Here is a 230,686-nt window from a genome sequence, read left to right as displayed (position 1 = left end):
CTGTGGCGGGCGTGTCATCTGTGCTGTGCGCATTGCTTACCTCGCAAATAGCCGGTGTATCGCGGTGCCAGAGCGCTTGAGTCGAGGCCCTCGGCAGGAGTCAGGGGCGATTCTGATTTCTTTTTGGGCTCAAGGGAACTTTTTTATTTTTCAGGGTCGCTGTGACTTTTCAGCCAGTGATGGTGAAACGATGGCCTCTTTTTGTGATGAAACTAGTGCGATTGGCGCCGGACTAATTCGTCATTGCGCTATAAACTGTGTCACACATTTTTATTTGTAGTTGGGAGCATCAATACATGCAACTGGGGATTATCGGACTAGGCCGCATGGGCGGGAATATTGCGCGCCGCTTGATGCTCAATGGGCATACCACCGTGGTCTACGACCGCAATGAAGCATTCGTCAAAGGCTTGAGTGAAGAGGGCGCGACCGGCGTTGCCGATCTGCCTGCCCTGGTCGCGGGCCTGCAAAAGCCGCGGGCTGTCTGGGTCATGTTACCGGCGGGCGAGCCCACCGAAACCACGATCAACGACCTGAGCGAACTGATGGAACCCGGCGATGTGATCATCGACGGCGGCAACACCTTCTATAAAGATGACGTACGTCGCGGCAAGGCCCTGGCGGAAAAAGGCCTGCACTACATCGACGTCGGCACTTCCGGTGGCGTGTGGGGCCTGGAGCGCGGTTACTGCATGATGATTGGCGGCGACGCCGAGACCGTCAAGCATCTGGATCCGATCTTCGCCACCCTCGCGCCGGGCCTGGGCGATATCCCGCGCACCAAGGACCGTACCGCTACCGACGACCGCGCCGAACGTGGCTATATCCACGCCGGCCCTGCCGGTTCCGGGCACTTCGTGAAGATGATCCACAACGGCATCGAGTACGGCATGATGCAGGCGTTTGCCGAAGGCTTTGACATCCTCAAGACCAAGAACTCGGAAAACCTGCCGCCAGAGCAGCGTTTTGACCTGAACGTGGCCGATATCGCCGAAGTCTGGCGTCGCGGCAGCGTTGTGTCCTCCTGGCTGCTCGACCTCACAGCCGATGCCCTGGCGACCGACCCCAAGCTCGACGGTTACTCCGGTTCCGTGGCCGACAGCGGCGAAGGGCGCTGGACCATCGAAGCGGCCATGGAGCAATCGGTACCGGTACCGGTGCTGTCCAACTCGTTGTTCGCCCGGTTCCGCTCGCGCCAGCAAAGCACTTACGGTGACAAGCTGCTGTCGGCCATGCGCTTCGGCTTTGGCGGCCATGTGGAGACTTCCAAAAAATGACGGCCACCGGCAAGAAACCCAAGGCCGAACCCGCTCCACCCACTACCTTGTTCCTGTTCGGCGCCCATGGCGACCTGGTCAAGCGCCTGCTGATGCCGGCGCTGTACAACCTCGGTCGCGATGGCTTGCTGGGTGAGGGGCTGCGGATTGTCGGGGTGGATCACAACGCTATCAGCGATGCAGACTTCGCCAAGAAACTCGAAGACTTCATCCGCACCGAAGCGGCGAGCAAGGTCAAGGGGAATGCCGAACATGCACTGGACCCACAGTTGTGGGCCCAGTTGGCCAAGGGCATCAGCTACGTGCAGGGCGATTTTCTCGATGACGGCACCTATGCCGACATTGCCAGCAAAATCGCCGACAGCGGCACGGGCAACGCGGTGTTCTACCTGGCCACCGCGCCGCGCTTCTTCAGTGAAGTGGTGCAGCGCCTGGGCCGGGCCAACCTGCTGGAGGAAACCCCCGGGGCTTTCCGCCGCGTGGTCATCGAAAAGCCGTTCGGCTCCGACCTGGTCACCGCCGAGGCGCTCAACGCCTGTCTGCTCAAGGTCATGACTGAGAAGCAGATCTATCGCATCGACCATTACCTGGGCAAGGAAACGGTGCAGAACATTCTGATCAGCCGTTTCTCCAACGTGCTGTTCGAGGCGTTCTGGAACAACCACTACATTGACCACGTGCAGATCACCGCTGCCGAAACGGTCGGTGTGGAAACCCGGGGCAGTTTCTTCGAAAACACCGGCACCCTGCGCGATATGGTGCCCAACCCACCTGTTCCAGTTGCTGGCGATGATTGCCATGGAACCGCCGGCAGCCTTTGGCGCCGATGCGGTGCGTGGCGAGAAGGCCAAGGTGATCGGGGCCGTGCGCCCCTGGTCGCTGGAGGATGCACGGGCCAACTCGGTGCGCGGCCAGTACACCCGCCGGCGAGATCGGCGGCAAGGCGCTGCCGGGCTATCGGCAGGAGGCCAATGTGGCCCCGGACAGCAGCACCGAAACCTTCGTTGCGCTCAAGGTGATGATTGATAACTGGCGTTGGGTCGGCGTGCCGTTCTACCTGCGCACCGGCAAGCGCATGAGCGTGCGCGATACCGAAATCGTTATCTGCTTCAAACCAGCGCCCTATGCCCAGTTTCGCGATACCGAAGTCGACGAGGTCAAGCCGACGTACCTGAAAATCCAGATCCAGCCCAATGAAGGCATGTGGTTCGACCTGCTGGCGAAAAAGCCCGGGCCGACCCTGGACATGGCCAACATCCAGCTGGGTTTTGCCTACAAGGACTTCTTCGAGATGCAGCCTTCCACCGGCTACGAGACGCTGATCTATGATTGCCTGACCGGCGATCAGACCCTGTTCCAGCGTGCCGATAACATCGAAAACGGCTGGCGTGCGGTGCAACCGTTTCTCGATGCCTGGCAGAAGGACGATGGCATCCAGGCCTACAAGGCCGGGGAAGATGGCCCAGCGGCAGCGGATGCGTTGCTGGCCCGTGATGGCCGTGCCTGGCATAGCCTCGGATGAGTGAGGAGACGATTCACCCCATCCGTTTTTTGTTGAGTGATATGGACGGCACCTTGTTGCTGCCCGATCACAGCCTCAGCCAGCGCACCATCGCTGCCGTGCGGGCGCTGCGCGAAGCCGGGGTGTTTTTCAGCCTGGCCACCGGGCGGCCGCCGAGGGCGATGTTGCAGCAGATCGAAGCCCTGGGCGTCGATGTACCCACGGCGGGATTCAACGGCGGCACCCTGGTGAACCCGGATGGCAGCATTCTGGTGGCCCACCACTTGCCGGCAGAGGCGGCGCTGATCACCCTGGCACTGTTGTGCGACCAGCCGGAGGTGGAAATCTGGGTGTTTGCCGATGGTGAGTGGCTGCTGCGTGACCCCTCGGGCCCCATGGTGCCTCGGGAGCAGCATGGCCTCGGTTATGCGCCGGTCGTGGTGGAGAGTTTCGAGCCGTTTCTGGGGCGGATCGACAAGATCGTCGCCGCCAGCGCCAATGCACAGTTGCTGGTCGAGCTGGAAGCGCGCTTGCAGCCCAAGGTTGCAGGCTTGGCTCAGGTTTCGCGTTCGCAGCCGGTCTATCTCGATATCACCGCAATGAAGGCCAACAAGGGCGATGCCCTGAAAACCCTGGCTGCGCACCTTGGGGTGGCGCTGGAGCAGACGGCAGCCATCGGCGATGGTGGCAATGATCCGGCGATGTTTGAAGTGGCCGGGTTGTCGATTGCCATGGGGCAGGCAGAAGAGGTGGTCAAACGTCAGGCCAACCTGGTCACCGGCAGCAATGTCGAGGACGGTGCTGCCGAAGCCATTGAACGGTTGATCCTTCACCGCCAGTAACTGAAGGCTCACTGGAAGATCAAGTGATCATGCCATGGCTGCTATATAAAGAAGGGCGCTACGAAAGTTGCAGGCACGCAAAACCCGTGGCGAGGGTCGAACTCACTCGCCACGGGTTTAATAGTTTTAACAAGTTGCAGCCAATATAAGAAGCGACGGTATGTCGCAGTAGCTGCGTTAACTTACTTGGGCATTGCCCAGGACTGTAGCTGATAGCCTTCGCCATTGAGTTCGGCGCGGGCTTGCAGCAGCAGGGTTTCCAATTGTTTTGGATCGGAATAAGTGCTGCAAGGAATCTGTTTGCGCCCGATGCGGTTTTCGGTGCGGTCGATCACGGTCAGGCTCAGCTCGCCAGTGCCGTCTTGTGGGGCCCAGGCCACGCAGTGAAAGGGTTGGAAAGCACGGTCTGCGATCAGAAGAGCTTCGTTGATACGGAGCGGGGCGTTCATGGGGTCTTCTCTCTAAGTGCCCAATCAAAAGATGTGCCGTCGGTTGGGCTTACCGTTCGGCTAGTACCTGTACTGATGCTCGATGACGGGGTACGGGTCACATGCTAAAACAAGAAAATTCAACTTTTCGTGATTAACGTCATGTAAGCGGCGCTTTTGAAAGGCCGGGAAAGATTCAAATCGCCGCACTAAAGCGGGTTGATCGCCAAATGCCGTATCCCGAGATCTTTTATCGCGAAACGATACAAGCGTAGTGTCAAGATCTTGCTAGGGTTATGAGCAGCTCGCCCAAACTGTTGTTTCTAAATAACTTTAATGTTTTTGACGCCAAGGAACAGTCATGGTTGTTACACCAGCCCTGCGTCGCTTGCTTGTGGTCGATCCCTGTGACGACTGCCACCAGTTATTGCCTGGTTTGCGGGCGGCTGGATGGGCAGTGGACAGCTGTGCCCTGGATGCCTTGGGCGATCGCACCTGTGACGTAGGATTATTGCGACTCCAGCCCAAACACCTGGAGCGACCCGAGGCGGTCAAGGAGTTGATCAGTCGCAGCGGTACCGAATGGATAGCCGTGCTCAGCCCCGAGATGCTGCGCCTGCAGAATGTCGGCGACTTTGTCTGTGAATGGTTTTTTGACTTCCATACCTTGCCGTTCGATGTGGCGCGCGTCCAGGTCACCCTGGGCCGGGCCTTTGGCATGGCGCGCTTGCGGGGTAAAGGCTGCGCCTATGTGGCCGAGCCCGAACATGAACTGTTGGGTGACAGCCGGCCAATCCGCGAACTGCGCAAACTGCTGGCGAAACTGGCCCCTACCGAGTCGCCGATTCTGATCCGTGGCGACAGCGGCACCGGCAAGGAACTGGTGGCCAAGACCTTGCACCGGCAATCCCAGCGGCACGCCAAGCCATTCGTGGCGATCAATTGCGGGGCTATTCCGGAACACCTGATCCAGTCCGAACTGTTTGGCCATGAAAAAGGTGCATTTACCGGCGCCCACCAACGCAAGATCGGGCGCATCGAAGCGGCCAATGGCGGCACCCTGTTCCTCGACGAGATCGGTGACCTGCCGATGGAGTTGCAAGCCAACCTGTTGCGCTTTCTCCAGGAAAAACATATCGAGCGTGTCGGTGGCAGCCAGCCGATCCCGGTGGATGTCAGGGTGTTGGCCGCGACACACGTCGATCTGGAAGCGGCCATCGAAAAGGGCACCTTCCGCGAAGACTTGTACTACCGGCTCAATGTCCTGCAAGTGCTCACCGCACCGCTGCGTGAGCGCCATGGCGATGTGGGGATGCTGGCCAATCATTTTTCCCGGTTCTACAGCCAGGAAACCGGGCGCCGTCCGCGCAGTTTCAGCGAGGACGCGCTGCTCGCCATGGGCAAGCATGGTTGGCCGGGCAATGTGCGCGAACTGGCCAACCGGGTGCGGCGCGGTCTGGTCCTGGCCGAAGGGCGGCAAATCGAAGCGGCCGACCTGGGTTTGCAAAGCCAAAAGGCAATCGCGCTGCCCATGGCTACACTAGAAGACTATAAGCACCGCGCCGAACGCCAGGCGCTGTGCGATGTGCTGAACCGCCACAGCGACAACCTGAGTGTTGCCGCCCGGGTCCTGGGGGTTTCCCGGCCCACCTTCTACCGGTTACTGCACAAACACCAGATCCGCTAGGGCGGGTAAAAAAAGCCCCGTCGCGACCCTTATCGCGGCGGGGCTTTTCCTTATCTCAAACTCGCCATTCCCTGTAGGCGCGTTTAGAAGTAGTACGGAAATTTCAGGCTGAAGGTGAAGTCCGGCGCGTCATCTGTCATGCCGATGGCCAGGTTGGGCACGATGGTCAGGTTTTCGCTGGCGGCAATGGTCATGCCGACGTTGAAGTAGCCCGCGTTGGCGTCACTGGACACAATCGACTGCCAGTCGCCACCGTCGGGTTTGAGCTTACTCTTGCGCTGGATCAGGTCAGACACCGAGAACGACATACTCATACGCTCGTTCAAGGCAAATGCCACGCCGACACCGAACTGGAAGCTGTCGCCCAGGCGTACCTTGCCGCCGACTTTTTCGTTGACCGTGGAGCTGATGTCGTCAAACGAATCTTCGAAGTTGTGGGTGTAGGAGAGCGAGCCGAACAGCACGGCCGGATCGAAGGTCTTGACCAGGGAAATCCCCGGGGTCACCGACCATACGCCATTGCCGGTTGGCAGGTTTCTCCGGCACATAGAGGTTGGTGTTGGACGGCGAGCGTACCAGCTTGATACCGAACGGCTCCTTGCCGGTCGGCGCCTTGACCCGTACCGAGAGTACGGCGTCCGGCAGGGTGGGGGATTCATCGAGGAACTTGTAGGCAACCCCGAAGTTGACGTCGCCGATGGTCGGGTCGCGACTGACCGACTCCTCTGAAGTCGCTGTTCCCGCGCCACCATTGGCGCCCCCGGACTGATAGGTCGATTCGCGGTACACCACGGGGACGTTGACGTCGAACTGCCAACGGTTATCGACGTTGTAGCGGCCCGTCATGTCCAGGGTCCAGTTATCCGCCTTGATGCGATCCAGGTTGATATTGCCGAGGAAGATCGAGTCCAGTGCCAGGAAACCATTGAGGGTCAATTGCCGGGCATCGTAGCGAGCGTAGGTAATGCCCGTCTCAAAGCTGAACTTGCCATTGCCAAAGAACCCGCTGGCCTCGTTATAGAGGTTGCTGACACTCTGTGCCGGCGCCGAATCATCCTTGAGGGCCTGCCCATAGGAGCTGCCGGTTGCACCGCCGGTGCCACTGGCGGCCACCGTACTGCCGCTTTGCTTGAAATCTGCAGGTGACTTGGCCAGGCGCTTGGGCGCGGGTACTGCGGGCTGGTCCTCGACCTGGCGCACCCGTTGCTCCAGGACCGCCAGGGCTTTTTGCTGTACTTCGTAGCGTTGCTTGAGTTCCAGCAGTTCCTGTTTGAGGGTTTCGATATCGGCGTCTGGCGCTGCGTACAACAAACTCGCCGGCAAGAGCGTACTTAAACAAACAACGGCGCGTAGCGATAACGTTCGATGCATGAAATAAGCCGTCCTTTTCTAATGCGTAAGTGTCGAGGGTCAGCGTAGTTCAATAACCGAGAGTGCGTAGACCCTTGAGTTGGTCCAGGTTGCAGTTCAGTGCCACGTTGTTTAGTCCGTTGCTACCGAGCACGACATTCAGTTGGGTCATGTTATTAACGAAGTTGCTATTGCCTTGCAGAATCGTGCCTTGCAGCACATTGCCGCCGCCGATCTGCTGCACGGCGCTGCCCTGATTATGGTTGGCCTGGATCGCCATCTGCAGGCCGCCGTTATTGGCAGAAACACTCACCTTGCCAGCGGCGCTATTACCAGAGATCGAACCGCCGGCGACCAGTACCTGGCCCGACTGCACCAGATTGGCGGGCGCCAGGCCGTTCTCACTGACATTGATCCCGACGTTGTTATAGGCCGTATTGCCATCGCCCGCGGCGCGTACGGTTTGTGTCACGCCGGCGCCGGTACCCAGCCCGGAGCCGCCGATGACCGTACCGGTACCCGTGGGGCGGTCGCTGCCCTTGCCGGTCTCGCCGGTAGTCTGCACATAGAACTGCGGCGTGATGGTGGAGGAGTCGATCTGCATGTTGGCCTTGACGGTGCTGGTATCGCCTGCGGCGTTGGTCCAGGTGGTGCTCATCACAATACCGAAGCTGACAATCCGCCCCGGCATGACGAAGCGGCCGCGCAGTTGGGCCAGTTCAGCATCATTTATTTCAATCGGCTTGAACGCCGAGGCTGCATAAGCGGGCATTGAGGCTGCCAGGCACAGGACCGTCAGCCAACGGTAAGTGTTCATCATCTGCTCCTGGAGCTTCCTGCTCCTTATGGCGCTTCTAGAAGAAGTCGCTCTGGATGAAACCGAAGTCCATCAGCTCGGCGTCGCCCACGGGCCGGAACTCGTTCATTTTGCCCTTGGCGGTCAACGGTATCGGCGGATCGAGCAGGGCGTTGGCCTTGTCGTAGCCTTCACCCAGCACCGCAAACACGATGCCGTTCCATCCGGCGAGGAAGTCGTCCCGCGAGTAGCGTTTGTTGCCCAGTACCGGGTCGCCGATGTAGATCCAGTCTTTCTCTGCGCGCGCTGCATCACCACAAAGTGCTTGTAGCCACGGATATCCAGGAGCACCACCACCGGAATCTTCACCGTTGTCAGGGTGTCCGCCCCGATCTTGTAGCCCCTGGCCCGCATGCCAATGCTTTCGAGGTAGCGCTTCATGTCCAGCATGGAAAAGCCCTGGGTGCGTACCAGGTCCTGGTCGGCGTTGACCAGCATGCCCTTGATGACGTGTTCTTCATCAACATCCAGCCAGTAACCCTGGCGGCAGGATGGTGGCGAGTGCTGCGGCACCGCAGCTGAAATCGGTTTTCTGTTCCACCAGGTTGGCGAACCGTCGCTCGCGGATGCTCTCGACCTTCTTGAAAATCACCGCACCGCCGGGCATGGCGGAAATCGCCATTTGCCCAGCCCAGGAAGGGCCGGTGAGGGTTAACAGCAGGCACAGGGTCGCGAGGCGCATGATCGAATGACCGGGTGGGCACGGGAATAAAAAAGGGCCTTGTTGCCAAGGCCCTCTGCGTCAGGTCAGAAGCGTACGCCGCTGCCAGCTGCGCACTGGGTGCAACCGCTGCCCAGGGACAGGGAGTTGGATTGCTGGTTGCCAGAACCCGCGGAAACGTTGATTCCGATGTTGCCGGAAGCATTGTTGCCCGAGTGGTTGATGGAGGCATCGTTGTTGACGTAGGTCTTGCCCCAGTTGCCGTAGCCTTTGCCAGCCGAAGCAGTGTTGAGGAAGGTGTTGTTCAACGATTCCTGGCTGGTGACGGCCGCAGCGCCAATGTTTTTGCCATCGGAGGTTACGATTGCCAGGTTGTTTTTCTGCTGGTTGCCTTGGCCTGCGGTGACGTTGACACCCACGTTACCCGAGCTGTTGTTCGCCGAGTTGTTCAGCGAAGCATCGTTTTGCGTGCCTTTGTTGGTGAACTTGTTGTCTTTGGATGTTTGCTCGACGTCTACGATCGCGAAAACCGCCAGGGCGTCCTTGGCAGCACTGCTGGTGATGGCAGCGCTGTTGTCTTGTTGGTTACCACTGCCTGCGGCAACGTTGGCGCCCAGGTTACCGTCGCTGCTGTTCAGCGAGCGGTTGGCCGAGGCGTCGTTGTTGGTTTTGGTGTCGTCGAACTTGTTGTCTTTGCTCAGTTGAGTGTCGGTCACGACGGCTGCCACGGTGCCGCTAGGGGCAGGGGTTGGCTTCCACTTATCTTCACTAGCTTGTGCAGCAACAGCCATGAGCGCAGCCAGAGCAAAAACCAGTGGTTTGAGAGCCATTGTAGGTTTCATGGTGTATCTCCTTGCTTCTAATTAGTTGGTTAAGTGTTGGTACGGCCTAACAAACACCTATCAAGCAGTTACTTGATAGTGATACCGAGGGTGTTAGCCATGCGGTTCCCCACCCCTGCACTCTGATTCACCTGTACCACTCCACGGCTGCCGGTGAAGGCCTGGTCGCTGGTAACGACCTGGCGGCTGCCAGTGGTAGAGGAGGATCGGGAGTCTGGTAGCAGCGTCATGTTCTGTTGCGACAGGACGCTGTCATCAATGCTTTGCGGGCCTGGGTTGATGCTGATCCGCACCGCATTGATTGTCTGGTTGTTGGCCCCGGCCGACTGGTTGACGCCCAGTACACCGTTGCCATTGCTGAAAGATGAACCCTGGATCGCCGCGCTGGCATTCAGGGACGGGTCGACCTGGCCATCGAGCCGCTGCACCAGTACGTCAGTGGATTGGCCACCGACCGTAATCGCACGGCTATTGATCTGCTGTTGCTGGTTGCCAGCGGCCTGGTTGATGGAAGCGACGCCGCTGTACTGCTGGCCTGAGCTGTCGATAAGTGCGTTGTTATTGCTGTCTGCCATCGCGGCGCAGCTACCCAGCACGGCGAGCATCAGCCACGAGCGCTTCATTGCTGGCCTCCCATCAGGCTGCCGATGTTGTTCAGCGGGGCCATGCCACGCTCAATCGTCCCGCTGATCTGTCCGCCCAGGCTGCTGCCACCGCTATGGCCCGCAGCCGCGCCGGCACCCAGCCCGGAGGCGCTGCTGCCATGGGTGGTGCTCAAGCCAGGGAGGGTGCCATTGGGCAGGATGGATCGAGTGATGCTGGAACCACTGCTGACCCCTGCGAAGTCGTTGTCGCTGAGTTCGCCGTTAGTCGTCGAGCGTAGAATCTGCGCGCCAGGATTGGCATTGGCCGTAGTGGGATAAGGATCCGGTCCGAAGGAAGAACGCCCGGCCATATGGCCTTGGACGTTGCGCCCGGTAACGATGACGCCGTTTTCGGCGAGGGCGGGCACGCTCACACTGGCGCTGAGTACACAGCTGATCAGCAGGAGGCTCAGTGAGCCTTGATTGAGAGTTGCCACGGCATCATTCCTTGTTCTGTGACGCTGACCCTAAACAGCGCTGTAAGGAATAGAGCAGGAGCTGTGCCGCTTTTTATATTGACTTGTTTTTCAATGGCTTGGGGCTTCTGGCGGGGCGGGCGTAGGGCGAGGTGTATCAGGCCTGAGACGGGACGCCGGGGAATGACCGGCACCTGGCATAGGCAGACTGGGGGGAAGAGGGTGTTTCAGCAATGCAACACTATTGATGACGAACCGATGAATCCACAGCCAGAGGGGCGTTGCGCGGTGACGGGTGTTTCAAAAGTGGACAGTGCGGCGCGCACAGTTGCCCGGCAATGCACGCCGTGCTGCCTTGGCGAAGGTCAGGTCTTGGGGACTTTGCGCGGTATCGAGTTGAGGACGGTGTTGCCATCCTGGTTCTGGGTCAGGTAGACCGGCAGTACCTTGGGCAGGGACGACACCAGGTGGGTGACTTCATGGATATCGTAGATCCCGCCAATACGGATATTGCCGGTACCGGTATCGGCCAGCATCACCGGTTTGCTCAGGTAACGGTTGATCAGGGGCAGGGCATCCACCAGTGCCAGGTTGTCGAGGATCAACTTGCCGGTGCGCCAGGCCAGCGCCGGATCATGGGGGTTGAATGCCTGTAGCTGTGGTTGCGCATCGCCCCCGTGGTAACTGGCCTGCATTCCGGGAGTGAGGCTCACGCCGCTGTGGCTGGCATCGCTGCTGATCTTCACCGAACCCTCCAGCAACATGACCCGCACCTGGTCGTCGTATTTCCAGACGTTGAACTGGGTGCCTGTCACTCGGATCTGCCCGGTACCGGCGCGCACCACAAACGGGTGTTCGCGGTCATGGCTGACCTTAAAGAACGCTTCACCTTTTTTCAGGGTGGCCCGGCGCTCATCTTTATAGTTGCTGTAGACCAGCTCGGTGCCCAGGTTCAGTTCCACTTCGCTGCCATCGGCCAGGGTCACCTGGCGCAAGCCGTCTTCGGCGAGGTAATGCTCATAGGAACTGGGCAGCCAACCCGCTTCCCAGCCCGTGAAAGCGGCCAGGGGCAGGGCCATCAACGAGATGGCGGCAGCCACTGCATAGGTGCGCCAGCGGCTGGGTGGCGGGACCTGCACCGGGGGCGGGGAGGGCACGTTGCTGCGTGGCAAATGGTCGGCCACATCCCAGATTTCCAGCATGGCCGCATATTCGAAAGCATGCAGGGGATGCGCGTCGTGCCACTCTTCGAACGCCTGGCGTTCGGCCGCCGTGCAATCAAAAGCATGCAGGCGCATACACCAATGCGCGGCAGCATCGGTGACGGCGTCATATTCGGCTTCTGAAAGGGGCTGCTGGGTCATTGGTGCTTCCTGATTTCCTACATTCTAACCTTCCGGGCAGGGTGCCGAGAACAGCCATCATGGCGAATGAGCATCAATGTGGAACTAATTCGTCCTGCAAACACCCTAAAAATCTGGATCTGTAAGTCATTCTCTATAACGGAGTAAGAAAATGCTGAAGAAAACCCTCACTGCCATGCTTGCCACTGCCACTTTGCTCGGTGCAGGCGCCGCCCTGGCCGACAAGCCGGGAGCCGGCTGGATTACCATCGAGAAAGCCATTGAAACCGCCAAGACCAAGGCCGGTTACATTGAGGTCTACCAGGCCGAAGCGGACGACAACGGTTACTGGGAAGTAAAAGGTCGCAAGGCGGACGGTGTTGTCTATGAGGTCCGCATCGACGGTGCTTCGGGCAATGTGTTGCGTGACCAGAAAGACTGACCCCCACCGGATCAGTTCATCGAATCCCTTCGATTGAAGGCGTCGGGTCCCACTGACGTCCCGGGCGACTGATCATGAGCGCCGCCGAGTCAACATTCGCTTGCCAGGCGGCGAACTCAGCACATAGACGGAACCGTCGAGCACCCGCTTGACGGTTTCCCATCGTGCCTTTACGGCCTTTTTCCCATGGTGTGCTAACGCTCTCCGGCAGTGCCCGGCGTTTGTTAAATAGCGCTGAAGCCGCGTCGGTGGTTGACAGCCCACTTGTCGCGCGTTGTTAATCAACGAGCGAAATCCAGCAGGCTGTTGCCCCCTCCAATAACAATTCCGGAGCTTCAGATGTCAGCCACACCCACCACTGCCGTGACTACTTCAATTGGCTTCACTGAGCTTGTGACGCTGCTCAAGGATATTTTCAGCCGGCATGGCGCCTCGCCTGAGGTTGCCCGCGTATTGGCCGACAACTGCGCCCGCGCCGAGCAGGATGGGGCGCACAGCCACGGGGTGTTTCGCATACCGGGCTATGTCTCGACCCTGGACAGCGGCTGGGTCAACGGCCAGGCGGTGCCAGTGGTCGAGGATGTGGCCTCGGGTTTCGTGCGTGTAGACGCCGCCAATGGTTTTGCCCAGCTGGCCCTGGCCGCCGCGCGCCCGTTATTGGTGGCCAAGGCCCGCAGCGCCGGTATCGCGGTACTGGCGATCCGTAACTCCCATCACTTTGCCGCGTTATGGCCGGATGTCGAACCGTTTGCCGAAGAAGGTCTGGTGGCCCTCAGCGTGGTCAATAGCATGACTTGCGTGGTGCCACATGGCGCCGATCGCCCGCTGTTCGGCACCAACCCCATCGCGTTCGCCGCACCACGTGCCGATGGGCCGCCGATTGTGTTTGACCTGGCCACCAGCGCCATCGCCCATGGCGATGTGCAGATTGCCGCCCGTCAGGGTGAGCGTGTGCCGCCGGGCACTGGGGTCGACAGCCTGGGGCAGCCGACCCAGGACCCCAGGGCGATTCTTGAAGGCGGCGCGCTGTTGCCGTTTGGCGGGCACAAGGGGTCGGCGTTGTCGATGATGGTGGAGTTGCTGGCGGCGGCCCTGACCGGGGGGAATTTCTCGTTTGAATTCGACTGGTCGAACCACCCGGGCGCCAAGACTCCCTGGACCGGCCAGCTACTGATTGTGATCGACCCCAGTAAAACCGCGGGGCAGGATTTTGCCCAGCGCAGCCAGGAACTGGTGCGACAGATGCATGCGGCAGGGTTGCGGCGCTTGCCCGGCGACCGGCGTCATCGCACACGGGCCAAGGCAGAACGGGAGGGGATTATGCTCGATGGGGACGAACTGGCCCGGTTGCGCGAATTAGCGCGGGGCTGAAGGGCGGTGCGGGCTGACCCGCACCGGCCCAGGCATCCATCAGTTGCGACGGCCCAGCAGCAGGCCAACCACCAGGCCGAAGCCGGCGGAAATGGCTACGGTCTGCCAAGGGTGGCCACCGATATAGGTTTCGGTGGCATCCACCACCGGCTTGCTGCGCTCACGCACGTTGGACACCGAATCCAGGGCTTGCTTGAGTTTGATCGCGACCTGCTCGCGCAGGGTTTCACCTTCTTCTCCCACCAGCGACGCGCTGCTCTTGAGCAGTTTGTCGGACTCTTCGATCAGGGCCTGGAGTTCGCTGAACGCCTGGTCCTTGATTTGCTCTTCGACAGCTTGGGCGGCGGTTTTACGGGCCATTGAGTAGCTCCTTGCGGGTAAGTGGGCAGTGAACAATGGAGTCTTGCAGCAGGCTAAAAGTTGCAGTTTTTTTTCGCCCGGCATCGGGCCGATGAAAAATCCGAATTCGGACCTTTCGACCTACAGTGTAAGATGTCACCTATTTGTGCAGCAGGTAAATCCACATGAGCTTCAATCTGGCCAACAAGCCCCTCGCCGAGCGCGCCGCGCTTGAAGATGAAAAGTCCCGTCTGTATGACCTGTGGCAAAGCAACCTGGGCAAGGCCAAGGGCGAGGGCGCACGGTTGTTTGGCGAGCGCGCCAAACGCAAGGGGAAATGGGCCGAATGGGTGCGTTCCGAGCTGGACGGCATGTCACCGCCGGAATTTGCCAACATGGTGCGCAGTGAAGTCAATCGCCTGATGGCCGCCAAGTAAGCACGGGCTGATCGGTGCCTACAGGGGGTGTTTCAGCCATTCTTCGCGGGTGATTTCCCAGATGTCCTTGGGGAACGCCCCCTCCACGAATTGCCCTTCTTCCGTGCGGATCAAGCGCATCCCGGTTTTTTCGGAAAGCCTGCGTGAGCCCAGGTTAGGCGCTGCCTTGGGCACCCGCAGCACGGGGCGCCCAAGCACCGTGAACCAATACGCGGTCACTGCCGCGCTGGCTTCGCTCATCAATCCCTGGCCCTGCCATTGCGGCCCGAGCCAGAAGCCCCGATTGTTGTCCTGCTCATCCATCAGGCTCACATTGCCGATCAACTGCCCGGGGGCCTCGCGCAGGCGGATCGACCAATGCCACTCGCGGCCCTGGGCCATGGCAGGCAAGACCACCTGTTCCAGGTAACTGCGCGCACCATCGGCCGGGTAGGGCCAGGGCACCAGGGCATTGAGGTAGCGCACCACTTCCCAGTGGGGAAACTGCTGCTGTATGCCCTCGGCGTCGTCCAGGGTCAGCGGTTGCAGGATCAGGCGTTCGGTGTACAGGGTGGGTAGGGTGTCCATGCTATTTACCAGGTCACGGTGTTGGGCAGGTCCAGGGTGCCACGATCGACAAAGCGCATCGTGCCAAACAACCCGCCTGCCAGCTTGCCGCGCAATACATAGGGCAGGTTGTTCAAACGCTGGGTCTGACTCAGGCCCAGGGTCTGACGCAACACCGAAAACGCTGAAACGCTGACCGGGACGGTCAGAACGGTCTCGGAAAAGCGCGGGATGGATCCCTGTTGATCACTCACCCCAGCCGCCAGCGGCCGGCCATTGACCTCCAGGTCCAGCGCCACGCCGTTGTAGTCGATCGCGGTTTCGTTGGGGTTCTGCACCCGCAACTTGACCGCGAAGCGCACTTCCAGATCCTGGCTTTGCAGCGGCTCGATTCCCACTACATTGATATGCAGCGGGTCGCGGTTGGGGAACAAAGCGCAGGCGCTCAGGCTGAGCAATATCAGAGACAGGGTCAGGCCGATCAATCTGCGCATAAGGGTTCCTATTTCGTGGGTTCCGGATCCTGCATGACCTTGAGGGTAGAGGCTTCCGGGTCAAATTCATCTTCTTCCAGCTCTATGAACTCTTCAGGCAGGAAAATGTTCAGCAGGATCGCACAGAACGCACCGACGGTAATCGGCGACTCGAAGATGTTGTGCAAGGCCTTGGGCAGCTCGCGCAGCACTTCCGGTACTGCCGCCACGCCCAGGCCCATCCCCAGGGAAATCGCCACGATCAGCACATTGCGCCGATGCAGGCCGGCTTCGGCAAGGATCTTGATCCCGGCCACCGCCACCGTGCCGAACATGATCAGGGTCGCGCCACCCAGCACCGGCTTGGGCATCAATTGCAGCACAGCGCCAATCATCGGAAACAGACCCAGCAATACCAGCAGCCCGGCAATGAAATACGCCACATAGCGGCTGGCCACGCCGGTCAACTGGATCACCCCGTTGTTTTGGGCGAAGGTCACCATCGGCAGGCTATTGAAAGTGGCGGCCATTACCGAGTTCAGGCCATCGGCCAGCAGGCCGGACTTGATGCGCTTGATATACAGCGGGCCCTTGACCGGTTGCTGGGAAATCATCGAGTTGGCGGTCAGGTCGCCGGCTGCTTCCAGGGGGGAAATCAGGAAGATCACCGCCACCGGAATAAACGCCACCCAGTCGAACGAGAACCCGTACTTGAATGGCACTGGTACGCTGACCAGCGGCACCTGGGGCAACGCCGCCAGATCGACACGCCCCAGCCACCAGGCCACCACAAAACCCAGGGTCAGGCCGATGACAATCGAGCCCAAACGCAGGAACGGGTTATTGAAGCGGTTAAGCACCACGATGGTCAGCAACACCAGGGCCGCCAGCCCCATATTGCCGGCCGCGCCCAGGTCTGCCGCGCCATAGCCGCCGGCCATGTCGGTCACGGCGACCTTGATCAGCGACAGCCCCATCAAGGTGATGATGGTGCCGGTGACCACTGGCGTGATCAGCTTGCGCAACTTGCCGATGAACTGGCTGAGCACCACTTCGATAAATGCGGCAAAAAAGCAGATGCCAAAGATCGTCGAGAGAATTTCATCGGTACCGCCGCCCCGGGCCTTGACCATGAAGCCGGCACTGAGGATCACGCTGATAAACGAGAAGCTCGTGCCTTGCAGGCACAGCAAGCCCGAACCCACGGGGCCGAAGCGCCGCGCCTGGACAAACGTGCCCAGGCCGGAGACGAACAGCGCCATGCTGACCAGGTAGGGCACTTCGCTTTCCAGGCCCAGCACACCACCGACGATCAGGGTCGGGGTAATGATCCCGACGAAGCTGGCGAGCACGTGCTGCAGGGCGGCAAATACCGCAGCGGTGAAGTGCGGGCGGTCTTCCAGACCGTAGATCAGGTCCGATTTATAACGGGGGCGGGGGGCTTGAGCGTCAGACAAGATACGTGCTCGGGTCAGAAAATGGACGCGCAGGATGCCAGAAAGCGTCCACTGTCAAAAGTGTGAAAAAATATTTCTCCAAGCCCCGCAAAAAACCTCAAGTCTGCCGATACCTCCTATAGGCCCACACAACCTTTATAACAGTGGCGCCGAACCGTTATCTCCGCGCGTTGACGCTGAGTGACCGTGTCGCGGCAAGGACGCTCGCAGCCATCCTTTCTTGAGAGCTTTCCTATGTCCCTCCGTAATTTGAATATCGCACCTCGGGCGTTTCTCGGTTTTGCGTTTATTGCGTTGCTTGTGATTGTTCTGGGGGTGTTTGCCGTCAACCGTATGACGCTGATTCGCCAGGCCGCGCTGGATATGGGGGCTAACCAACTGCCGAGTGTCGGTTACCTGGCCAATATGACCGAGAACGTGTTGCGCCTGCGCATTCTGTCGTTTCGGGTCCTGGTCAATCGCGAACCGGCCGCCCTGCAGGAGGCCCAGGTGCGCATCGGGGTGCTGGTCGACAAGGCGCGCCAGGCCCAGGCGGGTTATGCCGCGCTGCCGGCCGGCGCTGAAGAAGCTGCGCTGTACAAGACTTTTGCCGCCACGCTGGACAACTACCTCAAGGCCCAGGCTGAAATGCTGACGCTGTCCCAGCAGAACAAAGTCGAGGAGATGCGGGCCCTGATCAATAGCCGGATCAAAGACGGTACGGATCAGATGGGCGAGCAACTCAATAAGCTGATTGCGATCAACGCCGCCAATGCCAAACAGGCCGGGGAAGACGCCGGGCGCAGCTACAGCGATGCCATCAGCGGAATTGTCGTGGTGTCGGTGGTGGCGGCGCTGATGACCGTATTGCTTGCCTGGTTGTTGACCCGCAGCATCGTCACACCGCTGCGCAAGGCGGTGGCCGCCGCCGAAACCATCTCCAGCGGCGACCTGAGCAAGGTCATTGCGGACGACGGCCAGGATGAGCCGGCGCGCCTGATCGGTGCCCTGGCTACCATGCAGAACAACCTGCGCCAGACCATCCAGCATATTGCCGGTTCAGCCACTCAACTGGCGTCGGCGGCCGAAGAGCTGAGCGCGGTGACCGAGGAGGCCTCCAAGGGCTTGCAGCAGCAAAACAATGAAATCGACCAGGCCGCCACTGCCGTCAATGAAATGACCGCGGCCGTGGAAGAAGTCGCGCGCAATGCGGTGTCCACCTCAGAAGCCTCGACCCAGTCGAACCAGGCCGCGCGGGAAGGGCGCGATCGTGTGGTGGAAACCGTGGGCGCGATCCAGACCATGACCCAGGACGTGCAGGATACTTCGGTGCTGATCGAAGGCCTGGCGACCCAGGGCCGGGATATCGGCAAGGTGCTGGACGTGATCCGCGCGATTGCCGAGCAGACCAACTTACTGGCCCTCAATGCCGCCATCGAAGCGGCACGTGCCGGTGAGGCCGGGCGCGGGTTTGCCGTGGTGGCCGACGAAGTGCGTGCCCTGGCCCATCGTACCCAGCAGTCGACCCAGGAGATCGAGAAAATGGTGGCCGGGATCCAGAACGGCACGGGGGAAGCGGTGCAGTCCATGCAGCAGAGCAACCAGCGCACCCAAAGCACCCTGGAAATGGCCCGCGCCGCCGGCGTGGCACTGGAGCAGATCACCCAGTCCATCAGCCTGATCAACGAGCGCAACCTGGTGATTGCCAGCGCGTCCGAAGAGCAGGCCCAAGTGTCCCGCGAAGTGGACCGTAACCTGGTGAATATCCGCGACCTGGCGACGCAGTCGGCGGCCGGAGCCAACCAGACCAGCGCCGCCAGTCATGAACTGTCGCGCCTGGCGGTGGATTTGAATGCGATGGTGGCGCGGTTTGTGATCTAAGCAGGGAGGACTTGGGTGGCTGGCATACCGCTATCGCAGGCAAGCCAGCTCCCACATTTGATTGATGGTGTGGCCCAGACTTCTGCCCCGCCGAACATCCCTGTGGGAGCGGGCTTGCCCGCGATAGCGGTGGTCCAGTCACTGTTTTCGGTGGCCGACACACGGACATTCGGTCGGGCTGTCAGGCTCCCACATTTGATTGATGGTGTGGCCCAGACTTCTGCCCCGCCGAACATCCCTGCGGGAGTGGGCTTGCCCGCGATAGCGGTGGTCCAGTCACTGTTTTCGGTGGCCGACACACGGACATTCGGTCGGGCTGTCAGGCTCCCACATTTGATTGATGGTGTGGCCCAGACTTCTGCCCCGACGAACATCCCAGTGGGAGCGGGCTTGCCCGCGATAGCGGTGGTCCGGTCACTGTTTTCGGTGGCCGACACACGGGCATTGGATCGGGCTGTCAGGCTCCCACATTTGATTGATGGTGTGGCCCAGACTTCTGCCCCGCCGAACATCCCTGTGGGAGTGGGCTTGCCCGCGATAGCGGTGGTCCAGTCACTGTTTTCGGTGGCCGACACACGGACATTGGATCGGGCTGTCAGGCTCCCACATTTGATTGATGGTGTGGCCCAGACTTCTGCCCCGCCGAACATCCCTGTGGGAGCGGGCTTGCCCGCGATAGCGGTGGTCCGGTCACTGTTTTCGGTGGCTGACACACGGGCATTGGGTCGGGCTGTCAGGCTTTCCATACGCTGGAATTGACCAGGTTTTTCGGCCGCTCGCCCGCCAACGCCGCCAGCAGATTATCCACCGCACACCGCGCCATCGCTTCACGGGTCTCGTGGGTGGCCGAGCCGATATGCGGTGTCGCCACCACGTTGTTCAAACGCAGCAACGGCGAGTCGTGGTTCAACGGCTCACGCTCAAACACATCCAGCCCCGCCGCGCGGATCGTGCGCTGTTGCAGGGCTTCGATCAGTGCCGCCTCATCTACTACCTTGCCCCGGGAGATATTGATGAAAATCGTCTCCGGGCCCATCTGGGCGAATTCCTTGGCGCCAATCAACCCCTGAGTCTGTGCAGTCAACGGCAACGTCAGGCAAACAAAGTCAGCGTGTTGCAGCAACTCCGGCAAGCTGCAGTACCGCGCGCCGAAACGCTGCTCCACCAAAGGTTTGGGCGAATGGCTGTGGTAAATCACCGGCATGCCAAAGCCAAAGTGCCCACGCTGGGCCAGGGCTTCACCAATGCGCCCCATGCCAATGATACCCAGGGTCTTGCCGTGCACATCGCTGCCAAAGTGCAGGGGGCCGATGTTCTGGTTCCAGTTGCCGGCGCGCACCAGATTGGCCAGCTCCACTACGCGTCGGGCGGTGGCGAGGATCAGTGCAAAGCCGGTATCGGCCGTGGTTTCGGTGAGTACATCCGGGGTGTTGCTGAGCAAAATGCCGCGTTGGGTCAGGTAGTCGATGTCGTAGTTATCGACGCCCACCGAAACACTGGCCACGGCTTCCAGGCGCGGCGCCAGGTCCAGCAGTTGCGCATCCAGGCGCAAGCTGGCCCCCAGCAGGCCGTGGGCACTGGGCAGTGCCTCACGCAGTTGCGCCAGGCCCGCGGGGTCGAGGGATTCGATCAAGGTCACCTGGGCCGCTTCATGCAAACGGGCCATCAACGGTGCGGACAGTTTCTTGTACAGCACGACATGCTTTTTCATCAGGTTCTTACCTTCAAATCCAGGGAGTGCAACGGTGCTGCCGGGGACGGCTCCCGGGCACCGGTCTTGAGGAAAATCGTCAGCACCACCGACAGCAGCAACGCGCCGCTCATCAGCAGGTACGACGCACCGGGCGAGCCGGTGCTGCTATTGAGGTAGCCCACCAGGTAGGAGCCGCCAAACGAACCGAGGGCGCCCATGCTGTTGATCAAGGCCATGGCGCCGCCGGCGACGTTGGCCGGGAGGATTTCCGGGACGATGGCAAAAAACGGCCCGTAGGGCGCATACATGCAGGCGCCGGCGATCACCAGCAGGGTGTAGGACCACCAGAAATGCTCGGCCCCCAACAAGTAGGAACCATAAAACGCCACGGAGGCGATCAGCAGCGGTGGCCATACAAAGCGCTTACGCTTTTGCAGCTTGTCCGAGCCCCAGGACACCACCAGCATGCCGATCACCGCCGCCAGGTAGGGCAGCGCCGACAACCAGCCGGCTTCGACCATGTCCATTTTCAGGCCGGCCTTGAGGATTGACGGCAGCCACAGCACAAAGCCGTAGACGCCGATGCTCCAGCAAAAGAATTGCAGCGCGAGGATGATCACCTTGGGCGAACGGAAGGCTTCGGCATAGTTCTTCACAGCCTTGAGCCCGACCTGTTCGGCGGCCAGGGCGGTTTCCAGGTCGTGTTTCTCGCCAGCGCTCAGCCACTTGGCATCGGCTGGGCGCTCATCGGCCAGGCGCCACCAGATAAAGGCCCAGAACACCGCCGGCAGGCCTTCGATGATAAACATCCAGCGCCAGCTGTAATGCTGTACCAGGTAGCCGGATACCACCGACATCCACAGCATGGTCACCGGGTTGCCGAGGATCAGGAAGGTGTTGGCCCGCGAGCGTTCGGCACGGGTAAACCAGTGGCACAGGTACACCAGCATCGCCGGCATCACGGCGGCCTCGACCACCCCGAGCATAAAGCGGATGGCGATCAACATATAGGCGTTGGACACCACGCCGGTGAGGGTCGCCAGGCCGCCCCAGAGGATCAGGCTGACGAAAATCAGTTTCTTCACGCTACGCCGCTGGGCATAGATCGCCCCCGGTACCTGGAAGAAAAAGTAGCCGAGGAAGAACAGCGCACCGAGCAGCGAGGACATGCCCGGGGTGATCATCAGGTCTTTGGCCATCCCGGAGGCGGCGGCGAAGCCGTAGTTGGCACGGTCCAGGTACGCCAGGCTGTAGGTGATAAACACGATGGGCATGATGTACCACCAACGGCGGGTGGCGAGTTTCAGGTTGTTCATGGGGTTGCTCCTGAGCTTGTTGTAGTTGTGGCAACAGGTAACGGGTTGTCGGTCCGGGTCAGCCGGCTTTTTGCCAGGCGGGCAGGTCGGCGCGCAGGGGCAGGCCTTCCATATCGCCGCGACTCTGTACTGCGCGGCTGCCGATCCAGTTGGCGCGCTGTACCGCCTGGGCCAGGCTGAGGTTTTCCAGGAGGGCGCTGATCAGGCCCACGGCAAAGCCGTCGCCGGCTCCCACCGTATCCACCACCTTGGCCACCGGCACGGCGGCGACAAAGCCCTGGTCCAGCTGGCTGCGGTAGTAGGCACCGTGGGGGCCGAGCTTGATGGCTACGGCTTCCACGCCCAGGTCGAGGTAGAAGGCGGCAATATCCCCGGGATCTTCGAAACCGGTCAGCAGCCGACCTTCACTCAGGCCCGGCAATACCCAATGCGCCAGGCCGGCCAGGGCGTTGACTTCGCGGATCATTTTTTGCTCGCTGGGCCATAGCGAAGGGCGCAGGTTCGGGTCAAAGGACACACTGCGGCCGGCCGCGCGCATCTGGCTCATCAACTCGCGCGACAGTTCGGCGGTGGCGTCCGACAGCGCCGGCGGAATCCCGGTGGCGTGCAGATGGCGCGCCGTTAGCAATTCTGGAGTGATTGCGGCGCTGGACAAGTGACTGGCCGCCGAGCCACGCCGGAAATACTCTACCTGGGGATCGTCGCCGCTCTCTTCCCGGGACTTGAGCTGAAAGCCGGTGGGGTGCGCGGGATCCACCGCCACATGCCGGCAATCCAGGCCTTCACGATCCAGGGCCGCGACCACAAACCGCCCCAATGAGTCATGACCGACCCGGCTCAGCCAGGCGACGTTGAAGCCCAGGCGTGACAACCCGATCGCCACGTTACTGTCGGCCCCGGCGATGCGCTTTTCGAAGTGGCCGACCTGGGCCAGGTCGCCGGTTTGCTCGGCGACAAACATCGCCATGGTTTCGCCGAACGAGAGGATATCGATCTCAGACATGGGCATTCTCCACACGCGGTTGGCCAAGGTGGGCGAGGGCGGTGACCTGCTCGGCGGTGACCGCCACCAAGTCGTCGCCTTGCAGCGGGAATTCCACCGCGCGGCTGATACCTTGGGGCATCAACTGCAGCAATTGTTCCCATAGATGCAGGTCGGCGCTGCCGGGCGGCAGGGCTACCAACTTGCCGTCGGCGCGGCGGGCCACGGCCTTGCAATGCAGGTAATCCACATGCCGGCCCAGCAAGCGAGCGGCGGTACGTGCGGACTGGTCTTGCCAGTGCCAGTTGCCGATATCGAAGGTCATTTTCACCGGCACCGCCAGGCGCTCGGCTTCATCGAAGAAGCGTTGCATCGGCTCGATGCGCCCGCCGTGCAGGGTCTGGTCGTTTTCCACCAACAAGCGCACCGGGTGGCGGTTGAGCAGGGCGCTGAGGCTGTGCAGGTCGTTGGTGTCGGTGAAGTAACCCAGCGAAACCTTCAACCAGCGCGCACCGAACGCCTGGGCCCGGTCGAGGGTGGCGGCCAGCTCCGAATTGGCTTGGGCACGCCCGGCGACCCACAGCTCCAGGGGCGACGAAAACACACACTCCAGATCTTGCGCGGCGGCGGCCTGGGCCAGTTCGCCGGGTTGTTCGCTGGTCAGCAGTTCTTCACGCCATTCAATACGCCTGGCCCCGGCAGCGGCCAGCAGCTCGACGAAACTCAACTGGCCGCGCTGGCGAACCAGGTCGGCGCCGTAGCTGGAAAGGCTGATGGAAACGGGATATCTATGCATTTTTATTGATCTCTGAAACCGGTTTCATTTGTAGATAAAAAAATGCCCGTGCAGGCGGTTATGCCTACACGGGTTGGGTTGAGCCTCGCACGATCAGTTGCGGGGCAAAATCCAGGGAACGGGTCGCCGAGGTATCGCCGCGCAACCGCTTGAGCAAGCACTCAAAAGCGCTGGCGCCAATGGCTTCGGTCGGCTGGGCCAGGGCGGTGATGCCGCTGCCTACCAGTGGGTACCACTCCAGGTCATCCAGGGCGATCAAGCCAACGTCCTCGAACAATCGGCAACCCAACTCGCGCAGGGCTTTGCTACAGGCCAGCGCGGCAATGCCGTTGGCACAGAACAAGGCTTTGGGCCCGGCTTGGCCTGCGCCCAGAAACGTCTGCAAACGCTGGGGCAGGTCGAGGTCTATCTCCAGTACAGCGCCGTGCATTTTTTTGCGACGGCTGATCTGGGCCTGGAAACTGTCCATGCGCTCAATCCGCGAGCTGGTGCCATCGGCGGCCTCGCTGATCAGCAAAATATCCCGATAGCCCTGTTGCTCCAGGTGATCCAGGGCCATGCCCACGGCCAGTGGGTTATCCAGGCCCACCAGGTCGCTGTGCAGCGCCTCGACCTTACGGTCCACCAGCACCAGGGGCATTTCCCGTTGCAGCTCCAGTAACTGGTCGCGGTGATGGCCCAGGGTATTCACGATCAGGCCTTCGATGTTATAGGCGCGCAACGCCGCCAGGTGCTGGCGCTCCTGCTCGTCATCGCGGTCGGGTGTTGCACACCACCAGGCTGTAGCCGTGCTGTCGGCAGGCGGTTTCCACGCCATGCATCACGGCAATCGAATAGGGGTTGCGGATATCCGCTACCAGCATGCCGATCAGGCGCGTGCGTCCACGTTTCAGGCCACGGGCCATCTGGTTGGGGCGGTAGCCCAGGTCATCAATAGCCTGTTCGATACGTTGGGCGATGGCGTCGGACAGCAGGGCGCGGTCGTCGCCGATAAAGCGCGACACACTGGCCTTGGATACGCCGGCGCGTTGGGCTACATCAAGCATGGTCACGCGGCTGCGCTGGGCGGCGGAGAATGAAGTCACGGCGGGGCCTTTCTTATTAGTGTGAGGTGGCAGTGCGCTGGGCATTGAAACCGGTTTCAGAAAACACCAGTCAGCCACTCTCGTCAAGAAAATATTTGTTGGGATCGGTATGAAGTCAGGCCGCTCAAACCGACGAGCGGCGAGCGCACCTGTTAGTTCTGACAGTATCCGCAGTACCACAGGAGGTGTTCAATTGCCCCAACAGAGCCGCAAGCGCCGTGATCAGGTGATGCATAGGCGTGTAGAGGGAGGTTTGGATGAGCACCCACAATGCTGGCCAATCGAGCGCGAATGGCCCCCAAGGCCCAGGAGGCAGCCTGGCGATTGACGCGCCCATCGTCGTCGACGCGCTGCCTGATGGGTTGGTGCCGGTGCAATTTTACTTCTCTGATCTACAGCTTTTGATTCCCACTCCCTGGGCGTTTCTACCGGGTCCGGGCAGAGACCAATATGTGGTGTTCGAGTGGAGCGTCCGCGGTGCCCGCCCGGTCGACACGCCACCGGTGTTGCTGCCTAACCCGATGACGGCCGCCGACTTTCCCTACCCGATGCAGATACCCCAGGCATTCCTGCTGAACAGTGCAATTATTGATCTGACGTTTCGCATCCATAACGGCACGCCGAACAGCCCCAGCGTCGATAGCTCTGAGGTTGTGACGATCAGGATCGACCGCGATGCGCCCGGTGGCGGCGCGTTGCTGCCACCGGCCATTTTTCCCATTGATCCGATTACCGAGGCCTACCTGGTCGCCAACCCGCTGGTGCCCATGGAAATCCCGCAGGGATATTTGGGGCGTGAGGTGGGTGATCAGGTGCCGATGTATTTTTCAGACATGAATATCTTGCCAACCGGCGCGCCGACCCTGGTTTCTGCACACCGTTGGCCAGCGCCACCGGCCGCATATTCGTGGACGTGCCCAGCGAGGTGTTCCGTCGTTTTCCGGGGGCGCTCTGGATCTTCTGCTTCTATCGCCTGCAAGACCGTGCCGGCAACATCAATCCGATGTTTTCACTGGTGGCGCAAGTCAGGCTGCAAACCGACCTTCCGCCCTCCAACTACCCTCGGCCCCGTTTCCCGCAATCGGAGTTGCATCCTAACGGCTACTTGACCTGCAGCACCCAGCCTCCGATCTGGTTCGGTGTCGAGGTGTTCATAGCCCCTCACGCGGACATCCGTTCTGGTGATCTGATTACGCTGCGGTTCCAGGGGTACGGGCTGTACCCGGATGTCAATCCAGACCCCAATATCGTGGAAACCCTCACGCATTACTGGGATGAGGTCAGCGATGCGTCCGGCTATGCCTTCTGGATACTCGATGTCGAGCGCTTGATTCGGCCCCTGAAAAAAAACGCCGGAAGGAGAAGCTCATTACACGGTGTCCAGGGGAGGCGTGATCATTGGCCGGTCTGCTTCTAGGTATGTGCCCTTCGATCGGGTAGTGAATACCTCGCCCCCCCCGCCAAACCCCATCTACTGCTGGATTGACGGCAATGGCCCAGAACCCTGATTGCGAGTGCTTTGCGTCATGAGTGTTGGAACACCGCGTACGTTTCACTGAACTTCTGACGGGTAAATCCAAAGTTGGTTTGTTTGGCCGCATGTCATACGGCTGGGAAGAGTGTTGCTGCGATTTCAGTCACCTGGCAGTCACTCAAGCAGCGGGGCGATGGCCGTCCGGCCACTTCATGAGTGTTTGTGCGATGCCTACATTAAGTACTAAGGAGAGACTGATATGAGCAGCAACCCTGACGTCACCATTACATCCGAAACTTTGATTATTGATGCGCCCACGATTGCAGAGGCACTGGATAATGCAACGGGTCTTATTCCAGCGGCCGTTGCTCGTGCGGGTATCACCGTGGAGTGTCGAACCGGGCGGATCTCGGTACCGACCGACTGGCTGGGTATTCAAATTCGCACAACCACCGATCCGGTGCCCACTTGGCGGCCCTTTCTGGAACCATTCCAGATCAACTTGGACCCCGTGCCTGCAATCATCGATAGATACATTCCGGCGCCGTCTCCCGAGTTTGAGTTCCCGCATGGCTTTTATGAGATCAAAGTCGTGCAATACCGCAATTCCAATGGCGCACCAGGTGCTGCGCGGGACGAGTCCAACCCTGCCGCGTTTCGCGTCGATCTGATTGCGCCCTACGCTGTAGCGTCGTCACGTGACAACCCACCGTTCCGATGCTGGCTAATGCGCCAGCGGGGACCATTATCGACAATGCGTTCCTGATAAATCATGGCGGCGTGGAGATTGTTATTCCCCGCAACACCTTCAGTCCCCAGCCTGGGCGATTCGAACCGGGGGACATAGCTAACGTTTACTTCAGCCCGGTAATGGACCCACGACCAGAGTATCTGGTGAGCGGCCCAGGTGTGCCTCTGCTACCACCACCCGACAACAGCACCTTCTTCCTGCCCGCCGGCCAGATCATCTTGAGTGGGCTTTATTATTTTTTCTACACCATGGTTGACCGGGCAGGGAATATCAGTCGCCCATCGTTCAATGAGTTTCGCACGGTCTCGTTACTGACCGACCCCCGTACTATTGGAGCCATTCCTACCGCTTGCGCCGGCCCCACGTGACGGTAGCACTGATGATGTGCTCAGCATTGCGGACTTTGTGCTGGGCATTAAACTCCATATCGAACAGTATCTTAATTTCGCTACAGGACTGGACAAGTTCGAGACGCAATGGGAAAGCCAGCCCTTTGGCCCGCAAACCACTGAACTCACGGGCTTCCCGGTAGTTTTCAGTAATATGAATGATGCGATCAAGGCCGCCTATACCGCGACGCTAGGTCCTCAGACGGTAAGCGTGCGTTACCGGACTGATCGCAACGGTGTGTTCTTCCTCTCACCCGCTAAAAACGTCCGGCTCGACTTGTCGGTAGAAGGGCCTGTACTGCCGGGCACACTGGAACCAGGCGATATGAACCCTGGGCTGAACCCGGCACAAGTGTTTGGCGAGGACTCACAGGAGTTGAATACCCTGCGCATTGGCGATGCGGACCGACCTGTGACTATTGTGATTCGACTCTGGACCATTGCGGCACTGCCTCATCCAGACAATGAGTTTTACCTGTATTGGGGCGCCTCCAAAGAGCGTGTCGGGCCTTTCCCTTTAAGCACTACGGTTCCTGGCGAGGACGCGAGGTTTATCATTCCCTGGGCGGTGGTTGCCCGCCACGGGAACAATCTGCAGCCTGTCAGTTATTCTGTCATTGGCCCCGGCACTATCAATGAGAACCCGTCGCCCCTTACCACGGTCAATGTGATCGATGCCGTGACGGTGGAACTGGCGCCGGCAAGGTATGAGAATCTCATCGCTGGCGAATGGACCTGTCAGTCGCTGGTACAACGGATGCCTGGCTCGCCGCCGGTCCTGGCTGCCATGCTTTTCATTCCGGGCGATGTCAGGCTGGTAGTGGGCAATACTGTGGAGGTTACGGTCACTATCACCAACCAGTACCCCCAGCTCCCACCGGGCCCCTTTGTAGAGCCTATTACAACTGCGCCCTTGACCGCTGCCGATGTGGCCAACGGTTTTTATGTCGATATCATTTACCGTCCATTCCTGGCTCAAGCGCCGTTCGGCCCTTGCGAGGTCACCTACACCACGAACGTGGCGGGTGGAGGCATCGGTCGCGGGCGGTTGGCCGAAGTATTCACGATATTCTCCAACCCTGACTCTTTCTGTGATGGCATACCTGCTTAACCTACGAATCAACGCCTCCAAGTCTACAAACTGCTGAAAGCACAAAAGGGAAGCATGGCTTCCCTTTTGTGCATCTGGTAGCAATGGACTACGGCTTGTGGACGGATCAGTTTGCCAGTTGTGCAGTTTTCCATACCACTGCGGTGTCTATACCTAAGCTTTGCTCGGATTAGTCCTACAGTCATCAGTACGTTCACTACGTAACCTCTGCGCCTTACAGGTGAGGCTTCATTCCACGGGAACGAGCCAAGCCGTTTTTACAGGCGCTACCCAGAGAGTGAACCCCCGATGTCATTACCTACCAAATTCGAGCTCAAGCCCTTGAGCAAGATGATGCATGTTCCAGCCATTAGCGTGCTTCTGCTTGCAGCGATGCACACCAGCGTCCAAGCGGATCAACTGATCGGTGAGTCAAGGACCATTGGCCCCCATGAGATGAAAAATGACTGGCAGTTGGATCATAAGTCCGAGCTGACCGTCAACGGTGCTCGCGCCGGAAATATCCTGGCCAACGACTCGACGCTGAATGTCAATACCGGCAGCCGGATCGAAGATATCCGTGCGACGCAGGGCTCCACCGTCAACGTTGACGGCGCCACTGTTGAATCCAACCACTCGATATGGGGGGCGGTGCGCCTGGATGACAGTGCGGCCATCATCCGAAACAGTGCCATCATCAGCCACACAACTTTCGGTCTGCAGGCGTACCAGAGTTTCAATTCCGACAAGGGCGGCATTGCCCAGGTGTTCAACAGCATCATCCGGGGGGAAAAGAGTGGGGCAGTAGCCACGGGCAATGCTGAGTTGCACTTCAATCAGAACACTGTGGTCGAAGGCACCGGCGCCGATAGTGATGGCGTGTGGCTCGACGGTGCAACGGCGACTGCCAGCCAAAGCAGCATCATCGGCGGCAAGAATGGCGTGTTGTTTACCAACGACGCTGGCAGCAGCGATGCCGGCAAACTGGTGCTGGATAACTCCAGCGTCGAAGGGCGCAACGGCTCGGCCATTGTCGTGGAAGGTCACCCTGGCGCGGAGATGGAAGTTGAAATCGACGTGCGCAACGGCTCAACCCTGACCGGTGGCAATGGCGTGCTGCTGGAAGTCAACGGCGGTGCCCAGGCGAGCATGAATGTCGATAGCAGCCGGTTGAAAGGCGACGTCATTGTCGAAGATGGCAGCACGGCACATTTGAACCTGGAAAACAGCTCCGGGCTCAAAGGCCAGCTGCAGAATGTCACCAGCTTGAACGTAGGCAATGGGTCGTACTGGGAGTTGACCGCCGACAGCCAGGTGGGTGCCTTGAACCTGGTGGACGGTACGGTGATATTCGGCCACACCGATGCGTTCTATCAGTTGGACCTGGACAGTCTCGACGGCAACGGCACCTTCGTCATGGGTACCGATTTTGCCAACGGCGTCACGGACTTCCTGAACATCAGCGGCGAAGCCCACGGCAGTCACAGCCTGTTGCTCGCAGCCAGCGGTACAGAGCCGGTCAGCCCCGAAGCGATTCGTATCGTGCATACCGGCGGCGGTGACGCGCAGTTCTCACTGGCGGGCGATGTCGTCGACGTGGGTGCCTATTCCTATGGTCTGAAAAAGGATGGCACCGATTGGTTCCTCGACCCGAACAACCGCGTGATCAGCCCGGCTACTCGCTCGGTCATGGCGTTGTTCAATACCGCCCCCACGGTCTGGTACGGCGAGGCGACTTCCCTGCGTACGCGCATGGGCGAGCTGCGTTTCGAGCCTGGTCAGGCGGGTGTGTGGATGCGTGGTTATGGCAACAAGTACAAGGTGGCCGAGAGCACCGGGGTTGGCTACAACCAGAACCAGCAGGGCTTTACCCTGGGTGCTGACACGCCGTTGGCCGACAGCCAGTGGCTGGTGGGTGTGATGGCCGGCCATAGTACTTCGGGCTTGAACCTAAAGCGCGGTACGTCGGGCACAGTGAAGAGCTACTACGTGGGTGCTTACGCAACCTGGCTGGATGAAGAGAGCGGTCTGTATTTCGACGCCGTGGCCAAGCTCAACCGTTTCCATAACGAGTCCAAGGTCGGCTTGAGTGACGGCACCAAGTCCAAGGGCAAGTACGCCAACACCGGCGGTGGCCTGTCGGCAGAGTTCGGTCGCAATATCAAGCTGGACGACGGTTACTTCGTCGAGCCGTATGCCCAGCTGTCCACCGTGGTGATCCAGGGCGCCAACTACAACATGAAAAATGGCCTGCACGCCGATGGCGAGCGCACCCGCTCGATCATGGCCAAGGCCGGTGCGACGGTGGGGCGTGACATCCAGCTCGACAGTGGCAGCGTACTCCAGCCTTACCTGCGGGCGGCGATGGTGCATGAGTTTGCCAACAACAATAAGGTCGCGGTGAACAACCATGAGTTCAACAACGACCTATCGGGTTCACGCGCCGAGTTCGGTGCGGGCGTCGCGGTTAAGTTGTCGCAAAACCTGCAACTGCACGCCGACCTAGAGCACAGCAGCGGTGGCCGGGTCGAGCAGCCATGGGGTGCCAACGTAGGTGTGCGCTACAGTTGGTAAAGACTTGACGCTTATTAACGCCCGTATCGAAAGATACGGGCGTTTTTTTTTGCTTTTGCATAATCGATCAACTGGTTACGTCGAAACCGACTTCCAGTGTGTGTGGGTTCCCGTTGACATCTTCATCGGTGGTGCCATTCAGCGTGCCGCTGATTTTGATGATGCCGGCTTCCAGGTTGTTAATGATCAACGTTCCTGTGGAGCAGCGCACGGCGTAATGAATCGTAGGCGACTTGACGGCATACCAGACATTGACCTTATTGGACTGCCACTTATCCAGCTCTAATACCTGCCCATTGCGAATGGTGTCGGGCAGTTCAATCGTGATTTTTTTCACGGTGACTGCATTATCAGCATGTCGTGCTAGAAGGCGGTAGATGGCCGCGTCATGGTCATGCACCAGGGTCAAAGTCTGAAAGTGGACCGATATCGTATCGATAAATGCGTCGAATGTACCGGTGGCGCTGAGGGCCTTGGGGTACAGTGCTTTTTGTTGCGCAGGGGACAACTGTTGCGCTTGTACGCTCATGATCGCTTCTCCATCGCTGATGATTGTGCGAATAACAGAGGTTTCGAGGGCTCTGTTCGAGTCATGAAATAGCAGTGCGCGTGGGCTGTAAACTGTCAGAACTAACAGTATACGAAGGCAGCGACTCATGAGTGATGCGTGGCCTGACTCGGCACCTGGCCTGAAAGCATCAGACGCCTTTGCACGGGATTTTCTACTGTGAGGAATGACAGTCTAATAACCTGCCATTAATACGCTTTAGTTCTAAGCCCGATGCAACTTCAAGCAAAAAGCCCCGCCGCAATATTGATCGAGAACCCCAATATCGCCGTATTGAACAGAAACCCGATCAGCGACTGCCCCAGTACCACTTTGCGCATGGCGCGGGTAGCCACTCCCACATCCGAGGTCTGCACGGCGACGCCGATGGTGAAGGAGAAATACAGAAAGTCCCAGTAGTTGGGGGTCAGCAGCCCCTCGGCAAAGCGCAACGCCGGCGCCTTGCCCTCCCAGGTGTAATACAGGCGAGCATAGTGCACGCTGAAAATCACCCCGATCAGCAGCCACGAACCAATCACCGTCACCCCGGTAAAACCGTAATGCAGCAGGCGTTCGGCAGTGCCCAGGTCCTTGCTGCCGGCCAGGCCAACGGCAATCGTCGCCAGGCTGGCAATCGCCGCAATGCACACCATAAATAACACCAGGCCGGCGTTTTCATCCTCGACCTCGGCGATGCGCTTGACGTCCTCGGCCTTGGCACGGATGGTCAGGCGCAGCATCAGCACCAGGTAGGTCCAGACCCCGACGTTCCAGCCGATCAGGATTTTGCTGAGGATTGAATCGAAGGGCGCCAGGATGCCGATTGCCAGGCCCAGGACGGCGGCAGCGGACAGGCGAGGGTGGGTTCGGGCGAGGAAGGGCATAGTGCTCACAAATGCGGGATGTTTGAGCACCATAGCCTATTCCTGCAGGAGCCGGCTTGCCGGCTCCTGCAGGGGGCTGATCAATCTTTGCGTTTGCGCACCAGTTTCATGACGACCACAAAGAACACCGGCACAAACACCACCGCCAGTGTCGCCGTGATCATGCCGCCAATCACCCCGGTCCCAATCGCCTGCTGGCTCGCCGAACTGGCGCCGGTGGCAATCGCCAACGGCACCACGCCCAGAATGAACGCCAGCGAAGTCATGATGATCGGTCGCAGACGCAAGCGTGCGGCCTTCAATGTCGCGTCAATCAGGTCTTCGCCCTGGTCATACAGGTCCTTGGCGAACTCGATGATCAGGATCGCGTTTTTCGCCGACAGCCCGATGATCGTGATCAAGCCGACCTTGAAGAACACGTCGTTGGGCATGCCGCGCAGCGACACCGCCATGACCGCGCCCAACACGCCCAACGGCACCACCAGCAGCACCGAAGTGGGGATCGACCAGCTCTCATACAGCGCCGCCAGGCACAGGAACACCACCAGCAGCGACAGCATCAACAGCAGCGGCGCCTGGGAGCCTGACAAGCGCTCCTGCAAGGACAACCCGGTCCATTCCTGGCCCAGGCCGGCTGGCAATTGGCTGACCAGACGCTGGATTTCTTCCATCGCCTCGCCGGTGCTATGACCGGGTGAGGCTTCACCCGAAATAGCGATGGCCGGGTAACCGTTGTAACGGGTCAACTGCGCCGGGCCCTGGACCCAGCGCGCTTCGACAAATGCCGACAGCGGCACCATCTTCCCGGCGTTGTTGCGCACATGGATCTTCATCAGGTCTTCGACCTGGCTGCGCTGGTCGCCTTCGGCCTGTACCACCACGCGCTGCATGCGGCCCTGGTTGGGGAAGTCGTTGATGTAGGCCGAGCCAACGGCCGAGGACAGGATATTGCCCACATCGGCAAACGACACGCCCAGGGCATTGGCCCGCTTGCGGTCCACCTCCAACTGCACTTGCGGCGCCTCGGCCAGGGCACTTTCGCGCACATTGGCCAGGATCGGGCTTTTTTCCGCAGCCGCCAGCAGTTCGGTACGGGCTGCCATCAACGCGGCATGGCCGACGCCGCCCCGGTCCTGCAAGCGGAACTCAAAGCCGCTGGAGGTACCCAGGCCATCCACCGGTGGTGGCAGCACGGCATAGGCCATCGCATCCTTGAGTTCGGTAAAGGCCATGTTGGCGCGATCGGCAATCGAGGCCGCCGAATCATCGCTGCTGCGCTCGGACCAATCCTTGAGCGTGGTAAACGCCAGCGCCGCGTTCTGCCCGGAACCGGAGAAGCTGAACCCCATGATCATCGTCGTATCACCGACGCCCGGCTCGGTGGCGTTATGCGCTTCGATCTGCTCGGCCACCAGCACCGTACGGTTCTTGCTCGCGCCCGGCGGCAACTGGATATCGGTGATGGTGTAGCCCTGGTCTTCCACCGGCAGGAACGAGGCGGGCAGGCGGCTGAACAGGAAGCCCATGCCCACCAGCAGGACCAGGTAGATCAGCAGGTAGCGGCCGCTGCGCTTGAGGGCATAGGCAACCCAGCCTTCGTAGCGGTCGGTCAGTTGTTCAAAGCGCCGGTTGAACCAGCCGAAGAACCCACCCTTGGTATGGTGCTCGCCCTTGGCAATCGGCTTGAGCAACGTGGCGCACAGGGCCGGGGTCAAGGACAGGGCGAGAAACGCCGAGAACAGGATCGAGGTGGCCATCGACAGCGAGAACTGCTGGTAGATCACCCCCACCGAACCCGACATAAAGGCCATCGGCAGGAACACCGCCACCAGCACCAGGGTAATGCCGATGATCGCCCCGGTAATCTGGCCCATGGCCTTGCGTGTGGCTTCCTTGGGCGACAGGCCCTCAGTCACCATGATCCGCTCGACGTTCTCCACCACCACAATCGCATCGTCCACCAGGATGCCGATGGCCAGCACCATGCCGAACATGGTCAGCACGTTGATCGAGAAACCCAGCAACAGCATGGTGGCGAAGGTGCCCATCAGTGCAATCGGCACCACCAGCGTCGGGATCAGGGTGTAGCGGATGTTTTGCAGGAACAGGAACATCACCGCAAACACCAGCGCCATCGCCTCCAGCAGGGTGTAGATCACCTTGGTGATCGAGACCTTGACGAACGGCGAGGTGTCGTAAGGGATCTTGTACTCGACATTGGCCGGGAAGTAGCGCGACAGCTCATCCATCTTTGCCCGCACCAGGGTCGCGGTGCTCAAGGCATTGGCGCCGGGCGACAGTTGCACGCTGACGGCGGTGGAGGGCTTGCCGTTCAGGCGCGTGGAGAACTGGTATTCCTGGCTGCCGATCTCGACCCGCGCCACATCACCAATACGCACGGTGGAACCGTCCGGGTTGGCCTTGAGCACAATGTCGGCAAACTCGGCCGGCGTGGAGAGCTGGCCCTTGACCAGAATCGACGCGGTGATTTCCTGGGTATTGGTGCCCGGCAGATCACCGATGCTGCCGGCCGAGACCTGGGCGTTCTGCGCGGTAATCGCCGCATTGACATCGGCCGGGGTCAGGTTGAAACCGATGAGCTTTTGCGGGTCGATCCAGATCCGCATCGCGCGCTCGGCGCCGTACAGCTGGGCCTTGCCCACGCCGTCGAGGCGCTTGAGCTCGTTCATCACGTTGCGCGCCAGGTAATCGCTGAGCGCCACGTCGTCGAGCTTGCCGTCGCTGGAGGTCAAAGTCACCAGCAGCAGGAAGCCGGCGGACACCTTCTCCACCTGCAAGCCTTGCTGGGTCACGGCCTGCGGCAGGCGCGGCTCCACGGCCTTGAGGCGGTTCTGCACATCGACCTGGGCCATTTCCGGGTCGGTGCCCGGCTGGAAGGTCGCGGTGATGGTGGCCGAGCCGAGGCTGCTCTGGGATTCGAAATACAGCAGGTGGTCGGCGCCGTTGAGCTCCTGCTCGATCAGGCTGACCACGCTTTCATCCAGGGTTTGCGCCGAAGCGCCCGGGTACACCGCGTAGATTTCCACTTTCGGCGGCGCGACGTTGGGGTACTGCGCCACCGGCAACTGCGGGATGGCGAGGGCGCCGGCCAGCAGGATAAACAGGGCGACCACCCAGGCGAAGATCGGGCGGTCAATAAAGAACTGCGGCATTGTCTCTGATCCCTTTGATTACTGGCCGGCTGCCTGGGCGACAGGCGCGACGCTGGCATCCACTTCGACTTTTTCGCCGGGGCGTGCGTGTTGCAGGCCTTCGACGATGATGCGGTCCCCAGCCTTCAGGCCGCTGTTGACCACCCAGCGATCATTGATCGCCGCGCCCAACTCCACCGGCTGCTGGCTGACGTTCTGCTCGGCGTCCACGAGCAACACCATGGGGATGCCGGCGCTGTCACGGGTGATTGCGCGCTGCGGCACGCTCAGGCCTTGCTGGTCGACCGCCTGCTCCAGGCGTACGCGGATAAAGCTGCCGGGCAATAGGTCGAGGTCCGGGTTGGGGAATTCGCTGCGCAGGATGATCTGCCCGGTACCGGGGTCTACGGAAATCTCCGCGAACAGCAACTTGCCCGGCAGCGGATAGAGGCTACCGTCATCCTGGATCAGCGTGGCCTTGGCCTGGTCCTGGCCCACTTGCTTCAAATGCCCGGCGCGGAAAGCGCGGCGCAGGTCATTGAGTTCGCGGGTGGATTGGGTCAGGTCGGCGTGGATCGGGTCCAGTTGCTGGATCAGCGCCATGGGCGTGGCTTCGTTCTGCCCCACCAGGGCGCCTTCGGTCACCAGCGCGCGGCCGATACGCCCGGAGATCGGCGCGGTCACGGTGGCATAGCCAAGGTTGAGCTTGGCGCGTTGCACCGCTGCCTGGTTGGCCGCGACATCCGCGGCGGTTTGCCGGGCGGCGGCGCGGGCGTTGTCGTAGTCCTGGGCGCTGATGGCATTGCCTTCGACCAACTGGCTGTAGCGCTGCTCTTGCAGGCGCGCCTGGAAGGCATTGGCCTCGGCCTTGCGCAGGCTGGCCTGGGCGCTGTCGAGGTCGGCCTTGAACGGCGCCGGGTCAATACGGAACAGCACGTCGCCCTGTTTGACGTCATGGCCTTCCTTGAACACCCGTTGAAGCACCACGCCCGCAACCCGGGCGCGCACTTCGGCGATGCGCGGTGCGACGATCCGCCCACTCAGCTCGCTGCTGATGGACAGGGGCTTGGCTTCGAGGGTTTCGATCCGCACCTTGGCCAGGGGCATTTCGGGGGTGTCGCCTGCGGAGTTGCCACACGCACCCAGGGCCAGGGTCAGTGCCAGCAGGCAAAACGGCGCAAACAGATTCTTTGACATGCTCTTATCCCAATATTGACTGGCGCATCCTACGGGCGCCCCCGACTCGGTGCTGTGAAGCTGTGTAGGTGGTCTGTGAAGAAATGTAAGGTACGGCGCACGCCGAGGCGCGTGCGTATATCCTTCACGGCTGTGGATCCTAACAAGCTCTTCTGATCAATGACGATCTAATGTGAAACTGTATTATTTGGAAACACCATGCCCAACATCCTCCTGGTCGAAGACGACGCCGCGCTGTCCGAGCTGATTGCCAGTTACCTTGAGCGCAATGGTTATCACGTCAATGTGCTCAGCCGTGGCGATCATGTGCGCGAACGGGCGAGGCTCAACCCACCAGACCTGGTGATCCTCGACCTGATGCTGCCCGGCCTCGATGGCCTGCAAGTCTGCCGCCTGCTGCGCGCCGATTCGGCCGGCCTGCCGATCCTGATGCTCACCGCCCGCGATGACAGCCATGACCAGGTGCTGGGCCTGGAAATGGGCGCCGACGACTACGTGACCAAACCCTGCGAGCCACGGGTGCTGCTGGCCCGGGTGCGCACCCTGTTGCGCCGCAGCAGCCTCAGCGAGCCACAGGCGGCCAACGACCAGATCCTGATGGGCAACCTGTGCATTGACCTGTCGGAACGCGCCGTGACTTGGCGCGAGCAGACGGTGGAGCTGTCCAGCGGCGAATACAACCTGTTGGTGGTGCTGGCCCGGCATGCCGGCGAAGTACTCAGTCGCGACCAGATCCTGCAGCGCCTGCGGGGCATCGAGTTCAACGGCACCGACCGTTCGGTGGATGTGGCCATCTCCAAGCTGCGCCGCAAGTTCGACGACCATGCCGGCGAGGCGCGCAAGATCAAGACGGTATGGGGCAAAGGCTACCTGTTCAGTCGCTCCGAGTGGGAATGCTGACACCATGTTCCGCGCCCTGATCCGTCTCTACCTGCTGACCATCGTGACCTACAGCGCAGCGATCTACTTGATCCCCATGGGCATCATCGAGGTCTTCCACGACCGCTACATGAACTACAACATCGAGCAGTCCCGTGGCTTGCAGAGCCTGATCGTGCGCCAGTACCACAGCCGGCCGGTGGAGCGCTGGTCCGAGGTCACCGACCAATTGGCACGGGATTTTGCGCCGCTGAAGGTGCAACTGATGCATCGCCAGGACGCCCGCTACACACCCGACGAGGAGCGACTGCTGGAGCAGGGCAAGCCGGTGATCCGCCTGGGGGAGTGGGGCTGGATGGAGGAGATCAGCTCGCCGCTCAATGGGCAGTTGGCGGTTAAATTGACCATCCCCCCCGACCCGCTGGACATGAACCTGCTGTACTGGACCATGAACGTGCTGATCGGCGCGGCGTTGCTGGGCGGCCTGTTGATCTGGCTGCGCCCGCATTGGCGCGACCTGGAGCGCCTCAAGGTCACCGCCGCGCAGTTGGGCCGGGGCCGTCTGGAGGAGCGCACGCATATTCCCCCCAGCTCCAACATCGGCAGCCTGGCGGCGGTATTCGACACCATGGCCAACGACATCGAGCACCTGCTCAACCAGCAGCGGGACTTGCTCAACGCGGTGTCCCACGAACTGCGCACACCGCTGACCCGCCTGGATTTCGGCCTGGCCCTGGCGTTGTCCGAAGATCAGCCGGCCGCCAGCCGCGAGCGCCTGCAAGGCCTGGTGGCGCATATCCGCGAGTTGGATGAGCTGGTGCTGGAGTTGCTGTCCTACAGCCGCCTGCAAAACCCGGCGCATCTGCCCGAGCGGGTGGAGGTGGTGCTCGATGAGTTTATCGACAGCATCCTGGGCAGCATCGACGACGAGCTGGAGAACCCGGAGATCGTGATTGATGTGGTACTGGAGTGCGCCGTGGAGCGTTTTACCCTCGACCCACGCCTCACCGCCCGCGCCCTGCAAAACCTGCTGCGCAATGCCATGCGCTATTGCGAGCGACGGATCCAGATCGGCGTCAAGGTCTGCGCCAAAGGCTGTGAAATCTGGGTGGATGACGATGGCATCGGCATCCCCGAAGAGCAGCGCGCCCGGATCTTCGAGCCGTTCTACCGCCTGGACCGCAGCCGCGACCGCGCCACCGGCGGCTTCGGCCTGGGCCTGGCGATCAGCCGCCGGGCGGTGGAAGCACAAGGCGGCACACTCACGGCCCAGGCCTCGCCACTGGGCGGCGCACGCCTGCGGCTATGGTTGCCCACCTGAAAACACCGGCAACTGTCTGCCTGGAGCGGGTTTGTGTTTTTATGCAGTCCTGCTTTTGGCACATGCACAGCCTTACCGGCCCTGATACACCCTTGCTATAGTTCGGCCCTTATCAGCCGCCAGTCAAGGATCACTGCCATGTCCGAATACCAAGCCTTTGTCGTCGAACTCCACGGCAACGTCGCCCATGTGCAGATTAATCGCCCGGAAAAGATCAACGCCATGAACGCGGCGTTCTGGAGCGAAATCGTCGAGATTTTCCAATGGATCGACGACACCGACGCTGTACGCGCCGTGGTGTTGAGCGGCGCCGGCAAGCATTTTTCCTCGGGCATCGACCTGATGATGCTGGCCTCGGTGGCCAACGAATTTGGCAAGGACGTGGGACGCAATGCGCGCCTGCTGCGGCGCAAGATCCTGCAACTGCAGGCCTCGTTCAATGCCGTGGATAATTGCCGCAAGCCGGTACTGGCGGCGATCCAGGGCTATTGCATCGGCGGCGCCATCGACCTGATCAGCGCCTGCGACATGCGTTACGCCGCTGACGACGCGCAATTCTCGATCAAGGAAATCGACATCGGTATGGCCGCCGACGTCGGCACCCTGCAACGCCTGCCACGTATCATCGGTGACGGCATGCTGCGCGAACTGGCCTACACCGGGCGCACCTTCGGCGCCGAAGAAGCGCGCAGCATCGGCCTGGTCAACCGCACCTTTGCCGACCACGCCAGCCTACTGGCCGGGGTGATGGACCTTGCCGCGCAAATCGCCGCCAAATCGCCGATTGCCGTCACCGGCACCAAGGCCATGATCAGCTATATGCGTGACCACAGCATCAACGACGGCCTGGAATACGTTGCCACCTGGAACGCTGCTATGTTGCAATCCAACGACCTGCGCGTGGCCATTGCGGCCCATATGAGCAAGCAGAAACCCGAATTCGTGGATTGACTGAATATGACCCCAGGCTGGATCACCACAACGCTGCTGGACAACGACGCCCCCGGCGGCTGGGCTGTGGCCCGTAGTCGCGAAGGTTTTTTACTCGATGACAACGGGCCGCTGTTTCCCCGGGAATGGCTCAAGCGCCAGGACCTGTCGGTGATGGCCGAACATGGCATCGGCCATCTGGACGGCGAGCCGGTGTACCTGCTGGAGCTGAACAGCCCTGGCGATGTGCCGGGTTGCCGCTGGCAGGGCCTGCGGGCGTTTATGCTGCAGGGCGATCACCGTCTGTACAAAGTCCTGGGTTATGCCGCGCAAATCGGTACCTGGGCCCGCGAGCACCGCTTTTGCGGCAGTTGCGGCCAGGCGATGGTGCAGGTGCCCCGCGAGCGCGCAATGTTCTGCCAGGCCTGCGACCTGCGCAGTTACCCGCGCATCTCACCGAGCATGATTGTGCTGATCACCCGTGGCGATGAGATTCTGCTGGCGCGTTCGCCGCGTTTCGTCACTGGGGTCTACAGCACCCTGGCCGGGTTTGCCGAGCCTGGGGAATCTGCCGAAGACTGCCTGATCCGCGAAGTGCACGAGGAAGTGCAGGTGCAGGTGCAGAACATCCAGTACGTGGGCAGCCAGTGCTGGCCGTTCCCGCACTCCATGATGCTGGGCTTTCACGCCGAGTATGCCGGTGGCGAAATCGTGCCCCAGGCCGACGAGATTGAAGATGCGCAGTGGTTCAATATCCACCAGTTGCCACCGTTGCCGGCCTCGCGCTCGATTGCCCGCTACCTTATCGACCTGTATGTGGCGCGCCGTCTAGGCCACGCTGAACCAGTGCTGCCAGGCTAGGCGCACGGTCAGGCCGAGGACTACGGTGATAAACACCGGGCGAATGAATTTGGCGCCGCCGCTGATGGCACTGCGTGCGCCAAAGAACGCGCCCACCATCACCGACAGGCCCATGCTCAGGCCGACAATCCAGTCCACCGAACCGTTGAAGATAAACACCGACAGCGCCGCCGCGTTGCTGACGAAGTTCATGCTGCGCGCCACGCCGCTGGCCTTGACCAGGTCCACGGGGTACATCAGCAGGGTGCTGACGGTCCAGAATGCGCCGGTGCCGGGACCGGCCACGCCATCGTAGAAGCCCAGGGCCAAACCCTGGGTCGACTGCCACTTCTTCTTGATCGGCGCATCGGCGTCCAGCGGCGCCTTGGGCGTACCGCCAAACAACAGATAGATACCGCAGGCGAAGACGATCACCGGCAGCATCTTGTTCAGCCATTCGGCGGGCAGGTAATGGGCGACGATGGCCCCCAGCAGCGCGCCGACCAGGGTGCCCACGATCGCATGGACCCACTGGCGCGGATGGAACAGCTTGCGCCGGTAGAAGGTAAAACTGGCGGTGGCCGAACCGAAGGTCGAACTCAGTTTATTGGTGCCCAGTACCAAATGGGGCGGCATACCGGCGGTGAGCAGGGCCGGGGTGGTGAGCAAACCACCGCCGCCGGCAATGGCGTCGATAAAACCGGCAATAAAGGCAACCACGGCCAGAATGGCCAGGGTGGTGAGGTCAACGCTGAGTTCAAAAGGCATGGAGGCGACTTATTTTCGGCGAGGCGCAGAAGGGGTTGCGCGAAAGTCCGATAGCTTACCTATAACCGAATGTTACGGCGACTGTTGCACACGCTCCATCCCTCGCCACGGTGTTGCGCTACCAACAGTGATCTGACAAATAGCCCGCCCGGGCAACATGGCCGATAGGTCGGTCGGCACGCAAACGCCCCAGCCCAGGGGCTTTGCCAACCCTGGCACGTTTGCTGCTCTACCCCTGTACATTCCCTGTGTGCGAGGTGCCGAACGATGACTCAGCAAGCCGTGAAATTTGCCTATTGGGTGCCCAATGTCAGTGGTGGCCTGGTGGTCAGCAAGGTTGAACAACGTACCGACTGGGGCATCGACTACAACCGCAAGCTGGCCCAGTTGGCCGAGGCGGCGGGGTTTGAGTATGCCCTGACGCAAATCCGTTTCACCGCCGGCTATGGTGCTGAATACCAACATGAATCCGTGGCCTTCAGCCATGCGTTGCTGGCGGCCACGACCCAACTCAAGGTGATCGCCGCGATCCTGCCGGGGCCCTGGCAACCGGCGCTGGCGGCCAAGCAGTTGGCGACCATTGATCAACTGACCCAAGGCCGGGTGGCGGTGAACATCGTCAGTGGCTGGTTCAAGGGCGAGTTCCAGGCCATTGGCGAGCACTGGCTGGAGCATGACGAGCGCTATCGGCGCTCCGAAGAGTTTATCCGCGCGTTGAAAGGCATCTGGACCCAGGACGATTTCACCTTCAAGGGTGACTTCTACCGGTTCAACCATTACAGCCTCAAGCCCAAGCCCCTGACTCAGCCGCACCCGGAAATTTTCCAGGGTGGCAGCTCCCGGGCTGCGCGGGACATGGCGGCGCGGGTGTCGGACTGGTATTTCACCAACGGCAACACGCCCGAGGGGATCAAGGCCCAGGTCGATGATATCCGCGCCAAGGCTGCGGCCAATCACCATTCGGTAAAAGTCGGGGTCAACGCGTTTGTGATCGCCCGCGACACCGAGCAAGAGGCCCAGGCGGTGTTGGCCGAGATCATCGACAAGGCCGACCCGCAGGCCGTCAACGCCTTTGGTGATGCCGCCAGGCAGGCGGGCAAGGCCTCGCCCGAAGGTGAGGGCAACTGGGCCAAGTCCAGCTTCGCCGACCTGGTGCAGTACAACGACGGCTTCAAGACCAACCTGATCGGCACCCCTCGGCAGATTGCCGAGCGCATCGTCGCGCTCAAGGCGGTGGGGGTGGACCTGGTGCTGGCGGGCTTCCTGCACTTCCAGGAGGAGGTGGAATATTTCGGCCAGCGCGTATTGCCCCTGGTGCGCGAACTCGAAGCCAAGGCCGCGGCGACCGGCAGCGCCAGGGCGTTACCGGTATAGCACCACCGCCGCCCGCAGCTGACGGCTGCCAAAACGGCACATCCGCTCGAACTCCCCGTGGCTGACCGGCAAATGCTGGCAGTCCATGGGGCGGCGATGCTGGCTATGGTCCACGTCGGGATCATGCAGGTAGACAAACTCTTGATCACAGTCAGTCACGATCACCCAGTGTGGTGACTTGGAGCGCGTCAGCCGGTAGCTGCTGATCAGCACCAGTGGCTGGCCGCCATCACCGAGGACCTGCGCCAGGTCCAACGCACCGCCGAATACCTGCTGCACATCACTGTTGGCCAAATCCTCCTCGAACCCCTCATGCACCAGGCGCATCACCTCTTTTTTATGCGGGTCGCGCACCCCATCGAGAAACAGCGGCCCGCGCACGTTGACCTGCATGCGCACCTTAAACCCCCGGCGCCAGGCAGCCAGGGCCAGGCCTTGGGGGCTGCAGCCGCCGTGGCCGGCGGTCATGAACACGGTGGTTGCTTCGCGCCAGATCTGCAGCTCTTCGCGGCGCAGAGACTCACGCCCAGGTAACAGGGCGCCCATGGCCATCAACAGGCAGGCTGCGCCGCAGGTGAAGTCGGTGGTCTGCTGGTAGTAGGGCACACTCAAGGCCCGCGCGTCAGTGTGCTGGAGGATGCGTTTTTCCAGGCGCAGGGCGTCGGTATGGTCGGCGTAATAATCGTTGATCAGGGCAAAGCGCCGGTAGCCACTGTGTTCATACAGGGCAATAGCGCCAGGGTTGTCGGTGCGCACCTCAAGGCGCAGGTACGCACAGTCGTGCGCCACGGCGCAGGCCTCGATGCGCGCCAGCAATTGCTTGCCCAGGCCCATGCCCCGGGCCGGCGCGGCAATGGCCAGGGAGTACAGGCGCGCCAGCGAGGTGCCGCGATGGAACAGCACCAGGGCATAACCCAGCAATTGCCCGGCGTTTTCGGCCACCAGCAACTGCGCATGGGCGCGGCTGATCATCCACTGGAAACTGCGAGCAGACAGCCGGTCTGTGGTGAAACAGTGCTGTTCCAGGGCCACCAGTGCTGGCAGGTCATCCAGGGTTGCAACGCGAAAGAAAAGAGTCATATAACCGCCGTAAAAGTTGCGTAACTAAACGAGACTTCCGTGAAAGATCGTGCTTAATAGAAAAGGTCAAGTTCTCTAGCGGATCAATCAATATGTCAGCGGTACAAAGTCATTGGCGAGAAGTATCCGAGCAAACCGTCGCGGCGACAATAACTTCCGGCGGATATTTTTCTACACCGCCCAAGAGTGCAAGCCAAGTTGTGATTATTGTAGAACGCAAGGAAGACTGGGCCTCGTACTTCCCCAGTGAAGATATTGTCACTGCCCAGGAATACCTCGAACACCCCCGGGAGAACGAGGCCGGCAAACGGGTACAGGTCATCAACCTGTGCCGCAGCTACAAGTACCTGGGGCATGGCTATTACTGCTCGCTGCTGGCCGAGGCGCGGGGGCACAAGGTGATTCCGTCGGTGCGCACCATCAGCGAATTGACGAAAAAATCGTTGTATGGCCTGGCCCTGGATGACCTGGATAAAACCCTCGACAAAGCATTGAGTCATCACCTCTACAGTAATACCGAAGGTTTTACCCTGACCCTTTATTTTGGTCGAACCAATATTGAGCCGTTGCAGGATTTGGCCCGGCAGTTGTTTGAAGCGTTTCCGTGTCCGATCTTGTTAGTTGAGTTTCGCAAGCATAACGGCTGGCATATCGAAGGTATCAAGTCCGGGGTGCTGCATAAGTTGCGCGATGATCAGGAAGATCAATTCGCCCACGCCCTGGACAACTTCAGCCGCAGGATCTGGCGTCAACCGCGCTCCCGGCGCCTGGCCCGTTATGACCTGGCAATCCTGCATGATCCCCAGGAGCAGCTGCCGCCGTCCAATGCCAAGGCCCTGGAAAATTTCGTGCGGGTGGGCAGGGGCTTGGGGATTGATGTCGAGCTGATTGAGCGCAAGGACTACGCGCGACTGGCCGAATACGACGCCTTGTTGATCCGCGAAACCACCAGTGTCGACAACCACACCTATCGCTTCGCCAAAAAGGCCGAGAGTGAAGGGCTGGTGGTGATGGACGACCCGGCGTCGATCCTGCGTTGTACCAATAAGGTCTACCTCACGGACCTGCTCAACAGCCATCAATTGGGCATGCCCGCTACCGAAATTCTGTACAAGGAACGACCGGAAGATTTCGAACGGGTTGGCGAGCGCCTGGGCTTCCCCCTGGTGCTGAAAATCCCCGACGGTTGTTTCTCCCGAGGGGTGATTAAAGTGGAAAGCCAGGAGGCGCTGCTGGCCGCCACGGCAGAGTTGTTCGAACACTCGGTGTTGCTGCTGGCCCAGGAGTTTTTCTATACCGAGTACGACTGGCGCATCGGCGTACTCAACCGCAAGCCGATCTTTGCCTGCCAATACTTTATGTCCAAGGGCCATTGGCAGATCTACAACCACAAGGCCATCGGCCAGGATATCAACGGCGAGTGCCGGACCCTGGCGGTGCACGAGGCGCCCAAGGCCGTGGTGGAACTGGCGGTCAAGACCGCTAACCTGATCGGTGACGGGTTATACGGCGTGGACCTGAAGCAGTCCGGCAACAAGGTGGTGGTGATCGAGGTCAACGACAACCCGAACATGGACGCCGGGATCGAAGACGCCTACTTGCAGGACGACTTGTACTCCCTGGTGCTGGAGGAGTTCGTGCGCCGCCTGGAGCTCAAACGCCAGGGCCAGGTCTGGTGATCTGCTTTGAGCTCAATGAGGGCGCGCTGCGCCGCACCGAGCGCGAAAGTGCCGAGGTCCTGCTGTTCAGCAACCCCGACAGTGATGAGCGTGAATTGCTGCGCGAGCGCTACAAGGTCGATGAGCATGCGCTGGCGTCGGCACTGGATCCGGACGAGGTGTCGCGTATCGAGTTCCATCCAGACAACCTGTTTCTGATCTGGAAGCGCCCGCAAAACTACTCCGGGGGCAGCAACCTGGTGTTTGAAGTGTCGTCTTGCGGCTTGCTGTTTTCACCGGACCGTGTGCTGGTGATCGCCACCGACGACAGCCAGCTGTCCGGCCTGGGCGCGCGCCGGCCGCTGCATACACCGTTGGATGTACTGCTGGACCTGCTGCTGAACAACATCCATCACTACCTGGGCCACCTCAAGGTGATCAAGCTGGTCGCCCGGGAATTGCAGCAGCAGTTCAACGCCTCCATGAGTAACCGCCACCTGATGCAAATGTTCAGCCTCAGCGAGAGCCTGATCTATTACATCAACGCGCTGCACAGCAACGGCGCGGTCTTGACGCGTTTGCGCAACCATGGCGAGAAGGAGCATTTCAGCCCGCAGACCCTGGGCTTGATCGACGACCTGATCATCGAGAACAACCAGTGCTACAAGCAGGCGGAGATTTATTCCAATGTGTTCTCCGGGCTGATCGACGCCCGGGGCAACCTGATGAACAACAGCATGAACAACCTGCTGCGCAAGCTGACACTGATCAACGTGGTGTTCCTGCCGCTGAACCTGATCGCCAGCATTGGCGGCATGTCCGAGTTCAGCATGATGACGGCCGGCACGCCGTGGTGGGTGGCGTACCCGCTGTTTTTGCTGGCGATGGCGTTGGGCGCCGCAGGGATGGTGCTGGGGCTCAGGCGGATTGCCAGGGGCGGCGACAAAGCAGGGTGACTGGGCCCCACTTTGCTGCCGGTGTGGGAGGATTCAGGCACCCGCCTGCAGCGTCAGCACTTCAAAGCCATCCGCGGTGACCGCCACCGTATGTTCCCACTGGGCCGACAGGCTGTTGTCGCGGGTCACCACGGTCCAGCCGTCCTTGAGGCTGCGCACTTTGGGGCTGCCCTGGTTGAGCATCGGCTCGATGGTGAACACCATGCCTTCGCGCAGGGTGAGGCCGGTGCCCGGGCGGCCGAAGTGCAGGATTTGCGGCTCTTCATGCATTTCCCGGCCAATCCCGTGGCCGCAATACTCGCGCACCACGCTGTAGCCATTGGCCTGGGCATGGCTTTGAATCGCATGGCCGATATCCCCCAGGCGCGCGCCGGGTTTGACCTGGCGAATACCGGCCCACATCGCCTCGAACGTCTGCTCCACCAGGCGCCGCGCCTTGGGCGCGACAGCGCCGACCATGTACATCTTGCTGGAGTCGGCGATAAACCCTCCTTTTTCCAGGGTGATGTCGATATTGACGATATCGCCGTCCTTCAACACATCCTTGGCATTTGGCATGCCGTGGCACACCACTTCATTGATGGAGGTGTTGATGCAGAAGGGGTAGTCATACTGCCCGAGGCTGGCGGGGCGGGCCTGCAGGTCCTGGCGGATAAACGCCTCGACGGCCGCATCCAGTTCCAGGGTGGTCTGGCCGGCCGCGACCCGGCTGTCGAGCATCGTGAACACCTGGCCCAGCAGGCGCCCGGCTTCGCGCATCACGGCGATCTGTGCAGGGGTCTTGATCATCAGATGCGCCCCCGGATCAGGTCGGGTTTGTCGAGCAACAGCTTGTTGATCAGATCGTTGTAGGCCAGGTGTGGATTGAGTTCGGCCAACAGGCCGATCTTGATCCAGAACTCCGCCTGGGCGTTGATGGAACGGTCCATGGCGGCGCTGGCCAGACGCAGTTGTTCATGCAGTTGATCGGTGATCTTGACGATGCCCATGAGCTTCACTGTGTAGGATTGATATACAAAGCGTATATGTTTCGTATATCGCCCGTAAAGCCCTGCAGTTGACTTGCCACAGAGCGCCGGTTAGTTTTGCGCCATGACTGTTCAAACCTATCGTTCCCAGCCAAGCATTATTACCGCCATTCCTCATTTGGCGGGATAGCGTTCGGCTGTACCCAAACCCGCCCTAGAGGCGGGTTTTGTTTTTCCGTCTCCAGGGCTCCGTAAAACGCCAGGAGACACCCATGAGTAGCCCCTTGCTGCTTGAGCAATACGTGAAGAAGATCCTCGCCGCGCCGGTCTACGACCTGGCGGTGCGCACCCCCTTGCAGGCGGCACCGGCACTCTCGGCGCTGCTCGGCAATCAGATCCTGCTCAAGCGTGAAGATCTGCAGCCGACGTTCTCCTTCAAGATCCGTGGCGCCTACAACAAACTGGTGCAACTGAGCGATGAGCAAAAAGCCCGCGGCGTGATCACGGCCTCGGCGGGCAACCATGCCCAGGGTGTGGCGCTGGCGGCGCGTGAGTTGGGAATCAAGGCGACGATAGTCATGCCCAGCACCACGCCTGAATTGAAAGTGCTGGGCGTGCGCTCACGAGGCGCTGAGGCGGTGTTGCAGGGCGCGAGCTTCCCGTTTGCCCTGGCCCATGCATTGCAGTTGGCTGAACAGTCGGGGGGCACCTTTGTATCGCCCTTCGATGATCCCGACGTGATCGCCGGGCAGGGTACCGTGGCCATGGAAATCCTGCGCCAGCAGCAAGGTGCGCTGGACGCGATCTTCGTCCCGGTCGGCGGGGGTGGGTTGATCGCCGGCATCGCGGCCTACATCAAGTATTTGCGCCCGCAAGTGCGGGTGATTGGCGTGGAACCTGAAGGCTCCAGTTGCCTGCTGGCGGCCCTGAATGCCGGTGAACGGGTGATACTGCCCAGCGTGGACAGCTTCGCCGATGGCACCGCAGTGGCGCAGATCGGCGCCCACGGTTTTGAAATCTGCCGTCATTATGTTGATGAGGTCATCACCGTCAGCAACGATGAACTGTGCAGTGCGATCAAGCTGATCTACGACGATACCCGCTCCATCACCGAACCCTCCGGCGCCCTGGCGGTGGCCGGTATCCGCCGCTACGTGACACGTACCGGGGCCCAGGGGCAGACACTGGTGGCGATCAACTCCGGGGCTAATATCAACTTCGACAGTTTGCGCCACGTGGCCGAGCGGGTGGCGGCGCGAGAGCACCGATTGAATGTGGAAGTTGCCGAGCTTTAGCAAAGTCGCCCCCTGTGGGAGCGGGCTTGCCCGCGATGGCGGTGGTTCAGTCACTATTCTCGGCGGCTGACAGACCGCCATCGCAGGCAAGCCAGCTCCCACATTTGATTTGTGGTGTGGCCATACTTTCCTGCTCGCAGAGCCCCCAGTGGGATGGTTCAGTCATTATTTTCGGGGGCTGACAGACCGCCATCGCAGGCTAGCCAGCTCCCACATTGGGTTTGTGGTGGAGCCATACTTTTCTGCCCGCTGAGCTCTCCCTGTGGGAGCGGGCTTGCCCGCGATGGCGGTGGTTCAGTCACAGCAACTGGTGGCTGACGCAGCGCTGTAGCAGGCAAGCCCACACACATTCTGGCTGTGGCGTTACTGCGCGCTCGCCTTCTCGACGGTAGGCGATGCCGACCAGATTCGGTAACGCACTTCGACATCTTTTGGAACATATAAAACGATGGGCAATTTGCTGTTGTAACGCAGCACAAAACCGTCACCGACCACCGGCACAAAACCCTCGTGGGTCTTGCCTTCGGGGCAGGCCATCAGGGTGCTCATGGGGCCGCTGACCTTCTCCAGGCGGTAGAACGGGTAGCCCCAGCCTTCGAGGTTTTTCTCTTCCAGTACACCACCGAGCCGCTGCTGGTTGCAGTCCACCGGCAAGGTTTTACCGGCGAGGATTTCAACCTTGAAGTCCTGTTCCTGGGGCTTTGCCGGCAAGTGGATGACCTGGCGAACCTGGCCGGCATCGGCCTTGGGGTAGGGCGCGATATCTTCCAGCTTGGCGGCATTGGCCTGGGCGGCCAGCACGCTCATGGCCAAAACGGAAAACAGAGTGAAGGGCGAAGAAGTCATGGGACGTCCTTATCTTGGGGTCAATAAAACAGTCGCGGCCACGATGCACGCCAACGTCCGGCAATGCAAACCAGCAGCAACGCATATAAGGGTAGCGGGTGCTTATGAGGAAAGGATCCTACGCCGACAGGCACAAGGAGTAGGCTTTGCAGTTGAACGCGCCTGCCAGGGTTGGCAAGGCGTGCAGTCAACCGTCCTGACGCGGCGGTCAGACTATTGAGAGCTATAAAAATTCATTGGCGGTCTCAAAAAAGGAGAGGTTTAGCCATGTTTTCGGAATTGGAGTTACGCGGCCTTATTGAAGGAAGCTTCCTGCCCAGACGTTGTGAATGCATCAAGGCCCAGGATGCGTCATTGACCATCAAAATCTATGACGACGATGGTACCGACCTGACTGTCACCGGCATCCAGGCCAATAAACTCGACAGCAGTCGTGCCATCTGCAATCTGATCACCGAGTTGCGTGAGGATCTCAAACACGCCCATGCACCCGCCCCGCGCAGGGCGGGCGCCAGGCTCTACTGATCAGCCCACGGTTGGTTTGCGGGCCTGGATAAACCCCAGGCCCAGCACTAACTCCGTGCCCACGCCCAGCAGAATTCCCGGGCCGGCATGGCCATTGAGCCATTCGCCAATCCCTAGCGCGGCCAATCCCAGGCAACCGACAATAAACCCCGATACCAGCGCGCTGCGCGTGGGTGACGGGGCGGTATGGCGCAGGCGATAAAACATGATGCCGATTGCCAGGAACAGCATGGCATTGCGTCGCGCCACCAGGCCGCTGGCATCGGTGTATTCCACTCCCCAGAGCCACAGTAGCAGGTCGGGCCGCACTCCCCAGGCAATCGCAAGGGCCAGGCACAGCGCGGCGGTGAAGGTGGAGAGTGCGTGGAAACTGATGCGCATGGCGAGTCCTTTCGGCCGTTTCAGAAGGGCCCAAGCCTACGCTGTGAGGTAAGCCTCAGACAAATCCGATACGGCAGCTTCCCTTCTCACTGCTAGTGTTTCGCCACATTTTTCGCCAGTGGCTGAGGTAGTGCGTGCAGCAAAAAATCGCAGCAGAATTTCTCGGCACCTTTTGGTTAACCTTTGGCGGCTGTGGCAGCGCCATCCTGTCGGCCGCGTTTCCGGGCCTGGGTATTGGGTTTAGCGGGGTCGCCCTGGCGTTTGGCCTGAGCGTGTTGAGCATGTCCTATGCGGTGGGCAGCATCAGTGGCGCGCATTTCAACCCGGCGGTGACTGTCGGCCTGTGGGTCGGTGGACGGTTGCCGGGGCTGGATGTGCTGCCCTATATCATTGCCCAGGTCGCCGGGGCGACGGTGGCGGCGGCGATTCTCGCACTGGTCGCCAGTGGCCGGCCGGGCTTTGAAATCGGCGAGTTTGCCGCCAATGGCTATGGCGCGTTAAGCCCGGGGCAGTACAGCCTGCTGGCCGCCGTGGTGGTGGAAGGTGTGGGCACCTTCTTCCTGGTGTTTATCGTGATGCGGATGACTGCCCCCGGTGTGGCGCCGGGGTTTGCGCCGATTGCCATCGGCCTGACGCTGACCCTGATTCACCTGGTGTCGATTCCCGTGACCAATACCTCGGTCAACCCGGCCCGCAGCACCGGGCCGGCATTGTTTGCCGGGCCTGATTACCTTATGCAGCTCTGGCTGTTCTGGCTCGCGCCCCTGGTTGGCGGTGTGATCGGCGCGTGGGTGGCCCGGGCAATACGGGAGCGCCCCAATCGCGATTACCCGTGCAATTGATGGCGGTAGGGCAGGTCTGGCCCGGTCTTGCCGCAGGTCAGCGCCGCAGCGCTGATGGCAAACCTGAGCATTGTGTCGATCTGTTCCCTGGTCAGGCTGCGCACACCCTCCACGCAATCCAACTGCTGCTCGGTGAGCCAGGCAATCAGGGCGGCCTGGAAGGTATCGCCGGCGCCCACCGTATCAGCCATCACCACCTTGAGCGCCGGCGCCGACCAATTGCCATGCTGGCGACTGAACACACTCGCGCCATCGCCGCCACGGGTCAGGAAAACCAGCTGGCAACGGTGCTGCAACCAGCCTTGCAGCACGCTTTCGGGGGCCTGGCCTGGGTAGAGCAGGTGCAGGTCTTCATCGCTGACCTTAATCAGGTCGGCATGCTGTACCCACTCGGCCACGCGCTGGCGCCATAGTTCGATATCCGGCTGCGGGTTCAGGCGCACATTCGGATCGAGGCTGATCAAGCGCTTGCCGCTTTCCCGGCGGACCAGGGCCAGCAGGCTGTCGGCGACCGGCTGCACCACCAGGGAAAACGAACCGAAATGCAGGCCGCGTACCCGAGCATCGAGGGCAGGCAGATGCTCGAGCTGCAACTGCCGATCGGCACAGCCTTCACCCCGGAAGCTGTATTGCGGCGAGCCATTGGCCCCCAGGGCGACCATCGCCAGGGTGGTCGGTGCGGCAAACTCCACCAGGTACTCGTCGCTGACCCCTTCATCCCTGAGCACCTGGCGCAGGCGTTGGCCCAGGTAGTCGCTGGACAACCCGGCGAACAGCCCGGCCTCGATCCCCAGGCGGCGCAAACCTACGGCCACATTGAACGGCGAGCCGCCGGCAATCGCCTTGAAATCGACTTTGGAAGCCTGCCCGCCGGCATCCTCCTGGCTGAAAAAATCAAACAGCGCTTCGCCACACACCAGATACATAGTTACTCGCTCTTAAAGGGTTGCCACATGCTGTTGATAGCGTTCATAGGCCTGCTGGTAAGCCTTGACGCTGGCGGCCACAGGCTGAGTGCGGCTGGCCGGGTCGAGACTGACGCAGCGTGTACACAGTGCCTGCAGGCTTTCGCCGGACTGGCACCACGCGGCCTGGATCGCCGCGCCCAGGGCTGCCGCTTCGCTTTGTTCGGTACAGATCACTTCGGTGTCCATGATATCGGCGACCATCTGCCGCCACACCGGGCTTTTCGAGCCGCCACCGATCAGGCGGATACTGTGGCTTTGCAGGCCGGTCTGGCGCAACAGGTCCAGGCCCTGGCGCAAGCCGAAGGTGGTGCCTTCGACCACCGCGCGGCACAGGTTGGCACGGGTCAGGTTGGTCATGGTCAGGCCGTGCAGGCTGCCGGTTGCGTGGGGCAGGGCGGGCACGCGCTCGCCATTGAGAAACGGCAGCATGCTCACGCCCTCGGCGCCAATCGGCGCCTGGGCCACCAGGGCGTTGAATGCCACCAGGTCCAGCTCGAACAGTTCGCGGATGACCCCGGTGGCATTGGTCAGGTTCATGGTGCAGATCAGCGGCAGCCAACCGCCGCTGGAGGAACAGAATGTCGCCACTGCAGCCTGGGCGCTGACATTCGGTTGGTCGGCAAACGCGTACACGGTGCCCGATGAACCGAGGCTCATGGTAATCACCCCGGGAGCAATATTGCCGGTGCCAATCGCCCCCATCATATTGTCCCCGCCGCCACTGGACACAATGGCACCGGGATTGATCCCCAGGCGCTCGGCGATCGCCGGCAGCACAGTGCCCAGTGCCTGATTGGCTTCGATCAGGGTTGGCAACGCCGCTTCCAGGCGCCCGCTGGGGTCGATATGCCGCAGCAACGGCAAATCCCATTGCCGGGTGCGCACATTGAAATAACCGGTACCCGAGGCGTCGCCATACTCGGCGCAGGCACGGCCGGTGAGCCAATAGTTGAGGTAGTCGTGGGGCAACAGGAGATGGGCGATCCGCGCAAACACCTCCGGGTGTTGCTCCAGGGTCCATAACAGTTTGGACACGGTGTAACCCGGTGCGATCGCCACGCCAAGCCGCTCCAGGGCGCCGCTTTCACCGCCCAGGTGCTGCAGCAGTCGGGCGTTTTCCGCGCTGGTTTCGGTGTCGCACCACAGCTTGGCCGGGCGCAACACCTGGCCCTGATCGTCGAGCAGCACCAGGCCATGTTGCTGGCCGGAAACGCCGATGCCGAGAATGTCCTGGCCGTCCACCCCGGCTTGCTGCAAGGCGCGGTGGGTGGATTCGGTCAAGGCGTCCAGCCATTCCTGGGGGGGTTGCTCGCGACGGCCGTTGGCGCCGCTGATCAGGCTGTGTGCAGCAGCGCCCAGGCCCAACACCTTGCCGCTGGCGGCATCGAGGACGATGGCTTTGGTGCCTTGGGTGCCGCAGTCGATGCCCAGAAACAGAGATTGGCGAGTCATGGTGGTTACTCAGCAGGCAGTAGGGTGAAAACCCGATCAATGTGGGTTTCTTCAGTGGGTAAGTCGTTTCAGGGTCTCTGTGACACCGTTATCGCGCAAACTGGCAAAACACCGCTCAAACGCTGCCACAAATTCCGCCGAGTTGGGAATCGCCGTGCCAAAAATCTCTTCTACACCCAGCAACCGCTGACTGATCAATGCGTCATCCGCCACCAGCGCCCGGCAGAAATCGGCGCGGGGATCGGGGATTCGGTAGCGCACGCCGTTCTCATCCACGCCCTGCAGGTACAAGGCCCAGGCCGCCACCACCAGTGCCGCCCGCTCGGTGTCGCGGCCCTCGGCAATCAGGCGGTTGATGGTCGGTACGGTGAATTTGGGAAACTTCGACGAACCATCGGAACACACCCGCTCCAACTGATCGGCAATCGCCTGGTTGGAAAAACGCTGCACCAGGGTCTGCTTGTACTCGGTCAGGTCAATGCCCGGTACTGGCGCCAGGTGGGGGGTCACGTCCAGGTCCATGTAGGCACGCATATAGGCGACAAACAGCGGGTCGTTCATGGTCTCGTGGACAAACCGATAGCCCTTGAGAAACCCCAGGTAGGTCAGGGCCAGGTGGCTACCGTTGAGCAGGCCGATCTTCATTTCTTCATAGGGCGTGACGTCATCGGTGAACTGCACGCCCACCTGTTCCCAGGCCGGGCGGCCGTTGACGAACTTGTCTTCCAGCACCCATTGCACAAAGGGTTCGCACACCACCGGCCAGGCATCGTCGACGCCGTGTTCATCATGCAATTGCAGGCGGTGCGCGGTGCTGGTCATCGGTGTGATGCGGTCGACCATGGCGTTGGGAAAACTCACATTGGCCTGGATCCAGTCATGCAGGTCGGCGTCGCGCAGCGCGGCGAAGGCCAGCAGCGCCTTGCGGGTCACGGCGCCGTTGTGCGGCAGGTTATCGCAGGACATCACCGTGAACGCCGGGATGCCTGCAGCACGGCGCTGGGTCAGGGCTGCGCAGATAAAGCCGAACACCGTGGTGGGGGTGTCGGGGTGGGCCAGGTCGTGTTGGATCTGCGGCAGATGGGCCATAAACTCGCCGTTGCTGTCGTCGATGCAGTAGCCGCCCTCGGTGATGGTCAGCGAGACGATGCGAATCTGTGGGCTGGCCAGTTTGTCGATCAGCGCCTGGGCCCCGTCTTGCGCCAGCAGCATGTCGCTGATGGCACCGATTACACGCACTTCGGTGTCGTCGGTATCGCCCAGTTCGTACAGGGTGAACAGATAGTCCTGGCCGGCCAGGTCATCCCGCGCCTTGCGGTCTTCGGCGCGCAAGCCAACGCCGCAGATGCTCCAGTCGAGGCCGACCCCAGTGTTCATCAGGGCGTCGGTGTAGTACGCCTGGTGCGCGCGATGGAAACCGCCGACGCCGATATGGGCGATGCCCTGGCGCGTATCGGCGAGGGTGTAGGCGGGCAGGCGCACTTCGGGCGCCAGTTGCGTGAGGTTTTGCTTATTGAGTTTCATCAACGGTTCTCGCGAAATCAGGCGGCGGCGCGCAGTGGGCGAGCCACGGCAACACCGTCGGTGTCGAACAGATGGCAGTGCGCCGGGTTCAGGTGCAGTTGCAGGGTTTCGCCATACTGGCTGGCCATATCGCCACGGATCCGCAGGGTCAGCGGCTCGCCATTGGCGGTGAGCACATGGCAGAAGGTGTCACTGCCCAGGCGTTCGCCAACGTCGGCGGTGACGGTCAGGGTGGTATCGCCCGGTGCGGCCAGCTCCAGGTGTTCGGGGCGAATGCCCAGGGTCACTGCGCTGCCGACGCTCAAACTGGCGCTGCTCAATGGCAGGCTGATCAGGGTCCCGGCCTCCAGTTGCACGTCGCAGCCCTGGCCGTCGACACGGGTCACCTGGCCCTTGAGAAAGCCCATTTTCGGCGTCCCCAGAAAGCCCGCGACAAACAGGTTGGCCGGCTGGTGATACAGCTCCAGCGGCGAGCCGACCTGTTCGATGCGCCCGCTATTGAGCACCACCACCTTGTCCGCCAGGGTCATGGCTTCGACCTGGTCGTGGGTCACGTAAATCATGGTGGCCTGCAGTTCTTTATGCAGGCGCGCCAGTTCCAGGCGCATTTGCACGCGCAAGGCGGCGTCGAGGTTGGACAGCGGCTCGTCGAACAGGAAGATCTTCGGGTTGCGCACAATCGCCCGACCGATGGCCACGCGCTGGCGCTGGCCGCCGGACAGCTGCTTGGGCTTGCGCTCCAGCAGCGGCCCCAGCTCGAGGATGCGTGCCGCTTCACTGACTTTGCTGTCGACGATCTGCTTGTCCACACCGGCCAGGTCCAGGGCAAACGACATGTTCTTGCGCACGCTCATATGCGGGTACAGCGCGTAGGTCTGGAACACCATGGCCAGGTCGCGCTTGGCCGGGGTCACTTCGGTGATATCGCGGCCATCGAGCTCGATGGTGCCTTCAGTCACTTCCTCAAGGCCGGCAATCAGGCGCAGCAGGGTTGACTTGCCACAGCCCGACGGCCCGACGAACACCACGAACTCCTTGTCGTTCACTTGCAGGTCGATGCCCTTGATGATGGAGAAACCTTCGAAGCTTTTTTGCAGATTCTTGATTTTCAGGTTGGCCATGATGGGCCTCCTTTTTATAAGGGGTCGTTATTTCACTGCGCCGAAGGACAGGCCGCGCACCAGTTGCTTCTGGCTGATCCAGCCGAAGATCAGGATCGGCGCGCAAGCCAGGGTCGAGACGGCGGACAATTTGGCCCAGAACAAACCTTCGGGGCTGGAGTAGGAGGCGATCAACGCGGTCAACGGCGCGGCATTCGAGGAGGTCAGGTTCAGCGACCAGAACGCCTCGTTCCAGCACAGGATCAGCGACAGCAACACGGTGGAGGCCAGGCCGCCCTTGGCGATGGGCAGCAGCACCCGCACCATTTCCTGCCACAGGGTGGCGCCGTCCAGGCGGGCGGCTTCGAGGATGTCCTTGGGGATATCCTTGAAGTAGGTGTAAACCATCCACACCACAATCGGCAGGTTGATCAGGGTGTAGATGATGATCAGCGCGATGCGCGTATCCAGAAGGCCCATGCTCTTGGCCAGCAGGTAGATGGGCATCAGCACGCCCACCGGGGGCAGCATCTTGGTCGACAGCATCCACAGCAGCGTGCCCTTGGTGCGCTGGGTTTCGTAGAACGCCATGGAGTAGGCCGCCGGCACCGCAATCAGCAGGCACAAGGCGGTGGCGCTGAAGGAAATCACCACCGAGTTCCAGGCGAAGCTTGCGTAGTTGCTGCGCTCGTTGATGTGCAGGTAGTTCTCAAGGGTGGGCGTGAATATAAATTGCGGCGGCGTGGCAAAGGCGTCGATTTCGGTCTTGAAACTGGTAAGCACCATCCAGAAGATCGGGAAGAAAATCACGATCGCGATGGCCCAGGCCAGGGTGCCGAGCAACAGGCTTTGCAGGCGGCGGGATTGTTGAAGTGTCATGGCGCGGCCCTCAAGGCTTGTCAGTCAGGTTTTTGCCGAGCATCCGCACCAGGATGATCGCCGCGATATTGGCAATGACCACGGCAATCAAGCCGCCGGCCGAGGCCATGCCCACATCGAACTGCACCAGCGCCTGGTTGTAGATCAGGTAGGCGAGGTTGGTCGAGGCGTAGCCAGGGCCGCCGTTGGTGGTGGTGAAGATTTCGGCGAACACCGAGAGCAGGAAGATGGTTTCGATCATCACCACCACGGCGATGGGCCGGGCCAGGTGCGGCAGGGTCAGGTGCCAGAAGATCGCAATCGGGCCGGCACCGTCCAGGCGTGCCGCTTCTTTCTGTTCCTGGTCCAGGGACTGCATGGCAGTCATCAGGATCAGGATGGCGAAGGGCAGCCATTGCCAGGACACGATGATGATGATCGACAGCAGCGGGTAGTGCGCCAGCCAGTCCACCGGCTGCGCGCCAAACAGCTTCCACAGCGCCGCCAGCACGCCGGACACCGGGTGGAAAATCAGGTTCTTCCAAATCAGCGCACCGACGGTGGGCATGATGAAAAACGGCGAGATCAGCAGCACCCGTACCAGCCCGCGGCCGAAAAACTCACTGGCCTCCAGTAAGGCACTGATCAACACCCCCAGCACCACGCTGATCAGCAGTACGCTGCCCACCAGCAACAAGGTATTGGTGGCGCCGGGCAGAAAGCCCGAGTCGGTGATGAAGTAAGTGAAGTTCTCCAGGCCCACGAATTGGTTTTCGCCGGGGTAGAGCAGGTTGTAGCGGATCAGCGAAAAGTACAGGGTCATGCCCAGCGGCACGATCATCCACAGCAGCAACAGGGCCACCGAGGGGCTGACCAGGAACCAGCCGGGGTTGCGCAGGCGGCTTTTAGACGTATTCATGACAATCAGAACCCATTGGAGGCAAACAGAATCGGCCTTGGAATGCGGTCAATGTAGGCGCTGGCTTGCCAGCTCCCACATTGACGGTGGTGAGCCTGGGCTATTTGGGGTAGCCGGCGCGCTTCATTTCCCGCACGGTGGTGGTTTGCGCCGCCGCCAGGGCCTGGTCCACGCTCTGCTGGCCGGTCAGGGCGCCGGAGAAGAACTTGCCCACCTGGGTACCAATGGCCTGGAACTCGGGAATGGTCACCAACTGGATACCGATGTAGGGCACGGGCTTGACGGTCGGTTTGGTCGGGTCCGCGACTTTCAACGACTCCAGCGTCACCTTGGCAAAGGGGGCGGCCTGCATGTATTGCTCGCTGTAGGTTGAGGCGCGGGTGCCTGGCGGCACATTGGCGATGCCATCGGTCTTGGCCGCCAGCGCGCCGTACTCCTTGGACGTCGCCCAGGCACTGAAGACCTTGGCGGCGTCCTTGGCCTTGGAGCTGGCCGGGATCGCCAGGGACCAGGAATACAGCCACGAGGTGCCTTTGTCGGTGACCTGCTGCGGGGCAAAGGTGAAGCCCACGTGGTCGGCGACTTTGCTCTGGGTCTTGTCGGTGACAAACGAGCCGGCGACGCTGGCATCCACCCAGATCGCGCATTTGCCGCTGTTGAACAGCGCCAGGTTTTCATTGAAGCCGTTACTCGAGGCGCCGGGTGGGCCGGACTTCTTCATGTTGTCGACATAGAAGTTCAGCGCGTCCTTCCACTCAGGACCATTGAATTCGGGTTGCCACTTCTCATCGAACCAACGCGCGCCATAGCCATTGGCCAGGGTGGTGATCAGGGCCATGTTCTCACCCCAGCCGGCCTTGCCGCGCAGGCACAGGCCGTATTGCTCCTTGCTCTTGTCGGTGAGCTTTTGCGCAAACTCGCCAATCTGCACCCAGGTCGGATGCGCTGGCATGTTCAGCCCGGCAGCCTTGAACAGGTCAGTGCGGTAGTAGGTGATGGAGCTTTCGGCATAGAACGGCAGGGCGTACAGCGAGCCCTTGACCGAAAGGCCGTCGCGCACCGAAGGGAACACGTCGTCCAGGTCGTAGGAGGCCGGCAGATCCTTCATCGGCTCCAGCCAGCCCTTGGCGCCCCAGAGTGCGGCTTCGTACATGCCGATGGTCAGCACATCGAACTGCCCGCCCTGGGTCGCAATGTCAGTCGTCAGGCGTTGGCGCAGCACATTCTCTTCGAGCACCACCCAGTTCAACGTGATGTCCGGATGCTCGGCCTCGAAGGTTTTCGAGAGCTTTTGCATGCGGATCATGTCGCTGTTGTTGACGGTGGCAATGGTCAGGGTTTGCGCGCCAAGGCTGACGGCGCTGAGGGTCATGCAGGTACAGGCAAGCAGAGCTTTTGCTGAGAAATTCATCGCGCACTCCATTTCTGCGCCCAGGGGCTGCAGAAGGACAGTTTTTGTTGTTGTGTCTTCCCAGGCGGCAGGAAGAGTGTGCGTCGATTACAGCCTTCTGCAGGCGCGGTGACAAATCCTTGGGAGCACTTGAAGTGATACTTTTTTGCACTGGGCTGCAAAGCGTTCAATATCTAGCAGGGGAGCGGCGACCTGTTATTTCTGACAGTAGACGGGAAAGAACAGGAGAGGGTTAATAGTTTGGTAAACCTAACCAGGAGATGTTTATGAACTGCTCTCGCGTCAATCCCCAAGGCCACACCCTCTATAAAATCGCATTGGGCTTACTTATGGCGGTTTTTATCGGGGGCTGTAAAACACCACCTCCGGAACCACGCGAACCTCCTTGTACTCAGGCGGGGTATTTTAAAAGTACTGACAGAGTCGGGGGGTTCTACCGATGTGTGTATGACAAAGAGATCCAGCGTTGGATTCAGTATCCTTTTACATGTCCCGTCGGGCTGGAGTTTGACGAGCGTGTGACCGCATGTGTGAGGCCCTGATATTTTCGGAAAGCACTGTCTGTTGGGTGAGCCAACGCATAAAAACCAGGGGATAAGTGCATTGCACCTATCCCCTGGTTTGCGGTAGCTCAACCCGGAAAGTGTCGCTGTTGGATCCAGACGTCATCTATATCGTAGACCCCGCCAGTTGTCGGATTCATAACCGCGATTGAGGCTTGAAAATTACCGCCTTTCCAATAACCCATGTACTCATCGACATAGTTCCATGTATTAAGGTTTGTTACGGTAATGTTGCGCGTCAAATTAGCCAGATGAATATACATGCTGGTTGGCCCACCAATGCTTGCAAACTTGTTGACCCTGTATTTGAACCTGACTCGATAATACCCGTAGTCGACCGGGGTATATATTTTGTAGATTCTGACACCATCCCCTGTCATGGGTCCGTGCCGCAGGTAATAGTTGCCGTCCGCCTCGCGCTGGATGCTTTTCTGTTCGGGGTACTGGCTGATCCAGCCATTCATGAACCCACCGGTAAAGGGCGTTTTGTCTGAGATCAGCAGGCTCAATATGGAATACGTAACCACGGGAAACTCAAGTGCTTGCCACTCATCAGTACTGTGATTGAGGGCCACTTTGAACTGCATTGTCAGTCGAGTGCCGTTCCCCAGGTCTCTCAGGTAGGTATTGAGTACCGTCAGCAATTGATACCCTTGATTCAACCACCCATCACTCACCCGTGCACCCTGGGTACCATCCAGCAGGGTCAAGTTGTGTGCCGTGCCGTCGGGTTTGTTACCGATCAGGCGCAGCCATACGGGCTGGTTCCTGGCAATGAACGGCCAAGTCCCCAACCTTGCTGTTGCATCACCGATCAACTCGTCCACATTGAGTACGCCGTTAGCTGCTTCATCAATACGGATCACGGTTTTGTTCAGTTCGGCCGCAGGAATAGCCTTCAGCGTAACGGTCAACACTGCAGACGAACGGAGTTCGCCATTGCGCCAGACCGTATATTTCAAGGTGAAGGTGGTGTCATGGTTGCCAATATTGGCTGCAATCAGCGCCGCCGGCAGGTCGAAGGTGACCGTTCCATCCGTTTCTCCGTCTTTTGGTCCGATCAGCCCTGAGCCTGCTCCCGGCGCGCCGACCACCTCCAGGGTGAGTCTGTCGGAGGTATACATCGGGCTATACGTCGCGTTTACCTTGGCCCCGTACTGTGCGACGAGTGGCAACAGGGTCACCGAGCTGCCAGAGCCGGTAGCCCCCATCAATTCGGGTAGCGGAAACTGCGCCGGGACGGCCTGGACGGTATACCTGCGTTCCGGGAACCACAGGGCATTGGACTTGTTGTTGGTTTGGTCGAACGTCGCGCCAAAACGCATGAGAAATTGCGAGCCATCCTTGAGCTGGCGCAGCTCAAGTACCGGTGCCGGTGACTGGATACCGTTCTGTTCGCCGGTATAGGTCACCAGATCGCCGTCGAACAGCACAGCGTAGAACGGTGTGTCATTGGCATACGTGCCACTGAGTTCAAACCACATCCGTTGATAGCGACTGATAAAGCTCCAGCGTTCGACCATGGCGCGTTCGGTACCGATCAACCGGCTGATGTCCAGCACGCTGGTGGTATGGCCTTCGAGGTAGGGCAGGGGCAGCACAGGCGCCAGCAGGTACAGGCTCAGCACCGGCGAAGGTTTTTGATGGACACCTAACAAGACGAAGTACTGCACCTCGATGTAGCGCCCGTAGCCATTGAGGTTGGCCCCAATCACCTCTGGGGGCACCTCAAAGTGCACGGTCTTGGAGGTATTGCCATCCTTCGTTTCACAATGGGTCCCAATCTCCGGGATACCGGTCCAACACGCGAGCACCCGATGGCTGGACAGCATCTGCGGGTAGGTGACGGCAATGGTCGCCCCGTGCAGCGCGGCCTCGGGCACCAGTTGGTCGGGATAGCGCTGGGCTTGCAACACTTCCGGCCGCAGCAGGTCCAGGGCTTCACCGACGGTGACGGTCAACACTTCCGAGTAGCGCGTGGCACCGCCACTGGCAGGCACCAGCGAATAGCTGAAGCGAATTTCGCCATTCCTGCTGGCAACGATCAGCGCCTCATCCAGGTTGAACAACACGGGTTTGCCCGCCGTTGCGGAGTTGAGGGAAATCTCGTCACTGGCCGAACCGTTGCTGGTAGCCCCCAGCAAGGTCCACTTGAACACATCGCCTGGGATCGTTCGTGTGTACGGCAGGGTCGCCTGGACCAGGCCGCCTTTTATGCGCGCCGGGTCCAGATTGTTGAACTCGTCCACATATTGCATCTGCGGCGCTGGGAGATCGGCATAGCGCAGGCCAAAGGTCACTTCCAGTACCTCGGACTTGCGTATGGCCTGGATGGCGGGGTTCATGACCTGTGTCGTGCCGTTATCGACGAGGTAGAACACCCGGACGGGGCCAAGCCCGACGAAACGTTCGAATTTTTCCTGGAGGACAATCCGATACCGCTCTGGCGGCGGCTCGGCGCCTGCCAATAAGGTCTCTTCATAAAACACCAGGCCGCCTCCTGACCGCACCGCCTCCATACGCAGTGTCACGTTGTAGTTGCGGTCGTAAGGGGTGTAGCGCGGAAAGATGACTTTGATATAGGGATGTTCAGGGTCAATGTTGCCGCCTTCGTTCTGCTCGATGGTCATCGCCGGCATCGTGCTTTTCGTACCATGAACCGTAATGTTCCGGCGCTGGGAGCGGGCGAGGAACACGCCACCGGCTGTTGTCAGGGTGTATTCGAACTGCATGTGCCCATTGAGCACTGCTTCGAGGTCTTTCAGGTCTATCGGGACGGTGGACGACAGCTCGATTCGCGCTGGAAACGGCGCCAGGGTCCTCTCAAAGGACGCGCCCGCAGCATCGGCCCCGCTCAACGTCACGACAATCAAGGCCCCGGCCGGTGTCAGCGTGCCATCAGGCAGCCTTCTGGGCACCACCATTTCCAAGAAGAAGCCTGAACTATGGATATCGAGATTGACGTCAATGACGGAGTACCCGCCTACCACGAAGTGCGCTGCCGGGAGCAGTTTACGATCCAGATTGCTCACCACCGTGACGGCCTGCGACCACTGCTGCAGCTCACCGGAATAGTTGAACACCTTGTCATACAGCCGGAAGCGAATAATGACCTCGCCACTGCCGCCCAAATAGATAGTTGACTCAGGGATCACCACGGTAATGGGCTTGATGCCGGCGACATGCTCGTCATCAATCCGCAGCTTCGTCGGATGGCCGTTCCAATGCACTTCGGCAGTGTCACCTACCGTGATATTGGGGTAGGGGTCGATTGTCAGTTCCACGTTCTCCTTGGCGCGTTCGGGGTCAAGATCATTGCCCACCAGGTCGGGCGGCAGGTGTATCACCAGCTCGGTGTGATAGGACAATGCAGGATCTTTACTGACCCCGCCCGGGCGAGTGGTCTTGACATACCAGGTCTCACGAGGGGAAGTACTGGGGATGTCAGTACCTCTGCGAGTGACCTCGACAAAACAGGGATAGATAAAGTTTTCCGGAATAAGCTCCGGAAAGATGACCAACTGCAAAAGATGTTTGTCCAGATCCTCATCCCTGACCTGATCCGAGGCGATGGCAAAGTGATCGCTGCCCATATAGAACTTGTAGGAGTCACCTACCTCGAGTTTGGTCCAGCGCTGTAAATGCAAGGTCATCCAAGGCCGGGTTGAGCTGATGCCGAGCCCACGCGCAGCTCCTGGCAGCGGGATCACCTGGTCGCTGACAAAGGGTGGGGCCAACTCGTCTGCATCAGTCGGTTGCCCAGGTTCGGGGTTATGCGGCAGGCGAGGCAAAGCGGGCGGAGTAGGTGGCGCGGGCTTCTTCATCGAGGGTGCTCCTTGTGCAGGAAAACTGGACAAAGACATCACACACCCAAGGTGGTCGTGCAGGTAACTGTCAAAATTGACAGTGGCGACGGGCGGTTGTGAGTGAAGCGTTCTCAGCCGCTCAGGCCAGGTTCTGCTCGGTCAGGCGCTGTACCGCCAGGCGTCGGTAATGCGACGGCGTCATGCCTTTGAGCTGCTGGAAGCGCCGGTTGAAATTGGAGATGTTGTTGAAGCCCGACTCGAAGCACACATCGGTCACGGCCTTATCGCCATCGGCCAGCAGTTCGCAGGACTTGCTGATCCGCAGGCGATTGACGAACTCGATGAAGGTGCGGCCGGTGGCTTGCTTGAACACCCGGGAAAAGTAGGTGGGTTTCATCCCCAGGTAGTGTGCGACTTCTTCCAGGGACAATTCCCGCGCGTAATGGGCAAAAATGTAGTCCACCGCACGGTTGGTCCTGTCGATGCTGTGCTCATCGGCCAACTGCGCGGTGGCTCCTCCCGACAGCACTTGGTAGTCCTCGCAGGCACAGAGCGCCTCCAGCAGCACAAAAAAATGCCCCAGCCGCGCCATCCCATGGGTGTCTTCGATGCGCTGCATCAAGGTCAACGCCTGGGCGATGGTCTTTTGGCAGCGGAACTCAATGCCGTATTGTGCCCGCTCCAACAGCGGCGAGAGGCTCTTGAGTTCAGTGAAGACCTGGCTGCCGCCTTCCAGCAACTCATCGGTGAAATTCACCAACATGTCGCGCTTGGGCACCACTTCGTCTTCCTCCACCTGGCTGATCCAGTTGTGGGGCAAGTTGGGGCCGGTAAGGAACAGGCTTTGCGGGTGGAAGTTGCCGATATAGTCGCCGATAAACACCTTGCCGGAGCTGGCGACAATCAGGTGCAACTCGTACTCCTTGTGGAAGTGCCAGCGCACCAGCGGGCAGGGGAAGCCGTGCTGGCGATAGATGATGGACAGGCCGTTGTGATCGTCCATCAACTCGTAGGAAGGGTCGGTGATGCGCGTTGCTCGGCTCATGCTGGCGTCGCTTTTATTGTGGTTGCGCAGCCGATAATGCCCCGTTGCGCGCCACCTCGCCAGCGTCGGTGTTTAAAGAGCGCGGTTTTTTGCCTCGATCCACTGCGCCATGTACTGGGTACTTTTATGCAGGTGGTGGCGCAACATGCTGCCGGTAAAGTTGTTGCGCCGGTGCTGCGCCAGTTCGCCCAGGCAATGTTGCAGGCGTTCAACCAGTGCGGGCCCGTGGACCTGCGGGGCAAAGCGACGGGCCAGCAGCGCACGGCCATTGGCCTGGGCCTCGGTCCAGGCTTGCCGATCTTCGTATAGCGCCACGGCGGCGGCGGCCAGGGCCGTGGCGCTCTGGGCGACCGTCCCGGGCCAGGGCTGCCCGTCGGTCATGCCTTCGGCGCCGATGGGGGTGGTAATGCTCGGGGTGCCGCAGAGCATGCCATCGGCCAGCTTGCCCTTGATCCCGGCACCGAAGCGCAACGGGCCCAGGCAGATGCGCGCAGCCGACATCACTTGCAGGGCGTCCTCGGCCCAGTTCATCACATGAAAACCCTGGGCCGGATTGTGCAGCGCGGTGGCCTTGGGGGGGGTGTAGGCACCATAGATGTGCAACTGGGCGCCGGGGAGCTGCTGGCGAATCAACGGCCAGAGGCTGTTTTTCATCCAGAGCACCGCATCCCAGTTGGGGGCGTGGCGGAAGTTACCGATGCTCAGGAAATGCGCGCGGTCCTCATAGGGGATAAACCCCTCGCTGGGGGCGTCGATCATCAACGGGCACCAGTGGAGCAGGGCGGCGGGCACCTTGAACTGTTCGGTGAGCAGTTGGATCTCCACATCGGAAATCATCAGGCTGATATCACAGCGGTAGATCGCCGCGATCTCGCGCTTGGCCAGGTCGGTATCGGCCATCCTCTGGAACTCTTCGTCCAGGGCCGGGGCGAACACGGGGCTGAAGTCATCCGCGTGTGGCTGCTGCTTCAGGTAGTCTTTCAGGCGCTGCTGGCGGGCATCGCGCAGGCTTTGCAAGTCCGAGGTTTCCAGGACGCGCAGGGCATCCGGGCAATGCTTCTCCACCCGCCAGCCGAACTGCTCCTCCATCATAAAGCGATCGAACAACACGATATCCGGGGCCAGTTCACGGATAAAGTCGTCGAAACTGCAGTTATTGAGCTCGATGGCGCATTCGCGGATACCCAGTGCCGCCAGGTCAGCCTTGTGTTCACCGATAGCGGCCGGGCTGCTGAAGGTGATGGCCCAGCCTTGCGCCAGAAAACTTTCCAGGATCTGCATCATATGCCCGCCGGCGGCCGAGGAGCGGGGCTCCGGCCAGACGTAACCGATAACCAGGACGTGGGTGGCAGGCTGACTTTTCAACGGTGAATTCCTTCAAGGGCAGGCAAACGCGGCGCAATTAAACCACAGCAGCCCGGCGCGGGCGCAGTCATGACATTTTGTGTTCGGCCATAGGTGTCATTCGCACTTTGTGGTTAACTTCCGCCTCTCGAATTCGTTTCATCTAACCCAGCATAAGGATTCCGTTCATGGCTCAAGTCACCCTCAAAGGCAACCCGGTCCAGGTTGAAGGCCAGTTGCCGCAAATCGGTAGCCAGGCCCTCGACTTTTCCCTGACCGCAGGCGATCTGTCGGACGTCACCCTGGCGACTTTCGCCGGCAAGCGCAAAGTACTGAACATCTTCCCAAGCGTTGACACCCCGACCTGCGCCACGTCGGTACGCAAGTTCAATGCCCAGGCCAACGAGCTGAACAACACCGTTGTACTGTGCATCTCCACCGACCTGCCATTTGCCCAGGCGCGTTTCTGCGGCGCCGAAGGCCTGGAAAACGTGAAGAGCCTGTCGGACTTCCGCAGCGCCGATTTTGCCGTTGACTACGGTGTATCCATTGCCGACGGCGCCCTCAAGGGCCTGACCGCCCGCGCGGTGGTGGTACTGGACGAAAACGACAAGGTGCTGCACAGCGAGCTGGTTGGCGAAATCGCCGAAGAGCCAAACTACGAAGCGGCCCTGGCTGTACTGAAGTAATTGCGGCAGCGCGTTACTGTCGCTTTGCAGTAACACGTATGATGCATGCTTGCGGCCTGGCCTAGTCCAGGCCGTTTTTATTTGTGCTTCAGCGGTTTAGGCCAAATAGCTGATGTTGCCCCACGAAAAGTAAATGTTTGTAAGCCTGAAGGTAAATAGCCGGTAAAGGCGCTTTTCTAAACGCGCCCCAGTGCTTATCTTTCAGCCTCCCACAGTAGAAGCCCTCGCCTCCAATGGTTGATCAATCCATGCAATCGTCCCCCCGTAGTTCCCGCCGCTGGCTGTTTGGCTTGCTCGTCCTGTTGGTTGTTGCCTTCCTGTGCTGGAAATTCTGGCCGACCGGCACCGCCCAGAAGGAGGCCCCGGCAGCCAGGACCAGCAAGACCGGGATGATGCGTCCCGGCTTCGGCGGCTCGGGTGCGGCGGTGCCGGTACGTGTCGCACCCGCGGTCGCAGGGGATTTCCCGGTGTACTACAAGGCACTGGGGACGGTGACGGCCTTGAACACCATCAATGTGCGCAGCCGGGTCGGGGGGGAGCTGGTCAAGATCGCCTTTGAAGAGGGGCAGATGGTCAAGGCCGGCGACCTGCTGGCGGAAATCGACCCGCGCAGTTATCAGAATGCCTTGCTCCAGGCCCAGGGCACACTGATGCAAAACCAGGCGCAATTGAAAAACGCTCAGGTTGACCTTGAGCGTTATCGCGGCCTCTACGAACAGGACAGCATCGCCAAGCAGACCCTGGACACCGCTGCCGCGCTGGTCCTGCAATACCAGGGCACGGTCAAGACCAACCAGGGGGCGGTGGATGACGCCAAGCTCAACCTTGAGTTCACCAAGATCCGTGCGCCGATTTCCGGGCGCGTTGGCTTGCGCCAGTTGGACGTCGGTAACCTGGTGGCGGCTAATGACACCACCGCCCTGGCGATCATCACCCAGACCCAGCCGATCAGCGTGGCGTTCACCTTGCCGGAAAACACCCTGCAAACCGTACTGGCCCGCTATCGCGGTGGCAACAAGCTGCCGGTGCAGGCCTGGGACCGTGGCGACCTGCAACTGCAAGCCACCGGCGTGCTGCAAAGCCTGGACAACCAGATCGACGTCACCACCGGCACCCTGAAATTCAAGGCGCGCTTCGATAACCACGACCAGGTGCTGTTCCCCAACCAGTTCGTCAACGTGCGGCTGCTGGCCGACACCCTGAAAAACGTGGTGCTGGTACCTTCGGCCGCGATTCAGTTCGGCACCAATGGCACCTTTGTCTACGCCCTGGACGGTGACAAGAAGGTCAAGATTCGCACCCTGGTGATTGGTGAGACCGATGGCCAGAACACCGTGGTCAAGGAAGGCCTGGCCGCCGGCGATCGCGTAGTGCTGGAAGGCACCGATCGCCTGAAAGATGGCACCGATGTGGAAGTGGTCAACGACAGCAACCAGGTGCCCACCGGCCCGACCGAACACTTGCAGGGCAAACCCGCGGCACAAGGCGAAGGCAGCCCGACGGCTGAAGCCGGCAAGGCGCAAAAGGCCGGCGCATGAACCTGTCACGGCTGTTTATCCTCAGGCCCGTCGCCACCACCCTGAGCATGCTGGCCATTGTCCTGGCCGGCCTGATCGCCTATCGCTTGATGCCGGTGTCGGCCTTGCCCCAGGTTGATTACCCGACCATCCGCGTCATGACCCTGTACCCCGGCGCCAGCCCGGACGTGATGACCAGCGCGGTCACCGCGCCCCTGGAACGCCAGTTCGGGCAAATGCCGGGCCTGACGCAGATGGCCTCCACCAGTTCCGGCGGGGCCTCGGTCCTGACCCTGCGCTTCAACCTCGACGTCAATATGGACGTGGCCGAGCAACAGGTGCAGGCGGCGATCAACGCGGCCAGCAACCTGTTGCCCTCGGACCTGCCGGCGCCGCCGGTGTACAACAAGGTCAACCCGGCCGATACCCCGGTACTGACCCTGGCCGTCACCTCCAAGACCATGCTGTTGCCCAAGCTCAATGACCTGGTCGATACGCGCATGGCGCAAAAGATCGCGCAGATCAGCGGCGTGGGCATGGTCAGCATCGCCGGCGGCCAGCGCCAGGCCGTGCGGATCAAGGTCAACCCCGAGGCCCTGGCGGCCAATGGCTTGAACCTGGCCGACGTACGCAGCCTGATCGCCGCCTCCAACGTCAACCAGCCCAAGGGCAACTTCGACGGCCCGACACGGGTGTCGATGCTCGATGCCAACGACCAGTTGGTATCGCCCGAGCAGTACGCCGAACTGATCCTGGCCTACAGCAACGGTGCACCGCTGCGCCTCAAAGACGTCGCGCAAATCGTCGATGGCGCAGAAAACGAACGCCTAGCCGCCTGGGCCAATGAAAACCAGGCCGTATTGCTCAATATCCAGCGCCAGCCGGGCGCCAACGTGATCGAGGTGGTGGACCGGATCAAGGCGCTGCTGCCGAGCATCACCGACAACCTGCCAGCCGGTCTCGACGTGACGGTACTCACCGACCGCACCCAGACCATCCGCGCCTCGGTCACCGATGTGCAGCATGAACTGCTGATCGCCATTGCGTTGGTGGTAATGGTGACGTTCCTGTTCCTGCGCCGTTTCAGCGCCACCATCATCCCGTCGATTGCCGTGCCGTTGTCGCTGATCGGCACCTTTGGCGTGATGTACCTGGCTGGCTTCTCCATCAATAACCTGACGCTGATGGCCCTGACCATCGCCACTGGGTTTGTGGTGGACGATGCCATCGTGATGCTGGAGAACATTTCCCGCTATATCGAGGAAGGCGAGACGCCGATGGCGGCCGCGCTCAAGGGCGCCAAGCAGATCGGCTTCACCCTGGTTTCCCTGACCCTGTCGCTGATCGCGGTCTTGATCCCGCTGCTGTTCATGGCCGATGTGGTCGGGCGGCTGTTCCGCGAATTTGCCATCACCCTGGCGGTGGCGATCCTGATTTCCCTGGTGGTGTCCCTGACCCTGACGCCGATGATGTGCGCACGCCTGCTCAAACGCGAACCCAAGGAAGCAGAACAAGGGCGTTTCTACAAGGCCAGTGGCGCGTGGATCGACTGGCTGGTTGCCGCCTACGGGCGCAAGCTGCAATGGGTGCTCAAGCATCAGCCGCTGACCCTGTTGGTGGCCATTGCCACCCTGGGCCTGACGGTGGTGTTGTACCTGGTGGTGCCCAAGGGCTTCTTCCCGGTGCAGGACACCGGGGTGATCCAGGGCATTTCCGAGGCACCCCAGTCGATATCCTTTGCGGCCATGAGCCAGCGCCAGCAGGAGCTGGCGAAGATCATCCTCGAAGATCCCGCAGTGGAAAGTCTTTCTTCCTACATTGGCGTCGATGGCGATAACGCCACCCTCAATAGCGGCCGCCTGCTGATCAACCTCAAGCCCCATAAAGAGCGGGACTTGAGCGCCGTCGAGGTGATTGCACGCCTGCAACCGACACTGGACAAACTGGTGGGGATCCGTCTGTTTATGCAGCCGGTGCAGGACCTGACCATCGAAGACCGTGTCAGCCGCACCCAGTACCAATTCAGCATGTCCTCCCCGGATGCCGACCTGCTGGCCCTGTGGAGCGGCAAGCTGGTACAGGCCCTGAGCCAGTACCCGGAACTCACCGATGTGGCCAGCGACCTGCAGGACAAAGGCTTGCAGGTGTACATGGTGATCGACCGCGACGCGGCCTCGCGCCTGGGCGTGTCGGTAGCCAATATCACCGACGCCCTGTACGACGCCTTCGGCCAGCGGCAGATTTCCACGATCTACACCCAGGCCAGCCAGTACCGCGTGGTGCTGCAGGCCCAGTCCGGCGAAAGCCTGGGGCCGGACGCGCTGAACCAGATCCATGTGAAAACCACCGATGGCGGCCAGGTGCGCCTGTCCAGCCTGGCCCGCATCGAGCAGCGCCAGGCGCAGTTGGCGATTACCCATATCGGCCAGTTCCCCGCAGTAATGATGTCATTCAACCTGGCCCCCGGCGTGGCCCTGGGCAAGGGTGTGGAGCTGATCAACCAGGTGCAGAAGGACATTGGCATGCCGGTCGGCGTGCAGACCCAGTTCCAGGGCGCCGCCCAGGCGTTCGAAGCCTCGCTGTCGAGTACGTTGCTGCTGATCCTGGCGGCAGTGGTGACCATGTATATCGTGCTGGGCGTGCTGTACGAGAGCTATATCCACCCGATCACCATCCTCTCGACCTTGCCATCGGCAGCGGTGGGGGCCTTGCTGGCGTTGCTGCTCACGGGCAATGACCTGGGGATGATCGCGATCATCGGCATCATCCTGCTGATCGGCATCGTGAAGAAGAACGCGATCATGATGATTGACTTCGCCCTCGACGCCGAACGCAACCAGGGCCTGGACCCGCAGACCGCAATCTACCAGGCGGCGTTGTTGCGTTTCAGGCCGATCCTGATGACCACCCTGGCGGCGCTGTTCGGTGCGGTGCCCTTGATGCTGGCCACCGGCTCCGGCGCAGAGTTGCGCCAACCCCTGGGCCTGGTGATGGTCGGTGGCTTGCTGTTGAGCCAGATCCTCACGCTGTTTACCACGCCGGTGATCTATCTGTACTTCGACCGCCTTGGCCGTCGCTGGCGCAAGTCCGAAGCGCTGGAGCCGGTTGAGCCATGAACCTGTCCGGACCTTTTATCCGCCGGCCGGTAGCCACCATGCTGCTGAGCCTGGCGATCATGTTGCTGGGTGGCGTCAGTTTCAGCCTGCTGCCAGTGTCGCCGTTGCCGCAGATCGACTTCCCGGTGATTGTGGTCTCTGCCAGCCTGCCTGGCGCGAGCCCGGAAGTGATGGCGTCTACCGTGGCCACGCCGCTGGAACGGTCCTTTGGCGCGATTGCCGGGGTCACCACCCTCAGCAGTTCGTCCAGCCAGGGCTCGACCCGGGTGATTCTGGCGTTTGACTCCGACCGTGATATCAACGGCGCGGCGCGGGAAGTGCAGGCGGCAATCAACGCCTCGCGCAACCTGTTGCCCAGCGGCATGCGCAGCATGCCCACCTACAGGAAGATCAACCCGTCCCAGGCGCCGATCATGGTGCTGTCGCTGACCTCGGACGTGTTGCCCAAGGGCCAGCTCTACGACCTGGCGTCCACCATCCTCTCGCAAAGCCTGTCCCAGGTACCGGGTGTGGGCGAGGTGCAGATCGGCGGCAGCTCCCTGCCGGCGGTGCGCATCGAGCTGGAGCCCAAGGCCCTCGACCAGTACGGCGTGTCCCTGGATGAGGTGCGCGACACCATTGCCAATGCCAACGTGCGCCGGCCCAAGGGCTCGGTGGAAGATGGCGAGCGCAACTGGCAGATCCAGGCCAATGACCAGCTGGAAAAGGCCAAGGATTATGAGCCGCTGCTGATCCGCTACCAGGACGGTGCCGCCTTGCGCCTGAGCGATGTGGCGAAGATCAGCGATGGCGTCGAAGACCGCTACAACAGCGGTTTTTTCAACAATGATGCAGCGGTGTTGCTGGTGATCAACCGCCAGTCCGGCGCCAACATCATCGAGACCGTCAAGCAGATCAAGGCCCAGTTGCCGGCGTTGCAGGCGGTGTTGCCGTCCAGCGTCAAGCTCAACCTGGCCATGGACCGTTCGCCGGTGATCACCGCCACCCTGCATGAGGCAGAAATGACCCTGCTGATTGCCGTGGCCCTGGTGATCCTGGTGGTGTACCTGTTCCTCGGCAACTTCCGCGCCTCGCTGATCCCGACCCTGGCGGTGCCGGTGTCGCTGGTGGGCACCTTTGCGATCATGTACCTCTATGGATTTTCCCTGAACAACCTGTCGCTGATGGCCCTGATCCTCGCCACCGGCCTGGTGGTGGACGATGCCATCGTGGTGCTGGAGAACATTTCCCGGCATATCGACAACGGTATCGCGCCAATGAAGGCAGCGTACCTGGGGGCCAAGGAGGTCGGTTTTACCCTGCTGTCGATGAACGTGTCGCTGGTGGCGGTGTTCCTGTCGATCCTGTTTATGGGCGGGATTGTCACCAGCCTGTTCCGTGAATTTTCCATCACCCTGGCGGCGGCGATCATTGTGTCGCTGGTGGTTTCGCTGACCCTGACCCCGATGCTCTGCGCGCGCTGGCTCAAGCCCCATGTCAAAGGGCAGGAGACCGGTTTGCAGCGCTGGAGCCAGAAGGTCAACGACCATATGGTCGCGGGTTACGCCCGTAGCCTGGACTGGGTGCTGCGGCACAAGCGGCTGACCCTGCTCAGCCTGTTCGTGACCATCGGGGTGAATATCGCGCTGTATGTGGTGGTGCCCAAAACCTTTATGCCGCAACAGGACACCGGGCAATTGATCGGTTTTGTGCGCGGCGATGACGGCCTGTCATTCAGCGTCATGCAGCCGAAGATGGAGATCTTCCGCAAAGCCGTGTTGCAAGACCCGGCAGTGGAAAGCGTGGCGGGTTTTATCGGTGGCAGCAACGGCACCAACAACGCGGTGATGCTGGTGCGCCTCAAGCCGATCAAGGAACGCCAGCTGTCGGCCCAGGCGGTGATCGAGCGCTTGCGCAAGAACGTGCCCCTGGTACCCGGTGGCCGCTTGATGCTGATGGCCGACCAGGACCTGCAATTTGGTGGTGGCCGCGACCAGACGTCTTCGCAATATTCCTACATCCTGCAAAGTGGCGACCTGGCGGCCTTGCGCCTGTGGTACCCGAAAGTGGTCGCCGCGCTGCGCGAGTTGCCGGAACTAACCGCCATCGACGCCCGCGAAGGGCGGGGTGCGCAACAGGTGACGCTGATTGTTGATCGCGATCAGGCCAAGCGCCTGGGCGTAGACATGAACATGGTTACCTCGGTGCTGAACAACGCCTACAGCCAGCGGCAGATTTCCACCATTTATGACAGCCTCAACCAGTACCGGGTGGTGATGGAGGTCAATCCGAAATACGCCCAGGACCCGATCACCCTCAATCAGGTGCAGGTGATTACCGCTGACGGCGCGCGAATTCCGCTGTCGACCATTGCCCACTACGAAAACAGCCTGGCCGACGACCGCGTCAGCCACGAAGGGCAGTTTGCCTCCGAAGACATTGCCTTCGACATGGCGCCCGGGGTCACGGTGGAGCAGGGCACGGCCGCCATCGAGCGGGCGATTGCCAAGGTCGGCTTGCCGGAAGACGTGATCGCCAAGATGGCCGGCACCGCCGATGCCTTCGCCGCCACCCAGAAAAGCCAGCCCTTCATGATCCTCGGCGCATTGGTCGCGGTGTACCTGGTGCTGGGGATTCTCTATGAAAGCTACATTCACCCGCTGACCATCCTCTCGACCCTGCCCTCGGCCGGGGTCGGCGCGCTGTTGTCGATCTACGTGCTGGGCGGCGAGTTCAGCCTGATCTCGCTACTGGGTCTGTTCCTGCTGATTGGCGTGGTGAAGAAAAACGCGATCCTGATGATCGACCTGGCCCTGCAGCTGGAGCGCAAGGAAGGCATGCAGCCCCTGGAATCCATACGCAGTGCTTGTTTGCTGCGCTTGCGGCCGATCCTGATGACCACCCTGGCGGCGATCCTCGGGGCCTTGCCGTTGCTGCTGAGCACCGCCGAAGGCGCGGAAATGCGCCAGCCCCTGGGCCTGACCATTATCGGCGGGCTGGTCTTCAGCCAGATCCTGACCCTTTACACCACCCCGGTGGTTTACCTCTATCTCGACCGCCTGCGCCACCGTTTCAACGGCTGGCGCGGGGTGCGTACCGACGCTGCCCTGGACACTCCGCTATGACCGAATCAATTGTTTTCCGGGCCCCTGCACTGACGGTGATGTTTTGCGCCGTGTTCCTCAGCGCCTGCGCCATCGGCCCCGATTACCAGCGCCCGCAAGTTGCCGAGCCGGCGCAGTACAAAGAAGCCCAGGGCTGGCGCCAGGCCGCCCCCAGCGATGCCCTGGCCCGTGGCGCCTGGTGGGAGCTGTATGGCGACCAGCAACTCAACAGCCTGGTGGACAAGCTCAACAACGCCAACCAGACCGTGGCCCAGGCCGAAGCCCGCTACCGCCAGGCCCAGGCCACGGCACGCAGCTCCCGTGGCGCGTTCTTTCCGACCGTCGACCTGAGCGCCGGGAAAACCCGCGCCAGCCAGGGCACGGGTAGCAGTAATGCGAGCTTGAGCAGCTCCAGCAGTGGTATCCGCGACACCCTCAACACCCAGTTGGGGGTGAGCTGGGAAGCCGATATCTGGGGCAAATTACGCCGAGGCCTGGAAGCCAGCGACGCCAGCGCCCAAGCCAGCGCCGCCGACCTGGCGGCCATGCGCCTGAGCCAGCAGTCGGAACTGGTGCAGAACTACCTGCAATTGCGGGTCATGGACGAACAGACGCGCTTGCTGCAAACCACCGTCGAGACCTATCAGCGCTCGCTGCAAATGACCCAGAACCAGTACCGCGCCGGTGTCTCAGGCAAGGACGCTGTCGCCCAGGCCCAGACCCAGCTCAAGAGTACCCAGGCCAGTCTGATCGACCTGGTTTGGCAACGGGCGCAACTGGAAAACGCCATCGCGGTATTGATCGGCGAACCTCCTGCCATGTTCAACCTGGCGGTGAGCAAGGACATACCGGCACTGCCGCAGATTCCTGCCAACCTGCCATCGCAACTGCTGGAACGCCGCCCGGATATTGCCTCGGCGGAGCGCGCAGTGATTGCCGCCAACGCCAATATCGGCGTGGCGAAAACCGCCTACTACCCCGACCTGACCCTGAGTCTGGCCGGGTGGTTACTCCAGCAGCACCTATGCCGACTGGATCAGCCTGCCCAACCGCTTCTGGTCGGTGGGGCCGAAACTGGCGATGACCCTGTTCGACGGCGGGCAGCGCTCGGCAGAAGTTGACCGCGCCGAAGCGTCCTACGACGAAACCGTGGCCAAGTACCGCCAGACCGTACTCGACGGTTTCCGCGAGGTGGAAAACTACATGGTCCAGCTCAAGGTTCTGGAAGACGAGGCGGGCGTGAGCAACGAGGCCCTGGAGTCCGCGCGGGAATCTCTGCGCCTGACCCAGAACCCAGTACAAGGCCGGCCTGATTGCCTACCTGGATGTGGTCAACGTCCAGGCGACGGCGTTGAGCAACGAACGTACCGTGCTGACCTTGCTGCAAACCCGGCTGGTGGCCAGCGTGCAACTGATTGCAGCGCTGGGTGGTGGTTGGGATGGCCAGTTGGAGCCAAACGAAAAACCCTGACCCTGTCGGCGATGGTCGTCAACGATAACGGATGAACAGCTGATAAACCCTCAGGGGTTATTGCTGACGCCATCGCGGGCAAGCCCGCTTCCACCGACTGTAGTTTCGCCCCTCCCCAGGCCATACATTTTCAGTAATGGCCTTGTGACAATATTCCACCTGTACGAGAATTATTCTCGCTACAATCCCCGACTTTCCCCCGGCACGGACGCCGTTCGCATCGTCATCCATGAGACGTCACATGCTTACCGGCAGTTATTCCCCCGCGTTGGTCCTGATCTCCCTGTTTGTGGCCATCCTGGCGTCCTATACCGCTCTGGACCTGACCGGTCGGATTGCCACCGCCAAGGGCCGGGCTGTGTACCTGTGGATGGCCGGCGGCGCCCTGGCCATGGGGATTGGCGTGTGGTCGATGCACTTTATCGGGATGTTGGCGTTTCGCCTGCCGATTGCCCTGGGCTACGACATCGGCATAACGGCGCTGTCGCTGTTGATCACCGTCCTGTCCAGTGGCTTCGCCCTGTGGCTGGTCAACCAACCGCGTCTGCCGGCCTGGCAACTGGGGTTTGGCGCCTTGATCATGGGGGCGGGGATCAGCACCATGCACTACACCGGCATGGCCGCCATGCGCATGATGCCGGGCATCGACTACGACCCCACCTTGTTCACCGCCTCATTGCTGATTGCCGTGGGGGCCTCGGCCGCCGCCTTATGGATTGCCTTCAAACTGCGGCGCAACACCCCCTATGTACGCCTGGCACGGAGCGCTGCGGCGGTGGTGATGGGCGTGGCCATCGTCGGCATGCATTACACCGGCATGGCGGCGGCGCGTTTTGCCGATGGTAGTTTTTGCGGGGCGTCGGTGGATGGCCTGAGCGGCACCGGCCTGGACAATCTAGTGTTGGTGACCACCCTGGCAATCCTGGCCTTCGCGCTATTGACCTCCTTGCTCGATGCGCGCCTGGAAGCACGCACCGCTGTGTTGGCCGACTCCTTGAGCCTGGCCAACCAGGAACTCACCCACCTGGCCCTGCACGACACGCTGACCGGCCTGCCAAACCGTACGCTGCTGGCCGATCGCATTCAGCAGGCCACCCAGTTGGTGGCGGAGCAAGGTGGGTGTTTTGCCCTGATGTTTATCGACCTCGACGGTTTTAAACCGGTCAATGACGCCTTCGGCCATCATCTGGGTGACCAATTGCTGCGCGAGGTGGGCCTGCGCCTGCGCGAAGACCTGCGCGGTCAGGACACCCTGGCGCGGATCGGCGGCGATGAGTTCGTGTTGCTGGTGCAGTTGAGCCAGCCCGACGATGCGCTGCGTCTGGCCGAACGCCAGGTGGGATTGATCAACCAATCGTTCCGCGTAGCCGAGCATGACTTGAGCATCTCTGCCAGTGTCGGCATTGCCCTGTTCCCCGGTAACGGCGCAACGCCCCAGGAACTGTTGATGAATGCCGATGCGGCGATGTATCACGCCAAGAGCATGGGCAAGAACGGCTACAGCTTTTTTGATGTGTCAATGAACACCAATGCGCGCAAGCAACTGCAACTGTTGCAGGATTTGCGCAAGGCGGTTGAACAGCAGCAGTTGCGCCTGTACTACCAGCCCAAGTTCGACGCCCTCAGCGGTCGCGCCATCGGTGCCGAAGCCCTGTTGCGCTGGGAGCACCCACAACACGGCCTGTTGCTGCCGGACAAGTTTATCGAGTTGGCGGAAAAAACCGGGGTGATCATCGCCATCGGCGATTGGGTGCTCAACGAAGCATGCCGGCAAATGCAGGTGTGGTTTGCCCAGGGGTACCGGGACTGGCGTATTGCGGTGAACCTGTCGGCCCTGCAGTTCTGCCATGCCGGGCTGGTCACCAGTGTGGCCAACGCCCTGCAGCGCCACCAGTTGCCGGCCAATAGCCTGACCCTGGAAATCACCGAAACCACGGCTATGAGCGATGCCGATGCGAGCATGCGGGTGTTGCAGGAACTCTCGGAAATGGGCGTGGATTTGTCCATTGACGACTTTGGCACCGGCTACTCCAGTCTGATGTACCTCAAGCGCCTGCCGGCCAATGAGCTGAAAATCGACCGTGGCTTTGTGCGCGACCTGGAGCACGACAGCGACGATGCCGCCATCGTCTCGGCAATTGTCGCCCTGGGCCAGGCCCTGGGCCTGCGCATCGTTGCCGAGGGGGTCGAGACCGACATGCAGCAGGATTTCCTCACGCGCCTGGGCTGTAACTCGCTGCAAGGCTACCTGCTGGGCCACCCACTGCCGGCGGATACCTTTATGAGCGCCATCGTGGCCAGGGAGCGCTTGACCCCACCGTGAGATCAATTGACCCCGGTCCATGCAAAACCTGGCAGGCGCAGGTATTCTTGGATCCAACAGCTCAGGTTGAATGGGGAGTCACTACGCATGGACAAAGTCGTCATCATCACCGGTGGCAGTCGTGGGATCGGCGCCGCCACAGCCTTGCTGGCGGCCCGACAGGGCTATCGCATCTGCATCAATTTCCAGTCCGATGAAGCCGCCGCTCTGCGGGTACTGGAGCAAGTGCGCGCACTCGGTGCCCAGGCCATTGCGGTGCGCGCCGATGTCAGCATCGAAGACGAAGTGATCAGCCTGTTCAACCGCGTCGACACCGAACTGGGGCGCGTCACCGCGCTGGTCAACAATGCCGGGACCGTCGGGCATAAATCACGGGTCGATGAGATGTCCGAATTCCGTATCCTGAAAGTCCTCAAGACCAACGTGCTAGGGCCGATCCTGTGTGCCAAGCATGCGCTGCTGCGCATGTCGCCCAAGCATGGCGGGCAGGGTGGCAGCATCGTCAACGTCTCGTCGGTGGCCTCGCGCATTGGCGCGCCCGGTGAGTATGTGGACTATGCGGCGTCCAAGGGCGCGCTGGACAGCTTCACCGTTGGCCTGTCCAAGGAAGTGGCGGGCGAGGGGATTCGTGTCAATGCCGTGCGCCCCGGCTATATCTACACCGAGTTCCATGCCCTGAGCGGCGACCCGGATCGGGTCAGCAAGCTTGAGTCCGGCATTCCCATGGCCCGCGGCGGGCGCCCGGATGAAGTGGCGGAAGCGATTGTCTGGCTGTTGTCGGACAAGGCGTCCTACGCCACCGGGACGTTTATTGACGTGGGGGGCGGCCGCTAGCAGGCCTGCCGTAACGCGTCAAAAGGTGGGCAGCACCGAGTAGCCTTTGCGGGCGAACTGGTCCAGGCGGTCAGCCTCGGAGTTGTGCAGGATGACCACACCCCTTTCGGAAAACCCGTCTATCTTGCCGTTGCGCTCCTCACTACCGTCGAGCTTGCACTCGTCCAGGTTATCAATGAAGCGCAACACCTTATCCAGATCGTAGGCGGCGTTGGCGCGAGCGTCCGGGTCCGGATTGGCTTGCGTCCAGTCGCCCAGATGCCGCTTGAGATCCCGGTCCAATTGCCAGCGATCGTTGCCGTCGACGTAGTCCGTCAACACCGCACTCTGTTCGATAATCCTTTCCGCCGAACGGTGATCCCCCGCAGGGCGTCCCATGGGGCCAGTCAGTTGGCGGACTGCGCGCTGTTCTGCGACCCGCATGTAGTTGGGCGGGATGGGCAATGGAAAATGAAAAAATGGTGGTAGGACATTGTTCATGGCACCTCTCTTTTTTGAGTGAAAAGAGGCGAATGTTAAACCGCGCAATCACGCGGTCCAACGGCACCGTTGAGCTGATCTATTTCAAGGCGTTTTTCAAAACGAACGCACAATCCGCCCCAGCGTCTCCATGGCCTTTTCCGCTGTTTCATCCCAGGGGCTGCCGTAATTCAGACGGATACAGTTACGAAAACGCTGGGTCGGCGAAAAGATCGGCCCCGGTGCAATGCTGATGCCCTGGGCCAGGGCCATCTGGAACAGTTTCAGCGAGTCGGTCTGCTCCGGTAGCTCCAGCCACAGGAAATACCCGCCGGCGGGCTGACTGACCCGGGTTTGCGCCGGAAAGTAACGGGCGATGGCCGCGAGCATGGCACTTTGCTGTTCTTCCAGGGCATAACGCAATTTGCGCAGGTGGCGGTCGTAGCCGCCGTGTTGCAGATAGTCGGCAATGGCCGCCTGGGCCGGCATCGAGGCGCATAGCGAGGTCATCAGCTTCAGACGTTCAATCTTTTGCGCGTAGCGGCCGGCCGCAACCCAGCCTACGCGGTAGCCCGGGGCCAGGCTCTTGGCGAAGGAACCGCAGTGCATCACCAGGCCTTCAGTGTCGAAGGCCTTGGCCGGCTTGGGCGCCTGTTGACCGTAGTACAGTTCGGCGTACACATCGTCTTCAATCAGCGGCACCTGGTGCCCGCGCAACAACTCGACCAGCTCCTGCTTCTTGGCCTCGGGCATGGTCGCACCCATGGGGTTCTGGAAGCTGGTCATACACCAGCAGGCCTTGATCGGGTAGCGCTCCAGGGTCTGGGCCAGCACCTTCAGGTCAATGCCATCACGCGGATGCACCGGAATTTCCACGGCCTTGAGCTTCAAGCGCTCCAACACTTGCAGGCAGGCATAAAACGCCGGGGCTTCGATGGCCACCAGATCGCCAGGCTCAGTCACCGCTTGCAGGCACAGGTTCAGCGCTTCCAGGGCGCCGTTGGTGATCAGCAGCTCTTCCATGGGCAGCATCAAGCCACCGACCATGTAGCGCAGGGCGATTTGCCGACGCAGTTGCGGGTTGCCCGGCGACATGTCCGTGACCACCATGCGCGGGTCCATTTCGCGGCTGGCGCTGGCCATGGAGCGGGCCAGGCGTTGCAGGGGGAACAGCGTCGGGCTGGGGAAGGCCGAGCCGAAGGGCACGGTCTGCGGATCCTTGATCGAATCCAGTACCGAGAACACCAGCTCACTGACGTCCACCTCGGTGGATTCGTGAACATGGGCGCTGACTGCCGGCTCCGAAAACGGGCTGGGCGCGTGGGTATTGACGAAATACCCGGAGCGCGGCCGCGCCCGGATCAGGCCGCGGCGCTCCAGCAGGTAATAGGCCTGGAACACCGTGGAGGGGCTGACGCCATAGGTCTGGCTGGCATAGCGCACCGACGGCACCCGCTGGCCCGGCCCGAGGACGCCGGAGCGGATCAGTTCAGCGATGTCGTCGGCAAATTTCTCGTAGCGTTTCATCGTGATCCTAATGTTCTACAGCGGTCAAAATGTGGGAGAGGGCTAGCCTGCTCCCACAGGGGGATTGCGTGGGTCAGCGGTTCAGCGGCGCGACAAAACGGCTGTCGGCGACACTATAAACACTTGGCTCGTCGATATCCGTCACCTTGAAACGGATGGTTTGCGAGCTGCTGGTCGGCTTGTCACGGGTCAGCGCCACAGACACCGGCACATCCGTGATCTCTCCTGGCTCCAGGCTGATCTCGGTCTTGCCCTGTAGCTGGAAGCCTTCACCATCCACCAGTTGCACGCGGTAATCCTGGCGCTGCTGGGTCTTGTTGATGATCTTCAAACTGTAGATGTTCTCGATCAACCCCTGGCTGTTCTCCCGGAACATGCCACGGTCCTTGGTGACGTCCAGCGAGACCATGGGCCGTTGCACCAGTGCCATCACCAGGGCGGAGATCATCACCAGCAGCACGGCACTGTAGCCGATCAGGCGTGGCCGCAGCAGGTGGGTCTTGCCACCCTGCAACTGATGTTCGGAGGTGTAACTGATCAAGCCCCGGGCATAACCCATTTTATCCATGATCGAATCGCAGGCGTCGATGCAGGCGGCGCAGCCGATGCACTCCATCTGCAGGCCATCGCGGATGTCGATGCCGGTGGGGCAGACCTGCACGCACAAGTGGCAGTCGATGCAGTCGCCCAGACCCACATCGGCCGGGTTCACATCGCGTTTGCGCGGGCCACGGCTTTCGCCACGGGCGGCGTCGTAGGAAATGGTCAGGGTGTCCTTGTCGAACATCACGCTCTGGAACCGTGCATACGGGCACATATGCATGCACACCGCTTCCCGCAGCCAGCCGGCGTTGATGTAGGTGGCGCCGGTAAAGAACAGCACCCAGAACAGGCTGACACCGCCCATCTGCCAGGTCAGCAGCTCCTCGGCCAGGGGCCGGATCGGGGTGAAATAGCCGACAAAGGTCAAGCCGGTCAGCACACTGATTGCCAGCCACAGGGTGTGTTTGGCGGCGCGGCGCGCCAGTTTATTCACGCTCCAGGGCGCGGCCTGCAGCTTGATCCGCTGGTTTCGCTCACCTTCGGTGACTTTCTCGCACCACATGAACAGCCAGGTAAACGAGCTTTGCGGGCAGGTGTAGCCACACCAGACGCGGCCGGCAAATACCGTAATGGCAAACAGCCCGAAGGCACAGATGATCAACAGCGCCGACAACAGGATGAAATCCTGGGGCCAGAAGGTTGCGCCAAAAATATGGAACTTGCTTTCAGCCAGGTCCCACAACACCGCCTGGCGTGAGTCCCAGTTCAGCCACACGGTGCCAAAAAACGCCAGGAACAGAAAGCCTGCACCGCTTATGCGCAAGGTCCGGAACAGGCCGGTGAAACTGCGGGTGTGAATCAGGTTGTCGCTGGATTTGGCCTTCATCTTCTTTGGATGTGCAGGCTCGAAATTTTCTACTAATCGGACGGGGATTCTATCGCTCATGGTCTTTCGCTCATCAGCCTCCATCAGGCGGATGAACTATGGGCCGCGATCTGTTTGCATAACAGACTCAGGTAAAACCATAAAAAGCGGATCAGATGAGTTTTTAGCGCGCCGCTGCGACAATGTGCAGCACCCCGCAAGCCACGGGGCCGGTGCCTGGATCAACAGCACGCAAGGCATGCTGATCCAGGTCAATCAAATCACCGAATCACCGGTGCTGGCCTTGAGGTGCTTGCGCCCGTCAATGGCACCTGCGACGGTCAAGGCGTCGGCCTCGGCTTCGGTGATGTAGATCCGTTGGCGGTCGATCTCGACCGCCGACATGGATTTGTCGCTGTCGGTAATCACCGTCACCTCCAAAACGCTGCAGCGTTGTTCTTCACCGTTGTCGTCGGTCTTGAAATAGCAGGTCTGGTTTTCGATACGTACGGGCATGGTCTTCTCCTGGTTGTTCGGTGCTGTTCATTAGGTGATGCACGCGGGCCAATGGTTCGGCGCAACTGACTGGCGGTCGTTGCTGTCCATCTTCTATCTCCCATGAAAAGGACAGGACCATGGACGCCTGGTGGCAAGAAGTCTGGCAAACCCTGCAAAGCGAATTCGCCGATATCGGCGATGCGCGGCAACTGACGCAAATCACCCTACGCCTGCTGATCGCCGCGATTCTGGGTGGCATCCTGGGCTTTGAGCGCGAACAGAAAGGCAAGGCCGCCGGTGTGCGCACCCATATGCTGGTGGCGATGGGCGCAGCCTTGTTTGTGCTGGTGCCACAGATGTCCGGCTCCCAGGCAGACGCCATGAGCCGGGTGGTGCAGGGGGTGATCGCCGGTATCGGTTTCCTCGGCGCGGGGACGATTCTCAAGGGCAAGGAGGAGGACACTGGCCAGCACGTCAAGGGCTTGACCACCGCAGCCGGCCTGTGGATGACCGCCGCCATCGGGGTGGCGGCGGGGTTGGGCAAGGAGTCCACTGCGGTACTGAGCACCGTGCTGGCGCTACTGGTGTTCAGCGTGATGCCAAGGATTGTGAAACTACTAGACAAGCCTTAGCTACGGGGCTCCTACACGATAACCGGCGGCATAGTCGTAGGCGGCTCTTCCTTTGCCGGTGGCACGCTTTTCGGCGGTTCCTGTTCAGGAATCGGCGCAGGCTCGGTCGGCGGCAAGGTCGGTGTATCAATATTCGGGTCGGGTGTTTCAGCAGGAATCGGGATGTTCATCGCGGTGGCCTCGTTTGTGTTTTTCTCAATCGGTGGACAACCGCCACGGCCGATTGATTCCCGCCCGGTGGCGGCACACCCCTCTGAACGTTCCGCCGGCCATCGGGCTCGGACCTTATGTGGCCGGCTCAGGAAGAGCCCGCCTGCAGCACTGACAATCAAGCACAAGAGCGTCCTACCCGGATTAGCTCAGGGTCTTTCGCTCATCAGCCCCCGCAAGCCGCGGGGCCGGTGCCTGGATCAGCACGCAGGGCGTGCTGATCCAGGTCAGTCAAATTACCGAATCACCTGTGCGGCCCTTTAATCACCGCCGCCTGCTCAGGTCACCAGATCGCTGTAGGTCACTTCACCAAACACCTTGACCACGAACGGTGGCTTCCCGGGATCGCCTGCGATCATCACCACGCTTGTGTGGGTACCCGGGAGGTAGTGAATCTGCATTTCACCGCTGGCGCCTGAGAAGTTCTCTACCAGGTCAAGGGGTTTATTACCCAGTTGGGCACGAACTCCCGAGACATCGAGCTTGTCACGGCCGTGGGCAAAGTTCATGACTTCACTCGGCGCTGCCAGGATCGATTCGCCAATATTGCCGAAGGTGAAGGTTTGGCTGCTGCCTTGGGCAGGTGGATTGTCCCTGGGCTGGGGTGTCTGGGTTGTCTGTATCGGCGGGTTATTCTCCGGTGTTGGCTTTGCCTGGGACGGTGTCTCATCCGTTGGCGTGTCCTGGGGGAGCGCGTTCAATGATTGGCCGAGGCCGGAAAGGGCCTTGGCGGTGCCTGCGCTATCGCGCTTGCGCTGCTTGATATTCACTTCCTCCAGACGCAACTCTTGCTCGACTTCCTGGCTGGCCCTGAAATCCGCCTCGGGGTCGCCGGTGTTCATGCGTGATCTGATTTCATTCTTACTCAACCCAGGGACCTCCACGGCTGCCGCAGTATCTTGCAGGTGCTCGAGGTTTGTTTGGCTCAAGAGTGTCTTGAATTCGTTGAGTTGCCTGATCGTTCCGGCGGCATTGGGGCCATTCTGCATCGTGCGGATATTGGCCGGGCTCAACAACGTGCGCAGTTCGCTGAGACGGCTCCTGGTCTCCATGGAGAACGGCTCGCGCAACATTTGTATGACACTGTCGCGGTTCAATAACTTGCCAACTTTGTCGGCTATTACAGAGCCTACGTCAGGCGTTTGTGGGCGAGGCTTGGCCTGTGCAGTGGCTGCCTCGGACTGCCGGGGGGGATAGCCACGCTCGGCAGGCTTTGCGTCAGGTTGGCGCGTGGTTTTGAACTGTGAGGTAGGCGTTGGCTGCTGACGCGGTCTGTCAGGCGTTTTTGTTCGTGAGGGGGCACTTGGGCCGGCCTTGAGCAAGCGCAGAATCTCTTGAGAATGATTAAGTGGCACTTTTTCAGGAAGCGACGTGATAGGTCGGTACGGCTGATGATTAGCGGGTTGAATTGACATGATGAGCCCTCGCATGGGTTTGACGTGATGCATGCGCAAGTCAGCCTATCTATGGGCGAGGGCGATCGACTTCAGTGCTTTCGGGCTGGTTGGTAGGACGTATCTCTAATGCTTGCCCGATCGCGGGCAAGCAGCGACGCTTTTCAGGCGACGACCGGTGGCGCGGTTTGCGGTGGGTCCTCCATCGGTGGTGGCAGGTTTTCAGGTGGCTCCTGCTCGGGAATCGGTACTGGCTCAGTGGGCGGCAGTGGTGGCTTGTCTATATTGGGCTCTGGGGTTCGTGCGGGGATCGGGCTACTCATCGGTATGGCCTCCTTTGTGCTTTGTTGTATCGGGGACAATCGGCACGGCCGATTGATTCCCGCCCGGCGGGCGGCACATCCATCTGAACTTTCCGCCGGCCACCGGGCTCGGACCTTATGTGGCCGGCTCAGGAAGAGCCCGCCTGCAGCACTGACAATCAAGCACAAGAGCGTCCATGGGGCGTAAGGGGAGATGCTCGATGACGGCTGAAATACCCGGATTACCATTGTCCCAGGCACTGTTGCTGCCCAGGATCGCCATTGAAGACACGATGCCGGTGATTGATGCCGGCGCATTCGCGGTCAAGGCCGTGCAAGGGCAATCCATCCACGTTACCAGCAAGGTGTTCGCCGACGGCCATGACCAGTTGGCCGTGTTGATTCGCTGGCGGTCGCTGAGTGAAGACAACTGGCATCGCGAGGTCATGGCAGACAAGGGCAACAACACCTGGGAAGGCACTTTCGACGTCACCCTGCAGGGCCCGCACCAATATTGCATCGAGGCGTGGATCGACCATTTCGCCAGTTTCTGCTACGAACTGGGCAAGAAACACACCGCCGGGGTTCCCGTCAGCCTGGAGCTGCAGGAAGGTCGCCAGCAGGTCTTGCAAGCCGCTGAACGCAGTGAAGGTGAGCTGCAGGAGCACTTGCAGCAATTGCATCAACAATTGTCCGGGCTGCTGGAAACCGAGCAGGTCGCGTTGTTTCTGCACGAACACAGTGCACAGCTGATGGCCGAGGCCGATTTGCGCCCCTACCTGAGTATCAGCCCGGTGTATCCACTGGATGTGGAACGGCCACAGGCGCTGTTTGCCAGTTGGTACGAGCTGTTTCCGCGCTCGATCACCGACGATGCGGCGCGCCACGGCACCTTCAATGACGTGCATGGGCGCCTGGCGATGATCCATGACATGGGCTTTGACGTGCTGTACTTCCCGCCGATCCACCCCATCGGCCGTAGTCACCGCAAGGGCAAGAACAACTCACTGACCGCCGGCCCCGAGGATCCCGGCAGCCCGTATGCCATCGGCAGCGAGGAGGGCGGCCATGACGCCATCCATTCGCAGCTGGGCACCCGCGAGGATTTCCGCCGCCTGGTAGCCGCCGCCGCCGAGCACGGCCTGGAGATCGCCCTGGACTTTGCCATCCAATGTTCCCAGGACCACCCCTGGCTCAAGCAGCATCCCGGCTGGTTCAACTGGCGCCCGGACGGCACGATCAAATATGCGGAAAACCCGCCGAAGAAATACCAGGACATCGTCAACGTCGACTTCTATGCCACCGATGCGATCCCCAGCCTGTGGCTGGAGTTGCGCGATGTCGTGCTGGGCTGGGTCGAGGAGGGGGTCAAGACCTTCCGCGTCGACAACCCTCACACCAAGCCGCTGCCGTTCTGGCAATGGTTGATCAGCGATGTACGGGCCCAGCACCCCGAAGTGATCTTCCTCGCCGAGGCCTTCACCACCCCGGCGATGATGGCGCGGCTGGGCAAGGTCGGTTATTCCCAGAGCTACACCTATTTCACCTGGCGCAACACCAAGGCCGAATTGAGTGAGTACTTCACCCAGTTGAACCAGTCGCCCTGGCGTGAATGCTACCGGCCAAACTTTTTCGTCAACACCCCGGACATCAACCCGGGCTTTCTGCATGAGTCCGGGCGCCCCGGCTTTTTGATCCGTGCCGCGCTGGCCACCATGGGCTCGGGCCTATGGGGCATGTACTCGGGTTTTGAGCTGTGTGAAAGCGCGCCGGTGCCGGGCAAGGAAGAGTACCTGGACTCGGAAAAGTACGAGATCCGCCCCCGGGACTTCAGTGCCCCCGGCAACATCATTGCCGAGATTGCCCAACTCAACCGCATCCGCCGGCAAAACCCGGCACTGCAGACACACTTGGGCCTGACGCTCTACAACGCGTTCAACGACCACATCCTGTACTTCGGCAAGCGCAGCGAGGATGGCAGCAACTTCATCCTGGTCGCCGTCAACCTCGACCCGTTCAACGCCCAGGAGGCGCATTTCGAGCTGCCGTTGTGGGAGATGGGCCTGCCGGACGACGCCCAAGTGCAGGGCGAAGACCTGATGAACGGCCATCGCTGGACCTGGTACGGCAAGATCCAATGGATGCGCATCGAGCCCCATATGCCATTTGGCATCTGGCGCGTAACCCAGTCTTGAGTCGGATGCAGATCAACTGTGGGAGCGGGCAAGCCCGCACACATTGATCCAGTCCAGTCTGTAAGTTTTCTTGAATTTTCCAGGAGTTTCCAATGGCGAAGAAACCCAAGGCTGCCACCTTTATCAAAGACCCGCTCTGGTACAAGGACGCGGTGATTTACCAGGTTCACGTCAAATCCTATTTCGACTCCAATAACGACGGCATCGGGGATTTCCCCGGGCTGATCGCCAAACTCGACTACATCGCCGACCTGGGCGTGAACACCATCTGGCTGCTGCCGTTCTACCCTTCGCCACGCCGTGACGACGGCTATGACATTGCCGAATACCGTGGTGTGCACAGCGACTACGGGACCATGGCCGACGCCAAGCGTTTTATCGCCGAGGCGCACAAGCGCGGGCTGCGGGTGATTACGGAGCTGGTGATCAACCACACCTCGGACCAGCATCCGTGGTTCCAGCGCGCGCGCAAGGCCAAGCCTGGCTCCAGTGCCCGGGACTTCTACGTGTGGTCCGATGACGACCAGAAATACGACGGCACCCGCATCATTTTCCTCGACACCGAAAAGTCCAACTGGACCTGGGACCCGGTCGCCGGCCAGTACTTCTGGCACCGCTTCTATTCCCACCAGCCGGACCTCAACTTCGACAACCCGCAAGTCATGAAGGCCGTGCTGTCGGTGATGCGCTACTGGCTGGACATGGGCATCGACGGCCTTCGCCTGGACGCGATTCCTTACCTGATCGAGCGCGACGGCACCAACAACGAAAACCTTCCCGAAACCCACGATGTGCTCAAGCAGATCCGTGCCGAAATCGACGCCAACTACCCCGACCGCATGCTGCTGGCCGAAGCCAACCAATGGCCGGAAGATACCCAGCTGTACTTTGGCGACCAGAAGGGCGACGACGGCGACGAATGCCATATGGCCTTCCATTTCCCGCTGATGCCGCGTATGTACATGGCCCTGGCCCAGGAAGATCGCTTCCCGATCACCGATATTCTGCGCCAGACCCCGGAAATTCCCGCGAACTGCCAATGGGCGATTTTCCTGCGCAACCATGATGAGCTGACCCTGGAAATGGTCACCGACAAGGAGCGCGATTACCTGTGGAACTACTACGCCGCCGATCGCCGCGCGCGCATCAACCTGGGGATTCGCCGACGCCTGGCGCCCTTGATGGAGCGCGACCGCCGCCGCATCGAGCTGCTCAACAGCCTGTTGCTGTCCATGCCTGGCACACCGACCCTGTATTACGGTGATGAAATTGGCATGGGCGACAATATCTACCTGGGCGACCGCGACGGCGTACGCACGCCGATGCAATGGTCCATCGACCGTAACGGTGGTTTTTCCCGCGCCGACCCGGCCAGCCTGGTACTGCCGCCGATCATGGACCCGCTCTACGGCTACCAGTCGGTCAACGTCGAAACCCAGGCCCAGGACCCCCATTCCCTCCTGAACTGGACGCGGCGCATGCTGGCGATCCGCAAGCAGTCCAAGGCGTTCGGGCGCGGCACCCTGAAAATGCTCTCGCCGAGCAACCGCCGGATCCTCGCTTACACCCGCGAGTACACCGGCGTCGACGGCAAACAGGAAATCATCCTGTGTGTGGCCAACGTGTCGCGTACCGCCCAGGCGGCGGAGTTGGACCTGTCGGCCTTTGCCGGCATGGTTCCGGTGGAAATGCTCGGCGGCAATGCCTTCCCGCCCATCGGTCAGCTGAATTTCCTGCTGACCCTGGCACCCTACGGCTTCTATTGGTTTGTGTTGGCCGCGGAAAACCAGATGCCCAGCTGGCATGTGGAGCCGGCCCAGAGTCTGCCGGACTTCACCACCCTGGTCTTGAAAAAACGCCTCGAAGAATTGCTCGAAGCGCCGTGCCGCACCACTCTGGAGCAGACTTCACTGCCCAGCTGGCTGGCCAATCGGCGTTGGTTCGCCAATAAGGACTCAACCATCGACCGCGTGCATATCGCCTATGGCGTGCGCTTTGGCGATGCCCAGCATCCGGTGCTGCTCAGTGAGATTGAAGTGACCAGCGGCGGGCAGACCAGCCGTTATCAGTTGCCCTTCGGCCTGCTGGGCGAAGATCAGTTCAGCAGCGCCTTGCCGCAGCAACTGGCCCTGGCACGGGTACGCCGGGTGCGCCAGGTGGGCCTGATCACCGATGCGTTCAGCCTCGACAGCTTCATCCGCGCGGTGATCGAGGGCCTGCGCGCCGAGACCGTGCTTACCAGCAGCGATGGGGAGATTCGTTTCGAGCCGACCCCACAATTGCCCGACTTGCCCCTGGGCGACCAGTTGCAAGTGCGCTACCTGGCGGCCGAGCAGTCCAACAGTTCGGTGGTGGTCGGCGAAAGCCTGGTGCTGAAGTTGATCCGCAAGGTCAGCACCGGGATTCATCCGGAACTGGAAATGGGCGCCTACCTGACCGCCGCCGGCTACGCGCATATCTCGCCGTTGCTGGGTTCGGTGATCCGCCGCGATGCCGAAGGCCAGGACAACCTGCTGATGATTGCCCAGGGCTATCTCAGCAACCAGGGCGATGCCTGGGGCTGGACCCAGAACAACCTGGAACGGGCGATTCGCGATGAATTGGCCGAAGCGATTTCCGAACAGGAACAACACTACAACGCCCTCGGCGAACTGGCGGATTTCGCCGGGCTGCTCGGGCAACGGCTGGGGGAAATGCACAACGTGCTGGCCGCGCCAACCACCAACCCGGACTTCCAGCCCGAAGTCACTACCGTCAAGGACAGCCAGGGCTGGGCCAAGCAGGTGGGCGCGCAGATCGAGCGTGCATTGCAACTGCTCAAACAGCATCAAAACCAATTGAACCCCGCCGACCAGGGGTTGGTCACTCAACTGCTGGCACAGAAAAAGGCGATTGCCAGCCATGTGCAGGCCTTGGCAAAAGCCACGATGGGCGGCTTGCGCATCCGGGTCCATGGGGATTTGCACCTGGGCCAGGTCCTGGTGGTCAAGGGCGATGCCTATCTGATCGACTTCGAGGGCGAGCCCGCGCGGCCGTTGCACGAGCGCCGAGGCAAGCACAGCCCGTACAAGGACGTCAGCGGCGTACTGCGTTCGTTCGACTACGCCGCCGCCATGGCCCTGAATGTGCAAGGGCAAGGGCTGGATCACTCGGCCGATACCGATGCCTCGCGCCAACGCGTGGTAGATCGCTACCTGACTGAAGCGCGCCAGGCATTTATCCAGGCGTATCAACAGGCTACGTCTACACTGGCGCATGACTGGCAGGATGCCAAAGGAGCAGAAGCGGCTCTCGCATTGTTCAGCCTGGAGAAGGCGGCGTATGAAGTGGCCTACGAGGCAGAGAACCGCCCGACCTGGCTGGCAGTGCCATTGCGCGGATTGCACGGGTTGCTGGACGGGCGTTAAAGGCGTACGTCAAAACAAAGCAGATCGAATGTAGGAGTTGTCGAGCTGTCGCCAGGCTACGATGGCGGCGTTAGCTGACACTGCGCCAGCGCTGGCAAGCCAGCTCCCACATTTGATCCTTAGTGTCACAAGCGGTGGGAGAAATCATGAGCTTTACACATAAAGAACCGCTGCAATCGAAATTCGCGGTCATGCCGGCACCCAAGGATATTGAAGCCCTGGTGCGCGCCGAACATCCGGATCCGTTTGCGCTCCTCGGCCCCCACGACGATGAGCAGGGCGGCCAGGTTATCCGCGCATTCCTGCCTGAGGCCTTGAGTGTTGAGGTGCTGGCCCGTGACAGCGGCGACGGGCTTGGCAGCCTGGATGCCACCCCGGTTCCCGGCTTGTTTATCGGGCATTTCTCTACACGCCAAAGCTACCTGCTGAAGATCCAGTGGGCCGGCGGCGAGCAAATCACCGAAGACCCCTACAGCTTCGGCCAGTTGCTCGGGGAAATGGACCTGTACCTGTTTGCCGAAGGCAATCACCGCGAGTTGAGCAATTGCCTGGGCGCCCAAGTGACGAGCGTCGATGGTATCCAGGGCGTGCGCTTTGCCGTGTGGGCGCCGAATGCCCGGCGGGTCTCGGTGGTGGGCGACTTCAATATCTGGGACGGGCGCCGCCACCCGATGCGCCTGCGGCATCCCGCCGGGGTCTGGGAAATCTTTATCCCGCGCCTGCAACCGGGCGCGGCCTACAAATACGAAATTCTCGGCGCCACCGGGATCCTGCCGCTCAAGGCCGATCCCATGGCCCTGGCCACCCAGTTACCGCCCGACACGGCGTCGAAGGTCGCCGCGCCATTGCAAGTGGCGTGGTCGGACGAAGCCTGGATGCAGACCCGGGGCGAACGCCAGGCGCCGAGTGCGCCCCTGTCAATCTACGAACTGCACGTCGGTTCCTGGCAATGCGAGCTGGACGAGTTGGGCGAAGTGTCGCGCCAATACGGCTGGCGCGAGTTGGGGGAGCGGCTGATTCCCTATGTGCAGCAACTGGGTTTCACCCATATCGAACTTATGCCGATCATGGAGCATCCGTTCGGTGGTTCCTGGGGTTACCAGCCGTTGTCGCAATTTGCACCCAGCGCACGCTTTGGTTCGCCCGACGAGTTTGGCGCGTTCGTCAACGCCTGCCATCAGGCGGATATCGGCATCATTCTCGACTGGGTGCCGGCGCATTTTCCTACCGATACCCATGGCCTGGCCCAGTTCGACGGCACCGCGCTGTACGAATACGGCAACCCGCTGGAAGGCTTTCATCAGGACTGGGACACGCTGATCTACAACCTGGGGCGTACCGAGGTCCATGGTTTTATGCTGGCGTCGGCATTGCACTGGCTCAAGCACTTCCATATTGATGGCCTGCGGGTGGATGCGGTGGCGTCGATGCTGTATCGCGACTACTCACGCAAGGCCGGGGAGTGGGTGCCTAACCGCCACGGAGGGCGCGAGAACCTCGAAGCCATTGAGTTCCTGCGCCACCTCAACGATGTAGTGGCCCTGGAAGCTCCCGGCGCCCTGGTAATCGCCGAGGAATCCACCGCCTGGCCTGGCGTCAGCCAGCCGACCCAGCAGGGCGGCCTGGGGTTCAACTACAAGTGGAACATGGGCTGGATGCACGATTCGCTGCATTACATCCAGCAGGACCCGGTGTACCGCGCCCATCATCACAATGAGCTGAGTTTCGGCCTGGTGTATGCCTGGTCCGAGCGTTTTGTGCTGCCGATCTCCCATGATGAGGTGGTGCATGGCAAACACTCGCTGATCGACAAAATGCCCGGCGACAGGTGGCAAAAATTCGCCAACCTGCGGGCCTACCTGAGCTTTATGTGGATGCATCCGGGCAAGAAGCTGCTGTTTATGGGCTGCGAGTTTGGTCAATGGCGTGAGTGGAACCACGACCAGCAACTGGATTGGTACCTGCTGCAGTACCCGGAACACCGGGGTGTGCAGAAACTGGTGGGCGACCTCAATCGCCTGTACCGCGAAGAGCCGGCCCTGCACGAGCAAGACGACGCACCGCAAGGCTTCCAGTGGTTGATTGGCGACGATGCAATCAACAGCGTCTATGCCTGGCTGCGCTGGAGCAAGGACGGCAAGCCGGTGCTGGTGGTGGCCAACTTCACCCCTGTGCCCCGCGAGGCGTACAAGGTGGGGGTACCGTTTGCCGGCAGTTGGAAGGAGGTGATCAATAGTGATGCCGACACCTATTCCGGTTCCAACTACGGCAACGGCGGTGAAGTGTTCACCCTCGCCGAGCCGCACCATGGGCAGCCGGTGTCGCTGGCGTTGAATCTGCCGCCACTGGGGGTACTGATTCTGCGCCAGGAGTAAAGGCGCGCCGCATGGCCATCGTGGCTTGACCACGATGGCCTGACCAACGCTGTTACCAAACCGTCTGGAACATTTTCTTACGTGTGCGCCACACAAGGATGTCAGCGATCAGGCGCAGTTTCCCAGTCCCCCTTCGTTTCGTCGCTGTGCCTGTGTATCACTGCCAGAGACGAACCATCATGACGCCTGTCCACCTCAACACACGATTTGCGCCTGCTGCTCCCACCTTGTCACGCTCCGACACGCCACCACCCAGCGAAGGCAGTGCCGGCCTGACGCTGGTGCAACCGCCTGCGCTAGCGACTCCCTCACACCAGGTGCACGTGCGGGGAAAGCTCGGTGATCTGGACGAAATACTGCGGGTGCTGCACGCGCTGCAAACCCCGAATGCCGTCGTCAATAAAAGCTTGTTTCTCAACAAAGACTCGCCGCTGATACCCGCCAATGGCTCGACCCAACCGGGGACCAATCGGCTGGATAACATGCTCGCGTTTTACGGGATAGTGCCCTCCAACCCCAAGACACCGGAGCAGGTGCAAGCGGCGATTGACGCTGCGCAAGATGCGCGTAGCGAAATCAGCCTGGGCCTGGGTGATCCGTCCAGTGACATGGATGGCTTGCTGGACAAGCGCAATGAGCCCGCTATCCAGGCCTGGGTTGCCGAGCAAGAGGCCAAGTACAAAAAACCGTTGCTCAGCCAGCTGACCGAAGACCTCCCACCCCAGGCTCTGAAAAAAGCCCAGGGCACGCCGGCCGCCGTGCTGGAGCTGATACTCAAATCGCCCAAGGCCAATGAACGGGTTCAGCAGTTGTTAAAAACCCTGGGCGGGGCCGAGTTCCCCCTCGATGGCGTCATAACGCCCGAAGTCAAGGTCAAGCTGTTGCTCAAGGCCCTGGCCTTGAGCCTGGACCCGCTGCAGACGCGCCAACCCGGGCAGGTTGCCGGCTTTAATCTGGCCTCGAGTGACCAGTGGGGCCAAAGCTACCCGTCGATAAAGTCCGCGTTCAGGAAACACCTGGTCGATTCACGGCAGCTTTCCGGGGATCAGGCCCATCTGGCGGCCTATATTCTGCAACCCCTGTTCCCGCCCGACTTTGCCGTGCGTGATACGCCAGCGGATCTACCTTACCGAGGGTCGGCGGTGTGGGTGAACTTCCAGCAAGGCGTCAGTCTGGCTGAAACGATCGCGCCGGGCTCGTCGCGGCGCATGGGCTTTCAACAACTGGTCGATCTGCCTGGCAAGCTCAGCGAGCAAGCTACAACGGACGGTGAGTGGGCGCTCATAACCTCGACCCGTACCCCGGCGGTTCTGGCGTGGGCGGTGACGCAAGGGGTGCTCCCACAGAAGGAAAGCTATTCGCAGGAAGATATAAATAAGGCAGCCACTGCACTGGACGCCCATATCGATAGCGTGGTCGCGGCAACCCAACAGATGGCGGCCGATGTGCCGATGCGCAAAGACTATTTCGAACGGATGCAGAAGGGCACTTCCCGGACCGAGGTGCTGAGCCTGATCAGTCCTGTTTTTGCTCTGTACAGGCACATGAGTGGTGAGAAAATCACCCCCTCGGACGTCAACTATCAATACCCTGTTTATGATGAAGGCCAGTTCCAGGGGGCGTTTGACAAATACCTGGCCGATACCAAGGTCGCCTACGGAACGCTTGTCCGCAGCCAGTTGACCCAGTTGCCGCTAAAGGACCGCGAGGCGATTGAACGGGGTGACGTAACGCTGTATGCCCTGCGGACAAAACCCGGCAGCCCCAATGAAACCGCCGAGGAGAAAAAGGCCGCTGTCACACGCCCGGCGTTTATTCTCAAAGCCAAATACAAGGGCGAGACAAGCTACTACGAAGTGAATCCGGTCAAGGGTATCGCCCGGCGGCGCGACGACTTGAAGCCGATCCTGGAGTCCTACAACCCCACCGATAAACGCTATGGCAAGGATTTCATTTCAATTGACCATTCCGCTGAGGGTGAGCCTTCTGAAGAGCTGGTAGTCCGCCACACCCGCCCCGACAGCAGGGCCGAGTTCAAGCAACAGTGGACGGATTACAAGGCCGGCAAAGGCCCCAAACCCAAGAGCTTTTCCATCGTGGTACCGCAACAGCTCGCGCACTTTTCAGCGGCGAGCAATCCATCGACAGGTGCGGTGCCGCACACCCTGGCGTCCGAACGCTCAGTGGAGATCGCCAAGGCCATTACCACGGATCTGTTTTATGTCGATGAAACCACGCTCAAGCAGTGGGCGGAGTCGGACCCGGCCCGGGAAAGCGCAGCCCATAAAAACGACGACGCCTTTTGGGATCGGGTCAAAGGCGTCGGTCAGATGGTTGTTCCGTTCTGGAGTGGCATCGAAAACCTGGTCAAAGGCAATACCAAGGAGGGCATCAAGGATCTGGTGGTCGACGGCCTGCTGACCTTCGCCGGGCCGGCGGGCAAGTTTGCCGCGGGCTCGGTGCGCCTCCTGTCCACGGCCGGCAAGATTGGCGTAAGGGCACTGCTGCCAAAATTTCTGCCCCTGGTGAAGAAGTTCGCGGTTTCCGTGGCGCACAATCTCAACCCGCTTGACCCGGTGATGCCCGCGATCAATGGCCTGGGGGGCAGGCTCATGAAGTCTGGGCGCGCGGGCCTGAGCAATCTTCAGGCCGGTATTGCCAAGGTCAAGCAATCCGGCTTCCTTAAACTGCCCGGCAGAGGCCGCTACGACATTACCCCGAAGATCCCCCTGACCCCCAGGCCCGTCGCGCAGGGCCTGACCTTGCGGGTCCCCGAAGGCCTCTCCAGTGACCAGGTCCGAGTCCTGCATCGGCACACGTACAGCGACCTGGTTATCGGTGATGATGTCTATCGCTATAACCCGAAAAAGCCCGACAGCCTGATCAAACTGGGCGGCCCGGAGGATACCGAGCCGCTTGAAGGTTTGGTGATGAGCTGTGGCGGCGGGGGCCGGCGATCCAAGCGGGACCTGAATGACCTGTGCTACACCAAACAGATCGAGCCAGGAGGCACGCCGGTCTTTCAGGACGCACAAGCACTCGAGCATCGCCGACTGATCCCGCGGGCCGGCCCAGGAAAAGGGCCGCGCACGGTCATCCATGAGCACCGTCGTTACCGCGTCAATGAGGCGGGCAACCAGGAGCTGCTACCGATGGCGAGTGTAGGACCTGTGACCTACAAACCTCGCACGACCGGCAGCGTGGTCAACGAAGCGGATTTTGGCTATGACGATTTTGGTGTGCCCCGGGCGATCAACCAGGAAACGGTGGTGGTCAAGATGGATGCGATCAGCGACCTGAGTAATGACCAGCGTGTCATCAGGGGGGTCAAGGTCAACCATAATGGCCACCAGTACGTGGTGGTCGAGGCTGATACTGGCGTGCACTATTACGCTGAGCTGACAGGCAACGGGCAACTGGATTTTCACCGGATGACCCGCAGTGATGCGCTGGATGTCGAATTCATCAAGTTCTACGACCAATACAAGGATATCTACGGTTTCGCGGCGCAGGGGCTCCCGGACAATCAGTTGGTGGTACTGCCCAGCCTGGAGACGCTGATCAAGAAAATCGTCGCCGACGAGCCTATGTCACCTGCCGAAATCAACCACCTTGCCAGCGTACTGCAGGGTCTGTCCCCCGAGAAACAACGCGAAGTCCTGATGGCGGTGTACGCATCGGGAAACAACCCCGGACATGTGGTAGTGGCGGCCAAACCGATCCGCCTGGCGCCGATCAACAAGCCTGCTGACTTCGCCCAGTTGCCGGCTGAACAACAGAACCGCGTGTATGCAGAAGGTGCGAGAAAAGCGGTAGACGAGCAGTTTCAGGCCACGGGCATTCGCTCAGCCAATCAACAGGTGCCCGGGCTTGCCGGTGAGGCCACGCGCAACGCCACGGCCACAGAAGTGGTGGGTTGGCTGTACACCCGCACGGGGGCGCCCAATTATTCCGAAATGGTCCTGAAGACCGGCGCCGGCAATTGTGACCAGATGGCCAAGGTCGCCGTTGATACGATCAATGCCAGTGGCGGCAATGCCCGTATCGCGCAAGTCAAAGGACATACCTTCGCGGTCGTCGGCGGGCCCCCGGGCCAGCCCCGCAGTAAAGGGTTTGTGGGGCCGGAGTGGGATCAGGCATGGGTCGTCGACCCCTGGGCCGGTATCACCTGCCGGGCGGCAGACTACCCGGCCCAGTTCAAGGCGCGGATGCAGGAGTGGAGCCAGTCTGGCAGACGCATCCTGATCAGCGATGGAGGAACGCCGCCGCGCTCGGTGTGGAGCGACCCCATGGACCCACGCTGGATAAGCGCCACCGTCGATGGTGAAGCCCAGGTGTTCCAATAATCCGTTGCGCTAAAACTCCATCCTGAGGCCCAGGGTGCCCTTGCGCCCATCCAGTGCATTGCTGTCGAGGTTGCGCGCATAACCCACCTCGCCATACACGCTGACACTGCTGGAAACCTGCAGCGTGGCGCCGGCACTCAGGTCCAGGGTGGTGGATTTCTGCTCGGTATCAATGTCCGTGGCGTCATTGAATCGCACACGATGGGTCCCGGATGCACCGTGCCAGAGGTTGGTGCGGATATAGGGCTGGACTGGCATCGCGGCCAGGGTATAGCTGCCGCGCAATCGGGCCCCGAGCCGGGTGGTGATGGCGGTGTCCGCGGAAAACCCGACCTTGGACACCCCATCATTCTGGCTATCGAGCCTGGTTTTATTGGCGATCAGTTGCACCTGCGGCTCCAACACCCAGTGTTGCCCGACCTGCAGCGGTATGCCGGCTTCTACCGAGCCCAGCACATCGTGACCTTTGGTCTTGAGCTTGAGCCCCCGATCGGATTCGCTGCTGCCATTGAGGCGGGTGCCCATCAGCACCACATCGACGTACCAGCCATACGGGTCGAGCAACGTCCAATACAGGCCCAGGCTGTCGCCGCGTAATGTGGTGTTGCCAGCATCCAGGTGCTGCCATCCGCGGTTGAACCCATCGACATTACCCCTCAGGCGGCTATGCCCGACGAAGAAGCCCAGCCGCTGGGTCTGGCCATTGCCAGTGGTCCAGGCATGGACATCGCTGCCCACCTGGAAGCCGCTGACCGAACCGTCCAACCGTGGGTTGACCGTGCCGGCGTAGGTCTGGCGGCTACTGCTGCCGTAAACCCGGCCCCAGCCTGCCGGGAATGAGCCGGTGGCGGTCTGGCGACTCTGATCGCCCATGCGTTCGTGGTAGGTCCCGAGCATGGCCCGGACGGTCTGCTGCGCCGCCGGAAACAGCGTCGAATACACCGGTACCTCGGGGCGGTAGATCGGGATCGGCGGTTCACCGGGCACCGGCGTTGGCAAGTCAACCGGCGTGCCTTCGCCAGGCACCGGCAACGGCACCGGGGGCTGCTCCGGCTCGGGCAGGGGAGGCGCGACAATGGCTGAGCGCAGGTACCACTGTTGTTCGGAGCCGGCACTGACACCGCCCTTGAACAGGAAGTACTCAAAGGCCCCGGCGGACACCGAACCGCCTGCCAGGCTGAAGGCCCGGTCGCTGCCCGTCGCACCGTTGCGCGCTTCGACCACCTGGATGCCGTTGCTCAAGGTCTCGGCGCCGGCCCCGCCCAGATTGCTGACGTTGAGGGTCGTGGTGCCCAGTAGAGAGCCCTGGTTCACCACCAGTTTGTCACTGGCGGCACCATCGCCGGCCAACACACTTTGCAGCGCCATCTGCCCGTTGTTGCCGGTGTAGGTGCCATTTACCGTCAGGCTGTCGGTGGCGCCGGTACTGCCGGTTGTCATGTCGATCAGGCCGCTGTTGTTGAGGCTTGCCAACTGGCCGGCCGTGAATGGGCTGATGGCCCCCTGACTGACCAGCAGCACACTGCTGCCGTCGATATTCAAGCTGCCGGTACCGCTGCCGCTATCCCCCAGTTTGAAATCCTGCGCCAAGGTAAAGCGCGAGCCGTTGTCCAGGTTGACCGTTTCCCAGTTGACGTAGCGTTCTGCGGTGGCTGCCTGGGTGTTATCGAAGACCAGGGTGTCGGTGCCCACGCCGCCATCGACCAGGGGCGTGGAAGAGAGCAGGGCCTGTGTCAGGTTTTGCAGCAATGCCCTGTCGTTATCCGCGCCCATATTGACCGCTGAATTGATCGTGCCTGCCCCGATCCAGTTGAACTGATCGTTGCCGAAGCTCATCAGCACCTGCCCATTGACCACGCCGCCGGTCAGGGTGAACAGGTCGTCGCCACCGCTGACACTGACGTTGCCGCCGATATACCCCCCGGAAACAGCGATGGTGTCCAAGCCAAAGCCAGTCACCAGGTTGCCGTTGATCCGCCCGCCGAGCAGGGTGTAGAAGTTGTTGTCGAGCTTCATATCCACCCGGCCGATGGTGCCGGCGGATTGGGTGGCCACGTCGCCATCCTCGAATGCCCCGACGATCTCGCCACCGCTCATATAGAACGTATCGCGGCCATCGCCCTGGGCCACGCTGGCCACGCGCCCGCCGCTTTGCGCATAGTTGTCGATGCCGTTGCCCTGATTGATCGCGCCCACGGTGCCGCCGCTGATCTGCACCGTGTCGGCACCATCGCCCTGGGTCACTGCACCCACGACCGCATTGAGGTCCGCGCGGAAAATATTCGCGCCATGGCCCATGTTCAAGGCGCCCATGCTGCCTGACTGGGCTTGCACCTGATCATGGCCGTCGCCAAACGTGACAGTGCCGGTGATCGCGCCATTACCACCGCTGGGAAGACTGAGGGTGTTATTGCCATTGAGGTCGGTAAAACCGGGTGCTGTGCCACTGTCGCAGAGGGTGGTGTCGTCACCCGCAGTGATCACCGGGGTACAGGCCGCATAGGTGGCTGGCGGGAAGGTCCCCATCAGGGCCGCGCTGGTTAGCCAGGCGCCCAGGTACCGCCGCACATATCGCCGTGTGCTCATGATCTATCCTCGCTCGATGGAAGATGACGTCCCGCCGCCCCCAAGGGCAGGCACGGTCCGGACCATGACAACGCAAAAAAGCACGATAACGATAAGGGACAACCGGTTTCCTGTTTCGTAAAACATCGCCAATGCAAGGGGTTGGCATGGCTATCTCGACTGCACCTGAACCTGTGCAGTGCTGGTTCCACGTTAGCAACCGCCGGGAAGGGCCGCCACTGTCAGAATTAACAGGTATAGACCTGTGTCACAGGAACACGATCTCATAGGGCTCACGCATACGCTCCAGCAACACCGGTGGCAGCATGGGCGCCAGGCCGATCAGCGGGTCGCCGAGCAACTGACTGGCGTAGGCGTGGGCGGCATGGCGTTTGCGCGCCACGCTCCAGGTGTCGAGGCGCACCTTGCGCGCGCACTGCCAGGGCATGCGCCCGGCTTCGCGGGCGGGCCAGTGCCAGGCCCAGATCGGCAACTCCAGCAGGCGCGCGCCCGTCAGCGCACAGGCGATGGCGGTGGCACGACCAACCGCATCGTGGTCGTCATTGCCATCATTGCGCCAAGTGGTAAACACCACATCGCCGGGTTGCAGGTAACGCGCAATAAACTGGCTCAAGGGCTGTTCGTGGGCGGCCAGGGCGTTGTCGCAAAAGCCACCACGGATCCATTTCAGGCTGTGCAAGGGCAAGCCCAGGCGGCGCAGGGCCTCGACACTTTCCTGGGGCCGGAACACGCTCAGGCGTTGCGCCGACCATTGGTTGGAGCCCGGATGGCTGGCACTGCCGTCGGTGATCGAGATCAACTTCAGAGGGTAGTCCAGGGCACTGAACAGCTGCAGCAAACCGCCGCAGGCCAGCACTTCGTCCCCAGGATGCGGAGCAACTACCACCACGCGTGAGCCTGGGGGCACCAGCAGAGAAGGGCTGATGGTCGGGATTTGCGCCAGCTGAGGCGCACTGTTCCAGATTTGCGCCGGCACGCGGCGCCCGTCGTGCAGGGGGGCGGGTTTGATCAATGTCACGTCCTTGTCCGTTTGATGCAGGTCGTATCCCGTTGACGGGTCGACTCTCCTTTTTGTCGCGCAGGCGCCAGGCCCGTACGGCACGCTGGCGTTCCGAATCCTGGATTGCCATACCTGAGTATTGTTCATTGGCGGGGATTCGTCGCGCTCCGGCCGGGTAAAATCGTATTTATTTCAGGAAGGCTGCATCAGCCCCTTCAAATAGTCGCCAAATCCGCCTTGCGCACGGCACTCCAGGCGCGCACTGGTAATGACCTGGGGCGCGTGGCTCCAGGCAATGGTTGCGCCGCAACGCTCCAACTGGCGTACCAGTTGCACATCTTCATGACAGGGCAGGGGCTCGAACCCGCCAGCCCGCACATAGGCGCCAGCGCTGACCCCCAGATTGGCCCCATGGATGTGCCGATGCCCGTCACAGGCCTGGTAGGACTGGTGATAGCGGATCTGCGCCGCCTGGTCGAAACCATCGCTCCAGGCGTCCACCGTGACGGTGCCGCACACCGCATCCACGCCCAGCGCCAGTTGCGCCACCAGCCAATCGGTGGCAACACGACTGTCGGCATCGGTACAGGAGATCCAGCGGGCGCCATTGTTAAGCAGGTGCCGAGCGCCCATGCCCCGCACCTGGCCGACATTGCGCGCCTCGACGCTCAGGCTGTGTACGCCGAACGTCTCGGCAATGGCCGCACTGCGGTCGGTACAACTGTCGAGCACCACCAGTATCTGCACTTCTTCACCGAGCAACCCGGGATGGCTGGCGGCGATCAACGCGGCCTTCAGACATTCAGGCAGCAGCGCCTCTTCGTTATGCACCGGGATCAGAATGCCGATCATCGCAAGCCCTCGAGATGGGCGACCGAGGCGCTTTCGCGAGACCACAGGTCGAGTAGGAAATCACTGTCAGCCACCTGCGCCAGGCGGGACATACCCAGGCGTTGGTGCAACACCTGGTGGACCTGTTCCGCAGTTTGCGGGCAACCGTCGATAGCCGGGCGCCAGTGACAGGCCAGGACCTGGCCATCGTCGGTCAGCGCGGCCAGGATCTGCTCGACGAGCAGGCACAGGTCGTCATGGTCGAGGTAATAGCACCACTCGCTCAGCACGATCAGTTCGAACCTGCCGCCCGGCCATTGGGCAGGCAAGCGACGTTGCTCGACCTGGGCATGGGCGAACCCTTGCAGGCGCGCTTGCGCCAGGCTCACTGCGGCAGCGGCGGTGTCGCAGCACAGCAGACGCGCGCAACGTGGCGCCAGTTCGGCGCTCAACTCGCCATTGGCGCAGCCGGGTTCGAAAATCGAGGCATAGCGGGGCTTGGTCAGCAGTCCCAGGGTCAAGGCGCGCTTGCGCTGCTCGTACCAGCGCTGGCGGAAGGCCCAGGGATCGTCATTATCCACAAACAATTGGTCGAAGTAAGCCGTGGCCACACTCATACAAACACCACTTCAAAAGGTTGTAACAGCCGCTCCAGCACGTGGGGCGGCAAGACGGGCGGCAAGTCGATCTGGGGGTCGCCTTCCAGCTGGCTGGTGAAGGCGTGCAGGGCATGACGCTTGCGCGCGACGACGGCGGGCGCCAGGGCAATCTTGCGTGCGCGCTGCCACGGCACCCGTGGGTCTTCGGGGGTTGCCCAATGCCACGTCCACACCGGCAGTTCAATCAAGCGCGCACCGACCGCCAAGGCCGCCTGGGCACTGGCGCGGCCTACCGCTTCGTGGTCGCAATGCCCGTCTTCGCGCCAGGTGGTGAACACCACATCGTCCGGTTGCAGGTGCCGCTGGATAAATTCAGTCAGCGCCGATTCCCGGGCCTGCACCTGACTGTCGCTAAAACCGCCGCGCAGCCAGGTCAGGCGTTGCTGATGCCAACCCAGGCGCTGCAAGGCCTCGGCCGACTCCTGCGGGCGCACCTCGCGCAAACGCTGCTGCGGCCAACGGGGCGAGCCGGGGTGGCTGGCACAGCCATCCGTCACCGAGATCAGCAGCAGTTCGCGGCCCAGCGCGGCCAAGCCTTGCAACAGGCCGCCGCAGCCGAGCACTTCATCATCCGGATGGGGCGCGATTATCACGGCGCGGCAACCATCAGGCACCAATTGCGCCACATTGACCTCGGGCAGGCCGGCGACCCGGGCTGAACCTTGCCAGGCCCGCAGCGGGGTGCCTTGGCCGACAATGGGGTTGGCTTTCATAATTGCCACGTCCCTCCGGACTGGATCGCCACCTGCTTGCCAAGGGCCGCCAGGTCACGCTCGGCATGGCTTTGGCGCAAGTACACCGGCAAGTCGGCCATCAGCCGGGCGAAGTGTTCATCCTTGCAGTAAGGCCCGGCGCCCAAAGCCCGGCCTGTGTGATGGATGACTTGGTTGGCCGCCGCCTCAATCACCGCCCGCGCGCGGCGTGCCAGCAGTTGGGCATTGGCCTGGGGCTGATCGTCGATTTGCCGCGCAGCCGTGCGCAGCACCGTAGCGGCCGCGTACAAGGCCATGTCCACCGCGCCCAGATGCGCCAGCGCATGCGGCTCTTCGCGTTGGTCGCAGTGTTCACGCAGGGCCTCGGCCAAGCGCTGCGCCGCGCCGTACCAACAGGCGGCAATACCAACCCCGCCGTGCCAGAAGCCGGGGCGTTGCAGGTAATCCCCTGGGGCGCCTACGGCCAGCGCCACGGCGTTCTCGAACGTCACATCGACACTCGCGCAAGCGCCCATGCCCACGGCGTTCCAGCCTTCGGCGGTCACAGTTACCCCCGGCTGGTCCATTGACACCGCGACCAACTGCTGGCGCTCCTGCGCATCCCAGGCGGTCAATAACCCGTGGCTGACCACCCCGGCCCCGGAACACCAGGCCTTGCGGCCATGCAGCAGGTACTGCGAGCCCTCACGCCTGACCTGCACCCGTGCCGTCGGCGGTTCGGCGGCCCACATGCCCCAGGTGCTGCCCGCCGGCGGCGCCGCGCTGTTGAGGTCGGCCATGATTGCCAGCGCGTCGGTGTGCCCTTCGAACAGCTTGCACAGGCTCAGGTTGTGCCCGGCCACCTGGGCCAGCAGGCTGAAGCGCAGCAGGGTCTGCCCGCCACCCGGCAATGGCAATTGATCCAGGCCAGCCGCCACCATGGCGCTCAGGGTCTGACCAAGGCCCTCGGTATCGGCCAGACCCTTACGATTGCGTTGCAGGAACCCGTGTAAATCCATTTCACACCTCTTCCTCGTGTTGCAGCTCGAACAGCAGCAGCGAGCGCCCGGTCACGGCATATTCATGGTCAAAATCGAAACGTTCCTGGCCGCGCACGGCCGGCTGGTTGGTATCGACCATGCAGGTCCAGAAACCGCCATCCGGCACCTGGGGCAAGCGGAAGTTCACCAGGTCATGGTGCGCATTGACCACCAACAGCAGCGTAGCATCGGCCCCCGGCCGGCGGATCCCGGTTTCCTGGGCGCGCCCATCCATCAACATGCCCAGGCAACGGCCCTGGCTGTCTTCCCATTGCTCGATGGTCATTTCATTGCCATCGGGGGCCAGCCAGGTCACGTCCTTGACCCCGATGTCCTCGTTATAGTCGCCCACCAGGAAGCGCCCGCGACGCAGGATGGGGTAGGCCAAGCGCAACTTGATCAGGCGTTTGACGAACTTGAGCAGGGACTTGCCATCCTCATCCAGCTCCCAGTTGACCCAGCCGATTTCGCTGTCCTGGCAGTAGGCGTTGTTATTGCCGTGCTGGGTGCGGGCGAACTCATCCCCGGCCACCAGCATCGGCGTGCCCTGGGCCAGCAGCAGGGTGGCGAAGAAGTTGCGCATCTGGCGCAGGCGCAGCGCGTTGATCTCCGGGTCTTCGGTCGGTCCTTCGACGCCGTGGTTCCACGACAGGTTGTTATTGCTGCCGTCCTGGTTGTTCTCGTCGTTGGCTTCGTTGTGCTTGTCGTTGTAGGACACCAGGTCATGCAGGGTGAAGCCGTCGTGGGCGGTGATGAAGTTCACCGAGCTGTAGGGGCGGCGCCCGCGCTGGTTGAACATTTCGCCGGAGGCGGTCATGCGCCCGGCAAAGTCCGCCAACTGGCCGTCATCGCCTTTCCAGAACGCGCGCACGGTGTCGCGGAAACGGTCATTCCACTCCACCCAGCCCGGCGGGAAGTTGCCCACCTGATAACCGCCGGGGCCCACATCCCAAGGCTCGGCGATCATTTTTACCTGGCGCAGCACCGGGTCCTGGCGGCAGGCCACAAGGAAGCTGTGACGCTCGTCGAAACCGTCGTGATAACGCCCGAGGATGGTCGCCAGGTCAAAGCGGAAGCCATCCACATGCATCTCGGTGGCCCAGTAACGCAGGGAGTCGGTGACCATTTGCAGTACGCAAGGGTGACTCAGGTCCAGGGTGTTGCCGGTGCCCGAGTCATTGATATAGAAGCGCTTGTCGTCAGGCATCAGGCGGTAGTAGGAGGCGTTGTCGATGCCGCGCATCGACAGGGTCGGGCCTTGCTCGTTGCCTTCGGCGGTGTGGTTGTAGACCACATCGAGGATCACTTCCAGCTTGGCCTCGTGCAGGTGCGCGACCATTTCCTTGAACTCGGCGATCTTGCCGCTGGCCAGGTAGCGCGGGTCGGGGGCAAAGAAGGCGATGCTGTTGTAACCCCAGTAGTTGGTCATGCCTTTTTGCAGCAAATGCTGGTCATTGACGAAGGCATGCACCGGCAGCAACTCCACCGAGGACACCCCCAGTTGGCGGATGTGCTTGAGCACATCGTCCACCATCAACCCGGCGCAGGTGCCGCGCACCGCTTCAGGGACCGAAGGATGGCGCATGCTGATGCCGCGCAGATGGGTTTCGTAGATGATCGTGCGGTCCCACGGGGTGCGCACCGGCTGGTCGTTGCCCCAGGTATGGGCTGGGTCGATGACTTTGCATTTGGGCACGAAGGGTGCGCTGTCGCGCTCATCGAAACTCAGGTCGGCATCCGGGTGACCGATGGTGTAGCCAAACAACGCTTCGGACCATTTGAGCTCGCCCACCAATTGCTTGGCATAGGGGTCGATCAGCAATTTATGGTGGTTGAAGCGATGGCCGTTGGCGGGATCGTAGGCCCCGTATACCCGGTAGCCATAGATCAGCCCGGGGTGGGCATCGGGCAAGTAGCCGTGGAAGGTCTCGTCGGTGTATTCCGGCAGCTCGATACGTTCCAGCTCGACTTCGCCGGTATCGTCGAACAGGCACAACTCAACCTTGGTGGCGTTGGCCGAGAACAGCGCGAAATTGACCCCCAGACCATCCCAGGTCGCGCCGAGGGGGAAGGGCAAGCCTTCACGAATGCGCGATGGCTCGGTAGCGGGTGTCTTGCTCATGGTGTTGCTCCTGCAGGGTTTTTCAGGCCGAACGGGGCCGTGCTGACATCAGGTCAGATCAATCGTTGAGTGTGCTGCAGGAGCCGGTGGCCGGCTCCTGTGGGAAGGTGGATCAGCCGGCAGGCTTACGCGCCGCCCGTGGCTTTTTGGCGACCGCCGGTTTTTCCGCGGCCGGCTTTGCCTTGGCCTTGGTGCCGGTCTTGGGTTTACTCGGAGTCAGGGCCTCGGCTTCGGCCAGCTTGCGGGCCATTTCCCAATGACGGGCTTCCTGGCCCTCAGGTTTACCTTCGGACTCCCATATCTGATACGCGAATTCACGAACGCGTTTGTCTTCGGTGCTCATCGCAATGCTCCTCACAGAAAATTTCAGCTTTCTTGATCGTCAGAATGGATAAAGACATTTACCGGGAGTACCCCCAGGGCAGCGCTGATCAGTAGCTCCTTGTTGGGTGTGACTGCGCCTGTTTGCAAAAGTCCCTTCCAATTTTGCAGCGTGGCGTCGAACGGTAATGTGATCCGGGTATCGCCCCAAACCTGCGCATCCACCCGGGGCTGGGCGCTGTTTTCAAGCAGAGCGTGGGTCCAGCGTGGCACCACCACCAACAGCCACTGGCCTTGATATTCGCGGCTGAAGGCGACAATCCGTTGGGCATGCCGGCCCAGCACTTGCAGCGGTACATAGCGTCCCCTGGCAAACAACAACGGGTAGGCCTTGCGCAGGTTCAACACCTGGGCAATCAGCGCCTGCTTCAAGTGCCCGTCACGCCAGCGCTCAAGCAAGGCGCCGGGTGCTGCCGCCAATGCCTGTTGCCGGGCATTGAAATCCACCGGCCGCCGGTTGTCCGGATCCACCAGGCTCAAGTCCCAGAATTCGTCGCCCTGGTACAGGTCCGGCACGCCTGGCACGGTGTTGCGCAGCAAGGATTGCGCCAGCCCGTTCAACGCGCCGGCGGGGGCGATGGCCTCGGCCGCCGCGTGGATCGCGGTGCGCAAGGTCAGACCAACGGGCTCGAGCAACAAGCGCCTGAGGAAGGCTTCGACACCTTGCTCATAAATATCGTTGGGGGCGCTCCAGCTGCTGTGCAGCTTGGCTTCGCGCAGGGCTTTTTGCTGCCACTGCCAGAGGCGCTGCTGATAGTCGTCGGTGTTCTCAATGCCCAGGTCCAGGGGCCAACTGCCCAGCAGCACCTGATACAGGATCAGCTCATCACCGGCCGAGGGGATGGCCGGATCATCGCGCAAGGGCGCCGCCAGCCTGCGCCACTGTTGCACCTGCTCGGCATACCAGGGCGCGCACTCGCTGAGCACCGCCAGGCGCGCTCGGCTGTCTTCGCCGCGTTTGTGGTCATGGGTGGCGGTGGCCAGCAGGTTATCGGGGAAGGTCTGCAGGCGCTGCTGGTTGGCGGCATGGAACTCGGCCAGGGGCGCGCTGAACTGTTCGGTACTGAAACCCACGTCATTGCGCGAGAGCAGCACTGCCGAGCGATAGAAAGCGGTGTCTTCCACGGCCTTGGCGGCTGCCGGCGAGGTCAGTTGCTGGAAACGCACGCAGGCATGCTTGAGGATCTTGCGCGGCTGCCCCACCGGGCGTTCGCGCCAGAGTTGGCCGCCGAGCCACTGTTGCAGGTAGTCGAGCACTGGCCAGTCGGCTTCGCTCAAAGTCCCACGGGCACCGGCCAGGGCCTGCTGGAACAGCGCCTCGTCAGCGGCGCTGCGGCCACAGGCGCTGATGTAGGTGCGGTACACCGGGAAGTGTACGATCAGCTCCTGCAAGGCGCGGCGGATCGCGCCCAGGGTCAGGTCACGGCTCATCACATCTGCGCGGGCCACTTGCAGCAGGGCCTGGGCCACGCTTTCAAAATCCCCGGCCAGGGAGCCGTTGAGGATTTGTTGCCGGGCCAGCCAGGCTTCCTCGATAAACGCCGACGGCCGCTCGCTGGCCTCGCTCCACAGCTGGGCCAACGCCTCGAACCCCTGAGGGTCGTGCTGTACCAGCGACACCTGGTTCATGAACTCATAGCCGGTGGTGCCATCTACCCGCCAGTCTTCGCGCAGGGTTTCCCCGGTGCCGAGGATTTTCTCGACAAAGATCGGCAAGTGCCGGCTCGGCGACAATCCATCCACCCGGCGCCGCAACTTGCGGCAGTAGCCACGGGGATCGGCCAGGCCGTCGATATGGTCGATGCGCAGGCCATCGACCAGGCCCTCGCTGATCAGCTGGAAAATCTTGCGGTGGGTGGCCTCGAACACCGTGGCCCGCTCCACCCGCAGGCCGCCCAACTCGTTGACGTCGAAAAAGCGCCGCCAGTTGATGTCATCCGCCGCCGTGCGCCAACTGGCGAGGCGGTAGGCTTGCTGCTCCAGCAGTTGGTGCAACCGGGAAAACCCCTCGGGCTGGCGCGCATCAAACAGCGCCAGGATGTGCTCGATGGCTGTCAGGTTCAGGGGCTCGCGCGCCTCTACGGCCAGTTCCTGTTTCAGGCTGGCGGCCAGGGGCCAGGCATCGGCCTGATAGGCCAGGGCGCTGAAGCGGTCGGCCAGCTCTTTGAGGGGCGGATGCAGGCGCAGGATATCGCCGTAGTCCCTGGGGCAGATCGGGAAGCGGTGCTCGTAGTGCTCGACAAAGAAGCTGCCCTGGACCGGGTCAAACCGCAGGGGCAGGTTGCCGCTTTGCAAGGCCTCACCGTAATCGCTGCCGAGGAAGGGCATCAGCAGTTGGCCCTTGAGCAGCGGGTCGGGGGAGTGCCACTGGATATCGAAGAATTCGCAGTAAGGGCTCAGGCGCCCCCATTCCAGCAGATCCAGCCACCAGGGGTTATCGCTGCCACCGACGGCCATGTGGTTGGACACGATATCCAGAATCAGCCCCATCTCATGGGCGCGCAGGGCCGCCACCAGGCGACGCAAGGCGGGTTCGCCGCCCAGTTCCGGGTTGACGGTGGTCGGGTCGACCACGTCGTAGCCATGCATTGAACCGGCGCGGGCCTTGAGCAGGGGCGATGCATACAGGTGGCTGATGCCCAGGCGGGCAAAATACGGCACCAGCGGCACCGCATCATCGAGGGTAAAGCCTTTGTGAAATTGCAGACGCTGGGTGGCTCGTAGTAAGACGCTGTTCATCGGTCACGCTCTAGGGCTTGATTACGGGCGACCGCCAGTAACTCCAGGCGGCGCGCAGCGTTGTCATCGTCGAGCAGGTGCGCGGCGTCCCCCGGCAGGCGCCGTCGCCAGTTGGGATGGGTGTCGGTAGTGCCGGGCAGGTTGGCTTGCTCTTCGACGCCCAGGGCATCTTCCAGGGGCAGCAACACCAGCGGCGCACGGGTGTGGCCGAGGTAGCGCACGCTGGCATCGAGCATGTGGTCGGTTTCGTTGCGCAGCTCATCGAGAAAGTTCTGCGGGTCTTGAACCAGGGCCCGGCGCAGTGCTTCACGCTCGCGCTGGCGGTGCTCACTCCATTGCTCCACCGTCGGCGCGTCGATCAGTCCCAGTTGCACATTCCAGTCGATATCGCGGCTGTGCCACCAGCCATTGAGCGTCGGCAGGTCATGGGTACTGGTGGTGGCCAGGGCGTTATCCGGCCAGTCGAGGATCGGCGTGAAGCGCCCGCCGTGGTCCTGTTCGAACAGCAATACGCGCATGCCCAGCATGGCCCGGGCGCTGAGTTTTTCCCGCAGGCCCTCGGGCACCGTGCCCAGGTCTTCGCCGAGCACAATCGCTTGGTGCCGGCTGGATTCCAGGGCCAGCAGGCGCAGCAGGTCGTCCACCGGGTAATACAGATAAGCGCCTTGTTTGGGTGAAGCGTCCCTGGGGATCACCCACAGCCGTTGCAAGCCCATCACATGGTCGATACGCAAGCCGCCAGCATGGGCGAAGTTGGCCCGCAGCATTTCGATAAACGCGCGAAAACCGTTGCGTTTCAGGCCTTCGGGAGAGAACGCGGAGATGCCCCAGCCCTGGCCGGCACGGTTGAGGATGTCCGGTGGCGCACCCACCGTCAGGTCGGCCAGCAGTTCATCCTGACGGCTCCAGGCCTGGCTGCCGGCGCCATCGGCACCCACGGCCAGGTCGGCAATCAGGCCGATGCCCATGCCACTGCCGCGGGCGGCTTGTTGCGCACGTTCAAGGCAGCGGGCGATCAGCCATTGGTTAAAAGCATAGAAGCCAATGGCCTCGCCTTGCTCGGCGGCGAATTGTGCCAGCGCGGCGCTGCCCGGATCGCGCCACTCCTCGGGCCACTGGCGCCAGTCGAGGCTTTCGCCGTTGGCGGCGCGCTCGGCCTGGATGGCTTCGAAGCGGCAGTGGTTTTCCAGGGCCTCACCGCCGGCCTGGCGAAAGCTCAGGAAGTCCGCCTGCTGCGGGTGCTCGCCCTGGCAGAAGTCCTCATACAGGGCGCGCAGCAGGCGTTGCTTGACCTTGGCGGCGGCAGGCCAGTCGATCAGGCTTTGTTGTTCCAGTTCCTGCAGCTGATCGGCCAACCCGGTGGACTCGATGGCGCTGCGCACTGCGCGCTCGCCGAGGATGCACCCCGGCGAGGCGTACAAGCTATTGAGGAACAGTCGGCTGGACGGCGAGTAGGGGCTGTAGCGCGTGGTATCGGCGCTGAACATTGCGTGCAGCGGGCTGATAGCCAGGGCATCGACGCCCCGTTCAGCGGCGGCGCGGGCCAGTTGTTCCAGGGCCTGGGTGTCGCCAAAACCGCCGTCGCCGCTACGGCGCAAGGCATACAACTGGGCGCTCAGGCCCCACGCACGGGCAGGCTGGCTGTCCACCGCCTCGGCCACGCTGAAACAGCGCAGGGGCGCGACAGCCAAGGTGAAGGACTGGCCGCCGATCTGTACCCGCTGGTAGCCCACGGGCAAGGTGCCGGGCAGGTTGGCCTCGGCGTCCAGCTCAAGGCTTTGGGTACTGCCATCCTCCAGGTAAACCTGGCACGGCGTGCCGGGAGCAAAGTATGCGGCCAGGTCGAGGCTGCTGCCGACATCCACGGTTAACAGTGGCGCCAGGTGCCGGTCTCGTTGCACACGTTCCAGGTCTTGCAGGCTGGCAGCGATGGCTTCATCGGTGTCGGCGGGGTGGCCAAGGCCGTTGAGCACGGCGCGCAAGGCGTCGGCGCTGACATGTTGCGGACGGCCATTGGCGTCGATCCAATCCACCGCCAGGCCCGCGCGGCTGGCGAGTATTTCCAATTGCGCTTCGCTCAAGGGTGCTCTCCAACAGGTGATGAGGTGTCGCCCGGCGTCAGGCTGACGCGGGCGCAGAAGGGCGTGAGTGACCCAGGGTCGCTGCTGGTGCTGAACAGCTCAGTGATGCCGGCCGGATGGTGCAGGGTGGCCGGGCTCAGGTTGAGGTCTATCTGCAGGATGCTGCCATTGCCCATCCGCCAGCGGGCCGATACCGCGCCCTGGCCCAGGACCTGCGCGCCGAGGGCCATGCTGCCGGGCAGGTGGGGCACGATATGTTGCCGGCGCAGGCCCAGCAGTTGGCGATACAGCGCCGCAGGCGCCTGGCTAAACTGCGGGAGGCAGCGCTCGAAGGTCTGCAGCGCGTTGGGGTCGGGAATCTGCGCGCGGCGCTCGGGGTCGCTGAAGGCGGCGAAGTCAGCAAACTCATTGCGTCGGCCTTCGCGCACGGCCTCGGCCAGTTCGCCGTGATGGTCGGTAAAGAACAGGAAGGGCTGCTCGGCGGCGATCTCATCACCCATGAACAGCAGCGGGATCATCGGCGACATCAGCAACAAGGTGGTCGCCGCCTGCAACGCCTGGAGCGAACACAGTTGATGCAAGCGCTCGCCAAGGGCGCGGTTGCCGATCTGGTCGTGGTTCTGCAAAAACAGCACAAAGGCACTGGGCGGCAAGTGCTCGCTGGATTCGCCACGCCGGGTACCGTGGCGCGTGGTCTCACCCTGATAGATAAAGCCTTCGCCCAGGCAGCGCGCCAGTTTGGCGGTGGGTTCGTCGGCAAAGTCGGCGTAATAGGCGTCGGTCTCGCCGGTCAACAGCACGTGCAGGGCGTTATGCCCGTCGTCGTTCCATTGCGCATCGAAACCCTGCTGCAACAGGCTGGCCTGGTTGAATTCGTTTTCCAGCACCAGCCACACATGGCGGTCCGGGTCCACCTGCTCACGCACCCGTTGGGCCAGTTCCTTGAGGAACGACGGGTCGTCGATGGCATGCACCGCATCCAGGCGCAGGCCGTCGAAGCGGTATTCGAGGAGCCACATCAGCGCATTGTCGATAAAGAAGTCGCGCACCTCGCGGCGGCGAAAGTCGATCCCGGCGCCCCAGGGGGTGTGGGTGTCTTCGCGGAAAAAGCCTTTGGCGTACTGGCCCAGGTAGTTACCGTCGGGGCCGAAGTGGTTGTAGACCACATCCAGAATCACCGCCAGGCCATGCTCATGGGCCCTGTCGATCAGCTGTTTCAACTGCTCCGGCGTGCCCAGGGACGCTTGCGGCGCGTAGGGCAGCACCCCGTCGTAGCCCCAGTTACGCTCGCCAGGACACTGCGCCAGCGGCATCAGCTCAATGGCGGTGATGCCCAACTCGGCCAAGCGTGGCAGGTGTTGCTCTACAGCGCTGTAGCCTCCCAGGACCCCCACATGCAGCTCGTAGATCACCGCTTCATGCCAGGGTCGGCCCTGCCAGGCGCTGTGGCGCCAGGGGTAGGCCAAGGGATCGACCACCACGCTGTCGCCATGTACATCCGCGTGCTGGAGGCGCGATGCCGGGTCCGGCACATCGCGCTCGCCATCAATATTAAAGTGGTAGCGGGTACCGGCCCCACAGCGCACGTCAGCCACAAACCAGCCGGCTGCCTGGGGCAGCATGGGCACCGACTGCCCCCCTTGCAGCTCGACGCTGACATAAAACGCATCAGGCGCCCACAGGGCGAAGCGGGTGTGTTGCGCATCCTGCATGATCGCGCCGTGGGGCCATGTTTCCAGAGTCCGTGACGGCATCTATCCTAACCTCTTTATACTTTTCCTGATTTTCCCAGCGCTTTCGCTACCAGTTGTTCGTAAAGTTCGGCATAGGGCTCCACCGCCTGGCACCAGTTGAATGGCGCGGACATGGCCCGGCAGCGCATGGCGTTGAGCAGGCCGGGGAAGGCAAACACCTTGAAGGCACGGGCGAGGGCGGCTTCGTAGCTTTCGACGGTAGATTCGTCGAACAAAAAGCCGGTCACGCCATCTTCGATGGTGTCAGCCAGACCGCCAGTATTGCGCGCCACCGGCAGCGAACCGAAGCGCTGGGCGTACATCTGGCTCAGGCCGCAGGGCTCGTAGCGCGAGGGCATCAATAAAAAGTCGCTGCCGGCAAACATGCGGCGGGCGTCGGTTTCGTTAAAGCCGATCCGCACGCCGATGCGGCCGGGGAAACGCAGGGCCAGGGCGCGCATGGCTTGTTCTTCTTCCGGCTCGCCACGGCCGATAATGGCAATTTGCCCGCCGTTTTCGACGATAAAGCCGGCGACGGCTTCGGTCAGGTCCAGACCTTTTTGGTAGACCAGGCGAGACACCACGGCAAACAGCGGGCCGCTGGACGCGTCCAGGCCGAACAGCTTGCGTACGTGGCTGGCGTTGACCGCCTTGCCTTGCCAGTCGCCGATATTGAATGGGTGGTCCAGGTGTGGGTCGGTGGACGACTCCCAGCTTTCATCAATGCCGTTGGGGATGCCACTGAGCAGGCCTTGCTGGGTCTTGCTGGCAAGGAAGCCATCCAGGCCGCAGCCGAACTCGGGGGTGGTGATCTCCCGGGCGTAGGTGGCGCTGACCGTGGTGATATGGCTGGAATAGGCCATGCCGGCCTTGAGGAACGACATCTTGCCGTAGAACTCCATGCCTTCCTGTTGCAAGGCATGTTCGGGAATCCCCAGTTCCGGGCACGAGGCCAAGCTGACCACGCCCTGATAGGCCAGGTTATGGATGGTAAACAGCGTGGGGGTGCGCGAACCCCGCCAGTGCATGTAGGCCGGCGCCAGGCCGGCTGGCCAGTCGTGGGCATGCACCAGGTCCGGGCACCAGTGGATTTGCGCGAGGTTGGCGGCGATATCGGCGGCGGCCAGGCCCAGGCGGGCGAAGCGGATATGGTTGTCGGGCCAGTCGCGGCCGTTGTTGGCGCCATAGGGCGTGCCTTCACGCTCGTACAGTTCGGGGCAGATCAGCACATAGATGACCAGGCCGTCCTTGAGGTCCATGCGCCCGATCTTGCACGGTGGCAGCGCGGCATGCCCACCCAGTTCGCCAATGATATGGATCGGGTTGTCGCTGTCCAACACCTGGCGGTAGCCCGGAATCAGCACCCGTACATCGTGCAGGTGGGCCATGGCTCGGGGCAGGGCAGCGGACACATCCCCCAGGCCGCCGGTTTTCACCAGATCAGCCAGCTCCGAGGTCACAAACAGTACTTTCTTGCGATTGGGATTTTGCGACGACACCGACCGCACTGGGCCGGGAAGGTCAACCAAGGTGGTTGGTCCATCGACCGGCTGACTAAAACGCTGTCCCTGAGTTCCCGAAGCGGCACTTATCATTGTTCTCTCCCATGTGTTGGTCAACTGAGCGCCTGAGGCCCCAGCGAAAATCAACCGCGTCCTGCGGTCACGCGCACTAGCACTGCACAGACTGGCAAGGCTTATGCCAATTGCACCGAACTGATAAATAGATTGGATGGGCGGACGTCCGGCTGGCGCCGGTGGCGTGCGTCCTACCTTAAACCTGACCTACGGCAGAGTTGGAAAGTTTCGATTTATTGCGGGGGCTTTTGTTCTGATCGTGACCCATCGGTCATCAGTCTAGGACACAGCCCAGAGCCTGCAAGGGCTGTGGGAAAAATTTGTAGGACAATATCTTTTTTGCGGCGGTGTGGTGGGTGGGCATCGTATCGAAGGCTGGGTGTGTAGAGGCACGAGAGGGGGACTGCTGCGCAGTCCAACGCGGGCAAGCCCGCTCGCCACAGGGGATGGGTGCCTCTTGGCGGGGCGCCGAGGCAGTGCTGCTCGATAGTGGTGCGTGGTCGTACTTAAAGTGATTTATTAAGACTTAATATGGTTATATATCAATGCTTTATAAGCTACTTCTAATGTTTGATCTCAATTCAGGCCGCGCCGTATCTCCCCCGCAGCCCACGCCTGGATGTCTTCAATCATCTGCCCATAGAACTGCCGGTAGTTCTGCTCGCTGACGTAGCCCACATGGGGTGTGGCCAATACATTGGGCAGATGGCGGAATTCATGGTCCGCCGGCAATGGCTCCTGCCCGAACACATCCAGCGCTGCGCCGGCCAATCGGCCATGGCGCAGTGCATCGACCAACGCCGCTTCATCAACGATCGGCCCGCGTGCGGTGTTGACCAGACGTGCACTGGGCTTCATCCAGGCCAGGGCCTGGGCATCCACCAGTCCACGGCTGCGCTCGCTGAGCACCAGGTGAATCGACAGCACATCGGCCTGCTCGAACAATTGGCGCTTGCTGACCCAGGTTACCCCCACGGCGGCGGCGCGTTCCGGGGTAAGGTTCTCGCTCCAGGCAATCACGCGCATGCCAAACACCTGGCCAAACTGCGCCACGCGCTGGCCAATACTGCCCAGGCCGAGGATGCCCAGGGTCTTGCCATGCAGATCGCCGCCCAGCCCTTGTTGCCACTGGCCGGCGCGCAGGGCGTTGGATTCAGCCAGCAGATTGCGCGTGGATGCCATGATCAACGCCCAGGTCAGCTCCGGCGCCGCGTGCTTGTAGCTGTCGGTGCCGCACACCTGGATGCCCAGGGCCTTGGCCGCGGCCAGGTCGATGGCCGCATTGCGCATACCACCGGTGACCAGCAGTTTAAGCGCCGGCAACCCTTGCAACAGCGCCTGATCGAAAAGCGTGCGCTCGCGCATCACGCAAATCACCTCAAACCCCTGCAAGCGAGCGATCAGGGTGGCGGTATCGGCCGGATAGTCGTGCAGGAAATGCACCTGGCCGACCGCCTCCAGCACGGACCAATCCACCACGTCCCGCGCGACGTCTTGCCAATCATCTATGACTGCGATCTGTACTGACATACACACCTGCCTTGCGTTAACTGGGGATGACCGTTACACCCAATGCACAGCCATTGCCACCACCGCGTAACGGGCCGCCTTGGCCAGGCTGACGATCAATATAAAACGCCAGAGCGGCTCCCGCATCACGCCGGCCACCAGGGTCAGTGGGTCGCCGATCATCGGCAGCCAACTGAGCAGCAGTGACCAATGGCCCCAACGACGATAATGGCCGCGGGACTTTTCCAACTGTGCAGCGCTCACAGGAAACCAGCGACGGTCCTTGAACAGCTCGACCGAACGGCCCAGCAACCAATTGACCAACGAGCCCAATACGTTGCCCAGGGTCGCGATGCCGAGCAGTAGCCACAGCGAGTAGCTGCCATTGAGCAGCAGCGCCACCAGCACCGCTTCCGATTGCAGCGGTAGCAGCGTAGCCGCCCCGAAAGCGCTGAGAAACAGCCCGGCATAGCCTGCAAACATAGATCAGTGGGCCGGGTATTCGGCTACCACCACATCTTTGCCGGCGCGGGTCAGGCCAATGACTTGATAGGCGTCGCTCATGCCCTGGGTTTCCATCCCTGGCGAGCCCATGGGCATGCCAGGTGCGGCGATGCCCAATAGATCGTCGCGCTTGCGCAGGGCCAACACTTGATCAGCCGGCACATGGCCTTCGACGAACTTGCCGTCGATCACCGCGGTATGGCAGGACGCCAGGCGCGGAGCCACGCCCAGGCGCTGCTTGACCGAACTCATGTCGGCTTCCACATGATCGTTGACCTTGAACCCGTTGGCTTCGAGGTGGCTGATCCATTTTTTGCAGCAGCCGCAGTTGGCATCGCGATGCACGTCAATCGGGATCAGTTCGGCGGCCTGGGCCAGGCTGGTCATGAACAGGGCGGACAGTAAAGTCAGGCGCAGGGTGGTTTTCATAGACAGGTCCCATCGGTTACGGAGTGCGCAAAGAGCGCGCATTGTCCGCGCTTTTGCGAAGCAGGTGAGGTGGTTATGTTTCGAAATTATACGCGCACGCGACAGTCTCGGAGCTTAGCGTCCGCTGCTGTCAGCAAACTGAGAGAAAGATGACAAGTTTGTCAGCTCAGAACGACTCCAGGCGTTGCTTGAGTTGGTCCATGGCCTGGTTCGACAGCGCCACCATGCGCGCTTGCAAGGTATCGAGCTGCAGCTCGGTCTCATAGCTGAGCACCCGGGTAAACAGGGTGCCGCTGCCACGCGCCTGGAGAAAGTAGTGAATGCTGCCATCCACGGCGAGGGAGGTGAACACGGTCTTGAACTCCCGGGGCGGCACGGCGATCTGCACCCGGTAGCTCATGGGCACTCGTACCCCCAGCAGGTCGATCATTTCGGTGAAGCGCTGGCCAACGGGCAGTGAGCCGCTGGTACCGGTGTCTGCGCTCAACGAGGTGGGGTGCCATTCGTGCCAGCGGTCGGGCTGGGTCACGTAGTCATAGACGGTTTCGATGGGGGCTTGGATATAGCGTTCCTGGCTGATTCGCTCGACGCGGAGCGGGTGCTCAACTGCATTCATGTCACACCTCCTGTGCGGCTAGGAACTGTCAGAATAGTCGCACTCCCGTACAACGCACGGGAGTCTCCAGGCTTTTTTCGACGTAACGCCGGCAAGCGCTATAGCTGATAGTTTTTCAACTCCCGCGCAATCACCATGCGCTGGATCTCACTGGTACCCTCATAAATCTGCGTAATCCGCGCATCCCGGTAGTAGCGCTCCACCGGGTAGTCTTCCAGGTAGCCATAGCCGCCATGGATCTGCATCGCCGAAGAGCAGACTTTCTCGGCCATTTCCGAAGCAAACAGCTTGGCCTGGGAGGCTTCGGACAGGCACGGCTTGCCCGCACTGCGCAACCGTGCGGCATGCAGGATCAGCAAGCGTGCGGCATTGAGGCGGGTCTGCATGTCGGCCAGCAGGTTGGCCACGCTCTGGTGCTCAATAATGGCCTTGTCGAACTGCACCCGGTCACGGGCGTAGGCCAACGCCGCTTCAAAGGCCGCGCGGGCAATGCCCAGGGCCTGGGCGGCGATACCGATGCGCCCACCCTCCAGGTTGGACAGGGCAATGGCCAGGCCCTTGCCGCGTTCGCCCAGCAGGTTGGCTTCGGGCACGCTGCACTGGCTGAGGGTCACGGCGCAGGTGTCCGAGGCGCGGATGCCCATCTTGTGTTCGGTACGGTCCACGGTGAAACCTGGGGTGTCGGTGGGCACCAGGAACGCCGAAATGCCCTTTTTGCCCAACTCCGGGTCGGTCACTGCAAACACAATCGCTAATTTGGCCCGTTTGCCATTGCTGACAAACTGCTTGGCGCCGTTGATCACCCACTGGCCATCACGCAATTCGGCGCGGGTGCGCAGGTTGTGGGCTTCGGAGCCGGCCTGGGGCTCGGTCAGGCAAAAGCAGCCGATGGCCTGGCCGCTGGCCAGTTCGGCCAGCCAGGTTTCTTTCTGTGCCTGTGTGCCGTAGTTGAGGATCGGCCCGCAACCCACTGAATTATGGATACTCATCAGCGCGCCTACCGCGCCGTCACCCGCAGAAATCTCCTCGACGGCCAGGGCGTAGGCCACGTAATCCACATAGGTGCCCCCCCATTCTTCCGGCACTACCATGCCCAGCAGGCCCAGTTCCCCCATCTTGGCGACCAGGCCGTCATCGATCCAGCCGGCCTTTTCCCAGGCCTGGGCATGGGGCGCGATTTCGCCACGGGCAAAGTCGCGCGCCATGTCGCGAATCATGACTTGTTCTTCTGTAAATTCAATATCTTGCATGAGTTAATTCCCGTTCTTCACGAAGTCTTGGAAGAAGCTGTCGACGTGGTGCTGGTCCAATGCCGAGAGCGTTGGCGGGTTCCAGCGCGGGGCTTTGTCCTTGTCGATCAACAACGCGCGCACGCCTTCGATCAGGTCGCCCCGGGCGAACCACTGGCGGTCCAGGTGCAGCTCCAGGGCGAAGCAGTCTTCCAGTGCCAGGTGGCGACCGCGTCGCAGCATCTGCAGGGTGACGGCCATGGCCAAGGGGGAGCGGGTCTGCATCAACTGCGCGGTGCTCAGCGCCCATTCATGGCTATCGGCGACGGTCACTTGTTGCAGTTGTTCGACAATGCTCGGCACATCCGGCTGGGCAAAGAAGTGGTCGATGGCCGGGCGCAGGGCGGCCAGTGGCGCATCCGGCAATTGTTGCACCGCAAGCTTGGCCAGCAAGCCTTGCAGGTCCTTGAGTGGCGAATCGTGCCATTGCAGGTGGTCGAGTTTCTGATCCAGTTCCGCCAGCCTGGCGCTGTCCAGGTACCAGTCGGCGAGCCCACAGTACAGCGCGTCGGCAGCGCGGATCTGCACCCCGGTCACCCCCAGGTAAATCCCCAGCTCGCCAGGAATGCGCGGCAGGAAGTAACTGCCGCCCACATCCGGGAAGTAACCGATGGCCACTTCCGGCATGGCCAGGCGGCTGCGTTCGGTGACAACCCGCAGGTCGGCCCCCTGGACCAGGCCCATGCCGCCGCCCAGGACAAAGCCGTCCATCAGGGCGAGGACCGGCTTGCGGTAATGATGAATGGCCAGGTCGAGGGCGTATTCTTCGACGAAGAAGTCTTCATGCAGGGTGTCGCCACCCTTGAAACTGTCGTATAGCGAGCGGATATCGCCACCGGCGCAGAAGGCTTTCTCGCCGGCGCCGCGCAACACCACGGCATGCACCTGGGCATCCTCGGCCCAGGCGCGCAAATGCGCCGAAAGGCTGCGGACCATGTCCAGGGTGATGGCATTGAGGCCGGCGGGGCGGTTGAGGGTCAGGTGGCCGATATGGTTGCGTACTTCGGCCAGGACGCTGTCCTGGGAGGACTGGGTGCTGCATGTCGCCTGGGACTGAGCCTGAGCAGTCATCTGTAACTCCCTGCTTTTATTGTTCTTTATCAAAATGTTCGCGGGCGAACCATCCCCGGATCGTACCAGTGCAAATTTGCCCAGTACAAGCCGGAATCCTGCAGGTCATCTTTGCATTTATGCAGGGGGTATTCGATAAAAAACCAGGGTGGGCGCGCCTACACCCGGCTGGCCAGCACTTGGCCAATGCTGCGGCGGCGCGCATGGTCTTCGGCGATGTGGATCAGCTCTTCCAGTTCGCTGGGGGTGACGTCGAAAAACTGCTCCATTTGCGCCAACGCCTGCTCCAGGTCCACGGCGGTGATTTTGGCGTCCACCTCCCGAGCGTGCGGTTGCACCATCACCGGCACCTCGGCGGGGCCCTTGGGGTAACGGGTGCGGGTCAGGTTGTTATAGGCCAGGGCCGAGAGCAGCAGGGTGCCAGCCCCCAGCATGACCGGCCCGACTTCCTGCCAGCCCAGGGCGATGCTGGCCGGGTCGGCAAGGACCAGGGTCATGGCCAGGCCACCCGAGGGCGGGTGCAGGCAACGCAGCCAGCACATCAGCATCAACGCCATGCCCGCCGCGAGGCAGGCGCTGCCCAGGGTCCGGCCCAAGACCCGGGCTACCAGCAAGGCCACCACACTGGCGCATAGATAGCTGCCAATAATCGACCATGGCTGGGCGAGGGCCCCCGATGACACCGCAAACAACAGCACGGCAGAGGCCCCCAGCGGACCCAGCAGGTGCATGGCCACTTCCAGGCCATACACCTGGGCGCAGAGCCATACGGTAAACAGGGTGCCCAGGGCCATGCCGATGGCGGCGCGGCTCCATTCGGCGGGACGGGTATTGATAGCAGCGGGTAACCAACGAGCGAGCATTGCGGGGCAGTCCAATCTTCAAAGGCGAGCAGGAAATAATGCGGGATCAGGCAAAAAGAAGGGCTTTGCGGTTTCCCGCAAAGCCCTGCGAAAGTTCCAACATTTGGGGGAGGAACCGGCGAAGTGTGCCGATCAATCAAACCCCTCGCCAATGCATATTAATGCAGGTTAAGTGCAGTATTTTTGCATCAACATCGCTCCTACCCCAGGCTGACCTTGCCCAGCACCCGCTCGTGGTTCTCGGCATTGATCAACGACTTCTGCACACTTTCCCGCAGCCGTGGGTCATTGGCCAGCGGCCCCTTGAGCGCGACCAGGGCGTCGCGCAACTCCATCAGCCGATCAAGGGTGGGCATGGGGATATAGCCGACATGTACCTGCTCAATAGGCAATTGCTCTTTAGCCATGGCGGCGATCCTCTGAGGCGTCTTTTGAACGTTTGGCGGTAACTATGCAGCACAGATGTAAAACCAGTTTAGCGCCGGGGTTATGGGGCTGATAGGGGAGCTGGTACCGGCATTTACGGATACAAACGTAGGAGCTTTCTTGATAGTGCGTGTGGCGCTTATGACCACCCCACAGGGCTTTAAATGCCTGCTATGGCCCAGCCCGCTCCAGACGCAGCAGCACATAGGTGTTTTTATCGAAGGGCCCCGTCAGTACCGGCGTCAATCCGCGCCAGCGTGGCTCATCGAGGCGCTGGAAATCAGCCTGGTCCATCACCAGCCACGCTGGCGCCGGCAACGAGGCCAGGTCGGCAGGTGCCTGGGTAAACAGCGGCACCCGGTCACATTCCACATTGACCATGAACTTGATGGCCTTGGCGTCTTTACCCAAGCCATGCAATACCAGCGGCGCCGGGTCCTGCTGGATCAGCGCATGGGCCTCGCGGGCAAAGGTGCGGGTGTCGTAGAGGCGGCGCTCCACGGGTTCGACCACCAGGATGTACAGGCCCCATACCGCCAGCACCGCGCAAAACGCCGGCCCCACCGGGCGCCAGCGCCACTTTAGGAGCATCCCCACACTCAGGAGCTGCAAGCCGATCAACAGGCCCAACACGCCCTGGAAATGCTCCAGCTGCGCAGCAAAGCGCTGGCGCGCCACCAGCAGCGCGCCGATCAACAGCCCCGGGGTCAGCGCCCACAGCCCCAGCATCAAGCCCCGCAGCCCCTTGAACAGCCGCCCGTCCACCCTGTGGAACGGGTACGCGGCGATAATCGCCACCATCGGCATCATCGGTAACACATAGCGGGCTTTTTTCGCCTCGGGGATCGACAGGCCAAGCAGCACGATCAAACCCGCAGCCGTGCACCCCAGCAACAACTGCCATGCGCTATCAGCGGTGCGCCGGGCACTGAACAGCACCGCCAGTAGCGCCAGCAGGGCCAACGGGTAGGCCGGGGCGTAGTTGCCCAGGGAGCTGCTGAAGTAATACCAGACGCTGCCGGAGCCTTCGCGGCCGTCCAGGCGCCCGAGGAACTGCATGCGGATCACGTCCTGCATAAAGCTTTCGCCACCACTGACCTTGGCCAGCAACAGCAGCAAGCCGACACACGCCAGCAGCAGCGCCAAGACCAGCACGCCGAAGCTGAACAACCGGCGCCACTGACGATTGAGCAGGTAATAGCTGCACAACACCCCGGTGGGGATCACGAGGCCGATGGGCCCGCGAATCGCAAAGCCGAGCAATAACAGGAGCAATAGCCAGGGCAGGCGCCGAGGGCTGGCGAAGTGATCGTGGGCGTAGCCCAGGTAAAACAGCGCCAGGGTCACCGCCGCGAGCATCTGATCCAGGGAGACCGCGCGGGTTTCGCTGATAAATGTGCTGCTGAGCAACAACAACGCGATGCTCAGCAGCGCCCAGCGCTGGGAGTAGGGCGCGGTCAGGCGGTAGACCAGGGCGACGATGACCGCCGAGGCAACGGCGGTCGGCAGCCAGGCACTGAAGCTGGTGACCCGCCCCAGGGGCAGCGACAACAGCCAGGTCAGCAGGGTTGAGGTCGACAGGTAATCGGCATACGGCTGGCCATAGGTGGAGGGGAAAAACCCCGGGCCGTGGCGCAACATCTCCTGGGCGAACAGCACAAAGCGCGAGTCAAAACCGATAATTGCCTGGTCCCAGTTGCCGGCGACAAACAGCAGCAGCGCCAGGAGCCCGACGCCCCAGGATTGGCGGTGCAGGGCCGGGCTGGCTAGCGTGTCCACGCCTCAGGCCTCCAGCAGCCGGGGTACCCACTGTTGCTGGGGGATCGGCAAGTCGCAGGACTGCCCACGCCCCATCGGGAAGTAGTGGAAGCCCTTGCGCGCCAGGCGCTCGGCGTCATACAGGTTGCGCCCGTCAAAGATCACCGGCGCCTTGAGGCGGGCGTGCAGCAGGTCGAAATCCGGGGCTTTGAACTGCTGCCACTCAGTGCAGATGATCAAGGCATCGGCGCCGCCCAGGGTCGATTCCGGGGTGCCCATCAGCATCAGGCGCGGATTATCGCCGTACAGCTTCTGGGTTTCCTGCATGGCCTCGGGGTCGAAGGCCCGCACGTTGGCCCCGGCGGCCCACAGCGATTCCATCAGCACCCGGCTGGGGGCATCGCGCATGTCGTCGGTGTTGGGCTTGAACGCCAGGCCCCACAAGGCGAAGGTTTTGCCGCGCAGTTCGCCCTTGTAGAACGCCCGGATCCGCTCGAACAGTTTGCTTTTCTGCCGCTGGTTGATGGCTTCCACCGCTTCGAGCAGGTCACTGGAGCAATTGGCTTGGCGAGCGCTGTGGATCAGCGCGCGCATGTCCTTGGGGAAGCACGAGCCGCCGTAGCCGCAGCCCGGGTAGATAAAGTGGTAGCCGATCCGCGAGTCGGCGCCGATGCCCAGGCGCACCGATTCGATATCGGCCCCCAGGTGCTCGGCCAGCTCGGCGATCTGGTTGATAAAGCTGATCTTGGTCGCCAGCATGCAGTTGGCGGCGTACTTGGTCAGCTCGGCGCTGCGCACATCCATAAAGATAATGCGGTCGTGGTTGCGGTTGAACGGCGCGTACAGGTCACGCATCACCTCACGCACTTCTTCGCGTTCACAACCGATGATGATCCGGTCGGGGCGTCGGCAGTCGGCCACCGCAGAGCCTTCCTTGAGGAATTCCGGGTTGGAGACAATATCGAACACCAGGCTGCGACCGGCCAGGGCCTTGTCGATATGGGCGCGCAGGGTGTCGCCGGTGCCCACCGGGACCGTGGATTTTTCCACCAGGATTACCGGCTCGACGCGATGGCGGGCCACCGCATCGCCCACCGACAGCACATACTTCAAGTCCGCCGAGCCGTCTTCGTCCGAAGGCGTGCCAACGGCGATAAACAACACTTCGCCATGCTCGACCGCGAGTTTTTCCTGGCTGGTGAAGGTCAACCGGCCGTTTTCCAGGTTTTCCCGGACCAGGCTGGCAAGCCCCGGCTCGAAAATGCTCACATGGCCCTGTTGCAGCAGGCGCACCTTGTTTTCGTCAACGTCCATGCAGATCACATCGTGACCGACCTCGGCCAATACGGTGGCCTGTACCAGGCCAACGTAACCACTACCAAATACGCTGATTTTCATGGGGTATTCCTGGGGCTTGTGTTGCCGATACGACGGGAGTTGATGGTCAGCACACCCAGGATGACCAGAGCCACCCCCAAGGTCCGTGACAGGGAAAAGGGTTCGTTGAAGCCCGGCAGGCTGACCGCCAGCAGGTACACCAGGACGTAGCTGATACTCAGCAACGAATAGGCGCGACCCAGGGGCAGGTGCTGCAGCGCGCCGAGCCAGCACAGCATTGACAGGGCGTAGGCCACGATGGCCAGGGCGACCACGCCCAAGGCCACGGGATCAACCATGGGCGCGGCGAGCCACTCCGCCGGCAATGGCAGGCGCGTCATGCTCCAGCGCATGCCCAACTGGGCCGCGCTGACCAGTGCTACGCTGGATAACGCCAGGGTGAAACCGCGCAACCGGCTCATACCTGACCTCCCAGCAGCAGCACGCCGGCCATCACCAGGGCCACGCCCACCCAGTGGCGGCGATCCACCGGCTCATGGAACACAAAGCGCGCCACCAGGGTGATCAATACAAAATTCAGGCTGAGCATCGGGTAGGCAATCCCCACTTCCAGGCGTTGCAGCACCAGTAGCCACACCAGCAGGCCCAGGCCCAGGCACAGCAGGGCCGACCAGAGCCAGGGCGAGCGCAGTTTCAACGCCCAGCCCGCAGGCTGGCCGCGCCAGCCTTCCACGGCATACTTTTGCGCGATCTGGCCCATGCAGGTCAGCAGGCACGCGGCCAGAAGCAGCAGCAGGGTGATCAAGGCGCCACCTGCGGGAACAGCAGAATCACCATATTGCCTTGCTCGTAGCGCTTGCCGTCTGCGGGCAGCAATGCCAGTTCGCGTTGCTCAGATGCGCCCTTCACGCGCATTACCACGCCCACCGAACCCTGTTTGCGCGCGTCGCCCAGCCACTGCTGGACGCTTGCGAGTTTGACCCGTCGGGCGGCGCTGTCGGCATAGGCCAGGCCGTATTTGACTTCTCCGGTGGTGTTGTACAGCGCCACGTCCGGACGCTTGAGCCGCCACGCCAGGGCCGAGGCTGCGCCCAGGTCGTTGCTCAGCAGGCGCTGGGTAGTCGCCAGTTCTACGGCGTGATCGATAATGAACTGGTCCGGTGTCTTGTTATTCACCACCGAGTGCGGCAATGCCGCCGGCACCAGGGCCACCAGTAACCAACTGCCCAGTGCCGGCGCCGCCCACAAACGCAACGGGCGTAACGCCTGCAGCAGGTTGGCGATGATCCAGCCCAGCAGCACGCTGAATACCAGCACCAGGCTCAGCAGTTCCTGCTGCGGGGCATAAATCGGCTTCTTCAACTGGAAGTACACGATTGCCAGCAGGCCCAGCACCCCGATGATCAGGTTGAGCCAGCCATTGACTTGCAGCACCCGGCCACGGGCCTGGGCCAGCTTGTCGGTCAGGGTATGGCCCATCAGCAATGCCAAAGGCAGCAGGCACGGCAGGATATAGGCCGGCAGCTTGCCCTTGCTCAGGCTGAAAAACGCCAGGGGCATCAGCAGCCAAAACAACAGGAAGCCGATCTTGTGCGTGCGTTTTTCCTGCCACGCCTGTTTCAGGGTGGAGGGCAGCAGGGCCAGCCACGGCAAGCTGAACGCGGCCAGCAACGGCAGGTAGTACCACCAGGCTTGTTCGTGCTGGGCATCTTCACCGGCAAACCGCTGGATGTGCTCGTGCCAGAAGAAGAAGTTCCAGTAGTCGGGCTCCTGGGCATGCACCATCAGCGCCCAGGGCAGGCTGACCGCAATCGCCACCGCCACGGCAACCAGACCATAGGCCAACAGTTCACGCAAACGCTTTTGCCAGACCATATAGGGCAGGGCGATCAATACCGGCAGCAGCCACGCCAGAAAACCCTTGGTCATGAAGCCCATGGCGCAGGCAAACCCCAGCAAGGCCCAGGCGCCCAGGCGGGCGCGTCGGGTCTGGCTGTCGATACATAGCCACAAGGCCACGCCGCTGAGGTTGACCCAGAAACTGAACTGCGGGTCGAGGTTGGCGTAGCCACCGGACATCGCCACGCTGATAAAACTCATGTACAGCACGCTGCAGACCAGGCTCTTGCGCGGATCGTTCCACAGGCGCCGGGCCATGAAGTACACCAGCAATATGCTCAAGCCCGTGGCCAGCGCAGAGGCTACGCGCACGCCGAACAGGTTCTGCCCGAACAGCGCCTGGCCGAGGGCGATCATCCAGTAGCCGGCCGCCGGTTTTTCGAAATAGCGGATGCCCATAAAGTGCGGCGACGCCCATTTGCCGGTCAGCAGCATTTCCTGGCTGATCTGCGCATAACGGGTTTCGTCCGGGATCCACAGGCCATGGGTGACCATCGGCAACAGATAGCACAGGCCGAAGACCAACAGGAGCAGGGGCAGGGCCCAACGTCGGATCATGCCTGTTGCACTCCCAGCCAGCCTTCGCGGCCGCCGAGTACGCCGCGTGTCAGATGCGCCAGGGGGCAGGCTGGCCGGATCGGCCGGCAGCAGGTTGCCCAAGGGTTGGAACTGGATGCCGCGCTGTCCTGCCTGGGCGAGCAGCTGGCGAAATTCATTGGCCATCAGAATCCCTTCTACTTCTGCGTGGATCGTATAGACGTTGAGTGTCGATTCGGTGAACCGATCAAGAATAAAGCGATTGAAGTCCTTGGACGCGACCTGTGGCCCGACCACCTCATCGAAAGTCGGCAAGTCCACCGGGACCTGCGGCGTGCCGGCGCTGCCATCGGCGAGGATCGGGCGGAACAGGCTGGTGCCGCGACAGTCGCTGTTGTAGCGCAAGCCAAAGCCTTGCTTGGCCTGCACCACACGCTCATCGGCCCGCCAGCCGGCGGCGGCAGAACACTGCACCGGGGCGCCGAGGATATCGCCCAGGGTGTCGAGCCCACGGCGTACCTGCTCCACCAATTGCGCATCGCTCCAGCGCCCGGCATTGGCTTGCCAGCCATGGTGATCCCAGGCGTGCAGGCCCACTTCGTGCCCGGCGGCCTTGGCCTGGCGCATCAGGTGCCCGAGGTCGCGGCCAATCGGCTTGCCCGGCCAGGCGGTGCCGGCCAGCAGAATGTCCCAGCCATACAGCCCGGCCGCGTTGGAACGCAGCATCTTCCACAGGAACTGCGGGCGGATCAGGCGCCACAAGTGGCGGCCCATGTTGTCCGGGCCGACACTGAAGAAGAACGTCGCCTTGATGCCGGCCTCATCCAGCAACTCCAGCAACCGTGGCACGCCATCACGGGTGCCGCGGTAGGTGTCGACGTCGATGCGCAGACCTGCCTTCATTATTTGCCTGCTTCGCTGGACTGGGCGATTTCCAGCATCGCTTCACGCAGGAAGAAGTCCAGGGTGTTGCCGATGGTTTCGCTCATCGCCACGCTCGGCTCCCAGTTCAACAGGCGCTTGGCGTTGGCAATGCTCGGCTTGCGGTGCGCCACATCCTGATAACCGGCGCCGTAGAACGCCTTGCTTTCCACTTCGCGAAAGCCCGCGAATGGCGGGAAGTTACCGCGCAACGGGTGGGCCTCGAACTGACGCAGCAGCTCTTCGCCCAACTGGCGGATGCTGGCTTCGTTGTCCGGGTTGCCGATATTGATGATCTGGCCGTTGCACGCGTCGTTATCGTTGTCGATGATCCGCGCCAGGGCCTCGATGCCGTCGGCAATGTCGGTGAAGCAGCGCTTCTGCTCGCCGCCGTCAAACAGGCGGATCGGCGTGCCTTCCACCAGGTTGAGGATCAACTGGGTAATGGCCCGGGAACTGCCGATGCGTGCCGAGTCCAGGCGATCCAGGCGCGGGCCCATCCAGTTGAATGGGCGGAACAGGGTGAAATTCAGACCCTTGGCGCCATAGGCCCAGATCACCCGGTCCAGCAACTGCTTGGAGACCGAGTAGATCCAGCGCTGTTTATTGATCGGGCCGACCACCAGGTTGGAGGTGTCTTCGTCGAAGTTCTGGTCCTGGCACATGCCATAGACTTCAGAGGTCGACGGGAAAATCACGCGTTTGTTGTACTTGACGCAGTAGCGCACCAGCTTGAGGTTTTCTTCGAAGTCCAGCTCGAACACGCGCAGCGGGTTGCGGGTGTATTCGATGGGCGTGGCGATGGCCACCAGCGGCAGGACCACGTCGCATTTCTTGATGTGGTACTCGATCCACTCGGAGTGAATGCTGATATCGCCTTCCACATAATGGAAGTTGGGGTGGCTGCGCAGGCGCTCGATGGCGTCGGAGCCGATATCCAGGCCGTAGACTTCGTAGCGATCGTCGCGCAACAGGCGCTCGGACAGGTGGTTGCCGATAAAGCCGTTGACCCCCAGGATCAGCACGCGGGTACGCCGTGGTTTACCGCCCGATTCGGCGCCGCGCAGGATCGAGCCATCCACCAGGCCCAGCTCATCGGCCAGGGCCGGGCCGGTCAGGTACAGGCCATGGTCATTGCGCTGGCCGAAGTGGATGACCAGAGAGTCTTCACCGCAGGCAATGCGCAGCGGGTTGACGCTGATCACACGGCCGGGCGCCTGGCCTTCGTTGCCCTTGAGTACTTCGGCTTGCCACACGATCAGCTTGTGTTCGCCCACGGCACAGAAGGCGCCAGGGTACGGCTGGGTCACGGCCCGCACCAGGTTGAACAGCTCTTCTGCAGGTTTGCTCCAGACGAGCTTGCCGTCCGCCGGGGTACGGCGGCCAAAGCAGGTGGCCTGGCTTTCGTCCTGGGCGGTTTCGCTCAACGTGCCCTTGGCCAGTTGCGGCAGGGCATCGCGCAGCAACTGGGTGGCCGCCTCGCGCAGCTTGGCGTGGAGTGTCAGGCCGGTGTCGCTGCGTTCGATCATGACTTTTTGCTGGGCGAGAATCGCGCCAGCATCCGCACGCTTGACCATGCGGTGCAGGGTCACGCCGGTTTCGGTTTCGCCGTTGACCAGCACCCAGTTGGCCGGCGCACGGCCACGGTATTTGGGCAGCAGCGAACCGTGCAGGTTGAACGCGCCCTGGCGCGCGGTGGCCAACAACGCCTCGCCCAGCAGGTTGCGGTAGTAGAACGAGAAGATGAAGTCCGGGTTCAGCTTGGCCACACGCTCGACCCACAGCGGGTGGTTGGCGTCTTCCGGGGCGTGCACCGGGATGCCGTGGCGGGCGCACAGCTGGGCGACCGAGCCGTAGAAGGTGTTTTCCTTGGGGTCATCGGCATGGGTGAACACGGCAGCAATCGGGTAGCCCGCAGCGAGCAGGGCTTCGATGCCTGCACAGCCAATGTCGTGGTAAGCAAAAACAACAGCTTTAGAACTCATGACGAAACCTGACTGGAAGAGGAAGGGGAAGACGGGGAGGACGGCAGGCCATCAACGATGACCGTTGGCGCAGGGGCTGTCGGCTCGTTGCGCAGCACCTTTTCAATAAAGAAGCGGGGGCGGGCACGCACATCGCTGTACATCCGCCCGAGGTATTCGCCCAACAGGCCCATGCCGATGAACTGGCCGCCGGTAAACACAAACAGCACGGCGAACAGCACGAACAAGCCATCGCCGGCCCAATCGGCACCAAAGGCCAGGCGCAGCACGATCAAGGCAAACGCAAACAACATGCCCAGGGCCGCCAGGCTGAAGCCGACGATGGACAACAGGCGCAGGGGCGTGGTGGTCATGCAGGTCAACAAGTCGAACATCAGGCTGATCAGGCGCATGGCGCTGTATTTGGATTCGCCGTGTTCGCGCTCGGCGTGGTGCACCAGGATCTCCGTGGTATGGCGCGCAAAGCCGTTGGCCAGGATCGGGATAAAGGTGCTGCGCTCACGGCAGGCGAGCATGGCATCGACGATGGTGCGCCGGTAAGCGCGCAGCATGCAGCCATAGTCGGTCATGGCCACGCCGGTGGAGCGCTGCACGGCCAGGTTGATCAGGCGCGAAGGCCAGCGGCGAAAGGCCGAGTCCTGGCGATTATTGCGCACGGTAGCGACCACGTCGTAGCCCAGGGCCGCTTGCTCGACCAGGCGTGGAATTTCTTCGGGCGGGTTTTGCAGGTCGGCATCGAGAGTAATCACCACCTCGCCCCGGCACTGCTCGAAACCGGCCATGATTGCCGCGTGCTGGCCGTAGTTGCGGTTAAGGATCACGGCCACCACAGGGCTGCCGGGCTCGGTTGCCGCGTCTTCGAGCAGTTGGGCGGAACTGTCGCGGCTGCCGTCGTCTACCAGGATGATTTCATACTCATAGGCCAACTGCTCGCACGCCGCACGGGTACGGCGCAGCAGTTCGGGCAGGCTCTGTTCTTCGTTGTAGACCGGGATAACGATCGACACGCAATGAATAGGGTAGGGTTTCAAAGATTCATGACCTCGGATTAGAGCAACTTTGAGCGTAGAGATGACAACAAACATGGGATTAAAGTGCAGGCGACTCAATAAAAAATGGCCGATAGCATACCCATCCTGAGTAAAGCCCATTACGGCCAAAGATAAAGCATTATCAAGGGGTTAGTCAGCAAAGCAGGGCATTCCCTCAAGTATTGCGGCCAAGGTTAAGCGCAAATTTGTCCAGCGAATATGAAAGGCCGATGAAAAACTCGTTTATTTGGTGGGCAGACAGCTAGTGTTCAGCTAGACAATAAGGAACGCAGACAAACGATAACTGTTTGCGCTGTAGTCATTATCTGTAAGTAATTTAATGCGTATTCACGCTGAATCACTCGGTTTGTTAATCCGTAGCGCCTGAAGAATCTTCTCTGCAACCCTCTGCAAGTCCCGGTAAAGTAAGCGATCTCTTGCCTGGGTAGTCGGATGAACAGCGTGCAGATACGGCCAGTCTTGATGATGTTGTGGATGACGCTCGGCACGGCCCATGCCACCGGGGCGGACGAGGGGCTGAGCCTGACGCCGGTCGCTCAGGTTCCCGCCGGGGTCGAAGTCAGGGGCCGGCAGGTGGCCGCGTATAGCTGGGATGACCGGCAGGGCCACAACCTGTTGGTGTTGGCCGAGCAGGAAGCCGGCGAGCGCGATGACGACGGCACACAATCGGCGGCGATCTATGCTGCGCAGTACCTGCTGGAGGGTGATCGGCCCAAGCGTCTGTGGATGCTGCATGACGATGTGCAGCGTTGCGAATTCGACGCCGGCCTGCATTTCGATAGCGCCGCGACTCACGTCACCGACCTGCTGGGGGATGGCCCCAGCCAAGTGACCGTGGGCTATTCGCGCACCTGCACCAGTGATGTCAGCCCCCGTGAATTCAAGCTGATCATGCATATCGGCAAATCACACAAATACGCACTGCGCGGGGTTGACCGCTATGGCGCCAGTTGGTGGGACGAGGAAGCCGGCGCCCTGCGCGGCATGCCGCTGCCCACCGATTGCAGTGTTGCCGGGCAGCAGGCGTTGCTCAGTCAATACCAGGAGCAGGGCACCGACCTGCCATTGCCAGGCTGCTACAACGACGAGCAGGACTTCGCCAAGGCGCCCGCCCAGTTGTTGGCTTTCATGCGTCAGCAGTGGTTTGCGCTGATGCAAAAACAGAACGCCGACTGGAGCCAGCAGCAAAGCCCGGCACCCGCCGAGGATGAGCCCTAGTTTGGTATGCGGCGCCGACCTGGGTTAGACTCGGCGCTCGCTAAACCACTAAATACTGATATTAAACATAGGCTTAGTCTCTATATTTAATCTCAAGGCTGATCTATTTTGACCGAGATTTCCCGCAACCCCCTGACCCTGTATCTCGCGCGCCTGGCGCCTTCCAGCCAACTGACCATGCGCTACGTGCTGCAAGATGCCGCCGACCGCCTGGGGTTCGAAGAGATCAACCTCGAAGATATCGACTGGCATCTGTTGCAACCGGAACACGTAATGGCCCTGGTCGCCGTGTTGCGCGAAGACGGGTATGCACCCAACACCTCATCGCTGTACGTCAACGCCGTGCGCGGGGTAATGAACGAAGCCTGGCGCATCAGCCTGATCAGCCAGGAACACCTGCTGAAGATGCGTTCGGTCAAAGCCACCGCCGGCACGCGCTTGAGCCAGGGGCGTAACCTGCGTCGCACCTTGATCCGCGAACTGATGGATGTCTGCGCCGCCGACCCACGGCCACAGGGCCTGCGGGACGCGGCGGTGATCGGGATCCTCTACGGTTCGGGGATGCGCAAGTCAGAGTCGGTCAACCTCGACCTGGCCCAGGTGAACTTTGCCGAACGCAGCCTGCGGGTGACGGGCAAGGGCAACAAGGAGCTGCTCAAGTACGCACCGGCCTGGGCATTTGCCAAATTGCAGGCATGGCTGGAGTTTCGCCGCGAGCAGTTAAAGGAAGGGGAGCAGGACGATAGCTTCCTGTTCAACCGCATCCGCCGCGGCAGCCATATCACCCGCGAACGCATCACCAAACATGCGATTTACTACATTGCCCGCCAGCGTGGTGAACAGGTCGGTGTGAAGATCATGCCCCATGATTTCCGCCGCTCGTTTATTACCCGGGTGATTGAAGAACATGACTTGTCCATTGCGCAGAAACTGGCGCACCACACCAATATCCAGACCACCGCCAGCTACGACGTGCGCGATGACAACGAGCGGCGGCGGGCGATTGATCGGTTTGATCTTTGATCAACGGTCACCAGCGGGTTCGCTGCTACACACCAACGCCTGGCGCTCGTAGTTCAGCGCCTTGTCTTGCGCGGGCAGTGCATACGCCGCAGTGCATTGCTGGCCCCCCCACTTGATAGTCAGGCTGCCCTGGTCCTCTTCAACCAGCACCAAGGCGTTACCGCTGGGGTCGGCGATGGCCAACTGCTTGCCGCTGGCGTCTTCCAGTGAGGCGCCAAACGTCAGGCGCTGGTGCTGTGCATCAAACAGCTCAAACAGCACGCGACGCCCGGTTTTGCCGCTGTAGCGGGCCAATACCACCGCACCACGGCGCGGCACCACTTGCTGTGTGGCCTGGGTGATTTCTACATCACCGCCCAGGTCACGGGTGTCGAGGCTGATCCAGTTCACTCGATAAGGTTGCGCCGAGGGGATGACGGCATAGCCGTTGCGTCCGGTTTCGACGCCGCTGTAGCTGCTGATTTTTGCCCCACTGATGCCCGGTACCTGTACCAGGGCGAAGGTCTCGCTGACGGTCTGCCCCAAGTTGATGCCACCCGCATGCGCCACTACCGAGCCGGAAACGTTGAGGTTTTGTGAGTCATAACCACGCCCCTGGCTGTACCCCAGGCTGATATCGGCCATGGAGGTGCGGCTGTTGATGTTGGCCGATCCCGATTGGCCGCCGGTGCTGCTATGGCCGGCCTGGACTGAATAGAACACATCGCTGGTATCTGCCACATAACCGTTGATACCGGCCTGGGTGCTGGTGTCGCCTTGCTGCGTACTGGTGGTGACAAAAGCGCGGGGTGCCCGAGGCTGGCTGCCCAAGGGAAACGAAACAGACAGGTTGAACTGGGTGTCGGAGTCGGGTGCGCCCCAACTGGCGATCTGCTTGGTGCGTGTCACGCCCAGGTTGTAGCTCAGGTCCCCCCAGTTGTTGTTATAGCCGGCCGAAAAGCTCTGGGAGCCGCCACGGTTCCAATAGCGCTGATCGCTGGCGTTCACATACAGGCTGCCGAACTCACGGTTGCGCCCGAGACTTTGGTTGATCGTCAGGTCGGTACGGGTTTTCGAGTTACCGGTACGTTTGACTGCATCTTCGCTGGTGTCCTCGACGTGGTCGGTCAGGGTGCGGTAACCCTCGGTCGAATACCGATACGCGGCCAGCGTAAAGTTGGTGTCAGTGCCAGCAAAGGTCTTGGCATACAACGCACGCACACTGTTGCCCTGGGTGGTTTGCCCCTGGGCGGCGCTCGACGAGTGTGTGACGTCCATGGACACGGCACCCAGCGATGTGTTGCGGCCCACCCCCAGGGAGAACGCCTTGTAGTCTTCACTGACTTGCAGGCCGACAATCCCGCTGAGGTTGCTGGTGAGGCCGTAGGCGAGGGTGCTGCTGACAAATTGCGGGCTCGCCAAACCGTCAGCATTGCTGCTGAATTTACCGGCCGAAACGCTGTATTTGACCTGCCCTTCACGCACCATGATCGGCAGGCTGGAGAACGCCTGCGTGGTCACACGCCGACGGCCATCGGCCTCGATGATGGTGATTTCCAGGTCGCCGTTCGAACCGCTAGGGTAGATATCGTTGATCTCGAAAGGCCCGGGTGCGACGTTGGCGGTGTACAGGATGTAGTCGTTCTGGCGGATTTCCACCGTGGCGTTGGTCTGCGCCACGCCACGAATCACCGGCGCATAACCACGCTCGCTGTCGGCGCGCATGCCTTCGTCGGACGCCAGCTTCAGGCCCCGGTAGCGCACGCTGTCGAACAGGTCGGTATCGGAAAAAATCTCGCCGGCACTGAACTGCCCCTTAAGCGCGGTCACGTCATGCTGCACGTAGCTGCGGTTGCTGGTGAAGGTGCTCGGCCGACCGGTGCCGCTACTCAGGTTCGACTCATTGCGCAGCCGCCAGGCGCCCAGGTTAATGCCGTTGCGCAGCCCCAGGTTGTTGTTGATGCGCGTTTCATAGTCGCCGGCAGTGCGGCTGCTGTTGAGTTGATAGTTGATAAACGCCGCCGGCACACCATCCTCCCACAGCTGGGGATCGACATAGCCACGCATGCCACGTTGCATCGCGACCTGCGGAATGCTCGCCGCCAGGCGCAGGCGACTGGCGTCATAGCGCAAGGTCGCCTGGTCGATCAGTGTCGGCAGGTCGTAGCAGTCCTGGGGCTGGTTGGGGTCGAGCTTGCCCTGGGCCTGCAACAGGCTCATGTCGATGCCCAGTTGCTTGAGCAGGTCCAGGGTCAGGCACGGATCGACCCGGCCGGTCTGTGGGTTGCGCTTGAAGTCGATGTCGCGCCGGCCCACCAGGACCTCGTTGCTGTACAGGTCGACCCGGTAGTTGCCGGGCAGCACGCTGTTGGCCGAGAGCAATTGCTGCAGGTCTACCGACGATTGCGCACCCTGCAAGAAGGTGGTGTTGAAGACGTTCACGGCGGGCTCATCGGCAATCGCCAAAGACGGAGAACCGGCAAGCATGGCCAGTGATAGCGTGCTCAACTTGAGTGATGTGCAAGTTGTCGACACGCGTGAAGTGCGCTCGCTTGATATGTAATGATTGGGCCTGCAGCCTAAAAGAAAAAACATGCAAAGAACCTATATCATTCCTGTTTATCGAACAGGCGAGGCACGCGAGTACGCACTCGAATCGAACCTGAGGGTTTAAGGGAACTACTTATGGCTTGGCGCGAGTACCCGTAGCCTTGGCCGCCAAGTGCGGTACAAGTTGGGCACTGTATTTATCTTGTGCGCCATAGTCGTTAATACTGGAAAAAGACAGTTGTACTGAATCCTGGCGACTCAGTTGTTTAATGCTGAACTGTTTCTCTGCGCCTGGCGCAATCATTGTCGAGTCGGCAGCCAGTTCCGTTTGTTGCCCGGCCTGTAGTTTTATATCGGCCATGGACACGTGATACAGCGTCGGGTTTTTTACCGTCAGTACTGACCCGGCATCGCGCTTGACCAGTTGCCACTCCAATTGCGCGGGTGCCGACAGGGCATCGCCAGGCAACCCGGAGGGGCGGAAGAAAATCTTGATGCGCTGGCGTACGGCCAGTTGCAACGTGTTGTCGGAGGCGGCGGCTTGCGGGATCTCCTGCACATTGAGCCAGACCACGGACTCACGATCCGTTGGCATCCCGGCACCCTGGTAGAGAACTCGCAGTAACTGCTGCTCCTTGGCAAATATGCGTGCCAGTGGCGGGGTTACGGCGAACGGCGCGGCACTGTCTTGTGTATCGCTGGTATCGACCCAAGACTGAATCAAGACGTCCTGATTACCGTTGCGCACGGTGATATTGGCCTCCTTGTGATCGCCATCGAAGACGATACGGGTGGCACTCAGTGAAATGCTGGCGGCAGCCTGGGTCGCCATAAGCAGGGTCAGCAGCCCCAGGCCTGTGGCAATGGAACGAGGTAACATGATGTCTACCGTTTAGTGGTCGGATAAGTGGCGAGGTCCGAAGACCTCGCACGTGACAGGCGCTGCGTGTCGTTTATTCGTATTGCAGGATGAACGGCAGGGTAGCGTCACCGCGACCCGCGGTGGAGGCGCCGGCTGCACCGGTGGTGACGTAGGCTGCGGCAAAGCTCAAGGTTGCATCGCCGCCGTCGCTGCCTTGGCCGTGCATGGCGCTTTCGATACGGGCGGTGGCCGGGGAGCTGAGGTCGATCAGCGCGCCAGTGCTGTCGAGCAGTGCGATACCGACGTTGCTTGCGCTGCCGTTACCAGGGGTCAGGGCGAGGACTTTTTTACCGGTAACCAGGCCTGAACCGCCACTTTTGGCGTCAAAGATCATTGCCACTTTAGTGCCCAGGTTGCAGTTCACGCTGAGGTTGAAGTCCTTGGCGGTCACACGGCCCGACGCTGGGTTTTCAGCGGTGCCCATGTCTTTGATGGAGACGGTGCCCATGTCGACGGAGATCACGCGATCGGCGTTGGCACCATCAACCGAGCAAGCGTCGTTGTTGATCAAACCGGTGAAGGTGATTTTGCCGCCGCCGCCCGGGGTACCCGTACCCGGGGTAGTTTCGGCAAACGCACTGCTGCTGGCGGCGATAACTGACACAGCGATAAGGGCCAGGGAAAACTTCTTCATGATGATGTCCGTTAGTGTTGGTTGTGGTGATGGGTTGAAACTGCCAACGAACAATAGTTAATCTGGGCTTTATAGAGAATAAGACGATTCTTATAAAGCACTTAAAGTGAGGGGTAATCGGTTTTATAGCGGGCGAGGTAAAAGGAGCTTAGTTAAAAATATTGTATTCCAGGCAGTAGGCCAACAAGTCCTGATCGCTGCTTACTTCAAGTTTTCGCATGGCGGAAATCTTCTGCGCGCTGATGGTTTTTGAACTTCTATTTTGGCTGCGCGCGATATCACTGACACTTTTTCCTGAAATAAATAGGCGCAGTATTTCAAATTCCTTGGGCGACAGCGTAGAGAAGCGTTCATCAATAGCGGTCAACGACTCGATAACCGAGGTCTTGGCCGGCTCCAGGCTCCGGTAATGCGCCTGCTGGGCAATGGACTTGAGGGCGACCTGGATTTCCGTATGCAACTGGCTTTTCTGGATCACGCCCACCACGCCCAATTCCTGCAGGCGGGTAAGAATCAGGTGATTGGAGATCATGGTCAGAATCAGGATTTGCACGTCGGGGAAATGCCGCTTCAGGTACTCCACCAGCTTCAAGCCATCGCCGTAGGGCGAATCACCGGGCATGTTGTAATCGGTGATCACAATGTCGATGGGCTGCTGCTCAAGCAATTTGATGAGGCCCGCCGAACAGATCGCTTCGCCGATGACTTGAAAACGCTCGTCTCTCTCGACGAGTTCACGTACCCCCAGAAGCACGATGGGGTGATCGTCTGCAATTACCACAGTGAATGTCTTCATAGGGGGGAGCCGTAATCCTGGTTCAGTAAGTGAGGTGATCCCATGCGCGTGTACACAAGGGCGTGCGGTGCGCTCATAGCTGCGCCCCGAGCAAGGCCGACAGCCTGCCGATAACCTGCTTTATCCGCAGTTCCAGCCCGGCATTGAGCCGACCGACTGCCAACTGGCTTTCCAGCTCGATGCACGCCTGGGCCAGGTCGAGTGCCTGCACGGCACCCAATGCGCCGGCAACCGAGTGCAGGGTTTCAGCCAGGCACCGGCAATCACGCTGCTCAAGAGCGGCACTGATGCGCTGCAAGTCTTGCTGCACGCTGCTGATAAACAACGGGCGCATTTTGTCCGACAGCTGCACCGTGTCAATCACCAGCAGCTCAGCGCGCAATGTCGGTTTGCACAGTTTGATCAATTGCGCACGCAGGGTTTGCAGGCTCAAGGGTTTTACCAACCAGGCATTCATCCCGACCGCCAGACAACGAATGCCTTCCTCGCGCATGGCATTGGCGGTGACACCGATGATAGGCAATTGAGGATCATGCTCCCTGAGGATGCGGGCCAGTTCATAGCCGTTCATCAACGGCATATTGATATCCGTCAGCACCAGGTCAAAGGCCTGGGGTTGCCACAGGTGCATCGCTTGCTCGCCATTGTCTGCCAGCGTCACCGTGCAGCCGAGGGCCTCGAGTTGCTCTTTGATGATTTCCTGGTTCACCGGATTGTCTTCGGCGACCAGAATGCGCAGCTCCAACTGCCCCGCGCTCTGTTGCTCGACACGCAGCGCTGACGCCTGTTTACCTTGCTGTGCCAGCGCAACCACTGACGCAATGGCGCGCACATCATGCATATCCACTTCCCAGCCCTGCGCGGTGCACAGAGGCGGGCTATGCGCGCCCGGCACACACAGCACCCGCGGTCCAGCCCAAGGCTGCAGGGGACCGGCAGGCAGCATATCCACCAGCACCGCCTGCGCACTCTGTTGCTCCAGGGGCAGCGCCGCCAACGTGGCCTGGATACCCAAGCGGTTGAGCCAGTCGCACAGGGACTCCGCCAACTCGCGCACGGGTGCCTGCACATACACAGGAGAAGTACTCGGTTCAATGGGCGTGAGGCCCGGCAGCTCGCTGGTGCCGAGCGGCAAGCGCATCTTCAGGGTAAAACTGCTGCCCAGGCCGGGTTCGCTGACGACCTTGATCTGGCCGTCCATCATCTCGGCCAGCCAGCGACAAATCGGCAGCCCCAACCCTGCGCCGCCTTGGCCGGCGGTGTCCGGGGCCTGGTAGAACAAATCGAACAGCTTGGCTTGCTGCGCCTGGCTGATGCCCACGCCAGAATCGGTCACCTGCCATTCGAGGTCGACGCGATCGTCGCCGCGACGCACGGCCCTGGCCCGAATCACCACGCGCCCGATGTCGGTGAACTTGACGGCATTGCTCACCAGATTGTTGAGGATCTGGCGGATACGCATGGGGTCGCCGACTACGCAGTCCGGCAGTTGCGCGTCAATGCAGCCATACAGTTGCAGGCCCTTGCGCTGGGCGAAGGCGGTGTAGGTGTGCAGCGTGTCTTCCAACATGTCCAGGGGGCAGAACTCGATGGATTCGATTGCCATCTGCCCGGATTCTATTTTCGACACATCCAGCACGTCGCTGATCAGTTGGAACAACGTCGCAGATGAGCGCTGGATCGTGTGCAGGTAGGTTTTCTGGCGTGGGTCCAGGGGCGTCAACCCGAGCAATTCCAGGGTGCCCAGCACGCCATACAAGGGCGTGCGAATTTCATGGCTCATGGTCGCCAGGAACAGCGTCTTGGCTTCGTTGGCCGCGTCGGCGGCCCGCCTGGCATCTTCCAGGGCCAAGGCATCCTCGACATGGCGGGTGACGTCGCTGAACGCATACAGGCGCACATCCTGGCCCTGGTAACGGGTCGAGACAAAGCCAACCTGCAAATGCCGGCCCTCGATCTCCAGGTAGGTTTCGCCGCTCTCGGCACTTTCTTGGATGCGGCCGAGGGCAGCCACCAGCCTGGCCGTGCCCGGCCATTGCTGAGCACGCTGGTTCTCGATCAACACCTGACCATCTGCGCGGCCCACCACACACAGCCCAGTGGGCGCGGTGTCGATGATCACACGGCTAAAGGCCACGCTCTCTGCGATGCGTTCATGGGCCTGGCGCGCCGGGCGAATGACTTGCTTGCGATACCAGCGGGTGCCGGCCCAGGAGATCGCCAGCACCGCACAGATAAACAGCGCCAGGCTGGTCAGCGGCCAAAAGGCATAGCGAAAAAAATGCTTGTAGCTGATCCCATAGATCGCGGTCCACTGCTGCTCGGTGTCGTGGGTAATTTTGAACTCCAGGCCGTTGGCCCGAAAGTTGAGTCCCTCACTCAGCGAAGACGCCAGGACAGACGGCCCCGCCAGCGTCTGGCCGCTGGGTGAGAGCAGGGTGAAGCGGTCGTAGACGGACGACTCGATCGTGCGCTCCACATCGTTGACTTGCGCCATATCCAGCAGGGTGGCCACCAGCACCTGTTTATTGCCTTCATGCCTGCGCATCACCTGGGGGTTCAGGGTAATGCCGATGTAGGCCAGCAGACGCGGAGGCGCAGGGTCTTCGCCGGACGTGACGTAGGCTTCCCAGTAAAGCTGATTGTCCGCCAGAGGCTGAGGCAGTTGCCCCAGCCTTTGTTGCACGGCGTCGGCCCGCTCGGCGGAGGGGCCGTTGTAGGCGGTCTTCCCGCCGCGCTGGTAGCCGACCGCCGGCACCGTTATGTAGTAGTTGACGAGCCTATTGAAGACAAACGCATGGGGTGAAGGGTAGGGCGACGATGACCAGAATGCGCTGTAGTAACTGGCCAGGTGGGTCCCCAGGGCAAATATCTTCTGCTGCTCGCCAGCGCTGACTCGTTGCTCATCGAATCGGCTGCTGAAGGGCACCGAAAAGGCGAACTCGCGGCCTTCAAAACGCGTGTTGTACGCATCCAGCCTTTGCCCCTTGAGGCTGGCCTGGGTGTTTTTGTCACTGATCAGATCGCGCTGGATAGCGGGCTGCGCCAGGGTTCTCAAGAACGTTTCCTGTTCCTGGATATTTTCCATCAGCCGGGCAAAATGAAAACGCACGGCGGCGTACTGCTCGTCGATCACTCGCTGCAGTGCCCAGTAACTGGTGCCCGCCAACAGCAATGCGAGACCGAGCACCACCATCAGCCCTTTATTCAGGCGCAGTGAGCTGCGGGTGAATGCTTCAAGGATGGCGTCGTTGTGCTTCATTAAGGGTTTTCGCAGGCGGATGAGAAATCGGCACTGAATGGAGCTTACTCCTGATAGAGGTTAGACAAATTCGGGCCGCAGGCTAATGAGATGTCGCGGGGCCATCATTGTTCAACAGTTGCTGAAATTGTTCCGAGGAGACTGCCTGAGAGATCAGGAAACCCTGAACTTGAGTGCAGTCAATTTTGCGCAGCAGGGCCAGTTGCTGGGGCGTTTCGACGCCTTCGGCAACCACGGTCAGCCCTAGTTTACGGCCCAGTGCGATGATACTGGCCAGGGCCGACGTCATGCCTTCGTTATCGTGGCAGCCTTGTACCAGCGCCTGGTCGATCTTGAGCTCGGTAAAAGGGGTCGAGACCAGGTTCAGGTATGAGCTGTAGCCTTTGCCGAAATCGTCCTGGGACAAGCCAAACCCCTTGATACGCAGGCGGCAAGCTCCGGCATAGAAGTTACTGATGTCCTGGGGCACCGAGCACTCCATCAGTTCGAAGCAGATCATTCCCGGAATACCCTGGTTATCCAGGACAAAATCCAGCAGGCGGTCTGCCAAGTCATGGCTATTGAGCAGATGGGTCGGCAGGTTGATCGACACTGGAACATCGTATCCGCGCTGACGCCATCGCTCCTGCGCATGAATGGCCTGCTTGAGCACCAGCCACAGCAAGCGCTCCTCCAGTTCGAAGGTCTTGATTGCCGGCAAAAACGCCGCGGGCAACATTAGCCCTTGTTCGGGGTGCATCCAGCGCACCAGCGCTTCAGCGGCGACGATACGGCCGTTGGCCAAGGATTTCTTGGGTTGGAACCACGCCTGGATTTGCCCGTTACCCATGGCCTGGAGCAGCGTATGCCGACCAATTTCCGCTGCGGCGGGGAGCGACGGGTCAGGGCTGCGATCCTTGTGATTGAGTTGGCCGACCAGGCTGCGCAGCGCGTCGGCGGCGACGGGTTTTGAGATCAGACCGATGACTTTCACATCAAGGTTTTTCGCCACCAGGCTGGCCGCCATCAACATGCGCCGCGACGCGGCACTCATAATGGCCAGGGCGGGCTTGCAGCGCAGGGTTGCCAGGCTCTGGATAAACTGCACGCCATCCATGCCGGGCATCAGCAGATCAGTCAGCACCAGGTCGAAATCCCGCTGGCGCAAACGCTCCAGTGCCTCGTTCCCATCCTGGGCGGCTTCAAGCATGAAGTCTCCCAATTCATTGAGCAGGTTCTGCAGGTACAAGTGCTGCAGAGGATGGTCCTCGACGATCAAAATACTATAGCGCTTCATGGGGGATCCGTGCGTAAGGCTCCAGGTAATTAAAGAGGGCCCGCAACGCAAAGGGTTTGACCAGGCAATAGTTCATACCTGCGGCCAGGCACAAGTCGGCCTCGCCGCGCATGGCGTTGGCGGTAGCCCCGATGATGGGCAGCGAGCAACCTTGGTTGCGTAACTCCCTGGCTAATTCATAGCCGTTGACTCTGGGCATATTCACATCCGTCAGTACCACATCGAAGTGTGAGGCCTTGCACAGCAGCAGCGCTTCATGACCATCGCAGGCCAGCTCCACGGTGCAGCCAAGTTCCTCAAGCTGATCGCGCAAAATCAATTGATTGATAACGTTGTCCTCGGCCACCAGCACATGCAGGTTGAGCTTGCGCAGTTCACGCGTGTGCGCCTGCTCGTCGACCCTGGCCACCCACAACCCTTGCGCCTGGCTGACAGCCTGGTGAATCGCGTTCAACTGATTGAGGTTGGCATGCCACGCGCCGGTCTCGCTCTGCTGGCCATTGCTGCTGTTGCTGCTCACCAGGATTACCGGCCCCGGCCAGGCGGGCACCAGCGGCTGTTCGAAACTGCCTGGATGCAGTTCCAGCAGTAACTGGCCCTCGGGGTGGGTCGGCTGGCCGATCTGTGCGCGGGCGCCCCAACGGCGTAACCAGCCGCCGATGGATTGAGCGAGTTCGGGGATCGGCGAAACCACATAGATCGTCTCTGCCAACAAGCTGCTCATGGGCGTACAGGGCGCCTCTTCCAGAGGCAGGGTCAGGCTGAAACTGCTGCCCAGGCCCAGTTCGCTGACCATACGGATATGCCCGTTCATCAATTGCGTCAGGCGCTGGCAAATCGGCAAGCCGAGCCCGGTCCCGGCCACCACGTTGGTGTTGCCTTCGGTTTGGTAGAAAGGTTCGAAAATCATCGCCTGGTCTTCCTGGGCAATCCCTTTGCCGGTGTCGGACACTTGCCACAGAACGCTGGAGCGCTCGTCGTCGCGGTCCAGCAACTTGACCCTTAGCACCACGCGCCCGTAGTCGGTGAACTTCACGGCGTTGTTCAGCAGGTTATTGAGGATCTGGCGAATGCGCGTGACATCCCCGATCAACCGCTCGGGCAACTTGGGGTCAAAGCAGGCGTAGAGCTGCAAGCCCTTGCCCATGGCAGCGGCGGCATAGCCCTGGATGATTTCATTGACCAGGTCCAGCGGCGAGAACTCACTCAGTTCCAGAGCCAGTTGCCCGGCCTCGATCTTCGACACGTCGAGTACGTCGCAGATCAGTTGCAACAAGGTGGCCGAAGAGCCTTCTATTGCATGCAGATAGTCTTTTTGCTGGTTGTCGAGCTGGGTGCGGGCCAACAGCTCCAGGGTGCCCAGTACGCCATACAGCGGCGTGCGTATTTCATGGCTCATGGTCGCCAGAAACAGGGTTTTCGCGGCATTCGCTGCGTCGGCCGACTGCCGGGCCTCTTCCAGGGCGGCTTCAACTTGCTTGCGCGCACTGATATCACTGAAGGCGCAAAACAGCACGTCCTCGCCTCTATAGCGGGTAGGCGCGCTGCTGAGGTAAAGGTGGCGGCCGTCGAGGGTCTCGAAGTAGTCGCAATGCCCGGACGGAGCGCTATCGAACGCCTGGCGGATCCAGCCGGTGCACAGCGCTTCGCGCTCCAGGCCGTTACCCAGCCAATGCTGGGCCAGGGTGTTTTCCAGCACAACCTGGCCATCGGTGCGACGCAGCACGCACAAGGCGACCGGCGCGGTCTGGATCACGTCGCGACTGAAGGCCTCGCTTTCAATCAGTGCCTGAATCCCGTTGATCGAGGGGATGATGAAGCGCTGGTTGACCCGGCGCATCACCAGCCAGATCAGCGTCACACTGAACAGGCAAAACACCAGCGAACCGAGCAGTTCGCGCCACAATCCGCGGACCACATCCCGCAGGTTGATCGAGTACATCAGTTGCCAGTCCGACGACTTGAGTTGCTTGCGAATGACCAGATGATCCGGCAGCAGGCCACTGCCGACAAAACCGAAAAAGTTCGCACCCTGGGGCTCGAGCAATGACTGGTTCAACTGGGGTTCGTGGCTATTGGTAAAGACCAGCATGCCCTTGGAATTGAGCATCATGAACTCGCCCGCACTCTGGTCATTGAGGGTCATGGACACTTCGTGGCTTTCCATTTCCAGGCCCAGCCAGCCGGAATTGGGGTCACGCGCATCCAGCAGAATGAATAGATACAAATGTGAATGCCCTTCGCTCTGGTCACTCAGCCAGAGTTCGCCAGGGTCCACTGGGTTGCGTTTCTTCAGCGTCCTGAGGCGATTGAGCATGCATTGGGAGAACGGTAATACCTGCGCCGTCGAATCGTAGAGTCGGGTTAATTGCGGGTTGGGGCCGGCGGTCACGTAAAGCAGGTTGACCTGTTTGACCTTCAGGTAGTTGCGCATGCGTGAGGTCAGCCAGATGCTCCACTGGTTGCCCGGTGTACTGCCCAACTGCAGGCGCTGCTCTTCGCTGGAAGCCGGATACGCTTGCGCTTTGGCCTGCATGGATTTGCGCACCGCCGACAGGCTCAGGCTTTCGAGCAAGGCTTCGCGGGTAGTGAAAAACGTATGGGCTTCGGCAATCGCGGTGCTCATGTAGCCACGCCGCTGAGAGATGTCATTGTTGAATGTGGACAGCAGAAACGTGTAGACACCGCTAAAGATGCCAATCAACAACACGATGGCGAAAAGACGAAGCAGCCTTCTGGCTGCTTCGGGTCGGGACAGGACGGGATTGATCTGGAGCAGATAACTTTTAAATCGCATCGGCGGATTTTAATGAGCCATCCGCCGCCTGGGCATAAGACGATCCTTAAAAGCGCCCATGGGCTTACTTGTAGAACATATCGACGACCACCGCGGCATCGAACGCACCAGGCTGAGGCAGGGCGCGCCACTTCAAATCAGCCCTGAAGTCTTGGCGGAAGGTCTGGTTGGCACCATTCATTTTGGCCAAGGGGAACCATTCATTGAATGGCAGGTTTTGATGGGTGTAGTCCCAGGATAACGCGATGCCCACGGAGCTGTTATTAGCGGGCACCAACAAACCATCGATCACGCTCCCGCCGCCCGGTGTCGTGGCGAAGCGAGCGCTCACCGTGTACGGAGTGTCACAGGCTTTGCGCAGGCTCAGATTGAAGGTAGCGGTGCTCGCCACTTCACCGACCTTTGCCAGGCGCGAGGGTTTGGGAAAGTTGACGACGCTGGGGGTAATCGTCAGGTCTGGCGTACAGGGCACAAAGCGGATGTCGTTCACGCCGGTGACAATGTAGTTGAGGTTGCTGTTGGGCCGGCTGTTGAGCCCCGTAATCCCGTCCAGTTGAAAGACCCGGTATTGCGACAGGGTGCTGGCCTGGCCGTTTTGCGGCGTGCTACCAAACTTCTCGATAAACACGCTGAAGTTGAGGGTGAACCGGGCCTTGTCCCAACCGACGCAATTTGACAGGTTGCAACCGCGGTCGGAGTAGAACCCTGTACCGTACTTGCCACTGCTTTGGGTGATGGGCACTGAGTTATAGCGGATCCCGGCGCGAATGCCCTTGCCGATACTGACGCTTGCCGGGTTCAGGTAAAAAAACACTTCTTCGCGGCCGTGCTCAAAGTCATCCTTGCAAATCACGTTGACCGAGCGTGGGCCCGACTCCCAGATAATCGTGCCATCCGGCGCATCGGCCGCCACCGCCAATGCGGTACCCAGCGGTGCGGTGTCGGCGACCGAGCCGCTACCGTCCACCCGGCAGGCCAGCGCATAGCTGGTAGCGGGGAGGGCAGCGCTGACAAGCAGGGTGGCCACGAGTAGGTATTTAAGAGGTGACATAGGTCGGTATTCCCCGCGTTCCATCACTTGAGAACCGCGCGATGGCGGGCCTGCAAGCCGATATCGGTGATTTCGGTAAAGTTGATTTGGCTCCCGACGCTGATGGGGGCCTGGGTGCTGAAGACTTTGCGTTCACCGGGCTTGAGCAATAGGTAGTCGTCCAGCATTTGAACCTGGCCGCCTTTGTCGACTTGCACATCCACCAGGGACAGATGAAACGCACTGGGATTGGTGACGGTCAGGGTTTGCCCATCGGTCCGGCTCCATACCAGTTGCGGCACGGCCTCTGACGAACTGCCTGCCAGCCCGGCCGGGCGATAGAACAGCTTGAGGCGCTGGCGCACGGCAAATTGCACGCTGTCGGCGGCTTCCGGCTTCAGCGGGATTTCCATGACGTTAAGCAAGAACATCGACTCCACATCGCTGGGCAAGCCTGCGCCGGCGTACAGAATGCGCAGCAGGTGATGCTGTTGAGCATCCAGGCGAACCAGCGGCTGGACCACGGCAAAGGGCACCGGCGACGTTGCATCATCGTCCTCGCGGGTGACCCAGCTTTGCACCGCCAGTTCGCTGGGGGACTGATTGACGATATTGATGCTGGCTTCTTTATATTGGCCAAAGTAGATCAGGCGCGTGCCTTCAATCTTGACCGTCGCCTGCGCACAGGGCGCCAGGGCCAGCAACGCTGCAATCAGCGCACTGATCCAAAGCAGGGAGCGGCAGAATGGCAAGTGGTTGAGAGGTGACATGAGGGCCCGTAGCTTTCCTGGGTGTGTTGGAGTGGCTTCGGGGTCCATGGTAGGAGGTGGGCGTCAGGGATTCTCTCAGGCGATTCTTAAAAGGGAAAATTGCAGGCTCAGGGCTGGGGGGCTTTGTGTTTGTCACCGCCAAACGTCTCGCGTTGGGATGAGTATTGGAAGCGTTGCCACAGGCCATGGGCAAAATCCGAGGGCAACTCACGACACAGAATCGCCCCCCGTTCGTCGATTCCTACACGCCAACGGGCACGACTGAGACAAATCCTATGTGTTGGTCATCGCCTCCTGAATACCATTGCACCCCAGCTAACTTACCTCTATTTTTCGGTGCATAACGTGTCAAAGTTTACATTTATGATAGTGCTCAGCTATTTGTTTTCGGATTATCTTTTTGCTTCCACAAAACAAAGTACCTCTGGCAAATCCAAATGGGCGAATCAGGATAATAGCGTTGTCAATAAGCCGTCAGGCCATATGGACAATCTTGTATCGCGAGCCCACGAGTTGATTGGTACGCCCTACAAGTGGGGTGGTGCTTCAGTGAGCAAAGGGTTTGATTGCAGCGGGTTGATTGTTTATCTGTTTCGCAGTGAAGCAGGCATCAATATTCCGCGTACGACCGCCTCAATGCTCAGCTCACCGGCTAAAACGATCTACCGTAATCAACTAAAGTCCGGAGATGCTGTTTTTTTCAAGCATAATGGCGCGAACCGCATGCGGCATGTGGGGATTTATATCGGTGGTGGTCGGTTTATTCATTCGCCCAGAACAGGTAAAAGTATCCGCATCGACTCGTTGAACAATAGCTACTGGAATAAAAGTTATTACACAGCGAAACGCTTTCATTGATTCGCCCCATCTAGGTGCGCGGCAGGAGCTGGTCTGGCGACGAATCACCGACCCATCCCCCTATAAAAGCCCGCTCGCGGGCTTTTTTTCATACTGGCATCCTTTCCCCATTGCATAAATCACTCGGACTTGCGCGCGATAATCGCTTGTTCTGCAAGCGCTATTTTTTGCATGGCCAGTCGCGAGAGCTGGCTGACCTCGGGCGCGTCGATATCGGTATTGGATAACAGGTCGGCCTGGATAAGTACGGCAAATGCATCCTTTACTTCATCGACGACCAATGTAAACGACTCGGGTTTATTCTGAAGTTGGGTAAACCGCTCGCGTGCTTCTATGAGCTCAGGCTGTATCGTTGGCTTGGCACATCCGGCCAGGCTCAAGGCATACACGCTAATGATGGGCAGACACCTGTACCACATCATTGCCTGCTGCCCCTGGGTGCACCTTTTGCCCACGGCAGATCTTTCAAACACGCCCAGGGAGAGGGGGGATCAATCTCCGTCATAAAGCGTTCGATCAGTTCAATGTCGGGTGGCAAATGCAGCCAGTCATACAGCAAGGTAGGGCGTGTTTTCCCGGCGGCGGGTTGAGGCTGCGCCGAGGGAGTGCTTTTGACAGACGAAGCCAGCACCTGGTTTGCAATCAGCACATCAAAATAGTCGATCAGGCTATGACTCATGACCTGAAGGTCTTGACTGCTTTGCAAGGCAAGGAGCCTGTAGTAGCCAAGCCTGTTCAAGCATCTTTCGATCCGGATCAGCCTGGGCAGGCTGGGGTCTGCGACCAGTATTCTCAATTCTTTATTGGGCATGTGGATCACCTTGTTCGGCGCGGTTTTCGCTGCCCGTAGCGGGCAGCGAAACACTTGCTCAGTCGCTCAACGTCGAAGCCAATGCCTGGACGCGTAACAGGTCGCCTTTCACCGCTTTGGTGACGCCGGTGCCGTACTCAGGGTCGGCCTTGTACAGGAAGGACAAGATCAGGTGCTTGCTCTTGTCGTCCGCACTGGCCAGTGAGCCGCCGAAGCTTTCGATCAGGTCCTGGCGCTCTTTATGGCTGAAGGAGCGATACAGGTCGCCGGCCTGCTTGAAGTTCTGTTCGCGCTGGATCTTGGCCTGCTGCGTAGTGCCGGTCAGGGGCAGGATGCTGTAGCGCGCCTTGGCCGGCTCTTCACGCGGGAGCAATCGGCTCGGCTGGTAGTTGATGCCCGTCGTGGTGCTGGCGGTGTTCATCGCACCATCCTGGTTACCGTTGTTGACGGGTTTCTTCGGGGCGTTGATCGGCAGTTGCAGCGCGTTGACGCCCAGGCGATGCATCTGGGTATCGGCGTAGGAGAACAGGCGACCCTGCAGCAGACGGTCTTCGGAAGGCTCGATGCCCGGGATCAGATTGGAAGGCGCCATGGCTACCTGCTCGGTTTCCTGGAACACATTGGCCGGGTTGCGGTTCAGCACCATCTGCCCGACTTTGCGCAACGGGACGTCCGGCCAGACCTTGGTCGCGTCAAGCGGGTCGAAGGCGAAGCTGCCCAACTCTTGTGGTTTGAGCACCTGGATATACAGGTCCCACTTCGGGAAATCGCCCTTGTTGATATGGCTGACCAGATCCTGGGTCATATGGCTGTAATCGGCACCTTGTACCTGGGCCACCTGTTTAGGTGAAAGGTTGCGGGTGCCTTGCAGGCTTTTCCAGTGGAACTTGACGTAGTGCACTTCGTTTTTGGCGTTGACGAACTTGTAGGCATGTACGCCGTTGCCGTCCATCTCCCGATAGCTGGCCGGGATGCCGGCGTTGGAATACAGCTCGGTCAGGGTGCGGGTGGCTTCCGGGACATGGGAAAAGAAATCGAAACGACGTGAGTCGTCGTCAAGGTTGGTGCGTGGGTCTGGCTTGAAGGCATGGACCATATCCGGGAACTTGATGGCATCACGGATAAAAAAGGTCGGGAAATTATTGCCGACCAGGTCCCAGTTACCGTCCGCGGTGTAAAACTTGGTGGCGAAACCGCGTGGGTCGCGCAGGGTTTCCGGGGAGTGAGTGCCATGCACCACCGATGAGAAGCGCACAAATACCGGGGTGACCGTGCCGCTGTCAAAGACCTTGGCCTGGGTCAGTTCGCTGAGGTTATCGGTGGCGGTAAACACCCCATGAGCCCCGGTGCCGCGGGCATGCACCACACGCTCGGGAATGCGCTCGCGGTCAAAACGCTGCAACTTCTGGATCAGGTGCACGTCTTGCAGCAGCACCGGCCCTTGGGCGCCTGCCGTTTGCGAGTTCTGGTTGTCGCCGACCGGGGCCCCGTTGTCACGGGTAAGGTCAACGGCCAGCGCCGAAAACGACAGCGTGCCGGTGGTAACAATGCACAACAAGCGTCGCGGGGTAAAAGCATGGAGGGGGAAGGGGGGCTTCATTCTGAATTCCTGGTTATTGGCTGAGAACACCACCGCCCACCCGAATAGATGCCTTGCCGACATGAGAGCCTCAAGCCGTAGTACTTCTATTTAATGGGAAGAGTGCCTTTAAAGGTTTACTCAGAACGACACACTATCAATGTAAGACTTGTCTCAATTCCCGATAATCAAATGTTAAGTGGCTAGCGATCAACGGCCGGGCAGCTTCGGCTCTGATTAAAGACATTATTAGATTGGATGAGGAAGTTACTTTTAGTTAGCGGGTGCTTGTCGCGAACTGCGTAGGAATATTCCCAGTTTTGGGACATGTCTCATATCGACAAAGGTGAACGAGGGCCAAGATTCGTCCTATCCCCTGGTACCGCTTTTTTGAATAGGCGGGCCTTGGATAATTAGGACGTGTCGAAACTTCGGCGCGGTGACCAATCTGACGAATGAAGGCATCACAGTGAACAAAAACGCAGTGAACGTCGCCGTAGTGGACGGCAAAACGATTACCGAATCGGTGGAGCTTCGCACCACCAAACAAGGCGATCCGGTCCGAATCAAAGCGGTCAAGGACGGTAAATACATTATCGCGGAGGCCGGTGAAAAAACCGTTGCCCCCGAGAACCTGACCATCAAGCGCGTCGGCAACGACCTGCATGTGGCCACCGAAGGTACCGACCCTGATCAGCCACAACTGATTATCGAAGGTTTTTACGAGCACCCCGGCCAGTTGGTCGGTGTAGCCGAAGACGGTGCCTACTACGAGTACATCTCTTCCGACGCCGAAGACGATCACGCAGCGGCATTTCTGGCCGATGGCGTGTCGTCGCCACAAGTACTGGGTTCCGAGGAACTGGTAGGTTTCGGTGAAGGCCTGGTTGCCGGTAATGGCATCGGCTGGTTCTGGCCAGCTCTGCTCGGTCTGGGCGCGCTCGGTTTGCTGGGCGCCGCTTACAAGCTGACCCGCGACGATGACAATAACGATAACAAGGATGGCGGTTCGGCTATCGCTCCGAGCGCCCCAACCTTGTCTGACGTCACCGACGATGTCGGCGATGTGCAAGGCCCAATCAACAAGGGCGACTCTACTGACGACCGTACCCCGACCTTCAGCGGCGAAGGCACCCCCGGCAACACCATCATCATCGAAGACAACGGCAAGCCGATCGGCGAAGTGGTGGTGGGTGATGACGGCAAGTGGGAGTTCACGCCTACCACGCCGCTGCCGGAAGGCGAGCACTCGATCATCGTTGTCGAGAAGGACAAAGACGGCAATACCAGCGGGCCTTCGGACGAATTCGATTTCATCATCGACATCACCGCGCCAGGCAAATCGATCATCGACGCCATCAGTGATGACGAGGGTGATCAGCAAGGTGTGATCGCACCAAATGGCCTCACCGACGACAAAACCCCGACGCTGACAGGTACCGCCGAGCCAGGTGCCACCCTGGAAATTTACGCCAACGACGAAAAAATCGGCGAGACCACCGTCGAAGCCGACGGCAGCTGGACGTTCACCCCATCGCCAGCCCTGGAGGATGGTGAATACAGCTTTACCACCATCGCCATTGACGCGGCGGGCAATGCCGGCCTGCCGTCAGACCCTTACATTGTCACCATTGACACCACTGCCCCGGTCAAGCCAGGCATTGGAACCGGTGGCATCGAAGAAGCCATCGACAACGTTGGCCCGATCATCGGCGATATCGGTAATGGCGGCGTCACCGACGACGGCACCCCGACCTTTGGCGGTGGCGGCCTGCAACCTGGCGACAAAGTCACCATCATTGATGACGGCGTGGAAATCGGCGAAGTCATTGTTGGCGAAGACGGTCGTTGGGAGTTCACTCCGGACCCTGAGCTGATTGAAGGCCCGCACCCGATCACCGTGATTGTCACGGATCCTGCAGGCAACAAAAGCGAACCGTCCGATCCGTACATCGTGATTGTCGACACTACCGCGCCAGTCAAACCAGGCATCGGTACCGGTGGTATCGAAGAAGCCATCGACAACGTTGGCCCGATCATCGGCGATATCGGTAATGGCGGCGTCACCGACGACGGCACCCCGACCTTTGGCGGTGGCGGCCTGCAACCTGGCGACAAAGTCACCATTATTGATGACGGCGTGGAAATCGGCGAAGTCATTGTTGACGAAGACGGTCGTTGGGAGTTCACTCCGGACCCTGAGCTGATTGAAGGCCCGCACCCGATCACCGTGATCGTGACCGACCCGGCGGGCAACGCCAGCGAGCCGTCCGATCCGTACATCGTGATTGTTGACACCACTGCACCGGTCAAACCAGGCATCGGCACCGGTGGCATCGAAGAAGCCATCGACAACGTTGGCCCGATCATCGGCGATATCGGTAATGGCGGCGTCACCGACGACGGCACCCCGACCTTTGGCGGTGGCGGCCTGCAACCTGGCGACAAAGTCACCATTATTGATGGCAGCGTGGAAATCGGCGAAGTCATTGTTGGCGAAGACGGTCGTTGGGAGTTCACTCCGGACCCCGAGCTGATTGAAGGCCCGCACCCGATCACCGTGATCGTGACTGACCCGGCGGGCAACGCCAGCGAGCCGTCCGATCCGTACATCGTGATCGTTGACACCACCGCCCCTGTGGCCCCGACCATCGACAGCGTATTCGATGACCAGGGCACCTCGACCGGCAATATCATGCCGGGCGACATCACCGACGATTCCCAGCCGGAAATCCGTGGTCAGGCCGAGCCTGGCACGACGGTGATCATTTATGACAATGGCCGGGAAATCGGCCGCGTACCCGTCGCTGCCGATGGCAGTTGGACCCACACCCCGGTGCCGCCACTGCTCAATGGCCCGCATGACCTGACGGCAGAGGCTGTCGATGCTGATGGTAACACCAGCGCGCCGTCCAACAGCGTCGACTTCGAGCTGGTTGCCGGTGGCCTGCCGCCAGCGCCAAGCATCACCGGTGTGTTCGACGATATCGCCGATAACGTCGGCAACATCATGCCAGGCGAAAGCACCAACGATACCGAGCCACAAGTGAGTGGTACCGCTGAGGCCTTCTCCACCGTCACTCTGTTCGCCAACGGTGTCCCCGTCGGTAGCGTAGTGGCAGACGCACTCGGCAACTGGACTATCACCCCAAGCCCGGCCTTGACGCCAGGTCTGAACAACCTGACTGCAACCGCGACCAACTCGGCCGGCAATGTCAGCCCGGCGACTGGCGATTATCCGATCACCGTGGATATCACTCCACCGGCGGCGGCAGATGCCAGTCAGCTTGAAGACAACGTGGGTGCGATTACCGGTCCGATCAACAGCGGCGATATCACTGACGACAATACCCCGACGTTCAGCGGTACTGCCGAGCCCAACACCACCTTGATCATCTATGACGGTGGCGTCGAGATTGATCGCGTACCGGTGGATGGCGCTGGTAACTGGAGCTACACCCCGGCACGACCGCTGGCCGATGGCTCGCATAGCTTCAGCACTGAAGTCGTGGACGCAGCCGGTAACCGTAGCCCTGAAAGCACGCCGATCGACTTCACCGTCGATACCAGTGCCGTTGCCATCAGCATCGAACAGGCGCTGGATAACGTGGGCCCGAACCAGGATCCTCTGGCCAGTGGCAGCGTGACCGACGACACCACACCGACCCTGCGTGGTCAGGCAACACCGGGATCGACCGTCAATATCTACCTCGATGGCGTGCTGTTGCAGGAGGGTGTAGCGGTCAACAATGCCGGTCGTTGGGAGTACGAAGTTAACCCGCAGCTGCCCGAAGGTAGCTATGCGTTCACCGCAACAGTGGTCACCGCCGCAGGTGGTGAAAGCGCACCGACGGCTGATTTCAACCTTGAAATCGACCTGACGCCCCCGGCGGCCCCGACCATTGATGAAATCCGCGATGACGTGGGCGATATCCAGGACCCGCTGGTGGATGGTTCGACCACCGACGACACCACACCGACCCTGGTGGGTAGTGGCGTAGCCGGCGACACGATCATTATCCGCAACAACGGTAATGAACTGGACCGCGTCACCGTGCAGCCGGACGGTAGCTGGACCTACACGCCAAACCCGGCGCTGAACAATGGTTCGACCAATCAGTTTGACGTAATCGCCGAGGATCCGGCCGGCAACCAAAGCGCGCCGTCCGATCCATGGACCATCATCATCGACACCGCAGCCCCTGTGGCCCCGACCATCGACAGCGTGTTCGATGACCAGGGCACCTCGACCGGCAATATCATGCCGGGCGACATCACCGACGATTCCCAGCCGGAAATCCGTGGTCAGGCCGAGCCTGGCACGACGGTGATCATCTATGACAATGGCCGGGAAATCGGCCGCGTACCCGTCGGTGCCGATGGCAGTTGGACCCACACCCCGGTGCCGCCACTGCTCAATGGCCCGCATGACCTGACGGCAGAGGCTGTCGATGCTGCTGGTAACACCAGCGCGCCGTCCAACAGCGTCGACTTCGAGCTGATTGCCGGTGGCCTGCCGCCAGCGCCAAGCATCACCGGTGTGTTCGACGATATCGCCGATAACGTCGGCAACATCATGCCAGGCGAAAGCACCAACGATACCGAGCCACAAGTGAGTGGTACCGCTGAGGCCTTCTCCACCGTCACTCTGTTCGCCAACGGTGTCCCCGTCGGTAGCGTAGTGGCAGACGCACTCGGCAACTGGACTATCACCCCAAGCCCGGCCTTGACGCCAGGTCTGAACAACCTGACTGCAACCGCGACCAACTCGGCCGGCAATGTCAGCCCGGCGACTGGCGATTATCCGATCACCGTGGATATCACTCCACCGGCGGCGGCAGATGCCAGTCAGCTTGAAGACAACGTGGGTGCGATTACCGGTCCGATCAACAGCGGCGATATCACTGACGACAATACCCCGACGTTCAGCGGTACTGCCGAGCCCAACACCACCTTGATCATCTATGACGGTGGCGTCGAGATTGATCGCGTACCGGTGGATGGCGCTGGTAACTGGAGCTACACCCCGGCACGACCGCTGGCCGATGGCTCGCATAGCTTCAGCACTGAAGTCGTGGACGCAGCCGGTAACCGTAGCCCTGAAAGCACGCCGATCGACTTCACCGTCGATACCAGTGCCGTTGCCATCAGCATCGAACAGGCGCTGGATAACGTGGGCCCGAACCAGGATCCTCTGGCCAGTGGCAGCGTGACCGACGACGCCACACCGACCCTGCGTGGTCAGGCAACACCGGGATCGACCGTCAATATCTACCTCGATGGCGTGCTGTTGCAGGAGGGTGTAGCGGTCAACAATGCCGGTCGTTGGGAGTACGAAGTTAACCCGCCGCTGCCCGAAGGTAGCTATGCGTTCACCGCAACAGTGGTCACCGCCGCAGGTGGTGAAAGCGCACCGACGGCTGATTTCAACCTTGAAATCGACCTGACGCCCCCGGCGGCCCCGACCATTGATGAAATCCGCGATGACGTGGGCGATATCCAGGACCCGCTGGTGGATGGTTCGACCACCGACGACACCACACCGACCCTGGTGGGTAGTGGCGTAGCCGGCGACACGATCATTATCCGCAACAACGGTAATGAACTGGACCGCGTCACCGTGCAGCCGGACGGTAGCTGGACCTACACGCCAAACCCGGCGCTGAACAATGGCTCGACCAACGTGTTCGACGTGATTGCCCAGGATCCGGCCGGTAACCAGAGTGCACCGTCTGCTCCATGGACAGTGATCATTGACACCACGGCGCCGATCACGCAGATCACGTCTGTGATCAATGACGACGGCACCCCGACCCCTATCAATCCGGGCGACGAGACGACGGACCGTACCCCACTGATCAGTGGTACCAGCGAGCCTGGCAGTACCGTGACCATCTTCGACAGTGGCGTGCCAATCGACACGGTACAGGTTGATGAGTTCGGTAATTGGAGTTACTCGGTTGTTACACCGCTGAGTTCAGGTTCTCATGGTCTGACGGCTTCGTCGGTCGACCTAGCCGGTAATCAAGGGCCGGTCAGTGATCAATTTGATCTTCGTATTACGTCGGTTTTTGGCACCTATAGCAACATCGAGAGTTTTGATGGTGCGCCACTCGGCGGTATTGCAGTGGGAAGTGTTCTTGATCTTAAGGCGATGGCGATCACGAACATAAGCGGCTCGAGCGATGTGGTGCCTGTTAACCCTAACACTATCAGCGACCCAATGTTGCGGATCTACGGTAAACTTGATTTTGATTTGAAGGGGGATTCTTCAAGTGTACTTGTTATGGAAGCGTCCGGTCTTGGTGCACAGCATATTAACGAAATTCGATTTTATGACGCGAATGGCGTGCTGATTCATACGGATACCGTTTCTAAAGAGCCAGGCTCGCAGCAGTTTATAATGCCTGGAGGCATGGAGTTTAGCCGATTTGAGATTGAGACTGACGTTAATGCAGGGAGTGGCCTGTTCGTAGACAATCTCATCTTGGCAAATGGCCCGATCAAGACCGAAGGTTTTGAGGGGCTGCCGCTGAATCATAAATTTGATTTGGGTGTTCCGTTTGAGCTCGATTTGTTTACGCTCACAAGGATAGAAAATAATGTTCCGAGGGGGGCTGGTGTTGGCCTTATTAACCAGGGGCATGCTGCTGGGCAGCAACTGGCGATCCTTGGGGCCAAGGTTGAGTTCGACCTGAAAGGCGAAACGGCAAGTACACTCAATTTTAAATTAACGCTTCAAGCCGGTCGTGTGTTGGATACCATTATTACTTTTTACAATGCGGACGGGGAGCTGATTCATACTGAGATTATGCTGGGGGGGTCAGATGGACTGCGGCATATCTCGATGCCTGACGGTTTGGAGTTTTCTAGCTTTGTAATAGACAATCCTGACTCAAGACATTTATATATTAACGAGATATCTTTCGCAGACTTAGCCCTTCCTAACTTGCCGTTGGCGGACGAGTCAAATACAACTTCTGACCATGTCATCTATGTCACCGAGGGTGACGAAGCGGCACTGGTAGCCGAAGGCAGCGATGCCATCGATACGCTGGTGTTGACGGGCGCCAACCAGCTCCTGGACCTGTCGGCCCTGGGCAACCAGGTCTCGTCCATTGAGGTCATCGATCTCACGGGCACTGGTGACAACACGCTGAACCTGTCGCTGTCCGATGTGCTGTCGCAAGGGGGGGACAGCCTGTTCACCGCGGATGACACCACGCAGATGATGATCAAAGGCAACGCTGGCGACGTCGTCAACCTCGACGACCTGCTGGCCGACGGCACCGACCCGGGTGATTGGGCAGGTCAGGGTCAGGTGATCGTGGAAGGGGTGACGTACAACGTGTTCCAACACTCCAGCCTCGATGCTCAATTGCTGGTTCAGGACGGGGTAACCACCAACCTGGTGTAAACGCGAACACCGTGTGCAGGCCCAGCCTGTACACGGCTCGCGCTGCCAATCGGTTGGTTCGCTCCAGCCTTAATCCATTCAATATCTGCGGGCACCTCACGGTGTTCGCGGTGGAGTCATGATCATGTTTAAACGTATCACCGTCTTTAACGCTGCACTGCTGAGTTTGGCGTTGGCCAGTGCCCCGTTCGCCACGGCCGAGGGTTTCACCCCTGGGGCTGTCTCGAGCAAGGTGTTTGGCAATCAATACATGCCTGTGGCCCCGGTCTCTGACCGTCAGGTGCAAGTGGTGTATTACCGCTCAAGTGCCATGGGCACCCAACAGGGCGCCGCCCACGTGTATGTGGACCGCGAGTTTCATGCCGGCCTGTTGCCAGGCGGTTACAGCGCGTTTTGCGTGGCACCGGGCAATCACAGCCTAGGCGCTTATGTAAAAGATGCGCCGCAGTACAAGGGCAAGACCACCGACGTGTTCTCGGCCTCCCTGGACGGCGGCAAGACGTACTTCCTGCGGGTTCGCGAAGACGGTTACGGCGCTCCCCAGGCCGTAACACGCGTAGAAGCCGAGCGCGAGCTGGCCGGCATGCGCAAGCAGGTCCAGGCACTGTCCCGTGCCTCGACCGTGCAGGCGTGTGACTACCAGGCAATGCCGGTGGCGCAGTTCAAGGATTACGCGGTCTCTGGCGACGTGCTGTTTGCCTTTGGCAAGTCGGGCTACCAGGACATCACCCATCAGGGCCGCGAAGCCATCCGCCAGTTGGTCACCCGACTGAAGCAGGAAAACGCCAACCTGGACCGTATCGAAGTGGTTGGCCATACCGATGCCATCGGTTCTGCCGCCGCTAACCGTACGTTGGGCCTCAAGCGCGCACAAACCGTGCGTCGTTTGCTGCTCGACGGCGGCTTGCCGTCTTCGGCAGTCAGCGCCAGCAGTGCCGGCGCGGATCAACCGGTAAGCAATGGCTGCTACGGTTCGCGCTCCGAGCAGATTGCCTGCTACGCCGCCGACCGTCGCGTCGTGGTGCGGGTCGACACGCGTAACTGATACTTCCCAGGCAGATTCCCCTCTCCTGGCTTTTGGCCCGACGCACGGATAGCGTCGGGTTTTTTTTGCCTGTTGAACAGGGAGGGCAGGCCCTTGAGCGGTTTTTGCTCTGTGGAGGAGCGAGCAAGCTCGCTCCTGCAGTGAATTACGGCATTAGGCACTTAACCCCCGTTTTGTCTGGCCATGTGGGCCATTTCTGAGACGGGTCTTATAGCTGCGCAGCGCGGCCTTTCGGATAATTCTGACTCGAACGGTTGGCCATCATTGCCAATCCCATTCCGTTTGTTTTTCCAGGTGCCCGATGGCTGGCGCTGGCGATGGAACCCAGATGAACTTCATGCGAAACACACATCGAGTAGCGCTGCTGGTCGGCGCTACCTTACTCATCAGTTGTCCTGCATTGGCGCAAGAGCCCAAGGCCGGCCAGGTAGCGGGGCGGGTATTTTATGCCGCGTATATCGGGTTGCCGCCAGTGGCGGTGGACCAGGCGCAAGTGGTGTATTACCGCAACAAGGCAGGGGTGCAGCGCAACGGCGCCGCCCACGTCTACATCGACCAGCAATTCCACACCGGCTTGTTGCCCGGCGGGTTCACCAGTTTCTGCCTGGCGCCCGGCAATCATACGCTGGGCGCTTACCTGAACGATGCCCCGACCTACAATGGCAAGCGCACGGACCTGTATCAGGCCAACCTGGAAGGCGGGCGCACTTACTACCTGAAAGTGCGCGAGGACGGTAATACTTTCCCCATGCCGATCGAGCGTACCCAGGCTGAACAGGAGTTGAGCACCACGCGTATGCAGATGCATGCACTGTCCCGCGCCACCAGTGTCGAGGCTTGTCGCTACTATGCGCACTTGAAGGACGATGAACGCTTCAAGCATTACACCTTGGCCAGTGATGTGCTGTTTGCCTATGGCAAGTCGGATTACCGCGACATCAGCCTCGCCGGACGCACGGCCATCGGCCAGTTGCTCGCTGAACTGCAGAGCGATGATGCACAGCTCAAACACGTGCAGGTGACCGGGCACACCGACCCATTCGGCAGTGCCTCCGACAATCAGTTGCTGGGGGAGCGGCGGGCCAATACCGTGCGGCAGATGTTGCTGGATGGTGGCATCGCCGAATCCATCCTCAGCGCCGACAGTGCCGGCAGCCGCGAGCCTGTGGTGCACACCTGCTACGGGCCAAGGCTCGAGCAGATCAGTTGCTATGCACCGAATCGCCGGGTGGCCATCCGCGTGGAGCTTGACCGCCCCCAGCCATAAAGAATTGATCCCCTCTCGAGAAGCTGTGCTTCTCGTCTTTTACGTCGTGCCTGGACCGCGGGCACGGCGTTTTTTTTGCTTGAAATCCAGCCCCTCGATGCATAGGTCTCTACCCGAGTCTTTTGGTGTTGCTTGGGGACGTGTGTAGATGGCCAGCCCTGGCACGCCTACAGGCTAGCTAACAGGTCGACTTCCAGTGACATCATCTCGCTCAACAGGTGGTTGACCTGTTGCTGGCAGACCGTACTGTCGCCCCGCGACGCCGATTCTTCCAACGCCGTGCAGGCCGCAATCAGCGCCTGGGCATCAGCCATTTGTGCACCGCCCCTGATCTTGTGGGCCAGGCCCATGACTTTCTCGAAGTCGTTTTCGTGGGCAAGCGCCTCCAGTTGTGCACCGTCAGCACGGTTGGTCCTGACCAGTTCGTCCACCAGGCCGGGATACGCTTCGGGCGCCAGTACTTTGAGCTTGCCCAGTTCGCCGCCGGTGGTGGCGGCAGCGCTTGCCCGGCGCTCGACCTGGGCCGAGACCACACCGATGTGCTGCGTCAGGGCTTCGATGCCCAGAGGCTTGAACAGGCATTGGGTCATGCCAGCGTCCAGGCAGTCCTGAATGATCTGCGATTGGGCATTGGCGGTGAGGCCGAACACAGGATGGGCGCCCAGGGCACGGGATTGCTCGATGTCGCGCATGCGCCGGGTCAGCTCGTAACCACTCATGTGGGGCATGTTGCAGTCGGTGATGGTCAGGTCGAACGGTGGGACGGCCTTTTCCCATTCCGCCAGCGCGGTGACGCCGTTATCGCAGGCCACGGCGCAATGGCCCAGGTATTCGATTTGCTGGCAGAGCAACAGGCGATTGGCCGCGTGGTCTTCCACCACCAGAATGTTCAGGCGCCGGCCGGTCTGGGCCGTGGTCGCCGCAGGGGCCTGCACGGGTGCCAGCTCAGTGCGTTCGGCAAGAAACTGCAGGCGCAGGCAAGACCCTTCGTTCGGCCGGCTGTCGACACTTAACTGCCCACCGATCATCGGCGCCAGGCGCGTGCAAATGCTCAACCCCAGGCCGGTGCCGCGTCCTTCCCCACCCGTGGGGGCAATTTGAACGAACGGTTCGAAAATCGCTTTTTTTTCCTGCTCGTTCAAGCCACGTCCAGAGTCACGCACCTCGATCACGTAACTGCCCAGGTCAGACTTGGCTTCATCGGGGAGTTGTTTCAGGGATAGCTCGACAAAGCCGTGCTCGGTGAACTTGATGGCGTTGCTGACCAGGTTCGCGACGATCTGGTTCAGCATCAGCGTGTCGATGATCACCTGCTGGTCAGCGGCCTCGATCAGCAAGTCGAACCTGAGGTGTTTGTTGTGTGCGTTGATCTGGAACAGGTGATGAATGGCGCGCAGCACTTCACCGAGGTGGGTCGGTCGCGGTGAGGGGTGCATGGCGCCGGCTTCGATCTTTGACAGGTCGAGGATGTCGCCGATCAACGACAGCAGCGACTGCGCGGACTGATGCGCGACTGTCAGGTTTTCCTCGATCTGCTGCGGGCTGCCACCTCGCACGCGCAGCATTTCGATCAAGCCGATCAGCGCGCTGATCGGCGTGCGGATTTCATGGCTCATACTGGCCAGGAAAATCGACTTGGATTCATTGGCTTCATCGGCCGCTTCCTTGGCCCGATGCAGCTGCGCTGTCAGTTGTTCACGTTCACTGATGTCCAGCCAGCCGCCGATCACCCCGGAGAATTCGCCGACACTGTTCTGAAAGGGGAGGGTCCAGTGATAGATCCGATGCTGCTGGCCCTTCACTTCAATCTCCAGGTCTGCGTAGGTCGGCTCCCCGTGCCGTTGGGTGTCTTGATAGATCTGTTGGTACTGGCGGCCCAGTTGCGGTGAGACCACCCCGGCTTCGAGCAATGTCTTGCCGATGATCTCTTCCTGGGTTGTCTGTAAAAACTCCAGATAGGCCCGGTTGCAGTGGGCCAGTCGGCCGGCTTTATCCCGTACATACAGGGCGATCGGGGACCCGTCGATCAGGGTCTTGCTGAAGGTCAATTGGTCGCTGAGGGCCAACTCGGCGCTGCGTCGTTTCTTGATCTGGATTTGCAGGTAGTAGTTCCAGACCAGAAACGCCAGGACGAAGGCGATCGCGACCCCAATGACCGTGTAGACACTGTCCTTGTAGGTGCTCCAGGAGCTGGAGACAGCCGGTGCCGCATGATTACGCCAGCGATCGCTCAGGGTCTTGAGCTCTTCGGGAGGGATGCCAAGCAGCACCTTGTTGATGATGTTCTTGAGCGGCATGTCGGCGGCGTCGACGGCCATCGCGATACGTCCGGGCGTGGGGCCGATAACCGCTGCAATCTTCAGGTCTGTGCGAAAATGGTGCTTGATGAAGTAGTCGGCGCCAAAGCGGGTGTGCACGCTGGCATCCACATTGCCGTTGGAGAGTTCTTCAACGCCGCGCACTGCTGTGGCGACCGGAACCTGGATGATCTCGGGATAGTGCCGGGAAAGCCAATCGGACAGTGGATTGCCGGACGGGATGGCCAGGCGCTTGCCATTGAGCTCTTCAAGACGCTGAAGGGTCGCGTCCGACTGTTGGGTCACCACCACAAACGGGCTAATGAGATACGGCCGGGTATATTGTTCAGGCGCCAGGCGCAAGTCACCAATGCTCAAGGCGAGGATAAGGTCTGCCTGTTCGCTCTTTAGCTGCTGGAGCATGTCGGGAATGCTGTTGTTGCGAATGATCTCGAACTGCAGGCCAGTGCGTTGCCCGATGATTTTCAGCAAGTCGGCACTCAAGCCCTGGAGTCGATCATGCTCATCGAAAAACGTCAGCGGCGCATAAGACCCGGCGACCAGCACCTTGATCTTGCGATGGGCGGCCAGCCAAGCGGTCTCGGCCGCATCCAGGTGGAGTGGTGGTTGCTCGACCACAAAATTATTGCTCAGCCCCCAACGCGTGGTAATTCGCATCGTGTCGACAGGCGGGATGGCATCCAGCGTGCTGTTGATGGCAGACAACAACAGGGGCTTGCGATCACTGACGGCGAAGTTGATGTCGGCCGAGGTGGGGAGGGCATCGCCGGCAATATAGACGTCGTTGCTGTAAAGCAACCTGATCAGGAATTCAGCGGTAATTGCATCGGTCCACAGGGCGTCAGCCTGGTCGTAGACCAACGAGGTCAGGCTATTCAGATCGTTGCTGTGCTGGATCAGGGTGGCCTGGGGGTATTGCTTGTGCAAAAAAGCGCCGACCTTATCGTCACCGACGTAGGCCAGACGCTGTCCTCGCAGATCCGCAGTGGGCAGCAGGGTCTCGCTAATGCGCCGAACCATGACCTTGCGGTTCAGCAGATAGGGCCTGGATTGGGTAATGGCACCGTCCTGGCCCTCGCTGACGTCATGCAGTGCCAGCATGTCAACCTGGCCTCGCTCCAAGGCTTCCCGCGCCTCGGCGCGGGACGAGAAACGCCAGATTTTCAGGTGTACCCCGGTAGTCTCCTGTATCACGCCCAGGTAGTCCGCGGTAACACCCTCGAATTGGCTTTGCTCAAAACCCATGTGCATGGGGGGAAGCGCGCCGCTCCAGATGGCGACGTTCACCTGCGGGCGTGTGGCGAGCCAGGCCCGGGTTTGCACATCGAATGTGACAGGCGGTGCGGTGATTGGCGCATTGACCAGCAGCTCAACCGGTTGGGGTGTTTGTGCTTGCAGGTTTGCAGCACACAGCAATATCAGTAATCCCAGCAGCCTGGGGAATGAAAAAAAGCGAGTGTTCAAGGGGGGGCGTTCCATTGACAGCACGGCTAGTCGGGCCCGATATAGCATTCACCTGAAGGGAGCCACGGGCATTACACCTTTGAAAATAGCAACCTTGTGCACGCTTGTCCCGGAGTCAATTGCAGAGGGCCGGGCCCGGTGGGGGTGACCGTGAAGCGCTGGCCCTGCGGCGATGGGTTGGTCAGCTCCCCGTACGCAGCCAGCGGGCCAGTGTGCCGGCCCCTGCGTATTGACGCAGAATGGCCTGGTAGCCGTCGAAGCGATTGTTGATCTCGTTGACCTGATTGCCGTAGTGCTCGTTTTCGGCGGTCAGCACGTCGAGCAGCGTACGCTTGCCCAAGTGGTGCCATTGCTGGAAAAAATCCTCACGGATCCGTCCCGACTCTTGCCCCAGGTCCCGGTACAGCTCGGACCTTTCCAGCATCGTGCGAGCATCGTGATCGGCGGTCCGAATCCGAAACTCCAGGTCCCGACGCTGTTGATCGTTGGCGTAACGACTGGCATCGGCGCGTTGCAGGGCTGCACGCTCGGCGGCGCGGGTGGAGCCTCCGCGAAATGCTCCCCAGGTCATTGACAGGTTGGTTTGCCATGGCTGCTCGCGCCCCAGTGAGTCCTCCGCCGTGCTTTTGCTGATCACCCAATTCAATTGCGGCAGCCCGCTTGCACGGACGGCCTTGGCTTGCGCCACGGCGGACTCTGTTTCGGCGATGGACTTACGGATGGTCGGGTGCTCCTTGGCAGCGTCGAGCAGCAAATCCAGGTTGGCCAGGCGAATATTCCATTCCCGTGTGACTGGGATCGGCACCGGGCGTTCACCGACCAGTTTGCTCAGGTTGATTTCGGCGTCACGAGCCTTGGCCGCGGCCGCGTCACGCAAGGCTTGAGCCTGGAGCAGACGCGCCTTGGCCTGAGTCAATTCGCTGGTGCGGCCTTTATCGACCGCCACGATACCGGCGAGCATCTTGACCAGATCATTCATGCGGTCGGCGAATTGCTGGCTAAGGTCCACAATGATGCGCTGTTTGCCCAGTTCGATGATGGTAGTGGTGACTTCGTAGCCCAGGGTTTCCTTTTCTGCCTCGAGGTTTTCCTCGGCGGCGGTCAAAAGACGTTCACGGCTGTCGATCGAATGACCGATTCGCCCCCAATCGTAAACCGGGGTAGTGACCGCTAAATTGATCCCGCTGCTGCCTGAGTCGACATCGGAGCCTTTGCCGATATTGACCGGTGAGGTTTGTGTGCCGACATCCACTTGCGGCCAGCGTTGCCCCTTGGCTTCGTCGATGTCTTCTACGGCGGCTTGTTGTTCGGCTTTGGCCCGGGAAATAGTCGGTGCCCGCAGGATCGCAGCTTCCACAGCGCGATTGAATACCTGGCGCAGCTCGAATTCGGAGGGGCCGAGGAGGGTGCCTCTTTCACTGCTGCGGGCGGCCAGGCGCGGTGGCAATGCGGCCAACGATAGGGCGGAAACGCTGTGGACCTGTTGTTCCGCTTCCCGGGCGACCCTTGAGGTCTGGGTGAATTGCGCAAGGCCGTTGCCCGCGCCAGGCTGAGGGCTGGTAGCCGCAGCTGCCGGTATTGGCCGGGCCGGGGTGACGGTTCGAACAACCGGGGGCGAGGCTATCGGCTCGAAGGTGAGCAAGTCGTTGCTTTTACGACTGACAGACGCCGCTTTAGGCGCCGCGGGTTCAGGCCGGGCGAGGGCAGGAGCCGGCTTGAACACTGGCGTAGCCGTTGCGACCGGAGCGGGCGGCGCTGCCGGTGCCGGTGCCGGGTTTGGGCTGAATGAAATCAGATCGTTGTCGCGACGACGGGGGGCGGCGCTGCCAGGTTGGGTCGCCACGGCGGCGGCAGGCGGCTGCGGTGCAGCCGGCATAAAATTGAGCAGTTCCTCAGCGAATGCCTGCTGAGCGCCCAGACTGCCGAACAGGTAGCAGGAAACCAGCCACGCTGCCGGGGTCAGTCGAAAACGGCGATGCTTGAAAGGCGTCATGCTTATCGCTCCCGGAACGCTTCCCGTGCCTTGAGCACGGGCTTGAGCAGGTAGTCGAGAATGGTTTTTTCACCGGTGCGCACTTCCACCGAAGCGACCATTCCCGGGATGATCGGCAACGATCGGCCACCGGCTTCCAGGCTGCTGCTTTCAGTCAGGACCAGGACGCGGTAGTAGGTATCGTCCGGGCGTCCTGCCGCGGCTTTTTGATCGTCTTTCAAGGTGTCGGGACTGATATGCTCGACGTGCCCCTTGAGCCCGCCATAAATGGCGTAGTCATAGGCCGTGATCTTCACGGTCGCCGGTAAACCGGGGCGCAGGAATGCCACATCGGCGGGGCGAATCTTGCCCTCCACCAGCAACTGGTCCTCCAGGGGGACGATTTCCAGAATGGGTTCGCCGGGCTGGATCACGCCACCCCGGGTGTTGACCCGGACGTTCTTGACGGTGCCATGCACGGGCGCATTGATAGTGGTGCGCTCGACTACGTCCGCACGCCCCACTAGGTTCTCACTGGTCTGCGACAGCTCCAGCTCGAACTTGGCCAGCTCTGAGTTGGCCTCGGCCTGGTAGCGGTTAATACGTTCGACGATTTGCGATTTGATTTCATTGGCCGAACGGCGCATACGCAGAATCTCGACTTCAGACATTAGCCCCTTGGCAGCCAGAGGTTCGGCCAGTTGAATCTCCCGGGCCGACAAGGCATAGCTGCGCTGCAGTGCGTTGATACTTTCGTCCAGGGCGTTTTTGCGCGCCTTGTAGGCTTGCTGTTCCTGCAGAACCACCGCGGGGTCAGTCATGACCATGTCGTCGAACTCTAACGGCTGCTGGTACGCTTCGGCCCGCAAACGGGTAATGCTTGCCTTCAGGCCGATCACCTTGGACAAGGTTTCGCGGTAGCTGGCCTGGGCACGGGTGGGGTCGATCTTGAGCAGAATCTGACCCTTTTCCACCACATCGCCTTCGCGCACATTCATCTCGGCAAGGATCCCGCCTTCCAGGCTTTGAATGATTTGCTCGCGGCTCTTGGAAATAATCTTCGCCTCGCCCAGGGTGATTTCTTCGACTCGCGCGAAGTAGGCCCATATCAGGCCGCCGATCAACACGGCGGCAATGAGCTGGAGGATCAGCCGTGAACCCGGAGTGGTTTGCGCCAGCAGCGACTCCTGAACATCGTTCATGAAGGCGGCATCACCGGGCATAAGGTCCGAGGCAGGTTGGCCCCGACCAAAGAGTTTCTTGATCATTGTGGAGTCACCGCAGGTTGTTCCGGGGGTTTGGCAGGCTCTGCCTTGGCGTCGTTTCTGCTGGAGGCATCAGGTGTCGAGACACGCTGAGGGGCAACCGGCCGCGCCGGGCCGATCTTCACGCCGGCGGGTGGCTTGGCCGGCGTGGAAGCACTCGGTTTTTCCGGGTTTTTGGCGCCGTTGCCATTCAGGGCCTCGAGGATCTTGTCTTTGGGGCCATCGGCGCTTACTTTGCCGTCGTCGACAATAATGATTCGCTCCACCAAGGCGAGCAGGGAGGGGCGGTGTGTCACCACCACCAGGGTCTGGCCTTCGGTGGCACGCTTGAGGTGTTCGAGAAACTGCACCTCGGTCTGGCCGTCCATTGCACTGGTGGGCTCATCGAGCAACAGCAGGCTGGGACGTGCGAGCAGGCTTCGTGCCAGCGAAACCAGCTGACGCTGGCCGCCCGACAGGCCTTCGCCCATTTCGCCGATGGGCAGGTTGATGCCCTTGGGGTGGCGCCCGGCAACATGGTCGAGGCCTGTCAGGCGAATCACCCGCAGGAACTCCTCGGCCGTGGCTTCAGGGCGCCCGATCATCACATTTTCCCGCAGAGTGCCGTAGAACAGGCGCGCATCCTGGCCGACATAGCCAACGGCTTTGCGCCAATCGGCCGGATCAATCTGATTGACGTCCAGGCCGTCAGCGAACATCTGCCCGCTGACCGGCAGATAAAGACGTGCCATGACCCGTAGCAACGTGGATTTGCCACTGCCGATACGACCCAGAATAGCGACGCGCTCACCGGGCTTGATCGCGAGATTGATGCCTTGCAGCACGGCCGGGTTGGGTTGCATGGGAGGGGCGGGATACGCGAAACCGATGTTCTTGAGGCTGATCTGGCCACTGATATCGGGCTTGGGCAAATATTCGCGGGTGACATCACGGTCGACGGGCATCGCCATCAGGCCATTGAGCGAACTCATTGCCGCCTTGGCCTGCTGGAAGCGCAACGCCAGGCCAACGACTTGGCTCAAGGGCGCAGTTGCCCGCCCGGCCAGCATTACGGTGGCGATCAGTGCCCCCATCGTCAGGTCGCCGGCATCAATCAGGTAAACACCGATGACAATCAGCGCCACGGTCTGGATCTGTTGAAAAAACGCCACGCTGCCGGACGCCATGCTGGACAGTTCGCGTGATTTCATCGAGGTGTTGGCGGCCAGCGCGCTGAAGGTTTCCCAGCGACGTTGCATATAGGCTTCCCCACCGATGGCCTTGAGGGTTTCCAGGCCTTCCACGGACTCAATCAACACCCCTTGCTTGAGAGACGCCTCACGCAGGTTTTCTTTCATGGTGCGCGCCAGTGGCCACTGGATGCCCACGCTGATAATCAGAATCAAGGGGATCAACAGCAGCGGCACCCAGCCCAATGGACCGCCGACGGCAAAAATCACTGCCACGAACAGCAGCACGAAGGGCAGGTCGGAAATGGTCGCCAGAGTGGCCGAGGTGGCGAAGTCACGCACCGATTCGAATTCGCGCAGTTGGTTGGCGAATGAGCCCGAGGAGGCGGGCTTGTGTTCCATCTGGATGGACAGGGCCTGGCGAAACAACATCGTGCCCAGTACCAGGTCGGCTTTCTTTCCCGCGAGATCAAGCAAGTGTGCCCGCACATAACGGGCGATGGCCTCGAAGACCATGGCCACGACCACGCCGATGGCCAGCGACCAGAGCGTCACAAACGCCTGGTTGGGGACGACACGGTCATAGACGTTCATGGTGAAGAAAATGCTGGCCAGGGCCAGTACGTTAATCAGCACAGCACCGATAGCAGCACTGCGGTAATAACGGCGATAGCGCCACAGTGTCGAGAACAGCCAATGACCGGCGGCTTGCGGCGTTTCATCGCCGGCGCGCGCATCGATCTTGGCTTTGGGCTTCACGAGAATGGCGAAGCCGGTGTACATCTCGTCCATGGTGGCTTGATCGATGTCCACCGGCGTAGTACTGATCTCCGGTAGGATCACCTGGTAGCGGCAAGCGCGCTTGTCCTCGGCTTCAGTGTCGGGATGGTATCCGAGCAAGATGCAGCCACCGCGATCCTTGCGCAGCAGAATGATCGGCATCAGTTGTTTTGGGAGCGCTCGTACAGGGCGCTCTACCATGCCCGCGGTCAACCCGGCGTTGGCCAGGCTGCGCATCGCCAGTGAGGGCGTCAGCAGGCCGACTTTGGGTAATCCCGCTGTCAGGGCCTGTGGTGACTTCCCCAGGTTGTAGTGATCGCATGTCCAGGACACGCTCTGCAACAGAGTGTCCTGGATCTGTGTTTGAGGGGCAGGCATCGCCTGTGCGTCCACGTCTTTTTCAACGAGCGCGCTATGAGTAGCCATCAGATATAGTCCTGGGCTGGGCTCGCCTTGTGGCGAGCTTATCGGCGTGTTTGTGCAGGGGGACGCTGGAGTGCAACAGCATTTTGATGAGACCTGGAACGTCTCCCGACCATTGAGATAAGTCTGAGTGTTGAGGGGACATGTGTGAACGAGACTTGTCCCAAAAGCCGCGTAGGCCTGGCCGCCAATACAGGCTCTGGGGACGTCGAAGGAGGGGGTGGATCAGGTCGTTTTCAAAGGCGGTCGGAGGGGCGTGTTGGCGCTGTAATACTATGAAAAATCAGGGCTTAACCTATCCATGCTGCGTCGTTGAATTTTTTTTTCAATGGGGGAGATAGGCAAAACTATTTTAAGTTTTCTTTCATTCCACATTTAGGATAACGTTCTTCTGGCGAGGTGAATCTGTAGGAATATTCCTATAGCGCTATCAGAGTTATGGAGTCCTGAGAATGAAGTGGTCGGTTGTTTCACCTCTGCGAATTGTCCTGCTCGATGATCACGCGTTGATTCGAGAAGGTTTGAAAATCCGCCTTTCCTCTGAGTCAGACTTCAAGGTTGCAGGGGTTTTTTCGGGAAGCCCCGAATTGCTCGAAGCGCTACGCAGCGAAACGGCCGATCTGCTGATACTGGATTACCAGTTATCGGACGGCGAACTGGATGGCCTGCGCTTGATCCAGCTGTTGCGTAGTCATTATCCGGATTTACGGATCCTGATTTTTTCTTCAGTGGAGCGACCTGCCACCGTCAATATGGCAATTCGTGCCGGAGCCAATGGTTTTTTTGGTAAGTCCCAGCCGACTGAAGACTTGATGTTTGCAATTCGCACAGTGGCGCTGGATCGGCTGTATCTTTCGCCGTCCATGGCGGCCGAGCTGGACTCGACCCCCAAGGCTCCCGTGGCAGTATCACTTGAAGAGGGAGAGGGGACTGCGCAGAGCAGTGATCCACTGGTCAATTATCCAGCGTTGTCACCCAAGGAGCGCGAAGTCTTGCGTTGTTGCCTGGGAGGGATGTCTGTCTCTCAAATCGCCGCCAAGTTTCTGCGTAGTCGCAAGACCATCAGCGGGCAGAAGCAGGCCGCACTGCGCAAGCTGAATGTGCGCACGGACACCGAGCTGTTCAAGCTGCACCAGGAACTTAAAGACGTTTGAGGGGGCAGGGCCGAGGGATCACGGCTCTGTCAGGCCATTGCGTTTTGCCAGGTCGTAGAGGTCAAGTACGGTGTTTGCATTGAGCTTGGTCAGGATGCGGGTTTTATAGGTACTTATGGTTTTGCCGCTCAACAACATGCGTTCGGCTATTTGCTTGTTGCTCAGCCCCTGAGTCAAATACTGTAAAACCCCGAGTTCCCGTACAGAAAGTGTTCTTAACCTTTCATCTTCGTGATCGGTACCGGCTTCGCGACGCGTGAGGCAAAACGCCTTTTCCGGAAAGTAATTCTGCCCACTCCCCACCGCCCGAATGGCACTGACCAGCTCACACAAATCCTCTTGCTTGCTGACGAAGCCGTGGGCACCCGCTTCCATGCAGCGTATCGCGATGTGGTTCGATATCTGAGCGGTCAGTACGATGATCTTTATCTGGAGATGTAGCGCGGCCAAGCGACTGATAACCGTCAATCCATCGACTTTTGGCAACCCTATGTCGAGTACCACTGTCCCAGGTTGAAACTCGCGGATGAGTTCAATCGCATCCGCCCCATTTTCTGTCTCCCCAACAACCTTGTAGCCTTCACCCTCCAACAGGATGCGGACAGTCATGCGCACCACTGGGTGATCATCGACAATAATTACCTGATTGTTCATGTTGGTCACTGGCGAAAGAAATTTGATTGATTCTTGACGGAAAGTCTGGCAGTTAGCAATTGCTTGAGAGCTTTTTGAGACAAGTCTTGAATTTACAGTTCGGAATGAAAGAGGCGTTTTGTGTGCAAAGAGAAACAACGAAGCTTTATTAATGAATTGAACCAATTCAATCAGCGCAAGAAACATCATTGATATTTAACGTTGCACGTAAAATACATGCCGCCCAATCGTTGCTGTTTTCTTTAATGAATTACGCCATACAGGCCGCACTGCGCGGCTATGAAAGTGCGTAGCCCCATAGGTAATATCGTCATGACGCCCCTCAATGACCCGGGTTGCCACACGTTTCGCCTTCGTCCAGGCATCGTGTTCCTGTGGGGGGAAGCGGGAAACACGATTAGTCCAGGAAAACTGATTGCGTTCATACACAACTTGGCAAATCCCCGAGGTTTGCCAGTCGGCACGGTTCATCGTAACCATCGCCACCGCGATCTGCCCCTCAAGCGGCTCACCGCGTGCCTCATGATAAATATTGAGCGCCAGGCACATCAGCGCGTTCTGCAATGTCATTTGGAAGCTCTCTGATCTGAATGGGAAGTCCATCAGGATTAAGGGCCGTGTAATTGACAGCACCTACAGCAATCGATTTTGTATACCGCGCTATCGGCCAGCCATAGGACCTGTCTCAATTTAAAATGGCACTCCACTCAGTCAGATGGCTAGCGAGCAGGCACGCACTGGCCGTGCCAACAGTTTGGGAGTTGGCTTCTGTTTAGGTTTAACTTCGGATGATTTAATTAAAAGGGTGGAGGGGTTAGCTATCATCATGTGACATCTAATTAACTAAACTAAATAGTCATTTAGTTTAGTTATAATTATCCGCTATTAATGGAGGAGGGTAGCGCATTAAATGAACCAGAGGGCGTTCATCCTTGGTCGCTATCTTCCATAGCATGTGCGATATCTCGCAAAGCTGCAAACAGACACGTGTAATCGGTAACAAGCCACGTATACCGTGGCTTTCACTAAATATCTGGAGCAATGAATCATGGATTCTGAGCCTTTGCCAAGCACCTGGGTCATCGAGGAAGCACGTGCTTTTCTAAGAGCCGCACAGATCCTCGAACAAGGTGCTTCAAACGGAGATTTTCATCTGTATTGGCCAGCCGTCATGAATTCGGCGCTCGCAGCGGAGCTGCTTCTTAAGTCATTCCTTGTCGAGGCTGACCCTCGGTTTCCAAGGACTGAATATGATCCCGAGGGGCACCTTCGTTTGATCGCCGGCTTGCCTGGAAACAGGCATGGCTTGATCGATCTGTACAACGCCATTCCTGCAAAGTTGGCCAACAAGCCGCGTGAAACCTCAGAGCGATTGGCTCCAGGCTTTCCACTGGAAAAATGGATCACGGCTTGTTCGAAGCTTTTTGTTGGCACTCGATATCCATACGAAGCCAATTCGGTTCAAGCTGTTGACCTTGATGTGCTGAAGCTCGCGCCGCACCTGGACCAGGTGCTGGAGGAAATGACTCGTCGACCAGTCAGCAGTTGATTATCAGGGTTTTGATTTTCGCGTCCGCGAAAACGCCGACAGGAGGCAGTGCCAGGCTTCAAATCTGACCGCCAGAGCCCCCCAGCTCCGCATATGACGGTTCGCATAATGTATATTATGTTAAACGACAGGTCATGTCATAGATGTTCATGAGCCACCTAAACCACTGATTCGACAAACCTGCTTCTGACGTCCACTCTGTCAACGGGCCATGTACGTTGTGTTCATGGTGAGACATTGAATGAGGTGGCTGCCGATGAAGCTGATTCAGTGCCGTTTCTCTTCAGGTCAGCGTGTACCGCTGCTCGTGCAGACTGGAGATGCGGCGCCATTGCCCATACTTGTTCCATTCATCTACACCCAACTTAAACTCAGGCACCGCGCTTACAACACGGCTGCGGCACATCTGCGTGCGATCCTCGCTTTCTACTCCTATGCCAGAACCCGAGATCTGGATCAGGCTGGAGTTACTTCCACAGTGGGTTGAACACCGGAAACGTGCAGGATGTACCTGCCGCCGGCCCTGACTACTCAAGGTTGCTTACGGAAGAACAAAGTGATCTGGCCTACCTCCACTCCGAATTTGGTCATGAACGAGCGATTGATCATGGTGTTCTTGTCCATAAGGTACATCCAGTCGTCTAATTCAACCTGATACTCCTTACCATCCACAGGAAGGCTAAGTACGTATTTCCAGCGCAGGGTATTGCCTGCCATCTCACCACGCGCTTCCCCCACCACGTCGTCAGCGGTTCCGCGCCATTGGTTATGACCAACTGGCGTTAGCGTCCACACCCGTTTTTGTTTAGTGCCATCGCTGTAAGTAAATGACTCATCGAGTATTAACTTATTGCCTTCGGACTGGCCATTGATCTCCACGTGGAAGCGCTTGACCACCTCACCTGATCGCTTTTGAAACATGCCCCAAGCTTCGACCCGCCCCTCGAAAAAATCGCGTAGCTCAAGGGTGGGCATCTCCTGGCGGTAAGTATGCACATCTACCCGGCTGCAACTCGCGAGACCAATGCTTAGCAGAACTATCAATACCTTTAACATGTGCAACTCCTCAACGGTCTCAGGGGTTTAGAACCGCCCAGCAATTGGGATTGCAGCTGCGGGCACGCCAAAAGCTATACAAAACAATTAATTTGTACAGCTGAATCCTCAGGTCGGCGTTACAGCCACACAAACGGACTCCGACGGTCTGTCCAAGCGGGGGGGCACGCGCATCCCGCAGAAATGTTGCCTGCGACAGCCACCCATACGCATCACGCCTAGGAACGGCGCACATTGTCAGGTGGTTTTTTTAGGCCTACCCTATACAGAACCTATACAGCGAATTAGATAATGTACAATAAAAACTGACCACTGGCGCTGCAATTTGACGGTGAGAGCAGCATGGCTTCGAGGAATCTTAATGAACACATCAATAGCCGAGCATTACCGTGAAATTCTCGTCGGCGTCGGCGAGAACCCTGAGCGTGAAGGACTGCTGGATACTCCCCAGCGTGCAGCCAAAGCGATGCAATACCTGTGCAATGGCTACACGATCAGTCTAGAGGATTTGATCAACGGCGCATTGTTCGAATCGCAAAACGATGAAATGGTCATCGTGCGCGACATCGAACTGTATTCGTTGTGTGAGCATCACCTGCTCCCCTTCATCGGCAAGGCTCATGTCGCCTACATCCCCACCGGGCGGGTGCTGGGCCTGTCGAAAGTCGCCCGGGTCGTCGATATGTTTGCCCGCCGCTTACAGATCCAGGAAAACCTTACAAAGCAAATTGCCGACGCTATTGCGCACATCACTGATGCGGCCGGCGTGGCCGTGGTCATTGAGGCAAAGCACATGTGCATGATGATGCGGGGCGTGGAGAAACAAAACTCGGTGATGACCACCTCAGTGATGCTGGGCGCCTTTCGCGAGTCGTCCGCTACGCGGCTGGAGTTCCTGCAACTGATTGGGCAACGCAGTTAACGCTCGGAGCTCGCGCAGGCTTGCAGGAGAGACTCAATGAACAGTTCCTTTGAAATGAACGCCTTGGTGATAGGCGCCAGCGGTGCGCTTGGCGCAGCGTTTGGAATGGCTGAAAGCAGATCCACGACGATATCGAGTCGTTACGCATTCCTTTCTCGCTGGCGGCACCCTGGTGAGTCACGTTGCACCGGGGACCTGGCAAATGAGTAAGATTCGCCGACTGTGCCTGGTGCTGGGCGACCAACTGTCTTGGGACTTGGCTTCATTGCAGGGGCTGGATCCCCAGCGCGATGCGGTGTTGCTGGTCGAGGTGATGGAGGAAGCAAGCCATGTGCCCCATCACCCACAAAAAATCGCGTTGATCTTCAGTGCGATGCGCCATTTTGCCGAGGCGTTGAAGCAGCGCGGTATCCGCGTGCACTACGTCAGCCTGGATGATCCGCACAACAGTGGATCGGTGCCCGGCGAGTTACGGCGCTGGCACTCACGGCTTCAACCACAGCAACTGTACCTGACTGAGTGCGGTGACTGGCGCCTGGAGCAGTCGCTCAAGGACTGTCGCTTAACGATCCAGTGGCATAGCGATAGCCGCTTTCTCTGCACCCGCGGCGAATTTTCGTCTTGGGCCGAGGGCAAAAAGCAGCTGCGCATGGAATTCTTCTACCGCGAGATGCGGCGCAAAAGTGGCTTGTTGCTTAATGGCGACCGCAGCCCGGTCGGTGGCGCCTGGAACTTTGATGCCGAAAACCGCAAGGCGTTGCCCAAAGGTGTGAGAGCGCCCTCACCCATGCGCTTTTCGGCCGATGCCATCACCCAGGAAGTGCTGGCGCTGGTGGCAAAAAACTTCTCCGGCCACTATGGCGCCCTAGACACCTTCGACTACCCGGTAACCCACGCCGATGCCCAAGCCTTGTGGGATTACTTTCTCGATTGGGGCCTGGCTGCGTTCGGCGACTACCAGGATGCGATGGCCAGTGACGAACCCTTCCTGTTTCATGCGCGGATCAGCGCCGCGCTAAATATCGGCCTGCTGGATCTGCGCCAGTTGTGCAGCGACGTCGAAGCCGCGTACTGGGCGCAGCGGATTCCGCTGAACGCTGCCGAAGGCTTCATTCGTCAACTGATCGGTTGGCGGGAATACGTCCGAGGCATCTACTGGTTGAAGATGCCTGAATATGCCGACGGAAATGAATTCAGCAACACAAGGTTGCTTCCAGAGTTCTACTGGACAGGCGAAACGAAGATGAACTGCATGCGCCAAGCCATTAACCAAAGCCTTAAGCATGCCTACGCTCATCACATCCAACGGCTAATGGTTACCGGCAATTTCGCTTTGCTCGCAGGTATCGCGCCGAGTCAAATATGTGAGTGGTATCTGGCAATCTACATGGACGCGTTCGACTGGGTGGAGTTGCCCAACACACTTGGTATGGTCATGCATGCAGACGGCGGCTACATGGGATCTAAGCCTTACTGTGCGAGCGGCCAATACATCAAACGCATGTCCGATTATTGTCGTGGCTGCGCATACAAGGTGAGCGAAAGCACCACAGATGACGCCTGCCCTTTCAATGCGCTTTATTGGCACTTCCTGATACGTCACAGCGATCGCCTGCGCAGCAATCACCGTATGGGCATGCAGTATAAAAACCTCGACCGAATGCCTGAATCAAAGCAGCAAGCGCTCTGGCAACGTGGTCAATTGTTGCTCGCAAACTTAGATGACGGTGAATCATTTTGAAAAAGAGTGAACTCCCGGTCAAAACCTGCATGACTTGCGGCCTTCCCTTCCTATGGAGGAAGAAATGGGCGCGCTGCTGGGAGGAAGTTCGTTACTGTTCTGAGCGCTGCCGGCGCAGTAAACCTGCCCAGTGCTGAGCCAAAAAATGGCCATCACAGGCCCTCTTGGACTCAAACCAAAATCACTTGCTTAGCCAGGATGTCGATGTGATGTTAGGCGTTTTAGAACGTCACACCAAAAATCACAACCTGAGCCTACAACGATGTGCGCTATGAAATTTTCAATTAGGAATAAATTGGAAGCGGTAGTAGAAATGTATCAGGTCGTGCGAAGAGGTACCCTTGCATAAGATCTATGCCTAAGCGGAGTAATGCATCACTCTCATCACGGGTTTCAATACCTTCGGCCACAACCACTATATTTAAACGGTTTGCGACTAAAACAATACCTTCGACTATTGCAGTTTTAACCGGGTCTTTGTCAATGTTTCTTGTGAGAGCCATGTCAATTTTTAGCACATGAGGTTGGAACATCGCCAATAAATTCAACCCCGAGTAACCCGAGCCGAAATCGTCGATAGATGTAGTGAAACCTTGACGCTTGTACTCTTCGAAAATCCCCTTTAGATGCATAGGGTCATCAACACGTTCACCTTCGGTCACTTCGAACATTAGTCTCTCTGGAGGGAACCCAAACAGCCTGGCAGCCTCCAGAGTGGCTCGAATGCAGGTTTCGGGTCGATACACAGCATTTGGCAAAAAATTGATACTGAGCTTGCAGTCTGGAATGCCCAGCAAACCTAGTTCCGTCGCTCTCTCGATAGCCTTGACTCGGCATGCTTGGTCAAAGCGGTATCGGTTGTCATCATTAACCTGATCCAAGACGCTCGCCGCCGACTCACCGTTCACCCCGCGTACAAGGGCTTCATAGGCGAAGGTTGTGCGCGTTCTTACGTTAACGATTGGCTGGAATGCCATTATGAAATCGAACCCCAACCCTTCTAGATTTCGGCACTCTGCGCAGCCGACTGATACGAACGTAGAGAACGCAATATTACGGGGCATGGCTGATCCTCCAGATTTTTAGCAACCCTAACCTATAATTTTCGAGCTTTCAGTATGTATCGGCACTGATCTGGCTTCGTTGAAGGCGCATGTTCATCGCGTGCAACGCGCCAGCCTGATAATGCCAGCTTTCGCCACGCCAATATCTTGTTTTGCGCATTTCCAAGCAGAGCCAGCATCACTGGCACCCGCGCGATGAATGCCGGCGTAAGGAGGGGCCGCTGACCTTAACACCGCATGCAATGCAGACGCTGTACCCTGGATAGCCTATGGCTTCCTGCGTCGTTGCTTTTACCGATAATTTCGCGAATCAACGCCAGCTATGCAATGAGCTTGCAAGGTGTCTAGAGAAGCCGGGGCTATTCATCATGTTCCGCGGAGAAAAAAGAGTTCCAGCATCCTAACATCCCAGAATGGCTTATTTGCATCTTCCAGAGAGCTTGATCATCAGAGGCTGATATACGCCGGAATCGACAGAAGAAAACATTGCCATACCTTGGACCGGGGCGCCTACCTTTAATTTTCCGACGGTGAGCGCCTCATCCACAGTATCCAACTTGTATTCTTGGCCTTCAATTCCGTAGGCTTTCAAACAGTAGCCGGCCAAATCAATTTCCCGCCCCTTGAGATTCCCCAGGAAAATATCAAAACTCTGTGTGTAGGCGCTTTTATCGCCCACGGACATAGTGCCGGAAGACTTTTGTGTCGAGACTACTATCACGTGATCCAGACCTTTTGCATGTGCGGTGAGAGCAATCAGGCTCAGAGTGATTGGGGCAATGATACTTGAGAATTTCATAGTGAGTCCGCTGAGGTAAACGTCAATCTTAGATAATTGAAATGTAAGCTAGTATGCTCGCCATGAAAAATGGCAGAGTTATTTCCATAGCAATATATTTCATAGATTAAAAGGAAACCGCACGTCACACAACTCAACCACACTGAACAGTTGTGAAGCTCTGCCGCGAGGCATAGTGAGAGCCTTCACCTTAATGAAGAGGAAGTCGCTGGTAATATTTAATGAGGCGCACTATATACGCCACAATAGGGCGCGTCATGAAGAACTCTGAATTGCGCTGAATGGCTGTATCGGAGTCATTCTACTAGTGGCACTTTAATGCTTCACTGATAACAACATCAGCGTATGTATGACCCACTCACCGCCCTCGAAATGGAAGCGACAAGATGCGCCATCACCAGCAAAAAAACCGCACTTTCGGCTTATCGCGCGTTCATGAAGACAAGGTTGAGCTGACACCGTATTTCGGTTGTCCCTGTCGCTACTGCATCAAGAAATCTAGCACTGTGCGCTGCGAGTCTCAATCGATGAGTGAGGAAAACCTGATCAATGTCGTAGAGTACATACGCAACGACGCACGCGTCACTCAAGCCTCAATCACTGGTGGCGACCCGCTGGTAAAACCAAAGCAGCTGTTCGCGTTGCTGGAAAACCTGGCGAGCATTCCCCATCTCAATAACATTCGTATCGCAACCCGGCATGCTTTGCTTCAACCAGAGTACATTAATGAAGCATTTGTCGAACGCATGGCCAGTTATAACCACGTCGATTATGCCTATCCTCTGCGCTCCACAAGGGTGTCTTTGGACGTTGCAATCAACCACGCCAGCGAGCTGCAACCGGACGTCATCAGGGCACTCAACGGCTTCGCCCGTCGGGGCATCAACGTACGTGGCCACGCAGTACTGCTCAAAGGGATCAACGACGATTTCCACAGCCTTAAAAATCTTATCGATCATTTTCTCGCGGTTGGAATCACGCCTTATCACTTAATGCACTGCGCAGACGCTCCAGGTGGAGCACCGCTGCGCACCACAGTGCAAAAAGGCCATACCCTAATTACCCAATTGATGGCGTTTTCAGGCACCTATGCACTGCCTTATGGGTACGTCACAGCCATAGGTACGCAGTACATCACACCAGGCCAAGTCCTGCGCTACGAAAATATTGGCGGGCAGCGTTTTATTCGCGCCCGCTCACTCTATCCAGCCGAGCGCTATAAAACACTTTCCGGCAACTCGAGCCTGCCGCCACTGCACGAAATTGATGCGCAAGGCTACATCGTCTCGCACTACCCAGATGGTAGCGACGCCCTCCTCGTCTATTGATCCACTAAGCGCCCCAGGTACTGTGGGGCAATTCGACACAGGGCTCAGCGGCCTGCGCCGAAGGCACAGTCAAAACGCCCCGCTCTCTTGTAAGACAGCAGGGCTTTAAGACGATGGCGAATCAGAAACGGTAAGTGACGCCCAAGCCGAAACCATTGGCGCTGTTTTCATACTTGGCCTTGTAGTGCTGGCCAAGCCCATTGGTGCGGTTAACTTTGACCGGCTCTTCCTTAAGATAGGCATAAGCCACATCGACAGTCATGTTCGGCAGCACATCGTAACCAGCACCGAGACTGAAGATGGTTCGGTCCCCGGTAGGAATACGTGGTGAGCGATCCGTGTTGTTGGTCGGCGACTGGTCAAGCGTCAAACCGGTACGCAGCACCCACTGTTTGCTCAGTCGGTAGGACGTCCCCACGGCATAGGCCCAGGTATCGTGCCAGTTTTGCTCTTCTTTAATGGTACTGAGCAAAGCCTGAGCATACGCACCATCGCTGTAACTAACGCCCTCGTTCTTGACCGTGATGTCTTTCAGGCGACTCCAACGTGTCCAGGTGGCCCCGGCATAGAGCTTCCAATCAGCATTCACATCTTGCGTCACAGAGAAATCCCAAGACTCTGGCGTGTCAATTTTGAGCGACGCGTCGTAGCGTCCGCTGCTCAATAATGCGTCATGAACGTTGGCGCCTTTAGTGACTTGAGTGTGCCCCTTCAGCTTGTACTTGACCTGCGAATGGTAAGTCAGGCCTACCCGCGTGCTGTCTGTTGCTTGAAGCAACACCCCAGCGTTAAAACCCAAGGCGGTGTCGTCACCCTTGATTTTGATATTGTTGGACGCGAGACTTGGGTTCGGAAGGTTGATATCCGACTCCAGGGTACCGGAAACTCGGTTGATGGTCGGGCCAAAGCCGATAGACAGCTTATCGTTGAAGGCATAGCTGACGGTTGGCTGGAGCGTGATGACTTTCACCTCGCTCTTACTGCCGAAAGCTTTGCCTTGGAAGCCTTTTTCATAATCGGCGACCATGCCAAATGGCGCGTAGAGACCAAAGCCGGCAGCCCATTGCTCGTTGAGTTTTTGGGTGTAGAAAGCAAAGGGCACGCCGGTAAGCGGCACCATGTTGCCCTTGTTACTGCCACTCGAACTGCCACTGGCCTGGCTGATGTTGCTTGTTGCATCAATAACGGCTAGACCACCGGTGATTTGCTGACCGTCCAGGCGAACCATACCGGCGGGGTTGCCATAGACAGTACTGGCATCTTCTGCCGATGAAGATCGCCCGGCAAACCCTGTTCCCATACCACTGATGCTTTGCTCATTCAGTGCAAAGCCACTGGCAAATACTTGTGAAGATGCCAGAGTAATAGCCAGACCCAGTGTTTTTTTCAACATTACTTTCTTCATTAATTAAAGCTCCGTGGTGATCACCACAGAGGAAAGTAACAATATTTAAATGTCAGTGTTGTAGGGCAACTTGTAGGAAAAAATCTGCACAGGCTAGTTTCGCCCATGCCAACTTACCCATCGGCAACACTTAGTTACGTACCCAGCAACTAAGGGCAACGAAACGCTCGCACATTGGCGTCACCGAAGGGCTGCTCAAGCCCTAAGCTGCGTATCTGCAGAGCGGGACGCTGCACTTGCCTTGCGCGTGCGGCAGCACATATTCGGGCATCGCTATGTTGGAGGCCCGTCGCTTGAGGCGCCCCATAATTGCGATGGCATGACTGATAGAGGCCTTATACTCGGATGCACCCCGGGAAAAGGGCATGAAGTGGTGCAAGTAATACGGATTTACACCATCGAGCGTAACGCCGTCAGGATCTCCTCCGATCAAACAGGACGGGAGTTGATATCACTGTCGCAATTTCGTAAATGACCTAATCCGCGAAACCGTTGCGCTTGGCAACTTCAAACAAATGAACCAGGGAAAAGACATTGAGCTTTTCCAGTAGTCGTACCTTGTAGGTGCTGATCGTCTTGTTACTCAGCTGCAAATAGTTCGCTATTTCCTTATTACTCATCCCTCGCACAAGCAGTTCAAATGTCATTAACTCGCGGTTGGAAAGCGTATTGATAAGTAGGGCCTCATTGGAGAAACTGTCACCGAGCGCAGGCAGTCGATCAATGCCATGAGGCATATAAGCCCTGCCTTTCATCAGCAGGTTGACAGTCCTTTGCAACTCTTCAACTGTGCACGTTTTCGACAAAAACGCCGACGCGCGCCGCACGGCAACGGTTGTAATAATAGCGTGCTGAGCAGGATGTCAGCACCAGAATTTCAATATTCTTATCAAAGCTGTAAATCTTCTGCATCACCTCTAACCCCCCCAATTCCGGAGAGCTGGATGTCCAAAATCACTAAATCAGGTTTATGCTCACGTACCAAGTCAAGGCCGTCGGTACCATTATTAGCCTCTGCTACCCAGGTAAAGTCGTCCGGATTCAGAATGGATTTAATAGCCGCTCGCACAAGCGGTTGTCCATCAATAATAATGACTTTGAACATCAGCACCCCCCAGTGTTTCAGATCAGATGAACTACAGGAAACTTCTCATCCAGCAATCCTACACACGCGGCTGCTGTTACTTAACTAAAATACTAATCGCTTAAAGAAATTAACAAGTTATCACGCACCTCCATTGTGCACCCAGAGCCCTTAAAGCAGCCCAGGTCAATACTGCGCCTGCACCGACGCCCGGAATCCGCAGTTGAGCCAGGCGCGTACCAATCCCGCATTAATTCTCAATTCATGGTTATTCACTTCGCAATGGGTGGGATGTGCCTGATTCTATGACGCGGCCTCACTACCGATCAGAACAGGTGGGGGCATGCCCCTGTGTTGTATAACTCATTCCCTGAGAAACTTATGAAGCTTATTAATATTCTGTCAGTCATCAGCCTGGCCTGCATTACCTCCCAGGTCTTCGCTAACAAGAGTGACTTGACCCTTACCCACTTCAAAGGCCCGCTCTACATCGTTGAAGACAAGGAATATGTGCAGGAGAACTCAATGGTCTACGTTGGCGAGCAACACATCACGGTTATTGGCGCAACCTGGACCCCAGCCACCGCTGAAAAGCTTGAGCAGGAAATCAGGAAAATCAGCCCCCTGCCCATCAAGGAGGTGATCAATACCAACTACCACACCGACCGCGCGGGAGGTAACGCCTACTGGAAGAAGCTCGGCGCCAGTATTGTCTCAACGCAGATGACCTATGACCTGGAAAAAAGCCAGTGGCGCAGTATTGTCGACTTTACCCGGCAAGGGATGGAGCACTATCCAATCCTGGAACAAAGCCTGCCAGACCAGGTATACCCGGGCAACTTCGACTTGCAAAACGGCCATGTTAGAGCACTGTATTTAGGCGCGTCTCACACCGAAGATGGGATTTTTGTGTACTTTCCAGAAGAGCGCGTGTTGTATGGAAACTGCATTCTCAAGGAAAAGCTGGGTAACATGACATTCGCGAATCGCAGCGAGTACCCGAAAACCCCTGAAGAAATTGCAAGGGCTGATCCGCAGTGGTGAATTGCCCGTTGAAGCGATTATCGCAGGGCATAACTCACCGATACAGAACGTTGAGTTGATTGACCATTATCTGACCCTGCTTGAACACGGCGAGCAGTAATATCTGCGGGAATTTTGCCAGTGCCGGCGAGCTCAGCGTGATGAAATATCTCGACTGCGCTCGCTCCCCAGGCACAATACGCGCTCCAGCTCTTTGATATAGAAACACGGCGTATCCGGGTTCAGGTCCAACTTGTAAAAGGTCAATTGTGATGCATGACTTGATATAAATAAGCATAATTAAAGGCAACGTCTCGATCACGCACCGACATGCTTCTAAGCAGCTCATTGCCGCCTACTGGGTTAGTCACAAATCGGGCACTGCCGAAGAGGTTGTTAACCAGTGCAAACGAAAACTTCTGGCTATCATAATTTATTTTCTCAAAATCATGAATTTGATTTCCATGCGACTGAAGCCTGATCAGCACATTTAAGACTTCGCCACTGCTCATAATCATCGAACCGGTGGTGAAACAAGCGCCTTTAAGCACATCCTTACGCGATGCGGATGAATACATCAAATGCAAGGCCACGAGCAACCCGATGCCCACCAGTAGTCCAACACTGCGCTTGTTCACTTCAGGCACCTGTCTAACTGTTCATCGGTCAAGAGTGCTAACTTCGAATTATGCACTGAAACAAATTCCACCGTGCTGCCACTGATGCAAAGGATTTCGTAAAAGCTGTGCATCGTATTTAAAACCACTGTGCCGGGCACTTCCAACAAACTTTCCATGCGCCGTAGCACCGGTGCCATGCTCACTTTTAGCCTCTCGACTTCCGGTGTATTTGCACCGGTGTACCACACAGTCAGCAAGCCCTGAGTTTCGGTTTCTTTGACGAAGTCCGGCTGTAGCCAAAGGTTCCAATCAATCCGCCAAAGAAAACTCATAGCTAATATCAGCGTCGCTCCCATCAAGATATTCTCAGTGCTCAGCCGCCTTGTCAGCCATGAAAGCCTAACCTGCGGCACTTCGGAGCTTGATGCGGCGCCCAAGGTTAAAGGCGCCGGAGCGCTAATGTCGCTAACGTGCCCGGGAGCAACCAAGAACGCGGAGTTGAACTGGTAACCCCTTCGCGGAATGGTCTGGATGATTTCACGATGCTCGTCATCGGCCAGCAGTTCCCGAATCGTTGAAATAGCCTGGTTCAAGCTGTTCTGCCCAACGATACGGTCAGGCCAGCCAAAGGCAAATATTTCATCGCGACTTACAATGGTGCCTGCCCGGTCAATCAGAATTTCCAGGATTCGACTGGAACTGTATCCCAACTCAACTTTTCGCTGGTTATTATGCTCATGAATAACCAACATATTTTGCGAGGGCCAAAATACAACTTGCCGCCCTTCAGAAGCACATAGAATTAACACTTTTTTAGCTTCCGCTTGAATACCCTTATCGCTCGATGTCGGGTCAATCGATGACTGCATGTTCTTTTCCTTGCAACGATAACTGTGAGTACCTATTCTTTTAGATCACTCGGTTCATATCCGGATGAACCAGCGAAAAATACCCATGTACCAAGTCCTCTGCAGTCAAGTCTTTTGCATAAAACCAACCTTGGGCAGTGGTCGCCCCTAAGGTAAGCAGACGCTCCACTTGTTCTGGTGTTTCGACCCCCTCGACGATTACGTTGAGTTTCAGGTGTCTGGCCATATTCAGCAAATGGACCAAAATCGTATTGGCGCGCCCTTGACCTTTTTTGCTCACAAAGCAACGGTCAATTTTAAGAATGTCCAGAGGCAGGCAATCCAGATAAGACAAATTGGAATAGCCCGTACCAAAGTCATCCAAGGCAATCTTATGGCCCTGGGCACGTAATTGATTCAAATGCAGGATGGCTTCGTATTTATCAAGCACGACACCTTCAGTGACCTCAAATACAATGCGCGACGCCGGGATGCCATATTGACTCAATAGTTGTTGAATAAACGCGGGAAACGTGGGGTCGGATACATCTTGAGAAGATAAGTTTATATTGATGTAAAACCCGTCACATGCCCATAGCAGGCATGAATAATCTTCTATAACACGCTGGCAAATCCAACGGGTTGTCAACGGCATGATGCCGGATCGTTCGATCAACGGAATAAATACCGCAGGGCTTATCGTCTGCCCCTTATGGGTCCAGCGTAGTAATGCCTCAGCGCCTACCCATAGGCCAGTGTTCATATTCACTATCGGCTGATAGTGCACGCTCAACTCACCGTTAACCAAGCCTCTGCAAAACCTTGCTTGCATTGAAAAGTAATACGTATAGATCGAACTGAAAACCTTATAGAGGCCGATAATGGTACATACCCCAGCAGCCGACATAGACAATAAAATACAATACTCTATAAAGGCATAGCTTTTAGCCAACAGCGAAGGCCACTCCTCAACGCTAGCCTCATAGTTACCCATGGCTTTCAACTCACTCAGCATGCCAGGCTCAAAACCAGAGAAGTTACCATTGCTCAAATCAACAATATTACTCAGGCGCTCAAAAACATACATTTGCGCCAAATGTTCCACCGAGTATAGCGACGCCCAGACCATCAGTAATGCGACGATCAACCAAAGCGCGACTTGCGCGACTGCTACCTGAGACCACATTGAAGAAATAGAGTTTGCCCATGAGCGCTCAACAGAACGCCCACGCTTAAGAACGCGCTTGATTGCTTTCACGTATCAACCTGTTAGGTAAAGTCATTTCTAGAGCTGCGGGGCTAAATCTGAATAACACTCACAAGTAGGCGAATGAAGTGAACCCGGTCGCTTCATGGCTACGATAATGATTTATTGACTGCCCGATTTGGATGCCGAGCATAGAGCAGATTGGTGTAGAGACGAGGTGATGAGTGGTGAATTCATAATTATTCACCACTCAAGCTTACTACACGCACGAAGGCCGCCCGTCCACCGCGGTCATGCGTGTGCTCTCAGCATCACTTAATAAATAGCGCCGCTATCAGTGAGCACTCGGAGGGTACATCTCAATTTAAAAAGGTTAGCGCTCGGCACCAAAGCAACGTACTGTCTCCAACTCCTTTACATAAAAGCACTGACTGCCTATACGCGCCTTTATTTTATACAAGCTTAATCTGGAAAACTCGTTCGAGTAGTAAGCGTAATTAAAGGCAATATCCCGGTCGATGCTGATCTTATCTTTAATCCACTCGCCATCCCGCTCTTGATTCGTCACAAACCGCGCATTACCGGATAGACTACTCACTTGCGTCAGAGAAAAATCCTGGGTGTTTTTATTAATCGCTTCGAAGTCGTGCAGTTTATAGCCATGGGACTGTAAGCGCTGGCTGCTGTCATACACAACGCCGCTGCTCATGATCAGTACTCCAGAAGCAAAGAACGTGCCCTGCAATATCTGTCTACTCGATTGAGCCGAATACACAATATGCAAAATGATTAATATCACTACTAACCCAGACCAAGTGATCACCCATCGAATATTTAATGGTTTCAATTGACGCACCTGTTCAGTTGTTCATCTGTCAACTGGGATAATTTGGTTTTATGCACCGTCAAAAACTGCACAGATCGCCCCTGATCAATACAGACGATCTCATAAAAACCATGCATTTTATTGAAAATGATGGTTTCCGGTTGTTTGACAAACGCCTGCAAACGATCACGCAAAGGCTTGATATCGGCCTGCAACTGCGTCAGCTCTTCTGGGCTTTCCGAGACATACTGAATGTCTAACTCGCCCAATGCTTCACTTGCACTGAACAAGCCGTGCTGCAACCAAAGCGCCCAGTCGATACGCCAGACTAACGTTGCTGCCAGTGCAATCGTCAGCACACCGAGCAGCAGGTTGGTAGAGCGTGGTAGACGGTCTAATGCAAAAAACGCCTGGCCTTGCTCCGGCTGATTGATACCTTCAGCAGCATCCGCTGCTACCGGAGGCGCTGGGGCAGTGTCATCGCTGACGTTAAACTCTTCGCGGTCCTCGCTCAGGTATGCCGAGTTAAATCGATACCCACGCCGTGGGATCGTCTGGATGATCGTTCGCTGTACATCATCGCCCAGCAGATCACGAATATTGGAGATTGCCTGGTTCAGGCTGTTCTGTCCCACCACCCTGCCCGGCCAACCGTAGGCAAACATTTCCTCGCGGCCGACGATCAGGTCGGCGTGGCAGATCAGCAGTTCAAGCAGCCGGCTTGAGCTGTAACTCAACTCCTGTCCAGTGATAACCCCCCCCTCACTAACCCTCAACAGGTGTTGGCTGGGGGAAAACTCTGCATACCGCGAAACCTCATGAAGCCTGAGTATGACCTTTGTGGGCACCACCGACGGAAGAACACTGCCATCGGTACTTTCAATGGGTTGCATTACTGTCACTACCCCGCGTCTGTCTTTCGATCACGTCAATGGACTACGCTTGCCCAGAACCACTCGATAGCCGACGTATCAGCGGGAGTATAGACAGGTTTAAACGGGCCTCTAAGTGCTGTTTTTGTTTATTGATAGTTGATTGTAAAAATCGCTGTCGCATTCGCCGGGCCGCTGTGTACCGTTGAGTTAGGCAGCCTGAGGTAACGAGCCTTGAGCGCAATGACATAACTGCCACCCTCTTTGGGCTGGAGTGAAATGCCACTGTCAAGCAACGTCGACAGCCTGATCGGCTGGGTATTCTCCAACGCAAGCTGTACACCGATACCTTGCGCCGCCCTCTCAACCCTTGGGCCCTGCGCTGTGAGGCTCAGGATTCCCTCGTCAGGGGACACCGCCCGCTGGGTGGGGTCGATACGGAATGCAATTTTATTGGTTTTGAATACTACGCCTGGCTCAAGTACGTTGGCCCCTGCGGAGTAGTACCCGTAAAACCCCGGGCACTGATTGAGCACGATAGAAAAGTCTTGCCAGGGCGTGTAGCCGGTTTTCTCAAGGGTACCCACAGAGTGTTGGCCCAGACTGACCTGAATGTTCGGCGCCTGGCAGGTTTGCGACACCACCCTCAACTGGCCCGAGAGTCGCACCCTGCGCACCGGCAACTGCCGCCCACGGATTTCGTAGCCGATGTTAACGATTGGCAACGACGCACTCACGACGGGCCCCGCTTGGACATGCGCACTGACCTTGACAAGCGACAGGGTGAATTTATCCAGGTTCGGATCACGAAATACGCAGGCTTGCGGTCCTGGGCAGTCAGGTAGTTTCGCAGTGAATGGAAAGGCGCGGTTATCGACGTCCAGGAAACGCACCCCGATGCCTGCAAGGTTGGTGGGATAGGTATTGCCGTTTACCCCGGGTGGATAACCGGGGATAGACCCAGAGACCATCTCCAGGTTGCGCTTGAGGTTAATATCCCGGGTACCGGGTGCACATCGGATAGATGCGACACCGCCTGGGGTGAAGACTTGACGGTAAACCTCGGTGCCGACGGGGATATCGCGGCCGACGCTGATCTGGCTGATGCGCAGCGGCATTGTCGAATCATTTGCCCCGCCCGCCTCGACCCGTTCGCAGTCCGCCGCCGCGTTACCGGCTATCCATACGACGCTCCACACCAAAAGCGACAGAACCGCGACGTTGCCAAACATATTTCATCTCCTCAGGTCAAACCGGATTAGGGTTGAACCGCTGTGCATAGGCTGTTTCGGCTTTGCAAGCCCGACCCTTCAGCGTCGGGCGCCGGCAGCAGCAGCAGGCACTGCTGAGTGGCCTCTCGCCCCCAACTGACCCTTACTTGATCCACCCCTTCTGGTACCCGCGCATAGAGCTGCCCTCCCTGCCCGACCAAGCCTAACGACGGACCGGCGGCAAGGCTCACGGTGGCACCAAAAGGTACGGGGCTGCCGTCGGCTAAATGCACAGTGAGCAACAGCGCACGTCCCGCATTGGTTGCGAAATCCACCGCTAAAACAGCCCCGGCGGTGGGCACCACTTTGCGGCTTGATTCGTTCAGATCCACACTCGAGGATGCGCCGCGGGGGTCGATGCCCACCTCGTTAAGTTCATAAGGGCGCAGGTAAGGCACCACGGCATTGCCCTGACCATCCAGCTTGACTCCCGGAAAGCCCACCACTTCAGCCCCTTGGGCGCCCTTGGCACTGATTAACGCAATGGTGTCGCTGCGAAAAGGACTCAGCGTAAGCCCCTTGGGATGCCCAACAAGACTGCCGCCGACACTGACACCCAAGGTGGCATAGTCATCGCCCTGACTCAGCGAGCCGCCGAGGGAGGTTTTGTCGCCTTGGTACTGGCCGTTCCACGAAGTGCCCGACGTGCCACTTGCACCATCACGCTGGAGCCCAACGCCGTAACTGTATTGATTGCCCTCGCCGGAGCTACCGCTGAGGTATAGATCTTCGCTGAGTTGCCCTTGGGCATCGCGTGCCAAGCGCGCCGACAGTTGGGCGTAATGACGCGTTGAGCCAAATGCCAATGGCAGGTTAGCGGTGAGCAGGTAGGTGGTGTCCATTGCCCCGAGTGCCTGGCGGCTGCGGTTGGCATTAAGACTTAACCCCACACGCCCCAATCGGGTGCTGTAGCTGAGTTGATACTGCAAGTCACTTCCCGCCGTGCTCCTGTACCACTGGGATGACGCGCTGAGCCCTAACTGCCCCCACTCTCCGATCTGTTGATTGGCGCTCAGTGTCACACGGCGGCTCATCCGCGAAGCCAGGGTCATGGATGAGAGCACGTTCTTCTCAAACTGTAATCGCTGCGACGCATCGTTGAGATTATGGGCGCCAGTGGCCGAATACCAATAGGATGCTGCCGTGAAGTAACTGCCGGTCTCCAGCACACTCTTGCTGTACAACAGGCGCAGGGTATTGCCGTGTTCTGTGCCACTGAGGAAACGGGTCTTGGACTGCGTCAGGTCAAGCGCCAGTGCGCCCAACTGCGTATTCATGGCCACGCCGGTCAACAACGCGGTGTATTTGTCGCTCGCCTGCAGCCCGCCTTCTCCAGTGAACATATTGTTCAAGCCATGCTGGACGGTAGCTTGGGTAAAGTTGGGCGGATCATCAAGGTACTGATTGCGTAACTGCCCCGCCGTCAAGCTGTAACGCGATACGCCGGGGCGCAACAGTTGACTGACCGAAGCGTAGGGTACGGTGAAGCGTTGCTGGCTGCCATCGGCCTCAATAACGGTCACGCTCAGGTCGCCGCCATAGCCACTTGAGTAGAGGTCGTCGATCACAAACGGTCCAGGCGCGACAAGGATCTCGCGCAAAATGTTGCTCTCCTGACGGATAACCACGCGCGCGCTGGTGCGTGCGATGCCGCGAATCATCGGCGCATAGCCGCGTAGCGATTGCGGCAGCATCCGATCATCCGTGGCCAGTTGCACGCCCCGGTAGAGCACGCCATCAAATAACTCGCCCGTGGTATGGGTCTCCCCAAGCGTGAGCTGGCTTTTAAGGCCCGCCAAATCACGTTGCAGGTATGTGTTCAGCGCCTGGTACGCGGCCCCATTAGTCGGTTGCCAACTCACTGAGCCATTATGGCGAGCACGCCAATGGCTCAGGTTTATTCCGGCGTCAAAGCTCAGGTAGGCTGAGTCTTCGCCATGCCCCTTGAGATTGCGGGTTGCGTTAGCGGAGTAGCCGAAAATCGCTGCGGTGGTGCCGCGGTTCCATAACTCAGGGCTGACATACCCTTGGGCATCACGGCGCAATGCGACTTGGGGAACACTCACGCGCAACATCAAGTCTTGCAGGTTGAATGTCGCGCTGGCGCCCCTCACTGTTTCAGGTAACACCAGACAGGACGGGTCTCCTAAGGGCGTCAGATAGGCTTTCGGGCTGACTCCCAATTCATCCAGCAATTGCGCAGTGAAGCAGGGCAACACGCCCCCCCCCGATGCGGAGAACAGGATATTTTTACGTCCGATGGGCTGTTCATTAACAAACACGTCAGCCCTGTATTGCCCTGGCAACACCGCATTTCCCTTTTGAAAAGGCGCCAGGTCCAGGCTCTCTGAGCCCTCAGGCAGAAAAGCACGGTTAAAAAGCACCTCATCTGCGAAAACCTTTTGCCCACACGACATGCCCAGAGCCAACCACCAGCCAACAACAGGTTTGGATAAACGCGAGGCACTGAAGTACCGAGCCACTTCAGCCCAGGAGTCAAAAAGAGTGTTCATGGATTACTCGTATGCACTGTTCGCAGCGATCGCGACTAAGGCGTTAGCGGCCGCTTGATCAACACATCCGCGCCATAGTCATTGATAGCGCTGAGTTCCACTTGAGCCTGAGGCCCCGGCAGGTTTTTTAGCGTGGGCAAAGCAAAGGAGTGCTTGGACCTCGGCGCGAGCATTTCACTGCCGGCCATAAACCGCTGTTTGCCATCCACCACACCCACTTTGGCTACGGTCACATAAAACGCCGTGGGGTTATGCCCTTCCAGTGCCAGACCTCCGGCCTGGTGGACGATGCGCCATTGAACCTGATCAATAGCGTCGGATGCGTTGCCGCTCAACGTTTCAGGACGATAGAAAATCTTGATTCGCGAGCGAAAAGCCATCTGCAACAAATTAACCGGCGTGCCAGTCTCCGCGGGCGCGGTGGGCACTTCGAGCAGGTTGAAATAATAAACCGACTCTTTATCTTCGGGCAGGCTGGCACCGGTGAACATTAACCGCACACTTTGGCCTTTATTTGGGTCCATGCGAAATACGGGGGGGGTTAACAAAAAAGGCGCCGTCGAATGGGTGGGGCTAGAGTTTGGATCTCCGCTGTCGACCCAAGTCTGCACCAGTACCGGGAGCGCACCGTTGTTGTCCAGCGTCACGGTGATTTCTGCTTCTTGTGCCGGGTAGATCAAGCGTGTGCCGGTAATGACCACACTGGCACTCACCTGACAACAAACCATTGACATCAGCACCGCGGCCATTCCTTGGCGTATCGATATAAGGTAAGCCATAAAATCCCTTGCTTGGCTGATCAAGTTCCCAGTGCTGTCTTTAATCACAAAGGCAGCACTGGGAGTGCTGAGCGGTTGCAGCTTATAGATAGCTGATCGAGTATGTGACAGCCCCCTCAAACCTACCCGCCTGCACCGGTGTACCGGTCGTTAGATATTGAACAGTGTATGACTTCGTCATACCGCCGTTGACAAGAGGGCTGTAGTCAGAGAGTGCTGGTGCATTACCAATGACCACTGCCTCGTTGTTGGAGTCTTTAATTTGCAGCACGACGCCCTTCGCTGCAGCAGCCGCTGGTGCGGATGTATTAAGCACATTACCGCCCGCGATGCCCTCGCCGCTCTCGAAAGCGATTGCGGCACTCCCTGCTGCTGCTGTTGTTACCACTGCAGACGAGCAATTCGTGAGCGCAAAATTTAGTGCCGTAGCGCCTTTGACAGCACCTACGGTATCCATTCCTGTCGAACTTATCGTCGGCAGTGTAACGGTTGTTGTACCCGCAGCAGCGCCATTCACTGTGATGGTGCAGGTGGTAGAGCTGATACCACCGATAAAATTAATAGTACCGTCGGAGGCTGCATTCACAACCTGGATAGACGATGCGATCATCAATAACGACACAGCGATTACTTGACGTTTCATTTTAATAACTTCCCTGGTTAAACTTAAGTCAGATGTGGCGCAACATAAGTGAGCCCTACGCACTTCCTATTGCGCAACACAATCAGCAAAACACATGCAACAGCATCAAACAACTCAAAATCCATAAAGCATGTTTTTCACAAGTTTCCAGACTCGCCCCTCCCTCAGCGCAACGGTGCAGCATTTCTACTTTGGTCAGCATGCGACACTCATCAGATCACCCCCCGCTTACTCGTAACTGATTGAATACGTCACACTGGTTTGAAATGGGCCAGAACCTATCGCATCACTATCAGCGATATACCGAACGTAATACTCCATCAAGTCAGCCAAGGGCATGGCGGTCTGATTTAGTTGAGAGGGGTCTCCTACCCTGATGGGATTCATCGACGCGTCGTACAACTGGAGCGCGACCCCGGTGGCTGCGTGGGACGTCAGTTTGTTTTCCAGAGTACCGTTCTCACCCACATTCGATCCACGCTGGAAATACACACGGGCCTTAGTCACCAAACTGGATGAACACCCCGAGAACTTAAACGTGAACCTTGTGCCACCCTTGGTTTCTCCTTCCACCGACATTCCTTTACGGCTCACCCTGGGCAATTGAACTAAAGGCGCAAAAGATGTTGAGTTATTGACAGCAATCGTACACGTTTGCGCCACCAACCTGCCGCCGAATTGGAGGGTACCTTCACTCGCAACCGGTGCGGCTACTACTAGCAGGGCAAACGACATCAACGTCGCTACTAGTGCCCTTACACCGAATTTATCTATCATCAATATACCCCTGGCTGCGTTTACGCTCGTCGCTTAGCAGACTGTTAGGGATGACTTTAGCCCTCAGGCAATCTACCGCCAATGAAGAAGAATGATTCACGACTAGTCACACGGGATCATCCCAGCTTATTGCGAGCCGCTAACGCTTGCAGTTGCGATATCGACTGCAATAACATTTTTTCAAAAATATTGGTTTTATGTACACTGATATGAGGTCTGCCAACATTCATGTGTTCGGCAATTTGCCTATTATTCAACCCCCTCGCCAACCCTTGAAATACCATTAGCTCGCGATCCGTCAACGTAGCAATCAAATCAGTTTCATTGGCAAACGACCGCTCTCGCGTTTTGATAGGTGCGTTAATAAAGTCAAAATAGGCGTAGCCCGAGCGTATGGCCCGAAGAATAAATGCCAGCCCCCGCACATCCCTTGAGACACGTAACGACACCGTCGCCCCGGCACGGCGGTAACGCGCCGAAAAATGCTTGGAGTCTTGCTGTGTCAGCACAATAATTTTCAGTTCGCGGTTGCCGGCACGCAGCTGCCTGATCAATTCAAGGCCCTCAATATTGAAGGTGGCAAGGTCCAGAATTGCAATACTCGCAAGCCGTGTTCGCGCAGCCTCAACAACCTGTGCCGCGCACTCGGTGTTGATCAATACGTTGACAGATTCCGCCTCTAAAATATCGGCCATTTCGCCGCCCATACACCAACGGCCCGACAGCACAACGGCTGATATTGTTTCCATCACTCTTTCCGCCTCTAACACATACTTTTCGAGAACGCTATAAGTGGGCTGCCCTGTGACCAGGCAAGCGCTCGACAAGACGGTCAGCCTAATTCAACACACGCTGCGATTAACCTGAAACATGCTTCTTTTGGCTCATTCACCTTGAGCCTCACTTCAAATCCAATCACGTCAGTGTGCGAGGTGATCAACCGAGCGCATGCCAGGTTTTTCACGGCTTTTGACTTAAGTTAAACGATAGTCAGGTAGATCATGTGCGAACGGAAATATGTCATGGAGGAATCACGCGTGAAAATTATTACACTCAAGGTCGGTGACGCCGGTTGTCTGGGTAGCGACATCAAGATCCGGATACTGACGATCCAAGGTAAGCAGGTCCAATTAGGGTTTGAAGCGCCGAGAGATATCCCTATTTATCGCGCAGAGCTCGTCCTGACGCCGGAAAAACGCCAGCGGCAAAACGATAAGTTAAAGGGTGTAACCTCCGAATAGCCGCTTCTTAGCCTTGCCCCCTATCCTGGTCGTTAATCGACCAGGATAGGGTGTTTTCCCCTTGCAGGATGATGGCACGTAAGCCGCAGACCGCTGTTCTTGCTTAGTTAAACCTCAATGCTCTGGCATACGCATCTGCAATCCGCTGCACCGGTCACTATCTATTGTCGTTCGACAAGAGCGTACCAAGGCAAAACCTCGAATCAATCATAAGCAAAGGTAATGCTGGCTACTGCGTTAGCTTCGCCAGCGGTAATGGAACTGGCAGTTTGAATATACTGCGGGGTCAGTACAAACTGGGCAGTGTTGCTCAGTGTGGCTTTATCCTTCACCCGCCATTGGGCTGCGGAGCTTGAGTCAACAAAGCTCGAGTCAGGTCCATAAATCACCGGTGAACCGCCGTCCTTGAGAAACTGAACGCCTACTCCGGTGGCACTAGCGGTGCCGGGTGTCAACTGCAGCTTATTTGTAGAGTTACTTGAATTATTTTGGTCCGTCATGGTTACCAGAACCCCGATGTCAGGAGTACTGCATTGAAGGCTGACGGTTACCGGCGCGTTTGAAGCAACTGTACTGCCGACCCCGGTGAACAGTAGAGGAGAAACGACGCCCATATTAATGACAGCCGGCGAAAGACTGGCCGTACAACCCCTCTGTTTATACTCCAGTATGAAGGCACCTAAACCCACACTAGCGGTATGTCTGCCAACAGAAAAAAAACTACCGTGCCCGATATCACTCCCACCCAGGTTATATGAGCCAACCTCTATATTCTGACTGACTGCAATGAATTTTATTTCATATGAATAGGCCAGGTTGACATTTGCGTGAGTGCCATCTTCAAACCTATTGTAGTCGTTACCTGTCTGTATATGAGGCCCATAAGTTTTACAGAAGGGAACAAAGATTATGACACCGCATTCTTGTGAGTATGTTCTCAACACAAATCCAATACCTGATGACTCTCCCCCAGGCAGATAAACATTGTATACGGTATAGCTCTTTCCGGATTCTGAATAAGATATATCTGAAGCAGGCGAATTAATGGTCAGACCAAACGAGCCATAAATAGTACCCTGACTATCCACTACTTGCTGCAGACTAGTATTAATCCAACCGGTTAACGCCTCACCTATTATCGAGTTATTGAGCACAGGCTTTTGTATGACAACTTTCTGGGTACCTATGTATGTATGTTTCGTTACAGCAGCCAGAGCGCTGTTAGACGTAAATAACAGCAGCATCGAAAGAACAACTGCACTACCTTTGCTCATCGCCGTCATGAAAGCTCTCATTACTGATACTCCAAAACAAAATTTGCAGTCGCGTTGGCAGGCCCAGCGGTAACCGTACTCGTAGTGGAGCGATACTGCGCATAAAACAACAGGTTATTGTCCCCTTCTACTTTGCTGATCGGAGAAACCGATGCCTGGCTATTAATTGGAATACTTGCACTGTTCATATCGAGTATTTCAATCGCCAGGCCCTTGGCAACGCCTTCTCCCGGGGTAAGTTGCAGAAGATCGGCGTCATCTGCATCGGCATTGCCTTTAAAAGATACCTTCACCGCCGTTGCGTCATCACCACATCTTTCAAGGCCAATCACGAACTTCTGCTTACCCCAAGGAATGCCTTTTGCGTAAAACTGTTTAGTGGCGACATTACCAAAGTCCACCGTCATCTGCTGCGAAGCGAACGAAACCATGCAACCGTTAGCAGCGATCGCCCCGTTGATATTCACCAGCACGTCATAGGCCGCGGCGTGATGACAGAAGGTCCACCCTGCAATCACCCAAAGAAAGCGCTTTTCCATTACACACACTCCGCCGCCAGTTTGCTGATGTCTTTAAGTTCACTGCCCTCGTCCAGCTGGTAGTTAACCGTGCACTGCCCTCCAGGGCCGTCTTGCCACCACACCTTCAATTGCCCCTCCAGAGCAAGGCCGGACAGGAATACCTGACCGTTGTTACCCACAATGTTATCGCCAGGGGTTGCCGCCTGGGTCACGCTCGCACCGAAAGGCACGGGCATACCTTTGTAAGTAATATTCATAAGTGCACGCACCCCGACTCGCACAGCGAAGGTGCTACGCACCAGAGCACCTTGAGTCGGCACGGCGTAGGCGACTGGGTTGTCCAACTCGATGTTATTGGCCAGCGAATTGATATCCAGGGCTACCCTGTTTTGTCGGTAGGTCGAAGCTGAAGGCACCACGGCATAACCGCGAGAATCGGTTTTTATCCCCACACCGCTGGCAAGCTTCACTTCCTTGGCCAGTGGAGCTTTAACCAGGATGTTGGTTTCCCCCAGCGGCTGACTGAACGTCATACCATCCTCATGAGCCACGATACCGCCACTGAAACCATAATTAAGGCGACTACTGCTGTTGCTATTGTTGTAGCTATAGCCGACATTGGCGTTACCGGAAGCCCCCCGATAATGTGCATTCACGTTACTGCTGGCTACATGATCCTTGTCGCTATAACTTTGTTGTGCGCCATAACTCAGATTATTGTGTTCCAGCGCAGTGCCGGTCACGCCCGCGCTGTATAGCGCATGACCTTTGTTATTGAGTGTCTGCCCATAATTGGCATACGCAGAATTGTTTCGCGGACCTCGTTTACCCGTCCATGCGCCGTCGCCCAATGGCAGGGAGACACTCAGCGCAAAGACCTGATCCGTACTGTCAACCCAAGCGCTTTTGTTATAGCTATAAGAAAGGGAATAATTAACCCCTTTCAGCGAGGTGTGATAACCAGCCTGCAGCAGGTCGGTAACTTCCTTGGTATTCCAAAATGTCTGCCGATGACCGCTGACATACACAGAACCAAAGCCGCCCAATGGTTGAGAAACATTGAGCTGTGCACTGCTGCGCTTTGGGTAATTCAAATTGTAATAGTCGTAGAATTCAGGCTTTTGATAAATTTCGCCGTCTTGAGTTATAACCGACGGTCGCCTTTCCATCATTTTACTGGCCGTATCACTGAAGTTATAAAACCCACGAGTGGAATACTGATAACCCGCCAACTTGAAATTGGTACCGGAACCTATCAAGGTCTTGGCATACAACATGCGGATCGAATAACCGGTATGCTGGCTATCGTCCGCCAGAATGCTGTGGGCCGAAGTCACATCCAGCGACAACGCTCCCCAGTCTCCCAGGTTCTGCCCCGCGCCTAAGGAGTACGCTTTGTATTTCTCTGCATTCTGTACACCGCCGTATAGGGTCAGGCCGTGGGGCAGCCCCCAGGCCAAGGTGCCTTGGAGGATAGTTGGGCTGCTCTGGTAATCAGCGCCCCGTAGCGTACCGGCAACCAGATCGTATTTGAGCCGACCTTCGCGTTGCAAAACCGGCAGCGAAGAATATGGCACGCTGTATTGATTCACTCGACCATCCGCTTCACGCACACTGACTTGCAGATCGCCATTGGACGAGCTTGGATAGAGGTCGTTGATCGTAAAAGGCCCGGCCGCTACGTAGGTTTGATAGATTACGTTCCCGCCCTGACGGATAGTCACCTCGGCGTTGCTGTTGGCAACCCCTCTGACTACCGGAGCGAAACCTCTTTCACTGTCCGCCAGCATGTTGTCATCCGACAGCAGCCGCGCCCCTTCAAAGTTGAAGTTGTTGAAAACCGTATTCGATGTCGATGTCTGCCCCAGTATCAGGCTGCTTTTGATCCCCGGTAGCGCACGTTGCGCGTAACTGTTCAGGGTTTTCCAACTGACGCCGGCATCCGAATAGTAGCCATTGCCCTTGTCAACCGTCGAGTCATTCCTCAAGCGCCAGGCACCGATATTCAGTCCGGTATTGAGGTTCAAGAAATAGTTATCACTGGAAGCACTGTTGGAGGCGGTACTGTGGGCGCCCGTGAAGTTGTAACTGACCAAAAGTGCACTAATGCCATTGTCCCACTCTTCTACAGGTACGAAGCCCCTGGCCTTACCGGTCAACATCGCCTGGGGCACACTCACGTCCAGCCGCAACTGTTCCAGGTTCAAGCGACTTTGCGCCTCAGCCATTAACGACTGTAATTGAACGCAGCTACCCGGCAACACAGACTCTAAACCCGGGACAGCGGCAGGGTTGATATTGAAGTCCTTGATCTCCTCAGCGCTGAAACACGCAGCAAGCGCAGGAGCGCCGTCTTTCGAGTATTGATTTTCCTCAAACACCACATCACGGGTATTGATAAACGCGCCATTCAAGTAGACGTCGACTCGATAGGTGCCTGGCTGAATAGCGTCCGCAGCTGAGAATCTGGTAAGGTCTGCAACTTTCGTTTTGGTGTCGGACAGAAAGGCCGGATCAAAGTACTGATCGGCGTGTACCCAACCCCCATAAATCGAGGCGATCAAATACACATAGATCTTGGTATAACGAAAAGCAATCACGTTGACTGCAGGACGCTTAGTGGCTAAATCCATATTAGCCGGTCGGGGACACCATCTCATTCCGCACACCCTAGTTATTTTATCCATATAAATATCGAGGTTTATAAGCCTTCTTCCAGCGCACTATCTGACAGCACCTCACACGAAGTGGCCGGCTTCAATCCGTATCATTTTCAGTAGTGGCTCATGGCTTATTAAAGGACGAACACATACGAATCGCCATTAAGAAGCTCATTGAGTAAATGCAGAAAGACCAGGATTTACCGCTGCTTTATTTCAGTTTTATCAAAGCGCCGTAATCATTTATAAAGGAATAGTGAAGTTCACCTTTGGCATTTTCCGGCACGCGGACCTTCCCTTGTCCATAAGGTGCGACCATGGTGTTGTCCAATACATGCTCGCCAACTGATACTTTGATCAAACTGATGAAATAAGGTGTTGGATTATTGATGGCCAAGGTGTTACCCACACGCTTGACCTCTACTTTCGATGCTGAGTCCTGAAGCCCGTTTGCCAACTCTTTGGGTCGGTAAAAAAGCTTGATGCGACTGACCACAGCCAGCCGGAGTTTGCTCTGCCCATCATCGGCATCCCGCTTTGTCGAAGGGATCGCCTTGACATTGACCCAGAACAGCGTCTCACGATCCTGTGCCAAGGGCGGACCAGCGTAGACCAGGCGCAAGGTATTCTCGGCGGGTGCGCTTTCTGTTGCTTGCTTGATGACAAACAGGGGGGGCGTCACCATGAAGTCTTGCGTGACCCCACCTTCTGCGGTATCAATCCAGGATTGCAGCAAATAGACATTATTTTTATCTGTATTACTAACAGACAGAGAAACCTGCTTGCTGTCTGCCGGATAAACAACCCGTGTCGCTCCCAGCCCTACCCCTCCGGCGAAAGATGCAGTCGAGACTAACGACAGCCAGAGTGCAACACAGGCAACCATCTTTTTTTTGTACGCATTAAAAACGTCCAAAATCTATTCCTCATCAATTTCCACGATGCATTTTTACATCTTTTCACTTACTGATAGACCAGGGTAAAGTCGGCTGTCGCGTTGGCAATCCCAGGGCGCAAAAATTTCTCTACTAATCGGTACTTCGCAAAGAAACTTAAAGTATTCATACCTTTGCTCAACGGCGCATACTCAACGGGATCGGCATTGACTGCTAACAGCTGGTTATCAGCATCAAATAACGCCAGACCAATACCTTGCGCTGCGTCCGTTCCTCCATTAATTGCCAATACCTGCAAATCCTCCTCATTGGCGATGCCGCTAAAGCTGATCCCAACAGACTCACTGACATTACTGTTACAGTCATCCAGCTGAATGGAGAAGGGTACTGCCTGGCTGTCACTGCCAACCCCCGTAAACTGATTACTTCTCACAGTACCCATGAGTACTATCTTGTCGGAGTTACTGATACTGACGGAGCAGGCCCCAGTGGTCACGGCGCCAAACACTGCGACTCTTCCACCAGGAAGTGTTACAACAGTATTAGAGCCGCCTGCAGCATGCACCACTGAATGGGCCGAAATCGTCAAAAAGGCTATCAAAATGCTGATCCATATAGACACTCTATAGACGTTCAAGCTTATACACCCCCTGCCTGCAAGTTCGTTTAGTTATAAAATGCCCGCCCGGGCACTTTATAACCATTCCTCACCTCCGTTATTGATAGTTCACAACGAAGTCAATATTGGCGCTTGCATCGCCTGCTACAACAGCATCCTGCAAAGAAATATAGCTCACTTGAAATGGTAAAATGTTACGACCCGGAATTAACTGGGTCTCCGTACTTACCCCGGTATTGGGAGTAATAACAACGCCATTCTGGTCCCTGATCTGCAAGCCAATGCCCTGGGCCCTGCCACTCCCCATACCCGCATCAAAAGCTGGAAAACCATCGGCGGCGGTTGCTTGAAATTTTATACTCGCAGTTTGCGAAATAACTGTATCGCAGTCCAGCAGCTCAATGGTGAAAGGTGTTCTGGATGCTTCAACCCCCGCCCCCGTAAAGGACGCGAGTCGTACCTGCCCCATATTTACTGTCAATTGCGAAGATGCTGCACTCACTGCACAAGCCGCGTTGACCACGGAACCGGTGAATTTGATTGTGCCTCCCGTTACTGGCGTGACAGCGCTGGCCATGCCACAAGACATCGCTAGAGCCACACCACAGAATGCCGAGATTCCTTTATTCATTACTGATTTCCATCCATTATTGATTGTCATTAAGGGTGTAAGCCTCCCCCTTGATATGAGCGCGGACACCAATGTAGTGTGATCTCCGACCTCATAAAATATGACAGCTAAACAATGCATAAAGAAATCAATCTGAACTTTTTCACAGCTTTTCACACCAATACACTTCTTTTCTCGGTGCTTTTAATACGCCTTATCGAGTGCAGAAGGCGCAGACGCTAAAAAGTTTCAGCGCTCGAGGCGACGCAGGTCGTTATCGAGATGTTAGTTATTTACACCAACACGCGGTGAGAACTACCGACGCAATAGCGTGACCACGCCCGTCGCCAGCACAATGGTCGACAGCGGCAATGCCAGTAATATACCGACAACCCCGAGCCAGGGCGCCAGTATCAGCAAAAATGGAATTTGAATGCACATATTTGCCAGTGTAATCATAGTCGCCCTTCTGCTATCGCTGACTGCTTGATAATACGCCGCGGCGAGTACTAAGAATCCGTCCAGAAACAGCACAAACAGATGGAGGCGAACAGCGTCAATGGCTGCCACATCCAACGCAGGGTCTTCGTCGCTGATAAATATTCGCGTGCCAATGTGTGGGAAGATCAGAATCATCAGTACCAACACCACGCCCGTGCCCACCACCCAGCGCATGGCCAGAAAGAACACCTTACGGACTAAAGCCGATTGCCCCGCACCATGAAAGTAGCTGACCAGAGGTTGCATACCACTGGCCAAGCCTTCGGCCAGCAGATAATAAACCGTCATTAAATACCCGGTTATGGCATAGGCCGCCACGTTCACGGTGCTGCCGTAATGCATCAACGCGGTGTTGTGCAATAACGCGGCGAAACTGGCGTAAAGGTACATCAATAAACTGGAAAACCCATTAAGCAGAATCTGCCGACAGGGTACGGGCTGTAGGCCAAACTCGCGCAGGGCCAGGCTTAATGGCAGGGAACTGTAACGGGTGAACAGAAACACCAAGCCGATCAGCGCCGAGAGGGACTCGCCGGTGACTGTCGCAATGGCCGCCCCCTGCAGACCCCAGCCCAGCTCTACGATAAATACGTAGTCCAGCACTATATTAGTGAGTGCGCCGACAAGCATCATGATGGTGGCCAACATGGGAGCACCCAAGTTTCTGACCAGAATGGGCATGGCAATACTGGCCATTACCAACGGTGAGGACCAACCGATAATTTGCAAATAGCCACTGCCATGGCGCTGCACGGTGGCATTGGCACCTTGCAAAGCAAGCAAGCTATCGCGCCCAGCGATGATCAAGACGCCAACTACAACGCCTAATAATACCAACAGCCACAAGCCTTGTATGAGAAAGCCCTTGGCCCTCTGGAAGTGCCCTTCGCCCTGGGCGATTGAACAATGAACGCCCGCTCCCGCACCAATCATAAGGCCAACACCGGCCATCAGGCCGATCCAGGGCCACGCCATGTTAATGGCTGCCAGCCCTTCGGCGCCCACTACATGTCCAATAAAGATCCCGTCGACGATTTGATACAAACCACTGACCAACATTGCCATGACCGTGGGCAAGGCATAACGCCAATAGGCTGCGGCCACGTTATCAGGCGTAATAGCGATTGAGCGCCTGTTCATATTGCTGACCTGAGCTGATTTGATAGTAAGGGGTTCCAGTCGATTGCCATATGCATCGGCCAGTGTTGTTCTCGTTGAAAATAGATTCACTTCAAATTCAGCGACGTAAACGCGCGGCGCAAGTTACATTAATTTCGAGCAAAAAAAGGCTCAAAAGTCATTAATTCACAATTACTCACACTTAGATGCGACGGGATCCGCTACGTTTCCTGCGGGTATTCTGCTGCGTTCTACGGGACCACCATCTACCGCTGGGTAGGAATCATTTGCCTTGCCAGCGGTGCCGTTTTATACGTCTCGCTGAGAGGCCTTCATGGAAAATAGAGTCCATCATTGAAACCAAGCACACCCATTCATCGCCAATGATAATTCTTCATGAGATTATAGAAAATAAATCAAAAGCTCAGCCTACACTACACATAGATCGAAGAGTTTGTGGTTTGCGATTTATGTGCATCCGACAACTTTCGAGAAATGTAGAGTAAAACCTTCCAAACCTCGCGGTTATTACGTTGATTCTAAAAAGAGCAGATACTTTATCTCCCTCCAACACCTTTCTATGAATCGTACGGGTGCGGACTGTCAAGTCTTCAGGAGCAAACATACTAGTGATTCCCGAAGTCTTTGACGAACCCCGCCCTAAATCTGGAGGGCCATACCCCGCGACAATCTACTCGCATTCGAGCATGAGCTTACCAAGGCCGCCGACAGCGCGGCAATGATAGAAGCCATGACCCAATTGTATCCCGATGCCGGTATGGGTATTGCGCTACAACTTGGGGCCAAGGTTGCAAAAGATGAAATGAAGTGGGGTTGAAAGCAATAACAAACCCAGGACAACGATCCGCTATTTCACTTAGCAATGGAGGTTGGAGCAAGCACCTTTTCTCCCCTTCAGAAAGCTAAACTACTTTTTAACTGGAGAACATTAATGAGCAAAGCAATTAACATACTTCTCGTCGGCTGGCACCCCGACGCGGTGGATTACAGCAAATGGCCAGGACTGACACACGAGAAACTTCAGGCCGCTCTGGACACTGATAAAAACACGTTTGAAAGCCTCGGCTACGCGACTGAACTAGGCTTAATCCAAAGTGAACAGACCGCAGAAACGCTCCTTCTCAGTCTTCTTCAGGAAAAACAACGTGATTGCGTCCTGATCGGAGCAGGCGTTCGTACTGATGCCGCGTATCTACGCCTCTTTGAACGCCTCATCAACACAATTCATGAGCATGCTCCCAAGGCAAGAATATGTTTCAACAGCGGACCATTTGATTCGCTCGAGGCTGTGCGGAGGTGGGCCCCTATGCCCCCACCCATTCACTAGGCAATATAAGCGCCGCTATCATCACTGCGTTCAACGGGGGATAACGCCGTTGAACGACTTCGGCCCAGACCGCTGTATGCGCTTGCTCAAGCACAACCGCCAATATGCACCGCCGTCAATTGAGAAAAACCATTGTTGCGCTGGGTGCTGCTCGCACTGGAGACTGAGCCTCCAAACTGTTCGATGGTTGAATCGCCCCGGATTCTCTAATAGTGCGAGGCGACTACAGTCTTCACCGACCTCGCGCAGATCGTCATGGATTTTGCGATAGCCATAAACGCCGCCGCTCTCCAGCCACGAATGCTTGATCAAACCCGGCAATCGCTGGTCGTCTTTAGCGCGTGCCGATTGCAGCTCAGACAATCAGACGTAATACCCACTGGGTTTACCCAGGCAAAGAGGCTATGCGTCGACACGCGGAGACGAGCCGCTCAATCAGCGACAGGCAGCTTCTTTCGGTCACTTGATTGACAGCTTGCATTTTGAATTCTTCGGGGTAACGCGGGGTTGCTTATGGATCTCCTAATTGGCCTCAGTTTGAGACAACGAGGTGTCTACAAAACCCGAGGCGATTCACCCACCGGTTCGACAAACCCGGCTTATCCAATTGTGCAATTCCTCAACGCCCCCTGGGTTTGGATCCACCCAGCAACTGGGCTCGCAGCTCCGGGTTGCGTGTTCGGGGGTCAAGCCAGATGGCAAAAAAGGCTTTGGCGAAAGCTTCATCCCTCACCACGCGCCTTAGGTTGTCGCCGAAGTAAAACCGTACGCCCTCTCCAGGAACATAAACGCCCGTGATGCGGTCGCCTGCGCGCACATTGACGAACGCGTGCTGCATTTCCCGCTCCCAGCGGCCCATCAGCTCTGAGTTCAGGCCGTAGGGTGACAAGCGACGGATTTCCTTGATGCTGGCCTCGACTAGATCATCGCGGCTAATAGCGCGGCTGTAGGTGAGTTCAAGCGCAAAAGGTGCATCTGCAACCAGCGGCTCACCGGCGATCAGGCGTGGGCTCCAGAACTGCGCGCTGTAGACCGAGAAACCGAATACTCGCATATCCCCGCTGCTCAACAGATGGGCATTGGGGACCGCCTCACGCCAATCGGCAAATATGTCCGCGCTCTGGAGCATAAGAGCAATACAGATAAGGTGGCGGACCAAGCTATCGTTGCGCGTAGCCATGCAAATACCTCGATAAGACTCTTGGATACCTATGCGCTCGCCACGCGTCAATTGCGGGCGCGTAGCCGGATGGCATTGGCCCGTGGTTAACACGCATAAGCATCGCGCACATTGTCAGGTGGTTACTTTAGGCCTATCTTAGATAAAACCTATACAAGGTATAGTGCAATGTACAACAAAAATCCTTGGCCACTGACGCTGTACTTTGACGGTAACTGTCCATTGTGCGCGCGGGAAATCAAGATCCTGCGCCGACACGCCACAGAGGGCCGACTGCTATTTATTGACTTAAACAGCGCTGAATTTGACGCCAAGGCCCTTGGCTTTACGTTCGAGCACATGCAGTCCGTACTTCACGCCCGTTTCGCCGACGGCCGCTGGGTTGAAGGCTTGGACGCCACCCTATGGAGCTGGCGTGCCGCCGGCATGGGATTCTGGGCCAGCCCCCTGACCTGGCGTGCACTTCGACCGCTGCTGGCGTTCGGTTATCGGCTGTTCTGCCGCTTGCGCCCCCATTTGGCGTGGTTGCCTCACCCGGATGGGCGACGTCGATGTGTCGATAACCGTTGCGCAGTGCCGGAATCACAACACGCCCCCGACGCGTCGGACACCTTGAAAACGAGGCAGCCTTAGAGCGCTACTCATGAACAGCCCCTTAGAAATGAACTCACTTGGCGACGGCTATCGCGCCTTAGTAATAGGCGCCAGTGGAGCCCTTGGCACGGCGTTTTGTCAGTTGCTCAAAGAAGATCCACGCTGCTCGGTTGTTCGCGAACTGACGCGTCATAGTCTTCCGGGGTTGGATCTGGAAGAGCCCGAGAGTATCGCCAAAGCCGCCGCCGAATTAGCTGAAGAAGCCCCGTACCAGTTAATCCTGCATGCTGCGGGCCTGCTCCATCGCAAAGAAATCAAGCCGGAAAAGAGTTACTCCGCCATTGAGGCGGATGCGTTTCAGGCAGTGTTCCAGGTCAACGCCCTGGGACCAGCGCTTGTTTTGCGTCACTTTTTGCCATTGCTCGACCCTCGTGGCGCGATGGCGGTGCTTTCGGCCAAGGTTGGCAGCATCGGCGATAACCGTTTGGGCGGCTGGTATGCGTATCGCGCCTCCAAGGCCGCGTTGAACATGTTGATTAAAACCGCGGCGATCGAACTGGCGCGAACCCGCCCGCAAACCCGCTTGCTGAGCCTGCATCCAGGCACCGTTATTTCAGGCCTTTCACAGCCCTTTCGTGGTGCCTCGGCAGCCAGGCCGGCACACATTGCTGCCCGCGAGTTGTTATCGCTGATTGACCGTCTGACTGTTGCCGACAGCGGCAATTTTTTTGCCTATAACGGTGAGCGCCTACCCTGGTAGGCAAGGAGTAAACCTTGAATTTGCAAGCACTGATCGAACAGGCCGCGAAGGGCGAAATACGCGAGCTGGAGTTGCTGTCACTCGAAGGTGGTTTTTATCTGGCACGAATCCGCCTGGATCACGGCCAGTTCACCCTGCTTGATGATGCGGCCAAGCCGATGCGCCTGCGGTCGACCACCCACCTGCGCGACTTGCTGCAGACCGTGCCGGCATTTCCTTGCGTGCTGGTGCAGCAATGCGCACACGACGAAATGTGCGGCCGGGATTCAGGGCCTGTCGAGGAGCTGCGTATCCCGTTTTCGCTCACCACGCCATTATGAGCAGGCAAGCACGCGATAAATCTCAGAAACCACCTGCAATGTTGCCTCTTCAAGCGTTCCCTCGTTGCGGCATAAAGCCCAGCCTTGATCTGCAACCGCTCGCTCGAACGCCTGGGTACAGGCAACATGTTCTTCCAGCGTATGCATCACAGTACTGCTCAGCCCGCGCCGTCGTGCTGCGGCCCTCGCCCATGAAATTTCAGGGGCGGTGACAATCCCGACGTGCAGGTCTGGCACTTGCACGTTGCGATCAATGTTCAACTGGAGAATGTCTGCAAACGGGACTATGCGCCGAAACGCGGCATCAGACGGGTACCAGCGATCAATCAACACAATGCTGCCCGGAGGTTGTTTAGTCAGCACCTGTCGGGAAATCCATGCACGGCTATCCGCAAGGCGTTCACACACCTGCAACTCCAGATCCCGGCAGGGATTTCTGACCAGCTTGTTAACGAGGGTCATTGTTTCCCGTCTAAAGGGATCGCTTTTTTTCTCGCAAAGTCGGATTACCGTTTTGGCGTCTGCCCTCAGTACTTTTGTAACGGCTTCCAACAGTGTGGTTTTGCCGGTGCCCTTGGGCCCATCCAGAGAAACAAACAGCGGAGGATTCATTGTTGCAGTTCAACCAACCGCTGGTTGTAACTGTCACGAATGCAGGCCTGTTTGTCGTCAGCCTTCCAGCAGTCGTTGCGCCCCTTGATCCAGCCACGTTGCTCGGCCTTGAGCATCTTGGCCTGGCTGCCGGCCTTTTTCAGCGCGGTGTTGTAGGTGCTCGCCATCTGGCGATCCAGGGCGGAAAGCGCTTCGCTGCCGCAAATCAGCGTTTCCACGGAACTGGCCATGTTTGCGCTGCACTTGAACGAAGGTCCGGTCTGGGCGTGTGCGCTGATGGCGAAAATGGCGACTGGCAACAGCGCCGCGCGGATGAATGAATGCATAGGAGTGTTCCTGTAAAGGTGTCGATGGCCACATCGATGCGGGCCCACGTTGACCGCTGCAACGCGTATGATTCTGTCACGCTTTCTAGATGTGGCACTGCATAGGTCAACAATGGCAAAAATCAGCGTTAGCAACAAGGCGACCACGCCAGGCCGAAAAAATCTCACGGCTGCCGATCGTCAGCAGCAGATGGTCGAGCGGGCGATCACCCTCTTCGCCCAGAAAGGCTTTGCGCTGACCACCCGCGAGCTGGCCGAGGGGCTGCAGGTCACCCAGCCCCTGCTCTACCGCTATTTTCCCAGTAAGCAATTACTCATCGAACAGGTGTACCAGCAGGTGTTCATGAACCGCTGGGACCCTGAGCTGGAGCAGCAGCTCAAGGACCGCACGCGTCCTTTAAGGGAACGGCTGATTGATTACTTTATCGGTTATACCCGCACCATCCTGAGCAATGAATGGGTGCGGATATTCCTGTACGCCGGCCTGCAGGACCCGGAGTTGAACCAGCGCTATCTCAAACAATTACACGAGACGGTGTTCCTGACGATCATCGAAGAGCTGCGTCATCAGAAGCAACTGACCGCCCCGCTGGATAAACACGCGCTGAGTCTTGAGATCGAAGTGCTGTGGGGCTTCCACAGCAGCTTCTTTTACCTGGGGGTGCGCAAGTGGGTGTATCAGATGTCCGTCCCTGAGAATCTGACCGAACTGATTACCCTGCGGGTCAATGCCTTCCTCGATGGCGCCCTGCATAACGAGGCGTAGTGAAGGCCGTTTACGGGGCGTCGATTTCCGCAAAGAGATACACCAGGCAAAAGCCATCCATGGGTATGACCGGGTTGGTCCAGATCATGCGCGAATGCCGAGCTTGTTCGGCGAAGACTTCGACCAGCACGTCAGACGCGCCATCCAGGGCTTTGGGGTGCTCATGGAAATCCTCCGCCACATTCAGTACGCCTTCCAGCCGATAGACCTGGCGGATACGGCTCAAATCCCCCACCGCATCCTTGAGCTGGGCAATTGCATTCAATGCCGCCAGGCGACAGGCCGCATACCCTTGCTCCAGGTTCAGGTCGCGGCCCAGGCGCCCACGGTACAGCAGCCGGCCATCAATCCAGGGGAATTGCCCGGAGGTCATCAAGGTATTGCCGACAATGCTCCAGGGCACGTAGTTACCCAGGGCCGGGGCGGGAACAGGCAAGGTGATGCCGGCGGCTTGCAGACGCGATTCAGGGGTGGTCATGATCGTTTCCTGTTTTGATTGTGTTCAGGCCAATGGCGCCAGCCAGGAGGCGAGAGTCTGCGGGTTGTTCAGTAGCCAGCCCTCAGCTGCCTGGTCCGCACTTTTACCCTGGCGATTGAGGGCGTAATCCAACTCGGCGACAATCGCATTGCTCAGACGGATGTTATCGAGCACCTGCAATTGCGCCTCGCTGAACCGCCCCAGGCGATCAACCCGCGCCAACAGCACCGCACGGTCGACACTGCCCAGCAGCCCCTTGGGGTCCTTGAGATAACGGATGCGATGACGGAAATGCAGGAACTGCGGATGCCAAAGTGGCACCACGCCCCATCTGCCCTCCTCGACCAGCGCCTCGAACGCGGCCACGCATTGTTCCTGGGTGCCGGTGCGGAACTGGTAGCCCGCCGCCGCAAGGCCGTAGTCCTCCATCATCCGCAGCGAAAACCGGGTAATCCCGGCGCCCGGGCCAATCCCCTGGATCAGCGTGTGCATACGGGCGATAACCTCCGGCTTGCGCAGGTCATCCACGGAGTCCACCTGCGACACCGGCACATAGTCGGGCACACCCCACAACGCATACGGGGTGTAATGCAGGCCCAATTCGCGGGTGGCGACCACCTCTTCCACCCGGGCTTTGTACATCCCATGGCTGGACGGGATCCATGCGGAGGCAATCATGTCGATGCTGCCAGCACGCAACTGCTCGAAATTGGCCTCGTGCAGCGCATACGAACGCTCCACCCCAAAACCCATGCGCTGCAATACCGAAGCAACCACCGCGGCTGTCGCACGATGAAAGGACAGATCAGTCACACCGAGTCGTACCATGGTTGGGCTCCTCTCAGGGTTATTGCCACGGGCCAGCAGCGGCGCCAATAACGCTGCGCTGCCCAGGGCTTGAATCACACGTCGACGTTTGAAGTCCATCAGCGACCTTCCGCAGACGGGCCAATGGCAAGGCTCGCCATGGCCTCGCCGACAATCCGGGTTCCCGGCACATAGTCAAAGATCATTTCGATGGTGATGCCGTTGGGGTCTTCAAGAAACAGTTGGTGCTCGCCAATCTGCGGAATCACCCGTTCGCGAAAGGCGATGCCCAGGGATTGCAGGCGGTTCTGCACGGTTTCCAGCCCTTCACAACGCAGCGAGACATGGTCAAGGGCGCCCGACCCGTAGCCGCCCGGCTTCTCGCCCAGATAGGCCTGCAGATCCTTGTCAACGCCCACGATACTGGCGATGTGCAAGAGCGGACGGCCGCCGGCGTACATCCAGCAGCCAGGGAAACGAAAATCCGGGCGCGGCCCAGGTGACAGGCCAACCACTTGTTCAAAAAACTCGGCGGTCTTGCCCCATTGTTCGGTGCGAATGGTGAAATGGTCGAGCGCTAGGACTCCCATGTTCTCTCCTGACAGTGCGGATTAGAGACGGTACAGCTGCATATTTTATCATTCGATAATTTATTTCAAGGGATAATTTATCGACCGATAACTAGTACGTAGCGTTTACTATCCACGCTGTTCCATTCACCTAGGGCTCCCCATGAGCAACCACGACCTCAGCTTCACCCCCGACCTCGACCCGGATTCGATTTCCTCCGACGTTATCGGCTTCAACGGCATCCTGGTCTCCACACAAATCCCGGTACGCGCCGATGGCAGCCTGGAATTGGGCGATGTCACTGCGCAAAGCGAATGCACCCTGCAAGCCCTCAAAGTCGCCCTCGAACGCGCCGGCAGCAGCATGGACCGGGTCATGCACTTGACCATCTACCTCACTGACATGGCCGACCGCGCCGCATTCAACGAGGTGTACAAGCGCTTCTTCGCCAAACCCTGGCCGGTACGCGCGGCGGTTGGCGTGGCGTCGTTGGCGGTCGAAGGCATGCGGGTTGAAGTCACGGCGATGGCCGCCAAGGGCTGAGCCCGGCGCGTCATTGGGCATCCAGCGGGTGCCCGCCAGGCGATTCACGGCTACAATGCGCGCCTCAACCGTGACAAGCCTGACTAAAAAAACTATGTCCTTGCCCAAGCATCATCTGGAATTGCTCAGCCCTGCCCGCGATGTCGCCATCGCGCGCGAGGCCATCCTGCACGGCGCCGACGCCGTGTACATCGGCGGCCCAAGCTTCGGTGCGCGCCACAACGCCTGCAACGACGTGAGCGAGATCGCCCAACTGGTGGAATTCGCCCGTCGTTACCACGCCCGGGTGTTCACCACCATCAACACCATCCTGCACGACGACGAACTGGAGCCGGCCCGCAAGCTGATCCACCAGTTGTACGATGCCGGCGTTGATGCGCTGATCGTCCAGGACCTGGGGGTGATGGAGCTGGATATCCCGCCCATCGAGCTGCATGCCAGCACCCAGACCGACATCCGCACCTTGAACCGGGCCAAGTTCCTCGACCAGGCCGGGTTCTCCCAGCTGGTGCTGGCCCGCGAGCTGAACCTCCAGGAAATCCGCGCGATTGCCGATGAAACCGATGCCGCCATCGAGTTCTTCATCCATGGCGCGTTGTGCGTAGCGTTCTCCGGGCAATGCAATATTTCCCACGCGCAAAACGGCCGCAGCGCCAACCGTGGCGACTGCTCCCAGGCCTGCCGCCTGCCCTACACCCTCAAGGACGACCAGGGCCGCGTCGTGGCCTTTGAAAAGCACCTGCTGTCGATGAAAGACAACAACCAGAGCGCCAACCTGCGCGCTTTGGTAGACGCCGGCGTGCGCTCGTTCAAGATCGAGGGCCGCTACAAAGACATGGGTTATGTGAAGAACATCACCGCCTATTACCGCCAGCGCCTGGACGAGATCCTCGAAGACCGCCCGGACCTGGCGCGCGCTTCCAGCGGGCGTACCGCGCATTTCTTCCTGCCAGACCCGGAAAAAACCTTCCACCGTGGCAGCACCGACTACTTCGTCAGTGACCGCAAGATTGATATCGGCGCCTTCGACACCCCAACCTTTACCGGCCTGCCGGTAGGCGTGGTGGAAAAAGCCGGCAAGCGCGACTTGCAGGTGATCACCCATGAGCCGCTGTCCAACGGCGATGGCCTCAACGTGCTGATCAAGCGTGAAGTCGTGGGTTTTCGCGCCAATATCGCCGAGCCTAAAGGTGAGTTCGAAGAAGACGGCGAAAAGCGCTACCGCTACCGTGTCGAGCCCAACGAAATGCCGGCGGGCCTGCATCAACTACGACCGAATCACCCGCTCAACCGCAACCTCGACCATAACTGGCAGCAAGCGTTGCTCAAGACCTCCGCCGAGCGGCGGGTTGGCGTGTCGTGGCAGGCCAGCTTGCGCGAAGACCAATTGCAACTGACCGCCACCAGTGAAGAAGGCGTGAGTGTCAGCACCACCCTGCCCGGCCCGTTCGGCGTGGCCAACAAGCCGGAACAGGCGCTGGACACCTTGCGCGACCTGCTTGGCCAACTGGGCACCACCCAGTATCACGCCACCGCAATCGAGCTGGACGCCCCCCAGGCGTTTTTCATTCCCAATTCGCAACTCAAGGCCCTGCGCCGCGACTTAATCGAAGCGCTGACGGTTGCGCGTGTCGAGGCCCACCCCCGTGGTGGTCGCAAGGCCGAAACCACACCGCCGCCGGTGTACCCGGAGTCGCACCTGTCGTTCCTGGCCAACGTCTACAACCAGAAGGCCCGCGACTTCTACCATCGCCATGGCGTGAAGTTGATCGATGCGGCCTACGAGGCCCACGAAGAAACCGGTGAAGTGCCGGTGATGATCACCAAGCACTGCCTGCGTTTCTCCTTCAACCTGTGCCCCAAGCAGGCCAAGGGCGTGACCGGCGTACGCACCAAGGTCGCACCGATGCAGTTGATTCACGGCGATGAAGTACTGACCCTGAAATTCGACTGCAAACCGTGCGAAATGCATGTGGTGGGCAAGATCAAGGGGCATATCCTCGATCTGCCGCTGCCGGGCAGTGGTGTACAACAGCAAGTCGTAGGGCATATCAGCCCGGCGGACTTGCTCAAGACCATTCCTCGCGCACCGCACTGAGTCCCCCTCTGTAGGAGCTGGCTTTGGCTGGCTCCTACAAGGGGCGCTTAGCATGAGAGGGCGAAACATCCGACCTCCAGCGCCACCACCATCCCCGCTGCAACCCCGCCGCCGCCAGCAGAATCGCCGCAACACCCAGCCATTGCGTCCAACCCAGACGATGCCCATAGGCCATCCAATCAACCAGGATCGCCGCAATCGGGTAGATGAATGACAACGCCCCAGTCAATGCCGTCGGCAGTTTTTGGATCGCGCCATACAGCAGCACATACATCAGGCCGGTGTGCACCATACCCAGTGTCAACAGCGCCGCCCAGGCATCAACCGGTGCCGAAAGGCTGTGCCATGAAACCAGTGGCACCAACAGCACCGCACCGGTACTCACTTGAATCAGCGCCAGCAGATGGGGCGGCACAGCCTTCAGGCGCTTGATAATCAGTGCAGCGATGGCATACAAAAGGGCCGCGCCCAGCGCCTGGGCCACGCCCCACAGGTATTGATCACCGCTGCCCTGCTGCTCGCCATGGGCGGTGACGATAGCCAACATGCCCATGAATGACACGCTCAGCCACGCCAGCTTCTGTACGGTGATTTTCTCGCCGAGCAACAGCGCCGCGAGGATCACCAGCATAAATGGCTGAACGTTATAGACCGCCGTGCTGATGGCAATCGACGCTTTTGAATAGGACGCAAACAGCAACAGCCAGTTACCCACGATGGCCACGCCGCTCAACATGGCCCAGCCGAGTGTCGAATAACTCAACCAGGCACTGCGCAGATACCCCAGGTGCCAGCACACCAGCAACAAGGTCAAGGCGCCAATGACGCAACGCCAGAACACCACCTCAATGACCGGCACCCCAGACACCAGCACAAACCAGCCGATCGTGCCGGAGATCAGCATGGCGCCAACCATTTCCCATGAGCCGCGACGTATGGATTTGTCCATGATTAAGCTCCTCGAATGAGGCTAAATTATGGCAATCTGCGTCGATCAGGCTCCAGCGCCTGAGAAAGGCCAATGGCGGTGTTTGCCTATTCTTATTAGGCAAAAATTCAGGTTTACCTAAGGAGCCCAGGATGATTGACGTTATCGACCAGCAACTGCTCGCTGCCTTGATGGACGACTCGCGTTGCTCGCTCAAGACCTTGGCCGGCATAACCGGCCTGTCCTCGCCCAGTGTCGGCGAGCGCTTGCGCCGCCTGGAAGAGCGCGGGGTGTTGAAGGGCTATACCGTGGAGGTCGACCCCAAACATTTTGGCTACTTGCTGCAAGCCATCGTGCGCATCCGCCCCCTGCCCGGCCAATTGCAGGAGGTTGAACGACAGATCCAGGCGATCCCGGAATTTACCGAGTGTGACAAGGTGACCGGCGACGACTGCTTTATCGCGCGGCTGCACGTGCGCACCATGGATCAGTTGGACACCTTGCTTGACCGCCTCAACGGCTATGCCGAAACCAACACCGCCATCGTCAAGAAAACCCCGGTCAAGCGCCGGCTGCCGCCGTTGGCAGGTGGGTGATACCAGAGTTGATGCACGCTCCTCTCGCTTTGGATCACATAACAAGCTGGCTAACTGATGCGGCGCTGACGCTAGGCATCAGCACTGCCTTCGTCAGCCACCTCTTCCTCCTCGATCAGCGGCACTTGCGCATCATCCATCAACGATCCGGGGTCTTCATTGCCCGGATCATTGATCGGTTCCTCTTCGGCTGGAATATGCATGGCCTTAGCCGCCCGGGGTATCAATGTCAGCGTCGGTCTGCGGCTTGGGCTCGCGCTCTGGCTTGAAGTCCGGGCTGTACTCATTGTCCCTGGCCACCTTGTCGGTGGCGGGTTGTGGGTCCTTGGGGGCGGCGGCTGCGGTGCCGGGAGCGGGCACTTGGCGAGTCTCGTCATCGATGGCCGGATCGTTCCTGCCGCTGACGTGTGGGTCTGGGCTGTGACGGGTGCTCATGGGAACCTCTTTATCCGATGGTGTAAGGTTAAGGTGCCGCACTGGTGGATGAAGTTCAGTCCGGATGACCTGTACTGATCAATGGTCACGCCCCTGGATTGTCCACCTGGATATAGAACGCAAACGCCGCCAGCAGTATCCAGAACACCATGAACAGCCACGGCGTGCGCACCGAAAACAGCAAGGACTTGCGATAACCCTTGTGTGACGACTCGGTCTCGCAGAACAGCGGTGACTCATCGTAGGCCATGCCCATCACCGGCTCGCTGCGCAACAACTCGCTCTGCTTGAAGTGCCAGTGATCAATGATGTCGTAGGCTGCGCGGATGCCCGGCCAGGCATTGAGCGAGCTGAACACCCCGAGCATCGACAGCAGCAGTGGAACCACCAGGGTAAACAGCTTGCCCCACTCCGGGTTGAGGTTGCCCATGCACGACACAAAGGCAATCACCAAAAACGACTGCGCCGTCAGGTAGGCATCGGTGCGGTTGGCGAGGATGGTGGTTTCGTACTGGATTTCCCGGCGATAGAAGTCCAGCCGGTCCTTGGGCGAACCGAAAATCTTGGCGTTGTGTTCGGTGTGGTCAGTCAGCGCCGATTCCGGGCTGTGCGGGGAGATGATTCTGGGCACAATCGTTGATCCTCAGAGTGCTTAATCTCCTTAGAAGAACCGCCCATGGCCGAAGTTCAGGTCAATCGCCCGCACCGTTATAGGGCGCAGACTGCGCATATCACGCACTGGACTTGCGCAGGCTGCTCCAGTAACGGGCTGATACACCGTGTAATCCCCATAAACGCGGTTCCGGCACAGCCATTGCTTTACTCCTGTAACCCCCTGCCTGCCCAGGTGAACACAGGAGCAACTGTTACCCCCCGACTCAGAGCCGACTCCAAAAGAAAGTAAGGACCCGGTCCGTTGGCGCCAAAAGCCACGGGCTCATAACAATGCGTTTTCTAAAGCGGCAGTGCCTGCAGCCTTTCACCCGGCACTGACAAGGTAATTGGAATGGCTCGATCTTTCTTTGATGAGATGAATGACGCAAACGGCGTATGCCGTGCGCACTACCAGGATTTTTCCCGCTGGCTGGCCAACACCCCGCCGGAACTGCTGGCCCAGCGCCGCCGTGAGGCCGACCTGCTGTTCCACCGCGCCGGCATCACCTTCACCCTGTACGGTGACGAGCAGGACACCGAGCGCCTGATCCCCTTCGATATCATCCCGCGCAGCATCCCCGCCAGTGAATGGAGCGTGATCGAACGCGGCTGTATCCAGCGGGTCAATGCGTTGAACATGTTCCTCGCCGATATCTACCACGACCAGCGCATTATCAAGGCCGGGATCATTCCCGCCGACCAGGTGCTGGGCAATGAAGGCTATCAGAAGGCCATGGTCGGCCTGGACCTGCACCGCAATATCTACTCCCATATCTCCGGTGTCGACCTGGTGCGCGATGGCGATGGCACCTACTACGTCCTCGAAGACAACCTGCGCACCCCCAGCGGCGTGAGCTACATGCTCGAAGACCGCAAGATGATGATGCGCCTGTTCCCGGAAGTGTTTGCCAAGCAGCGCATCGCGCCGGTGGATCACTACCCCAACCTGCTGCTCAAGACCCTGAAAAGCGCCAGCCGCCTGGACAACCCCAATGTCGTAGTACTGACCCCGGGGCGCTTTAACAGCGCGTTCTTCGAACATGCGTTCCTGGCCCGGGAAATGGGGGTGGAGCTGGTCGAAGGTGCCGACCTGTTCGTGCACGACCTCAAGGTGTTCATGCGCACCACCGACGGCCCGAAAGCCGTGGATGTGATCTACCGGCGCATCGACGATGCCTTCCTCGACCCCCAGGCCTTCAACCCCGAATCCATGCTCGGCGTGCCTGGCCTGGTGGCCGCCTACTGCGCCGGCAATGTGGTACTGGCCAATGCCATCGGCACCGGGGTGGCCGACGACAAATCCATCTACCCCTATGTGCCGGAGATGATTCGCTTCTATCTGGATGAAGAACCGGTGTTGCAAAACGTGCCGACGTTCCAGTGCCGCAAGCCTGAAGAACTGTCCCATGTACTGGCGCACCTGCCCGAGCTGGTGGTCAAGGAAACCCAGGGCTCCGGCGGCTACGGCATGCTGGTGGGCCCAGCCGCCTCGGCGGCCGAGATCGAGGACTTTCGCCAACGCATCAAGGCCCGGCCCTATGCCTATATCGCCCAGCCAACCTTGAGCCTGTCGACCTGCCCGACCTTTGTCGAAAACGGCATCGCGCCACGGCATATCGACCTGCGTCCGTTTGTGCTGTCGGGCAAGGAAACCCGCCTGGTGCCAGGCGGCCTGACCCGGGTGGCATTGCGTGAAGGCTCATTGATCGTCAACTCGTCGCAAGGCGGCGGAACCAAGGACACCTGGGTGGTGGAGGGCTGAGTATGCTGAGTAGAACCGCCGCAGATCTGTATTGGATGTCGCGCTACCTGGACGCGCGGAAAACCTGGCGCGCATGCTGGAGGTCAGCTACTCGCTGTCGCTGATGCCCCAGGCCGGGCGCAGTGATGGCCTGGACGAACTGGCGATGTCGCTGCTCAGCAGTGGCACCCTCGACAGCTACCTGGAGCGCCATCAACAACTGGACGCCGAGCGCATGTTGCACTTCTTCGCCCTCGACGAAGAAAACCCGGCCAGTATCTACAACTGCCTGCGCGCCGCCCGGGGCAATGCCCATGCGGTACGTGGGCGGATCACCGCCGACATGTGGGAAAACCTCAACGCCACCTGGCTGGAAATGCGCAGCATCGCCGCCGGCGGCCTGGCGCGCCATGGCATCAGCCACTTCTGTGACTGGGTCAAGCAACGCTCGCACCTGTTCCGAGGGGCCACGTCCGGCACCATCATGCGCAACGATGCCTATCGGTTTATCCGCCTGGGCACCTTTGTCGAGCGCGCCGACAACACCCTGCGCCTGCTGGATGCACGCTACGAGATGTTTGGCGAAGAGTCCGAAGAAGTCAGCGACCTGTCCGCCCGCGGCTACTACCAGTGGAGCGCCCTGCTGCGTGCCTTGTCGTCGTTCGAGGCCTACACCGAGCTGTACCCCAATGCGCTGAATGCGCGTTCGGTGTCGGAACTGCTGCTGTTGCGCAGCGACGTACCGCGCTCGTTGCATGCGTGTATCGAGGAGTTGAGCCATATCCTCGCCGACCTGCCGGGCAGTTACGGCCGTACGGCCCAGCGCTTGGCGGCCGAGTTTGAGGCGCGGCTGCGTTACACCGGTATTGATGAGATTCTCGAAGAAGGCTTGCACAGCCGGCTGACCGAATTTATCGACACCGTGCGCGAACTGGCGCGGGCGATCCACAGCTCTTACCTGGAGGTGGTTTGACCCCCCATATCCCGCTGTAGAGGTGGGCCCGTTATAGCCATAGGTATCTATTTTTTTAGTGTTTCTTGGGTTTGTGTACATATCCGTTGCTGCGGTTACGGCGGCTATTGGTTCCGCCCTTACGGCGGCTCACTTTTGTAGAGCGCAAAAGTAAGCAAAACACTCTTGCCCCACCACTCGGTGCCTCGCTTAGGCTCGGCATGCCCGCAGTCAGGCATTGCTCCGTGGGCCCGCCGCGATCGGCCATCCATGGCCGTGTCGCGGCTACCCCGGCATCCATGCCGGGGTGCCCACTGCGCAATACCTGCCTGCGGCCATCGTGGTTTAACGGGGCGCCTAAGATCAAGATCAAAAGCCAGATCAAAAGCAGAGCAACAGCAACAGCAATCCCAAAGCGCGAAACTGCATTCCCTGTGGGAGCTGGCTTGCCTGCGATGGCGGTGTATCAGTCGATAAATGTATTGGCCGGTACACCGCCATCGCAGCGATGCGGCGACCCGACAATCCCGCTCCCACAGGTGTGGTGTTTGCTCCAGACATATAACTGTCAGTTTGGATCATTGATCCCACCTCGCGGCGGCTCTTATGGTTGTTCGACACTCATAAGAACAGGTACAAACCATGTCCGACGCTCTGCAATTATCCACCCCGGCCGCCCATACCCTGAAACGCTGGCACACCATGCTGGCCACTGCCGATCTCAAAGCCCTGCCCGAACTGCTGGCGCCGGAGGCGGTGTTTCGCTCGCCCATGGCGCATACGCCCTACCCCGGCGCGCCCGTGGTGTCGATGATCCTCAACACCGTGTTTACCGTGTTTGAAGACTTCCAGTACCACCGCGAACTGGCCAGCGCCGACGGGCACAGTGTGGTGCTGGAGTTCAGCGCGCGGGTGGGCGATAAGCAGCTCAAGGGTATCGACCTGATCCGCTTCAACGAACAGGGGCAGATCATCGAGTTTGAGGTGATGGTCCGCCCCCTGAGCGGGCTACAGGCTCTCGGTGAAGAAATGGGCCGGCGCCTGGCGCCGTTCCTGGCCAAGGCCAAGGGTTGATAGTCAACGCCCGAGGAATTCCAGCAACCGGGCGTTGACCTGCGCCCCTTGCTCCACCTGGATCCAGTGCCCGCAGTTGGCCAGTACCTGCTGTTCCAACTGCGGTACCACCTCAGGCATGCGCTTGAGCGTATGCGCCTCGAATACCCCCACCGGATCGCGGTCGCCGATCAGGAACAGCGTCGGTTGTAACACCTGCCGCCCGGCCAGGAACTCGGTGCGCTGCCAGTTGCGCTCGAAGTTGCGGTACCAGTTCAACGGCCCGCGAAAACCCTGGGCGAAGGTTTGCACATAGATCTCCAGGTCGTGCTGGCTGCACCAGGCCGGCAAGGCGCCCGGCAGCGCGACACCCTCGAGCAAGGTCGCCGTGGCCGGCTTTTGCTGCAGGAATACATCCTGGTCCTGCATAAACAGGCGCAAGGTGCGTTCGATGTCCGCTTCCAGCTCCTGTTCGGCCACGCCGGGCTCCTGGAAGTACAGGATGTAGTTGAACCGCTCGGCGTACAGCTCGCGCATGATCTCGATCACCGGCCTGCGGGAGCGACCGGCAAAGGGCACCGACATTGTGACCAGGGCGCGGATGCGCTGCGGTTCCAGCAAGGCCAGGTGCCAGGCCACCACGGCGCCCCAGTCATGACCGACCATCGCCACCCGACGATGCCCGAACAGGTCCATGGCGCCCTGGATATCTGCGCACAGGGTCAGCAGGTCGTAGTCAGCAATGTCTGCAGGGGCACTGCTTGGCCCGTAGCCGCGCATCTGCGGGACGAACACCCGATAGCCGGCTGCCGCCAGCGCCGGTATCTGCAGTCGCCAGGAGTGCCAACACTCGGGAAAGCCATGGAGCAACCACACCGGCGGGCCGTTCTCGGGGCCGGCGATATGCAGGCTCAATTGAATACCGTTGACCTGGATCGTCTGTTGCTCGATAGCACTCATCACGCGGCTCCATCAGGGGACTGCTGCAGACTGCCCCAGCAGCACGGCCTGCGCCAGCATCATTGATCGGGCAAATACCTCAGGTCACCGACCACCAGCGCGGCAGCAGTGGCCGCACCTTGGGCTCGGCAAAACGGTCATCAATCAGCATCACTACCCCCTGGTCCTGCCGGGTGCGAATAACCCGGCCGGCCGCCTGCACCACCTTCTGGATCCCGGGATACAGGTAGGTGTAGTCATACCCCGAACCGAAGATCGTACCCATGCGCAGCTTCATCTGCTCGTTGACCGGATTGAGCTGCGCCAGGCCCAGGGTAGCGATAAAGGCCCCGATCAGACGCGCCCCCGGCAGGTCGATACCCTCGCCGAACGCCCCGCCCAGCACGGCAAACCCCACGCCCTGGCTATGCTGGGTGAACTGCTCAAGGAAGGCCTGGCGCTCGGCTTCGGCCATGCCCCGTGATTGATGCCAGGTCGGGATCGCCGGATGCCGCTCGGCCAGTAATTGCGCCACTTGCTGCTGGTAATCGAAGCTGCTGAAAAACGCCAGGTAGTTGCCCGGCGTACGCGCAAATTGCTCGGCGATCAACGCCACGATGGGCTCCAGAGACGCCTGGCGATGCACAAACCGCGTGGAGATGCGATCGATGATGCGCACCTGCAACTGCGCAGCCTCGAACGGTGATTCGACGTCAATCCACGCGGTATCCGCCGGTAGCCCCAGCAGGTCGGCGTAGTAATGCCGGGGGCTGAGGGTCGCGGAAAACAGCACGCTGCTGCGGGCTGCGGTCAAACGTGGGCGGATAAATTCGGCCGGCACCACGTTGCGCAGGCTCAAGCGCGAGAAGCGGCGCTTGGCCAGCGGGTCGCGCTGGCTGATATCAAAAATAAACTGCTCGTTGAACAGCTCCGCCACCTTGGCGAACTGCAAGGCCTCGAAGTAAAAGCTTTGCAGTTCGCCCGTGAGCGCCTGCGGGTGGTCGTTGAAATACTCGCCCATGGCGCTGGTGCACAGGGCCAGGGCCTGCAACAGCTTGTCCGGTTTGCTGGCATAGGCCTGGTACACCGTGACCTGTTCCTTGTGCAGCGCATTCCATTCACGGTTGAGCCGCTGCAATGGCTTGTGCAAAGGCTCGGGGGCGCTATCGCGCACGCTCTTCAGGGCAAATTGATCAAGGTCGGCGCTGTACATCGCCCGGCCCCGCTCCACCAGGTTATGGGCCTCGTCCACCAGCACCGCGACCCGCCATTGGTTGAGTTGGGCCAGGCCAAACAGCATCGCGCCAAAATCGAAGTAATAGTTGTAGTCGGCGACCACCATGTCGCACCAGCGCGCCATTTCCTGGCTCAGGTAATACGGGCACACCTCATGGGCCAGTGCCACCTCGCGCAGCGTGGGTTGATCCAGCAGGCGCACCTTGGCTGCGGCCTCGCGCGCGGCGGGCAGGCGATCATAAAAGCCTTTGGCCAGTGGGCAGGAATCACCGTGACAGGCTTTGTCCAGGTGTTCGCAGGCCTTGTCCCGCGCCACCAGCTCCAGCACCTGCAATGGCAGGTCGGCGCTGGCGTGCAGCACTCGCACCGCGTCCAGCGCCAGTTTGCGGCCGGGGGTCTTGGCCGTGAGAAAGAACAGCTTGTCCAACTGTTGTGGCGCCAGGGCCTTGAGCATCGGAAACACCGTGCCAATGGTTTTGCCGATCCCCGTGGGTGCCTGCGCCATCAGGCAGCGCCCGGTACTGACGGCCTTGTACACCGACTCGGCGAGGGTGCGCTGGCCCAGGCGAAAGTCCGCGTGGGGAAAAGCCAGGGCCCTGGCTGCGGTATCACGGGCCAGGCGCTGCTGCGCCTGCTGCTCGGCCCAGCCGAGAAACAACGCGCACTGCTGATTGAAGAACTTCTCCAGCTCATCCGCAGGGCACAGCTGGTTGATCACGGTTTCGCGCTCGCTGACGATATCGAAATACACCAGCGCCAGCCCGATCTCAGGCAACCCCAGCTTGCGGCACATCAGCCAGCCATAGACCTTGGCCTGGGCCCAGTGCAGTTGCCGGTGGTTGGCCGGCTGGGCATCCAGGTCGCCACGGTAGGTCTTGACCTCTTCCAGCACGTTGCGATCCGGATCATAACCATCGGCGCGGCCGCGCACGCTCAGCTGTTGGTAGCCCCCTTCCAGCGCCACCTCACTCTGGTAATGCGCGCTACGGCGGGACGCCACCGTGCGGTGGCCGAGCATGCCTTCCTGGGCACTGGGCGAAGGGGTAAACCGCAGGTCGAGGTCACCGACCTTGGCCGTGAACTCGCACAATGCCCGCACGGCGACCGTATAACTCAAGCGCCCTGCTCCGCCCAGCGGACATAACAGACGGTGACCGGCATCTGGTGCTCGCCACAGAACTCCAGCCAGCGCAATTGGTTGTCCTGCAGGCGGTCGCCCGGGCCTTTGACTTCGATCATGCGATAGGTTTTTTGCGCCGGCCAGAACTGGATCAGGTCCGGCATCCCGGCGCGGTTGGCGCGGATATCCAGCAACAGGCGGTCGAACCAGTGCCGCAGGTGCTCGGCTGGCAGGCAATCGAGGGCCTGCTCGAGCAACTCTTCGCTCAATACATTCCAGAACACAAAGGGTGACTGGATCCCCCATTTTTCGGCGTAGCGCTGGCGGATCGTGGTTTTGTAGCGCTGGTCGTGCAGTTGATCCAGGCAGGCGGCAAACAGTTCGGCGCGGCGCTGCTGGAAGTCCTCACTGTGCAAGTCCACCGGCCCGCGCTGGAACGGGTGAAAAAACGAGCCGGGCAACGGCGCGAAGATCGCCGGCCAGCACAACAGGCCGAACAGCGAGTTGATCAGGGTGTTTTCGACGTAGTGCACCGGCCCCGCGTCATCTCCCAGGTGCGCCTGCACGCAGAACTCCACGGCGGCCAGCGGTTGCGGGAATGGCAGTTCCAGGTCCAGGCGCTGGATCACCGGGGGTTTGGCCTTGGGCAGCGCCGGTTCGCCCAGCTTGCGCCGCAACCGTGGCAGCACCCGCAACAGGTGCTGCTGCTCGGCCGCACTGTGGGGCGCTGCCTGCGCCTCCAGGGCCAGGTCCATGGCCTGGGCGAACGCCTCTTGACGCTCCAGCACCCGGATCAGCCGTGCACGCGCGCCGGGGTAGGCACAATCGCGGTAGATCGCCTCGGCCAGGGCCAGTTCGGCGACCCGTTCGCAATGCTGGCCGACCTGGAACAGCAGCTTGGCCCGGCGCTTTTCCAGCCAGGGGTTATCAGTGGTCAGCGTGGCGATCTGCGCCAGCACCTCCGCCAACGGTTCACCGGCCTCGAAGGCCTGCTGGCATTGGTGCAGGAACAGCAGGCCAGACACATCGTCGCGATGGCGCAGGCCACGGGATTCGGCACAGAACTCAACCTTTTCGTAGGTGTAGATCCCCAGGTCCGCCAGTACAAACTCCGACCAGTCCTGGTACAGGTTGCCGAAAAACATCAGCCGCAGGCGGTCACACAGGTCCATCACCGTAAGGCTGTACAGCCGGTCGTCCAACTGCGGACACCACTGCGCAAACGTCCGCGGCTCGGTAAATTGGCTGGATAAACCGGGCAGCCAATCGGACTTCTTGCCCCTGGGCTGCTCGATCCACGGCTTGAACGCTTGCAGCACCTCGCCTTTTTGCAGTTGCCCCCACACCTCATCAAGCGCCAGCAGGCCCTGCTCATTCACCCAACCGTGAGCCAACAGTGGCTGCACGGCCACGTCGACCGGGCCGATCTCGAGGTAATTGAGCTTGCTCGCCCGAAAATGCAGGCCCTTGCGCATCACCATGCGCACCAGCAACGCCTGGGCCGGTTGCGGCAGCTGGGCGAACTGCGTAACGAAGCGCTGCTCTTCATCGTCCAGCACATCCGCATAGCGCTGCTCCAGCCAGTCGAGCACTTGCTGGAAATTATGCAGGTAGTAAAACGGGTCTTCGAGGGGATTGGACATGACGGGCACTTGGGAAAACACTGGTTATGCATACAGATTGCCGCTGCCAGGCCTGCGTTGCAATCGCTAATAGATCAGTGGCGCACGCAACTTTTTGCATAAAAGTGATCAGATGGGGGTGGATCCGCGTAACATTTGTTGCCCGCAGCCGTTGAGCACGGGGTTTTCGAAGGATGAGAGTAAGGGTTATGAACATGAAGAACTGGGGCCTGCCGCTGGCTGCACTGACGTTTCTGGCATTGGCCGGTTGCTCGACGCCGACCGTCGTGACCTTGCAGAACGGTACGCAGTACCTGACCACAGACACGCCGAATGCCAAGACTCCCGATGGTTTCTACGAATTCACCGATATCGCCGGCAAGCGCGTACGGGTCAAGGCGGCGGATGTCGCGACCGTGCGCAAGGAAGACTGACCGAATCACCGTAGGAGCCGGCGAACCGGCGCCTACGGTTTGTTTCAGGTAATCACAAACGCCTCCGCCGACAGGCTGCCCAGCCCTACCCCCACCAGCGTCACCGAGTTATCGCCGAAGGTCAGCAGCGTATCGCTGCCCACTGCCTTGGCATGGTCGAGGTAGTTGTACTGCCCGTCCACCCCCGCCACGCCCATGAATACCAATTTGTCCGTCGACTGGTAGCCCAGGATCCGGTCCTGGCCGAAGTCGCCGTCGAACAGGAAGGTATTGCGCCCGCCACCCGCTTCCAGCAGGTCATTGCCGGCCCCGCCCACCAGAACATCGTTGCCTTTACCGCCGATCAGGTGGTCATTGCCGTCCAGGCCAAACAACCACTGCCCGCTATCGCCGGCCTTGAGAACATTGGCGCCGGCATCGCCCTTGAGCGACGCCGCGTAGGCGGTCAGGTCCTTGCCCGCCAGCAACCCCTTGTCGGTCACGCTGTGGGTCACCTCTTTGCTGAACAGCAACAGATAGCTTTCCTTACTCACTATCGCGCCCATATCGCGGGTCATGCTGATACCGCCTTGGCCGTCGCGGATGTACAGGGTGCCTGCGCCATCGTTGGCCACTTCGACGTTTTTCAGCGACTGCTGCAAGTCCAGGGTGTTGAACCCCTTGCCGCCCAGCAGGATGTTGTAGCCGCCGCCATCACGGAAGGTATCGTTGCCGGCGCGACCTTCCAGGTAGTCGTTGCCCCGGCCACCCTGGATCAGGTCATTGCCGTCGCTGCCGATAATGAACGTACTGCCCTGGTGGGCTTCGGCGTTGCGGTTGAGGTCCTGCACCCAGGTGTTGGCGCGCGCCGGATCCGACAGATTGGCGACGATGATCGTCGAATCACGGCTGGTCAGGTCATAGAACTTGGATTCGAGGATGCGGTTCATGCCATCGCCATAACCCGTGGGTAAATGGGAAATCCACGTCGGCAGGTTGAGAATGGAAAACGGCAGGATGTTCCAGAGCGTCGAGGCGTAGTGGTCGTTGAAGCTGACGATGTTATCGGCGCTGGAGGCATGCGGTTGGTCATGCACCCCGAGGGACGACAGGTTGAACGACGAACCGTCGAGAGCGCGATAGACCGGGTCGTTTTCATAGCCGATGTTCAACACCTTGTCGCCGCTGCTCTGGGTCGGCGAGGCATAGGCCACATAGTTGGCGTCCTTATAGAAACCCGCCCAGGTGGTGTTGCTCAAGTCGGCCATGCTGTTGACCGCCAGGCCACCGAGGCTATGGCCGCTGACCAGTACATCCTGGCCACTGAGCCCCTGCGCGCTGGCATACGCGGCGACTTTGCCCAGCAAATCGCCAAACGCCTGGCCCGCGTAGTTTTTCGCATAGTCCGCAGGGCCGAAGGCTGCCAGCAAGTCGCTGATCACATCGCCGATTGAATCAACAATCAGGTTCTCCCTGGGCCCCGAGGTGCCACGGAAGGCAATGCCGATTTCCAGCAGTTTGCCGGCGTCATCGTATTTGCCCAGGACTTCCACCTGGGCAGTGGTATAGCCGGTTTTCTCACCAAAGAAGGTGCCCCGGGCATCGACTTTGCCGCCGTAGTCGAGGGTGCTGGCGCTGATGGGGGTCCAACCGGCCTTTTGCACCGCGTCGAGGGCGGCCTTTTCCGAGTCGGGGTTCCATGGGATACCGGGGATCACGCCCTGGGAGTCGGTGCTGCCCAGCAACGCCTGCACCAGGGTCACCGGCAAGCCAAGCCCCAGGCCATGCTGCTGGTAGCCCACGGCAAAGCCGTTATCCAGGTTGTGGTAGGAGTACAACGTGATCGCCATGGCATCGGCGAACAGTGCTTTGGAGTCCTCGGTAGTAAGGTTTTTGTAGTCGTAGACACCCATGGTATTGCCTCTCTTTTGTTGGAATTGTCGAGAAAGCCAAAACAGTTGGAATGCTGTAACTGTGGGAGCAAACCTGCTCCCACAGTTTGGAGCTGCGGTGTTTAGAAGGCCCAGTCCAGGCTCAAGCCCACACCGTGGATTTTCTCCTTGCTGGCCAGCAGGCCGTTGTAGTCAAAGTTCAGCCGCGCGTCCTTGGTCAGCGCCAGGCTGGCCCGCGCACCGACCAATGCCGCATCGCGCACCATCGGCGAGCTTTCCACGGCAAACGCAGTGCTACCCGAAGCAAACGCCAGGTGGCGCTCGGAATCGGTGGCGCTGAGGTTGTGCTGCCAGCCCAGGGTGCCGGAAACGTCGAGGGCCTGATGGTCGGTGACGTTGAAGGTCTTCAAGGCCCGTACGCCCAGGGTGCTGAGCACCAGGTCGCGGGTGTCATCGCCGCCCTTGAGCGCCGCTGCATCGCCTTTCTCGCTGAAGCCATCGCTGTCCAGATGCACATAGGCCAGGTTGGCGAATGGCTCCAGCGCCAGCGGTTGCAGGTTCAGGCGGTAAGCCGCTTCGGTAAAGACCTGGGTGCTGCGGGCATCGACCTTGGCTTTCTGCTTACCGGCGACTTCGCCGTATTGCAGCTCACGCGTCACATCAGCACGGTGCCAGCTGTAGGTTGCCCCGCCGCTCAGGCGCCAGGCGCCGATGTCGTGACCGGCATAGGCGCCAAAGTGGTAACTGTCCACCGATGCCCGCGAATGGGTGCCATCGCCCATGTTCAGCGAAGTGTCGCTGTAGCCGGCGACCAGGCCCAGGCGCGTGTCGTCATCCAGCGCACCGTCCACACCCGCCAGCAGGCCGCCGATGGAGGTGGTGTAGCCCGCCGTATCGCTGGCGCTGTCGGTTTTACCCCAGGCGCCGAGGGCCTTGATCCAGACGTTGCCACGCGAGTCGAGGGTTTGCGCTGAAGTGCCCATTTCCCCCTGCTGCAGGCGCTCGCCTACGGCTTCACGCAGGTAGCGGTTGTCGTTGACCAGCGCGGTTTCCAGGGCGGGGTAGATTTCCCCCGACAACTGTTGGAACGCCCCTTGCGCCGAGGCCGCACTCGGCGCCAGCAGCAGGCTTTCATACACCCCGTTACCTGCACCCAGTTGCTCGGCAGCCGCCGCCACCGCACGTTGGTTATCGGTCGCTGCGACGCTGGCAAAGCTATTGGCCGTGCGCGCAACATCCAGTTGCACGCCGTTGGCGCCATAGTTCAGGTTGCCGCCGACAAACAGGTAATTGGGCAGTACCGAGGCAAAACTACCGGTAATCCCCCCGGCCGCCTGCAGAATATTGTACTGGCGACCAATCAGGCTTTGCGCTTCGGGCTGGCTAAGCAAGGTCGGGCTGTTCTCCAGGGCCAGGGTCACAGTGCCGCCGTTGAGGGTCGCCTTGCCACCGGCGACGATGCGGTCGCTGCTGGTCGTGGACAGCTCTACCGCATAGGTGGAGCCCGCATCGAAATTGACATCCCCAGCCACATTCAAGGTGCCGATGGAGTTGCCCGGCGCGACCGTACCGCCGCTTTTCGCGTTTAGCGCGCCGATGCTACCGGCCCCGCCCAAGACCCCGCTGTTGCTGACAGTGACCTGTGATGTAAGCGAGCCATTGACCGCCAGCAAGCCTTGATTGACCAGGGTCGGCCCGCTGTAGGTGTTGCTGCCGGTCAGCACCAGTGTGCCGATGCCCTGCTTGGTCAGGCCGCCGTGACCGGAAATGTTGTTGCTCCACACGTCCCGCCCGCAGTGCACATCGGTGCACAGGCGCTCGGTGGGCTTGCCGGCATCGACCACCGCCCCAACCCCGGGCAAGTCCGCGACAAACTGGCCGCTGCCATAGCCACCGTCGATGCGAAACTCGGCCGGAATATCCTCGGCGGTGATAAACATCCCCGGGCCGTTGACCGCCTTGCCCAGGTTGATCATGCCCCAGCCGTACAGGGAGTCGATGCCCGGTGCGCCAAGGTCGGTGGCGGTGGTCTTGAGCAGCGTGGAAATCTGCTCGCCGCTCATATACGGGAAACGCTCCATCAACACCGCGGCCGCGCCCGCCACATGGGGCGCGGCCATGGAGGTACCGCTTTTATTGTTCCAGCCCAGGTTCATGTTATCGACGGTGGTGCCGACCATCACCGAGCTGTAGATCGCCGTGCCCGGTGCCGATACGCAGATGCTCGCGGCATACCCGCAACGCGAGGAGAAGGTGCTGATCACATAGGGGTTAGGGCTGTTGACGTCCGGGTTGCGCTGCAACGCCGCCACCGACAGCCAATTGGGCGCGATCTCGGGGACGAAATACGCCAGGCCGGAAATCGCATCGGGGTTGTTCAGGTTGTAGTCGTTGCCGGCGGCAAAGATTGTCAGCACGCCGCTACGCGCCGCATTGATCGCGCCCGAATAAGCGCCCCCTGCAGCGGTGCCCAGCAAGGGTTTGATCTGGTCGAACTGCGCCTGCGCCTCGCTGAGGCCGAAATGGGGGGACGCTGGGTCCTTGCCGCCCTGGGCAAACTGATCGCCAATACCGATGCCCCAGCTGTTGTTGATGATGCGCGCACCATTGGCCACCAGGCTGTCCCAGCCGGCCTGGTACACCGCGCCGTCGTTGCCCAGGATGATCCCGTCTTCGGGGCCGGGGTCGCCGTTCTCGGCGCTGAGGATATGTGCGTTGTAGGC

General features: G+C 59.4%; 184 protein-coding genes and 9 pseudogenes (2 of these 193 only partly in view). 62 read left to right on the top strand and 131 right to left on the bottom strand.

Going from position 1 to position 230,686, the window contains the following annotated elements; all coding sequences use genetic code 11:
- Window positions 1-18: the 5' end (the start) of a DUF6026 family protein gene (locus PSH80_RS13730; RefSeq protein WP_220172963.1), read on the bottom strand. Its footprint begins 132 nt before the window's first position; only the first 18 of its 150 coding nucleotides appear in the window; it begins with the start codon at window positions 16-18; the stop codon falls past the left edge of the window.
- 278 nt (window positions 19-296) lie between these two features.
- Between PSH80_RS13730 and gnd the strand changes: the two genes are divergently transcribed.
- The 3 genes and pseudogenes from gnd to PSH80_RS13715 all read left to right on the top strand — a co-directional run bounded on the left by gnd (window position 297) and on the right by PSH80_RS13715 (window position 3,620).
- Window positions 297-1,277 carry a phosphogluconate dehydrogenase (NAD(+)-dependent, decarboxylating) gene (gene gnd, locus PSH80_RS13725; RefSeq protein ID WP_057959424.1) on the top strand — a complete coding sequence of 327 codons (981 nt, stop codon included), beginning with the start codon at window positions 297-299 and terminating at the stop codon, window positions 1,275-1,277.
- Window positions 1,274-2,799: pseudogene (zwf, locus tag PSH80_RS13720) on the top strand (glucose-6-phosphate dehydrogenase). The gene gnd and the pseudogene zwf overlap by 4 nt, the downstream one beginning before the upstream one ends.
- Complete coding sequence (locus tag PSH80_RS13715; RefSeq protein WP_057959426.1) at window positions 2,796-3,620, top strand: Cof-type HAD-IIB family hydrolase; 825 nt, start codon at window positions 2,796-2,798, stop codon at window positions 3,618-3,620. Before zwf ends, PSH80_RS13715 begins: the two are co-directional and overlap by 4 nt.
- A 182-nt stretch (window positions 3,621-3,802) precedes the next feature.
- Here the strand turns inward: PSH80_RS13715 and PSH80_RS13710 are convergent, their stop codons facing one another.
- Window positions 3,803-4,069, bottom strand: coding sequence for a hypothetical protein (locus PSH80_RS13710; RefSeq protein ID WP_032861167.1), 267 nt, complete (start codon window positions 4,067-4,069; stop codon window positions 3,803-3,805).
- Between the two features lie 340 nt (window positions 4,070-4,409).
- Here PSH80_RS13710 and PSH80_RS13705 point away from each other — a divergent pair, with 340 nt between their 5' ends.
- Window positions 4,410-5,735: a sigma-54 dependent transcriptional regulator gene (locus PSH80_RS13705; protein ID WP_057959427.1), complete on the top strand. Its 1,326-nt coding sequence runs from the start codon at window positions 4,410-4,412 to the stop codon at window positions 5,733-5,735.
- Between the two features lie 83 nt (window positions 5,736-5,818).
- Here the strand turns inward: PSH80_RS13705 and PSH80_RS13700 are convergent.
- From PSH80_RS13700 to PSH80_RS13670, 7 genes and pseudogenes are all read right to left on the bottom strand, one after another.
- Window positions 5,819-7,106, bottom strand: a pseudogene (locus tag PSH80_RS13700) (hypothetical protein).
- 49 nt (window positions 7,107-7,155) lie between these two features.
- Window positions 7,156-7,902 (bottom strand): hypothetical protein, encoded by a 747-nt coding sequence (locus tag PSH80_RS13695; protein WP_057436717.1) that lies wholly within the window; start codon window positions 7,900-7,902, stop codon window positions 7,156-7,158.
- 37 nt (window positions 7,903-7,939) lie between these two features.
- A pseudogene (locus PSH80_RS13690) lies at window positions 7,940-8,623 on the bottom strand (C39 family peptidase).
- Window positions 8,624-8,688: 65 nt separating this feature from the next.
- On the bottom strand, window positions 8,689-9,444 hold the full coding sequence (locus PSH80_RS13685; protein ID WP_057436713.1) for a hypothetical protein: 756 nt from the start codon (window positions 9,442-9,444) through the stop codon (window positions 8,689-8,691).
- 68 nt (window positions 9,445-9,512) lie between these two features.
- Window positions 9,513-10,067: a hypothetical protein gene (locus PSH80_RS13680; RefSeq protein ID WP_057436711.1), complete on the bottom strand. Its 555-nt coding sequence runs from the start codon at window positions 10,065-10,067 to the stop codon at window positions 9,513-9,515.
- Window positions 10,064-10,525 carry a hypothetical protein gene (locus PSH80_RS13675; protein WP_057959431.1) on the bottom strand — a complete coding sequence of 154 codons (462 nt, stop codon included), beginning with the start codon at window positions 10,523-10,525 and terminating at the stop codon, window positions 10,064-10,066. Before PSH80_RS13675 ends, PSH80_RS13680 begins: the two co-directional genes overlap by 4 nt.
- A 344-nt stretch (window positions 10,526-10,869) precedes the next feature.
- The gene (locus PSH80_RS13670) at window positions 10,870-11,868 is read right to left on the bottom strand and encodes a FecR family protein (protein WP_057436707.1); all 999 of its coding nucleotides are present in this window, start codon (window positions 11,866-11,868) and stop codon (window positions 10,870-10,872) included.
- Window positions 11,869-12,019: 151 nt separating this feature from the next.
- Here PSH80_RS13670 and PSH80_RS13665 point away from each other — a divergent pair, with 151 nt between their 5' ends.
- The gene (locus PSH80_RS13665) at window positions 12,020-12,289 is read left to right on the top strand and encodes a PepSY domain-containing protein (RefSeq protein ID WP_057436705.1); all 270 of its coding nucleotides are present in this window, start codon (window positions 12,020-12,022) and stop codon (window positions 12,287-12,289) included.
- A gap of 339 nt (window positions 12,290-12,628) precedes the next feature.
- Complete coding sequence (locus PSH80_RS13660; RefSeq protein ID WP_120733206.1) at window positions 12,629-13,660, top strand: Ldh family oxidoreductase; 1,032 nt, start codon at window positions 12,629-12,631, stop codon at window positions 13,658-13,660.
- A 39-nt stretch (window positions 13,661-13,699) separates the two neighbouring features.
- Here the strand turns inward: PSH80_RS13660 and PSH80_RS13655 are convergent, their stop codons facing one another.
- On the bottom strand, window positions 13,700-14,020 hold the full coding sequence (locus PSH80_RS13655; protein ID WP_057436701.1) for a YqjD family protein: 321 nt from the start codon (window positions 14,018-14,020) through the stop codon (window positions 13,700-13,702).
- A 164-nt stretch (window positions 14,021-14,184) separates the two neighbouring features.
- Here PSH80_RS13655 and PSH80_RS13650 point away from each other — a divergent pair, with 164 nt between their 5' ends.
- Window positions 14,185-14,436 (top strand): hypothetical protein, encoded by a 252-nt coding sequence (locus tag PSH80_RS13650; protein ID WP_038441493.1) that lies wholly within the window; start codon window positions 14,185-14,187, stop codon window positions 14,434-14,436.
- A gap of 18 nt (window positions 14,437-14,454) precedes the next feature.
- Here PSH80_RS13650 and PSH80_RS13645 read toward each other — a convergent pair whose 3' ends face one another.
- Genes PSH80_RS13645 through PSH80_RS13635 form a run of 3 tightly spaced genes read right to left on the bottom strand, consistent with a single transcriptional unit; the run spans window position 14,455 to window position 16,912 of the window.
- Window positions 14,455-15,003 carry a GNAT family N-acetyltransferase gene (locus tag PSH80_RS13645; RefSeq protein ID WP_120733204.1) on the bottom strand — a complete coding sequence of 183 codons (549 nt, stop codon included), beginning with the start codon at window positions 15,001-15,003 and terminating at the stop codon, window positions 14,455-14,457.
- 5 nt (window positions 15,004-15,008) lie between these two features.
- Window positions 15,009-15,476 (bottom strand): LEA type 2 family protein, encoded by a 468-nt coding sequence (locus PSH80_RS13640; RefSeq protein ID WP_057959435.1) that lies wholly within the window; start codon window positions 15,474-15,476, stop codon window positions 15,009-15,011.
- A gap of 8 nt (window positions 15,477-15,484) precedes the next feature.
- The gene (locus tag PSH80_RS13635) at window positions 15,485-16,912 is read right to left on the bottom strand and encodes a nucleobase:cation symporter-2 family protein (protein ID WP_057444103.1); all 1,428 of its coding nucleotides are present in this window, start codon (window positions 16,910-16,912) and stop codon (window positions 15,485-15,487) included.
- 234 nt (window positions 16,913-17,146) lie between these two features.
- Between PSH80_RS13635 and PSH80_RS13630 the strand changes: the two genes are divergently transcribed.
- Window positions 17,147-18,772, top strand: coding sequence for a methyl-accepting chemotaxis protein (locus PSH80_RS13630; RefSeq protein WP_305417111.1), 1,626 nt, complete (start codon window positions 17,147-17,149; stop codon window positions 18,770-18,772).
- Between the two features lie 733 nt (window positions 18,773-19,505).
- On the opposite strand, the gene PSH80_RS13625 is transcribed toward PSH80_RS13630, so the two are convergent.
- The 5 genes and pseudogenes from PSH80_RS13625 to PSH80_RS13605 form a co-directional block, all read right to left on the bottom strand.
- Window positions 19,506-20,483 carry a D-glycerate dehydrogenase gene (locus tag PSH80_RS13625; protein ID WP_057959437.1) on the bottom strand — a complete coding sequence of 326 codons (978 nt, stop codon included), beginning with the start codon at window positions 20,481-20,483 and terminating at the stop codon, window positions 19,506-19,508.
- A complete protein-coding gene (locus tag PSH80_RS13620; protein WP_305417108.1) occupies window positions 20,483-21,781 on the bottom strand; it encodes an MFS transporter in 1,299 nt (432 codons plus the stop codon). The genes PSH80_RS13625 and PSH80_RS13620 overlap by 1 nt, the downstream gene beginning before the upstream one ends.
- A 58-nt stretch (window positions 21,782-21,839) precedes the next feature.
- A complete protein-coding gene (locus tag PSH80_RS13615) occupies window positions 21,840-22,784 on the bottom strand; it encodes a sugar kinase (RefSeq protein ID WP_198792143.1) in 945 nt (314 codons plus the stop codon).
- A complete protein-coding gene (locus PSH80_RS13610; RefSeq protein ID WP_057959439.1) occupies window positions 22,777-23,559 on the bottom strand; it encodes a sugar phosphate isomerase/epimerase in 783 nt (260 codons plus the stop codon). The genes PSH80_RS13615 and PSH80_RS13610 overlap by 8 nt, the downstream gene beginning before the upstream one ends.
- A 64-nt stretch (window positions 23,560-23,623) precedes the next feature.
- A pseudogene (locus tag PSH80_RS13605) lies at window positions 23,624-24,644 on the bottom strand (LacI family DNA-binding transcriptional regulator).
- Window positions 24,645-24,901: 257 nt separating this feature from the next.
- On the opposite strand from PSH80_RS13605, the gene PSH80_RS13600 reads away from it, so the two are divergent.
- The 4 genes from PSH80_RS13600 to PSH80_RS13585 all read left to right on the top strand — a co-directional run bounded on the left by PSH80_RS13600 (window position 24,902) and on the right by PSH80_RS13585 (window position 30,922).
- The gene (locus PSH80_RS13600; protein WP_305417106.1) at window positions 24,902-25,753 is read left to right on the top strand and encodes a hypothetical protein; all 852 of its coding nucleotides are present in this window, start codon (window positions 24,902-24,904) and stop codon (window positions 25,751-25,753) included.
- A 624-nt stretch (window positions 25,754-26,377) separates the two neighbouring features.
- On the top strand, window positions 26,378-26,884 hold the full coding sequence (locus PSH80_RS13595; protein ID WP_305417105.1) for a hypothetical protein: 507 nt from the start codon (window positions 26,378-26,380) through the stop codon (window positions 26,882-26,884).
- Between the two features lie 369 nt (window positions 26,885-27,253).
- Entirely contained in the window at window positions 27,254-28,369 is a 1,116-nt protein-coding gene (locus PSH80_RS13590) for a hypothetical protein (protein WP_305417103.1), read from the top strand.
- Window positions 28,370-28,657: 288 nt separating this feature from the next.
- Window positions 28,658-30,922, top strand: a complete 2,265-nt coding sequence (locus PSH80_RS13585; protein ID WP_057959443.1) for an autotransporter outer membrane beta-barrel domain-containing protein — start codon at window positions 28,658-28,660, stop codon at window positions 30,920-30,922.
- A 67-nt stretch (window positions 30,923-30,989) separates the two neighbouring features.
- On the opposite strand, the gene PSH80_RS13580 is transcribed toward PSH80_RS13585, so the two are convergent.
- From PSH80_RS13580 to PSH80_RS13565, 4 genes are all read right to left on the bottom strand, one after another.
- On the bottom strand, window positions 30,990-31,451 hold the full coding sequence (locus PSH80_RS13580; RefSeq protein WP_057959444.1) for a hypothetical protein: 462 nt from the start codon (window positions 31,449-31,451) through the stop codon (window positions 30,990-30,992).
- Window positions 31,452-31,711: 260 nt separating this feature from the next.
- Window positions 31,712-32,353: a DUF1345 domain-containing protein gene (locus PSH80_RS13575; RefSeq protein WP_057436955.1), complete on the bottom strand. Its 642-nt coding sequence runs from the start codon at window positions 32,351-32,353 to the stop codon at window positions 31,712-31,714.
- 80 nt (window positions 32,354-32,433) lie between these two features.
- Window positions 32,434-35,526 (bottom strand): efflux RND transporter permease subunit, encoded by a 3,093-nt coding sequence (locus tag PSH80_RS13570; RefSeq protein ID WP_057436669.1) that lies wholly within the window; start codon window positions 35,524-35,526, stop codon window positions 32,434-32,436.
- Between the two features lie 18 nt (window positions 35,527-35,544).
- A complete protein-coding gene (locus PSH80_RS13565; protein WP_057959446.1) occupies window positions 35,545-36,702 on the bottom strand; it encodes an efflux RND transporter periplasmic adaptor subunit in 1,158 nt (385 codons plus the stop codon).
- A 198-nt stretch (window positions 36,703-36,900) separates the two neighbouring features.
- Between PSH80_RS13565 and PSH80_RS13560 the strand changes: the two genes are divergently transcribed.
- The 4 genes from PSH80_RS13560 to nudC all read left to right on the top strand — a co-directional run bounded on the left by PSH80_RS13560 (window position 36,901) and on the right by nudC (window position 40,693).
- On the top strand, window positions 36,901-37,602 hold the full coding sequence (locus tag PSH80_RS13560) for a response regulator transcription factor (protein WP_057436665.1): 702 nt from the start codon (window positions 36,901-36,903) through the stop codon (window positions 37,600-37,602).
- Window positions 37,603-37,606: 4 nt separating this feature from the next.
- A complete protein-coding gene (locus PSH80_RS13555; protein ID WP_120733192.1) occupies window positions 37,607-38,902 on the top strand; it encodes an ATP-binding protein in 1,296 nt (431 codons plus the stop codon).
- Window positions 38,903-39,040: 138 nt separating this feature from the next.
- Window positions 39,041-39,853, top strand: coding sequence for a crotonase/enoyl-CoA hydratase family protein (locus tag PSH80_RS13550; RefSeq protein WP_057959447.1), 813 nt, complete (start codon window positions 39,041-39,043; stop codon window positions 39,851-39,853).
- Window positions 39,854-39,859: 6 nt separating this feature from the next.
- Window positions 39,860-40,693, top strand: coding sequence for an NAD(+) diphosphatase (gene nudC, locus PSH80_RS13545; RefSeq protein WP_057436654.1), 834 nt, complete (start codon window positions 39,860-39,862; stop codon window positions 40,691-40,693).
- On the opposite strand, the gene PSH80_RS13540 is transcribed toward nudC, so the two are convergent.
- Window positions 40,661-41,440 carry a TSUP family transporter gene (locus PSH80_RS13540; protein ID WP_057436653.1) on the bottom strand — a complete coding sequence of 260 codons (780 nt, stop codon included), beginning with the start codon at window positions 41,438-41,440 and terminating at the stop codon, window positions 40,661-40,663. The genes nudC and PSH80_RS13540 overlap by 33 nt on opposite strands.
- A gap of 267 nt (window positions 41,441-41,707) precedes the next feature.
- Between PSH80_RS13540 and sfnG the strand changes: the two genes are divergently transcribed.
- Window positions 41,708-42,814, top strand: coding sequence for a dimethylsulfone monooxygenase SfnG (gene sfnG, locus PSH80_RS13535; protein ID WP_057436652.1), 1,107 nt, complete (start codon window positions 41,708-41,710; stop codon window positions 42,812-42,814).
- On the opposite strand, the gene PSH80_RS13530 is transcribed toward sfnG, so the two are convergent.
- Window positions 42,803-43,894 (bottom strand): GNAT family N-acetyltransferase/peptidase C39 family protein, encoded by a 1,092-nt coding sequence (locus tag PSH80_RS13530; RefSeq protein WP_305417093.1) that lies wholly within the window; start codon window positions 43,892-43,894, stop codon window positions 42,803-42,805. The genes sfnG and PSH80_RS13530 overlap by 12 nt on opposite strands.
- Before the next feature lie 92 nt (window positions 43,895-43,986).
- Here PSH80_RS13530 and PSH80_RS13525 point away from each other — a divergent pair, with 92 nt between their 5' ends.
- Window positions 43,987-45,573: a RimK family protein gene (locus tag PSH80_RS13525; protein ID WP_057959451.1), complete on the top strand. Its 1,587-nt coding sequence runs from the start codon at window positions 43,987-43,989 to the stop codon at window positions 45,571-45,573.
- On the top strand, window positions 45,567-46,508 hold the full coding sequence (locus PSH80_RS13520) for a magnesium transporter CorA family protein (RefSeq protein WP_305420582.1): 942 nt from the start codon (window positions 45,567-45,569) through the stop codon (window positions 46,506-46,508). The genes PSH80_RS13525 and PSH80_RS13520 overlap by 7 nt, the downstream gene beginning before the upstream one ends.
- 33 nt (window positions 46,509-46,541) lie before the next feature.
- Here PSH80_RS13520 and map read toward each other — a convergent pair whose 3' ends face one another.
- Window positions 46,542-47,297, bottom strand: coding sequence for a type I methionyl aminopeptidase (map, locus tag PSH80_RS13515; protein ID WP_198792138.1), 756 nt, complete (start codon window positions 47,295-47,297; stop codon window positions 46,542-46,544).
- Window positions 47,297-47,497 carry a ParD-like family protein gene (locus tag PSH80_RS13510; protein ID WP_198792137.1) on the bottom strand — a complete coding sequence of 67 codons (201 nt, stop codon included), beginning with the start codon at window positions 47,495-47,497 and terminating at the stop codon, window positions 47,297-47,299. The genes map and PSH80_RS13510 overlap by 1 nt, the downstream gene beginning before the upstream one ends.
- 251 nt (window positions 47,498-47,748) lie before the next feature.
- Here PSH80_RS13510 and ilvA point away from each other — a divergent pair, with 251 nt between their 5' ends.
- Window positions 47,749-48,771, top strand: a complete 1,023-nt coding sequence (gene ilvA, locus PSH80_RS13505; protein WP_198792136.1) for a threonine ammonia-lyase, biosynthetic — start codon at window positions 47,749-47,751, stop codon at window positions 48,769-48,771.
- 363 nt (window positions 48,772-49,134) lie between these two features.
- Here the strand turns inward: ilvA and eco are convergent, their stop codons facing one another.
- Entirely contained in the window at window positions 49,135-49,617 is a 483-nt protein-coding gene (eco, locus tag PSH80_RS13500) for a serine protease inhibitor ecotin (RefSeq protein WP_057436648.1), read from the bottom strand.
- A 267-nt stretch (window positions 49,618-49,884) separates the two neighbouring features.
- On the opposite strand from eco, the gene PSH80_RS13495 reads away from it, so the two are divergent.
- The gene (locus PSH80_RS13495; RefSeq protein ID WP_057436646.1) at window positions 49,885-50,142 is read left to right on the top strand and encodes a DUF1652 domain-containing protein; all 258 of its coding nucleotides are present in this window, start codon (window positions 49,885-49,887) and stop codon (window positions 50,140-50,142) included.
- On the opposite strand, the gene PSH80_RS13490 is transcribed toward PSH80_RS13495, so the two are convergent.
- Window positions 50,143-50,523: a hypothetical protein gene (locus PSH80_RS13490; protein ID WP_305417083.1), complete on the bottom strand. Its 381-nt coding sequence runs from the start codon at window positions 50,521-50,523 to the stop codon at window positions 50,143-50,145. It lies immediately after the preceding gene.
- 134 nt (window positions 50,524-50,657) lie between these two features.
- Here PSH80_RS13490 and aqpZ point away from each other — a divergent pair, with 134 nt between their 5' ends.
- Entirely contained in the window at window positions 50,658-51,365 is a 708-nt protein-coding gene (gene aqpZ, locus PSH80_RS13485) for an aquaporin Z (protein ID WP_057959454.1), read from the top strand.
- On the opposite strand, the gene PSH80_RS13480 is transcribed toward aqpZ, so the two are convergent.
- The 7 genes from PSH80_RS13480 to PSH80_RS13450 all read right to left on the bottom strand — a co-directional run bounded on the left by PSH80_RS13480 (window position 51,350) and on the right by PSH80_RS13450 (window position 59,597).
- A complete protein-coding gene (locus PSH80_RS13480) occupies window positions 51,350-52,291 on the bottom strand; it encodes a carbohydrate kinase (RefSeq protein WP_200660606.1) in 942 nt (313 codons plus the stop codon). The genes aqpZ and PSH80_RS13480 overlap by 16 nt on opposite strands.
- A 12-nt stretch (window positions 52,292-52,303) precedes the next feature.
- Window positions 52,304-53,785, bottom strand: coding sequence for a xylulokinase (xylB, locus tag PSH80_RS13475; protein WP_057959455.1), 1,482 nt, complete (start codon window positions 53,783-53,785; stop codon window positions 52,304-52,306).
- Between the two features lie 51 nt (window positions 53,786-53,836).
- The gene (locus PSH80_RS13470; RefSeq protein WP_057959456.1) at window positions 53,837-55,309 is read right to left on the bottom strand and encodes a mannitol dehydrogenase family protein; all 1,473 of its coding nucleotides are present in this window, start codon (window positions 55,307-55,309) and stop codon (window positions 53,837-53,839) included.
- A 17-nt stretch (window positions 55,310-55,326) separates the two neighbouring features.
- Window positions 55,327-56,430, bottom strand: coding sequence for an ABC transporter ATP-binding protein (locus PSH80_RS13465; RefSeq protein WP_305417077.1), 1,104 nt, complete (start codon window positions 56,428-56,430; stop codon window positions 55,327-55,329).
- Between the two features lie 27 nt (window positions 56,431-56,457).
- Window positions 56,458-57,288 (bottom strand): carbohydrate ABC transporter permease, encoded by an 831-nt coding sequence (locus PSH80_RS13460; RefSeq protein WP_057436636.1) that lies wholly within the window; start codon window positions 57,286-57,288, stop codon window positions 56,458-56,460.
- A gap of 10 nt (window positions 57,289-57,298) precedes the next feature.
- On the bottom strand, window positions 57,299-58,186 hold the full coding sequence (locus PSH80_RS13455; RefSeq protein WP_057436634.1) for a carbohydrate ABC transporter permease: 888 nt from the start codon (window positions 58,184-58,186) through the stop codon (window positions 57,299-57,301).
- Window positions 58,187-58,286: 100 nt separating this feature from the next.
- On the bottom strand, window positions 58,287-59,597 hold the full coding sequence (locus PSH80_RS13450) for a sugar ABC transporter substrate-binding protein (protein ID WP_128593054.1): 1,311 nt from the start codon (window positions 59,595-59,597) through the stop codon (window positions 58,287-58,289).
- Window positions 59,598-59,857: 260 nt separating this feature from the next.
- Here PSH80_RS13450 and PSH80_RS27385 point away from each other — a divergent pair, with 260 nt between their 5' ends.
- Window positions 59,858-60,139 carry a chitin-binding domain-containing protein gene (locus PSH80_RS27385; RefSeq protein ID WP_081044227.1) on the top strand — a complete coding sequence of 94 codons (282 nt, stop codon included), beginning with the start codon at window positions 59,858-59,860 and terminating at the stop codon, window positions 60,137-60,139.
- An 89-nt stretch (window positions 60,140-60,228) separates the two neighbouring features.
- Here the strand turns inward: PSH80_RS27385 and PSH80_RS13445 are convergent, their stop codons facing one another.
- From PSH80_RS13445 to PSH80_RS13435, 3 genes are all read right to left on the bottom strand, one after another.
- A complete protein-coding gene (locus tag PSH80_RS13445) occupies window positions 60,229-63,984 on the bottom strand; it encodes a hypothetical protein (protein WP_128593055.1) in 3,756 nt (1,251 codons plus the stop codon).
- Between the two features lie 121 nt (window positions 63,985-64,105).
- Window positions 64,106-65,011 carry an AraC family transcriptional regulator gene (locus PSH80_RS13440; protein WP_057436628.1) on the bottom strand — a complete coding sequence of 302 codons (906 nt, stop codon included), beginning with the start codon at window positions 65,009-65,011 and terminating at the stop codon, window positions 64,106-64,108.
- A gap of 72 nt (window positions 65,012-65,083) precedes the next feature.
- Window positions 65,084-66,376 carry a glycosyltransferase gene (locus PSH80_RS13435; RefSeq protein ID WP_169989687.1) on the bottom strand — a complete coding sequence of 431 codons (1,293 nt, stop codon included), beginning with the start codon at window positions 66,374-66,376 and terminating at the stop codon, window positions 65,084-65,086.
- A 167-nt stretch (window positions 66,377-66,543) separates the two neighbouring features.
- Between PSH80_RS13435 and tpx the strand changes: the two genes are divergently transcribed.
- The 7 genes and pseudogenes from tpx to PSH80_RS13400 all read left to right on the top strand — a co-directional run bounded on the left by tpx (window position 66,544) and on the right by PSH80_RS13400 (window position 79,388).
- Window positions 66,544-67,044, top strand: a complete 501-nt coding sequence (gene tpx, locus PSH80_RS13430) for a thiol peroxidase (protein ID WP_057436626.1) — start codon at window positions 66,544-66,546, stop codon at window positions 67,042-67,044.
- A 233-nt stretch (window positions 67,045-67,277) separates the two neighbouring features.
- Window positions 67,278-68,582: an MdtA/MuxA family multidrug efflux RND transporter periplasmic adaptor subunit gene (locus PSH80_RS13425; protein WP_120733170.1), complete on the top strand. Its 1,305-nt coding sequence runs from the start codon at window positions 67,278-67,280 to the stop codon at window positions 68,580-68,582.
- Entirely contained in the window at window positions 68,579-71,677 is a 3,099-nt protein-coding gene (locus PSH80_RS13420) for an MdtB/MuxB family multidrug efflux RND transporter permease subunit (RefSeq protein ID WP_120733168.1), read from the top strand. The genes PSH80_RS13425 and PSH80_RS13420 overlap by 4 nt, the downstream gene beginning before the upstream one ends.
- On the top strand, window positions 71,674-74,781 hold the full coding sequence (locus PSH80_RS13415) for an efflux RND transporter permease subunit (RefSeq protein ID WP_057959463.1): 3,108 nt from the start codon (window positions 71,674-71,676) through the stop codon (window positions 74,779-74,781). The genes PSH80_RS13420 and PSH80_RS13415 overlap by 4 nt, the downstream gene beginning before the upstream one ends.
- Window positions 74,778-76,231 (top strand): annotated as a pseudogene (locus tag PSH80_RS13410) (efflux transporter outer membrane subunit). Before PSH80_RS13415 ends, PSH80_RS13410 begins: the two are co-directional and overlap by 4 nt.
- A 241-nt stretch (window positions 76,232-76,472) precedes the next feature.
- Window positions 76,473-78,554, top strand: coding sequence for a bifunctional diguanylate cyclase/phosphodiesterase (locus tag PSH80_RS13405; protein ID WP_305417064.1), 2,082 nt, complete (start codon window positions 76,473-76,475; stop codon window positions 78,552-78,554).
- 87 nt (window positions 78,555-78,641) lie between these two features.
- The gene (locus PSH80_RS13400) at window positions 78,642-79,388 is read left to right on the top strand and encodes an SDR family oxidoreductase (protein ID WP_169989690.1); all 747 of its coding nucleotides are present in this window, start codon (window positions 78,642-78,644) and stop codon (window positions 79,386-79,388) included.
- Between the two features lie 18 nt (window positions 79,389-79,406).
- On the opposite strand, the gene PSH80_RS13395 is transcribed toward PSH80_RS13400, so the two are convergent.
- The 4 genes from PSH80_RS13395 to PSH80_RS13380 form a co-directional block, all read right to left on the bottom strand.
- A complete protein-coding gene (locus PSH80_RS13395; protein ID WP_225923789.1) occupies window positions 79,407-79,766 on the bottom strand; it encodes a hypothetical protein in 360 nt (119 codons plus the stop codon).
- 198 nt (window positions 79,767-79,964) lie between these two features.
- A complete protein-coding gene (gene mapR, locus PSH80_RS13390; protein ID WP_057436622.1) occupies window positions 79,965-81,374 on the bottom strand; it encodes a GntR family transcriptional regulator MpaR in 1,410 nt (469 codons plus the stop codon).
- A gap of 73 nt (window positions 81,375-81,447) precedes the next feature.
- Window positions 81,448-82,863 (bottom strand): cytochrome c oxidase accessory protein CcoG, encoded by a 1,416-nt coding sequence (gene ccoG, locus PSH80_RS13385; RefSeq protein ID WP_305417059.1) that lies wholly within the window; start codon window positions 82,861-82,863, stop codon window positions 81,448-81,450.
- A 195-nt stretch (window positions 82,864-83,058) separates the two neighbouring features.
- Complete coding sequence (locus tag PSH80_RS13380) at window positions 83,059-83,298, bottom strand: DUF3203 family protein (RefSeq protein WP_305417057.1); 240 nt, start codon at window positions 83,296-83,298, stop codon at window positions 83,059-83,061.
- A gap of 119 nt (window positions 83,299-83,417) precedes the next feature.
- On the opposite strand from PSH80_RS13380, the gene PSH80_RS13375 reads away from it, so the two are divergent.
- Entirely contained in the window at window positions 83,418-83,912 is a 495-nt protein-coding gene (locus tag PSH80_RS13375; RefSeq protein WP_057444089.1) for an MgtC/SapB family protein, read from the top strand.
- A gap of 11 nt (window positions 83,913-83,923) precedes the next feature.
- Here PSH80_RS13375 and PSH80_RS13370 read toward each other — a convergent pair whose 3' ends face one another.
- From PSH80_RS13370 to PSH80_RS13360, 3 genes are all read right to left on the bottom strand, one after another.
- Window positions 83,924-84,082, bottom strand: a complete 159-nt coding sequence (locus tag PSH80_RS13370; RefSeq protein ID WP_305417053.1) for a hypothetical protein — start codon at window positions 84,080-84,082, stop codon at window positions 83,924-83,926.
- Window positions 84,083-84,400: 318 nt separating this feature from the next.
- Window positions 84,401-85,537, bottom strand: coding sequence for a M10 family metallopeptidase C-terminal domain-containing protein (locus PSH80_RS13365; protein WP_169989692.1), 1,137 nt, complete (start codon window positions 85,535-85,537; stop codon window positions 84,401-84,403).
- 143 nt (window positions 85,538-85,680) lie between these two features.
- Window positions 85,681-85,839: a hypothetical protein gene (locus PSH80_RS13360; protein WP_169989693.1), complete on the bottom strand. Its 159-nt coding sequence runs from the start codon at window positions 85,837-85,839 to the stop codon at window positions 85,681-85,683.
- 200 nt (window positions 85,840-86,039) lie between these two features.
- Here PSH80_RS13360 and PSH80_RS13355 point away from each other — a divergent pair, with 200 nt between their 5' ends.
- The 4 genes from PSH80_RS13355 (at window position 86,040) to PSH80_RS13340 (ending at window position 98,141) form a co-directional block, all read left to right on the top strand.
- Complete coding sequence (locus PSH80_RS13355; protein ID WP_057959470.1) at window positions 86,040-88,013, top strand: alpha-1,4-glucan--maltose-1-phosphate maltosyltransferase; 1,974 nt, start codon at window positions 86,040-86,042, stop codon at window positions 88,011-88,013.
- 92 nt (window positions 88,014-88,105) lie between these two features.
- The gene (treS, locus tag PSH80_RS13350) at window positions 88,106-91,420 is read left to right on the top strand and encodes a maltose alpha-D-glucosyltransferase (protein ID WP_057959471.1); all 3,315 of its coding nucleotides are present in this window, start codon (window positions 88,106-88,108) and stop codon (window positions 91,418-91,420) included.
- 146 nt (window positions 91,421-91,566) lie between these two features.
- Entirely contained in the window at window positions 91,567-93,795 is a 2,229-nt protein-coding gene (gene glgB, locus PSH80_RS13345; RefSeq protein ID WP_198799285.1) for a 1,4-alpha-glucan branching protein GlgB, read from the top strand.
- Window positions 93,796-94,412: 617 nt separating this feature from the next.
- On the top strand, window positions 94,413-98,141 hold the full coding sequence (locus PSH80_RS13340) for a hypothetical protein (RefSeq protein WP_282405368.1): 3,729 nt from the start codon (window positions 94,413-94,415) through the stop codon (window positions 98,139-98,141).
- Window positions 98,142-98,150: 9 nt separating this feature from the next.
- On the opposite strand, the gene PSH80_RS13335 is transcribed toward PSH80_RS13340, so the two are convergent.
- The 28 genes and pseudogenes from PSH80_RS13335 to arnC form a co-directional block, all read right to left on the bottom strand.
- A complete protein-coding gene (locus PSH80_RS13335) occupies window positions 98,151-100,727 on the bottom strand; it encodes an autotransporter outer membrane beta-barrel domain-containing protein (RefSeq protein ID WP_169989695.1) in 2,577 nt (858 codons plus the stop codon).
- A 247-nt stretch (window positions 100,728-100,974) separates the two neighbouring features.
- Entirely contained in the window at window positions 100,975-101,736 is a 762-nt protein-coding gene (locus PSH80_RS13330) for a PIG-L deacetylase family protein (RefSeq protein ID WP_057959509.1), read from the bottom strand.
- Between the two features lie 183 nt (window positions 101,737-101,919).
- Window positions 101,920-102,579 (bottom strand): glycosyltransferase family 2 protein, encoded by a 660-nt coding sequence (locus tag PSH80_RS13325; protein WP_057436603.1) that lies wholly within the window; start codon window positions 102,577-102,579, stop codon window positions 101,920-101,922.
- The gene (locus PSH80_RS13320) at window positions 102,576-103,175 is read right to left on the bottom strand and encodes an SAM-dependent methyltransferase (RefSeq protein ID WP_057959475.1); all 600 of its coding nucleotides are present in this window, start codon (window positions 103,173-103,175) and stop codon (window positions 102,576-102,578) included. Before PSH80_RS13320 ends, PSH80_RS13325 begins: the two co-directional genes overlap by 4 nt.
- Window positions 103,172-103,930 (bottom strand): PIG-L deacetylase family protein, encoded by a 759-nt coding sequence (locus PSH80_RS13315; protein WP_057959476.1) that lies wholly within the window; start codon window positions 103,928-103,930, stop codon window positions 103,172-103,174. The genes PSH80_RS13320 and PSH80_RS13315 overlap by 4 nt, the downstream gene beginning before the upstream one ends.
- Window positions 103,927-104,928, bottom strand: a complete 1,002-nt coding sequence (locus PSH80_RS13310; RefSeq protein WP_057959477.1) for an acyl-CoA dehydrogenase family protein — start codon at window positions 104,926-104,928, stop codon at window positions 103,927-103,929. Before PSH80_RS13310 ends, PSH80_RS13315 begins: the two co-directional genes overlap by 4 nt.
- A 1-nt stretch (window position 104,929) precedes the next feature.
- Window positions 104,930-107,071, bottom strand: a complete 2,142-nt coding sequence (gene glgX / locus PSH80_RS13305; RefSeq protein WP_057436597.1) for a glycogen debranching protein GlgX — start codon at window positions 107,069-107,071, stop codon at window positions 104,930-104,932.
- Window positions 107,072-107,183: 112 nt separating this feature from the next.
- A complete protein-coding gene (locus tag PSH80_RS13300; RefSeq protein ID WP_057444084.1) occupies window positions 107,184-107,414 on the bottom strand; it encodes a DUF2934 domain-containing protein in 231 nt (76 codons plus the stop codon).
- Window positions 107,415-107,437: 23 nt separating this feature from the next.
- Window positions 107,438-110,191, bottom strand: coding sequence for a malto-oligosyltrehalose synthase (locus PSH80_RS13295; RefSeq protein ID WP_289138774.1), 2,754 nt, complete (start codon window positions 110,189-110,191; stop codon window positions 107,438-107,440).
- Complete coding sequence (gene malQ / locus PSH80_RS13290; RefSeq protein WP_120733154.1) at window positions 110,188-112,272, bottom strand: 4-alpha-glucanotransferase; 2,085 nt, start codon at window positions 112,270-112,272, stop codon at window positions 110,188-110,190. The genes PSH80_RS13295 and malQ overlap by 4 nt, the downstream gene beginning before the upstream one ends.
- Window positions 112,269-114,026: a malto-oligosyltrehalose trehalohydrolase gene (treZ, locus tag PSH80_RS13285; protein ID WP_057959480.1), complete on the bottom strand. Its 1,758-nt coding sequence runs from the start codon at window positions 114,024-114,026 to the stop codon at window positions 112,269-112,271. The genes malQ and treZ overlap by 4 nt, the downstream gene beginning before the upstream one ends.
- Before the next feature lie 14 nt (window positions 114,027-114,040).
- Window positions 114,041-115,600 (bottom strand): glycogen synthase GlgA, encoded by a 1,560-nt coding sequence (gene glgA, locus PSH80_RS13280; RefSeq protein WP_057436591.1) that lies wholly within the window; start codon window positions 115,598-115,600, stop codon window positions 114,041-114,043.
- Between the two features lie 558 nt (window positions 115,601-116,158).
- Complete coding sequence (locus PSH80_RS13275) at window positions 116,159-117,112, bottom strand: D-2-hydroxyacid dehydrogenase family protein (protein WP_216312299.1); 954 nt, start codon at window positions 117,110-117,112, stop codon at window positions 116,159-116,161.
- Window positions 117,113-117,145: 33 nt separating this feature from the next.
- A complete protein-coding gene (locus tag PSH80_RS13270; protein WP_305420519.1) occupies window positions 117,146-117,574 on the bottom strand; it encodes a YqaA family protein in 429 nt (142 codons plus the stop codon).
- 3 nt (window positions 117,575-117,577) lie between these two features.
- Entirely contained in the window at window positions 117,578-118,024 is a 447-nt protein-coding gene (locus tag PSH80_RS13265; protein WP_057959482.1) for a DUF411 domain-containing protein, read from the bottom strand.
- 166 nt (window positions 118,025-118,190) lie between these two features.
- A complete protein-coding gene (locus tag PSH80_RS13260; RefSeq protein WP_120733150.1) occupies window positions 118,191-118,640 on the bottom strand; it encodes an SRPBCC family protein in 450 nt (149 codons plus the stop codon).
- A 98-nt stretch (window positions 118,641-118,738) separates the two neighbouring features.
- Entirely contained in the window at window positions 118,739-119,890 is a 1,152-nt protein-coding gene (locus PSH80_RS13255; RefSeq protein ID WP_120733147.1) for an acyl-CoA dehydrogenase family protein, read from the bottom strand.
- A gap of 3 nt (window positions 119,891-119,893) precedes the next feature.
- Window positions 119,894-121,000, bottom strand: coding sequence for an enoyl-CoA hydratase/isomerase family protein (locus tag PSH80_RS13250; protein WP_271043925.1), 1,107 nt, complete (start codon window positions 120,998-121,000; stop codon window positions 119,894-119,896).
- Between the two features lie 158 nt (window positions 121,001-121,158).
- The gene (locus PSH80_RS13245; protein WP_115128242.1) at window positions 121,159-121,863 is read right to left on the bottom strand and encodes an HPP family protein; all 705 of its coding nucleotides are present in this window, start codon (window positions 121,861-121,863) and stop codon (window positions 121,159-121,161) included.
- Between the two features lie 200 nt (window positions 121,864-122,063).
- Window positions 122,064-122,270 (bottom strand): type VI secretion system contractile sheath small subunit, encoded by a 207-nt coding sequence (locus tag PSH80_RS13240; RefSeq protein ID WP_225923788.1) that lies wholly within the window; start codon window positions 122,268-122,270, stop codon window positions 122,064-122,066.
- A gap of 190 nt (window positions 122,271-122,460) precedes the next feature.
- Window positions 122,461-124,068: a glycosyltransferase family 39 protein gene (locus tag PSH80_RS13235; protein WP_305420513.1), complete on the bottom strand. Its 1,608-nt coding sequence runs from the start codon at window positions 124,066-124,068 to the stop codon at window positions 122,461-122,463.
- A gap of 3 nt (window positions 124,069-124,071) precedes the next feature.
- A complete protein-coding gene (locus PSH80_RS13230; RefSeq protein WP_120733139.1) occupies window positions 124,072-125,445 on the bottom strand; it encodes a UDP-glucose/GDP-mannose dehydrogenase family protein in 1,374 nt (457 codons plus the stop codon).
- Window positions 125,442-125,846 (bottom strand): 4-amino-4-deoxy-L-arabinose-phosphoundecaprenol flippase subunit ArnF, encoded by a 405-nt coding sequence (gene arnF, locus PSH80_RS13225; RefSeq protein WP_220172236.1) that lies wholly within the window; start codon window positions 125,844-125,846, stop codon window positions 125,442-125,444. The genes PSH80_RS13230 and arnF overlap by 4 nt, the downstream gene beginning before the upstream one ends.
- Entirely contained in the window at window positions 125,843-126,190 is a 348-nt protein-coding gene (arnE, locus tag PSH80_RS13220) for a 4-amino-4-deoxy-L-arabinose-phosphoundecaprenol flippase subunit ArnE (RefSeq protein ID WP_057959490.1), read from the bottom strand. The genes arnF and arnE overlap by 4 nt, the downstream gene beginning before the upstream one ends.
- The gene (arnT, locus tag PSH80_RS13215) at window positions 126,187-127,842 is read right to left on the bottom strand and encodes a lipid IV(A) 4-amino-4-deoxy-L-arabinosyltransferase (RefSeq protein WP_186625381.1); all 1,656 of its coding nucleotides are present in this window, start codon (window positions 127,840-127,842) and stop codon (window positions 126,187-126,189) included. The genes arnE and arnT overlap by 4 nt, the downstream gene beginning before the upstream one ends.
- Window positions 127,839-128,727: pseudogene (gene arnD, locus PSH80_RS13210) on the bottom strand (4-deoxy-4-formamido-L-arabinose-phosphoundecaprenol deformylase). The gene arnT and the pseudogene arnD overlap by 4 nt, the downstream one beginning before the upstream one ends.
- On the bottom strand, window positions 128,724-130,727 hold the full coding sequence (gene arnA, locus PSH80_RS13205) for a bifunctional UDP-4-amino-4-deoxy-L-arabinose formyltransferase/UDP-glucuronic acid oxidase ArnA (protein ID WP_057959493.1): 2,004 nt from the start codon (window positions 130,725-130,727) through the stop codon (window positions 128,724-128,726). The pseudogene arnD and the gene arnA overlap by 4 nt, the downstream one beginning before the upstream one ends.
- The gene (arnC, locus tag PSH80_RS13200) at window positions 130,724-131,758 is read right to left on the bottom strand and encodes an undecaprenyl-phosphate 4-deoxy-4-formamido-L-arabinose transferase (RefSeq protein ID WP_057959494.1); all 1,035 of its coding nucleotides are present in this window, start codon (window positions 131,756-131,758) and stop codon (window positions 130,724-130,726) included. The genes arnA and arnC overlap by 4 nt, the downstream gene beginning before the upstream one ends.
- 453 nt (window positions 131,759-132,211) lie before the next feature.
- Here arnC and PSH80_RS13195 point away from each other — a divergent pair, with 453 nt between their 5' ends.
- Window positions 132,212-132,997, top strand: coding sequence for a M949_RS01915 family surface polysaccharide biosynthesis protein (locus tag PSH80_RS13195; protein ID WP_169989706.1), 786 nt, complete (start codon window positions 132,212-132,214; stop codon window positions 132,995-132,997).
- 108 nt (window positions 132,998-133,105) lie between these two features.
- Window positions 133,106-134,020: a tyrosine recombinase XerC gene (gene xerC, locus PSH80_RS13190; RefSeq protein WP_057436550.1), complete on the top strand. Its 915-nt coding sequence runs from the start codon at window positions 133,106-133,108 to the stop codon at window positions 134,018-134,020.
- On the opposite strand, the gene PSH80_RS13185 is transcribed toward xerC, so the two are convergent.
- The 9 genes from PSH80_RS13185 to PSH80_RS13145 all read right to left on the bottom strand — a co-directional run bounded on the left by PSH80_RS13185 (window position 134,021) and on the right by PSH80_RS13145 (window position 148,036).
- Window positions 134,021-136,486: a fimbria/pilus outer membrane usher protein gene (locus PSH80_RS13185; protein ID WP_057959496.1), complete on the bottom strand. Its 2,466-nt coding sequence runs from the start codon at window positions 136,484-136,486 to the stop codon at window positions 134,021-134,023.
- Window positions 136,487-136,682: 196 nt separating this feature from the next.
- Window positions 136,683-137,429 carry a molecular chaperone gene (locus tag PSH80_RS13180; RefSeq protein WP_057959497.1) on the bottom strand — a complete coding sequence of 249 codons (747 nt, stop codon included), beginning with the start codon at window positions 137,427-137,429 and terminating at the stop codon, window positions 136,683-136,685.
- A 73-nt stretch (window positions 137,430-137,502) separates the two neighbouring features.
- Complete coding sequence (locus tag PSH80_RS13175; protein WP_057436544.1) at window positions 137,503-138,105, bottom strand: fimbrial protein; 603 nt, start codon at window positions 138,103-138,105, stop codon at window positions 137,503-137,505.
- Between the two features lie 148 nt (window positions 138,106-138,253).
- A complete protein-coding gene (locus PSH80_RS13170; RefSeq protein WP_057436542.1) occupies window positions 138,254-138,901 on the bottom strand; it encodes a response regulator in 648 nt (215 codons plus the stop codon).
- Between the two features lie 73 nt (window positions 138,902-138,974).
- Entirely contained in the window at window positions 138,975-142,163 is a 3,189-nt protein-coding gene (locus tag PSH80_RS13165; protein ID WP_305420504.1) for a hybrid sensor histidine kinase/response regulator, read from the bottom strand.
- Window positions 142,164-142,245: 82 nt separating this feature from the next.
- On the bottom strand, window positions 142,246-143,439 hold the full coding sequence (locus tag PSH80_RS13160; protein WP_057959499.1) for an EAL domain-containing protein: 1,194 nt from the start codon (window positions 143,437-143,439) through the stop codon (window positions 142,246-142,248).
- On the bottom strand, window positions 143,426-146,236 hold the full coding sequence (locus PSH80_RS13155; RefSeq protein ID WP_305420502.1) for an ATP-binding protein: 2,811 nt from the start codon (window positions 146,234-146,236) through the stop codon (window positions 143,426-143,428). Before PSH80_RS13155 ends, PSH80_RS13160 begins: the two co-directional genes overlap by 14 nt.
- Window positions 146,237-146,300: 64 nt before the next feature.
- Window positions 146,301-147,287 (bottom strand): hypothetical protein, encoded by a 987-nt coding sequence (locus PSH80_RS13150; protein ID WP_169989710.1) that lies wholly within the window; start codon window positions 147,285-147,287, stop codon window positions 146,301-146,303.
- A 23-nt stretch (window positions 147,288-147,310) separates the two neighbouring features.
- Window positions 147,311-148,036, bottom strand: coding sequence for a molecular chaperone (locus tag PSH80_RS13145; protein ID WP_305420500.1), 726 nt, complete (start codon window positions 148,034-148,036; stop codon window positions 147,311-147,313).
- A gap of 483 nt (window positions 148,037-148,519) precedes the next feature.
- Between PSH80_RS13145 and PSH80_RS13140 the strand changes: the two genes are divergently transcribed.
- The gene (locus PSH80_RS13140; protein ID WP_225923874.1) at window positions 148,520-148,894 is read left to right on the top strand and encodes a C40 family peptidase; all 375 of its coding nucleotides are present in this window, start codon (window positions 148,520-148,522) and stop codon (window positions 148,892-148,894) included.
- A 119-nt stretch (window positions 148,895-149,013) separates the two neighbouring features.
- Here the strand turns inward: PSH80_RS13140 and PSH80_RS13135 are convergent, their stop codons facing one another.
- Genes PSH80_RS13135 through PSH80_RS13125 form a run of 3 tightly spaced genes read right to left on the bottom strand, consistent with a single transcriptional unit; the run spans window position 149,014 to window position 151,305 of the window.
- Window positions 149,014-149,274 carry a hypothetical protein gene (locus PSH80_RS13135; protein ID WP_152987932.1) on the bottom strand — a complete coding sequence of 87 codons (261 nt, stop codon included), beginning with the start codon at window positions 149,272-149,274 and terminating at the stop codon, window positions 149,014-149,016.
- 38 nt (window positions 149,275-149,312) lie between these two features.
- Entirely contained in the window at window positions 149,313-149,705 is a 393-nt protein-coding gene (locus PSH80_RS13130) for a hypothetical protein (RefSeq protein ID WP_057959503.1), read from the bottom strand.
- Window positions 149,706-149,763: 58 nt separating this feature from the next.
- On the bottom strand, window positions 149,764-151,305 hold the full coding sequence (locus PSH80_RS13125; protein WP_057959504.1) for a catalase: 1,542 nt from the start codon (window positions 151,303-151,305) through the stop codon (window positions 149,764-149,766).
- A 448-nt stretch (window positions 151,306-151,753) separates the two neighbouring features.
- On the opposite strand from PSH80_RS13125, the gene PSH80_RS13120 reads away from it, so the two are divergent.
- The 3 genes from PSH80_RS13120 to PSH80_RS13110 all read left to right on the top strand — a co-directional run bounded on the left by PSH80_RS13120 (window position 151,754) and on the right by PSH80_RS13110 (window position 161,013).
- On the top strand, window positions 151,754-158,701 hold the full coding sequence (locus tag PSH80_RS13120) for an Ig-like domain-containing protein (RefSeq protein ID WP_305420497.1): 6,948 nt from the start codon (window positions 151,754-151,756) through the stop codon (window positions 158,699-158,701).
- A 124-nt stretch (window positions 158,702-158,825) separates the two neighbouring features.
- Window positions 158,826-159,746, top strand: coding sequence for an OmpA family protein (locus PSH80_RS13115; protein ID WP_057959649.1), 921 nt, complete (start codon window positions 158,826-158,828; stop codon window positions 159,744-159,746).
- A 328-nt stretch (window positions 159,747-160,074) separates the two neighbouring features.
- Window positions 160,075-161,013 carry an OmpA family protein gene (locus PSH80_RS13110; RefSeq protein WP_057959642.1) on the top strand — a complete coding sequence of 313 codons (939 nt, stop codon included), beginning with the start codon at window positions 160,075-160,077 and terminating at the stop codon, window positions 161,011-161,013.
- Between the two features lie 167 nt (window positions 161,014-161,180).
- Here PSH80_RS13110 and PSH80_RS13105 read toward each other — a convergent pair whose 3' ends face one another.
- From PSH80_RS13105 to PSH80_RS13090, 4 genes are all read right to left on the bottom strand, one after another.
- On the bottom strand, window positions 161,181-164,795 hold the full coding sequence (locus PSH80_RS13105) for a transporter substrate-binding domain-containing protein (RefSeq protein ID WP_200661233.1): 3,615 nt from the start codon (window positions 164,793-164,795) through the stop codon (window positions 161,181-161,183).
- Window positions 164,796-164,976: 181 nt separating this feature from the next.
- Window positions 164,977-166,788 carry a TolC family protein gene (locus PSH80_RS13100; protein ID WP_225923787.1) on the bottom strand — a complete coding sequence of 604 codons (1,812 nt, stop codon included), beginning with the start codon at window positions 166,786-166,788 and terminating at the stop codon, window positions 164,977-164,979.
- A 2-nt stretch (window positions 166,789-166,790) separates the two neighbouring features.
- Window positions 166,791-167,969, bottom strand: coding sequence for an HlyD family type I secretion periplasmic adaptor subunit (locus PSH80_RS13095; RefSeq protein WP_367615842.1), 1,179 nt, complete (start codon window positions 167,967-167,969; stop codon window positions 166,791-166,793).
- A 62-nt stretch (window positions 167,970-168,031) separates the two neighbouring features.
- Window positions 168,032-170,359 (bottom strand): type I secretion system permease/ATPase, encoded by a 2,328-nt coding sequence (locus PSH80_RS13090; RefSeq protein ID WP_200661253.1) that lies wholly within the window; start codon window positions 170,357-170,359, stop codon window positions 168,032-168,034.
- Window positions 170,360-170,856: 497 nt separating this feature from the next.
- Between PSH80_RS13090 and PSH80_RS13085 the strand changes: the two genes are divergently transcribed.
- Window positions 170,857-171,558, top strand: coding sequence for a response regulator transcription factor (locus PSH80_RS13085; protein WP_057959645.1), 702 nt, complete (start codon window positions 170,857-170,859; stop codon window positions 171,556-171,558).
- Between the two features lie 18 nt (window positions 171,559-171,576).
- Here the strand turns inward: PSH80_RS13085 and PSH80_RS13080 are convergent, their stop codons facing one another.
- On the bottom strand, window positions 171,577-172,212 hold the full coding sequence (locus PSH80_RS13080) for a response regulator transcription factor (protein ID WP_057959646.1): 636 nt from the start codon (window positions 172,210-172,212) through the stop codon (window positions 171,577-171,579).
- A 195-nt stretch (window positions 172,213-172,407) separates the two neighbouring features.
- Window positions 172,408-172,782: a cell wall hydrolase gene (locus tag PSH80_RS13075; RefSeq protein WP_057959651.1), complete on the bottom strand. Its 375-nt coding sequence runs from the start codon at window positions 172,780-172,782 to the stop codon at window positions 172,408-172,410.
- A 478-nt stretch (window positions 172,783-173,260) separates the two neighbouring features.
- Here PSH80_RS13075 and PSH80_RS13070 point away from each other — a divergent pair, with 478 nt between their 5' ends.
- On the top strand, window positions 173,261-173,761 hold the full coding sequence (locus PSH80_RS13070) for a hypothetical protein (RefSeq protein WP_057959647.1): 501 nt from the start codon (window positions 173,261-173,263) through the stop codon (window positions 173,759-173,761).
- Between the two features lie 256 nt (window positions 173,762-174,017).
- Window positions 174,018-174,218, top strand: a pseudogene (locus PSH80_RS13065) (site-specific integrase); the annotation flags it as partial.
- 74 nt (window positions 174,219-174,292) lie between these two features.
- Here PSH80_RS13065 and PSH80_RS13060 read toward each other — a convergent pair.
- Window positions 174,293-174,817, bottom strand: a complete 525-nt coding sequence (locus PSH80_RS13060) for a DUF3833 domain-containing protein (RefSeq protein ID WP_057436468.1) — start codon at window positions 174,815-174,817, stop codon at window positions 174,293-174,295.
- Window positions 174,818-175,178: 361 nt separating this feature from the next.
- On the opposite strand from PSH80_RS13060, the gene folE reads away from it, so the two are divergent.
- The 3 genes from folE to PSH80_RS13045 all read left to right on the top strand — a co-directional run bounded on the left by folE (window position 175,179) and on the right by PSH80_RS13045 (window position 177,617).
- The gene (folE, locus tag PSH80_RS13055; RefSeq protein ID WP_169989715.1) at window positions 175,179-175,739 is read left to right on the top strand and encodes a GTP cyclohydrolase I FolE; all 561 of its coding nucleotides are present in this window, start codon (window positions 175,179-175,181) and stop codon (window positions 175,737-175,739) included.
- A gap of 202 nt (window positions 175,740-175,941) precedes the next feature.
- The gene (locus tag PSH80_RS13050) at window positions 175,942-177,480 is read left to right on the top strand and encodes a cryptochrome/photolyase family protein (RefSeq protein WP_305420486.1); all 1,539 of its coding nucleotides are present in this window, start codon (window positions 175,942-175,944) and stop codon (window positions 177,478-177,480) included.
- Window positions 177,477-177,617 carry a DUF2256 domain-containing protein gene (locus tag PSH80_RS13045; RefSeq protein WP_120733116.1) on the top strand — a complete coding sequence of 47 codons (141 nt, stop codon included), beginning with the start codon at window positions 177,477-177,479 and terminating at the stop codon, window positions 177,615-177,617. The genes PSH80_RS13050 and PSH80_RS13045 overlap by 4 nt, the downstream gene beginning before the upstream one ends.
- 147 nt (window positions 177,618-177,764) lie before the next feature.
- Here PSH80_RS13045 and PSH80_RS13040 read toward each other — a convergent pair whose 3' ends face one another.
- A complete protein-coding gene (locus PSH80_RS13040) occupies window positions 177,765-178,544 on the bottom strand; it encodes an EAL domain-containing protein (RefSeq protein WP_305420484.1) in 780 nt (259 codons plus the stop codon).
- 418 nt (window positions 178,545-178,962) lie between these two features.
- Window positions 178,963-179,343, bottom strand: a complete 381-nt coding sequence (locus tag PSH80_RS13030; RefSeq protein ID WP_128593839.1) for a DUF4354 family protein — start codon at window positions 179,341-179,343, stop codon at window positions 178,963-178,965.
- Window positions 179,344-179,729: 386 nt separating this feature from the next.
- Between PSH80_RS13030 and PSH80_RS13025 the strand changes: the two genes are divergently transcribed.
- The gene (locus PSH80_RS13025; RefSeq protein WP_305420483.1) at window positions 179,730-180,671 is read left to right on the top strand and encodes a radical SAM protein; all 942 of its coding nucleotides are present in this window, start codon (window positions 179,730-179,732) and stop codon (window positions 180,669-180,671) included.
- A gap of 121 nt (window positions 180,672-180,792) precedes the next feature.
- Here the strand turns inward: PSH80_RS13025 and PSH80_RS13020 are convergent, their stop codons facing one another.
- The 3 genes from PSH80_RS13020 to PSH80_RS13010 form a co-directional block, all read right to left on the bottom strand.
- Entirely contained in the window at window positions 180,793-182,076 is a 1,284-nt protein-coding gene (locus tag PSH80_RS13020; RefSeq protein WP_305420481.1) for an OmpP1/FadL family transporter, read from the bottom strand.
- 476 nt (window positions 182,077-182,552) lie between these two features.
- Complete coding sequence (locus PSH80_RS13015; protein ID WP_305420479.1) at window positions 182,553-182,813, bottom strand: response regulator transcription factor; 261 nt, start codon at window positions 182,811-182,813, stop codon at window positions 182,553-182,555.
- Between the two features lie 152 nt (window positions 182,814-182,965).
- A complete protein-coding gene (locus tag PSH80_RS13010) occupies window positions 182,966-183,181 on the bottom strand; it encodes a response regulator transcription factor (protein ID WP_305420477.1) in 216 nt (71 codons plus the stop codon).
- 360 nt (window positions 183,182-183,541) lie between these two features.
- Here PSH80_RS13010 and bla point away from each other — a divergent pair, with 360 nt between their 5' ends.
- Entirely contained in the window at window positions 183,542-184,204 is a 663-nt protein-coding gene (gene bla / locus PSH80_RS13005; RefSeq protein ID WP_305420475.1) for an SFH-related subclass B2 metallo-beta-lactamase, read from the top strand.
- A 242-nt stretch (window positions 184,205-184,446) separates the two neighbouring features.
- On the opposite strand, the gene PSH80_RS13000 is transcribed toward bla, so the two are convergent.
- The 11 genes from PSH80_RS13000 to PSH80_RS12955 all read right to left on the bottom strand — a co-directional run bounded on the left by PSH80_RS13000 (window position 184,447) and on the right by PSH80_RS12955 (window position 195,288).
- Window positions 184,447-184,821 (bottom strand): hypothetical protein, encoded by a 375-nt coding sequence (locus PSH80_RS13000; RefSeq protein WP_305420473.1) that lies wholly within the window; start codon window positions 184,819-184,821, stop codon window positions 184,447-184,449.
- Complete coding sequence (locus PSH80_RS12995; RefSeq protein ID WP_128593845.1) at window positions 184,818-185,672, bottom strand: transcriptional regulator; 855 nt, start codon at window positions 185,670-185,672, stop codon at window positions 184,818-184,820. Before PSH80_RS12995 ends, PSH80_RS13000 begins: the two co-directional genes overlap by 4 nt.
- Before the next feature lie 40 nt (window positions 185,673-185,712).
- Complete coding sequence (locus tag PSH80_RS12990; protein WP_198799269.1) at window positions 185,713-186,909, bottom strand: EAL domain-containing protein; 1,197 nt, start codon at window positions 186,907-186,909, stop codon at window positions 185,713-185,715.
- Between the two features lie 322 nt (window positions 186,910-187,231).
- Window positions 187,232-187,567: a hypothetical protein gene (locus tag PSH80_RS12985; protein ID WP_128593848.1), complete on the bottom strand. Its 336-nt coding sequence runs from the start codon at window positions 187,565-187,567 to the stop codon at window positions 187,232-187,234.
- A 134-nt stretch (window positions 187,568-187,701) separates the two neighbouring features.
- On the bottom strand, window positions 187,702-188,577 hold the full coding sequence (locus PSH80_RS12980; RefSeq protein WP_198799268.1) for a winged helix-turn-helix domain-containing protein: 876 nt from the start codon (window positions 188,575-188,577) through the stop codon (window positions 187,702-187,704).
- Window positions 188,578-188,705: 128 nt separating this feature from the next.
- Window positions 188,706-189,788, bottom strand: a complete 1,083-nt coding sequence (locus PSH80_RS12975; RefSeq protein ID WP_216312118.1) for a fimbrial protein — start codon at window positions 189,786-189,788, stop codon at window positions 188,706-188,708.
- A 26-nt stretch (window positions 189,789-189,814) separates the two neighbouring features.
- A complete protein-coding gene (locus tag PSH80_RS12970) occupies window positions 189,815-192,340 on the bottom strand; it encodes a fimbria/pilus outer membrane usher protein (RefSeq protein WP_233096728.1) in 2,526 nt (841 codons plus the stop codon).
- Between the two features lie 35 nt (window positions 192,341-192,375).
- A complete protein-coding gene (locus PSH80_RS12965) occupies window positions 192,376-193,167 on the bottom strand; it encodes a molecular chaperone (protein WP_282405659.1) in 792 nt (263 codons plus the stop codon).
- A 34-nt stretch (window positions 193,168-193,201) separates the two neighbouring features.
- On the bottom strand, window positions 193,202-193,762 hold the full coding sequence (locus tag PSH80_RS12960; RefSeq protein ID WP_198799266.1) for a fimbrial protein: 561 nt from the start codon (window positions 193,760-193,762) through the stop codon (window positions 193,202-193,204).
- 228 nt (window positions 193,763-193,990) lie between these two features.
- Window positions 193,991-194,497, bottom strand: a complete 507-nt coding sequence (locus tag PSH80_RS27380) for a fimbrial protein (protein ID WP_370693738.1) — start codon at window positions 194,495-194,497, stop codon at window positions 193,991-193,993.
- Window positions 194,498-194,655: 158 nt separating this feature from the next.
- The gene (locus PSH80_RS12955) at window positions 194,656-195,288 is read right to left on the bottom strand and encodes a response regulator transcription factor (RefSeq protein ID WP_128593854.1); all 633 of its coding nucleotides are present in this window, start codon (window positions 195,286-195,288) and stop codon (window positions 194,656-194,658) included.
- Window positions 195,289-195,561: 273 nt separating this feature from the next.
- On the opposite strand from PSH80_RS12955, the gene PSH80_RS12950 reads away from it, so the two are divergent.
- Entirely contained in the window at window positions 195,562-195,780 is a 219-nt protein-coding gene (locus tag PSH80_RS12950) for a carbon storage regulator (protein ID WP_164844875.1), read from the top strand.
- Between the two features lie 203 nt (window positions 195,781-195,983).
- Here the strand turns inward: PSH80_RS12950 and PSH80_RS12945 are convergent, their stop codons facing one another.
- The 7 genes from PSH80_RS12945 to PSH80_RS12915 all read right to left on the bottom strand — a co-directional run bounded on the left by PSH80_RS12945 (window position 195,984) and on the right by PSH80_RS12915 (window position 204,091).
- Window positions 195,984-197,075: a fimbrial protein gene (locus PSH80_RS12945; protein WP_128593856.1), complete on the bottom strand. Its 1,092-nt coding sequence runs from the start codon at window positions 197,073-197,075 to the stop codon at window positions 195,984-195,986.
- The gene (locus tag PSH80_RS12940) at window positions 197,075-197,593 is read right to left on the bottom strand and encodes a fimbrial protein (protein ID WP_128593857.1); all 519 of its coding nucleotides are present in this window, start codon (window positions 197,591-197,593) and stop codon (window positions 197,075-197,077) included. Before PSH80_RS12940 ends, PSH80_RS12945 begins: the two co-directional genes overlap by 1 nt.
- On the bottom strand, window positions 197,593-200,208 hold the full coding sequence (locus PSH80_RS12935) for a fimbria/pilus outer membrane usher protein (protein WP_164844876.1): 2,616 nt from the start codon (window positions 200,206-200,208) through the stop codon (window positions 197,593-197,595). The genes PSH80_RS12940 and PSH80_RS12935 overlap by 1 nt, the downstream gene beginning before the upstream one ends.
- A 238-nt stretch (window positions 200,209-200,446) precedes the next feature.
- Window positions 200,447-201,151, bottom strand: coding sequence for a fimbria/pilus periplasmic chaperone (locus tag PSH80_RS12930; protein ID WP_305420465.1), 705 nt, complete (start codon window positions 201,149-201,151; stop codon window positions 200,447-200,449).
- Window positions 201,152-201,198: 47 nt separating this feature from the next.
- Window positions 201,199-201,768: a fimbrial protein gene (locus PSH80_RS12925; RefSeq protein WP_305420463.1), complete on the bottom strand. Its 570-nt coding sequence runs from the start codon at window positions 201,766-201,768 to the stop codon at window positions 201,199-201,201.
- 79 nt (window positions 201,769-201,847) lie between these two features.
- Window positions 201,848-202,381: a fimbrial protein gene (locus PSH80_RS12920; protein ID WP_164844878.1), complete on the bottom strand. Its 534-nt coding sequence runs from the start codon at window positions 202,379-202,381 to the stop codon at window positions 201,848-201,850.
- A gap of 294 nt (window positions 202,382-202,675) precedes the next feature.
- Entirely contained in the window at window positions 202,676-204,091 is a 1,416-nt protein-coding gene (locus tag PSH80_RS12915) for an MATE family efflux transporter (RefSeq protein ID WP_198799263.1), read from the bottom strand.
- An 841-nt stretch (window positions 204,092-204,932) separates the two neighbouring features.
- On the opposite strand from PSH80_RS12915, the gene PSH80_RS12910 reads away from it, so the two are divergent.
- Window positions 204,933-205,328, top strand: coding sequence for an SGNH/GDSL hydrolase family protein (locus PSH80_RS12910; RefSeq protein ID WP_128593862.1), 396 nt, complete (start codon window positions 204,933-204,935; stop codon window positions 205,326-205,328).
- Between the two features lie 219 nt (window positions 205,329-205,547).
- Here the strand turns inward: PSH80_RS12910 and PSH80_RS27375 are convergent.
- Window positions 205,548-205,712, bottom strand: a pseudogene (locus tag PSH80_RS27375) (IS3 family transposase); the annotation flags it as partial.
- Window positions 205,713-205,947: 235 nt separating this feature from the next.
- Complete coding sequence (locus PSH80_RS12900; RefSeq protein ID WP_305420459.1) at window positions 205,948-206,508, bottom strand: chalcone isomerase family protein; 561 nt, start codon at window positions 206,506-206,508, stop codon at window positions 205,948-205,950.
- 168 nt (window positions 206,509-206,676) lie between these two features.
- Here PSH80_RS12900 and PSH80_RS12895 point away from each other — a divergent pair, with 168 nt between their 5' ends.
- From PSH80_RS12895 to PSH80_RS12885, 3 genes are read left to right on the top strand one after another with little or no spacing between them, the layout of a single operon-like run.
- Complete coding sequence (locus PSH80_RS12895; RefSeq protein WP_305420457.1) at window positions 206,677-207,141, top strand: thiol-disulfide oxidoreductase DCC family protein; 465 nt, start codon at window positions 206,677-206,679, stop codon at window positions 207,139-207,141.
- Window positions 207,142-207,151: 10 nt separating this feature from the next.
- Window positions 207,152-207,862, top strand: a complete 711-nt coding sequence (locus tag PSH80_RS12890; protein ID WP_305420456.1) for an SDR family NAD(P)-dependent oxidoreductase — start codon at window positions 207,152-207,154, stop codon at window positions 207,860-207,862.
- 14 nt (window positions 207,863-207,876) lie between these two features.
- Entirely contained in the window at window positions 207,877-208,182 is a 306-nt protein-coding gene (locus PSH80_RS12885) for a DUF6482 family protein (RefSeq protein ID WP_057438475.1), read from the top strand.
- On the opposite strand, the gene PSH80_RS12880 is transcribed toward PSH80_RS12885, so the two are convergent.
- Both PSH80_RS12880 and PSH80_RS12875 read right to left on the bottom strand, forming a co-directional pair.
- Window positions 208,177-208,794 (bottom strand): dTMP kinase, encoded by a 618-nt coding sequence (locus PSH80_RS12880; protein ID WP_305420453.1) that lies wholly within the window; start codon window positions 208,792-208,794, stop codon window positions 208,177-208,179. The genes PSH80_RS12885 and PSH80_RS12880 overlap by 6 nt on opposite strands.
- Entirely contained in the window at window positions 208,791-209,120 is a 330-nt protein-coding gene (locus tag PSH80_RS12875; protein ID WP_057438473.1) for a lysozyme inhibitor LprI family protein, read from the bottom strand. The genes PSH80_RS12880 and PSH80_RS12875 overlap by 4 nt, the downstream gene beginning before the upstream one ends.
- 112 nt (window positions 209,121-209,232) lie before the next feature.
- On the opposite strand from PSH80_RS12875, the gene PSH80_RS12870 reads away from it, so the two are divergent.
- Window positions 209,233-209,886, top strand: coding sequence for a TetR/AcrR family transcriptional regulator (locus PSH80_RS12870; RefSeq protein ID WP_305420450.1), 654 nt, complete (start codon window positions 209,233-209,235; stop codon window positions 209,884-209,886).
- A gap of 10 nt (window positions 209,887-209,896) precedes the next feature.
- Here PSH80_RS12870 and PSH80_RS12865 read toward each other — a convergent pair whose 3' ends face one another.
- Genes PSH80_RS12865 through PSH80_RS12855 form a run of 3 tightly spaced genes read right to left on the bottom strand, consistent with a single transcriptional unit; the run spans window position 209,897 to window position 211,761 of the window.
- Window positions 209,897-210,364: an Atu1372/SO_1960 family protein gene (locus PSH80_RS12865; RefSeq protein WP_057438472.1), complete on the bottom strand. Its 468-nt coding sequence runs from the start codon at window positions 210,362-210,364 to the stop codon at window positions 209,897-209,899.
- 24 nt (window positions 210,365-210,388) lie between these two features.
- Window positions 210,389-211,291, bottom strand: a complete 903-nt coding sequence (locus PSH80_RS12860; RefSeq protein ID WP_305420447.1) for a glycine betaine ABC transporter substrate-binding protein — start codon at window positions 211,289-211,291, stop codon at window positions 210,389-210,391.
- Window positions 211,291-211,761, bottom strand: coding sequence for a VOC family protein (locus tag PSH80_RS12855; protein ID WP_057959660.1), 471 nt, complete (start codon window positions 211,759-211,761; stop codon window positions 211,291-211,293). Before PSH80_RS12855 ends, PSH80_RS12860 begins: the two co-directional genes overlap by 1 nt.
- Window positions 211,762-211,903: 142 nt before the next feature.
- Here PSH80_RS12855 and PSH80_RS12850 point away from each other — a divergent pair, with 142 nt between their 5' ends.
- The gene (locus tag PSH80_RS12850) at window positions 211,904-212,284 is read left to right on the top strand and encodes a RidA family protein (RefSeq protein WP_057438469.1); all 381 of its coding nucleotides are present in this window, start codon (window positions 211,904-211,906) and stop codon (window positions 212,282-212,284) included.
- Window positions 212,285-212,378: 94 nt separating this feature from the next.
- Complete coding sequence (locus PSH80_RS12845; protein WP_120733103.1) at window positions 212,379-214,382, top strand: U32 family peptidase; 2,004 nt, start codon at window positions 212,379-212,381, stop codon at window positions 214,380-214,382.
- A 34-nt stretch (window positions 214,383-214,416) separates the two neighbouring features.
- Here PSH80_RS12845 and PSH80_RS12840 read toward each other — a convergent pair whose 3' ends face one another.
- Window positions 214,417-215,331 carry a DMT family transporter gene (locus tag PSH80_RS12840; protein WP_170059126.1) on the bottom strand — a complete coding sequence of 305 codons (915 nt, stop codon included), beginning with the start codon at window positions 215,329-215,331 and terminating at the stop codon, window positions 214,417-214,419.
- Window positions 215,332-215,462: 131 nt separating this feature from the next.
- Between PSH80_RS12840 and PSH80_RS12835 the strand changes: the two genes are divergently transcribed.
- Window positions 215,463-215,906, top strand: coding sequence for an Lrp/AsnC family transcriptional regulator (locus PSH80_RS12835; RefSeq protein ID WP_057438466.1), 444 nt, complete (start codon window positions 215,463-215,465; stop codon window positions 215,904-215,906).
- A gap of 71 nt (window positions 215,907-215,977) precedes the next feature.
- Here the strand turns inward: PSH80_RS12835 and PSH80_RS12830 are convergent, their stop codons facing one another.
- From PSH80_RS12830 to PSH80_RS12820, 3 genes are all read right to left on the bottom strand, one after another.
- Window positions 215,978-216,109: a hypothetical protein gene (locus PSH80_RS12830; RefSeq protein ID WP_258571511.1), complete on the bottom strand. Its 132-nt coding sequence runs from the start codon at window positions 216,107-216,109 to the stop codon at window positions 215,978-215,980.
- A 4-nt stretch (window positions 216,110-216,113) separates the two neighbouring features.
- Window positions 216,114-216,341, bottom strand: coding sequence for a hypothetical protein (locus tag PSH80_RS12825; RefSeq protein ID WP_081044249.1), 228 nt, complete (start codon window positions 216,339-216,341; stop codon window positions 216,114-216,116).
- An 85-nt stretch (window positions 216,342-216,426) separates the two neighbouring features.
- Window positions 216,427-216,972, bottom strand: a complete 546-nt coding sequence (locus tag PSH80_RS12820) for a hypothetical protein (protein WP_057438464.1) — start codon at window positions 216,970-216,972, stop codon at window positions 216,427-216,429.
- Between the two features lie 375 nt (window positions 216,973-217,347).
- Between PSH80_RS12820 and PSH80_RS12815 the strand changes: the two genes are divergently transcribed.
- The 3 genes and pseudogenes from PSH80_RS12815 (at window position 217,348) to PSH80_RS12805 (ending at window position 220,762) form a co-directional block, all read left to right on the top strand.
- A complete protein-coding gene (locus PSH80_RS12815; protein WP_305420441.1) occupies window positions 217,348-218,757 on the top strand; it encodes a circularly permuted type 2 ATP-grasp protein in 1,410 nt (469 codons plus the stop codon).
- Window positions 218,758-218,759: 2 nt separating this feature from the next.
- Window positions 218,760-219,709 (top strand): annotated as a pseudogene (locus PSH80_RS12810) (alpha-E domain-containing protein).
- Between the two features lie 621 nt (window positions 219,710-220,330).
- Window positions 220,331-220,762: a nuclear transport factor 2 family protein gene (locus tag PSH80_RS12805; protein ID WP_120733094.1), complete on the top strand. Its 432-nt coding sequence runs from the start codon at window positions 220,331-220,333 to the stop codon at window positions 220,760-220,762.
- Window positions 220,763-220,765: 3 nt separating this feature from the next.
- On the opposite strand, the gene PSH80_RS12800 is transcribed toward PSH80_RS12805, so the two are convergent.
- The 3 genes from PSH80_RS12800 to PSH80_RS12790 all read right to left on the bottom strand — a co-directional run bounded on the left by PSH80_RS12800 (window position 220,766) and on the right by PSH80_RS12790 (window position 225,679).
- Window positions 220,766-221,701, bottom strand: a complete 936-nt coding sequence (locus PSH80_RS12800) for an alpha/beta fold hydrolase (protein ID WP_115128209.1) — start codon at window positions 221,699-221,701, stop codon at window positions 220,766-220,768.
- A gap of 79 nt (window positions 221,702-221,780) precedes the next feature.
- Complete coding sequence (locus PSH80_RS12795; protein ID WP_305420438.1) at window positions 221,781-224,033, bottom strand: ATP-dependent DNA helicase; 2,253 nt, start codon at window positions 224,031-224,033, stop codon at window positions 221,781-221,783.
- On the bottom strand, window positions 224,030-225,679 hold the full coding sequence (locus PSH80_RS12790; RefSeq protein ID WP_120733088.1) for a VRR-NUC domain-containing protein: 1,650 nt from the start codon (window positions 225,677-225,679) through the stop codon (window positions 224,030-224,032). The genes PSH80_RS12795 and PSH80_RS12790 overlap by 4 nt, the downstream gene beginning before the upstream one ends.
- A gap of 188 nt (window positions 225,680-225,867) precedes the next feature.
- Between PSH80_RS12790 and PSH80_RS12785 the strand changes: the two genes are divergently transcribed.
- Entirely contained in the window at window positions 225,868-226,092 is a 225-nt protein-coding gene (locus tag PSH80_RS12785; protein WP_057438460.1) for a YgdI/YgdR family lipoprotein, read from the top strand.
- 44 nt (window positions 226,093-226,136) lie between these two features.
- Here PSH80_RS12785 and PSH80_RS12780 read toward each other — a convergent pair whose 3' ends face one another.
- Entirely contained in the window at window positions 226,137-227,984 is a 1,848-nt protein-coding gene (locus PSH80_RS12780; protein ID WP_305420436.1) for a polyurethanase, read from the bottom strand.
- Between the two features lie 101 nt (window positions 227,985-228,085).
- Window positions 228,086-230,686: the 3' portion of an autotransporter domain-containing protein gene (locus tag PSH80_RS12775; RefSeq protein ID WP_198799256.1), read on the bottom strand. The gene runs 531 nt beyond the window's last position; only the last 2,601 of its 3,132 coding nucleotides appear in the window; its start codon lies off the right edge, out of view; the stop codon is at window positions 228,086-228,088.

Origin of the sequence: Pseudomonas sp. FP818 (genome assembly GCF_030687335.1) — a bacterium.
Classification (GTDB): Bacteria; Pseudomonadota; Gammaproteobacteria; order Pseudomonadales; family Pseudomonadaceae; genus Aquipseudomonas; species Aquipseudomonas shahriarae.
Note: the sequence above shows the minus strand (reverse complement) of the source record. Positions and strands in the feature narration are given on the sequence as shown.

What these genes read in the sequence shown, in the direction of transcription:
- PSH80_RS13130 (WP_057959503.1), bottom strand. Translation starts at nt 149,705, where the DNA reads ATGCCCAATAAAGAATTGAGAATACTGGTCGCAGACCCCAGCCTGCCC.
- PSH80_RS13300 (WP_057444084.1), bottom strand. Translation starts at nt 107,414, where the DNA reads ATGAGCACCGAAGACAAACGCGTTCGTGAATTCGCGTATCAGATATGG.
- glgB (WP_198799285.1), top strand. Translation starts at nt 91,567, where the DNA reads ATGAGCTTTACACATAAAGAACCGCTGCAATCGAAATTCGCGGTCATG.
- arnT (WP_186625381.1), bottom strand. Translation starts at nt 127,842, where the DNA reads ATGATCCGACGTTGGGCCCTGCCCCTGCTCCTGTTGGTCTTCGGCCTG.
- PSH80_RS13615 (WP_198792143.1), bottom strand. Translation starts at nt 22,784, where the DNA reads ATGTCTGAGATCGATATCCTCTCGTTCGGCGAAACCATGGCGATGTTT.
- PSH80_RS12880 (WP_305420453.1), bottom strand. Translation starts at nt 208,794, where the DNA reads ATGAATCCTCCGCTGTTTGTTTCTCTGGATGGGCCCAAGGGCACCGGC.
- PSH80_RS12895 (WP_305420457.1), top strand. Translation starts at nt 206,677, where the DNA reads ATGTACAACAAAAATCCTTGGCCACTGACGCTGTACTTTGACGGTAAC.
- PSH80_RS13260 (WP_120733150.1), bottom strand. Translation starts at nt 118,640, where the DNA reads ATGAATGCAGTTGAGCACCCGCTCCGCGTCGAGCGAATCAGCCAGGAA.
- PSH80_RS12805 (WP_120733094.1), top strand. Translation starts at nt 220,331, where the DNA reads ATGTCCGACGCTCTGCAATTATCCACCCCGGCCGCCCATACCCTGAAA.
- PSH80_RS13405 (WP_305417064.1), top strand. Translation starts at nt 76,473, where the DNA reads ATGCTTACCGGCAGTTATTCCCCCGCGTTGGTCCTGATCTCCCTGTTT.
- nudC (WP_057436654.1), top strand. Translation starts at nt 39,860, where the DNA reads ATGACCCCAGGCTGGATCACCACAACGCTGCTGGACAACGACGCCCCC.
- PSH80_RS13325 (WP_057436603.1), bottom strand. Translation starts at nt 102,579, where the DNA reads ATGATCGGCATTCTGATCCCGGTGCATAACGAAGAGGCGCTGCTGCCT.
- PSH80_RS13585 (WP_057959443.1), top strand. Translation starts at nt 28,658, where the DNA reads ATGTCATTACCTACCAAATTCGAGCTCAAGCCCTTGAGCAAGATGATG.
- PSH80_RS13575 (WP_057436955.1), bottom strand. Translation starts at nt 32,353, where the DNA reads ATGCCCTTCCTCGCCCGAACCCACCCTCGCCTGTCCGCTGCCGCCGTC.
- PSH80_RS13380 (WP_305417057.1), bottom strand. Translation starts at nt 83,298, where the DNA reads ATGCCCGTACGTATCGAAAACCAGACCTGCTATTTCAAGACCGACGAC.
- treS (WP_057959471.1), top strand. Translation starts at nt 88,106, where the DNA reads ATGGCGAAGAAACCCAAGGCTGCCACCTTTATCAAAGACCCGCTCTGG.
- PSH80_RS13705 (WP_057959427.1), top strand. Translation starts at nt 4,410, where the DNA reads ATGGTTGTTACACCAGCCCTGCGTCGCTTGCTTGTGGTCGATCCCTGT.
- PSH80_RS12840 (WP_170059126.1), bottom strand. Translation starts at nt 215,331, where the DNA reads ATGGACAAATCCATACGTCGCGGCTCATGGGAAATGGTTGGCGCCATG.
- PSH80_RS12980 (WP_198799268.1), bottom strand. Translation starts at nt 188,577, where the DNA reads ATGCAACCCATTGAAAGTACCGATGGCAGTGTTCTTCCGTCGGTGGTG.
- PSH80_RS13025 (WP_305420483.1), top strand. Translation starts at nt 179,730, where the DNA reads ATGCGCCATCACCAGCAAAAAAACCGCACTTTCGGCTTATCGCGCGTT.
- PSH80_RS13540 (WP_057436653.1), bottom strand. Translation starts at nt 41,440, where the DNA reads ATGCCTTTTGAACTCAGCGTTGACCTCACCACCCTGGCCATTCTGGCC.
- PSH80_RS13310 (WP_057959477.1), bottom strand. Translation starts at nt 104,928, where the DNA reads ATGGATTTACACGGGTTCCTGCAACGCAATCGTAAGGGTCTGGCCGAT.
- glgA (WP_057436591.1), bottom strand. Translation starts at nt 115,600, where the DNA reads ATGATAAGTGCCGCTTCGGGAACTCAGGGACAGCGTTTTAGTCAGCCG.
- PSH80_RS12850 (WP_057438469.1), top strand. Translation starts at nt 211,904, where the DNA reads ATGAGCAACCACGACCTCAGCTTCACCCCCGACCTCGACCCGGATTCG.
- PSH80_RS12860 (WP_305420447.1), bottom strand. Translation starts at nt 211,291, where the DNA reads ATGGACTTCAAACGTCGACGTGTGATTCAAGCCCTGGGCAGCGCAGCG.
- sfnG (WP_057436652.1), top strand. Translation starts at nt 41,708, where the DNA reads ATGACTCAGCAAGCCGTGAAATTTGCCTATTGGGTGCCCAATGTCAGT.
- PSH80_RS13440 (WP_057436628.1), bottom strand. Translation starts at nt 65,011, where the DNA reads ATGAGCCGAGCAACGCGCATCACCGACCCTTCCTACGAGTTGATGGAC.
- PSH80_RS13595 (WP_305417105.1), top strand. Translation starts at nt 26,378, where the DNA reads ATGAGCAGCAACCCTGACGTCACCATTACATCCGAAACTTTGATTATT.
- PSH80_RS13490 (WP_305417083.1), bottom strand. Translation starts at nt 50,523, where the DNA reads ATGCGCATCAGTTTCCACGCACTCTCCACCTTCACCGCCGCGCTGTGC.
- PSH80_RS13455 (WP_057436634.1), bottom strand. Translation starts at nt 58,186, where the DNA reads ATGAATACGTCTAAAAGCCGCCTGCGCAACCCCGGCTGGTTCCTGGTC.
- PSH80_RS12845 (WP_120733103.1), top strand. Translation starts at nt 212,379, where the DNA reads ATGTCCTTGCCCAAGCATCATCTGGAATTGCTCAGCCCTGCCCGCGAT.
- PSH80_RS12970 (WP_233096728.1), bottom strand. Translation starts at nt 192,340, where the DNA reads ATGAACACTCTTTTTGACTCCTGGGCTGAAGTGGCTCGGTACTTCAGT.
- ilvA (WP_198792136.1), top strand. Translation starts at nt 47,749, where the DNA reads ATGAGTAGCCCCTTGCTGCTTGAGCAATACGTGAAGAAGATCCTCGCC.
- PSH80_RS13115 (WP_057959649.1), top strand. Translation starts at nt 158,826, where the DNA reads ATGTTTAAACGTATCACCGTCTTTAACGCTGCACTGCTGAGTTTGGCG.
- PSH80_RS13650 (WP_038441493.1), top strand. Translation starts at nt 14,185, where the DNA reads ATGAGCTTCAATCTGGCCAACAAGCCCCTCGCCGAGCGCGCCGCGCTT.
- PSH80_RS12785 (WP_057438460.1), top strand. Translation starts at nt 225,868, where the DNA reads ATGAACATGAAGAACTGGGGCCTGCCGCTGGCTGCACTGACGTTTCTG.
- PSH80_RS13525 (WP_057959451.1), top strand. Translation starts at nt 43,987, where the DNA reads ATGTCAGCGGTACAAAGTCATTGGCGAGAAGTATCCGAGCAAACCGTC.
- treZ (WP_057959480.1), bottom strand. Translation starts at nt 114,026, where the DNA reads ATGCCGTCACGGACTCTGGAAACATGGCCCCACGGCGCGATCATGCAG.
- PSH80_RS13125 (WP_057959504.1), bottom strand. Translation starts at nt 151,305, where the DNA reads ATGAAGCCCCCCTTCCCCCTCCATGCTTTTACCCCGCGACGCTTGTTG.
- PSH80_RS13320 (WP_057959475.1), bottom strand. Translation starts at nt 103,175, where the DNA reads ATGAGTGTGGCCACGGCTTACTTCGACCAATTGTTTGTGGATAATGAC.
- PSH80_RS13100 (WP_225923787.1), bottom strand. Translation starts at nt 166,788, where the DNA reads ATGACGCCTTTCAAGCATCGCCGTTTTCGACTGACCCCGGCAGCGTGG.
- PSH80_RS12815 (WP_305420441.1), top strand. Translation starts at nt 217,348, where the DNA reads ATGGCTCGATCTTTCTTTGATGAGATGAATGACGCAAACGGCGTATGC.
- PSH80_RS12935 (WP_164844876.1), bottom strand. Translation starts at nt 200,208, where the DNA reads ATGGATTTAGCCACTAAGCGTCCTGCAGTCAACGTGATTGCTTTTCGT.
- PSH80_RS13245 (WP_115128242.1), bottom strand. Translation starts at nt 121,863, where the DNA reads ATGCTCGCTCGTTGGTTACCCGCTGCTATCAATACCCGTCCCGCCGAA.
- PSH80_RS13565 (WP_057959446.1), bottom strand. Translation starts at nt 36,702, where the DNA reads ATGTCAAAGAATCTGTTTGCGCCGTTTTGCCTGCTGGCACTGACCCTG.
- PSH80_RS13095 (WP_367615842.1), bottom strand. Translation starts at nt 167,969, where the DNA reads ATGAACGATGTTCAGGAGTCGCTGCTGGCGCAAACCACTCCGGGTTCA.
- PSH80_RS13415 (WP_057959463.1), top strand. Translation starts at nt 71,674, where the DNA reads ATGAACCTGTCCGGACCTTTTATCCGCCGGCCGGTAGCCACCATGCTG.
- PSH80_RS13175 (WP_057436544.1), bottom strand. Translation starts at nt 138,105, where the DNA reads ATGAAGAAGTTTTCCCTGGCCCTTATCGCTGTGTCAGTTATCGCCGCC.
- PSH80_RS13460 (WP_057436636.1), bottom strand. Translation starts at nt 57,288, where the DNA reads ATGACACTTCAACAATCCCGCCGCCTGCAAAGCCTGTTGCTCGGCACC.
- PSH80_RS13375 (WP_057444089.1), top strand. Translation starts at nt 83,418, where the DNA reads ATGGACGCCTGGTGGCAAGAAGTCTGGCAAACCCTGCAAAGCGAATTC.
- PSH80_RS13630 (WP_305417111.1), top strand. Translation starts at nt 17,147, where the DNA reads ATGTCCCTCCGTAATTTGAATATCGCACCTCGGGCGTTTCTCGGTTTT.
- PSH80_RS13140 (WP_225923874.1), top strand. Translation starts at nt 148,520, where the DNA reads ATGGACAATCTTGTATCGCGAGCCCACGAGTTGATTGGTACGCCCTAC.
- PSH80_RS12870 (WP_305420450.1), top strand. Translation starts at nt 209,233, where the DNA reads ATGGCAAAAATCAGCGTTAGCAACAAGGCGACCACGCCAGGCCGAAAA.
- PSH80_RS13090 (WP_200661253.1), bottom strand. Translation starts at nt 170,359, where the DNA reads ATGCCTGCCCCTCAAACACAGATCCAGGACACTCTGTTGCAGAGCGTG.
- PSH80_RS13600 (WP_305417106.1), top strand. Translation starts at nt 24,902, where the DNA reads ATGAGCACCCACAATGCTGGCCAATCGAGCGCGAATGGCCCCCAAGGC.
- PSH80_RS13355 (WP_057959470.1), top strand. Translation starts at nt 86,040, where the DNA reads ATGACGGCTGAAATACCCGGATTACCATTGTCCCAGGCACTGTTGCTG.
- PSH80_RS13550 (WP_057959447.1), top strand. Translation starts at nt 39,041, where the DNA reads ATGTCCGAATACCAAGCCTTTGTCGTCGAACTCCACGGCAACGTCGCC.
- PSH80_RS13665 (WP_057436705.1), top strand. Translation starts at nt 12,020, where the DNA reads ATGCTGAAGAAAACCCTCACTGCCATGCTTGCCACTGCCACTTTGCTC.
- PSH80_RS12945 (WP_128593856.1), bottom strand. Translation starts at nt 197,075, where the DNA reads ATGAGAGCTTTCATGACGGCGATGAGCAAAGGTAGTGCAGTTGTTCTT.
- PSH80_RS13360 (WP_169989693.1), bottom strand. Translation starts at nt 85,839, where the DNA reads ATGAGTAGCCCGATCCCCGCACGAACCCCAGAGCCCAATATAGACAAG.
- PSH80_RS13050 (WP_305420486.1), top strand. Translation starts at nt 175,942, where the DNA reads ATGAGTAAGATTCGCCGACTGTGCCTGGTGCTGGGCGACCAACTGTCT.
- PSH80_RS12875 (WP_057438473.1), bottom strand. Translation starts at nt 209,120, where the DNA reads ATGCATTCATTCATCCGCGCGGCGCTGTTGCCAGTCGCCATTTTCGCC.
- PSH80_RS13195 (WP_169989706.1), top strand. Translation starts at nt 132,212, where the DNA reads ATGAACAGCGTGCAGATACGGCCAGTCTTGATGATGTTGTGGATGACG.
- PSH80_RS27380 (WP_370693738.1), bottom strand. Translation starts at nt 194,497, where the DNA reads ATGTCGTTTGCCCTGCTAGTAGTAGCCGCACCGGTTGCGAGTGAAGGT.
- xylB (WP_057959455.1), bottom strand. Translation starts at nt 53,785, where the DNA reads ATGACTCGCCAATCTCTGTTTCTGGGCATCGACTGCGGCACCCAAGGC.
- PSH80_RS12995 (WP_128593845.1), bottom strand. Translation starts at nt 185,672, where the DNA reads ATGCAGTCATCGATTGACCCGACATCGAGCGATAAGGGTATTCAAGCG.
- PSH80_RS13450 (WP_128593054.1), bottom strand. Translation starts at nt 59,597, where the DNA reads ATGAATTTCTCAGCAAAAGCTCTGCTTGCCTGTACCTGCATGACCCTC.
- PSH80_RS12955 (WP_128593854.1), bottom strand. Translation starts at nt 195,288, where the DNA reads ATGGAAACAATATCAGCCGTTGTGCTGTCGGGCCGTTGGTGTATGGGC.
- PSH80_RS27385 (WP_081044227.1), top strand. Translation starts at nt 59,858, where the DNA reads ATGTTTATGAACTGCTCTCGCGTCAATCCCCAAGGCCACACCCTCTAT.
- PSH80_RS12800 (WP_115128209.1), bottom strand. Translation starts at nt 221,701, where the DNA reads ATGAGTGCTATCGAGCAACAGACGATCCAGGTCAACGGTATTCAATTG.
- PSH80_RS12835 (WP_057438466.1), top strand. Translation starts at nt 215,463, where the DNA reads ATGATTGACGTTATCGACCAGCAACTGCTCGCTGCCTTGATGGACGAC.
- PSH80_RS13270 (WP_305420519.1), bottom strand. Translation starts at nt 117,574, where the DNA reads ATGTTTGCAGGCTATGCCGGGCTGTTTCTCAGCGCTTTCGGGGCGGCT.
- PSH80_RS13010 (WP_305420477.1), bottom strand. Translation starts at nt 183,181, where the DNA reads ATGTTCAAAGTCATTATTATTGATGGACAACCGCTTGTGCGAGCGGCT.
- PSH80_RS12950 (WP_164844875.1), top strand. Translation starts at nt 195,562, where the DNA reads ATGGAGGAATCACGCGTGAAAATTATTACACTCAAGGTCGGTGACGCC.
- PSH80_RS13395 (WP_225923789.1), bottom strand. Translation starts at nt 79,766, where the DNA reads ATGGGACGCCCTGCGGGGGATCACCGTTCGGCGGAAAGGATTATCGAA.
- PSH80_RS13150 (WP_169989710.1), bottom strand. Translation starts at nt 147,287, where the DNA reads ATGTCACCTCTTAAATACCTACTCGTGGCCACCCTGCTTGTCAGCGCT.
- PSH80_RS13040 (WP_305420484.1), bottom strand. Translation starts at nt 178,544, where the DNA reads ATGCCCCGTAATATTGCGTTCTCTACGTTCGTATCAGTCGGCTGCGCA.
- gnd (WP_057959424.1), top strand. Translation starts at nt 297, where the DNA reads ATGCAACTGGGGATTATCGGACTAGGCCGCATGGGCGGGAATATTGCG.
- bla (WP_305420475.1), top strand. Translation starts at nt 183,542, where the DNA reads ATGAAGCTTATTAATATTCTGTCAGTCATCAGCCTGGCCTGCATTACC.
- PSH80_RS12790 (WP_120733088.1), bottom strand. Translation starts at nt 225,679, where the DNA reads ATGTCCAATCCCCTCGAAGACCCGTTTTACTACCTGCATAATTTCCAG.
- PSH80_RS12960 (WP_198799266.1), bottom strand. Translation starts at nt 193,762, where the DNA reads ATGAAACGTCAAGTAATCGCTGTGTCGTTATTGATGATCGCATCGTCT.
- PSH80_RS13510 (WP_198792137.1), bottom strand. Translation starts at nt 47,497, where the DNA reads ATGGGCATCGTCAAGATCACCGATCAACTGCATGAACAACTGCGTCTG.
- PSH80_RS13265 (WP_057959482.1), bottom strand. Translation starts at nt 118,024, where the DNA reads ATGAAAACCACCCTGCGCCTGACTTTACTGTCCGCCCTGTTCATGACC.
- PSH80_RS13085 (WP_057959645.1), top strand. Translation starts at nt 170,857, where the DNA reads ATGAAGTGGTCGGTTGTTTCACCTCTGCGAATTGTCCTGCTCGATGAT.
- PSH80_RS13645 (WP_120733204.1), bottom strand. Translation starts at nt 15,003, where the DNA reads ATGGACACCCTACCCACCCTGTACACCGAACGCCTGATCCTGCAACCG.
- PSH80_RS13680 (WP_057436711.1), bottom strand. Translation starts at nt 10,067, where the DNA reads ATGAAGCGCTCGTGGCTGATGCTCGCCGTGCTGGGTAGCTGCGCCGCG.
- PSH80_RS12910 (WP_128593862.1), top strand. Translation starts at nt 204,933, where the DNA reads ATGAGCAAAGCAATTAACATACTTCTCGTCGGCTGGCACCCCGACGCG.
- PSH80_RS12940 (WP_128593857.1), bottom strand. Translation starts at nt 197,593, where the DNA reads ATGGAAAAGCGCTTTCTTTGGGTGATTGCAGGGTGGACCTTCTGTCAT.
- PSH80_RS13620 (WP_305417108.1), bottom strand. Translation starts at nt 21,781, where the DNA reads ATGAACAACCTGAAACTCGCCACCCGCCGTTGGTGGTACATCATGCCC.
- arnF (WP_220172236.1), bottom strand. Translation starts at nt 125,846, where the DNA reads ATGAGCCGGTTGCGCGGTTTCACCCTGGCGTTATCCAGCGTAGCACTG.
- PSH80_RS13365 (WP_169989692.1), bottom strand. Translation starts at nt 85,537, where the DNA reads ATGTCAATTCAACCCGCTAATCATCAGCCGTACCGACCTATCACGTCG.
- PSH80_RS13715 (WP_057959426.1), top strand. Translation starts at nt 2,796, where the DNA reads ATGAGTGAGGAGACGATTCACCCCATCCGTTTTTTGTTGAGTGATATG.
- PSH80_RS13165 (WP_305420504.1), bottom strand. Translation starts at nt 142,163, where the DNA reads ATGAAGCACAACGACGCCATCCTTGAAGCATTCACCCGCAGCTCACTG.
- PSH80_RS12830 (WP_258571511.1), bottom strand. Translation starts at nt 216,109, where the DNA reads ATGCATATTCCAGCCGAAGAGGAACCGATCAATGATCCGGGCAATGAA.
- PSH80_RS13530 (WP_305417093.1), bottom strand. Translation starts at nt 43,894, where the DNA reads ATGACTCTTTTCTTTCGCGTTGCAACCCTGGATGACCTGCCAGCACTG.
- PSH80_RS13275 (WP_216312299.1), bottom strand. Translation starts at nt 117,112, where the DNA reads ATGTCAGTACAGATCGCAGTCATAGATGATTGGCAAGACGTCGCGCGG.
- PSH80_RS12920 (WP_164844878.1), bottom strand. Translation starts at nt 202,381, where the DNA reads ATGAATAAAGGAATCTCGGCATTCTGTGGTGTGGCTCTAGCGATGTCT.
- folE (WP_169989715.1), top strand. Translation starts at nt 175,179, where the DNA reads ATGAACACATCAATAGCCGAGCATTACCGTGAAATTCTCGTCGGCGTC.
- PSH80_RS13560 (WP_057436665.1), top strand. Translation starts at nt 36,901, where the DNA reads ATGCCCAACATCCTCCTGGTCGAAGACGACGCCGCGCTGTCCGAGCTG.
- PSH80_RS13315 (WP_057959476.1), bottom strand. Translation starts at nt 103,930, where the DNA reads ATGAAAGCCAACCCCATTGTCGGCCAAGGCACCCCGCTGCGGGCCTGG.
- PSH80_RS13030 (WP_128593839.1), bottom strand. Translation starts at nt 179,343, where the DNA reads ATGAAATTCTCAAGTATCATTGCCCCAATCACTCTGAGCCTGATTGCT.
- PSH80_RS13110 (WP_057959642.1), top strand. Translation starts at nt 160,075, where the DNA reads ATGAACTTCATGCGAAACACACATCGAGTAGCGCTGCTGGTCGGCGCT.
- PSH80_RS13580 (WP_057959444.1), bottom strand. Translation starts at nt 31,451, where the DNA reads ATGAGCGTACAAGCGCAACAGTTGTCCCCTGCGCAACAAAAAGCACTG.
- mapR (WP_057436622.1), bottom strand. Translation starts at nt 81,374, where the DNA reads ATGAAACGCTACGAGAAATTTGCCGACGACATCGCTGAACTGATCCGC.
- PSH80_RS12780 (WP_305420436.1), bottom strand. Translation starts at nt 227,984, where the DNA reads ATGGGTGTCTACGACTACAAAAACCTTACTACCGAGGACTCCAAAGCA.
- PSH80_RS13420 (WP_120733168.1), top strand. Translation starts at nt 68,579, where the DNA reads ATGAACCTGTCACGGCTGTTTATCCTCAGGCCCGTCGCCACCACCCTG.
- PSH80_RS12855 (WP_057959660.1), bottom strand. Translation starts at nt 211,761, where the DNA reads ATGGGAGTCCTAGCGCTCGACCATTTCACCATTCGCACCGAACAATGG.
- PSH80_RS13570 (WP_057436669.1), bottom strand. Translation starts at nt 35,526, where the DNA reads ATGCCGCAGTTCTTTATTGACCGCCCGATCTTCGCCTGGGTGGTCGCC.
- PSH80_RS13495 (WP_057436646.1), top strand. Translation starts at nt 49,885, where the DNA reads ATGTTTTCGGAATTGGAGTTACGCGGCCTTATTGAAGGAAGCTTCCTG.
- PSH80_RS13625 (WP_057959437.1), bottom strand. Translation starts at nt 20,483, where the DNA reads ATGAAAAAGCATGTCGTGCTGTACAAGAAACTGTCCGCACCGTTGATG.
- PSH80_RS13655 (WP_057436701.1), bottom strand. Translation starts at nt 14,020, where the DNA reads ATGGCCCGTAAAACCGCCGCCCAAGCTGTCGAAGAGCAAATCAAGGAC.
- PSH80_RS13230 (WP_120733139.1), bottom strand. Translation starts at nt 125,445, where the DNA reads ATGAAAATCAGCGTATTTGGTAGTGGTTACGTTGGCCTGGTACAGGCC.
- PSH80_RS13250 (WP_271043925.1), bottom strand. Translation starts at nt 121,000, where the DNA reads ATGACTGCTCAGGCTCAGTCCCAGGCGACATGCAGCACCCAGTCCTCC.
- PSH80_RS13240 (WP_225923788.1), bottom strand. Translation starts at nt 122,270, where the DNA reads ATGGCTAAAGAGCAATTGCCTATTGAGCAGGTACATGTCGGCTATATC.
- PSH80_RS13640 (WP_057959435.1), bottom strand. Translation starts at nt 15,476, where the DNA reads ATGCGCAGATTGATCGGCCTGACCCTGTCTCTGATATTGCTCAGCCTG.
- PSH80_RS13445 (WP_128593055.1), bottom strand. Translation starts at nt 63,984, where the DNA reads ATGAAGAAGCCCGCGCCACCTACTCCGCCCGCTTTGCCTCGCCTGCCG.
- PSH80_RS13180 (WP_057959497.1), bottom strand. Translation starts at nt 137,429, where the DNA reads ATGTTACCTCGTTCCATTGCCACAGGCCTGGGGCTGCTGACCCTGCTT.
- PSH80_RS13610 (WP_057959439.1), bottom strand. Translation starts at nt 23,559, where the DNA reads ATGCATAGATATCCCGTTTCCATCAGCCTTTCCAGCTACGGCGCCGAC.
- PSH80_RS13470 (WP_057959456.1), bottom strand. Translation starts at nt 55,309, where the DNA reads ATGAAACTCAATAAGCAAAACCTCACGCAACTGGCGCCCGAAGTGCGC.
- PSH80_RS13060 (WP_057436468.1), bottom strand. Translation starts at nt 174,817, where the DNA reads ATGTTAAAGGTATTGATAGTTCTGCTAAGCATTGGTCTCGCGAGTTGC.
- PSH80_RS13145 (WP_305420500.1), bottom strand. Translation starts at nt 148,036, where the DNA reads ATGTCACCTCTCAACCACTTGCCATTCTGCCGCTCCCTGCTTTGGATC.
- PSH80_RS13170 (WP_057436542.1), bottom strand. Translation starts at nt 138,901, where the DNA reads ATGAAGACATTCACTGTGGTAATTGCAGACGATCACCCCATCGTGCTT.
- PSH80_RS12890 (WP_305420456.1), top strand. Translation starts at nt 207,152, where the DNA reads ATGAACAGCCCCTTAGAAATGAACTCACTTGGCGACGGCTATCGCGCC.
- PSH80_RS12865 (WP_057438472.1), bottom strand. Translation starts at nt 210,364, where the DNA reads ATGACCACCCCTGAATCGCGTCTGCAAGCCGCCGGCATCACCTTGCCT.
- PSH80_RS13075 (WP_057959651.1), bottom strand. Translation starts at nt 172,782, where the DNA reads ATGACATTGCAGAACGCGCTGATGTGCCTGGCGCTCAATATTTATCAT.
- PSH80_RS13710 (WP_032861167.1), bottom strand. Translation starts at nt 4,069, where the DNA reads ATGAACGCCCCGCTCCGTATCAACGAAGCTCTTCTGATCGCAGACCGT.
- PSH80_RS13670 (WP_057436707.1), bottom strand. Translation starts at nt 11,868, where the DNA reads ATGACCCAGCAGCCCCTTTCAGAAGCCGAATATGACGCCGTCACCGAT.
- PSH80_RS13425 (WP_120733170.1), top strand. Translation starts at nt 67,278, where the DNA reads ATGGTTGATCAATCCATGCAATCGTCCCCCCGTAGTTCCCGCCGCTGG.
- PSH80_RS13160 (WP_057959499.1), bottom strand. Translation starts at nt 143,439, where the DNA reads ATGAAGCGCTATAGTATTTTGATCGTCGAGGACCATCCTCTGCAGCAC.
- PSH80_RS13185 (WP_057959496.1), bottom strand. Translation starts at nt 136,486, where the DNA reads ATGCTTGCCGGTTCTCCGTCTTTGGCGATTGCCGATGAGCCCGCCGTG.
- PSH80_RS13070 (WP_057959647.1), top strand. Translation starts at nt 173,261, where the DNA reads ATGGATTCTGAGCCTTTGCCAAGCACCTGGGTCATCGAGGAAGCACGT.
- PSH80_RS12975 (WP_216312118.1), bottom strand. Translation starts at nt 189,788, where the DNA reads ATGTTTGGCAACGTCGCGGTTCTGTCGCTTTTGGTGTGGAGCGTCGTA.
- PSH80_RS13480 (WP_200660606.1), bottom strand. Translation starts at nt 52,291, where the DNA reads ATGTATCTGGTGTGTGGCGAAGCGCTGTTTGATTTTTTCAGCCAGGAG.
- PSH80_RS13255 (WP_120733147.1), bottom strand. Translation starts at nt 119,890, where the DNA reads ATGCAAGATATTGAATTTACAGAAGAACAAGTCATGATTCGCGACATG.
- arnA (WP_057959493.1), bottom strand. Translation starts at nt 130,727, where the DNA reads ATGAGTTCTAAAGCTGTTGTTTTTGCTTACCACGACATTGGCTGTGCA.
- PSH80_RS13400 (WP_169989690.1), top strand. Translation starts at nt 78,642, where the DNA reads ATGGACAAAGTCGTCATCATCACCGGTGGCAGTCGTGGGATCGGCGCC.
- PSH80_RS13295 (WP_289138774.1), bottom strand. Translation starts at nt 110,191, where the DNA reads ATGAACAGCGTCTTACTACGAGCCACCCAGCGTCTGCAATTTCACAAA.
- eco (WP_057436648.1), bottom strand. Translation starts at nt 49,617, where the DNA reads ATGACTTCTTCGCCCTTCACTCTGTTTTCCGTTTTGGCCATGAGCGTG.
- tpx (WP_057436626.1), top strand. Translation starts at nt 66,544, where the DNA reads ATGGCTCAAGTCACCCTCAAAGGCAACCCGGTCCAGGTTGAAGGCCAG.
- PSH80_RS13155 (WP_305420502.1), bottom strand. Translation starts at nt 146,236, where the DNA reads ATGCGATTTAAAAGTTATCTGCTCCAGATCAATCCCGTCCTGTCCCGA.
- PSH80_RS12900 (WP_305420459.1), bottom strand. Translation starts at nt 206,508, where the DNA reads ATGGCTACGCGCAACGATAGCTTGGTCCGCCACCTTATCTGTATTGCT.
- PSH80_RS13555 (WP_120733192.1), top strand. Translation starts at nt 37,607, where the DNA reads ATGTTCCGCGCCCTGATCCGTCTCTACCTGCTGACCATCGTGACCTAC.
- PSH80_RS12985 (WP_128593848.1), bottom strand. Translation starts at nt 187,567, where the DNA reads ATGAGCAGCGGCGTTGTGTATGACAGCAGCCAGCGCTTACAGTCCCAT.
- glgX (WP_057436597.1), bottom strand. Translation starts at nt 107,071, where the DNA reads ATGAGCAAGACACCCGCTACCGAGCCATCGCGCATTCGTGAAGGCTTG.
- PSH80_RS13015 (WP_305420479.1), bottom strand. Translation starts at nt 182,813, where the DNA reads ATGCCTCATGGCATTGATCGACTGCCTGCGCTCGGTGACAGTTTCTCC.
- PSH80_RS13335 (WP_169989695.1), bottom strand. Translation starts at nt 100,727, where the DNA reads ATGAGCACACGGCGATATGTGCGGCGGTACCTGGGCGCCTGGCTAACC.
- PSH80_RS13695 (WP_057436717.1), bottom strand. Translation starts at nt 7,902, where the DNA reads ATGAACACTTACCGTTGGCTGACGGTCCTGTGCCTGGCAGCCTCAATG.
- ccoG (WP_305417059.1), bottom strand. Translation starts at nt 82,863, where the DNA reads ATGAGCGATAGAATCCCCGTCCGATTAGTAGAAAATTTCGAGCCTGCA.
- PSH80_RS13020 (WP_305420481.1), bottom strand. Translation starts at nt 182,076, where the DNA reads ATGAAGAAAGTAATGTTGAAAAAAACACTGGGTCTGGCTATTACTCTG.
- PSH80_RS13370 (WP_305417053.1), bottom strand. Translation starts at nt 84,082, where the DNA reads ATGAACATCCCGATTCCTGCTGAAACACCCGACCCGAATATTGATACA.
- PSH80_RS13080 (WP_057959646.1), bottom strand. Translation starts at nt 172,212, where the DNA reads ATGAACAATCAGGTAATTATTGTCGATGATCACCCAGTGGTGCGCATG.
- PSH80_RS12825 (WP_081044249.1), bottom strand. Translation starts at nt 216,341, where the DNA reads ATGAGCACCCGTCACAGCCCAGACCCACACGTCAGCGGCAGGAACGAT.
- PSH80_RS13660 (WP_120733206.1), top strand. Translation starts at nt 12,629, where the DNA reads ATGTCAGCCACACCCACCACTGCCGTGACTACTTCAATTGGCTTCACT.
- PSH80_RS13465 (WP_305417077.1), bottom strand. Translation starts at nt 56,430, where the DNA reads ATGGCCAACCTGAAAATCAAGAATCTGCAAAAAAGCTTCGAAGGTTTC.
- PSH80_RS13685 (WP_057436713.1), bottom strand. Translation starts at nt 9,444, where the DNA reads ATGAAACCTACAATGGCTCTCAAACCACTGGTTTTTGCTCTGGCTGCG.
- map (WP_198792138.1), bottom strand. Translation starts at nt 47,297, where the DNA reads ATGATCAAGACCCCTGCACAGATCGCCGTGATGCGCGAAGCCGGGCGC.